Consider the following 220,218-nt stretch of genomic DNA (forward strand, 5'->3'; position numbering starts at 1 on the left):
GCGCTGCTCAAAGGTGCAGCCGTGGTCGGCGTGTTCTGGGGCGCGTTTGCCCAGCGTCAGCCTCAGGACAACGCGGCAAACTTCCAGCAATTGTTTGGCTGGTTTGCCGAGGGCAAGCTGAAGCCGCTGGTGTCGCAGGTGTATCCACTGAGCAGTGCGGCGCAGGCGATCAATGATCTGGGCCAGCGCAAGGCGGTTGGCAAGGTGGTGGTGCAGGTTCGCTGAATCCAGTGGAGCGGTCTGGACCTCGAACGAGTTATTCAGACCGCCTCATGACGAGCGGGGAGCTACAGCAGTTGGCGAATCTCCTCCGGCAGCAAACTCATGTATTTGAGCACCGGGCCGCTACGGCAACTCCTGACTATCGTCGGCACACGCTTATTCAGCTTGGCAATCCATTCCAGGCGCTGCTCCTTCGGCAATTGGGTGACATGAAACACGTTCGACAGATACGCCCGGGTGTAATGAAACGGCGCAGCATCCACCCACGCAGACTCCGGGACATTGAGCAGTTGCTCGTTGACGTCGCGACATTTCAATTTCTTAAGCCACTGGTTGGTGTGGATCGGCGAATCGAGATCCAGGCGGAAGACCAATGGAGCAATAATTTCCTGCTTCGCAGGCTTGTCTTTATCAACCGTCCAAGGCTTGAACCGCCACTGCTCTATCGCAACCCTGCTCGCTTCGGCCAGGTCAGGATGATCGCTTTCCAGGATTCTCACCTTGCTCACCGAACCATCGGCATTGGCGATGAACTCGACTCGGACATTGCCGGTTATGCCAGCCCTCAGAAGCGCTGCGGGATAAATCGGCTTTGGGTTGTTTTCCGGTATCAGAAAGAACTCCCCCGCCCTGATATCAACAGATAAACCCAGCAACAGCACACACACAAACCACCGCATAACCCTTTCTCCTCCCTGACTAAACACCAGAACTCCCATGCAAAGCTTACGCAGCTGCGACCTGAAACAAAACGTCGCAACTTCTCCTTTAAACGAAGGACGCTTCTCAAAAACCAGTACTCATCCGCACAGATGAGGCGCGAAAGATGGAAGTGGTAACCCTTCCTACAACGTCCTTCACTTACGTCTGAGCGACATGTTCGCAAGAGAACATACGACCACCCAAATTTCCGTTGTTCGACCACTGCCAAGCGGTGCTATTTTCGGTAACGAAACTGTAACATTCGCATCCGCAGCAAAAACAAGAAATCTGGAGCTTTTGAATGTTTGCTTTCTTTCGTCCTGCCGCACATCAGGCTCCATTGCCTGAAGAAAAAATAGACAACACCTACCGTCGCCTTCGCTGGCAGATCTTCGCCGGGATTTTTATCGGCTACGCCGGTTATTACCTGCTGCGCAAAAACTTCTCCCTGGCCATGCCCTATCTGATCGAAGAGGGCTATACCCGTGGTGAGCTGGGCCTGGCGTTGTCGGCGATTGCCATCGCCTACGGCCTGTCCAAGTTCTTGATGGGCATCGTGTCCGACCGTTCCAATCCGCGTTTCTTCCTGCCCTTCGGCCTGCTGGTATCGGCCGGGGTGATGTTCATTTTCGGCTTTGCGCCCTGGGCGACGTCCAGCGTGACCATCATGTTCATCCTGCTCTTCATCAACGGCTGGGCCCAGGGCATGGGCTGGCCGCCGAGCGGGCGGACGATGGTGCACTGGTGGTCGCAGAAGGAGCGCGGTGGCGTGGTGTCGTTATGGAACGTGGCGCATAACGTCGGCGGCGGCCTGATCGGCCCGTTGTTCCTGCTCGGCATGGGCCTGTTCAATGACTGGCACGCGGCGTTTTACGTGCCGGCGGCGGTCGCCATGGCGGTGGCGGTATTTGCCTTCGTCACCATGCGCGACACCCCGCAATCGGTGGGCCTGCCGCCGATCGAGAAGTACAAGAACGACTACCCGGAAGGCTACGACGCCAGCCACGAAGAAGAATTCAGCGCCAAGGAAATCTTCGTCAAATACGTGCTGCGCAACAAAATGCTCTGGTACATCGCCCTGGCCAACGTCTTCGTCTACCTGTTGCGCTACGGCGTACTGGACTGGGCACCGACCTACCTCAAGGAAGCGAAAGGCTTCACCGTGGATAAAACCTCGTGGGCGTACTTTTTCTACGAGTGGGCGGGTATTCCGGGCACGCTGCTGTGCGGCTGGATGTCGGACAAGATCTTCCGCGGCAACCGTGGCCTGACCGGCATGGTGTTCATGGCATTGGTCACCGTAGCGACCCTGGTTTACTGGCTGAACCCGGCGGGTAACCCGACCGTCGACATGATCGCGCTGGTTTCAATCGGCTTCCTGATCTACGGCCCGGTCATGCTGATCGGCCTGCAAGCACTGGAACTGGCACCGAAGAAAGCGGCCGGTACGGCCGCGGGCTTTACCGGGCTGTTCGGTTATCTGGGGGGGTCGGTCGCGGCCAGTGCTGCCATGGGCTACACCGTGGACCACTTCGGTTGGGACGGCGGTTTCGTCTTGCTGATCGGCGCGTGCCTGCTGGCGATGGCCTTCCTCGCCCCGACCCTGCGGCACAAACAAGTCGCCAGTCAGAGCCGCGAAGCACTCGCCTGATCGGCCGCTGATTTGCAGCGCTTGAGCCGCGCCTCCAGATTCCGGTCTGGCATGGCGTGGCTACGCAGAGCGCTGGCGGTCTGCTCGACATAATCGCGGGTAGTACCGTAGCGCCCGCAGGCGTTTTCGAACACATGGCTCAGCACATGATCCGGCAAGTTGCCGGCATAGCTGGGCAGGTGCCGCTCCAGTACGAATCCCAACGCCTGAACCTGGCTGCCATCTTCAAGACGGCAGTTGAGCCAGTGCGGGCGATAGGACGGGAATGGCATCTCACGCTGCCAAAGGGCGTACAGCGAGGCTTCGAGTTGATCTTCGGGCAAACGATAGGCGAAGCCGCTGCAAGAACCGCCGCGATCCAGGCCAAACACCAGGCCCGGAACTTCCGGTGTGCCGCGATGTTCGTGCGACCACAGATATAAACCGCGATGATAGCCATGCACACGACCGCGCACTCGCTCCACCGCCGGGCACTCAGGCCGCCAGATCAGCGAACCATAAGCGAACAGCCAGACCGGCCCGCCTTTATGGCGTGCCATGGTCGACTGCATCGAGGTGAGCAATTGTTCGTGCGTAAGCTGCGGTCCCAGATCGAGCCGCGGCGGATAAGGCGAATTCAGGAATGCAGTTTCAATAGCGCTCATGGGATCAGGTGTTCGGCCTCACGGAGTTACAAGATGTAAAAACTTCGACCTATTAGAAGATATAGCAGTAAATTTGAAACAAAAAGTACTAAGGGTTGTATATCTTCGAATATCGCCTCAATCGATTAATCAGCCTTCATCCATATAGCCTAAACCCATTTAGAGAATATTTTAAATATCAGAATGAAATAAGGATAAGCTTTCGGGAGGAATCGGTACTTCAAACTTTCAAGAAAAGTCCTACCGAGTTGCCAGATTAATCATCTGGTTAGGGGCGGGGCCACCCACGTATAACAGCTTCCACCGAGGCGTTCTCTCATCCGCCTCCCCGGGAGTCAGGAATGAAGTATTCATGGATGTACGGCCTGTTCGTGCTGATCCAGACCAGTCACGCATTGGCTCTGGATACCGCTACACACACAGCGGACAAGGACTTCTGGTATGCGCAGACCAGTATTTATACACGACACTATTCGCCGTCCCCTGAGCACAATAACCAACAGAATCTGCTGGGTCTGGAACGCAACCTGGCCTCTGGGGCGATTTTTGGCGCGACAACGTTTCGCAATTCGTACCGCCAGCGGTCGTATTACGCGTACGCGGGCAAGCGATATCAACGTTCCGACTATCCGGTTTACTTGAAACTCTCCGGCGGTTTACTTAAGGACTATAAAGGCGAATATCGGAAAAAAGTACCGCTCAATCGCCTGGGGATAGCGCCGGTGATCTTTCCATCCGTAGGGGTGCATTACGGCCCGATCGGTGCCGAGGTCGTACTGCTGGGCACCAATGCCGCGATGATAACCACCGGGCTGCGCTTTTAGGCAGCCCGGGGCACTCAGGAACGTGGCGCGTAAGCGAACACATCGGCGCGCATCTGGTGGGCATCCATTCCTGCTTCGACCAGGGCGTCCAGCGTGCCGTAGACCATCGCCGGAGAGCCGCTGGCGTACACATGCAGGGATTTAAGATCTGGAAAGTCTTCGCACACGGCTTCATGCAACATGCCGCAGCGCCCCTGCCAGCCGCATTGATCGCTGACGACTTGATGCAGGAACAGATTGGGCAGTTGCAGCCATTCATCCCAATGTTCGATTGCATAAAAATCTTCAGGACGACGCACGCCCCAATACAGATGCACCGGGTGCTTGAAACCCGTGGCCTGGCAATGCTCGATCAGGCTATGGATCTGCCCCATGCCGGTACCCGCGGCGATCAGCACCAGCGGCCCCTCCGGCAACTCCGCCAGATGGGTATCGCCGAACGGCATCTCGATCCGCACCATCGAATTGCGTTGCAGTTGGTCGATCAAGCTCAGCGCACTGCTTTCGCGCGCCAATACGTGAATTTCCAGATCGCGCCCGCCATGGGGGGCCGAAGCCAGGGAGAACGCCGATTTCTCGCCATTCTCGCGCTCGATCATCAGGTACTGGCCGGCGTGATAGCGCGGCGGTTTGCCGGCCGGTGCCCGCAGACGCACGCGAAAGGTATCGCCGCCGACGTCCCTGCATTCAATGACCTGACACGACAAGCTGCGCACCGGCAATTCTCCCAGCGCGAGCACGCCATCCCACAGCACGATGCAGTCTTCCAGCGGCTCTGCTATGCAAGTGTAGAACTCGCCATGGTCGCGCACATTGCCGGTCTGTTCGACCCGCCCTTCCACCAGCAGTGCGGCGCACACATGGCAATTGCCGTTGCGACAGCTTTGCGGGCATTCATAGCCCAGGCGGCGTGCGCCATCGAGAATCCGCTCGCCGGGCAGAATCTCAAGCACTGCTCCGGAGGGCTGCAAGGTTACACGCATCAATCTATTCCTAACTGATTCCAGATGGCATCGATCCGCTGGGTCACGGCTTCGTCCTTGACGATCACCCGGCCCCACTCGCGAGTGGTTTCGCCCGGCCATTTATGCGTGGCATCGAGCCCCATCTTCGAGCCCAGGCCGGACACCGGCGAGGCGAAGTCGAGGTAGTCGATCGGCGTGTTGTCGATCATCACCGTGTCGCGCTTGGGGTCCATGCGCGTGGTGATGGCCCAGATCACGTCGTTCCAGTCCCGTGCGTTGATGTCGTCATCAGTGACGATAACGAACTTGGTGTACATGAACTGTCGCAAAAACGACCAGACACCGAGCATTACCCGCTTGGCGTGGCCGGGATACGACTTCTTCATGGTCACGATGGCCATGCGGTACGAGCAGCCTTCGGGCGGCAGGTAGAAGTCGGTGATCTCCGGGAACTGCTTCTGCAGGATCGGCACGAACACTTCATTCAACGCCACGCCGAGGATCGCCGGCTCATCCGGCGGACGGCCGGTGTAGGTGCTGTGGTAAATCGGCTTGATCCGGTGCGTGATGCGCTCAACGGTGAACACCGGGAAGCTGTCGACTTCGTTGTAGTAACCGGTGTGGTCGCCGTAGGGCCCTTCGTCGGCCATTTCGCCCGGATGGATCACACCTTCGAGGATGATCTCGGCAGTGGCCGGCACTTGCAGGTCATTGCCACGGCACTTCACCAGCTCGGTGCGATTGCCGCGCAACAGCCCGGCAAAGGCGTATTCGGAGAGGCTGTCCGGCACCGGCGTCACGGCACCGAGAATGGTCGCTGGGTCAGCACCCAGCGCCACGGACACCGGGAACGGCTGGCCCGGATGCTTCTCGCACCACTCACGGTAATCCAGGGCGCCGCCACGGTGACTGAGCCAGCGCATGATGACCTTGTTGCGGCCGATCACTTGTTGACGGTAGATGCCGAGGTTCTGGCGATCCTTGTTCGGGCCTTTGGTGACGGTCAGGCCCCAGGTGATCAGCGGGCCGACGTCGCCCGGCCAGCAGGTCTGCACCGGCAGCATCGCGAGGTCGACGTCGTCGCCTTCGATGACCACTTCCTGGCAGACCGCATCTTTGACCACCTTCGGAGCCATGGCGATGACCTTGCGGAAGATCGGCAGCTTGGACCAGGCATCCTTCAGGCCTTTCGGCGGCTCGGGTTCCTTGAGGAACGCCAGCAGCTTGCCGATCTCGCGCAATTCGCTGACCGCCTCTGCGCCCATGCCCAGCGCCACGCGCTCAGGGGTGCCGAACAGGTTGCCGAGCACCGGGATGTCATAACCCGTGGGTTTTTCGAAAAGCAGAGCCGGACCTTTGGCACGCAGGGTGCGGTCACAGACCTCAGTCATTTCGAGCACTGGGGACACCGGAACCTGGATGCGCTTGAGTTCGCCGCGCTTTTCCAGGCCGCTGATAAAGTCGCGCAAGTCGCGATACTGCATGCGTTAGCCTCGTTTTGGCCGTGGCGTTCGGGGGTGGCAGTTTAGCGCCGAACCCCTCTATTCAGAACCACGAACTGCCGGTTCATCAAAAATCAGATAGCAAAAAGCCGGGTTTCCCCGGCTTTAGTGCCCTTATCGACTTACTTGCGCTTCATCGACAGGAAGAACTCATCGTTGGTCTTGGTCGTTTTCAGCTTGTCGACCAGGAATTCGATGGCTGCGATTTCGTCCATCGGGTGCAGCAGCTTGCGCAGGATCCACATGCGTTGCAACTCGTCGTCGGCCGTCAGCAACTCTTCGCGGCGGGTGCCGGAACGGTTGATGTTGATCGCAGGGAACACACGTTTTTCAGCGATACGACGATCCAGCGGCAGTTCCATGTTGCCCGTGCCTTTGAATTCTTCGTAGATCACTTCGTCCATCTTCGAGCCGGTTTCAACCAGCGCGGTGGCGATGATGGTCAGCGAACCGCCTTCTTCGATGTTCCGCGCGGCACCGAAGAAACGTTTCGGTTTCTCCAGGGCGTGGGCATCGACACCACCGGTGAGCACTTTGCCGGAGCTCGGGATCACGGTGTTGTAGGCGCGAGCCAGACGGGTGATGGAGTCGAGCAGGATCACCACGTCTTTCTTGTGTTCGACCAGGCGCTTGGCCTTCTCGATCACCATTTCGGCAACCTGCACGTGGCGGGTTGGTGGCTCGTCGAACGTCGAGGCAACCACTTCGCCGCGCACGGTGCGCTGCATTTCGGTCACTTCTTCCGGACGTTCGTCGATCAGCAATACGATCAGATGAACTTCAGGATTGTTACGTGCGATGTTCGCCGCGATGTTCTGCAGCATGATGGTCTTACCGGCTTTCGGCGGTGCAACGATCAGGCCGCGCTGGCCTTTGCCGATCGGGGCGCACAGGTCGATGACACGACCGGTCAAGTCTTCGGTGGAACCGTTGCCGGCTTCCATCTTCATGCGCACGGTCGGGAACAGCGGGGTCAGGTTCTCGAAGAGAATCTTGTTTTTCGCGTTCTCGGGACGATCGTAATTGATCGTATCGACCTTGAGCAGTGCGAAATAACGCTCGCCTTCCTTTGGAGGGCGGATCTTGCCAACGATGGTGTCACCGGTGCGCAAGTTGAAGCGACGGATCTGGCTCGGCGAGACGTAGATGTCGTCCGGACCGGCGAGATAGGAAGCGTCAGCGGAGCGCAGGAAGCCGAAGCCGTCCTGGAGAATCTCCAGCACGCCATCACCGGAGATTTCCTCGCCGCTTTTCGCGTGCTTTTTGAGCAGGGAGAAAATCACGTCCTGCTTGCGCGAACGGGCCATATTTTCTATGCCCATCTGTTCGGCCAATTCGAGCAGTTCGGTAATCGGCTTTTGCTTGAGTTCAGTCAGATTCATATAGGAATGACGTAATCATTTATGGAGGGGGAAATTAAGCTTTTGGCTTAATGAGGCCGCGCCGCAGAGAAGGCGACAGGATCGCGTACTAATTCGAAAAGGAGTGCGTCGGCGACGGCTAGCAGGGGGCAATGGAGAAACCAGTGCGGGGCCGAATGTACCACCTGAGTTTCGGAGCGTCTAGCCCTCTATAACGAAAAAGCCCCGCGAAGTGCGGGGCCTTTTTTCGGACACTTTACGACGACGCTTAGATGTTGGCGTCGAGGAAAGCCGCCAGTTGCGACTTCGACAGTGCGCCGACCTTGGTCGCTTCGACGTTGCCGTTCTTGAACAGCATCAGCGTCGGGATCCCGCGCACGCCATGCTTGGCCGGGGTTTCCTGGTTTTCGTCGATGTTCAGTTTGGCAACCGTCAGCTTGCCGGCGTAGGTGCCAGCGATCTCGTCCAGTACCGGGGCGATCATTTTGCAAGGGCCGCACCACTCAGCCCAGTAGTCAACAAGCACAGGGCCAGCAGCCTTCAGTACTTCTTCTTCGAAGTTAGCGTCGGTGACGTGCTTGATAAGATCGCTGCTCATGGATGTCTCCGGGTTGTAAGCAATAAAAATCGTGGCCCATCATAGCCGCCCTTCCCGTGTTCAGGAAGCTGCAGATGATTGAGTCTCGCTATGGCGGTCCATGAGTTTGGGTATAGCTCAAGTCACGAGGTGGCGGGAGCGACGAAGGCAATTCCGGTGCGCAGGGCGGCGTTTCGCACATGCTCTTGCATGGCCTTCTGCGCGGCGCCGGACGCCCGCCGGGCCAGTGCGCGGAGGATTTTACGGTGCTCCTGCCAGGTTTCCATGGCCCGCTCGGCCCGGATGAACGGTAGCTTTTGGCTCTCCAGGAAGATATCGGCGCTGGCGGTCAGGATGCTCAGCATCGCGTGATTGCCGCTGGCCAGCAGGATGCGCCGGTGAAATTCGAAATCCAGCCGCGCCGCTGCCTCGAAGTCGCCGGCCTTCAGGTCGATGCGCATGGCGGCGACATTATCGTCCAGGGCATCGAGCTCGTGAGTGCTCAGGGTCACCGCCGCCAGGCCGGCCGCAAAGCCTTCCAGGGCATAGCGCAACTGGAATATATCCAGCGGCGAGGCTTGCGCCGCAAATGGCCAACTCAGCGCCGCGTCGCCTCGCGGCAAATCCACCGGCGACTGCACGAACACACCTTTGCCCGGCTGGATGCTGATCACTCCCAGGGCGCTCAAGGACGACAACGCCTCGCGTAGCGACGCCCGACTGACCCCCAATTGCAGCGCCAGGTCCCGTTGCGAGGGCAACGCGTCCCCCGGTCCGAAACCTTGTTCGGTGATCAGTTTGCGGATGGCTTGCAGCGCCACTTCAGGTACGGCTTGGGAAATCGAGTTCATGGTTTTCAGACGAACCAGGCGAATGAGCGGTTAGTTGTAAAGCTATTCGCGACGCCCGGCAAGTCGTGCCCCATGGGGGTTCGACGTCTTTCACCGATGCGCCAGGAGGGTGCGAAAGACGCCACAACTGTTCAGACCAGTAAGACCGAACAACCCCAGTAAAACCGCGGCCTGACACCCCTGGAATCCACTCTTGGCACGACCCGTGCTCTGTCGAATCGCAGAAATCACTTCCCGCCGATTCGGAGATTTGCCATGACCCAGCGTTACAGCGCCCTCCTCGCTGCTCTTTTTGCCAGCCTGATGCTGAGCCAGGCGCCCGCCCACGCCGACGGTCTGGAGGATGTGGTCAAGCGCGGTGTCCTCAAGGTTGCCGTGCCCCAGGACTTCCCGCCGTTCGGCTCGGTCGGCCCGGACATGAAGCCACGCGGCCTCGATGTCGACACCGCCAGACTGCTGGCCGACCAACTCAAGGTCAAACTCGAGCTGACCCCGGTCAACAGCACCAACCGCATTCCGTTCCTGACCACCGGCAAGGTCGACCTGGTGATCTCCAGCCTCGGCAAAAACCCCGAGCGCGAGAAGGTCATCGACTTCTCCAGCGCCTACGCCCCGTTCTACCTCGCCGTATTCGGCCCGCCGGATGCCGATATCAAAGGCCTGGACGACCTCAAGGGCAAGACCATCAGCGTCACCCGTGGCGCCATCGAAGACATCGAGCTGAGCAAAGTCGCGCCCGAAGGCGTGACCATCAAGCGCTTCGAAGACAATAACTCGACCATCGCGGCCTACCTCGCCGGGCAAGTCGACCTGATCGCCAGCGGCAACGTGGTGATGGTGGCGATCAGTGAACGCAACCCGAAACGCGTGCCGGCGCTGAAAGTGAAACTCAAGGATTCGCCGGTCTACGTCGGCGTTAACAAGAACGAGCCGGCACTGCTGGGCAAGGTCAACCAGATCCTCGCCACCGCCAAGACCGACGGCGCGCTGGAGAAAAACTCTCGGACCTGGCTCAAAGAGCCGCTGCCGGCCGATCTCTGATCGCCGCAGGGAGACTGAACATGTCCTATCAGTTCGACTTCATTCCAGTGGTGCAAAACACCGACCTGTTGCTGCGCGGTGCGCTGTTCACCCTTGAACTGACGGCCATCGGCGCGGTGCTCGGGGTCGGCCTGGGTATCATCGGGGCCCTGGTGCGGGCGTGGAATATTCGCCCGTTCTCCGGGATTTTCGGCGTCTACGTCGAGTTGATCCGCAACACGCCGTTTCTGGTGCAGTTGTTTTTCATCTTCTTCGGCCTGCCGTTCCTGGGTGTGCAGATTTCCGAATGGCAGGCGGCGGTGCTGGCGATGGTGATCAACCTCGGGGCCTATTCGACCGAGATCATCCGCGCCGGCATCCAGGCGATTCCTCGCGGTCAGCTGGAAGCCGCCGCTGCATTGGCGATGAGCCGCTTCGAAGCCTTCCGGCACGTGGTCCTGCTGCCAGCGCTGGGCAAGGTCTGGCCGGCCCTGAGCAGCCAGATCATCATCGTCATGCTGGGTTCGGCGGTCTGCTCGCAGATCGCCACCGAAGAACTGAGCTTCGCCGCCAACTTCATTCAGTCGCGCAACTTCCGCGCTTTTGAAACCTATGCCCTGACCACGCTGCTCTACCTGTGCATGGCTTTATTGATCCGCCAGTTGCTGAACTGGATTGGCCGCCGGTTTATATCAAGAAGCAGCGCGAGGACCAGCCAATGAGCGACTTCACCTTCTGGGACATCTTGCGCAACCTGCTCACGGGCCTGCAATGGACGCTGGCGTTGTCGCTGGTGGCGTTTATCGGCGGCGGGCTGATCGGCTTGCTGATCATGGTCATGCGCATTTCAAAAAAATCCCTGCCAAGCAATTTCGCCCGCACTTACATCGAACTGTTCCAGGGCACGCCGCTGTTGATGCAGCTGTTCCTGGTGTTCTTCGGCGTCGCGTTGGCCGGGGTGGAGATTTCACCATGGATGGCAGCGGCGATCGCCCTGACGCTGTTCACCAGCGCCTACCTGGCCGAGATCTGGCGCGGTTGCGTCGAATCGATCCCCAACGGCCAGTGGGAAGCTTCATCAAGCCTGGCGCTCAATCCTCTGGAGCAACTGCGCTACGTGATCCTGCCGCAAGCGCTGCGGATCGCCGTGGCACCGACCGTGGGCTTCTCGGTGCAGGTGGTCAAAGGCACCGCCGTCACCTCGATCATCGGCTTCACCGAACTGACCAAGACCGGCGGCATGCTCGCCAACGCGACCTTTGAGCCGTTCATGGTCTATGGCCTGGTGGCCCTCGGTTACTTCCTGCTCTGTTACCCCTTGTCCCTCAGTGCCCGCTACCTGGAAAGGAGACTGCATGCCTCTGCTTAGAATTTCGGCCCTGCATAAATATTATGGCGACCACCATGTGCTCAAAGGCATCGACCTGAGCGTCGAGGAAGGCCAGGTGGTGGCGATCATCGGCCGCAGCGGCTCGGGGAAATCCACCTTGCTGCGCACCTTGAATGGGCTGGAGTCGATCAACGACGGCGTGATCGAAGTCGACGGCGAATACCTCGACGCCGCCCGCGCCGACCTGCGCAGCCTGCGGCAGAAAGTCGGGATGGTGTTCCAACAGTTCAACCTGTTCCCGCACCTGACCGTGGGCGAAAACGTCATGCTTGCACCGCAAGTGGTGCAGAAAGTGCCAAAAGCCAGAGCCGCTGAACTGGCGCGGGAGATGCTGGAACGGGTTGGATTGGGGGAAAAATTCGATGCGTTTCCGGATCGGCTGTCCGGTGGGCAGCAACAACGGGTGGCGATTGCCCGGGCGTTGGCGATGTCGCCGAAGGTTTTGCTGTGTGATGAGATTACTTCGGCGCTGGACCCGGAACTGGTCAATGAAGTGCTGAGCGTGGTTCGGCAGTTGGCCAAAGAGGGCATGACCTTGATCATGGTCACCCATGAAATGCGTTTTGCCCGGGAGGTGGGGGATAAATTGGTGTTCATGCATCTGGGTAAGGTGCATGAGGTGGGGGATCCGAAGATTTTGTTTGCCAACCCGCAGACGGCGGAGCTGGCGAATTTCATCGGGACGGTCGAGGCGGCAGGCTGATAGTTCTTCAGCGCCTGTGATGGCCTAATCGCGGGCAAGCCCGCTCCCACAGGGTTCTGTGTTGAAACAGGATTGTGTGTTCGACGCAAAAGCATGTGGGAGCTGGCTTGCCCGCGATTGACCGCTCAGCGGTCACCTGCTTTCCTGTGTTGGATCAATGCTTTGAACTCTGCGCGTTGGCGGCAGCGTTTGATCGTGGCACGATGTCAGGGTTATCGACCGAGACCCCCTGACCATGCCGCAATCCCAAGCCAAGAATCTGTCCCTGATCGCCGCAATCGACCTGGGCTCCAACAGCTTTCACATGGTCGTGGCCAAGGCCCAGAACAGCGAAATCCGTATTCTCGAACGTCTCGGGGAGAAGGTTCAGCTGGCCGCGGGCATCGATGAAGAACGCCAGCTCAGCGAAGAATCCATGCAACGCGGGCTCGATTGCCTGAAGCGCTTTGCCCAACTGATCAATGGTATGCCGCCGGGTGCCGTGCGAATCGTCGGCACCAACGCCTTGCGTGAAGCCCGTAACCGCGTCGAATTCATCCGCCGCGCCGAAGAAATCCTCGGCCACCCGGTGGAAGTCATCTCCGGTCGTGAAGAAGCGCGCCTGATCTACCTCGGCGTGTCCCACACCCTCGCCGACACGCCGGGCAAGCGCCTGGTGGCCGACATTGGCGGTGGCAGTACCGAATTCATCATTGGCCAGCGCTTCGAGCCGTTGCTGCGCGAAAGCCTGCAGATGGGCTGCGTCAGCTTTACCCAGCGCTATTTCAAGGACGGCAAGATCACCCCGGCCCGCTATGCCCAGGCGTACACGGCAGCGCGGCTGGAGATCATGAGCATCGAACACGCCCTGCACCGCCTGACCTGGGATGAAGCCATCGGCTCCTCGGGCACCATCCGGGCCATCGGCCTGGCACTGAAGGCCGGCGGGCATGGCGCGGGCGAAGTCAACGCCGAAGGCCTGGCCTGGCTCAAGCGCAAGCTGTTCAAGCTCGGCGACGTCGAGAAGATCGACTTCGAAGGCATCAAGCCTGACCGCCGGGCGATCTTCCCGGCCGGCCTGGCGATTCTCGAAGCCATCTTCGATGCCCTTGAGCTGCAACGCATGGACCATTGTGAAGGCGCCCTGCGCGAAGGCGTGCTGTATGACCTTATGGGGCGTCATCACCACGAAGACGTCCGTGAGCGCACCCTCAGCTCGCTGATGGAGCGTTATCACGTCGACCTGGAACAAGCAGCGCGGGTCGAACGCAAGGCGTTGCACGCGTTCGACCAGGTGGCCGAGGATTGGGACCTGGATGACGGCATCTGGCGCGAACTGCTGGGCTGGGCCGCCAAGGTTCATGAAGTGGGCCTGGACATCGCTCACTATCACTACCACAAGCATGGCGCCTACCTGATCGAGCATTCGGACCTGGCGGGCTTCTCCCGCGAAGACCAGCTGATGCTCGCATTGCTGGTGCGCGGTCACCGACGCAATATTCCCCGGGACAAGTTTGCCGAGTTCGGCGATGAAGGCATCAAGCTGATTCGCCTGTGCGTGCTGCTGCGCTTTGCGATCCTGTTCCATCACATCCGCGGCACCCAGGAAATGCCTCAGGTCGTACTGCAGGCCAATGGCGACAGCCTGGATGTGCTGTTCCCGGAAAACTGGCTGGACGAAAACCAGCTGACCCAGGCCGACTTCGGCCTCGAAGCGGAATGGCTGACCCGGGTCGGGTTCACCCTGAACGTGCGCTAAGGCTGTCGCGATATTTGATGATTGGCGAATCTCCCGTAGGAGCTGCCGAAGGCTGCGATCTTTTGATCTTGCTTTTCAATGGCCAGAAAAGATCAAGATCAAAAGATCGCAGCCTGCGGCAGCTCCTACAGGGAACAGGTTCGGCATGAATAATCGGTGGAAATGAAAATGGCGATCCGCAGGGATCGCCATTTTTTTTACATCACGCCAGGGTTAACGCACAGGCAGAATCGGACTGCCCAAACGCTCCAGCAGCGTCGCCTGCGCACTGCGCGGGTTCTGGTTGCCGGTCGGTGTGTTGCGGATGTAGCGACCGTCCGCCTGCAGGCTCCAGCTATGGGTGTTGTCGGTCAGATACAGCTCCAGCTCCTTTTTGACCCGCATGATCAGCTTCTTGCCTTCCACCGGGAAGCAAGTCTCGACGCGCTTGTCGAGGTTGCGCTCCATCCAGTCGGCACTGGACAGGAACATCTGCTCCTCCCCGCCGTTAAGGAAGTAGAAGACCCGGGTGTGTTCCAGGAAGCGCCCGATGATCGAGCGCACGTGGATGTTGTGCGAAACCCCGGCGATGCCCGGCCGCAGGCAGCACATGCCGCGCACCACCAGATCGATACGCACCCCGGACTGACTGGCCTTGTACAGCGCGCGGATGATCTTCGGATCGGTCAGCGAGTTGAACTTGGCAATGATGTGCGCCGGTTTACCGTCGAGGGCGAACTGAGTCTCCCGGGCAATCATGTCGAGCATGCCCTTTTTCAGCGTGAACGGCGCATGCAGCAGCTTCTTCATGCGCAGGGTTTTACCCATGCCGATCAACTGGCTGAACAGTTTGCCGACGTCTTCACACAAGGCATCGTCGGAGGTCAGCAGGCTGTAGTCGGTGTACAGACGGGCGTTGGCCGCGTGGTAGTTGCCGGTACCCAAGTGAGCGTAACGGACAATTTCGCCGGCTTCACGCCGCAGAATCAGCATCATCTTGGCGTGGGTCTTGAAACCGACCACGCCGTAGATCACCACTGCACCGGCTGCTTGCAGGCGGCTGGCCAGTTGCAGGTTGGATTCTTCATCGAACCGCGCGCGCAATTCGATCACCGCGGTGACTTCCTTGCCGTTGCGCGCCGCATCGACCAGTGCATCAACGATTTCCGAGTTGGCGCCGGAGCGATACAGGGTCTGGCGCACCGCCAGGACGTGCGGGTCCTTGGCCGCCTGGCGCAGCAGGTCGACCACCGGGGTGAACGACTCGAACGGGTGCAGCAGCAGGATGTCCTGCTTGCTGATCACGCTGAAAATATTCTCGCTGTTCTGCAGCAGTTTCGGGATCTGCGGCGTGAACGGCAGGTATTGCAGTTCGCGCTGGCTGTCCAGGCCGGTGATGCTGAACAGTCGGGTCAGGTTGACCGGACCGTTGACCTGATACAGCTCGGTCTCGTGCAGGTTGAACTGCTTGAGCAAGTAGTCGGACAGTTGTTTCGGGCAGGTGTCGGCGACTTCCAGTCGCACCGCGTCACCGTAGCGGCGGGAGAACAATTCGCCGCGCAGGGCGCGAGCCAGGTCTTCCACATCTTCGGTATCGACGGAAAGGTCGGCGTTTCGGGTCAGCCGGAACTGGTAGCAGCCCTTGACCTTCATGCCCTGGAACAGGTCATCGGCGTGAGCATGGATCATCGACGACAGGAATACATAGTTGTCGCCAGGGCCGCCGACTTCTTCCGGCACCTTGATGACCCGAGGCAGCAGACGGGGTGCCGGGATGATCGCGAGACCGGAATCGCGACCGAAGGCGTCGATGCCTTCTAGCTCGACGATGAAGTTCAGGCTCTTGTTCACCAACAACGGGAACGGGTGCGTCGGGTCGAGGCCGATCGGGGTAATGATCGGCGCGATCTCATCGCGGAAGTAGCGGCGCACCCAGGTTTTGATCTTGGTGGTCCAGTGACGCCGGCGGATGAAGCGGACCTGATGCTTTTCCAGTTCCGGCAACAGAATGTCGTTGAGGATCGCGTACTGGCGGTCGACGTGACCGTGTACCAACTCGCTGATGCGGGCCAGGGCCTGATGCGGTTGCAGGCCATCCGCGCCGGCCTGCTCACGGGCGAAGGTGATCTGCTTCTTCAGGCCGGCCACACGGATCTCGAAGAACTCGTCCAGGTTGCTGGAGAAGATCAGCAGAAATTTCAGCCGCTCCAGCAACGGGTAGGACACATCCAGCGCCTGTTCCAGCACGCGGATGTTGAACTGCAATTGCGATAGCTCGCGATGGATGTACAGGCTGCTGTCATCCAGGCCGGGAATGGCAATCGCCGGCGTCGCCGCAGCAGGCTCGGCCACCACCGCCGCGGGAGCAGGCTCCAGTTCCGGCGGGGTTTCGTCGATTTGCTCCACCACAGGTTGAGCCTCTTTTACGGCGACTTCAGTGAGTCCTTCGGTAGTCATGGAATGTTCCTGGGAGGGCTATTGTTGCTCTCGTAACAATTGAGCGGCACGGACGGCAAAGTAAGTCAGGATGCCATCAGCGCCTGCACGTTTAAAAGCGGTCAGGGATTCGAGGATAACCCCTTCGCTCAACCAGCCATTCTGGATCGCTGCCATGTGCATGGCGTATTCGCCGCTGACTTGATAAACAAACGTCGGCACTTTGAATTCTTCTTTGACCCGATAGAGGATGTCCAGATACGGCATGCCTGGCTTGACCATGACCATGTCCGCGCCTTCTGACAAGTCCGCCGCAACCTCATGCAGGGCTTCGTTGCTATTGGCCGGGTCCATCTGATAGGAGGCCTTGTTGGCCTTGCCCAGGTTCAGCGCCGAACCCACGGCATCGCGGAACGGGCCGTAATAGGCGCTGGCGTACTTCGCCGAGTAGGCCATGATCCGCACATTGACGTGATCGGCCAGCTCGAGGGCTTCGCGGATCGCCTGGATGCGACCGTCCATCATGTCCGACGGGGCCACCACCTGAGCACCGGCTTCGGCGTGGGACAGGGCCTGCCTGACCAGTGCGTCGACCGTGATGTCGTTCTGCACGTAGCCTTGTTCGTCGAGAATGCCGTCCTGACCGTGGGTGGTGAACGGGTCCAGGGCAACGTCGGTGATCACCCCCAGCTCAGGGAACCGCGCACGCAACGCGCGGGTGGCGCGCTGGGCAATGCCGTCGGGGTTCCAGGCTTCGGCGGCGTCCAGGGATTTGAGTTCGGGTGGCGTCACCGGGAACAGGGCCACTGCAGGAATGCCCAACTCGACCCACTTGGCCGCTTCTTCCAGCAACAGATCGATGGTCAGGCGCTCGACGCCCGGCATCGAGGCCACCGCTTCGCGACGGTTTTCACCGTCCAGCACGAACACCGGCAAGATCAGGTCGTCGACGGTCAGAACGTTTTCACGGACCAGTCGACGCGAAAAATCATCACGACGGTTGCGTCGCAAGCGGGTTGCAGGAAACAAACGGTTGGCGGGGGTAAAGCTCACGGCAGACTCCTGAGCCCGCGCGGGGGGCGAGCGTGACAGTTATAAGCGACCATTATGACCGTCGTATTACAGTTATGTGCAGCCTGTGACCAGGGGGCGTTCGCAATTAGTTTCCCCGCCGCGCCGGGTCTGCTGTTGTGCAGGACAAGGCGCGAGAAGAGAACGCCTCCTGTAGTCGCATTCCATTCTCCTTGTAGGAAATGTTCACGTCGAGACACATTTGGACACTTTCATGAATGTGCACGAAGGGTTAGGCTGCGCGTTCATTTCGCCAGCATCCAGACAATGCTCCAACAATTTCTTCAGGAATTCGGCTACTTCGCCCTCTTTCTCGGCACGTTCTTCGAAGGCGAAACCATTCTGGTGCTCGCAGGCTTCCTCGCGTTCCGCGGATACATGGACCTCAAAGTGGTGATGATCGTGGCGTTCCTCGGCAGTTATGCCGGTGATCAGCTGTGGTATTTCCTGGGGCGCAAACACGGCCGCAAATTGCTGGCACGCAAACCGCGCTGGCAGTTGCTGGGCGACCGGGCGCTGGAACATATCCGCAGGCACCCGGACATCTGGGTCCTGAGTTTCCGCTTTGTTTATGGACTGCGCACGGTAATGCCGGTGGCGATCGGCCTGTCGGGCTATCCGCCGGGACGTTATCTGCTGCTCAACGGGATCGGTGCAGCGATCTGGGCTGCCGCGCTGGCTGCCGCGGCCTATCACTTCGGCGCGGTGCTCGAAGGCATGCTCGGCAGCGTCAAGAAGTACGAGCTGTGGGTGCTGGGCGCCCTGCTGGTCGTAGGCTTTTGTCTGTGGCTGCGGCGGCGCTTCAAGAATGCCCGTCTGGCGAAGAAAATCTACGCCGACGAGCAAGCCCTGAAAGCCGAACAAGCCAAAGCCGACGGTCCTAAGACGCCAGTCGAGTGAAGCGGTTTCTGCAACAGTAGAGACCGATAGCGCTGAGCAGGCTGTAACTGAGCAGCCCGACCCAGCCCACCGCACTGGCCGGCCACAGCCCGACCACTGGCGCCAGCCATACCAGCGGCAGGTTCGATGTCAGTCGCAGCAGCTCCAGCTTCAACGCCCACGGGCGATTCTCCAGGGCCACGCCCAACACGAACAAACCCAGCGCCACGGCACTCCAGCCGAGCACCAGGGCGGCGGTCGGCAGATGCTGCGCAAGGTTCATCAAGTAGCTGCCCAGCGCGATGTAGAAGCAAAACTGCAGCGCCACGTAAAGCTGCTGACGCCCGTCCAGCGGCACCTCGAACTTGCGGAACTGACTGAGGTCCGGTTTGTTCATCGGGTATTTCGCCGCCACATCCGCCGGCCGCCAACCGGTGCGCATGAACCAGATCCGCAGCTTGTCCCACCCGCTCCCGGCTCGCCGTGCGTCATCCCATAATTGCACGTAGAACTGCACGTTCGCCCACAACGGATTCCAGCTCGCCAGCGGCGTGGTCACGCCGAAAATCACCGGTTCGTTGTCGTCCTCTTCCTGGAACGAGCCAAATAGACGGTCCCAAATAATGAACACCCCGCCGTAGTTGCGATCCATGTAGAGAGCATTCTGTGCATGGTGAGCCCGATGATTGGACGGTGTGACGAAGAGCCACTCGAACCAGCCGAGCTTGGGAATGTGCCGGGTATGCACCCAGAACTGATACAGCAGGTTCAACGCGGCGACGCTGACGAACACCAGCAGCGGCACACCCAGCACGGCCATGGGCAGGTAAAAGATCCAGCTCAGGAGAAAGCCGGTGCTGGTCTGGCGCAGGGCGGTGGAGAGGTTGTAGTCCTCGCTCTGGTGATGCACCGAATGCGCCGCCCAGAGGATATTGCGCTCGTGGCCCAGGCGATGCAGCCAGTAGTAGCAGAAGTCGTACAGGACGAAGGCGAATACCCAGACCCAGACACGGTCGGCCGCGAGCTCGAACAGCGCCAGATGCTTAAGGGCAAATGCGTAGGTGACCAGGCCGACACCCTTGGTCAACAAGCCCGTGGTGGTCGACAGAACGCCGGTGCTGATGCTGTTGATCGCGTCGGCCACCCGGTAGTTGCTCCCGCCGCGCCAACGGTCGGCCAGCAGCTCGAGGGCGATCAGCACAAAGAAAAACGGCACCGCATACAGAATGAAGTCCATGACGCGCCCTGATCGGAGTCTTGAGGACAGATCCTATGTGTAGTCGCGAATTATCCCTATGGCAACGAGTGACAAATTAGTGGACATTTAACGCCATGAATCTGGAGAAAAGCCCATGAGCAAAAAAATTGCAGTGATCCTTTCCGGCTGTGGCGTGTACGACGGCGCCGAGATCCACGAGAGCGTGATTACCCTGCTGCGCCTGGACCAGCGTGGCGCCCAAGTGCAGTGTTTCGCCCCGAATATTGCGCAGTTGCATGTAATCAACCACCTGACCGGCGAAGAAATGCCCGAGTCGCGCAATGTACTGGTGGAGTCCGCGCGAATCGCCCGGGGCAACATCAAGGATATTCGCGAAGCGGACGTTGAAGAATTCGATGCGCTGATCGTTCCCGGGGGGTTCGGCGCGGCCAAGAACCTCTCCAACTTCGCCATCGAAGGCGCGGGCTGCACCGTGCAGCCGGAAGTCCTGGCGCTGGCCGAAGCCTTTGCCGAAGCGGGCAAACCGGTCGGGCTGATCTGCATCTCGCCGGCGCTGGCGGCGAAAATCTATGGGCCGGGCGTGACCTGCACCATCGGTAATGATGCCGACACGGCCGCCGCGATGAACAAGATGGGGGCGACACACGCGGAATGCGCGGTGACTGAAATCGTTGAAGACAAGGCGCGCAAGCTGGTCAGTACTCCGGCATACATGCTGGCGCAAAGCATCAGCGAAGCAGCCTCCGGCATCAACAAACTGGTCGACCGCGTGCTCGAACTGACCCACGAAAACGACGCCTGACACGGTTCCCCTGTAGGAGCTGGCTTGCCAGCGAAGGCGATCTGACAGTCAACAAATTATGTGTTGAATGGAAGGGCCTCTTCGCTGGCAAGCCAGCTCCTACAGGGGGCGCGATAACCGGGTGAGGATCCGGTCAAGCGCATTGGCAAACGCCTGCTTCTCGCGCTCGCCAAACGGCGCCGGGCCGCCGCTCATCTGCCCCTGCTCACGCAAATCGGTGAACAGATTGCGCACCGCGAGTCGATCGCCCATGTTCTGTGCATCGAACTCCTTGCCACGCGGGTCCAGCGCTGCAACCCCCTTCTTCACCAGCCGGTCCGCCAGCGGCACATCGCTGCAAATCACCAGCTCACCGGGAACCGCGTGCTCCACCAGGTAGTCGTCGGCCGCATCCGGACCACTGGGCACCACGATCAGCTTCACCAGGGCCAGGCCCGGCTTGATCTGCGGCTGCCCGGCCACCAGTACTACTTCGAACTGGCGCTTGAGGGCGAACTTCACCACCAGATCCTTGGCGGCCCGGGGGCAGGCGTCGGCATCGATCCACACACGCATCATATTTTTCCTCTATTGAAAAGCATCGCGGGCAAGCCCGCTCCCACAAGGTTAACGCTAAACCCTGTGGGAGCGGTGGTGCGGCGATCCGACTTGCCCGCGATGATGAGCGCAGCGAATGCTGTTTAAGAAACCTGCTCCCGCCGCTTCTCAGCCATCCGGCTACGACTGTACAGCACGATGATCGCCAGGATCGCCACCACCTGCGCACTCAGCGAATACGCATCCGCGTGGATCCCCAGCCAGTCGAAGTCAAAGAACGGCACCGGTCGCGTGCCGAAGATCCCGGCTTCCTGCAACGCCTTCACGCCGTGCCCGGCAAACACCACCGATAGCGCGCACAGCAGCCCGGCGTTGATGCTGAAGAACAACGACAGCGGCAATTTCGCCGAGCCGCGCAGGATCACCCAGGCCAAGCCGACCAGCAACACCAGCGCCGTCGCACCACCGGCCAGCACCGCGTCATGACCTGCCGGGCCGGCCTGTAGCCACAGGGTTTCATAGAACAGGATCACTTCGAACAGTTCGCGATACACCGAGAAGAACGCCAGGGTCGCAAACCCGAAACGCCCGCCGCCGCCCACCAGGCTGCTCTTGATGTAATCCTGCCAGGCGGCTGCATGGCGACGGTCGTGCATCCACACGCCGAGCCAGAGCACCATGACGGCGGCAAACAGCGCCGTCGCACCTTCGAGCAACTCGCGCTGCGAGCCGCTGACGTCGATCACGTACGCCGCCAGTGCCCAGGTCCCGAGGCCAGCCAACAAGGCCAGGCCCCAGCCGACGTTGACGCTGCGCACCGCCGATTGCTGGCCGGTATTGCGCAGGAACGCGAGGATCGCTGCCAGTACCAGGATCGCTTCCAGTCCTTCGCGCAGCAGGATCAGCAAGCCGGAGATATAACTCAGGGACCAGCTCAAACCATCGCTGCCCAACAGGCCGGCGGCTTCCTTCAACTTGGCCTTGGCCGCGTCCAGGCGCAGCTGGGCCTGGGCCACAGGCAGCCCATCCTGCAACGATTGGCGGTAAGCCATCAGGGATTTTTCAGTGTCTTTGCGCACGTTGGCGTCGACGTTGTCCAGGGAGCTTTCGACCAGTTCAAAGCCTTCCAGGTACGCCGCCACTGACAGGTCGTAGGCCTGATCATGATCGCCGGCCCGATAAGCCGCGATGCTCTTGTCCAGGGTCTCGGCGGTGTAGTCGAGCAATTGCGCCGGGCCACGCTTGACCTGTGGCGGTTGCGCGCGCTGGGCACGGAAGGTCGCCGCGGCTTGCGGACCGTCGACGGCCTGTACTTCTGCCGGCGTCTGACGTGCCAGATCCGCGATGTTGTAGGCCTGTGCATTTTTGGCGGCGGCCGGATCGGCACTGAAACTGGCGATGTAAGTCGCCAGGTCCCAACGCTGGCGATCGTCCAGCTGATCGGCAAAGGCCGGCATGTCGGTGCCTTCCACACCCAGGCCCAAGGTGTTGTAGATCGCGTAGAGGCTCAGGTGGTCCAGGCGCGCCGCATCACGTAGATTGGCCGGCGGCGGTGTCAGGCCGACACCTGCGGGGCCATCGCCGGCACCCGTATCGCCATGGCAGACCGAACAGTGCTGGGCGTACAGCGGCGCTCCGCGAGTCGGGTCCGGGGTGATGATCGGAGCCTGGCTGACTTCATAGGCCACTGCCAGCTTCGCCCCGAGTTGCCGTGCCTGACGGGCGACATCCGCGCCATCCTGACGCGCCACGATGGCGCTACGCAGCGCACCGACGCCCTGCTCCAGCCCGGCCTTCTCCGGCTTGGCCGGCATCGCGACGATCAAGCCTTGCAGCACCTTGATGAATTCCAGCTGCTCGCGGTATTCGGACTCATCGATGACCTTGCCCGCTTGCACGGTTTGCGGATAGTCCGCGCCAATGTAATCAAGCAAATGCAGGGCTTGCGGCGCGCCTTCCACGGTGTCGGCCAGCAGATTGAAACTGCACAGCGCCAACAATGGCAATACCAGCCAGGCCAGAAAACGGGACGGGGCAGTCATGAATGAATCTCAATTGGAAATACGAAGTAACACATTGTTCACTTCCAATGCCATTCACTCAAGCTTTGTTCGCTGATATCGCGACGCCTGCAAAAAAAAACCCTGTGGGAGCGAACTCGCTCGCGATGGTCTCAAGGGCAACGCGTCTATTCAGAAGAAACGCGTTACCGTTGACGTCCATCGCGAGCGAGCTCGCTCCTACAGGGTATTAATCGAAGGTCGGTTGTTTGTGGCCGACCGATTCAGACAGCGGCTTTACGCAGGGTCGCCATGAACGCCGCCGCGCCAATGAACAGGCCGGCAAACGTGCGGTTCATACGTCGTTGCTGTTTGGGTGTACGCAGCATCCGCAGCACCTTGGACGCCAGCCCGGTGTAACCGGCCATGACAATCAAGTCCACAAAGACCATGGTCACACCGATGATCAGGTATTGAGCCAGCAGCGGTGCGTGAGGGTCGATGAACTGCGGCAACACCGCCAGCATGAACACCAGCGCCTTGGGGTTGCTGATGTTCACCAGAAAACCACGGAATACCAAAGCCATCGGCTTACCGATCTGCCGCACGGCCGCGTCATCACTCATGTCGCTGGGCAGCGCTCGCCATTGCTTGATCGCGAGGAAAACCAGATAGGCCACGCCGAACCATTTGATCGCGTAGAAGGCCGTGGCCGAAGCGGTGAGAATGGCGCCCACACCGGCGCCGACAATCGCGATCTGCACCGCCAGGCCCAATTGCAGGCCCAGGGCGTTCCAGTAACCGCGCCAGAAACCGTATTGCAGACCACTGGACATCGACGCAATGGCGCCGGCACCGGGAGACAGGCTGATCACCCAGCAGGCGGCAAAAAACGCCAGCCATGTTTGAAGCTCCATTGCACACCTCGACTCGGACTCGTGACAGATGTCTAAGCTAATGCGGCTTTGGGCTGGTGACTATCGATTTTTTGTAGGATGTTGCGAGTGCCTTCCAGCGCTCGGGGCTTGAAGGGCAAATCGTCTGACGGACCGCCATCGCGGGCAAGCCCGCTCCCACAGGGTCTGTGTCGTTCACACTATTGGCGAACGACACGAACTCTGTGGGAGCGGGCTTGCCCGCGATGGCGGTGCATCAGGCGACAGAAGACTTACTTTTCAAACCCACCGGACGAGAATACATCCGTGCCCCGCCAGCGCCGAACCGAACGCTGGAAGAACAGGCTGTTCGGCACTTGCACCATGGCGCTGCCGGTGCCGAGCTCTTCGGCTTCGATCAAGGTGGTGTAGAGCAGATTGATCGCCACCACCCGCCCCTTGACCCCGAGCTTGTCGGTGGTGTCCACCAGCTCGACCACGTCACCGATGCGGAACGGTCCGACGGTATAGATCAGAATGGCGCAGAGCAGGTTGGAGAGCACGCTCCACATGGCGAAGAACGCCACCGCCGCCACCGCGACAAAGCCGGACAACGCCGTCCAGAGCACCGTGGCCGACACCCCGAGGCGTTCCAGGACGAAGATCAGCGCACTGCCCATGATCAGCCAGCGCAGACCACCGCGCAGCGGCATCAGCAACTGCGGCGGCAATGGATAGCGCTCGCCCAGGCGGGTCAGGCACTTGGCGACGAAGCGTTGGGCGATATAACCCGCCAACAAGATCAGGAGGATTTGCCCGAAGAGCCAGAGCGGCTCGATCCACATCGCCGCCAGCGGCAGCTTGAAGGCCTCCATCAGGACAGCGCCTCCAGCTCCGCCTGCATGCTTTCGAGCAACTCCAGGGCTTCCATCCAGGCTTCTTCCAGCTCGGCTTCACGCACTTTCAGCCTGGCCTGTTCGGCCAGCAGATCACGCAATTCGTTCTTGCGTGCCGGTTCGTAAATGTCGCTGTCGCCAAGGCTGGCATCGATTTTCGCCAGTTTCTCGTGCAGCTTGCCCAGCTCGGCTTCGAGCTTGTCGGCCTCGCGCTTGTGCGGGGCCAGTTGCTGACGCAGCGCCGCTGCGGCCTGGCGCTGGGCTTTCTTGTCGGTCTTGTCGGGATTGACCGGGGTATTACTGACCGGGGCATTGCGCTGACGGTACTCCACCAGCCACCGGGTGTAGTCTTCGAGGTCGCCGTCGAACTCCTCGACCTTGCCGTCCGCCACCAGGTAGAAATTGTCGGTGGTGCTTTTAAGCAGATGACGATCGTGGGAGACCACCAGTACCGCACCGGTGAATTCCTGCAGCGCCATGGTCAGCGCCAGGCGCATCTCCAGGTCCAGGTGGTTGGTCGGTTCGTCGAGCAGCAACAGGTTCGGCCGACCCCAGGCGATCAACGCCAAGGCCAGGCGGGCCTTCTCGCCACCGGAGAAATTCAGCACTGGCTCGTCGATCCGCGCGCCACGGAAGTCGAAACCGCCGAGGAAGTCACGCAGGGTCTGCTCGCGCTCGGTGGGCGCCAGGCGCTGCATGTGCAGCAACGGGCTGGCCTTGGAGTCGAGCGAGTCCAGCTGATGCTGGGCGAAGTAACCGACCACGGTGTTCTCGCCACGGGTCAGTCGACCGGACAAAGGCTCGAGATCACCGGAGAGGTTCTTGATCAGGGTCGATTTACCTGCACCGTTGGGGCCGAGCAGGCCGATCCGCGCGCCGGGGGTCAGTTGCAGCCTGACCTTCTCCAGCACGGTTTTGTCGCCATAGCCCAAACGAGCATCGGACAGGTCGATCAACGGACTGGAGATCTTCGTCGACTCGCGAAAGACAAAGTCGAACGGCGAATCGACGTGGGCAGCGGACAATTCTTCCATCCGCTCCAGCGCCTTGATCCGGCTTTGTGCCTGACGGGCCTTGGTGGCCTGGGCCTTGAAGCGGGCGATGTAGCTTTCCATGTGCGCACGTTGCACCTGCTGCTTCTCGTACGCCTGCTGTTGCTGGGCCAGACGCTCGGCGCGGGCGCGTTCGAACGCGGTATAACCACCGCGGTACAGGGTGATCTTGCGTTGATCGACGTGCGCCACGTGATCGACCACGGCATCGAGGAAGTCGCGGTCGTGGGAAATCAGCATCAAGGTGCCAGGATAGCTTTTGAGCCAGTCTTCGAGCCAGATGATGGCGTCGAGATCCAGGTGGTTGGTCGGCTCATCGAGCAGCAACAGGTCCGACGGGCACATCAAAGCCTGCGCCAGATTCAGACGCATCCTCCAGCCACCGGAGAAATCTCCTACCTGTCGATCCATCTGATCGTTGGTGAATCCCAAACCGGCCAGCAGCTTGCGCGCTCGGGCATCGGCGGTGTAACCGTCGGCACTGTCGAGCTCGGCATGCAGGCGGGCCTGAGCGGCACCGTCATGGGCCGCTTCGGCGGCGGCGAGGTCGCGTTGCACCTCGCGCAGGCGCAGGTCGCCATCGAGCACGTAGTCGACCGCGATCCGATCGAGGGTGTCGATCTCCTGGCGCATGTGGGCGATGCGCCAGTCCGCCGGCAGGAAGCAATCACCCGAGTCCGGGTGCAGGTCACCCAGGAGCAAGGCGAACAGGCTCGATTTGCCGGCGCCGTTGGCACCGATGAGGCCAGCTTTGTGGCCGGCGTGCAGGGTCAGCTCGGCGTCTTCTAGCAGACGTTGCGGGCCACGCTGTAAAGTCAGGTTCTGAAGTCGAATCATAATGGCGGCGGAGTCTACCAGCTTCGCTCGCAACTGGCGCGAGTAGCACGATGTCCTCTGACCTGTGGAGTTTTTCCCTTGGCACTTACGCCCGTCCCGGCGTCGAAGCCGCGTGCCTGAAATTGCAGTCGACGGGCGTCAATGTGTGCCTGCTGCTCTGTGGACTGTGGCTGGGACAGCGGGGAGTCGCCTGTAACGAGCAACGATTGCAGTGGCTTCGCAACGTGGCCGAGCCATGGTACTCAGATGTTGTACAACCGCTACGGACATTGCGCACGCAGTGGAAATCCGCTGCGGCCAAGGACATGGAACTGAATGCGTTGCGCGAACAGGTGAAGGCACTGGAGCTCGAAGCCGAGCGACTGCTGTTATGGCGGCTGGAGCGATCGGCGCACAGTTGGCCGCAGTGCGGGGCGACCGATCTATCGGCCTGGCTGGAAGGTGTGACGGCAGGTGCCGCCCACCTGGACCGCGACGCGCTGCATCAGCTGCGCGTCGCGGCAACCGGCACTTAGGAAGCGCTGGTTGGGGTGGTGCTGGTGCTCGACGAAGCGGCTGGCGTTGGCGCAGGCGTGGTGGTCGAGGTGATTGCTGCAGGCGCAGCCGAAGCAGACGGCGCTGGAGTCACTGGCTTGGCAGCGGGCGCAGGGGTCGGCTTGGTAGCGGCGACCGGTTTTTTCACGGCCGATTTGGCTGCTGGCTTGGCGGCAGCGGTTTTTGCAGCCGGTTTAGCAGTGGTTTTTGCAGCTGGTTTTGCAGCCGGCTTGGCAGCGGTTTTAGCCGCGACAGGTTTCGCGGCAGACTTGGCAGCAGGTTTCGCAGCGGCAGTTTTAGCAGCAGGTTTTGCCGCTGCGGTTTTCGCCACGGCCGGTTTCGCAGCAGCGGTTCTTGCAGCCGGTTTAGCGGCCGTTGTTTTCGCAGCGGCTGGCTTGGCGGCAGGCTTGGCAGCCGCGGTTTTAGCCGCTGGTTTCGCAGCGCTGGCAGCCACGGCTTTTTTCGCCGCAGGTTTAGCGGCTGGTTTTGCTGCGGCTTTCACCGGTGCCTTGGCGGCGGTTTTTTTAACAGGAGCCGCAGCAGGCTTGGCCGGTGCTTTTGCAGCAGCCGGTTGGGCAGCGGCTTTCCTGGCAGGTGCCGCAGCAGGCTTGGCTGAACGCAGGGACAACGCCTTGCCGACAGCCTCTTGTACACGACCGACGCCCTGGGCCAGTTTCAGGCTTTCTTGAGCATCGCGCTTGAGTTGCAGGATGTAGCTGCGGGTTTCGGATTGCCGATCCTTGAGGGCGTCGAGCAGGTCCTCCAGCTCCTTCACTGCGCCCTTGGCTTTGGTCTGCGCCTTGGCCTTGCCGGCCGACGCAGCGTCCTGCAATTTGGTACGGGACTTGTGCAGTTTTTCCTGTGCTTTGCCGCGTTGTTTTTCCAGTTTGGCGAGCAGTTTTTCAGCATCGGCCAAGGCTTGGGAACAAGCGGTTTCCAAATGCTCGAGCAGGCTGCCCGAGAGTTGTTGGAGTAAGTGCAACGGGGTATTTACAGGCTTCTTGGTGGCCGACATGGTTTACCTCCTGGCTGACGTGGGTGCGGCTCATACTAGACCTCTGCTGCTACCGCCGCTAGGGCATGTTGACAGTATCCAAAGCGCTGTGTTGCAACGGATGGAAAATGTTCTGCGCTTGCGCAAAACCAGTTCGCCGTTAAGTGCATTCACACTGGCATAATCCACCGCATCTCAGGTCGGAGAGTGCCCATGTCGCGTTACCTTTTTTTATCGCTTTGCGTGTTTTTTTCCATGGCTCAGGCCGCGGAAAAATCCACGGAAAACGACGCCCGCGATCTCGCCTACAGCCTGGGCGCAAGCCTTGGCGAACGCTTGCGCCAAGAGGTTCCCGACCTGCAACTTCAAGCGCTGGTCGAAGGTTTGCAACAAGCCTATCAAGGCAAACCCCTGGCACTGAAAGACGAGCAGATCGAACAGATTCTTGCCGGGCACGAAGCCCGGGTTGCCGAACGACCGGCCATAGCGCAAAGCGAAGTCGCCCTTGAAAAAGAGCAACGTTTTCTCGCCGGGGAAAAAGCCAAACCCGGGGTTCGCGAATTGGCAGACGGCATCTTGCTGACGGAGCTGGCTCCGGGCACCGGCGCAAAAGCCGGCCCGAACGGCAAGGTCCAGGTGGTGTATATCGGTCGTCTTCCCGACGGCTCAGTGTTCGATCAGAACAGTCAGCCGCAATGGTTCAGTCTCGACAGCGTGATCAGCGGATGGCGCACGGCATTGCAACACATGCCGGTCGGTGCCAGGTGGCGACTGGTGATTCCATCGGCCCAAGCGTATGGCGCCGACGGTGCTGGCGACCTGATCGCGCCGTTCACGCCGCTGGTGTTCGAAGTCGAATTGCGCGGCGCTACGGGTTGAATGGCACAAACGAAAAACGGCGCGCATAGCGCACCGTTTTCAACATCTTGCAGGCAGGTTTTACAAGAAAGGTTCAGGCCTGAACCGGATCCTCTTCCTTGTGAGCCGTGTGCAGCACTTCGATCAGGCAATCTTCCAGTTCGAAGCGTTCGTGCAACAGGCCACCCAGCTCCTTGAATTTCTCTGCGACGCATTGGCCCGCATCACACAGGTCGTTGAACGCGAGCAGTTTCTCGGTGATGACGTCGATGCGCGGATAGATCGTCTCGGCCAGTTCCAGGCCGCGCTTGTCGTTGAAAGCCTTGGCTTCGCCCGTCAGCTGTTCGTAGATCTCGAAATGCCCGGCGGACACATAGTCGACCAGCACTCCGCAGAATTCCTGCAGCGGTTTGCGGTTTTCGCCCAGAGCCTCAGGCTTGGCGCCGAGAGCATCATAGGCCCGAACCAGTTCGTGACGCTCCTGCAACCAGCGGTCGATCAGCAGATGAACTCCACCCCAACGTTCCTGAGCATTCTGACAACTTTCGAGCATGGCGGTCTCTCTTCCCTTGTGGGTCATGCTGCCCTACACCTGTCGCACACTTGAGCATCAAGTTTCGGCCAGGCAGAGCGTCATTCGAGCAACATAATTCCAATGACACGTGCGGGCCAGATTATGCCCGCGCGACAATGGCTTCAAGGTACGCAGGAGATAAAGTTCATACAAGTGTTTAATCACCCACCAATGCCCGGTGTGACGACTCGCCGCTGAGCGGTCGCTGACACGCGCCCCAGACCAGCCGCAACAGCTGGCAAACACCCAGGATCATCGTCGCGACGAAGAACAGCAGGCTCCACTCCGGAATGCTCAGGTCGAACAATGTCCAGGAAACATGCGCGCATTCGGTCGCGCCTTCGAACATCTGCTGCACAACGAACAACCAGGGCGTGGTGGCGAACAGGTCCGCCAGATTGGGAACGCAGCTCGAAAGCTGATGCACCGGATCGCTTTGCAACAGTACCTGCCGCAACGCGGTGACCGTACCTGCCAGGCTGCAGCAAAACCCGAGCAGCCAATAGATGAAAGTACCGAAGCGTCCGGGACCATGCACCGAAGCCATCAGGCAGACTCCCGTGAACAGCGCCAGGCAAGTCCGTTGCAACAGACACAACCCGCAAGGCTGGAGGCTGACTGCATATTCCAGGTAATAGGACACACCCAGGGCCAGGGCACCTGCAATGAAAGCCATGAAAAACAAGGAGCGTGAGCAGGCCAAAGACATGGCTTTTCCGTAACTAGTGGAGACAGGCGGTTACGGTAGAGTAAAGCGCGTTAGCCTTTCAAGGCACGCCGGCAGGGACAGTTCAGCAGATGTGTAGGGAATTCCCGACAGAAGCGAGAGGATCTGGTGTAGTCCTTTGTAGGATTATTCCGTCGACGAACGACCAAGGTAAAAATCCGTCAATGAAAGGCAAACTCTGCGATACGGATTTGCCTGTGGCGAGCTCACCCACCACAGGTTTCCTGTCAGCCATCGCTGCACGATGGTAGGAGCCGGCTTGCTGGCGAAGACGGCGTGTCAGGCGGCATCCATGTTGGAGGTGATGGCCTTTTCGCTGCGGTGCGGCGATCCGACAAGCCAGCGCCTACAGGTCCCGGAACGTATCAAGCGTGGGCCGGTGCCGGCAATGGCGCCGCCAGCAAGCGCTCATCCAACAGGCCCAACCCCTCCTGGAACAGCTGATTGCTGCGCTGGGTGTCGCCCAGTTGCGCCAGCAACCGCGCCAGTTCCGCGCAGGCTTCCGGATTGCGCTGCACGCGCAGGCTGCTTTCCAGATAGTCCCGGGCCTTGCCCCACAAGCTGCTTTGCAGACACAGGCGCCCCAGGGTCAGCAGCAGGCTCGGGTCGGCCGCATGATCCTTGAGCCAGCCTTCCGCCGTGTGCAGTTGACGTGCCGGATCACTGCCGCGCACCAACCCGTACAGGCGCGCCAGATGACTGTCGTAGTGGCGCTTGAGTGCTGTGCGCAGGACCTCTTCGGCTTCGACCTGGGCCCCCAGTTGCCGCAGTTGCTCGGCATAGGCGAGCACCAGTTGCGGCTCCTGACGCTGCGCCGAGGTGAGCTGTTGCCAGGCGCGGTTGAGCGATTGCAATCCTACCGTTCCGTCCTCTTCCCGATGCGCGGCCAGGGACAGGTTTTGCCCCCAGGCCCGGCGTTCCAGTTCGGCCAGTTCGGCCGGTGGCAGGACTTTGTCCTTGCGCAGTTCCGGCAGCAGGCGAATCACCGCCGACCAGTCGCCGCGCTGTTGATGCAGGCGCTGCAACTGGCGCAAGGTCTGGACGTTATGCGGGTGACGCTCGTGCATGGCTTCCAGGGTCACCAGGGCGCCGTCGGTGTCGCCGCGATCAGTCTGTAGTTGAGCGTGACTCAAGGCGATGGCCAGCTCGGCCTGCGGCTGTCGCTCGAGGGCGCGCTCCAGCAGTCTGTCGCATTCCTCATAGTGACCTTGCTCGTTCGCAGCGCGGGCCGCGCCGAGGTAATACAGCAGCGGTTGACGTTCGGCTTCGGCGGCCCGATGCAGATGACGTTGCGCACTGGCCCAGCGCCCCTCGGCCAGGTCCAGCTGACCGTGCTCGATCGCCACTTGCACCCGGCGACTGCGATTGCGCCGCGACCAGGGATTGACCACGCCGCTGGAGGTCATCACCAGTTCCACCAACGTCTTGATTCCCCAGAAGACCAGCCAGAGCACGGCGACCAGGGCCAGGGTCGCCCACAGGCTCGATTCATAGCGAAAGCTTTTGTAGGCGATCAGCACGTAGCCGGAATGCTCGGCAATCGCCAGCCCCAGTGCGGCGGCAGCGGCGATGACCAGGAACACGATCACATAGAGGCGTTTCATGGCGTGGCCTCCGGCTCGGTGCGCGCGGCAGGCTTGGCCATCGGCTTGACCGAATCCTCGGCGTTGACGTTACGCCGCTCCAGATAACCCTGGACCGCGCTCAGCGTACCGGTCAGATCCGGTGTGACCACACTCACCGGTTGCGTGCTCAACTCAGCCACCTGCTCAAGCATCACTTTGCTCTGAGGGTTGTCCGGGTTGAAGTTGCCCTTGAGCACATCCCGCGCCTCGACCATCGCCTGGGTGTAAACGGCGGCCTGGCCATTGAGTGCGGCCCACTGCGCCTGCTCCAGTGCCAGGCTCAGGGCCAGGCGCACCTGACTCAGGCTTTGCCCTGCCAGCAGCGGACGAACATTTTTGTCGGCATTGAAATCGATGCGGATGTAGCGCGAGATCTGATCCCACCATTGCGCCCAGCGACTGGCGCCGTCGCCATCGGCGGTCAACCCCAGCAAGGATTCGCCACGATCCTTGTACTCGGGCGCCAGTTCCGTGAGGTTGATCACCTGATCGCGCAGCGCCCCCAGGCGCAGGAACAGCCCGGTGCGGTCCGGTTGTTCAGTGCTGCGCAACGCCACCAGCGTTTTGGCTACCTGCTCGCGAGCGGCAAAGGAACCCGGATCGTTCTGTTCGCGCAGAATTTCATCGGCACCCTGCACCAGGGCCTGGGCGCTGCTGATGTCCTGCAACGCGGAAAGACGCAGGCTGGCCAGACGCAACAAATGCTCGGCTTCGGCCAGGCGCCAATCCTTGCGGCTGGCGCCGAGGACAGTTTCCAGTCGCTGGTTCAGGCGCTGCTGATCGCCCTGGAGTTGGACCACCAGACGACTGCGCGCTTCAAGCTCGTCGGCGGCGGGCATTTGTTCGAGGCGCGCAGTCAGGCGTTGCTCATTGAGCTTCAGGCTCTGCGCCTGATCGTTCAACGCTTGCACCTGATTCAGTTGCTGCTGGTTATTGGCTTGCAGGTGACGCACCTGCCAGACGCCCCACCCACCCACGGCAACACCGGCGGCGCCCAGCAGCAGCGCGACAATGGCCAGCCCATTGCCTCGGTGCTGCACTTGAGCAGGTGGAGGCGTTTCAACCGATGCATCGAGCACTGGCTGGACATCATCTTTAGGCAAGGCTGTTTCGCTCACGTATCCATCCTTTGCATTAGAAAACGGGTTCGGGATGCTCCCGTAACGCCGTCAGCAAAGCCGCGGCACTGGCGCCACGACAATCCACAACTTTTTCGGCCCCGGCGGCACGTGCCAGCTCGGCCACCCTGGGGCTTGGAACAAACAACGGCAACCGCGCCAATGGCGGCCAGGCATCGCCGGCCAACTGCCGCAGGTGCTCAAAACCCTGTCCACTGCTGACCACCAGCCCGTTCAAGCGTTCCGCCCGGATCCGCTCCGGCAGTGCCGCCGGCGGATAGTGCGGCAGTTTTCGCCGGTACAACTCCAGGTAGTCGACACTAGCACCTAGCTCGCGCAAACGCTCAGCCAGCAGTTCGCGCCCACCCTCCCCGCGCATGATCAGCACCCGTGGATCGGCCCGTGCGAGGGTCTCGCGCAGGCGAGGAAGTTCAAGCAAGGCTTCGCTGTCATCGCCCTCGACCGGGAAGCTGACGTCCACCCCGTGCGCCTGGAAGATCTGCGCGGTTGCCGCGCCCACGCTGAACCACTGCAGGCAAGGGGGTTGCGACCCATACTGGCCGAGCAGGTCCACAGCGATCCTGGCGGCCGGCTTGCTGACCACAATCACTGCGCAATAGCGCTCCAGGTCCTGGATCACTTCACGCATTGTGTCAGAGACAGGAATCGACTCGATCTCCAAAAGCGGCAAGCTGCTGCTGAAAATCCCCACTTGCGCCAAAGCATTGCTTAGCGCCGCCGATTCGTCCGAGGGACGCGTCAGCAACAGGCGCCAGCCGGTCACTCGTGACCTGCCTCGCCGTAGACCGCTTTCAGGATGTCGTTGGCGCCCTGGTTCAGCAAGTCTTCGGCCACTTGCACGCCCAAGGCTTCGGCATCGCTGCGTGGCGCACGGGCTTGGGCACTGAGCAGCAGACCGCCGCTCGGATCGCCCACCAGGCCACGCAACCAGATCTGCTCGCCTTCAAGGATGGCGTAACAGGCGATCGGCACCTGGCAGCCGCCATTGAGGTGTTTGTTGAGGGCGCGTTCGGCGGTGACGCGGGTGGCCGTATCCTGATGGTGCAGCGGCGCCAGCAAGGCGTGGATGTCGCTGTCGACGCTGCGGCATTCGATCCCCACTGCGCCCTGGCCTCCGGCCGGCAGGCTGTCGTCGACGCTGATGGCTGAGGTGATGCGATCTTCAAAGCCGAGACGAATCAGGCCGGCGGCAGCCAGGATGATGGCGTCGTATTCGCCGGCATCGAGCTTGGCCAGCCGGGTGTTGACGTTGCCGCGCAGGAAGCGGATTTCCAGGTCCGGGCGACGGGTCAGCAACTGGGCCTGGCGGCGCAGGCTGGAGGTGCCGACAATGCTGCCTTGGGGCAGCTCATCCAGGCTCGCGTAAGTATTGGAGACAAATGCATCGCGCGGATCTTCGCGTTCGCAGATGCAGAACAGACCGAGGCCTTCGGGGAAGTCCATCGGCACGTCCTTCATGGAGTGCACCGCGATGTCGGCTTCGTTTTCCAGCAGCGCGGTTTCCAGTTCCTTGACGAACAGGCCCTTGCCGCCGATTTTCGACAAGGGCGAGTCGAGCAGTTTATCGCCACGACTGACCATGGGTACCAACGTCACGAGCAGTCCGGGATGAGCCACTTCCAGACGGGCTTTGACGTATTCGGCCTGCCACAGGGCAAGAGCGCTTTTGCGGGTGGCGATGCGGATTTCGCGAGAGGACATGGATCAATCAATCCGTACTGAATAGATACGGCGGATAATAACAGCTCAGCCAAATCCACTTTGACTTGTATCAGGTAATGCTTGCCCTCCCTGGCCCCGGATGTCCGGCAATCGGGTGTGAAGTTCGCCTGTACCTGCGAATTAAAGCTGTTGCATCATTTTGCGAACACCCGCCACATGGCGGCGGCTGACGATCAGCGCGTCACCGTTCAAGCCTTTGAGGAACAGCTGAAAATGTCCCAGGGGCGTGCGTTGCAGGCGTTCGATACGCTCACGGGCGACCAGCGCATTGCGGTGGATGCGCACGAAACGGTCGCCGAATTCATCCTCGAGGGCCTTGAGTGGCTCATCCAGCAGCACCTCGCCGCCTTCATGGCGCAAGGTCACGTATTTATGATCGGCAATAAAGTAGACCACCTGACCCAACGGGATCAGCTCGATACCTTTGCGGGTACGGGCGCTGATATGACTGCGAGGGCCGCTGCCACTCTCGGCAGCCGGGCGGGTCAGGGCGGCGAGCTGGACGCGATTGGGGCGCTCGGCTTTTTTTAACGCTTCATGTAACTGTTCTGTACGCACAGGTTTCACCAGATAGCCTACGGCGCTTGCCTGTAAGGCTTCCACGGCAAATTCATCGGACCCTGTGCAAAACACCACGGCTGGCGGGGTTTCGCGTTCGCACAATCGTGCAGCCACTTGCAGGCCATCGAGGCCCGGCATGCGGATATCGAGCAACACGATATCCGGTTTGTGGCTGTCGATCAGTGCCAACGCCTCTTCGCCATTCGTGGCGCTGGGCTCCAGGACACTGTATCCCTCGAGTTCGCCGACCATTCGGCTCAGGCGCTCGCGGGCCAGGGGTTCGTCATCAACGATCAGGACATTCATATTGCGCTGGATTCCTGCGTGAGTCTCGCACAAGGATAGCGTAGACAGGTGAAGTGACGTCCGTCACCGCGATCCACGCTAAGACTAGCGCGAGGGCCAAAAAGTGCCGCCGGTCCGACGGCTAAATTTTCATCTGGCGTGCGTTTGGCGGCCCGGGCCCGCACTGGCGAGGCATCGCCACAGGGTTTTCTGATACACAATATGAACACCCCTCTTTTTATAGGCAGCTGCAGCGCCCGGAAGTGCGCTGATCCTACTGTCCAACTGTAGACGGTTGCCGGGACGATATTGCTCAATTGAAAAATATCGTTGCGCAATTTACGTGTGGCTTGTCTCCAGTATGGGCCGACGCTTCAAGAAAAACCTGTCGACCAGTGTCAGCGACAGGATTGGCAACCCTGTTATTATCCGCGACAGATTTCAACGCCATCTTTCTTCAGCCGATACGAGCGAATTCATGAGCACTGACAAGACCAATCAGTCCTGGGGCGGCCGCTTCAGTGAACCCGTCGACGCCTTCGTCGCCCGCTTCACCGCCTCCGTCACCTTCGACCAGCGCCTGTATCGCCACGACATCATGGGTTCGATCGCCCACGCCACCATGCTGGCGAAGGTCGGCGTGCTGACCGATGCCGAGCGCGACAGCATCACCGATGGCCTGAAGACCATCCAGGGTGAAATCGAGGCCGGCCAGTTCGACTGGCGCATCGACCTTGAAGACGTGCACATGAACATCGAGGCGCGCCTGACCGACCGCATCGGCGTGACCGGTAAAAAGCTGCACACCGGGCGCAGCCGCAACGACCAGGTCGCTACCGACATCCGCCTGTGGCTGCGTGACGAGATCGACCTGATCCTCGCCGAAATCACCCGCCTGCAACAAGGCTTGCTGGAACAGGCCGAGCGCGAAGCCGGCAGCATCATGCCCGGTTTCACTCACCTGCAAACCGCGCAGCCGGTGACCTTCGGGCACCATATGCTGGCCTGGTTCGAAATGCTCAGCCGCGACTATGAGCGCCTGGTCGACTGCCGCAAGCGCACCAACCGCATGCCATTGGGCAGCGCTGCGCTGGCCGGCACGACCTACCCGATCGATCGCGAATACACCGCGCAACTGCTGGGTTTCGACGTGGTGGGCGGCAACTCGCTGGACAACGTGTCCGATCGTGACTTCGCTATCGAGTTCTGCTCGGCGGCGAGCATCGCGATGATGCACTTGTCGCGTTTCTCCGAAGAACTGGTGCTGTGGACCAGCGCCCAGTTTCAGTTCATCGATCTGCCGGACCGTTTCTGCACCGGCAGCTCGATCATGCCGCAAAAGAAAAACCCGGACGTACCCGAGCTGGTGCGCGGCAAGACCGGCCGCGTGTTCGGCGCGCTGATGGGCCTGCTGACCCTGATGAAAGGCCAGCCTCTGGCCTACAACAAGGACAACCAGGAAGACAAGGAACCGCTGTTCGACGCCGCCGACACGCTGCGCGATTCGCTGCGGGCCTTTGCCGACATGATCCCGGCGATCAAACCCAAGCACGCGATGATGCGCGAAGCGGCCCTGCGCGGGTTCTCCACCGCCACCGACCTGGCCGACTACCTGGTGCGTCGTGGCCTGCCGTTCCGTGACTGCCACGAAATTGTTGGCCATGCGGTGAAGTACGGCGTTGAAAGCGGCAAGGACCTGGCGGAAATGAGCCTGGAAGAGCTGCGCAAGTTCAGTGACCAGATCGATCAGGATGTGTTCGCCGTGCTGACCCTGGAAGGCTCGGTGAACGCCCGTGACCATATCGGCGGGACTGCGCCGGCGCAGGTGAAAAAGGCTGTGGCTCGCGGCCAGCAACTGCTCGCCAGCCGCTAAAAGCATCGCGGGCAAGCCCGCTCCCACAGGTTCGTTGTTTGCCATAGATTATCGGCAAGGCAGAGATCCTTGTGGGAGCGGGCTTGCCCGCGATGACTGACTTCAAGGCACTACAAAACCTACTTCTTGGAAGCGACCATCGCCATAAACGCCGGCATCGCCGCCTCCTTGTCCGCCGCGATCCGCTGCACGTTCGGATTCTGCTCCAGACGCTCCAGCAGTGCCTTGGCCGCCGGCATCTCAGCCAGCAAATCGATATCAAACAGTTTCTTCGCCACCGCACAGGCCAGCGGCACGCTGTACAGGAAATACAAATCCGCAATACTCAGACTGTCACCTGCCACGTACGGGGCGAATTTGCCGTGTCTGCCCAACGACGCGAAACCCAGTAGCAGCTCGGCTTTGGTCTTGTCCTTGATCGCCTCCGGCACCGACATGCCGAAAAACGCTTCGGGATAACAGGCGCGACCCGGCAACTCGATGTACAGTTCGATCTCCTTGGCCAACGCCAGTACCTGCGCCCGTTCAAAAGGATCGCTTGGCAGCAATGGCGTGCCTTTCTGGCTTTGCTCGATGTACTCGAGAATCACACTGGTTTCGTTGACGAAACCCTGTTCCACGCCCAGCACCGGCACCTTCCCGCGCGGGCTGATGGCTAACGCTTCGGCGCTCGGCCCCGGGTAAAACAGTACTTCCTCAAACGGCAGTCCCTTCTCCAACAGCGCCAGCTTGACCATGTTGTAGTAGTTGCTGACACAAAATCCATAAAGCTTGAGCATCACATAGCCTCCAGGCCGTGCAAGGGGTTGGCAGCGCCAGTTATAGAACGCCTGGGCGCTTCTCGCCAGCAGCATCACAGCGCTGAATGCAGGTAAACTGGCGGTCTTTCCTTGAGGAGCCTGCCATGAGCGAGCAAAACCCCGACAATAACCAAGACGATATCGACGACGAAGAGTTCGCCGAAAACACCCTGATCGAAGCCATCGAAAACCAGATCGAAAGCGACAATCCCCCAGCGGCCAAGGCGACCTTCAACAAGCTGACCCTGGTGGGTTACGAGCGTGATGAAATCCTCAACCTGATGGCCCATGTCCTGGCGGTGGAAATCGACGCGATCCTCGAAGAAGACCGCGCGTTCAACACCGAATGGTATGAAGCCGCCCTGCGCGCATTGCCAGAGCTGCCGCCGGAAAAGAAGTAACCGCTACCTGATGGACGCGGGCTTCTGTGGCGAGGGAGCTTGTCGGATCGCCGCACCGTCCCGTTCGGCTGCGCAGCAGTCGCAAAGCTTTAGGGGCCGCTGCGCGCCCCAGCGGGACGGTGCGGCGTTCCGACAAGCTCCCTCGCCACAAAAGCCCACCTCCACACAATTTGTCACCGATCATTCCTGCCTTTCCCCTGCCCCTGTCTACACTGGAAACACCCCGCCGTTGCACCACCCGCCGGGGAATGCTTCCCAAGGCGAAAAAACCCTGACGCAAGCACTGGACATGCCGCACGAGTGGGCTCACCTTAGGGGCGCTGTCGTCCAATTCCTAGAAAGTCTGGAGTCCTTATGTCGCTTACCCCTGAGTTGGTTGCCGAACTGGAAATCCTCGCACTCTTCAACCTGGACAGTTCCCAGGAAGGTCTGAAAATTCATCAGACCGCTGCCCCGAAAGCCATTGCCGCCGCCAAACGCCTGCACGAAAAAGAGCTGATCGACCAGCCCGATGGCGGGTACCTGACCAGTCTGGGCCGTGACGCCGCGCAAAATATACAAACCGTTCTGACTATTCTGAGCGTCCAGGAAACAGCCTGAGTTTCACCGCGTCGCCCACGGAAACCCCTGCCACGGGATTTCCGCGGGCACACCTTCTTACCGGCATGACCGCCTGCCGACTACTGGCCGGCTACCTGTCGTGCCCAACGATGGAAATCTGACGCCAGAAAACCAGAAAATCAGCTTAAAAGTCCCGGGGCCGAGGCGCTAAACTGCCCCTCATCCTGAGGCCTTCCACGTCCGGACCCATCGAGCCGGTTTGAGCTGACATGACCCACCCCCATGAAATCCGCCCCGACCTGGAAGAAGGCATCGACCGCAAGGTGCTGAGCCAACTGCGTGCACGGTTCCTGAAGCTCAATGAGGGCCGTTTGGCACGGGCCATGGGTGGACTTTCCACCCGCCAGCAAGGCGTGCTGACCCTGCTGCCGCTGTTTTTTCACGTCAATCACCCGCTGCTGCCAGGTTACGTTTCGGGCAGTACGCCGGCCGGATTGTCGAACTACGAACCGGACGCCAACGTCCTCGCCGAAGCCCAGCGCCTGACCCGTTCGTTTTCCTATAAACCGCGTCACGGCAGCAATCCGCCCCGACCGATTCACGGCCTGTTCCTGATGGGCAGCCTCGGTACCCTGGCCCAGGCCGATCAGAGCGACATGGACGTATGGGTCTGTCATGCGCCGGATTTGAGCGAAAGCGAACTGACCGAGCTGCGTAAAAAGTGCCAGTTGCTCGAAACCTGGGCCAACAGCCAGGGCGCCGAGGCGCATTTTTTCCTGATCGACCCGGCCCGCTTCGTGCTCGGCGAGCGCGACCATCAACTGAGCTCGGAAGACTGCGGTAGCACCCAGCACTATCTGCTGCTCGACGAGTTCTACCGCACCGCGATCTGGCTGGCCGGACGCACGCCAATCTGGTGGCTGGTACCGGTTTACGAAGAGGTCGCCTACGAACACTACACCCACGCATTGCTTTCCAAGCGCTTCATCCGGGCCGACGAAACCCTGAACCTGGGGCATCTGGCGTACATTCCGCCCGGCGAATTCATCGGCGCCGGGCTGTGGCAGTTATTCAAGGGCATCGAATCGCCGTACAAGTCGGTGCTCAAGCTACTGCTGACCGAGGTCTATGCCAGCGAACACCCCAACGTCCACTGCCTCAGCCTGCGCTTCAAAAACGCGGTATTCGCCAACCAGCTCGACCTCGATGAGCTGGACCCCTACGTCATGGTTTACCGACGCCTCGAGGAATACCTCAGCGCCCGTGACGAGCCGGAACGGCTGGAGCTGGTGCGGCGCGCGCTGTATTTGAAGGTCAATCGCAAGCTCACCGGCAACAGCAGTCGCAGCGAAAGCTGGCAACGTTCGCTGCTGGAGCGCCTGGCCCGCGAATGGCACTGGGATCAGCGTCAGTTGGCCCTGCTCGATAGCCGCAGCCAGTGGAAGGTTCGTCAGGTCGACGCTGAGCGCCGGGCCTTGGTCAATGAGCTCAAATACAGCTACCGCTTCCTGACCCGGTTCGCCCGCAATGAACACACCGTCAGCCTGATCAACAAACGCGAGCTCAACGTGCTGGGTCGACGGTTGTATGCGGCCTTCGAGCGCAAGGCGAACAAGGTCGAGTTCATCAACCCGGGCATCGCCCCGGACCTGGCCGAAGACACCCTGACCCTGGTGCAGGCGCCGAACAGGAAAGCGTCCGGGCAAACTCAATGGGGTTTGTATAACGGCAGCCTGACCGCCCATGAGTGGGCGCATTTCGCGCCGATCAAGCGCAGCCGCCAACTGCTGGAACTGCTGACCTGGTGCCATCGCAATGGCGTCATCGACAGCAGCACCCGCCTGGCCCTGCATCCCGGCAGCAGCGACCTGAGCGAATTCGAACTGTTCAACCTGCTCGGCAGCCTGCAACAGAGCATCGCTCTGCCCCTGGCGACCGTCGCCGAAGAACCGCTATTGCGCGCGAGTGTGCCGAGCGAAGTGCTGATTCTGGTAAACGTCGGCATCGATCCGCTCAAGCACCACCGCGACCTGAATATCCTGATGACCACCGAACGCACCGATTCCCTGAGTTATGCCGGGGTTCGGGAAAACCTGGTGCTGTCCCTGGACCAGGTCACGCTCAACAGCTGGAACGAGGTACTGGTCAGCCGCTTTGATGGCCCCCATGCCTTGCTCGCCTGCGTACGCGATTACCTCAACAACCTGCCGAAGGGGCTGCCACACCCCAGGCTGCGGGTTCATTGCTTCTGCCACAACCGTGCGCAATTCATCGCCCGGCGGGTCGAAGACATTCTCGACACCGCGCAGAGCCTGCTGCTGAGCGAACTCAATCATCGCTACCTGATTCAGGTCCAGCAGCATTTCCACGTGCTGGAACTGGTGCCCGGCCATGTCAACCACGTCGTCCTCGCTTCGCTGCCGGCGCTGGTCGACTACCTGGGCACGGACCTCGCCCGCTACAGCCCGTTGCACCTGGACCCGATGGCGCTTGAAGACCAGGATCTGGCGCTGGTATTGCCGATGGGGCAGCCCGAATGCGTTCAGGTGTTCTATCGGATCAGCGAGCTCCACGCCAATCTGTATGTACTGGATGAATTCAATGCCCTGTGGCACCAACGTTTGCCCTACCACGATGAGCAAAGCCTGCTGGTGCCATTGCAGCGATTCCTGCAATCGATCCACTACCGACGCGATGCCTTGCTGCCGATGGACGCTGCCCAGCCCCTGAGCCTGGACACCTTGTATTTCCAGCTGTTGCCATCGGGCCCGGTGCGGGCGCGCAGGGTCGAAGCCCGGCCGGCGCCGCAAACCCCGGTCAACGAACCGTTCTACGACGTGCAGGCGATCGTCGGCGAAGCCGCACCGGGACAGGTGCAGGTCACGTTGTATTGCAATCAGCGGGAGTTTTCAGAGCTGGAACATGGCGACCAGCTGTTCAGCGTGGTCGCCAGGGAAATCGTCGAACAGCGCCGCGAGACCGAGCGCTATCGTTGCTACATCACCGACCTGGACCTGTCCGGCCTGCTCGGTGAAGGGCAGAGTTCAAGCAATCTTTTTTTGCGCTACAAGGCCGACCTGGAGCGCGCATTGAACGAAGCGCTCGAGCAGGTCTGAGGGAATGTCATTCTGGAAAGGCGCCGCCATTGGCCGGCTGTGATTCGACTTCAAGCAGGGTCAGTTTGAGGGTCTTGCCGCCCGGCGCCGGCCAGTCGATGTGCTGGCCAACCTTAAGGCCGAGCAAGGCACTGCCCATCGGCGCCAGAATCGAAATTTTGCCTTCGTCGGCGTTGGCATCCTTTGGATAAACCAAAGTCAGGTGGTAGTCCTTGCCGCTGATTTCTTCACGGCAATGCACACGGGAATTCATGGTGACGACATCGGCGGGCACATCTTCGTGACTGACCAGCGTATCGGCGCGGTCCAGTTCGGTTTGCAGCGCGATAACGCCCGGCAGCGTGTCATCCAGGCTGTCGATCAGGCGCTCCAGACGCTGTACGTCCAGACGGGTAAGGGTGATGGAAGGTGTGGTCATGATCGGGGCAGACTCCTTTCTTCTGCACGAAAAAAGCAAAACCCCGCCAGAAAAAGGCGGGGTTTTCACGAACCTCGATGAGTTGAGGCGTACCCGGACACTATCACAGCCCAATAAATATACAAGTCGCCACTCGGCGGCGCAGGAGCTGCCGAAGGCTGCGATCTTTTGATCTGGTTTTTTAATCGATCGGGAATCGCTGAAGATCAAAATCAAAAGATCGCAGCCTGCGGCAGCTCCTACAAGGGATTGGCGGTGGCCTTGCGATAGGAGGCCTGGGAGCAGATGACCCGTCGGCGCTCATCATCGGCCGAGCGCCATTCGCGGATGTCTTCGACATGACGAAAACACCCCAGGCAGACCTTCTGCTCATCCAGCCGACACACACCGCTGCACGGCGAAGGCACCGCCGGGCTGACATTGCTGTAGAGCGGTTTGGGCGCTCGAACGGGTGCAGGCTGGGTCACGACCTCACAGACCTTCGAAATCGAGTTCGACGTCAGCCTGCTGCTTGACGATGCGCTCGAGCATTTCGCCCAATTGCTCTTCACTCTTGTCGCACATCCAGCGCTCGCTCTCTTCGTCATAGTCGAAGTGGAAGCCACCGGACACTGCCGCCAGCCACAGCTGACGCAACGGCTCCTGACGGCTGAAGATCAACTGACTGCCGTTTTCGAACTTGACGGTCAGCACACCGGCCGAACTTTCCAGATCGAGATCCAGGTCACTCTCGTCAAAAATATCCTCCAGCGATTGCTGGGTGGCATCGACCAGGTCGTGGAAACGGGCTTCGGTCAAACTCATTGCGGCAACCTCAAAAAGTATCTACTCACGCTCAAGCGCCGCAAGATACGGGCGAGCCTCGGTGAATGCAAAGGATAACGATCAAGCGCCAATTTAGGTACATCAAACACGATCCCTGTGGGAGCGGGCTTGCCCGCGAAGAGGCCGGCACATCCAACATCGTTGCTGTCTGACACGGTCCTTGTGGGAGCGGGCTTGCCCGCGAAGAGGCCGGCACATCCAACATCGTTGCTGTCTGACACGGTCCTTGTGGGAGCGGGCTTGCCCGCGAAGGGGCCGGCACATCCTACATCGTTGCTGTCTGACACGGTCCTTGTGGGAGCGGGCTTGCCCGCGAAGGGGCCGGCACATCCTACATCTTTGTTGACTGAAACACCGCTTTCGCGGGCAAGCCCGCTCCTACAGGGGCAAGCCCGCACCTACAGGGGATTGCACCTGGCTGGCTGGCATCCGGCCAAGCCCCGCCGGACGGGAACTCCGTTACATAGGCAAGCTGTCGGGTGGCCGGTATACTCCGGCGCAATTAATGCATTTTCAAGGATTTCGCCATGAAGCGCCTGATCTCTTCCCTTGCTGCGCTCGCTTCGCTCGTCGCTTTTACCAGCGTGTTATCGGCCTGTGGTCAAAAAGGCCCGCTGTACCTGCCTGATGAGAACCAGGATCCTGTCGAGCAGGCCAAGTCGTCCCAACAGCAGCCTGCGTCTAAAGCACACAAGCACGACGTCTACCAATAAGGGAACATCATGAACGCTTTTAACTACCGTGACGGTGAGCTGTTCGCGGAAGGTGTTGCCCTGTCCGCCATCGCCGAACGCTTTGGCACGCCGACTTACGTCTACTCCCGTGCTCACATCGAGGCCCAATACCTGGCTTACGCCGACGCACTGGCCGGCACCCCACACCTGGTCTGCTTTGCAGTCAAGGCCAACTCAAACCTGGGTGTACTGAATGTCCTGGCGCGTCTGGGCGCCGGTTTCGACATCGTCTCCCGTGGCGAGCTGGAACGCGTATTGGCCGCTGGCGGCAGCGCCGACAAGATCGTGTTCTCCGGCGTCGGCAAGACCCGTGACGACATGCGTCGCGCCCTGGAAGTCGGCGTGCATTGCTTCAACGTCGAATCCACCGACGAGCTGGAGCGCCTGCAGGTTGTCGCCGCCGAGCTGGGCGTGCGTGCACCGATCTCGCTGCGCGTGAACCCGGACGTCGATGCCGGCACGCATCCGTACATCTCCACCGGCCTTAAAGAAAACAAGTTCGGCATCGCCATCGCCGACGCTGAAGATGTGTACATCCGCGCCGCGCAGTTGCCCAACCTGGAAGTGGTCGGCGTCGATTGCCACATCGGTTCGCAACTGACCACCCTGCCGCCGTTCATCGATGCTCTCGACCGCCTGCTGGGCCTGGTCGACCGCCTCGGCGAGTGCGGGATCTACCTGCGCCACATCGATCTCGGTGGCGGTCTGGGCGTGCGTTATCGCGATGAAGAGCCGCCCTTGGCTGCCGACTACATCAAAGCCGTGCGCGAACGTCTCGACGGTCGTGACCTGGCGCTGGTGTTCGAGCCGGGCCGTTTTGTCGTCGCCAATGCCGGCGTACTGCTGACCCAGGTCGAGTACCTCAAGCACACCGAACACAAAGACTTCGCCATCGTCGACGCGGCCATGAATGACCTGATCCGCCCGGCGTTGTACCAGGCCTGGATGGATGTCACCGCAGTGCGCCCGCGCACCACCGCTGCCCGCGCCTACGACATCGTCGGCCCGATCTGCGAGACCGGCGACTTCCTGGCCAAGGACCGTCAGCTGGCCCTGGAAGAAGGCGACCTGCTGGCCGTGCATTCGGCCGGTGCCTATGGGTTTGTCATGAGTTCCAACTACAACACCCGTGGCCGCGCCGCCGAAGTGTTGGTGGACGGTGACCAGGCATTTGAAGTGCGTCGCCGTGAGACGGTAGCCGAGTTGTTTGCTGGCGAAAGCCTGCTGCCGGAGTAAAACCATGCTGCTGCGTTTTACCAAGATGCACGGCCTGGGCAATGACTTCATGGTCCTCGACCTGGTCAGCCAGCACGCCCATATTTTGCCCAAGCACGCAAAGCAATGGGGTGATCGGCATACTGGAATCGGTTTCGACCAGTTGCTGATCGTCGAAGCGCCGAGCAATCCGGACGTGGATTTCCGTTACCGGATCTTCAACGCCGACGGCTCCGAAGTGGAACAGTGTGGCAACGGTGCGCGCTGTTTCGCCCGCTTTGTGCTCGACAAGCGCCTGACCGCAAAACGGCAGATCCGCGTCGAAACCAAAAGTGGCATCATCGAGCTGGATATCCGCAGCGACGGGCAGATCGGGGTCAACATGGGCGCACCGCGCCTGGTGCCGACCGAGATTCCGTTCGACGCAACGGAACAGGCCCTGAGTTATCGGGTCGATGTCGAGGGTACTGCGATCGAACTGGCCGCCGTATCCATGGGCAATCCCCATGCCGTGCTGCGGGTCAGCGACATCAACAACGCACCGGTGCATGAACTGGGGCCGAAAATCGAACACCATCCGCGCTTTCCGTCGCGGGTCAATGTCGGTTTCCTCCAGGTCATCGACCGCAATCGTGCGCAGCTGCGCGTCTGGGAACGTGGGGCCGGGGAAACCCAGGCTTGCGGAACCGGCGCCTGTGCTGCCGCAGTGGCCGCGATCAGCCAGGGGTGGATGGATTCGCCCCTATTGATCGACCTGCCCGGCGGGCGCCTGTCCATTGAATGGGCAGGCCCTGGCGAACCGGTGATGATGACCGGCCCGGCAGTGCGCGTTTATGAAGGACAAGTGCGTCTTTGAGAGAGTCAAATCCATGAAAGATAAGCCTCAGGTTCCCGCCCTACAGCCCGACGAATCCCCTTCCGAAAGCCTTGAGGCGGCGGCGATTGCCGCGTACCTGGAGGCTCATCCGGATTTTTTCGTCGAACACGAAGAACTGCTCCCGGCCTTGCGCATTCCCCACCGGCGCGGCGACACCGTATCGCTGGTGGAACGCCAGATGACCCTCCTGCGCGACCGCAACATCGACTTGCGTCATCGCCTGTCGCACTTGATGGACGTCGCCCGCGACAATGACCGTCTCTTCGACAAGACCCGCCGCCTGATTCTCGCGCTGATGGACGCCACCAGCCTGGAAGACGTGGTGATCAGCGTCGAAGACAGCCTGCGCCAGGACTTCCAGGTGCCCTTTGTCAGCTTGATCCTGCTGGGCGACAACCCGATGCCGGTCGGCCGCTGGGTGACCCATGCCGACGCGCAAGCGGCCATTGGCGGCCTGCTCTCGGAAGACAAGAGCGTCAGCGGCAGCCTGCGCGAGCACGAACTGGACTTCCTGTTCGGCGAAGAACAGCGCAAGCAGATCGGCTCCACCGCCGTCGTCGCCATCAGCCATCAAGGCATCCACGGCGTCCTGGCCATCGCCAGTCGCGACCCGCAGCACTACAAGAGCTCGGTGGGCACGCTGTTCCTGAGCTACATCGCCGAAGTCATGGGCCGCGTGCTGCCACGGGTCAACAGCTCTGCGCGCTCGGGACGCTGATCGTGGAACGGCAACTGGACGCTTACTGCGAACACCTGCGCAGTGAGCGACAGGTGTCGCCTCATACGCTGTACGCCTACCGCCGCGACCTCGACAAAGTGCTGGGCTGGTGCGTCAAACAGAACATCGACAGTTGGGCCGCGCTGGATATCCAGCGCCTGCGCAGCCTGATCGCGCGCCTGCATGCCCAGGGCCAGTCGTCGCGCAGCCTGGCGCGGCTGCTCTCGGCAGTGCGCGGGCTGTATCACTATCTGAATCGCGAAGGCCTCTGCGACCACGATCCGGCCAACGGTCTGGCACCGCCCAAGGGCGAACGCCGTCTGCCGAAAACGCTCGATACCGACCGCGCGCTGCAATTGCTGGAAGGCGCGGTGGAAGATGACTTCCTGGCGCGTCGTGACCAGGCGATTCTGGAGTTGTTCTATTCCTCGGGATTACGCCTTTCGGAGCTGACCGGGCTCAATCTCGATCAGCTGGATCTGGCCGACGGGATGGTCCAGGTGCTCGGCAAGGGCAGCAAGACGCGACTATTGCCCGTCGGCAAGAAAGCGCGCGAAGCGCTGGAGCAGTGGCTGGCGTTGCGGGCAATGGCCAATCCGGCGGACGACGCGGTGTTTGTCAGCCAGCAAGGTCGTCGCCTCGGCCCTCGGGCGATTCAGGTACGGGTCAAGGCCGCTGGCGAACGCGAGTTGGGACAGAATCTACATCCGCACATGTTGCGACACTCTTTCGCCAGCCACCTGCTCGAATCGTCGCAGGACTTGCGCGCCGTACAGGAACTGCTCGGCCACTCGGACATCAAGACCACCCAGATCTACACCCACCTGGACTTCCAGCACCTGGCGACGGTCTACGACAGCGCCCATCCACGGGCCAAACGTATTAAAGGCGATGATTCATGACCATCAAATTGATCACCTTCGACCTCGACGACACCCTGTGGGACACCGCCCCGGTGATCGTCAGCGCCGAAGCCATATTGCGTGAATGGCTGACCGAGCACGCACCAAACCTGGGCGCCGTGCCGGTGGAGCATTTGTGGTCCATTCGTGAACGGATTTTGAGCAGCGAGCCTGGCCTCAAGCACCGCATCAGCGCCCTGCGTCGGCGCGTGTTGTTCCACGCGCTGGAAGAAGCCGGCTACGACCATGGTCAGGCTTCGGACCTGGCTGACAAGAGCTTTGAAGTGTTTTTGCATGCGCGGCACCAGATCGAAGTGTTCCCTGAAGTTGAACCGACGCTGGAGACACTGGCCAAGCATTACGCCTTGGGCGTGGTCACCAATGGCAACGCCGATGTGCGCCGATTAGGGCTGGCGGATTACTTCAAGTTTGCGCTGTGTGCTGAAGATATCGGCATCGGCAAACCCGACGCGCGACTGTTTCATGAGGCATTGCAGCGTGGCGGGGCAACGGCGCAGACGGCGGTGCATGTCGGCGATCATCCGGGCGATGACATTGCCGGAGCGCAGCAGGCGGGGTTGCGGGCGATCTGGTTCAACCCGGCGGGCAAAGCCTGGGAAGCGGATCGTTTGCCGGACGCGGAGATTCGCAGCCTGAGCGATTTGCCGGCGTTGTTGGCGCGGTGGAATGCAGGCTCGGCCTGAACCTCAACCCAACAAACACCGCAAAACCCCTGTAGGAGCTGGCTTGCCAGCGAAGGCGTCCTTTCAGTAATACATGTATCGACTGACACACCGCCTTCGCTGGCAAGCCAGCTCCTACAGGGGATCACCGCCAGGCTCCTGATTTTCCCGCCCCCAAGAAAAAGCCCGCAGCGACGGCGGGCTTTTTCAGCAAGCACGGGCAGAGGCTCAGATAGGCCGGCTACCGTACTTGTTGTCAGGCTTCTTGGGAGGATCGGCGACCACATTGGCCTCCACTTCCTGCACCTTGCCGCCCCGCGCCAGGAACTCTTCCATGGCCTTGGCCAGGGCATCGCGTTCCTTGTTCTTGGCTTCGACGCTCGGCAGCTCATCGACCGATACCGCAGCCTTGGCCTTGCCTTTGGCGGTTGGAACGGGCGTTTCACCGCCGTCGTCTTCAGCGACGTCTTCCGCCACCGCTTCAAGGCCTTCTTCGGTTTCGTCGTCGCCTACTTCGAGGTCGTCGTTTTCCAGATCATCGTCGCTCATGTTCTACCTCATGACTTGCGAAAAGCAGATTAGTTATAGCCCAGCTTTGCCGTCTGTCGACGGCTGCCGGAAAAAATTCAACCGCCATTGGGACCAACGGCTTTGCCTCTTCACCGTGCAGGGTGGCGAGGACTTTACGAGCACCACCCTGATCACGGTGCTCGCCCAGATAAACGCCTTGCCAGGTCCCCAGCGCCAATCGGCCTGCCTGAATCGGCAAACTGAGCTGACAGCCAAGCACGCTGGCCTTGAAGTGCGCCGGGAGGTCGTCCAGACCTTCGTCGTTATGCTCATAGCCGTCTGTTCCTTGTGGGATCAGACGATTGAAAAATCGTTCGAAGTCGCGACGTACCGCCGGATCGGCGTTCTCGTTGATGGTCAACGAGGCCGAGGTATGCTGTAGCCACAAATGCAACAGACCGACCCGGCATGCCTTGATTTCAGGCAGGCCGGCGAGTAACTCGTCCGTTACCAGATGAAAGCCCCGGGGCCTCGCCCGCAAGGTAATCAGAGTCTGTTGCCACATACAGTTCTCCGCACGTTCGGGGCGCATTCTAGCGCGCTCTGGGAAAAAACAAAGGCCCTAATATTCCTTCAATCATGTAAGCCATTGGCCGTACAAAAACACGCCGCGTAAACGTCACGAAACCTGTACGAAAAAACCTTTCAGCTGTTCCTTCACTGACAAACTCCAGACAAAAAAATGCCCGGCAAGCCGGGCAAATTTTCAGGCGCGTTCTTACAAGTTGTAGCCGCGCTCGTTGTGAAGTGCCAGGTCGATGCCGACGGCCTCTTCTTCTTCGGTGATACGCAGCCCCATGACGGCGTCCAGCACCTTGAGAATGATGTAGGTGACGATCGCGGTGTAGATCACGGTGAAGCCCACGCCCTTGAGCTGGATCCACACCTGTGCACCGATATCGGTCACGGTGCCGAAACCACCCAGGGCCGGAGCGGCGAATACACCGGTCAGGATCGCGCCGAGGATACCGCCGATACCGTGCACGCCGAAGGCGTCCAGGGAATCGTCATAGCCGAGTTTGCGTTTCAGGGTGGTGGCGCAGAAGAAGCACACCACGCCCGCTGCCAGACCGATCACCAGCGCGCCCATCGGGCCCACGGTGCCTGCGGCCGGCGTGATGGCGACCAGACCCGCTACCACACCCGAGGCGATACCCAGTGCGCTTGGTTTGCCGTGGGTGACCCACTCGGCGAACATCCAGCCCAGTGCGGCAGCGGCGGTGGCGATCTGGGTGACCAACATCGCCATGCCGGCAGTGCCGTTGGCCGCTGCAGCGGAACCGGCGTTGAAACCGAACCAGCCGACCCACAGCATGGCCGCGCCCATCAGCGTGTAGCCGAGGTTATGCGGCGCCATCGGAGTGGTCGGGAAACCTTTGCGCTTGCCCAGTACCAGGCAGCAGATCAGACCGGCCACACCGGCATTGATGTGCACCACGGTGCCGCCCGCGAAGTCGAGTACGCCCCAGTCCCACATCAGGCCGCCGTTGCCGGACCAGACCATGTGCGCGATCGGTGCATACACCAGGGTGAACCAGATGCCCATGAAGATCAGCATGGCGGAGAACTTCATCCGCTCGGCAAAGGCACCGACGATCAACGCCGGGGTGATGATGGCGAAGGTCATCTGGAAGGTGATGAACACCGCCTCAGGAAACAGCGCCGCGGGACCGGTCAGGCTCGATGGCGTGACACCGGCGAGGAATGCCTTGCCCATGCCGCCGAAGAACGAGTTGAAATTGACGACGCCCTGCTCCATGCCGGTGGTGTCGAACGCGATGCTGTAGCCATAAATGACCCACAGGATGCTGATCAGACCGGTAATGGCGAAGCACTGCATCATCACGGAAAGAATGTTTTTCGACCGAACCATGCCGCCGTAGAACAGCGCGAGGCCGGGAATAGTCATGAACAGCACAAGGGCTGTCGAGGTCAGCATCCAGGCAGTGTCACCCGAATTGAGGACTGGGGCCGCCACTTCGTCTGCCGCCATGACCAGGCTGGGCATTACGAGGGACAACAGGGCTCCTAGCCCTGCGAATTTACGCAGAGTCATATTGTTTTCTCCTGGGGCGTTGGGGTGGTGGCGGCTTAGATTGCGTCGGTATCGGTTTCGCCGGTACGGATGCGAATCGCCTGTTCCAGATTGACCACGAAGATCTTGCCGTCACCGATCTTGCCGGTGTTGGCAGCCTTGGTTATCGCCTCGATAACCCGATCCAGATCCTTGTCGTCAATGGCGACATCGATTTTCACCTTGGGCAGAAAATCGACCACGTATTCCGCGCCGCGATACAGCTCGGTGTGACCCTTCTGCCGACCGAAGCCTTTGACTTCAGTAACGGTAATGCCCTGCACGCCGATCTCGGACAGCGACTCGCGTACGTCGTCCAGCTTGAACGGCTTGATGATGGCAGTGACTAGCTTCATGAAAACTCTCTCCCGAATTGGTGGACTTGCCCCAGGAAAACAAACCCGACTCAAGTCTAAGCGCAGTGCCTGGCTTTGTAACGCATCGTCGGCCTTACCTGCCCGTCCGACGCCAGCTAACCGCTCCTGACGAAACTCCCCGTTTCGCTTGGCGCACTGCTTCGTCACAGCGACTGCATCAGTGCATGGGTCACTATCGCCTAAGCAGAAAGCTTGCCACCTTGCCCAAACCCATTAAATTCAATGCCTTGGTCGCTGCCTTGAGCCCCTTCGCCTAATTGGCATGACGGATACGCACAACAACAGTGCGCCGCCGTCCGTCAGCCTGCGCGAAAAGCGTGCATCCCTGCGGTCGGGATTGACTATAGACACTGCGTGATACACTGCTCGCCATTAGTTTCCAGGACCTTTCCCATGCTCGCGCCCAAAGACTTCCTCGACGCCCTGAGCGGCACCGCCTCCCGCCTCTTCAGCGGTGACAACCCACTGCCGAAAAGCGAAATCGAAAGCCAGTTCAAGGCTTTGTTGCAGAGCGGCTTCAGCAAGCTGGATCTGGTGAGCCGGGAAGAATTCGACAGCCAGATGGTCGTACTGGCACGAACCCGGGCACGACTGGAAAGTCTCGAAGCAAAAGTGGCCGAGCTGGAAGCCAAGCTCAACCCACCAACCGAATAACCCCGCAATCCCTGTGGGAGCGGGCTTGCCCGCGAATAGGGTCACCTCGGTCTTCCGCCACCCCACACCGGCTCGACCACCCCCCTGTAGGAGCTGCCGAAGGCTGCGATCTTTTGATCTCAAGCCCCGCAAACATCTCAGCAACGTCCTACAAACATCACCACCGCCGTCCGATTGCGCCGCAAAGCCCCGGTTCCTATGCTCACCCACTGCTGAATGTTCAGCACTGGGTTTGGCGACCCGGAAAGCTTAAGGCGCACGACGACCATCGACTCGAGTCATGGCGGCTGTGCGTGGGAGACCTTCGGGTCTGCCGGGTTCCTTTTGCTCCGGTTCGCCAACCCGCGTACAGCTGCCACCCAATCGTTTGGCGACGATTGCTGGCAGCCCTTTCAAGCAAAAGGAGCTGTATCAATGAATAGCGATGACACTTATCTGATCCCCCACATCTTCACCCGCCACAAACTCCCCCTCCACGCCCTCCTCCTGCAAAACCAGCCCTGGTTCAGCGCCCGCGACCTCGGCCGACTGCTGCGCCTCTTCCTCGACGAACGCACCCTCCGAAAACTCGACCCCGACCAACGCCAAACCGCAAAAATACTCACCCACGGCAGCATCAAAAATACCCTGCTGATCAGCGAATCCGGCGTTTACGCGCTCCTGGTCTATCACTACTGCCCAGAATATCGAGGCCTGCGCGAATGGCTGACCCACGAAGTAGTGCCAGCCCTCAGAGACGCCCAGCAACCCGCCTCAACCGAACGCCCGATCCTGAGCAGACTGGACTGGCCAGAGATGTCGCTAAGCTTGCTGCACTGGAACAACCAGCCGTGGATTCGGTTGCAAGATGTGCCGCACCTGCTGCCGAATGAAGAACCGGCACAACACGCGGTCAATGTGCCGTGGTGAAAAAAGCGTCGCGAGTATTCCAGTCGTTATAGTCAACCTAACCACGCTCGATATCGTCACTGCGCACTTCGTAGGTCGATTGCAGATTCAGCCAAAAATCGGGCGTGGTATTGAAGTGAGTGGCCAGCTTTCTGGCAAGGTCTGGGCTGACTCCCGTGCTCTGCGCTACAAGTTTTGTCAGTTCAATCTCGAAATCAGGAAGCTGGCAAGCAAGATCAGCCACCGTGACGCCCAATGGCTCAAGAAACTCCTGCTCAAGGATTTCTCCGGGATGAATCGAGCGCATTCCATTAGTGTTCATATTCCCTTCTCCGGGTGGCTTGATCTGCTGTGATCATAAGCAGCCCCCTCGAGCACACAAGAGCGCCCCCGCTATTCAGGCATTGGCCTTCATACATTTCGGAACAGTCCTACAAAAACTGCCTCTCACACCTGATTTCGTATCCCCGTCTCTCTCCGTTACCTTCTGTGGTCAGATCTAGCACGAGGTGTGTATGAGCCAAAAAAAACGAAAGGCAAAACTGCTACAAATTGCAGCGTTTCACGCCGAAGCACTTCGGCTGGCCGGAAATATATCGGTCAATCAACGCCGCTATTTTGAAGTCGCCGCCGCGCACGGCAAAGAACTTGAGCCAGTTGGTTTACTGGCCGGCAAAAGAAGCTAGTCGGACAGGTACCACGAGCAATACCGAATCAGAAATAAAAAAGGCGTCCACCGGACGCCTTTTAGGTAATTTTGAGGAGTAGTCGCAGCGATTCTTTAGCTCCCAGCCTTGCGACCTTGGGTTCAGAATCCGACAGGCGAACCCATCGTCACTACTTCAGAGAAACCAGCTTTCTCTGCTGCCAAAAATGCGGGGGGGCCTTAGCTGGTGCCCAGTCCCGACGAATGCGCAGTTGCAGTCCTCAAAAACGATGATTCGTTAATGCCCACCTCTAGTCAATATTTCAAATGTAAATCCTCCTTGAAACGCCCCATTTTGGAGCTCGCCAATCCATCACCCGGTGCCACTGACTGGCCAACAAGACGAAGGACAAATGGAGCTGAGTCCCGAAGCTTCAGGCGGTGGTAGTCGGCCTTCCTTGGCGGCGTGTTGGGTCTGACAGAGCAATCCGAATGCTTTTAAGGAAATGCCTTACATATAACGATCAGCATTTTTGGACAGAATCGGCGCTAAGACTCAGTGAAACAAATGTAGAATTATCGCTCCCACCAGAACCAAGACAATGCCTACCACCTGTATCATGCCAAGACGCTCTTTAAAGAAAAAATAACCCAATACCGCCGCTATCCCACCTGACAAAGTACTAATTACTGTCACTACCGACACGGAACCGCTGATCGCGCCGAACGAAAACGCAGAGAACCCGCCCAAGTTCAATAAGCTGGCACTCGTCAAGGTACCGAAACTTTTCGCAGAAGGTAATTTCAGACCTGCATCCACTTTCAGCACCAGAAAGAACAAAAGAAATAGACCAACCGCGTAGCCAAGCCACAACATGGTAATCGGCCCAAGTATGGGCAGGGTATATTTCCCCTGAATCCAGAAACTTGCACCATACAAAAGCGCAGCAAGCAGACCATACACTATTGACGCTTTGCTTTGACGCTTGATAGCGCCATCGGCGTTGCTATGCGCACTGGTCAGAAGTACTCCAACAACGCACACGGCTATTCCGGCTAACTGTGTGAGGACAATAACGTCCCCACTGACCCACGCTAGCGCCGTGGTAAACACACCGTACGACGTTACAAGTGGCGCAACAATTGCTGCCTTACCTAATGCAAAGGCTTTTGATAGAGCCAACGCGCCGACAACTGTTAACACAGCAGCGACCCCTCCCAAAATCCAGACTTTCGTTGGAGCCGACAAAGACTTTACAAAATAGGCTGGGTATAGGAGCAGAAGAGCGCTCATCAAGATAAAACCTAATGCCTGACCGAAAAACACGGCTCTTTTTACCCCGACAGCACGTGCGTTTAATCCTACAAGAAAGTCTGTTCCGCCCCAAAATAATGCAGCAACCAAGCCCATCAATATGTCCACAGTCACCGCCCTTATTATTGGATCCAATTTTATTTTGTCGCAAAATAAACTGATTCCAACAAAAAAGTCAAATCTTGAATTTTTTCAATACTCATATTTACTGTACTAGTGAACTAGGAGGATTGCTTCACCCAAATAGTCAATAATAATTAATATTGGATAATTAGTCGTGGGTTCGACTGCAAGACGTGCCGCGCGCACTGCCTGATCGTAAGGAGCCAAGTTCCTCGCTCTTTCACCGGGGTCCTTCATCTATCTAGGAACGGTCCTACAAAAAACAGCTTAATGGTCTGATTGATAGCACGTGCTCTTTACGCTTTTTCGCCTTGAAACTCGGGTGCAAAGAATGAGGGCACTCTGAAAGCAAAAAAGGCGCCTAAGGCGCCTTTTTGCAATGTAATTCAGGGCTGGTAGTCGCAGCGCTCGCTTAGCACGTCCGAGAATCCTCTCGAAAGGGGTCGTAAGCCAACCACTGTCGCCGGTTGCCGCTACCACAGGATCCACGAATCCTGCACATCCACAGTATTGAGGCAATATCGTAGTGAACCTCAACACCCCTGCTCTATAGGAGCCCTTGACCCGAATTCTATCAATTGCAGAATGCCTATTCTACGATCAGATGACTAATTCATTGACTAGACGCTCTGTCAATCAGCGGGCTCAAACGACTCATTGATACTTCTTGTAAACGTCTACTTCAGCGCCTCCTTCCGGCTCGACTACCCTTTAAAAACCGCAGGAAGCGGTTCTCCGTCAGCTCAAGGAACGACCATGTCCCTCTCCATCGTCCACAGCCGCGCCCAGATTGGCGTGGATGCACCCGCCGTCACCGTGGAAGTCCATCTGGCCAATGGTTTGCCATCCCTCACGATGGTCGGCTTGCCCGAAACAGCCGTGAGGGAGAGCAAGGACAGGGTTCGCAGCGCGATCATCAATTCGGGTCTGCAATTTCCGGCGCGGCGCATTACGTTGAATCTCGCTCCCGCTGATCTGCCGAAGGATGGCGGCCGATTTGATCTTGCGATTGCCCTGGGGATCCTGTCGGCCAGTGTCCAGGTGCCGAGCTTGACGCTGGACGATGTGGAATGCCTTGGGGAATTGGCGCTGTCCGGTGCAGTGCGGGCCGTTCGTGGTGTGTTGCCGGCGGCACTGGCCGCGCGCAAGGCCGGACGGACATTGGTGGTGCCGCGGGCCAATGCCGAAGAGGCGTGCCTGGCATCGGGCTTGAAGGTGATTGCGGTGGATCATCTGCTGGAAGCCGTTGCGCATTTCAATGGTCATACGCCCATCGAGCCTTACGTTTCGGATGGCTTGATGCATGCCAGCAAACCTTATCCCGACTTGAACGAAGTGCAGGGCCAACTCGCGGCCAAGCGTGCGTTGCTGATTGCGGCGGCGGGGGCGCATAACCTGCTGTTCAGCGGGCCACCGGGAACGGGGAAAACCCTGCTGGCGAGTCGTCTGCCGGGGCTGTTGCCGCCATTGGCAGAAAGCGAGGCGCTGGAAGTCGCGGCGATTCAGTCGGTCGCCAGTTGCGTGCCGTTGAGCCATTGGCCGCAGCGACCTTTTCGCCACCCCCATCACTCCGCCTCCGGCCCGGCACTGGTGGGTGGCGGTTCAAAACCACAACCCGGTGAAATCACCCTCGCCCATCATGGCGTGCTGTTCCTCGATGAGCTCCCGGAATTTGACCGCAAGGTATTGGAGGTACTGAGGGAGCCACTGGAATCCGGTCACATCGTGATCGCCCGCGCCAGGGACCGCGTACGCTTCCCGGCGCGCTTCCAGCTGGTCGCGGCGATGAATCCCTGTCCCTGTGGGTATCTGGGTGAACCGAGTGGGCGCTGTTCCTGCACACCGGACATGGTCCAGCGTTATCGCAACAAATTGTCGGGGCCGCTGCTGGATCGCATCGACCTGCACCTGACCGTCGCCCGCGAAGCCACGGCGTTGAATCCCGCATCGAAACCCGGTGACGACACGGCCACCGCGGCGGTGCTGGTCGCCAATGCACGAGAACGGCAACAGAAACGCCAGGGCTGTGCGAACGCATTCCTTGATCTACCGGGCCTGCGCAAACACTGCAAGCTATCCACAGCCGATGAAAACTGGCTGGAAACCGCCTGCGAGCGTTTGACCTTGTCCCTGCGAGGCGCCCACCGGCTGCTCAAAGTGGCGCGCACCTTGGCGGACCTTGAGCAACTCGATGGCATTCGACGCGAACATTTGGCTGAGGCGCTTCAATACAGGCCCTCGAGCCCATAGTCGCATAAGTGTTTTTTCTGAAAAACCTCATTCCCTAAGCGTTTTTTTGCCTAGATAAGGTTTTTTGTACAAATTCACCTGATTCTAAGCGCCACTCACATCAACCATTGCTGTAAGCGTTTTTTTAATGAAACATGTATTTCTAATCGTTTTTGAGCACGAGTTAAGCGAATTTATGTCCAGCATCGGCTATCTCTGGCTGTCTCACGAATACCGGATATTTCCAGTACAACCGTTTCCCATCAGCAGCGAGATAGGCTCACGTCGCTCAAGCACTCAACTGGGAGATCTGCGCAACGAGATCTATCCGGAGGTTTATCGTCCCAAGCCCAATATGAGTGATCATTTGGCGTTTGCTCTGCGTTATGAAGGCGTGCATTTGGAATTCCTCGCACGTCTTTATGCGTTAGAGACGGTGAAAGAGGCGCTGGAGGAGTGGATTACTCGAGAGCCCGTTGGGATATTTGCCCGGCGAGCGTGCTTTCTCTACGAGTGGTTGATGCCGGATGAACTGAATGTTGCGTCTACTCGAACAGGTAACTATGTCGATGCATTGAATCCAAAGGATTATCTCGTCGGGGCAGCCGTCAATAACCCCCGATGGCGTGTTCGAAATAATTTGCCGGGCAGCAGAACATACTGTCCAATGATTCGGCGGAATGAGGCAGTCCGAAACGCAGAACGTTACGACATTGCGAGCAAACTGGGAGAGCTTGAATCCGATTTCGGCATCGATCTGATCATGCGCAGTACCGTGTGGCTGACAGTCAAGGAAAGCCGGGCCAGTTTCCTCATCGAGCATGAGCAGGACGAAGAGGACCGTATACGCCGATTCGCCAATGTCATGGAAACGGAATGCGGAACACATTCCGATCCTCTTGAGCCAGACACGCTGGAAGGGTTACAGCGTGAAATTCTTGGGAAGACGGCGTTACGCTACGGCATCCGTCGCTCGCCAGTTTATGTAGGGCACACCGCGCGTTATCAGCCCGTGATCGATTACATCGCCCCGCATTGGGATCACACCCGCTCCATGCTCACAGGCCTGAGCCAATTTTTGCAGAACACTCAATCTCAGTCATCGATCTTACGTGCAGCCGTTGCCTCATTCGGCTTTGTCTATATCCACCCTATGGCTGACGGCAATGGGCGCATCTCCCGTTTCTTGATCAACGATGTACTACGGCGCGATGGAGTAATACCTCCACCTGTCATTCTTCCTGTCTCGGCCACGATTACTCACAGCACTCAAAACAAAGCCGCCTATGATCGCGTACTTGAGAGTTTTTCCCGCCCACTGATGAAACATTACGCGCCCCAGTATCGGTTTGGCGAAACCGTCGAGGCAGAGGATGGCGTTCATTACAACCTCCACTTCACGGGGTATGACGATGCGTTGCCAACATGGCGCTACCCAGACCTGACGGCTCATGCGGTTTATCTGGCGCAGGTCATCGACGATACGCTGACTCAGGAAATGCGGCTGGAGGCGCAATTTCTTTGGGCGAATGACACCGCCCGCAGAAGCATTAAACAATTCCTGGAGGCGCCGGACAATGAATTGGACCAGATCATCCGGGCCGTGCGCCAAAACGGACATACGCTTTCCAACAAATTACTCAAGCGCTATCCCCTGTTTGTAGAAAGACCAGAGTTAGGAGAGCGCCTCACGCGTGCAGTGGAGGAAGCCTTCAGCGAACTGAAATAAAAAGGGTTCGGGATGTCATCCCTTGGTGAGATCCACCAACGGTACCTGCCGCACCTCAGTTTCCCGCCCATCCTGAATCTCGCTCACCCGCTTCAGCGCCTGATCCACGGCGCCCTTGTCCGCCAACAAGCTATAGCTGATCAGGAATTGCTTCTGCTCCTTCGGCCCAATCGTCGGCACCAGGCCCAGTGGCCGCTGATACCGGCGGTTGTAGGAAAAGCTCGTCCCCGGTTCAAGACCCGTGACATAGCCCTGTCCTTGGGTGTCGGTGTTTTTCCACAGGGAGAACACGGGCAGTGTTTGAGTGTTGAAGCCGACCGAAACGCCCAGGCTGCCGGCCTTGTTGTGCAGCACCGTCAGCGTATCGCCCTTGGCGTCGGCGTAGGGCACCACGTTGTACACCGTTTCGTCGTAGTCCTTGGTGGGTGCGCGGTAGGTTTGCCAGCCCGGCAGATCGCCTTTGGCCTTGTCGTTGAACGGCGATACCTGTTTCACCGGCGCGACGAAGCGGGCGCCCTGCTCGAGGAAGGGGGTGCTGAAGTTGCTGTGGTACAGCGCCTGGTATTCCTTCGGATAGTCGCCGTTATTGGTCAGGGTGTCGTTGAGGCTGAAGCTCACACTGCCAGGTTCGGTGACCAGTTCGGTCGCCACAGAGAAGTCGACCTTCTTGAACGCCTGCTCTTTCAGCTCGCCGCGCAGGCTGATGGCATAAGGCGGTTTCTCGTCGATGTGCAGGGTGACTTTGCTGGCCGGGATATTGGCGGCGCGACCGTGCAGGGTCAGCAATTCCCCATTGTCCATGCCGGGGTGGCCAACCCATTCGTAGCCGCAGCGGGTGACCAGTTCGTTGAAGCCTTCCAGCCAACCCAGGCCACCGCGACCGTTGAGTTCGATGAAGGATGGATTGACCACTTCTTTGACCGGCGAATCCCATCCCATGCGTACTGTGCCAACTGAAGCCTGCAGCACGTTCATCCCGCGAGTGGGCACCACCGAGAGCTTCATGGAGCCGTTATCGATGTCGACGATGCTGACGCCTTCCTGCCGACCACCGTGCAAGGTGCGCAGGGCCACGGAGAAGGGTTTGTCGGTTTTCACGCCGAGTTGCTGGCTGGTGATCTGCCAGTTTTGGGCGGCCTTGTCGGTGTCGAGCAGGACGTAGTCCCAGGCCATGGCGTGGGAGGCAGTGGACAGTGCGCCGAGGCTAACGAGGAGTTTGAGCGGGGTCATGGCAGCAGCCTTTCTTGGAGTTGTGCCATTTTTATAGACTGGCTGAAACGATTCATCAAGCTCTATAAACAAGATCACAGAAGACTTGGCGATTCGACGCTTTGCATTAATTCAGAACATTGAAGCGATCCCATCGCGAGCAAGCTCGCTCCCACAGGGAATAGAGGCGAATTCAAAATGTGTGACCGAACAAACCGCATCGATTCAGCCCAGACGCTCGACGTCCGGTAGCTCCATCGCCCGCACTTCGCCCTGCAGGAAATCGCTGAGCCGGCGCATACGCTCACCGCCCGGTCGGGTTTTCGGCCAGACCAGGTAATATTTCTCACCGCTGGCGACGGCCGTCGGCCACGGCAGGCTCAGCCGTCCCTGAGCAACGTCCTCCGCCACCATCAGCAGATCACCCATGGATACGCCGTACCCTCGGGCGGCGGCGATCATGCCCAGCTCCAGCGTATCGAACACCTGCCCGCCCTTGAGCGACACCTGATCGGTCAGGCCCATGCGCTCCAGCCAATTGCGCCAGTCACGACGATCCGGTGTCGGGTGCAGCAGTTCGGCATTGGCCAGGCGCGCGACATCCCACGGTTGATCGTTCAGAAGATTCGGCGCGCCGACTGGAATCAGCTCTTCCGGAAACAGGAAACTGGCCTCCCAGTCTGGAGGAAAATTGCCGTTGCTGAGGATGACGGCGCAGTCGAACGGTTCATGATTGAAGTCCACCGAGTCGACGTCCATCCAGGCGCTGGTCAGTTGCACCTCGTTGCCCGGTTGCAGATGCCGGAAACGGCTGAGCCGCGCCAGCAGCCAACGCATGGTCAGGGTGGACGGCGCTTTCATGCGCAGGATGTCATCCTCGGCGCGCAGCGTATTGCAGGCTCGCTCCAGGGCCGTGAAGCCTTCGCGGATGCCGGGCAGGATCAGCCGCGCTGACTCCGTCAGTTGCAAATTGCGCCCGCTGCGGTGGAACAACCGACAGGCGAAATGCTCTTCCAGCGTACGGATGTGCCGACTGACGGCACTCTGAGTGATCGACAACTCTTCGGCGGCGCGGGTGAATGAACTATGCCGTGCCGCCGCTTCGAATGCGCGAAGGGCATACAAGGGAGGAAGACGACGAGACATCAGAAAGGCTCCTGCAGGGAATGACACCAACTTATCAGAAACCCGGCAGCATGAGTTTTAATCATGCCACCCATCCTTTTTATCCCTTTGTGAAATCCCCGCAGAGCGCCGAGAATCGACGCTTTCCTGCTTACTTTGACAATCGAGCGTGATGAACATGCAGCATCCAGCGCGTGTTGAACTCTGGGCCATCCTGCGGCTGGCGGGGCCGTTGATTGCCTCGCAGTTGGCGCACATGCTGATGGTCCTCACCGACACCTTGATGATGGCGCGCCTGAGTCCCGAGGCACTCGCCGGCGGCGGCCTGGGTGCGGCCAGTTATTCGTTCGTGTCGATCTTTTGCATCGGCGTCATTGCGGCGGTCGGCACCCTGGTGGCGATCCGTCAGGGCGCTGGCGACATCGTCGGTGCGGCGCGCCTGACCCAGGCCGGCTTGTGGCTGGCGTGGCTGATGGCGCTGGTGGCGGGTTTGCTGCTGTGGAACCTCAAACCGGTGCTGTTGCTGTTCGGCCAGACCGAAACCAACGTCGAGGCGGCCGGGCAGTTCCTGTTGATCCTGCCGTTCGCCCTGCCCGGCTATTTGAGCTTCATGGCCCTGCGCGGTTTTACCAGCGCCATCGGCCGCGCGACGCCGGTGATGGTCATCAGCCTCGGCGGCACGGTGGCCAACTTCCTGCTCAATTATGCGTTGATCACCGGCATGTTCGGCTTGCCGAAAATGGGTCTGGTGGGCATCGGCCTGGTGACGGCGATCGTTGCCAACCTCATGGCGCTGGCGCTTGCGCTGCACATCCGTCGGCATCCGGCCTACGACGCTTATCCACTGCGCCAGGGCCTGTCGCGGCCCAACCGTCAGTATCTGAAGGAACTGTGGCGCCTCGGCCTGCCCATTGGCGGCACCTACGCGGTGGAAGTCGGGCTGTTTGCCTTCGCTGCGTTGTGCATGGGCACCATGGGCAGTACGCAGTTGGCGGCGCATCAGATTGCCCTGCAGATCGTCTCGGTGGCGTTCATGATTCCGGCGGGGCTTTCCTATGCGATCACCATGCGCATCGGCCAGCACTACGGTGCGGGGCAACTGTTGGGTGCGCGGCTGGCCGGGCGGGTCGGGATTGCTTTCGGGGCGGCGGCGATGCTGGGCTTTGCGATGGTCTTCTGGCTGCTGCCGAACCAGTTGATCGGCCTGTTCCTGGACCACAACGACCCGGCATTTCGCGAGGTCATCAACCTGGCCGTGAGCCTGTTGACGGTCGCGGCATGGTTCGAGCTGTTCGACGGCACGCAAACCATCGCCATGGGCTGCATTCGCGGGCTCAAGGATGCCAAGACCACGTTCCTGGTCGGGCTGGGCTGCTATTGGTTGATTGGTGCGCCGGCCGCCTGGTGGATGGCCTTCCATATGAACTGGGGCCCGACGGGCGTCTGGTGGGGCCTGGCGCTGGGGTTGGCGTGCGCGGCGGTGAGTTTGACGTTGGCGTTTGAGTGGAAGATGAAGCGGATGATTCGGCGGGAGCCGTTGTCAGGGACCAACTTCCAAATCGCCCAGGCGGACTGAGACCCCCTGTAGGAGCTGGCTTGCCAGCTCCTACAGGGGTTGTGGTGGCCGTCAGCCCCCCACATCCATCATCGGCTGCTGACCGCCGCCAAAGCTCAGATACTCGATCAACTCCGCCATCGGCAACGGCTTGCTGATCAGATACCCCTGCACCTGATTACACCCAAACCCGCGCAACAGACTCAGCTGCTCCGGCGTTTCCACACCTTCGGCGACCACTTCGAGATTGAGGTTGTGTGCCAGGTTGATCATCGCATGCACCAGTTTGCGATTTTCTTCGCGCTGTTCCATGCCGCCGACAAAGCTCTTGTCGATCTTCAGCAAGGCAATCGGCAGGCTGTTGAGGTGCACGAACGAAGAGAATCCGGTGCCGAAGTCGTCCAGGGAGAAGCGTACGCCCAGGCGCCCCAGGGCATCCATGGTCTGTTTCACCAGATCGCTGCGGCGCATGACCGCGGTTTCGGTCAGTTCGAACTCCAGCCACTGCGCCTCGACGCCGCGCTCGGCAATCAGCCGGCTCAGGGTCGACAGCAATTGGCTGTCCTGAAACTGGCGGAACGACAGGTTGATCGCCATGTGCAACGCCGGCAAACCCCGCTCGCGCAGCGCCTGCATGTCCCGCAAGGCGCGGGAAATCACCCAGTAACCGAGGGGCACGATCAACCCGCTTTGCTCGGCCAGCGGCACGAATTCGCTCGGTGGCAGCAAGCCGCGTTCCGCATGCCGCCAGCGCACCAAGGCTTCGAGGCCGACGATTTGCCCGTCCGCAAGGTTCAGCCGTGGCTGGTAGTGCAACTCCAGCTCATCGCGACGCAAGGCCCGGCGCAGCTCACTTTCGAGGTCCGCCATGCTGCGGGCATTGCGATTGATGCGTTCGTTGAAGATGTGAAAGGTGCAGCCCTGTGTGCTCTTGGCCTGCTGCATGGCAATGTGCGCGTGCCACATCAGCGGGTCGGCACCGGCCTGGGCCCGGGCGTGGGCAATACCCAGACTGGAACCGATCAGCAGGCTTTCGCCGTCGATCCAATAGGGCTCGGCCAGCGCTTCGGTGATGCGTTCGGCCATCCACTCGGCGCGTTCGGGCGCGCGACGGGTGTCGATCAACAAAGCAAACTCATCGCTGCCCAACCGCGCCAGCTGATCGCCGGCTTCGAGCTGGCTTTTAAGCCGAGCGACCACTTGCAGGATCAATCGATCACCGGCTTGATGGCCGAGGGAGTCGTTGGCATGACGGAAGTTGTCGAGGTCGAGATGGCCGAGCGCCAGGCCGCGGCCTTCGTTTTCCGCCAGGCGCGCTGTCAGCAAAGTCTGGAACCCCTGGCGGTTGGCGATGCCGGTCAGCGGGTCTTGCTCGGCCAGGCGCTGCAGGGTGTTTTCCAGCACGCCGCGCTCACGCACATGGCGCAGGCAACGGCGCAGCATGCCCGCATCCAGCAGATCGCGCACCAGCCAGTCGCTCACACCATCGGGCGGCGACAGCGGCTCATGTTCGAGCAGCAATACCGTCGGCAGATTGCAACGACCCGGCAGAGGCGCAAGTGCCGGGATCGTCAATAACACCGCGCTGCGGTTGTCATCGAACAGACGGCTGACCGACTCCCAGCTCGGCGCGCTGATCAGCACGGCCGAGCTCCCCATCGGAGCCAGGCACTCGCGCAACAACGCCGCCCACCCCGGCTCTTCGGCCAGCAGCAGCAAACGCAAGGGTTCGACAGGCGTAGACAAGCTGGCTCCCCAGACTCTGCAATGATGTAGGCGGCGGGCATTATGCAGCGCCGGTCACCAATGACCAAATGACATCGGTTGTCAAACGCAGCCTTGAATTCGAATTTCGAACATTAGTCGAAAATTCACCGCGCATCCTGCGTGAAAGTAACAAAACCGGCAATCGGCGAAAGCGTGCTGCGTCACAAGTCGGAGAGAGCAGCACAATTCGCTGAGCCTGTTAAAATGCCGGCCCATTTCGCAAACGACTCCCTTATTTCGTATGTCCCGACTCAATCCCCGGCAGCAAGAAGCCGTGAGCTACGTCGGCGGCCCTCTTTTGGTGCTCGCCGGCGCGGGCTCCGGCAAGACCAGCGTGATCACGCGCAAGATCGCGCACCTGGTCCAGAACTGCGGCATTCGCGCCCAGTACATCGTCGCCATGACCTTTACCAACAAGGCCGCGCGCGAGATGAAGGAACGGGTCGGCACCCTGCTCAAGGGCGGCGAAGGCCGCGGCCTGACGGTATGCACCTTTCACAACCTGGGCCTGAACATCATCCGCAAGGAACATATTCGCCTGGGCTACAAGCCGGGCTTTTCGATCTTTGACGAGACCGACGTCAAAGCCTTGATGACCGACATCATGCAGAAAGAATACTCGGGCGACGACGGTGTCGACGAGATCAAGAACATGATCGGCTCTTGGAAAAACGACCTGATCCTGCCGCCCGAAGCCCTGGAAAATGCGCGCAACCCCAAGGAACAGACCGCCGCCATCGTCTATACCCACTATCAGCGCACGCTCAAGGCGTTCAATGCGGTGGACTTCGACGACCTGATCCTGCTGCCGGTAAAACTTTTCCAGGAACACGCCGACATCCTTGAAAAGTGGCAGAACAAAGTCCGCTACCTGCTGGTGGACGAATACCAGGACACCAACGCCAGCCAATATCTGCTGGTGAAGCTGCTGATCGGCACCCGCAACCAGTTCACCGTGGTCGGCGACGATGACCAGTCGATCTACGCCTGGCGGGGCGCCCGCCCGGAAAACCTGATGTTGCTCAAGGACGATTACCCGTCCCTGAAAGTCGTCATGCTCGAGCAGAATTACCGCTCCACCAGCCGCATCCTGCGCTGCGCCAACGTGCTGATCTCGAACAACCCGCACGAATTCGAAAAGCAGCTGTGGAGTGAAATGGGTCACGGCGACGAGATCCGGGTGATCCGCTGCCGCAACGAAGACGCCGAAGCCGAGCGCGTGGCCGTGGAAATTCTCAGCCTGCACTTGCGCACCGATCGGCCGTACAGCGATTTCGCGATCCTGTATCGCGGTAACTACCAGGCCAAGTTGATCGAGCTGAAGTTGCAGCATCACCAGGTTCCTTATCGATTGTCCGGCGGCAACAGCTTTTTCGGACGTCAGGAAGTGAAAGACCTGATGGCTTACTTCCGCCTGATCGTGAACCCGGATGACGACAACGCCTTCCTGCGGGTGATCAACGTCCCACGCCGGGAAATCGGTTCGACCACGCTGGAAAAGCTTGGCAACTACGCCACCGAGCGAAAAATCTCGATGTACGCCGCCACCGACGAAATCGGCCTGGGCGAACATCTGGATGCCCGTTTCACCGATCGCCTGTCGCGCTTCAAGCGCTTCATGGACCGGGTCCGCGAGCAATGCGCCGGTGAAGACCCGATCTCCGCGCTGCGCAGCATGGTCATGGACATCGACTACGAGAACTGGCTGCGCACCAACAGCTCCAGCGACAAGGCCGCCGACTACCGCATGGGTAACGTCTGGTTCCTGATCGAGGCGTTGAAGAACACGCTCGAGAAAGACGAAGAAGGCGAGATGACTGTCGAAGACGCCATCGGCAAACTCGTGCTGCGCGACATGCTGGAACGTCAGCAGGAAGAGGAAGACGGCGCCGAAGGCGTGCAGATGATGACCTTGCACGCCTCCAAGGGCCTGGAATTTCCCTACGTGTTCATCATGGGCATGGAAGAGGAAATCCTCCCGCACCGCTCCAGCATCGAAGCCGACACCATCGAGGAAGAACGCCGCCTGGCCTACGTGGGGATTACCCGTGCGCGTCAAACGTTGGCCTTCACCTTCGCCGCCAAGCGTAAGCAATACGGCGAGATCATCGATTGCGCCCCGAGCCGCTTCCTCGATGAACTGCCACCGGACGACTTGGCCTGGGAAGGCACCGACGACACACCCGTTGAAGTCAAAGCCGTCCGTGGCAATACCGCATTGGCGGATATACGCGCGATGTTAAAGCGCTAAAATCGACTACTTTTTAACCAGCCCTGGACGCACAGGCGTCATTAGAGGAAAGCTTCATGGAAGCACTGCACAAGAAAATCCGCGAAGAAGGCATCGTGCTTTCCGACCAGGTCCTGAAAGTCGACGCCTTTCTGAACCACCAGATCGACCCGGCCCTGATGAAGCTGATCGGCGACGAATTCGCCACGCTGTTCAAGGATTCGGGCATCACCAAGATCGTCACCATCGAAGCCTCAGGCATTGCCCCGGCGATCATGACCGGTCTGAACCTCGGCGTGCCGGTGATTTTTGCGCGCAAGCATCAGTCCCTGACCCTGACCGAAAACCTACTGTCGGCGACCGTTTACTCTTTCACCAAGCAGACCGAAAGCACGGTGGCGATCTCCCCGCGCCACCTGACCAGCAGCGACCGCGTGCTGATCATCGATGACTTTCTGGCCAACGGTAAGGCGTCGCAAGCGCTGATTTCGATCATCAAACAGGCTGGCGCTACCGTCGCGGGTTTGGGGATCGTGATCGAGAAGTCGTTCCAGGGTGGGCGTGCGGAGCTGGATGCGCAGGGTTATCGGGTTGAATCGTTGGCTCGCGTTCAGTCGCTGGTTGGCGGTGTCGTGACCTTCATCGAGTAAAGCCCTGACGCCGCACCCCTGTAGGAGCTGGCTTGCCAGCGAAGAGGCCATAACATTCGACATCTCTGTTGGCAGTTACGCCGCCTTCGCTGGCAAGCCAGCTCCTACAAGGTTTTGTGTTGGCTGTTATTGCGTGGTGGCCTTGAGGCCGGTGAGCAATAGCCGCTGAAACAAATCCTCTTTCAGCCCTTCCGGGTGGGTCAGCTGCATCCGTTCCAGATGCCCGGGGAACGCCGACGGCTCCGGCGCATCCAGCGCAGCCTTACCCAACTCCAGAATCTGCGTGAGCTTGAACTTGCTCTTCAACCAGTTCAGCGCCCGCAACACATCCCGCTCCACCTCGGTGAAATCACACCCCAGCGGATACTCAGGAAACAGATTCGGATGTTGCGCCTGAATCGCCTGCAAACGCTGCGGATTGTTTTGCGCAAACCGTGGATCGATGTGGAAGTTCTTTGGCAACTTGCCAACGTTCTGCGCCTGCTCGATCAACCCCGGCTGAAAGCGTGAATCGCTGATGTTCAGCAATGCTTCGATCACTGCCGCATCCGTCTTGCCGCGCAAATCGGCGATGCCGTATTCGGTCACCACGATGTCCCGAAGGTGCCGCGGGATCGTGCAATGGCCGTACTCCCAGACGATGTTCGAACTGACGTCACCCCCCGACTCGCGCCAGCTGCGCAGCAGCAGCACCGACCGCGCACCTTCCAGCGCATGGCCCTGGACTACAAAGTTGTATTGCCCACCCACACCGCTGAGCACCCGCCCGTCTTCCAGCTGATCCGCCACCCCGGCCCCCAGCAGGGTCATGGTGAACACGGTATTGATAAAGCGCGCATCGAGGCGCTGCAGACGCTTGAGCTCTTCCTGACCATAGAGCTCGTTGATGTAGCTGATGCGGGTCATGTTGAATTCGAACCGCTTGCTCTGGGGCAACGCCCGCAGGCGCTCATAAAAACTGCGCGGCCCGAGGAAAAAGCCACCATGCACCGAGATGCCGTCGGTTTGCGCGCCCTCATCCAGGGTGCCGGCATTCGCCTGTTGCTGGGTCGGTACATCGGGGTAGACCTTGCGCCGCACGATCCCGGCATCCGCCAGCACCAGCAAGCCGTTGACGAACATTTCGCTGCAGCCGTAAAGGCCCTTGGCAAAGGGTTCGACGCCGCCCTCGCGTTCGATCAGTTGTGCCCACTGGCTGAGATTGATGTCCGCGAGCAAGGCCTTGTACCCGTCATTGTCGGCTTGTCGCGCCAGCAACGCGGCGGTCAGGGCATCCCCCATCGCGCCGATACCGATCTGCAAGGTGCCGCCATCGCGCACCAGCGTGCTGGCATGCAGGCCAATGAAGTGATCCTGAAAACCCACCGGCATGTTCGGCGTGGAGAACAGCGTCGTGCTGTCTTTCTCGTCAATCAACAGGTCGAAGGCGTCGATGCCGATTTCCGCGTCGCCAGGCATGTACGGCAAGTCGTTGTGCACCTGCCCTAGCAGCAGGATCGTCTCCCCTGCGGCCCGGCGCTTGTCGATCATCGGCAACAGGTCGAGGGTGATGTCCGGGTTGCAGCTCAGGCTCAGGCGGTCGGGATGCTCGCTGTGACTGGCCACCAGCTGCGCCACCAGGTTCAAGCCGGCGGCATTGATGTCCCGAGCGGCGTGACTGTAGTTGCTGCTGATGTAATCGCGTTGCGCCGGTGCACTGTTGAGCAAGCTGCCAGGCTGCAGGAAGAATTGCTGGATACGAATGTTCGACGGCAGGTTGTCCTGGTGAAGACCCGCCAGGAAGTCCAGCTCCGGGTAGTCGCCGAAAACCCGTTCGATGAAGGGTTCGAGGAAGCGCTTTTGCAGACCGTCGCCTAACGAAGGGCGGCCGAGGCACAGGGCGGTGTAAATGGTCAGTTGCCGTTCGGGCAATTGTGCAATGCGTTGAAACAGCGCGTTGACGAAGTGGTTGGGTTTGCCCAGGCCGAGGGGCAAGCCCATGTGGATATGCGCCGGCAATCGTGCCAACACGTCATCGACCGCCTGCTCGATAGAACACAGCTGCACCATCGGATCCTCCCTTTACATTCCGTGAATCGGGTTGGACCGGGCTTGCCGGGCCTTTGCTGCAAAGAATAGTCCCAAGGGCAAATCGCAGGCACAAAAAAGCCGCTCACAAGCGGCATGCGGTCCACTGTAGGAGCGAGCTTGCTGGCGAAGGACGTGAACAATAACGCGTGTTTACTGGCTAAACGCGGCGCTCTTGAGACCATCGCGAGCAAGCTCGCTCCTACAATTTCATAACTGAACAGCATTCGCTCGCAAGCGGCTTTTTCGCTGAAGATGAAGCCTTATTTCAGGCCGGACATCTTCTCGATGGCGCCCTTGAGGTCGGCATCGGAGCAATCGGCGCACGTGCCTTTGGGTGGCATCGCATTGATGCCCGAGATGGCTTTTGCCAGCAATCCGTCAACGCCGCCTTCTTTCTTGGAACGCTCGCCCCAAGCGGCGGCATCACCGATTTTCGGCGCGCCCAACAGGCCGCTGCCATGGCAAGCGTTGCAATGTTTTGCAATCACCGAGTCAGGGGTTTTGGCATCACCGCCACCCGCAGAAGCGGCCACTTCCATTCCCTTGCACTCTTGACCTTGTACACAGACTTTGCCGACTGGTTCCAGGCGTTTTGCAATATCGTCGTTAGTCGCAGCTTGAGCGCTGACTGCCCATAGGGCCAATACGGTTGCTGGTGCAGCCAGCATTTTCATAATTAGATTCACGCGTTCACCCTCAATGGTGGCTAGTCACGCCCACGGCCACGGTTCGCAGGCGGGCGCAAGTATAACGGTAAGCCCGCCACACTGAAACAACCCCAAAGTCGAAGGGGTCTTGTCGTGCAACGGAAAAACAGTCCGGGCCCCTCCGCCATGCTGGCAGGGCGCCTCTTTTGTTAAAAGTTAGCGGGTGTAGCTGCGCTGATTAGTCGCGCCGGCGCATCGAACGGATTGCGAAAACGATGCGGCTTGGTGCTTTCAAAGTAGTAGCTATCGCCGGCTTCGAGCACAAAAGTTTCAAGCCCGACCACCAGTTCCAGTCTTCCTTCGAGCAAAATCCCGGTTTCCTCGCCCTCGTGGGTGAGCATCTCTTCACCGGTGTCGGCGCCTGGCGGATAGATTTCATTGAGGAAGGCGATAGCCCGGCTCGGGTGGGCCCGGCCGACCAGTTTCATGGTCACTGCGCCATCGGAAATGTCGATCAGCTCGTTGGCCTTGTAGACGATCTGAGTCGGTTTTTCCTGCAGGATCTCTTCGGAAAAGAACTCGACCATGGACATGGGAATCCCGCCCAGTACCTTCCTCAGCGAACTGATCGAGGGGCTGACGCTGTTCTTCTCGATCATCGAAATGGTGCTGTTGGTGACGCCCGCCCGTTTGGCGAGTTCACGCTGGGAAAGGCCTTTGAGCTTACGGATCGATTGCAGTCGTTCACCGACGTCCAATACTGGAGCCTCCAGGGATTCAGGTTGTTGGAATATTGAGCGTTATCATGGCGACAGCGTTCAGTATTTACAACACTTTGGCCTGAATCCTGTGCGGCGAGGCGACTTTCGGTCCGGGGTGCCTTGGGTTAAACCCCGGAATAGAGCTTCGGCACCCGGTGCAGGTTGCAGAAGATCTGGTAAGGAATCGTGTCGGCGGCCTTGGCCACGTCGCTGGCGAGGATATTTTTGCCCCACAACTCCACGGTCGAACCCAGGCCCGCTTGCGGCACATCGGTCAAGTCGATGCAGAGCATGTCCATCGACACCCGGCCGATCAATTGACTGCGCTGGCCGGCGACCATCACCGGGGTGCCGGTCGGTGCCTGACGTGGATAGCCATCGGCGTAACCCATAGCCACCACGCCAACGCGCATCGGTTTGGCGGTGATGAACTTCGCGCCATAACCGATCGGCTCGCCGGCGGGCAGTTCACGCACGCAAATCACTTTCGATTCGAGGGTCATCACCGGTTGCAGGCGTGATGCCACGGCATTGGCTTCTTCGAAGGGTGTAGCACCATAGAGCATGATGCCCGGGCGCACCCAATCACTCGGAATCTGCGGCCAACCCAGCACCGCCGGCGAGTTGCGCAGGCTGACCTCGGCGGACAACCCCTGGCGCGCGGCTTCAAAGACTGCTACTTGCTCGGAGCTGGCTTGACTGTGCAGCTCATCGGCGCGGGCGAAGTGGCTCATCAGTACGATCTTCGCAACCTTGCCACTGGCCAGCAACCGTTGATAGGCCGCCTGATAATCCTTCGGATGCAGGCCGACCCGGTGCATGCCCGAATCGAGCTTGAGCCAGACCGTGATCGGCTTGTTCAACGCGGCTTTTTCGATGGCGTCGAGCTGCCATAACGAATGCACCACGCACCAGAAATCATGCTCGACGATCAGCGACAGTTCATCGGCTTCGAAAAAACCTTCGAGCAGCAACACCGGCGCACGAATGCCGGCGGCGCGCAGCTCCAGGGCCTCTTCGATGCAGGCCACGGCGAACCCGTCCGCCTCCGCTTCCAGTGCCTGGGCGCAACGCACTGCGCCATGGCCATAGGCATCGGCCTTGATCACCGCGAGGGCACGGGCACCCGAGACTTCACGGGCGATCTGGTAGTTGTGACGCAGGGCTTGAAGGTCGATCAGGGCACGGGCAGGACGCATGGCGGCAGACTTCTGGTCGGTCAATGAGAATAAAAACCGGCGCTGGCTGAGGGTATAAACCGCCTGCAGCGCCGGGAGAGGGATCGTTCTGAAGTACTTATGTCAGAGCAATTACGGCAGAGCGGCTACAACCGACAGCTCCACCAAAATTTCCGGTTCGCACAGCTTCGATTCAACCGTCGCGCGAGCCGGTGCGACGCCTTTTGGCAGCCACTTGTCCCAGACCGCATTCATGCCTTCGAAGTGCGCTTCAATGTCTTTCATGTAGATCGTTACCGACAGCAGACGGCTCTTGTCGGTCCCGGCCAGGTCCAGCAAACGCTCGATGTTGGCGAGGGTTTCACGGGTCTGTTGTTCAATCCCGGCACTCATGTCGTCGCCGACTTGCCCTGCCAGATAGACGGTGCCGCTGTGGACAACGATCTGGCTCATGCGCTCATTGGTGAGCTGGCGCTGGATTGACATGTTTTGCGGACTCCTGGGTTTTGTTGCCATAACGAGAGATATCGAGGCCTTCGGCGCTGATCTGTGGCGTTTTCTTCGCCATCAGGTCAGCCAGCAAGCGACCGGAGCCGCAGGCCATGGTCCAGCCGAGCGTGCCGTGACCGGTGTTCAGGAACAGGTTCTTGAACGGTGTGGCGCCAACGATCGGCGTGCCATCCGGTGTGGTCGGACGCAGACCGGTCCAGAAACTCGCCTGGGTCAGATCGCCGCCCTGAGGATAAAGGTCGTTGACGATCATCTCCAGGGTTTCGCGTCGACGCGGGTTAAGCGACAGGTCAAAACCGGCGATTTCAGCCATGCCGCCAACGCGGATACGGTTGTCGAAACGGGTGATCGCGACCTTGTAGGTCTCGTCGAGGATAGTCGAAGTCGGGGCCATCGCCGGGTTGGTGATCGGCACAGTCAAGGAATAACCCTTGAGCGGATACACCGGCGCCTTGATACCCAGCGGCTTGAGCAGTTGCGGCGAGTAGCTGCCCAGCGCCAATACGTAGCGATCAGCGGTTTCCAGCTTGCCGTCGATCCAGACACCATTGATGCGATCACCGGCGTAGTCGAGGCGCTGAATGTCCTGTTCGAAGCGGAATTCCACACCCAGCTTGGTCGCCATTTCGACCAGGCGGGTGGTGAACATCTGGCAGTCGCCAGTCTGGTCGTTCGGCAGGCGCAGGGCACCGGCGAGGATGTCGGTGACGCTGGCCAGCGCCGGCTCAACCCGGGCAATGCCGGCACGGTCGAGCAGTTCGAACGGCACGCCGGACTCTTTCAGCACGGCGATGTCTTTCCAGGCGCCGTCGAGTTGAGCCTGGGTACGGAATAGTTGTGTCGTACCGAGGCTGCGGCCTTCGTAGGCAATGCCGGTTTCGGCGCGCAACTCGTCGAGGCAGTCACGGCTGTACTCGGACAGACGGACCATGCGCTCCTTGTTCACCGCATAACGGCTGGCGGTGCAGTTGCGCAGCATCTGCGCCATCCACAGGTATTGATCGATGTCGGCGGTGGCCTTGATTGCCAGCGGTGCGTGGCGCTGCAACAGCCACTTGATGGCCTTGAGCGGCACACCCGGCGCGGCCCACGGCGAGGCATAACCCGGCGACACCTGCCCGGCGTTGGCGAAACTGGTCTCCATGGCCGCAGCCGGCTGACGGTCCACCACCACCACTTCAAACCCGGCACGGGCCAGATAATAAGCACTGGTAGTACCGATGACGCCGCTACCCAAGACCATAACGCGCATTTTCATATCCCTCATCGCGGCTTGCCGCTGACGTTTGTTGTTCAGACCGTAGATGTGGGCAGTGTAAAAAAGATTAGCCAGTGCTTTTCACTATATAAATGCCTATATTTGGCGACAATTCTCGGCAAAAACCCTTTTCACGGAGGCGCATCCCCTATGCGTACCAACACTCAGACCAAACGTGAGCTGGACAAGATCGACCGCAACATCCTGCGGATCCTGCAAACGGACGGGCGGATCTCCTTCACCGAGCTCGGGGAAAAGGTCGGACTCTCGACCACCCCCTGTACCGAGCGGGTCCGGCGGCTGGAGCGCGAAGGGATCATCATGGGCTACAACGCCCGGCTCAATCCGCAGCACCTCAAGGGCAGTCTGCTGGTGTTCGTCGAGATCAGTCTCGACTACAAATCCGGCGATACTTTCGAAGAGTTCCGACGCGCAGTGCTGAAACTGCCTCACGTGCTGGAGTGCCATTTGGTGTCAGGGGATTTCGACTATTTGGTGAAAGCCCGGATTTCCGAGATGGCTTCGTACCGAAAACTGCTGGGCGATATTCTGCTCAAGCTGCCCCATGTGCGCGAATCCAAGAGCTATATCGTGATGGAAGAGGTGAAGGAGAGCTTGAATCTGCCGATTCCGGATTGAATATTTTCCGGTGCCTATTCGGACCCCATCGCGAGCAAGCTCGCTCCCACAAGGGCAACGCTGTACCTGTGGGAGCGAGCTTGCTCGCGATTGAGTCGACTCGGTGACCCTGAATGACCGCGACCGCTAAACCAACACCTGCCGGGTCGAAGCCATGTACTCATGAATCTGCTTCTCGACCCGCGGATGAATCAGCTCCACCGGCCCCCGCCCATTGGGGCATGGCAAGGTCTTGGTAGTGCCGAACAACCGACAAATCAGCGGCCGCTCGTCATACACGGTGCAGCCCTCAGGCCCCAGGTGTACGCAATTGAGCTCATCCATCGCCGCATCCTGCTCGGCCCGGGTCTTGCGGGGCAGGCGGGACATTTCTTCCGGCGAGGTGGTCACAGGCCCACAGCAGTCATGGCAACCGGGCACGCACTCGAACGAGGGAATCTGCTGGCGCAGCGTGCGAATTTTCTGGCTGTTGCAGCTCATCGAAGCGTTGACCGAATGCGGGATAGACCGGGATTCTGACGCAAAAGCCGCGATCCAGACAGCAACAACCGACCAGTGTTGCCCGTACCGGAAGGTCAGGCTTATGCTCCGTCAAATTTTCTATACACAAGAATCAGGAACACGCACATGAATGCCCGTGCTCAGCAACCTGTCCCAAGCCATCGGCACACGGCGTCCTATTACGCCGCCAGCAGTCTGCCGCAGCCTGATCACCCGGTGCTGCAAGGCGACCTGGTGACCGATGTGTGCGTGGTCGGTGGCGGATTCTCCGGATTGAACACGGCGCTCGAACTGGCCGAACGCGGCCTGAGCGTGGTGCTGCTCGAAGCCCACAAGATCGGCTGGGGCGCCAGCGGGCGCAACGGCGGGCAATTGATTCGCGGTGTTGGCCATGGTCTCGATCAATTCGCCAACGTGATCGGTCCGGACGGCGTGCATCAGATGAAACTCATGGGGCTGGAAGCGGTGGAAATCGTCCGACAGCGGGTCGAGCGTTTCCAGATCCCTTGCGACCTGACCTGGGGTTACTGCGATCTCGCCAACAAGCCCCGCGACCTGGAAGGCTTTGCCGAAGACGCCGAAGAATTGCGCAGCCTCGGCTACCGTTACGAAACCCGGTTGCTGCAAGCCAACGAAATGCACTCGGTAGTGGGCTCCGACCGTTACGTGGGCGGTCTGATCGACATGGGCTCGGGGCATTTGCATCCGCTCAACCTGGCCTTGGGCGAAGCGGCCGCCGCACAGCAACTGGGGGCGAAACTGTTCGAACGCTCGGCCGCCACCCGCATCGAATACGGCCCCGAGATCAAGGTCCATACCCTCCAGGGCTCGGTTCGCGCCAAGACGCTGGTGCTGGGCTGCAACGCCTACCTCAATGATCTCAACCCCGAACTCAGCGGCAAGGTGCTGCCCGCCGGCAGTTACATCATCGCCACCGAACCCTTGAGCGAAGCACTGGCCCACTCACTGCTGCCGCAAAACATGGCGGTCTGTGATCAGCGGGTGGCGCTGGATTACTATCGACTCTCGGCGGATCGACGTTTGCTGTTCGGCGGCGCTTGTCATTATTCAGGACGCGACCCGAAGGACATCGCCGCCTACATGCGGCCGAAGATGCTGGAGGTGTTCCCGCAACTGGCCGGGGTGAAGATCGACTATCAATGGGGCGGGATGATCGGCATCGGTGCCAATCGCCTGCCACAGATCGGCCGGCTGCAGGATCAGCCGAATGTGTATTACGCCCAGGCTTATTCCGGTCACGGGGTGAATGCCACGCATTTGGCGGGCAAGTTGTTGGCTGAAGCGATCAGCGGGCAGCACAGTGGTGGGTTCGACCTGTTTGCCAAGGTGCCGCACATTACCTTTCCGGGCGGCAAGCATTTGCGGTCGCCGTTGTTGGCGTTGGGGATGTTGTGGCATCGGATGAAAGAGTTGGTCTGACCGGTTAGTGGCAGTCTTATGGGCCTCATCGCGGGCAAGCCCGCTCCCACAGGGATTAGCGGTGAACACAATTTTTGTGAACACCAGCGACCATTGTGGGAGCGGGCTTGCCCGCGATGCCGTCCGGGAGAACGCCACAGCACTCAGATCCGCCAAAAAGGCTTAAGCCCCTCCTCCCGCGCCTGCTCCCGACTCAACCCCACATCCCTGAGTTGCTCCGGCGTGAGCATGAGCAACGCCTTGCGTGTGTGCAAACGATGCCAGAACAGACCCCAGCGACCCAGGCCGGACGGTGCGTTGCGCAGGATTGCCGCGCACGCGCCGTGATTTTGCCCTGCCGCCAGTTCCTGACTGCGTAACGTCAGTCGCACATCGCTCAAGCCGTTCATGTTGATCGCTCCTGTTTACATGGGTCACCAGAGCTTTCATGATGCGTGGACGGCGAAAAGCATTACAGATTCAACAGAAAGTTATTAGTTCCATACAGATTTGATGTTTTACCCTCTGAATCGCAATTTTTCGCCTCATCTGTATGGGTTTACCCAATGAACCACACCGAGACAGCGCCATGACCCTCTACGTCAACCTTGCCGAGCTGCTCGGCACGCGTATCGAACAGGGCTTCTATCGCCCGGGTGACCGGCTGCCGTCGGTGCGGGCGTTGAGCGTCGAGCACGGCGTCAGCCTGAGCACTGTGCAGCAGGCTTATCGGGTGCTGGAAGACAGCGGCCTGGCGATGCCGAAACCCAAGTCGGGCTATTTCGTGCCGGTGAGTCGAGCGCTGCCGGAGTTGCCGGCGATTGGCCGTCCGGCGCAACGGCCGGTGGATATTTCCCAGTGGGATCAGGTCCTGGAGTTGATTCGCGCGGTGCCACGCAAGGACGTGGTGCAATTGGGTCGCGGCATGCCGGACATCACCACGCCGACCATGAAACCGCTGCTGCGCGGCCTCGCACGGATCAGCCGGCGGCAGGACATGCCCGGCCTGTATTACGACAACATCCATGGCACCCTCGAACTGCGCGAACAGATCGCCCGCCTGATGCTCGACTCCGGCTGCCAGTTGAGCGCCAGCGACCTGGTGGTTACCACCGGTTGCCACGAAGCGCTGTCGACCAGCATCCGTGCCATATGCGAGCAGGGAGACATCGTGGCCGTGGATTCGCCAAGCTTTCATGGCGCCATGCAGACCCTCAAGGGCCTCGGCATGAAAGCCCTGGAAATCCCTACCGACCCGCTCACCGGGATCAGCCTCGATGCGCTGGAACTGGCACTGGAGCAATGGCCGATCAAGGCCATACAGTTGACCCCCAACTGCAACAACCCGCTGGGCTACATCATGCCGGAACCACGCAAACGCGCGTTGTTGACCCTGGCACAGCGCTTTGACGTGGCGATCATCGAGGATGATGTGTATGGCGAACTGTCCTACACCTACCCGCGACCGCGCACGATCAAGTCCTTCGACGAGGACGGCCGTGTCCTGCTCTGCAGTTCCTTTTCCAAGACCCTGGCACCGGGCCTGCGCATCGGCTGGGTGGCACCGGGGCGCTATCTGGAACGGGTGCTGCACATGAAATACATCAGCACCGGCTCCACCGCGCCGCAACCACAGATCGCCATTGCCGAATTCCTCAAGGCCGGGCACTTCGAACCGCATTTGCGGCGGATGCGCAGCCAATACCAACGCAATCGCGACGCAATGATCGACTGGGTCACGCGCTATTTTCCGGCGGGCACCCGGGCCAGTCGTCCACAAGGCAGCTTCATGCTCTGGGTTGAACTGCCAGAGGGCTTCGACACCCTGAAACTCAATCGCGCCTTGCACGACCAGGGCGTACAGATTGCCGTCGGCAGCATCTTTTCCGCCTCGGGCAAGTACCGCAATTGCCTGCGGATGAACTACGCTGCCAAACCAACACCGCAAATTGAAGAAGCGGTGCGCCGGGTCGGCGCTGCGGCAATCAGACTGCTGGCGGAAACGGACAGCTCCACCGACTGACCTTTCTCTGGGAATCGGCGTCCTATGCCGACAACGGCCGCCAATCGGAACAATCCTACGTGAGATTCAGACAGCCCCTGCTTGCTCTTCTCCTTCTCACTTGCGTGCTTGGTGGTTGCGCCAGCTTCGACGTTCAACGCGAACCGAGCCAGGCGCTGCCTGCCAGCGACTCGGCGTTTGGTCGCTCGATCCAGACTCAGGCGGCGCCCCATGAGGGCAAATCCGGATTTCGCTTGCTGTCCAACAGCAGTGAAGCCTTCACTGCCCGCGCCGAACTGATTCGCAACGCCCAAAGCAGCCTCGATCTTCAGTACTACATTGTCCATGACGGGATCAGCACCCGGATGCTGGTGGAAGAACTGCTCAAGGCTGCTGACCGCGGTGTGCGGGTGAGGATCCTGCTCGACGACACCACCAGCGACGGCCTGGACTGGACCATCGGCACGCTGGCAGCGCATCCGCAGATCGAGATCCGCTTGTTCAATCCGCTGCACCTGGGCCGTGCCACGGGCGTGACGCGCGCCATGGGCCGGCTGTTCGAGCTGTCGTTGCAACACCGACGCATGCACAACAAGTTGTGGCTGGCGGATAACAGCGCGGCGATCGTGGGCGGGCGCAATTTGGGCGACGAGTATTTTGATGCCGAGCCTAACTTGAACTTTACCGATATCGACATGCTCGGCATCGGTCCGGTCGCCGAACAACTCGGACACAGCTTCGATCAATACTGGAACAGTGCGCTGAGTAAACCGATAGATGAGTTTCTGTCGCGCAAGCCGACGCAAAAGGATCTGCAGAACAGCCGGACCCGCCTGGAAGAATCGCTGGAAGAAACGCGCAAACAGAATCATGCGCTGTATCAACAATTGATGACCTTCACCACTAACCCACGAATGGATATCTGGCGCCGCGAGTTGATCTGGGCCTGGAGCCAGGCGTTGTGGGATGCACCCAGCAAAGTACTGTCCAAAGGTGAACCCGATCCGCATTTGCTGCTGACCACGCAATTGGCGCCCGAGCTTATGAGTGTCAGCAAAGAGTTGATCATGATTTCGGCGTACTTCGTGCCCGGCCAGCCGGGATTGGTTTACCTCACCGGCCGGGCCGACGCCGGGGTGTCGGTGAGCTTGTTGACCAACGCCCTCGAAGCCACCGACGTACCGGCCGTGCATGGCGGCTACGCCCCCTACCGCAAGGCGTTGCTGGAGCATGGGGTGAAGCTGTACGAATTACGCCGTCAGCCCGGCGAAGGTGGCGGCAGCGGGCCTGTTTTTTACGGCAGGTCTTTCCGAGGTTCCGATTCCAGCCTGCACAGCAAGGCGATGATTTTCGACCAGCAGAAAGCGTTCATTGGCTCGTTCAATTTCGATCCGCGCTCGGTGCTGTGGAACACAGAAGTTGGCGTGCTGGTAGACAGCCCGGAACTGGCCGCCTACGTGCAAAAAGCGGCACTGGAGGGTATGGCGCCGGCGCTGAGTTATCAGGTGAAGCTGGACCATGACCGCATCGTCTGGGTGACTGAAGACGACGGCAAAATGCACGTATTGACCAAAGAGCCGGGGAGCTGGTGGCGGCGGTTCAATGCCTGGTTCAGCACCGCGGTCGGCCTGGAGCGCATGTTGTAGCTTTAATCGCCAAGATCGCAGCCTTCGGCAGCTCCTACATGGGATCGCATTTCAACCGTAGGAGCTGCCGAAGGCTGCGATCTTTTGTTCTTTAATCTAAGCCGGCTGCACCGCGCCAAACGCCCCTTGCCGCGACAGCAAAATCACCAATCCGAACGCCCCGGCCGCCATCAACAACGGCAACGCATGCCCGCTGATCCACTGACTGCCGGCACCCGCCGCCAACGGGCCGATCAGGCAACCGATCCCCCACAGCTGTGCAATATGCGCGTTGGCCCGCACCAGTGCGTCGTCGCGATAGCGCTCGCCGATCAGGATCAGTGACAAGGTGAACAGGCCGCCGGCACTGGCGCCGAACAACACCCACAAGGGCCAGATCAGCAGCGTGTCGATCAGCAATGGGATGGCCAGGCTCGATACCAGCAAGACGACCGCACAGCCGGTGAACAGCGTGCGCCGCGACAAGCGATCGGCCAGCGCGCCAATCGGCAACTGCAGCAACGCGTCGCCCACCACCACCGTGCTGACCATCGCCAAGGCAATGTCGGTGGTGAAGCCTTGCCGCAGGCAATAGACCGGCAACAGGGTCAGGATCATCGCTTCAAACGCGGCAAACAATGACACCGCCCAGGCAATCGCCGGCAGGCCACGGCAGAAAGCCAGCAAGTCACTGAAGGTCACGCTGCAGGCTTCGCTGCTCGGTGCACCGCTGCGACCCAGCAACAGAAACGGTGCTGCGATCAGCAAACCGACGCCAACCCAGAAACCGTAATCATGCTCGGTACCCAGCACGCCGAGCAGCAACGGCCCGGCCAGCTGACTCAAGGCGTAGCTGCTGCCATACAGCGCCACCAGTCGCCCGCGCCATTGCTCGACCACCAGTTGGTTGATCCAGCTTTCACCGAGAATGAACACGAGGGTCAGGATCACCCCGATCATCAGCCGCAGCACCAACCACACCGGATAGCTCGGCAGCAGCGCCAGCAAACCGATGGACAACGCCCCGGCCCACAGGCACAGGCGCATCAGATTGGCCGTACCGAGGCGCGCCGCCAGATGGCTGGAGATTTTCGCACCCAATAGCACGCCAATGGCCGGCATGGACGCCATGACACCAATGGCAAACGAACCGTAACCCCAGGCTTCGAGGCGAAACGACACCAACGGCATACTGACGCCCAGGGCCAGGCCGACACTCAAGACAGACGCCAACACGGCGAAATAAGTCGCCCAACGCATGTTCCACGCTCCTGTGGATATTTTTTGGCACCACACAAAAAAAATGTGGAAGCGAGCTTGCTCGCGATGGCAGTTCCACATTCAACATTGACGTCGACTGTCAGACCGCTATCGCGAGCAAGCTCGCTCCCACAGGGGATCTTCGTTGTGTTCAGCCCCGGTTTTTGACCGGAGCCCGCTACGAAATTACAGCTTGATCCAGGTCGCCTTCAGCTCGGTGTACTTGTCGAACGCGTGCAGCGACTTGTCGCGACCGTTGCCGGACTGTTTGAAACCACCGAACGGCGCGGTCATGTCGCCCCCGTCGTACTGGTTGACCCACACACTACCGGCGCGCAGCGCCTTGGCGGTCAGATGCGCCTTGGAAATATCCTTGGTCCACACCGCTGCGGCGAGGCCGTAAGGCGTGTCGTTGGCGATCTGAATAGCTTCCTCGGCGGTATCGAACGCAATCACCGACAGTACCGGGCCAAAGATCTCTTCCTGAGCGATCTTCATCGCGTTGTTGACGCCGTCGAAAATCGTCGGTTCAACGTAGGTGCCACCGGTTTCCTGAAGAATTCGCTTGCCGCCAGCCACCAGCTTGGCGCCGTCGGTGTGCCCGGATTCGATGTAGGACAGTACGGTGTTCATCTGCTGGGTATCCACCAGTGCGCCGACGTTGGTCGCCGGGTCCAGCGGGTTGCCCGGCTTCCAGGTTTTGAGGGCCTCGATCACCAGTGGCAGGAACGTGTCCTTGATCGAACGCTCGACCAGCAGACGCGAACCCGCCGTGCAGACTTCGCCCTGGTTGAAGGCGATGGCGCTGGCAGCCGATTCGGCGGCGGCTTGCAGGTCCGGTGCATCGGCGAACACGATGTTCGGGCTCTTGCCGCCGGCTTCGAGCCAGACGCGCTTCATGTTCGATTCGCCGGAGTAGATCAGCAGTTGCTTGGCGATCTTGGTCGAACCGGTGAACACCAGGGTATCCACATCGTTGTGCAGGGCCAGGGCCTTGCCGACGGTGTGACCGTAGCCCGGCAGGACGTTCAGCACGCCTTTCGGAATGCCGGCTTCGACGGCCAGCGCAGCGATGCGAATAGCGGTCAGCGGCGATTTTTCGGACGGCTTGAGGATCACCGAGTTACCCGTGGACAGCGCTGGCCCGAGTTTCCAGCAGGCCATCATCAACGGGAAGTTCCACGGCACGATGGCGCCGACCACACCGACAGGCTCGCGAGTGACCAGGCCGAGCTGATCGTGCGGGGTCGCGGCGACTTCGTCGTAGATCTTGTCGATGGCTTCACCGCTCCAGCTCAGGGCTTGCGCCGCACCGGGAACGTCGATGTACAGGGAGTCGCTGATCGGCTTGCCCATGTCCAGGGTTTCAAGCAACGCCAGTTCTTCGGCATGCTGCTTGAGCAGGCTGGCGAAGCGAATCATGGTGGCTTTGCGCTTGGTCGGTGCCAGACGCGACCAGACGCCGGAATTGAACGTGGCGCGAGCGTTTTCAACCGCGCGCTGGGCGTCGGCGGCGTCACAGCTGGCGATCTTGCCCAACAGACGGCCATCGACGGGGCTGATGCATTCGAAGGTCTCGCTGGAGACGGCATCGGTGTATTCGCCATTGATGTAAGCGCGGCCTTCGATCTTCAGATCGCGAGCCCGTTGCTCCCAATCGGCACGAGTCAGGGTGGTCATACGAGTGTCCTCCTCTTGTTGAATGCGAGCGCCCCGCGTACTTCGCGGACGATCTCAGGAATGCTGCCCGGCCAGCCTGCACTTTCGGCCCAGGGCAACGCCCACCCTAAACCAGTGACCGGGGTTGTTTCAATATATTTGACACAAGGTCGGTAAACGGGCTTGCGGTGTTCATTTTAATAAACATAGACTTTGAGTATTCCAGCCACTCGCGCCGCAATCACGGGGGATTACACCAATGAGCATCCAGGACATCGTCGACTTCAGCCAGGCGACCACCCAGCCCGATCGCTATCGGCCAGACCCGGCCAAAGTCCTCAAGGGCGACCCCGAACAAGCGGTGTACAACCACTACAACAGCCCTTGCGGCCAGATGAGCGCAGGCGTTTGGGAGGGCGAAGTCGGCCAGTGGCATGTGAACTACACCGAGCACGAATATTGCGAAATCGTTCAGGGCGTTTCAGTGCTTCGCGATAACGAGGGCAACGGCAAGACCTTGCGCGTGGGCGATCGCTTCGTGATCCCGGCCGGGTTCAGGGGCACCTGGGAGGTGCTGGAACCGTGCCGCAAAATCTACGTGGTGTTTGAACAGAAAGCCTGAGCGAAAATCCGCCGACACAGACACTCATAATCTACCATTGGCCAACAGCCGCGACGGCCGATCAGACTGTGTCGCAGGCGCTGCGTTGTTTTCTGCTGCAGGACGGGTTTGCACAGGACGTGCCCCCGCTTGATACGTAGCGCCTCAAAACCTACTCATTGCAAGGAGGCAACCATGCCTGACGTTACCGATCAATGCGACGTCGCAGTCGCTCAATACACCATCGGCCAGCCGTACACCCCCGAGTTGCTCGAAGAAGTACGCGCCAAGGCCAATGGCGCACCGGTCCGGGTCACTGGCCCAAAATATGTGTCTGACCGCAAACGGGTCCCCCGCCGCATCAGCCTGTTGACCAATGCCGACAACATCATCGTCAGCATCCAGTGCGGCTGAACAGCTGATCGAGGCCTGGAACAGACGTAAACCTTATTCAGGACGAGACACACATAACGAAAAAGGCCCGTATCTCGCGATACGGGCCTTTTTCGTAAGAGGAAAAATCAATTACTTGATTTTGCCTTCTTTGTAGATCACGTGCTTGCGAACAACCGGATCAAATTTCTTGATCTCGATTTTGTCCGGGGTAGTACGCTTGTTCTTGTCGGTAGTGTAGAAGTGACCAGTACCGGCGCTCGAAATCAAACGAATCAATTCACGCATGATTAGCTCCCTTAGATCTTGCCAGCTTTGCGGATTTCGGCCAGCACGACAGTGATGCCACGCTTGTCGATGATACGCATGCCTTTGGCAGATACGCGCAGACGCACGAAACGTTTCTCTTCTTCAACCCAGAAGCGGTGATGCTGCAGGTTCGGCAGGAAACGACGACGGGTTTTGTTGTTTGCGTGGGAAATGTTATTCCCAGTCACCGGACCCTTACCGGTAACTTGACAGACTCTCGACATGCCTCAGCCCTCTAAAACCACATGCCCAACCCGGCATGGGTTGGCCGCTTAATCTCTCAGTCATTTGGCGCCAGGCGCCGCGTTTCTTTAGAGGTCTTACCGGCTACACCTACAAGTGAAGGAACCGGGCCCCTAGAAAAGAGCGCTGCTTTATACCAGAAAGACTAGAAAGCAACAACATTCCGTGTGCGTCGAGCTGATAAAAACCGGTTTTTTCTGGCTTCGAGCGCCCAAGACAAAGGCTGTCGTCGATAGCGACCGCTCGTCGCAGAAAATCGGCCGAGCCGCCCATCGAGGTTTTTTGCCAACCGCCGCACACCCACATCAAGCGCACATACTCCCCTTAAAATGAAAAAGGGGATAGTCATTTGCAAAAGAGCCCACTAGGGTAAGCCTTTTCCAGACTGCACTTGCAGATGGGCCTTCGATCTGTAAAGGAACCCGACCATGCGCCTCGCTGCCTTACCGCTGTTGCTTGCCCCGCTTCTGCTGAGCCCACAGGCCATGGCCGCGGCCTTGAGTGTCTGCACCGAGGCCAGCCCTGAAGGCTTCGACGTGGTGCAATACAACTCGCTGACCACCACCAACGCCTCGGCCGATGTGCTGATGAACAGCCTGGTGGACTTCGATACGGCCAGCGGCAACGTGGTCGCCGGCCTCGCGGACAGCTGGGAAGTCACCCCCGATGGCTTGACCTATGTCTTCAAGCTGCACCCGAAAGTGAAATTCCACCGTACCGAATACTTCAGCCCGGCCCGCGACCTGACCGCCGAAGACGTGAAGTTCAGCTTCGACCGCATGCTCGACCCTGCCAATCCGTGGCACAAAGTGGCCCAGAGCGGCTTCCCGCATGCCCAGTCGATGCAGTTGCCGGGCTTGATCAAGAAGATCGACGCACTGGACCCATTGACCGTGCGCTTCACCCTCGACCATCCCGACTCGACCTTCCTGCCGACCCTGAGCATGGGCTTCGCCTCGATCTATTCCGCCGAATACGCCGATAAACTGATGAAGGCCGGCACCCCGGAGAAGCTCAATAGCCAGCCGATCGGCACCGGCCCTTTCATCTTCACACGCTTCCAGAAAGATGCCTCGATCCGTTACAAAGCCAACGCAGACTACTTCCGTGGCAAGCCGTCGGTGGACCCGCTGATCTTCGCCATCACCCCGGATGCCAACGTGCGCCTGCAGAAGTTGCGCCGCAATGAGTGCCAGATCGCCCTGTCGCCCAAGCCCCTGGACGTACAATCGGCGTTGAAGGAACCCACTTTGAAAGTGGAAAAAACGGACGCGTTCATGACTGCGTTCGTCGCCATCAACAGCCAGCATCCACCGCTGGACAAACCTGAAGTGCGCCAGGCGATCAACCTCGCGTTCGACAAGGCCAACTACGTCAAGGCCGTGTTCGAAGACACCGCCGAGCCCGCCAATGGCCCGTATCCGCCGAACACCTGGAGTTACGCCAAAGGTTTGCCGGGCTACCCGCATGACGTCGAAAAGGCGCGCGCCTTGATGGCCAAGGCCGGGCTCAAGGACGGTTTCAAGACCACTATCTGGACCCGACCTTCCGGCAGCCTGCTCAATCCGAACCCGAGCCTCAGCGCTCAAATACTGCAATCGGACCTCGCGCAGATCGGTATTCAGGCCGAGATCCGGGTGATCGAATGGGGCGAGTTGATTCGCCGCGCCAAGGCCGGTGAACACGACCTGCTGTTCATGGGCTGGGCCGGCGACAACGGGGACCCGGACAACTTCCTCACGCCGCAGTTTTCCTGCGCCGCGCTCAAGTCGGGCACCAACTTCGCCCGCTACTGCAACCAGGACCTGGACAAATTGATCAACGCCGGCAAGACCACCAGCGAGCAAGGTGTGCGCACCAAGCTCTACGAACAGGCCCAGGCGCAGATCCAGCAGCAAGCGTTATGGCTGCCACTGGCCCACCCGACCGCCTTCGCGCTGACGCGCAAGGATGTCGAGGGGTACTCGGTCAGCCCGTTTGGCCGCCAGGACTACTCCAAGGTCAACCTCAAATAACAGCCACACCACAAAACCTGTGGGAGCGAGCTTGCTCGCGATAGCGGACTTTCAGGCGACAACTATGTTGAAGCTGCCGACGTCATCGCGGGCAAGCCCGCTCCCACAGGGACCCGCTTAACCCGCCCCTCCTCCTACAGCCATCCATACTCGGCCATGGACAGCGGTTCCCCGTCACCGATGATGAAATGGTCGAGTACTCGCACATCGATCAGTTCCAGCGCCTCCTGCAGGCGCTTGGTCAACGTGCGGTCGGCCTGACTGGGGTTGGTATTGCCCGACGGGTGATTGTGGCAGAGGATCAATGCTGCGGCGTTGTGGGCCAAGGCTCGCTTGACCACCTGCCGGGGATGGACACTGGTGCTGTCGATCGAGCCGCGAAACAACGCCTCGAAGGCCAGCACTTGATGCCTGGAGTCCAGGAACAGACAGCCGAACACCTCATGAGGCTCGTGGCGGAGCATCGCCTTCAGGTAATCACGAACCGCCTGCGGATTTTCCAGCGCCGATTTCTGGCGCGCACGCTCGGCCAAATGCCGCCGGCCCATTTCCTGCGCCGCCTGCAACTGAGCGAACTTCGCCGGCCCAAGCCCCAAGTGCTTGCTGAACGCGGCCTGATCAGCCTCGAGTAACGAGCGCAGGCTGCCAAACTGACTCAAGAGGTGTCGCGCCAGGTCCACCGCGCTTTTGCCGGCCACACCGGTTCGTAAAAAAATGGCCAGCAGTTCGGCATCCGAAAGACTCGCCGCCCCCAGCTCAAGCAATCTCTCCCGCGGCCGCTCGGCTGCCGGCCAATCACGAATACTCATAACACCTCCCTGGAATATGGGCGCCGCTGTTCCGTAGCGGTCGCTGTGATATCGTAGCCCATCTTTTTTGCGGGCGATTTCATCCCTGGGGAGGGGGTATCGCCATGCAGTCATCAACGAAATGAAAGGCAGACCTATGCAGCGGCTGTATCGGAAACGCATCGTTCTGGGCGTCGGCGGTGGCATTGCTGCCTATAAAAGCGCCGATCTGGTTCGCCGCTTGATCGACCAGGGCGCCGAAGTACGCGTGGTCATGACCCGCGGCGGCAGTGAATTCATCACCCCGCTGACCATGCAGGCCCTCTCTGGGCACCCGGTCCACCTCGACCTGCTGGACCCTGCGGCCGAAGCCGCCATGGGCCACATCGAGCTGGCCAAATGGGCCGACCTGGTGCTGATCGCCCCCGCCACCGCGGACCTGATCGCCCGCCTGGCCCAAGGCATTGCCGACGACTTGCTGACCACGCTGGTGCTGGCCACCGACGCCGTGGTCGCCGTTGCCCCGGCGATGAATCAGGCCATGTGGCGCGATCCAGCCACCCAGGCCAACCTGCAAACCCTCGAAAGCCGCGACCTCAAAGTCTTCGGCCCAGCCTCCGGCAGCCAGGCCTGCGGCGACGTCGGCATGGGCCGCATGCTCGAAGCCACCGACCTCGCCCAGTGCGCGGCGGACTGCTTCCAGCGTCAGGCACTGACCGGCAAACACGTGCTGATCACTGCCGGCCCGACCCAGGAAAACATCGACCCGGTGCGCTACATCACCAACCACAGCTCAGGGAAAATGGGCTTTGCCCTGGCCGAAGCCGCGGTAGAAGCCGGCGCCCGCGTAACGCTGATCACCGGGCCGGTGCACCTGCCGACGCCGGATCGCGTCACCCGCATCGACGTGGTCAGCGCCCGCGACATGCTCGCCGCGTGTGAAGCCGCGATCCCCTGCGACCTGTTTATCGCCTCGGCAGCAGTCGCAGACTACCGTCCGGAAGTCGTCGCCCCACAGAAACTCAAGAAAGATCCTACGAACGGCGACGGCTTGTTGCTACAGATGGTGCGCAACCCAGACATCCTGGCCACCATCGCCACCCGCCCCGACCGTCCGTTCAGTGTCGGTTTCGCCGCCGAAACCGAACACCTGCTCGACTACGCTGCCCGCAAGTTGAAAGACAAGAACCTCGATTTGATCGTCGCCAATGACGTCGCGAACCCGAGCATTGGCTTCAACAGCGAAGAAAACGCCTGCAGCGTGATCGACCGTCAGTTACACGCCACACTTTTCGCCCAGACCAGCAAGAGCAAAATCGCTCGCCAGCTGATCACTTTTATCGCCGAACGTCTGAACCAGGTTTAATTTACATGCACGCTTTGCAAGCCAAGATCCTCGACCCCCGCATCGGTACCGAATTCCCGCTGCCGCAGTACGCCACGCCCGGCTCCGCCGGCCTCGACCTGCGCGCCATGCTGGAAAAAGACACCGTCATCAAGCCAGGCGAAACCCTGCTGATTCCTACCGGCCTGTCGGTGTACATCGGCGACCCTGGCCTGGCGGCGCTGATTCTGCCGCGCTCTGGCCTCGGTCATAAGCACGGCATCGTGCTGGGTAATCTGGTCGGTTTAATCGATTCCGATTACCAGGGCCCGCTGATGGTGTCGTGCTGGAATCGTGGTCAGACCGAATTCAACATGGTGGTCGGCGAACGCCTGGCTCAGCTGGTGTTGGTGCCGGTGGTTCAAGCGCACTTCGAGATGGTCGAAGAGTTCGTCGAAACCCAGCGCGGCACGGGTGGTTTCGGGCATTCAGGTAGCCACTGATCAGCACGATACCTGTGGTGAGGGGCTTGTGTGGCGAGGGAGCTTGTCGGAACGCCGCACCGTCCCGCTTGGGTGCGCAGCGCCCACAAAATCTTGGGGCCGCTTCGCAGCCCAGCGGGAGCAAGCTCCCTCGCCACAGGTGCATTGTTTGCTAAAAATTGCGCAAATTCATCTGGAAGGTTTACGGCTCAAAATCAAGGCATTGGCCGGTGATTCCCCCGCAAAAGCAGGTGGCATGGCCTTTACACACCACGAACTCTCTGCCGAAAACGCCGTCATACCCTTCAGTTTGAACCAGCTGACGAGTTTTTCGCCGGCAGGTCCAGCCACTTTCAAGATGGAGCATTCCCAGTAATGAGCACCCCGGCAAACGTCGCACCCAAGTTCCCCGACAGCATCTTCCGCGCCTACGATATTCGCGGCACCGTCCCGGAATTCTTGAACGCTGAAACCGCTTATTGGCTTGGTCGCGCCATCGGCTCCCAGAGCCTGGCCCAGAACGAACCCAACGTTTCGGTTGGCCGCGACGGGCGCCTGTCCGGCCCGGAACTGGTAGAACAACTGATCAAAGGCCTGGCCGACAGTGGCTGCCACGTCAGCGACGTCGGTCTGGTGCCAACCCCTGCGCTGTACTACGCCGCCAACGTACTGGCCGGCAAATCCGGTGTCATGTTGACCGGCAGCCACAACCCGTCGAACTACAACGGCTTCAAGATCGTCATCGCTGGCGATACCTTGGCCAACGAACAGATCCAGGCCCTGCACGATCGCCTCAAGACCAACAACCTGAGCAGCGGCCAGGGCAGCATCACCCAGGTCGAGATCCTCGATCGCTACAACACTGAAATCGTTCAGGACATCAAACTCGCCCGCCGCCTGAAAGTCGTGGTCGACTGCGGCAACGGCGCGGCCGGCGTGATCGCCCCACAACTGATCGAAGCGCTGAACTGCGAAGTCATTCCGCTGTTCTGCGAGGTCGACGGCAACTTCCCGAACCACCATCCGGATCCGGGCAAACCTGAAAACCTGGTGGACCTGATCGCCAAGGTCAAGGAAACCAACGCCGACCTGGGCCTGGCCTTCGATGGCGACGGCGACCGCGTCGGTGTGGTGACCAACACCGGCAGCATCGTCTACCCGGACCGCCTGCTGATGCTGTTCGCCCGCGACGTACTGGCGCGCAACCCGGACGCGGAAATCATCTTCGACGTCAAATGCACCCGCCGCCTGACCCCACTGATCAAGGAATACGGCGGTCGTCCGCTCATGTGGAAGACCGGTCACTCGTTGATCAAAAAGAAAATGAAACAAACCGGCGCCCTGTTGGCCGGCGAAATGAGCGGCCACATCTTCTTCAAGGAGCGCTGGTTCGGTTTCGACGACGGCATCTACAGCGCCGCGCGGTTGCTGGAGATCCTCAGCAAGGAAAAATCCACGGCCGAAGAGTTGTTCGAGACCTTCCCGAACGATATTTCTACGCCGGAAATCAATATCCATGTGACCGAAGAGAGCAAATTCAGCATCATTGATGCATTGCACGACGCGACGTGGGGCGAAGGCGCTGACCTGACCACCATTGACGGCGTGCGAGTCGACTACGCCAAAGGCTGGGGCCTGGTTCGCGCCTCCAACACCACACCGGTGCTGGTGCTGCGCTTCGAGGCCGATGACGAGGCTGAATTGCAGCGCATCAAGGACGTATTCAAAGTCCAGTTGAAGCGTGTTGCACCTGATCTCCAACTACCGTTTTGATTTATTGAAGCGCCTTTTATCGAAGTGCCGGAGCCCTGAATGACCCTCGAACGCGAAGCCGCCGCCAACACCGCCAAGGTCCTGTCCGAAGCGCTGCCTTACATCCGCCGCTATGTCGGCAAGACGCTGGTGATCAAATACGGCGGCAACGCGATGGAAAGCGAGGAGCTGAAAACCGGCTTCGCCCGCGACATCGTGCTGATGAAAGCCGTGGGCATCAACCCGGTGGTGGTTCACGGTGGCGGCCCGCAAATCGGCGACCTGCTCAAGCGCTTGTCGATCGAGAGCCACTTCATCGATGGCATGCGCGTGACTGACGCGCAGACCATGGACGTGGTGGAAATGGTCCTCGGCGGTCAAGTGAACAAGGACATCGTCAACCTGATCAACCGTCATGGCGGCAGCGCCATCGGCCTGACCGGTAAAGACGCCGAGCTGATTCGCGCGAAAAAACTCACCGTGACCCGCCAGACGCCGGAGATGACCCAACCGGAAATCATCGACATCGGCCAGGTGGGCGAAGTGGTCGGGATCAACACCGACCTGCTGAACCTGCTGGTCAAAGGCGACTTCATCCCGGTGATCGCGCCAATCGGCGTCGGCGCCAACGGCGAGTCCTACAACATCAACGCCGACCTGGTGGCGGGTAAAGTCGCCGAAGCGCTGAAAGCCGAAAAGCTGATGCTGCTGACCAACATCGCCGGCCTGATGGACAAGTCGGGCACGGTCCTGACCGGCCTGACCACCCAACAGGTCGACGAACTGATCGCCGACGGCACCATCTACGGTGGCATGCTGCCGAAGATCCGTTGCGCGCTGGAAGCAGTGCAAGGCGGCGTGGGCAGCTCGCTGATCATCGATGGCCGGGTGCCGAATGCGATTCTGCTGGAGATCTTCACCGATACCGGTGTGGGTACCTTGATAAGCAATCGCAAGCGTCACTGATTCAAGAACGTCAAAAGATCGCAGCCTTCAGCAGCACCTATGGATGTACGAATATTCCGTAGGAGCTGACGAAGTCTGCGATCTTTTTTATGCATGAAGGAAACGTCTGACTCGATTCAGCGAATCGTCCGACATCGCGACAGGCTCATTCTGCATAGGATCTTCCCTGAATCCACAGGAGATCTACCCATGCAAAAAGATCAGGTTCCATACGGCAGTGATATTTCAGCGGGCCGTTACGCTTGCGCCGACTGCGGTCATGAATATTCGGGGCCGTCAAGAAAGTCGATGCCACCCTGCCCCTATTTCGAAGAAGACACCCACACGCTCAAAGGCTGGAAGGTACTGACCGGCCAAGGCGACGCCGTGGCGGATCCGTACCCAAACGAGCCTTCCAAGTAACCACGGATGACTGAGCCATGCAGATCTCGTTCACGATCGACGCCCAGGCTTTCGAGCAGGAGCAGAAGGAACCGGTTAAAAAGACCCTGAAGATTTCCGACCACGAAATCGCTCATGCCTTACAACGTATCGCCAAGGCAAGCCTGACCGAGTACTTGAAAATGCTGGTAGAAGGCGGGATGCCGAGTCGGGCCGATGAGGCGAAACAGGACCGCTTGCTGTATCTGATTCAAAGCTACTTCGGGCAGACATTGCCGACCGAATCGCAGATATCGACGATTTTCCAGTTGACCCAGAGCCAAAGCAAAACCTTGTTGAAAAACACGGTTTCACGCTTTCGCAATCAGCTGGACGACATTCTGCAGCACAGCATGCGAGCCGTGATCGAGACGGCGGAGCATGCGCAGACGGTATACCTGGTGGTGATCAGTTCGGACGTTATCCGTGATGAGCTGAACATGTTGATCACACAGAACGAACCGACCTTCAAACCCATCACCAAACGCAAAGGCAGTGCCGGGCAGTTCGAAATCAGCGAGGATTCCCACGATTTGCTCTGCGCAACACTGGGGATCAATGCCGTTCAGTGACATCGTGGCGGTCAGCGGCTTGCTGCTGACCCTCACCACCTTCATGTTCAACCTGGCGTGGCCGAGGCTGCATCAAGCGCTGGAGCTGGATGAAAACCAATCTGGCCCACTCGCCAGAAAACGCAGCCGGGAAAAGGTAGCGAATGTTTTGATCGGCTGCGCCCTCCCCCTGTCCAGCTCCTTCGCGGTGCTGTTTTACGTCAACTTGCCTGCTGCCGTGAAAATCATGGGTAGCAGTACGCTGGATCTTTGGGACTTCGACGTGGATCGCACGCTTTATGTGATGGTCGTCGTGGCATTGTTGGTGTTTGCGCTGGTCAACCTGAAATTGGCCTTCCAACTCGCGCTCAAATGGAGAAACCTGCGATAACGCGTCACCTCCGGATGATCCGGAGGCCTATTTGTTAGCACGTACTTTGTAAGAGCCGGCTTGCTGGCGAAGGCGGTGCGTTTGACACACCGCGTCGCAATGATCGCCAGCAAGCCGGCTCCTACAGGGTTACACGCCGAATTGGGCGCGGTAGGCTTCAACCGCCGGCAAATGCTGCTTGAGCTGCGGATCGTCCGCCAGGAACTCCAGCACCTGGTTCAGCGAAACGATGCTGATCACCGGAATGCCGAAGTCACGCTCCACTTCCTGGATCGCGGACAACTCGCCGTTGCCACGCTCCTGGCGGTTCAGCGCGATCAGCACACCGGCCGCCTTGGCACCGTCCTGGGACGCGATGATCTGCATCACTTCGCGGATGGCGGTGCCAGCGGTGATCACGTCGTCGATGATCAGCACGTCGCCGGTCAAGGGTGCGCCTACCAGGCTGCCGCCTTCGCCGTGGGCCTTGGCTTCCTTGCGGTTGAAGCACCATGGCAAATCACGTTCATGGTGTTCGGCCAGGGCCACAGCGGTGGTTGCCGCCAAAGGGATGCCTTTGTAGGCCGGACCGAACAGAACGTCGAAGGGAATGCCGCTCTCGACGATGGCTGCCGCATAGAAACGACCCAGCTGCGCCAGGGCCTTCCCTGAGTTGAACAGGCCGGCATTGAAGAAGTAAGGACTGGTGCGCCCGGACTTCAGGGTGAACTCGCCGAAGCGCAAAACGCCGCGATCGATGGCAAAACGAATGAAATCGCGCTGATACGCTTGCATGAAAAAAACCCCAAATACCACGGATTTAGCTAATTAGGTTGACGCCGTGTATCATACACGCACGCGATTTTTGGGGCCATTTATGCGGATCATCAGTGTGAACGTCAATGGTATTCAGGCTGCAGTGGAGCGAGGGTTGCTCAGTTGGCTGCAAGCACAGAATGCCGACGTCATCTGCCTGCAGGACACCCGCGCCTCCGCCTTTGAACTGGACGATCCAGCCTTCCAACTGGATGGCTACTTCCTTTATGCCTGCGAAGCCGAAGTTCCCGCCCAAGGTGGCGTGGCTTTGTATTCGCGGTTGCAACCGAAGGCAGTCATCAGCGGTCTCGGCTTCGAGACGGCCGACCGCTACGGGCGCTACCTGCAAGCCGATTTCGACAAGGTCAGCATCGCGACCTTGCTGCTCCCTTCGGGGCAGAACGGCGATGAAGACTTGAACCAGAAGTTCAAGCTAATGGACGATTTCGCCCGTTATCTGGATAAACAGCGACGCAAACGTCGCGAGTACATTTATTGTGGCTCGCTGTACGTGGCGCAACAGAAGCTGGATATCAAGAACTGGCGCGACAGCCAGCAATCTCCGGGCTTCCTGGCACCTGAACGTGCCTGGATGGACGAGATTGTCGGCAACATGGGCTATGTCGATGCCCTGCGCGAAGTCAGCCGTGAAGGTGACCAGTACAGCTGGTGGCCGGACAACGAACAGGCGGAAATGCTTAACCTCGGTTGGCGTTTCGACTATCAGTTGCTGACTCCTGGCTTGCGCCGCTTTGTACGCAGCGCACGTTTGCCACGGCAGCCGCGGTTCTCGCAGCACGCACCGCTGATCGTGGACTACGACTGGACGCTGACCATCTAGGTTTTTCTCGCTGAAAAAAACCGGCCGGTTGAAAAAATGCCCGTATCGCAAGATACGGGCATTTTTCTTATGCGCCTGGCCTTCAAGCAGCGGCGAAAAACGGCAGGGCAAGGTACAACTTAATCACGATGACATTAATGATGTCGATAAAGAAAGCCCCCACCATGGGCACCACCAGGAACGCTATCTGCGAAGGTCCGTAGCGCTGCGTCACCGCTTGCATGTTAGCGATAGCCGTTGGCGTGGCCCCCAGCCCAAATCCGCAGTGCCCTGCTGCGAGCACCGCCGCATCGTAGTTACTGCCCATGACCCTGAACGTCACGAAAATCGCAAACAGCGCCATCACCAAAGTTTGCGCAGCCAGGATGATGAAGATCGACAACGCCAGTGCCGCCAGATCCCATAGTTTGAGCGACATCAGTGCGATCGCCAGAAACAGCGACAAGCTGACATTCCCCAACACTGAGACTTCACGCTCAAACACTTGATACAGGCCAAGTGCTGAAAGACTGTTGCGTAAAACCACACCCACGAACAAGACGCAAACGAACGTCGGCAACTCAAATGCGGTTTCGTGGAGCAGGCTATTCAGGAGTGTGCCTGCCAGTAAGCTGACGGCGATAAGGGCGAGTGTCTCAATAAACGAAAATGGCGTGATCGAGCGCTCTTTGTTCGGTTGCTCAAAGCCCTTTGGCAACCGTGGTTTTTCTTGCCCGCAGCCGGGTGTCTGGACACGTTTTATGAGCAGGCGAGCGACCGGACCACCAATCAAACCGCCCAGCACCAAGCCAAACGTCGCAGAGGCCATCGCAAGTTCGGAGGCGGAAGCCAGACCGAACTTCTCACTGAACGTCGCTCCCCACGCAGCGCCAGTACCGTGACCGCCCGCCAACGTAATCGAACCTGTCAGCAAACCCATCAAAGGATCGAGCCCCAATGCCTTTGCGAGCCCGATGCCCATGGCGTTCTGGACCACCAGAAGTCCGGTAACCGCCAGGAGAAAAACCCCCACTACGCGCCCGCCTTTCTTCAGGCTAGCGAAGTCTGCACTCAAGCCAATGGTGGCAAAAAACGCCAACATCAAGGGAGTCTGCAGTGAAGTATCAAATCGGACTTCAACATCAAGGACTCGCAAAGCCAAGAGAGCCAGGGCAACTACCAAGCCGCCTGCTACAGGTTCAGGAATATTGTAAGTTCGTAAAAAACCGACATGTGTAACAAGTCCGCGCCCCAGTAACAGTACTAAGGAGGCGGCCACAAGTGTTCCATAAAAATCGAGCTGAATCATTGGGGTATTCTTGGATAAACATTCAGGGGCGAACTTTTTACCTGGACACGCCTCTTGAACAGGTTGATTTATCTCAACACTGATTGGTTATAGATTCAGGGGCCGTCAATGGTCTGAACGTATCGAAATATTTCTTGCTAAATATTACGTGGGGCAACTTTATCAATCGCCAAGTCTCATTGCCAAGCACATAGGGGGTGCTGAAGCTGTGCAGTTGTGACTAAACGTGTAAGGAAGGCAATCAAACTTTCAGCAGGACTTGGCATTCAACTAAACTGGCAACCGTCGTACACGATTGGAGACATTTATCTAATTGCAAAAAACAAAAGCCCCGACAAGTCAGGGCATTTGTTTTAAACCGCGGAGAATTACGCTACGTACCGAACGGAATCCAGATCCCCAGCAAGGCGGACAGGTGACACAACATCGCCCATTGCCGAACCTCTTTGCCCGGCGTGGGAAGCAGTTGCTGCTCGTCACTCATAACACCCTCCTTGCCTGGATCGATTTCGATCAGTCGGCCAGTGCAGCCTTCTGCAGCTCGAAGATTTCGCTCATACCTTTCTTCGCCAGTTCCAGCATGGCGTTCAGCTCTTCAGGCTGGAACGGCGCGCCTTCGGCAGTGCCCTGGACTTCGATGAAGCCGCCGGTGCTGGTCATCACCACGTTCAGGTCGGTCTCGGCAGCCGAGTCTTCCAGGTAGTCGAGGTCGAGCACTGGCTCGCCTTGATACATGCCCACCGAAACGGCCGCGATCATTTGCTTGAGCGGGTCGCCACCTTTCAGGCCGCCGCGCTTTTTGATCACTTTCAAGGCGTCGACCAGTGCAACCATGGCGCCGGTGATGGAGGCGGTGCGGGTGCCGCCGTCAGCCTGGATCACGTCGCAGTCGACGTACAGGGTGACGTCGCCCAGCTTGGACATGTCCAAGGACGCGCGCAGGGAGCGACCGATCAGACGCTGGATTTCCAGGGTGCGACCGCCTTGCTTGCCACGGCTCGCTTCACGCTGGTTACGCTCGCCGGTGGCGCGCGGCAGCATGCCGTACTCGGCGGTCAGCCAGCCCTGGCCCTGACCTTTGAGGAACCGCGGCACGCCGTTTTCGACGCTGACGGTGCAGATGACCTTGGTATCACCGAACTCGACCAGTACAGATCCCTCGGCGTGTTTGGTGTAGTTGCGGGTAATGCGGATCGAGCGGAGCTGATCGGCAGCGCGACCACTTGGACGTTTCATAGGGAATACCTGTACGGGGGACGGAAAACTGCGGAGCATTATAGAGCCGCAGGGCCATGAGTGGGCACTTCTAAAAAAATCCCCCGACGACTGAAGGCCCTGAATAGCGCTTTGCCGACGGCCTGCAGCTCTTTGTCACACGGTGTGTTTGGGCGCATCCACCCCACTGCGCTACAATCCTGCGCCTTTGCTGCCTCTGGGCTTACATTCATATTGATCGGGTCCGCGAAACCTTTGGTGACGCATGAACCTGAATTGCGAGGTACCTCCATGGTGCACAGCATGACCGCCTTCGCCCGCGTCGAGAAAGCCGGTGCCCAAGGCACCCTGAGCTGGGAACTGCGCTCGGTCAACAGCCGCTACCTGGAGCCGCACTTGCGTCTGCCGGAATCGTTTCGCGACCTCGAAGGCGCGGTCCGCGAAGCGCTTCGCCAGGGCATCTCCCGTGGCAAGCTCGAGTGCACCCTGCGCTTCACCGAAGAAAACACCGACAAACCCCTGCAAGTGGACCGCGAGCGCGCCGCGCAATTGGTCGCGGCTGCCGAGACCATCGCCGGCCTGATCAAGAATCCGGCCGCACTCAATCCGCTGGAAGTCCTGGCCTGGCCCGGCGTGCTGGTGGGCGATGCCACCGACCCGCAAGCCTTGAGTGCCGAAGCACTGACGCTGTTCAACGAAGGTTTGAAAGAGCTCAAGGCCGGCCGCGAGCGCGAAGGCGCGGAGCTGGCGCGGTTGATCAACGAGCGCCTGACGTCCATTGAAGAAGACGTGGTAACCCTGCGTGTACTGGTCCCGCAGATGCTCGCCACCCAGCGCCAGAGAGTCCTCGACCGCTTTGCCGACATGAAAGCCGAAATGGACCCGCAGCGCCTGGAGCAGGAAATGGTCATGCTCGCTCAGAAGAGCGACGTCGCCGAAGAACTGGATCGCCTGAGCACTCACATCATCGAAGTTCGCCGGGTGCTCAAGTCCGGCGGCGCTGCCGGTCGGCGCCTGGACTTCCTGATGCAGGAGCTCAACCGCGAAGCCAATACATTGGGCTCCAAAGCCTTCGACCCGCGCAGCACCCAGGCGGCGGTCAACCTCAAGGTGTTGATCGAGCAGATGCGCGAACAAGTGCAGAATATTGAGTAAGGCAAACCCGACATGACCCACAGCACCGGCACCCTGTACATCATTTCCGCCCCCTCGGGCGCGGGCAAGAGCAGCCTGGTCAAGGCCCTGACCGACGCTGACCAGGAGATCCGCGTTTCGGTCTCCCACACCACCCGGGCCATGCGCCCTGGTGAAGTGAACGGCGTGAACTATCACTTCGTCGAACGCGGCGAGTTCGTGAAGATGATCGAGCACGGGGATTTCCTCGAGCGTGCCGAAGTGTTCGGCAACCTCTACGGGACCTCGCAAAGCCACTTGCAGCAGACCCTGGACGAAGGCCACGACCTGATTCTGGAAATCGACTGGCAGGGTGCCGAGCAAGTGCGCAAGTTGATGCCCCAGGCCCGTTCGATCTTCATTCTGCCGCCGTCCCTGCAGGCCTTGCACCAGCGCCTGACCAATCGCGGCCAGGACAGCGACGAGATCATTGATGGCCGGATGCGTGAAGCCGTCAGCGAAATGAGCCACTACGTCGACTACGACTACCTGATCATCAACGACGATTTTGCCCATGCACTGCGCGATTTGCAGGCGATTTTCCGTGCCAATCAGCTGCATCAGAAGCGTCAGCAGCAGCGCCATGGAAAACTTTTGGCCGAATTGCTCGGCTAAACAGCTCTTCCCAAAACCGTTGCCAGGGCTTTACATTGGCACTTGCAGCGCGTTGAATGGTTTGGTCAAAAAATCAGCGCTTCCCTAATCGCTGGTGATTTTTTAAACTGTCGAGTCCGCTCGCCCAACCGGGCAGCGCGCATATTGCATTCGCTCCGAGGAATACCATGGCCCGCGTAACCGTTGAAGATTGCCTAAACCACGTGGAAAACCGCTTTGAGCTGGTCATGCTGTCTACCAAGCGTGCCCGTCAACTGGCCACCGGTGGCAAAGAGCCCCTGGTTCAGTGGGAAAACGACAAGCCTACCGTTGTAGCCTTGCGTGAAATCGCTGAAGGCCTGATGAGCTACGAGTTCATCGCCAACGCTGAAATCGTCGAAGACGAACCGCTGTTCGCAGCGTTCGAGGACGAGTCCAACGAGGCCGTCTAAGCCATGCCTGGTCGACGTAGCACGGCGCGGGGTCACAGCGAACGGCAGGATTCATCATGCCGAGCATAGACGCCCTCGCCGCTCGCTTATCGACCTACCTCGGCAAGGACCAGGTCAACCTGGTCCGCCGAGCGTACTTCTACGCCGAACAAGCCCACGACGGCCAGCGCCGCCGTAGCGGTGAGGCGTACGTCACGCATCCTCTTGCGGTGGCGAATATTCTTGCCGACATGCACATGGACCATCAGAGCTTGATGGCGGCCATGCTGCATGACGTGATCGAAGACACCGGGATTGCCAAGGAAGCGCTGCAGGCGCAGTTTGGCGAAACCGTGGCCGAACTGGTCGACGGGGTCAGCAAACTGACCCAGATGAACTTCGAGACCAAAGCCGAAGCCCAGGCCGAAAACTTCCAGAAAATGGCCATGGCCATGGCCCGCGATATTCGCGTGATCCTGGTCAAGCTGGCCGACCGCCTGCACAACATGCGCACCCTGGAAGTGCTGTCCGGCGAAAAGCGCCGGCGGATCGCCAAGGAAACCCTCGAAATCTATGCACCCATCGCCAACCGGCTGGGCATGCACGCCATCCGCATAGAATTCGAGGACCTCGGCTTCAAGGCCATGCACCCGATGCGTTCCGCGCGGATCTACCAGGCGGTCAAGCGCGCCCGGGGCAACCGCAAGGAAATCGTCAACAAGATCGAGGAATCCCTCAGCCACTGCCTGGCCATCGACGGCATTCAGGGCGAGGTCAGCGGTCGTCAGAAACACCTCTACGGCATCTACAAGAAAATGCGCGGCAAGCGTCGGGCCTTCAACGAGATCATGGACGTCTATGCGTTCCGGATCATCGTCGACAAGGTCGATACCTGCTACCGCGTGCTGGGTGCCGTGCACAACTTATATAAACCGTTGCCGGGGCGCTTCAAGGATTACATCGCGATCCCCAAGGCCAACGGGTACCAGTCGCTGCACACCACGTTGTTCGGCATGCACGGTGTTCCGATCGAAATTCAGATCCGCACCCGTGAAATGGAAGAGATGGCCAACAACGGCATCGCCGCCCATTGGTTGTACAAATCCAGCGGCGACGAGCAGCCCAAAGGCACTCACGCCCGCGCCCGCCAGTGGGTCAAAGGCGTGCTGGAGATGCAGCAACGCGCCGGCAACTCGCTGGAATTCATCGAGAGCGTGAAGATCGACCTGTTCCCGGACGAGGTCTACGTGTTCACGCCCAAAGGCCGGATCATGGAGTTGCCCAAAGGCTCCACGGCGGTCGACTTCGCTTACGCGGTGCACACCGACGTGGGCAACAGCTGCATTGCCTGTCGGATCAATCGTCGTCTCGCACCGCTGTCCGAACCGCTGCAAAGCGGCTCCACGGTCGAGATCGTCAGCGCTCCCGGCGCTCGACCGAATCCGGCATGGCTGAACTTCGTGGTGACCGGCAAGGCACGGACCCACATCCGCCATGCGCTGAAGCTGCAACGCCGCTCCGAGTCCATCAGCCTTGGCGAACGCCTGCTGAACAAGGTCCTCAACGGTTTCGACAGCTCCCTGGACAAAGTCCCGGGCGAGCGCGTCAAGGCGATGCTCACCGAGTACCGCCTGGAATTGATTGAAGACCTGCTCGAAGACATCGGCCTGGGCAATCGCATGGCCTATGTCGTCGCCCGTCGCCTGCTCGGTGAAGGCGAACAGCTGCCCAGCGCAGAAGGTCCGCTGGCGATTCGCGGCACCGAAGGCCTGGTGCTCAGCTACGCCAAATGCTGCACGCCAATCCCGGGCGACCCGATTGTCGGCCACCTGTCCGCAGGCAAAGGCATGGTCGTGCACCTGGACAACTGTCGCAACATCAGCGAAATCCGTCACAACCCGGAAAAATGCATCCAGCTCTCGTGGGCCAAGGATGTCACCGGCGAATTCAACGTCGAACTGCGCGTCGAACTGGAACACCAGCGTGGCCTGATCGCGCTGCTGGCCAGTAGCGTCAACGCCGCCGACGGTAATATCGAAAAAATCAGCATGGACGAACGCGACGGTCGCATCAGCGTGGTCCAACTGGTGGTCAGCGTGCACGACCGCGTGCACCTGGCCCGCGTGATCAAGAAACTGCGCGCCCTGACCGGGGTGATTCGCATCACCCGCATGCGCGCGTAGCCCATCCATTACAAGGAGTCATTCATGACCAAGACTGTTATCACCAGCGACAAGGCCCCGGCCGCCATCGGTACTTACTCCCAGGCGATCAAGGCTGGCAACACCGTTTACATGTCGGGCCAGATTCCCCTCGACCCAAAAACCATGGAACTGGTCGAAGGCTTCGAAGCCCAGACCGTCCAGGTGTTCGAGAACCTCAAGGCCGTGGCCGAAGCGGCGGGTGGTTCGTTCAAGGACATCGTCAAACTGAACATCTTCCTCACCGACCTGAGCCACTTCGCCAAGGTCAACGAGATCATGGGCAAGTACTTCGACCAGCCTTACCCTGCCCGCGCCGCCATCGGCGTCGCCGCCCTGCCGAAGGGTTCGCAGGTTGAAATGGATGCCATCCTGGTCATCGAGTAAATGCGCACGGCGCAGCCTTCTCCAGGCTGCGCCGCTGATGCTGCAAAAAGAAGCGTTCTGAAAGGATTCCACCATGCGCCACGCGCTAGCTCTTTCGCTGCTCGCCCTACTCTTGGGCGGTTGTGCCAGCAACCCTGCCGACCGTGACATCAGCGGCACCTGGATCAACCAGGTGGCGATCGATGCTGCATCCAGAGGCGGCCCCCTGCGTGAAGCGCTCCAGGCCTATGGCCCCAACCTGGAGTGGGACGTCAACACCAAGGCCGCTCAGGCCCGCTACACCAACGGTTTTGAAAACGTCGACGGCAAGCTGCTGGGCGAAGCGTCTGGCGCCTGGAAAGTCGACTTTTACGGCAGCGCCGGGAGCGAGCTCAAGCGCGATGGCAAGCAACTGAGCCAAGCCCCCAGCGAGAACGAGCCGGAACAGGTCTTCGACCGCGCACAGGTTCAGGTGCCGGACGGCGCACCGCTTGGCGCCAGTTTCGAGCGCGCGCTGTATTCCTCTTATATGGGTGGCAGCTGGAAAGTCATCAATGGGCCCGGTGCAGGCAACACCGTGCAATTCCAGGCTGACGGCCAGATAGCCGGCCTGCCCGGTGCCGATCGTTATGCCCTCTGCCTGGCTGGCGATTGCGCGTCAATGAGCGGCGGCAATGACAACATGTGGCTGCAACTGAACGGCCAGGGCAACACCTGGATCTTTGCGCGTAAAGGCAAAGAACTGGAAATTCTCCAGGCTGTGAACACGGCGCAGGCGGACGAAATGCCTCAGTTCACGCCGGGTGAGCGCAAGTGGTTGCTGGAAAAGCAGTAACCCAATAGATAACCCTGTGGGAGCGGGCTTGCCCGCGATGAGGCCATAACATTCAACATCCAGGTTGACTGTCAAACCGCCATCGCGGGCAAGCCCGCTCCCACAGTTGTCTGCGTGTAACTGAAAGTCAGCAGCGGCCTTCGAGAATCGCGGCATACCCTTCGCGATAGCTTGGATACTTCGGCTTCCAGCCCAACGCCTTCGCCCGCGCATTACTGCACTGCTTGCTGCCCGTACGACGCACACTCGCATCCTCAGCCCACTCAGTCACGCCCAGATACTCACGCAACCAGTCCACCACTTGCGCCAGGGGTGCAGGCGCATCGTCCACGCCGATATAAAAGTCATCCAGCACCACACCGCGTCGATCCGCCTCCAGCAGAAACGCCAACAGCCCTGCCGCGTCGTCGACGTGAATCCGGTTGCCGTACAACGGCGGATCGATCGCCACGCGATACCCTCGACGAACCTGGGTCAGCAGCCACTCACGGCCCGGACCGTAGATGCCCGTCAGGCGCAGGATGCTGGCGGGGATACCGCTCTGGAGCGCCACTTGCTCTGCTTCCAGCATCAAACGACCTGAGTAGCCTGCTGCGATAGTCGGCGAAGTCTCATCCACCCACTCCCCCTCCTGCTGCCCATAAACACTGCTGCTGGACACAAACAGCACCCGCTTTGGCTGCTGGCCATGCTGCTGCAACCAGCCCAGCACATGCTGCAAACCCTCGACATAAGCGGCGCGATAGCCCGCTTCGTCATGGTCGGTGGCGGCAGCGCTGTACACCAGATAGTCCAGCGGCCCCGTGGGCCAGTCAGCCGGACACTGCTCGCTGAACAAGTCACCGGCAACTCCGATGACCCCGGCCGGCAGCCGCGACACACTGCGTCGCAGACCATAAACCTGCCATCGTTCGGCCAGCAATTGCGTGGCCAGACGACTGCCGACATCACCGCAGCCGGCGATCAAAACAGAGGGCGCGGACATCAAAAAACTCCTTTCGCAAAGCTACAGACTAGCGCCGGCAGTGGACGAGCGGCTAGTAATGCAAGAAAAAAAGATACTCTATTACTTCTGTTAACAAGAATTACTTGCAATAATGCCCGCCACTTTTGTTCTCGGCCTCACGAGGCCTGGAAGAGCATTTACCCTTTTTCTTTCTCAGGTCCGGCCAGCATGACACGCAATCAATTCCCCGCTTCGCCAACCAAACGACCTCGCGCCTGGAGCGCAGTGGCCGCCCTGCTGCTCAGCCTGATGCTGGCGCCAACCGCCGCTTTCGCTGACGCACAAGCCCCGGACACCCCGGCCGCTACGGCTGCGGCACCCACCGACCAAGCGCCAGCTGCCGCTCCTGCCGTGACGCCAGCCGCGACTGACCCGGCCCTGGCAGTAGACACCACCGCCGAAGACGCTCCTGAAGTCCTCGAAGCCGACAACACCCTCGGCATGGCTCACGACCTGTCGCCATGGGGCATGTACCAGAACGCCGACATCATCGTGAAAATCGTGATGATCGGCCTGGCCATCGCTTCGATCATCACCTGGACCATCTGGATCGCCAAGGGCTTCGAGCTGATGGGCGCCAAGCGTCGTCTGCGCACCGAGATCGTCCACCTGAAAAAAGCCACCACCCTTAAAGAAGCCAGCGCGACCGCCACCAAGGCTGGCACCCTCGCCAACCTGCTGGTCCACGATGCGCTGGAAGAGATGCGCCTGTCGACCAACAGCCGCGAGAAAGAAGGTATCAAGGAACGCGTCGCCTTCCGCCTCGAACGCCTGGTTGCAGCCTGCGGTCGCACCATGAGCAGCGGCACCGGCGTGCTCGCCACCATCGGTTCCACCGCGCCGTTCGTCGGCCTGTTCGGTACCGTGTGGGGCATCATGAACAGCTTCATCGGCATTGCCAAAACCCAGACCACCAACCTTGCCGTCGTGGCGCCCGGCATCGCCGAAGCCCTGCTGGCAACCGCGCTGGGTCTGGTGGCCGCGATTCCAGCGGTGGTGATCTACAACGTGTTCGCCCGCTCCATCGCCGGTTACAAGGCGCAGGTATCCGACGCGTCGGCAGAAGTCCTGCTGCTGGTCAGCCGCGACCTCGACCACCAGCCTGAGCGCAGCTCGCAACCGCACATGGTGAAAGTGGGGTAATCGGCCATGGGCCTGCATTTGAAAGAAGGCGCAGACGACGATCTGGCCGAGAACCACGAAATCAACGTAACGCCGTTCATCGACGTGATGCTGGTGCTATTGATCATTTTCATGGTGGCCGCGCCGCTGGCCACCGTGGACATCAAGGTCGACCTGCCCGCTTCCACCGCCAAACCGGCGCCACGGCCAGAAAAACCGGTGTTCCTCAGCGTGAAAGCTGATCAACGCCTGTTCCTCGGCGAACAAGAAGTGAAAGCCGAAGCGCTCGGCGCCACGCTGGACGCCAAAACCAAGGGCAAGAAAGACACGACGATCTTCTTCCAGGCCGATAAAGGCGTGGATTACGGCGACCTGATGAGCGTGATGGACAACCTGCGCTCCGCCGGCTACCTGAAGGTCGGTCTGGTCGGGCTTGAGACGGCAGTCAAGAAATGATCACGACGCGCCATAAGCTGACGCGTTACAGCGGGAGCCTGGCCGTGGTGCTGGGCGTCCATGCACTGGCCATTGCGCTGGCGCTGAACTGGACGTCACGTCCACCGATCGAGCTGCCGCCGCAGGCGATGATGGTCGAGTTGGCGCCGGTTTCGGCCCCGCCACCGCCGGCACCGCCCAAGGTGATAACGCCGCCACAGCCACCCGCCCCGGTGGAAGAACTGCCGATCCCGAAACTGGCTGAAGCGCCGAAAGCCGAGATTGCCGTGCCGAAGCCGGTCAAACCCAAGCCCAAGCCTCAACCGCCCAAGCCAGTGGAGAAAAAGCCGGAGCCGCCGAAGGAAAAACCTTCCGAGGAAAAACCGGCAGATACTCAACCGACCCAGGCACCGACGGAGAAATCCGCACAACCGGCACCGGGCCCTTCGGCGGCGCAGCAAGCGGCCAAGGCCAGCTGGCAAGGCACCCTGCTCGCCCACCTGGCCAAGTACAAAAAGTACCCGGCCAGTGCCCAGGCGCGGAACAAGGAAGGCTTGAACCGACTGCGCTTTGTCGTGGATGCCGAAGGTAATGTGTTGTCGTACGAACTGGTGAGCCGTTCCGGCAACGCCGATCTGGACCGGGCCACCCTGGAAATGATCCGCCGCGCACAACCGCTGCCCAAGCCACCGGCCGATATGCTGAACAACGGCCCCATCGAAATTGTTGCACCCTTTGTTTACTCGCTGGAAAAACGCCGGCGATAAACACAGCGCAACTGTAGGAGCGAGCTTGCTCGCGATGGTCGTCAACAATAGTGCGCAGAGCCTGACACCCCGCGGCGGTCTCAGGTTTTTTCGCGAGCAAGCTCGCTCCTACGTCTGATAACGTGCGTCTATCGATTGCAGCCGGTATGCTTGGCCCGCAACTTCATGGACGCTTGCTATGACCCTCACAGAATTACGCTACATCGTTACCCTCGCCCAAGAGCAGCACTTCGGCCACGCGGCCGAGCGTTGCCATGTCAGCCAGCCGACGCTGTCGGTGGGCGTGAAAAAGCTCGAGGATGAACTCGGTGTGCTGATTTTCGAGCGCAGCAAAAGCGCCGTGCGCCTGACCCCGGTTGGCGAAGGTATCGTGGCCCAGGCGCAGAAAGTCCTGGAACAGGCCCAAGGCATCCGCGAACTGGCCCAGGCCGGCAAGAACCAGCTGACCGCCCCGCTGAAAGTCGGCGCCATCTACACGGTCGGCCCGTACCTGTTTCCACACCTGATTCCGCAACTGCACCGGGTCGCCCCGCAGATGCCGTTGTACATCGAAGAAAACTTCACCCACGTGCTGCGCGACAAACTGCGCAACGGCGAGCTCGACGCAATCATCATCGCCCTGCCGTTCAACGAAGCCGACGTGCTGACCTTGCAGCTCTACGACGAGCCGTTCTACGTCCTGATGCCGGCCCAGCACCCGTGGACGCAAAAGCAATCCATCGACGCCGCGTTGCTCAACGACAAGAGCCTGCTGCTGCTCGGCGAAGGCCACTGCTTCCGCGACCAGGTGCTGGAAGCCTGCCCGACGCTGGCCAAAGGCAACGACGGCGCCAAGCACACCACGGTGGAATCCAGTTCGCTGGAAACCATCCGCCACATGGTCGCTTCCGGCCTGGGCATCTCGATCCTGCCGCTGTCGGCGGTGGACAGCCACCACTACGCCCCCGGCGTGATCGAAGTGCGCCCCTTGTCGCCCCCTGTGCCCTTCCGCACCGTGGCCATCGCCTGGCGCGCGAGCTTCCCGCGGCCCAAAGCCATCGAGATCCTCGCTGACTCCATCCGCCTGTGCTCGGTGGCCAAGCCGCCAGCACCGGTGGTTGCCGGTTAAGCCGCAGCCATGACCGAGCTGTCGCAAGTGTCGGTGACGGCACTCAAGGGTGTCGGCGAAGCCATGGCCGAGAAGCTGGCCAAGGTCGGCCTGGAGAATCTCCAGGACGTGCTGTTTCACCTGCCGCTGCGTTATCAGGACCGTACCCGAGTGGTGCCGATCGGCCACTTGCGGCCCGGGCAAGATGCGGTGATCGAAGGCACCGTCAGCGGCGCGGACGTGGTCATGGGCCGACGCCGCAGCCTGGTGGTGCGCTTGCAGGATGGCACCGGCGGGCTCAGCCTGCGCTTCTACCATTTCAGCAACGCCCAGAAAGAAGGCCTCAAGCGCGGCACCCGCATTCGCTGCTACGGCGAAGCACGGCCCGGGGCGTCGGGGCTGGAAATCTACCACCCGGAATACCGCGCCATCACCGGTGACGAGCCGCCGCCGGTGGATGAAACCCTGACCCCGGTCTACCCGCTCACCGAAGGCCTGACACAGCAACGCCTGCGCCAACTGTGCATGCAGACCCTGACGATGCTCGGCCCGACCAGCCTGCCCGACTGGCTGCCGACCGAACTGGCGCGCGACTATCAATTGGCGCCGCTGGCCGATGCGATCCGCTACCTGCATCACCCGCCGGCCGATGCCGATGTCGACGAACTCGCCCTCGGCCATCACTGGGCGCAGCACCGTCTGGCGTTCGAAGAACTGCTGACGCATCAACTGTCCCAGCAGCGTCTGCGCGAGAGCATGCGTTCCTTGCGTGCGCCGGCGATGCCGAAAGCGACGAAACTGCCGGCCAAGTACCTGGCCAACCTGGGCTTCACCCCGACCGGCGCCCAACAACGGGTCGGCAACGAGATTGCCTACGACCTCAGCCAGCACGAACCCATGTTGCGGCTGATTCAGGGCGACGTCGGCGCGGGCAAAACCGTGGTCGCCGCCCTCGCCGCCTTGCAGGCGCTGGAAGCCGGGTATCAAGTGGCGCTGATGGCACCCACCGAAATCCTCGCCGAGCAGCACTTCATCACCTTCAAGCGCTGGCTCGAACCGCTGGGCATCGAAGTGGCGTGGCTGGCGGGCAAACTCAAGGGCAAGAACCGCGTGGCCGCGCTGGAACAGATCGCCAGTGGCACCCCCATGGTGGTCGGCACCCACGCGCTGTTCCAGGACGAAGTGCAGTTTAAGAACCTCGCGCTGGCGATCATCGACGAACAGCACCGCTTCGGCGTGCAGCAGCGCCTGGCCTTGCGGCAGAAAGGCGTCGGCGGGCGGATGTGCCCGCATCAATTGATCATGACCGCCACCCCGATTCCGCGGACGCTGGCCATGAGCGCCTACGCGGACCTAGACACCTCGATCCTCGACGAACTGCCGCCCGGTCGCACACCGGTAAACACAGTGCTGGTCACCGACACCCGGCGGGTCGAAGTCATCGAACGGGTGCGCGGCGCCTGTGCCGAAGGGCGCCAGGCCTATTGGGTGTGCACGCTGATTGAAGAGTCGGAAGAGCTGACCTGCCAAGCTGCCGAAACCACTTATGAAGACCTCACCGCCGCCCTTGGCGAATTGAAGGTCGGGCTGATCCACGGCCGCATGAAGCCCGCGGAGAAAGCCGCCGTCATGGCCGAATTCAAGGCCGCAAACCTGCAACTGCTGGTCGCGACCACCGTGATTGAAGTCGGCGTCGACGTGCCCAATGCCAGCCTGATGATTATCGAAAACCCCGAACGCCTCGGCCTCGCGCAGCTGCACCAGTTGCGCGGGCGCGTCGGTCGGGGCAGCGCCGCCAGCCATTGCGTGTTGCTCTACCATCCACCGCTGTCACAGATCGGTCGTCAGCGGCTGGGCATCATGCGCGAAACCAACGACGGTTTTGTCATCGCCGAAAAAGACCTCGAACTGCGCGGCCCCGGCGAAATGCTCGGCACGCGCCAGACCGGCCTGCTGCAGTTCAAGGTCGCCGACCTGATGCGCGACGCCGATCTGTTGCCTGCCGTGCGCGACGCGGCGCAGGCGCTGCTGGAGCGCTGGCCGGATCACGTCAGCCCGCTGCTCGACCGCTGGCTACGCCATGGGCAGCAATACGGCCAAGTGTGAGCAGCGTCGCAGTTTCCGGACCGGCGTGTTAAACATGATGGTTATACTCCTGCAACTGTTCGAGAACGGATCTACACCATGACTGACGCTGCCCTCGCCCCCGAAACCCCGCATACGCCGTCTGCAATTCGGCTGCTGCTGGGCAAGCAGGGCATTGCCTTTGATGAAGTCCTCGACCACCACGGCCTGAACGCCGCGCGCAAAGTGCAGGCGGTTCTGGTCGACGATACGGTCGGCACGCTCATGGTGCTGTTCCCTCAAAGCCAATTGCTGGACCTCAACCGCCTCGCCGAACTCACAGGTCGCCGCCTGACCGCCGTGTCCAGCGAACGTCGGGTTAAAATGCTCGGCAAACACAACCTGAGCCTGCTGCCCGGCCTGCCGGCGCTGAGCAGTTTGCCGTGCCTGTACGAAGAAAGCCTGCTGCGCGAACCGACAGTGTTGATCGACTCGGGGGAGCCGAGCGTATGGCTGGAAGTCACCCGCGAAGACTTCAAAACCCTGCTGACCAAAGCCAGTGCCGCCCACTTCGGCGAAACCCTGACCAGCATCCGCCCGAACATCGATCGGCCTGACGATGACCGCCAGGAAATCACCCAGGCCGTCCAGGCGTTCACTGCGCGACGCATCCAGCAACGCCTGGAAGAGACCATCGAAATTCCACCCCTGGCCACGACCGCGCAGAAAATCATCAAGCTGCGCGTCGACCCCAACGCCACCATCGACGACATCACCGGCGTCGTGGAAACCGACCCGGCCCTGGCCGCACAAGTTATCAGCTGGGCGGCGTCACCCTACTACGCCTCGCCGAGCAAGATCCGCTCAGTGGAAGACGCCATCGTCCGGGTGCTGGGTTTCGACCTGGTGATCAACCTGGCGCTGGGCCTGGCCCTGGGCAAAACCCTGAGCCTGCCCAAGGATCACCCGCAACAGACCACGCCGTACTGGCAGCAGTCGATCTACACCGCCGCCGTCATCGAAGGCCTGACCCGCGCCATGCCCCGCGCCCAGCGTCCCGAAGCCGGCCTGACCTACCTTGCGGGTCTGCTGCACAACTTCGGCTACCTGTTGCTGGCCCACGTGTTCCCACCGCACTTCTCGCTGATCTGCCGCCACCTGGAGGTCAACCCGCACCTGCCCCACAGTTTTGTGGAGCAACACCTGCTGGGCATCAGTCGCGAACAGATCGGCGCGTGGCTGATGCGCTACTGGGACATGCCCGATGAACTGGTCACCGCCCTGCGCTTCCAGCACGACCCCAGCTACGATGGCGCCTACGCCGAATACCCGAACCTCGTTTGCCTGGCAGTACGCCTGCTGCGCAGCCGCGGCGTCGGTTCCGGCCCGGTCGAAGACATCCCGGACGCCCTGCTGGAACGCCTGGGCCTGAGCCGCGACAAAGCCAACGACGTCGTCCGTAAAGTGCTGGAAGCTGAAATGCTGCTGCGCGAACTGGCTTCGCAGTTCACCCAGCCCTGAAAGCATTCGCGGGCAAGCCACGCCCCCACGGGATTAAGGTGATCCCTGTGGGAGCGGGGCTTGCCCGCGATGAATACAACTCGGTCTACCCGACAAATCTCAGGCTTGGCTTTGTTCAGCGTCATCCCAGGTAACGCACCGCAAACCCCTCATTAGGCCGAGCCTCTCCAAGAATTACGATTTTGTTATCTGCCGTTAGGTCGCTGTTGTGGTGTATCGCATTCGACCTGTGGCGGAAATCAGCCCAGCCTTGGCCTCCAAACGACAAGTCCAACAACCCATCAAGGTTATAACGTGCGACCACCAGGCAACCTTCATCGCCATTCCCGGCCACAATGACTTTTTTATCCTGCTGCCAATGACACTCCCAGAAGAGCAATTTCCCCAAAAAATCGGAGTGCAAAGGTTCACCCTTGTTGAAGATAAGGTGGAAACTACCGTTGGGATTGAGGACGCTTATCAGCCCTTCAATGACGTCACCCTTAACCGAGTAACCAGACACCAGGATGTCACCGTCAGGATTTAATACCATGGAGGTGAGGCGAGACCTCCGCTCCTCATTACCGTTGGGGATCATCAAAATTCCACGATTTCCAAACGATGTATCGACCTTTCCACTTTCGTCATAGCGGATGACAAAAGCGTCCCCTTCGGGGCCATTGGAGGCGAAGCTGGCACACGCTACCAGCACGCCGCCCCCTTGGGCTGCCAAAGACCCGAGACTTACATGAGCGTCAGGCACTTCAATTAAAACGTGGCCGCCACTAAAGCTCGAGTCCCTCGAACCGTTTTCATCAAGGCGGAACACAATTCCCTTGTAACCATTGTTGGAACGGAGGGAAGCGCTCAAATAGATCTTTGCGTCATGTTCGGAGACACTTATCCAAGGGTGGCCGATCACGTCGACATCACCTACCATTTTCTGCTCATCAACAAAGCCAAGTATATTGGAGCTTCCGCCAGCATCTAAGGCTCTAAGAGTAACGACGCCACCGTCACCGAAGGAGGTATCAAGGGCACCGTGCTCTAGCAAGCGGACAACAATTAACGTGTCGGAAGCTTTCTTGCGCGCGCCAGTGATCAGGTACCCGCCATTTTGCAGTGCATGTATTTGACTAGGGTAAAAATTGATTCCCGTTTCAAAAGCAACTTCAACTACGCCGCCGGTTCCGAACGACCCATCGGGTGCTCCCGACTCAGTGAAGCGCGCTACCCTGTAGGGTAATGAGGTACTCACCCATTCTGTAATAACCATTAACTTGTTATTAGCCAGAGCGAGGATCGCAGTTGCCCCTTCCGGCATGCTCACCACGCCATTCGTACCAAAGGACGGATCAAGAGTGCCCGCTGCTTGCGTTCCTGACATTTGGTTCATGCCGTACTCCCTGACTGAGTTTAGAAAGATGTCCGTGGGGCATCTCACTCAATTGAGCACTCAAACGAATCCACCATCACCTGTTAGAAATGACAGTTAAATTGTCTTCGCGAGCCAAATCGGTGACGGGCCAAGCCAATGGACAGGCAATCACGTCTTCAGTCGCTCGAACTCAAGCCTTGGCCTTCGCCTTCCTCGGCTTCAAATACTTGGTCAATCCCTGGAACCAGATCACCAGTGCCGGGTTGCCCTTGATCTGAATCGACTTGTCCTGAATCCCGGTCATGAATGCCAACTGCTTGTTCTTCGCCTGCATCGTGGCGAAGCCATAGGCGGCATCTTTAAAGGCAATCGCAAACGCCGGCTCGGCATACACGCCGGACTTGCTGGTAATGCGCTGATCCTTCACCCGGAAATGCCGCGCCACTTTCCCATCCAGGGTCTGCAGCTGGAACACCAGATCCTTGTCACCCAACTGCTGCTGGAACGCAGGATTAGTCCGACTGGCCTTAGCCATCAACAGACCCAGCATCCACAGAAGAAAACGAAATTTCATGCGCACAGCCTCAAGAAAAAATGAACGGCCAGCGCAGTTTAGCGACTTCAAGTCAGAACGCCACCATCGATTGCGATAGCAGAAGATGCCGTATTTTTTGACGCCGATGACTACCAAGTCATTAACGAAACGCACCCATTCAGCGACGAACCCGCCCTCTATGTAGGAGATGCCGCAGGCTGCGATCTTTTGATCTTGATCCCCTCAATCTTTTCGGAAATTTCCTGCAAACCGCGGCGCCCGCCATGAACTATCCGCACCTCACCTTTTGCCGCTAACCTCTGGCCGTCATCGCAAAATCGGTGACACGGATGTGCAAGTCCGTCATTCGGGAGAAAACTTGTTAATCCATGAGGTTCATCACTATGAAAAACCCAAACACCCGTCCTGACAAAGACAGTCCATCCAGAACCAAAACCCGAAACGGCCAACTCTTCACCGTCGCCCCCGACATCCATACCGAAGCCCTCCTGGCCAACGCCTCAGAAGACCTGCTGTCCATCAGCGCCATCGCCGCAGACCTTGCCGACGACGTAGAAGGCCGAAGCCGTTCCGTTGCCCTGGCAATCAGCAGAATGGCCGACGGCGTATATCTACTGGTGGAACGAGCACTGGATCACATCGACTCACCGAATCCGGCGGAGCCTGCGGTCGAGGCATAAAGAGACACTGGGATATCCACCTGTTGGAACGAGGCTTGCCCGCGAAGAGGCTGTGTCAGCCGACATCAATGCCAGATGCCAGTCCGCCTTCGCGAGCAAGCTCGCTCCCACAGGAATCGCTGCCGTGCACGATTATTGTGTTCAACACAAAACCCTGTAGGAGCTGGCTTGCCAGCGAAGAGGCCGTGTCAGTCGACATCGATGTCGGACACCAGTCCGCCTTCGCGAACAAGCCTGCTCCTACACAATGTTGCTAATCACTTCAGAAACAACAAACGTCCCACTGCGTAACGACACCCCATCACGTTGCAACTTGAAGCATGCCATTGCCGGTCACCAATGCAACATCCCGAAATAAGGGAAGTTTCCGACAGTGGCAAAAGACCCTTCCTACATCACCCCTTTCAATAACTTGTTAGCGTAATTCGGTAATGGACACCGGGCTTATCAACGCACTAACGGGCGAATTGTCAGGAAGACTCTCGAATGTTTTTATCGCATATCGTGCCCACATGGCGCGAGATTGAAAACCGTATAACGCATGAGATGGGGTTCCAGGGAGGAGCCCGCTATCGCACACATTCCAACGAGCCGGCCCCCTCACTTTCTCTGAACATCCGTCGCATCAATAGCGTCAGGTCTGCGTTCATCCAAGCGGAGTGGGAAACTGGCCGCCTATTGAGGCAACGGTTCGCTGACCTCGACATCGCCAGCATCCTCAACGAGCTGGTCGATGTCGTCACCCAGATGGCAATGATCGTTGCCGGCAGTGTGCTGACCGGAGGGGCAATCGGTGCAGGTGCAGGCGCGTTTTTGGGAGGGGCTGGCGCCATTCCCATGGGAGCCGCCGGCGCCGCGATGGGCTTGCAAGCCAGCACCTGGATATTGGGGATATTCGGCCTGACGTCCATCGCCGAGTTTTTCGTCGAGGGTTTGCCGCGCATTGGCGAGTATTACCTGACTGGCATCAACACCGCGTGGAAAGGCCCACGGGGTGAGGAAGGGTTAAACCCGTTCAGCCGGGACGATCCGTTCGCCCAAAGAAGCGCCGCACATGACATCGCGCTGGGGCATGTGGAGGTCGTCGCCCTGCTGCTGGGCGCCATCGTTGCCTACATCACCCGTGGACGAGGCAATGCCCACATCCTTGCCCAGGAAATGCGAGCAAGCCCCAAAGGTGCGCGGCTGGGCGCATGGATGCTCAAGCATGAAGACGCACTGAAAAAACGACCCGACCTGCAAACCTCGGCACCGCGCAAAGGTGCACTTGGCCCGCAGGAGCAAGGGCCACCCGCACATCGTCCATCAGCAAAAGAAAAAGACGCCCCCCGTGACAAACCGAACGCGATGCCGCTTCATAAAGTCGAATGTTTCAAAGCGGACAAGCTACCAGCGTCTAAAATCGGAGAGTTCGAGCGGCAGTTGAAGGGGCAAGAGGACGGGCTGAATCGGCTGACGATTGATGAGTACTTGCAGAATATTGCTAATCCTGTGAAGCGCAGCCGGGCGGCGGCTAGAAGGGCACGGAAGGATTTAGAGAATACGCTAAGCAAGCGATTTCAAAAGGACTATCGAAACCTAGACCCGCTCGAGGCGGAAGCCGCTGCAATCAAAAAAGCCAAGGAAACGATGTCAAACCTTGCAGGACTGCATAATCCTGATCTGAGCGCTGGTGGCAAGGACGTCATTGCGGATTTTGGTGATCGACAAGTGAATTCCAGTATCGGTCCTCAGTGGAGGCCGAAAATCGCACATTTGAAGACTGCTGCTGAAAACGTACCCCAATCAATGCGAGAGTCAACTTTTCTCAATGTAAAACTACATAAATGTTAATTAAAAAGGATGCATCACGTGGATAAAGTATTTGCTAGATTTATAGAGAAGTTTGGGGGGGCCGTTGACCGGCAGGAAGTACCGGTATCAAGTATCGAACGTTATAGAAGTAAGCTGCCAAATCAGCTGTTGGAATACTGGGCCGAACACGGCTGGTGCGGTTACGGCAGCGGGATTTTTTGGATAGTCAATCCTCAAGAATACGAGGGGGTGGTGGAATCATGGATTGAAGGGACAAATCTGGAACAGCGGGATACCTATCATCTAATCGCCCGTAGCGCATTTGGCGACCTGTACCTCTGGGGTGAAAAAACGGGGTTTTCACTTAAGATAACCAGTGTTCTTTCTCGATGTGTTATCCATAACTTCGACCTTACAAGTGAAGAAATGGATCGGGACCTTCAAGATTTTTTGCTATCCACTGATATTGAATCCAACGATTATGGCGACCTGTTCAAGCCAGCTAATAAAAAGCTGGGCGCCCTGCGTCACGACGAGATGTACGGTTTTGTTCCGGCGTTGATGTTCGGAGGTCCGGACACCCTCGATCATCTAGAGAAAGTAAAGGCGGTGGAGCATCTGACACTTCTGTCTCAGATCGCCGAGCTTCAGCCCTACAGCTTTTCGGACCTTTAAAATGATCATTCCTAACGCTCCTGCGTGGGAATGCATCCCGTGTCGCGCCGCGTCAAAACTCAGCGCTCGTCATAGTACAAACCTACGGAGACAGAGTTGTTCCAATACGAAATTCAACTTTTATCAACACAAGGCTGCAAAGCTCTAACTAACCAAGGGGCGTTGCATGGATAAAATATTTGCAAGGTTTATAGAGAAATTTGGTGGACCAGTTGATCGGCAGGAAGTACCGATGTCAAGTATCGAGCGTTATAGAGGTAAACTGCCAAATCTGTTGCTGGAATACTGGGCCGAACACGGCTGGTGCGGCTATGGTGAGGGGATTTTCTGGATCGTGAATCCTCAGGAATATGATGGGGTGGTGGCGTCCTGGATTGAAGGGACAAAATTTGAAGAGCTTGATAACTATCATCTAATTGCTCGCAGTGCCTTTGGCCACTTGCACCTCTGGGGTGAACAAACGGGTGCTTCACTTACTATTACCGGTTGTCTTTCACGATATACAACCCATACCTCGATATTTGCAGGGGAGCAATTGAATAAAGAGCTGCAAAATTTCTTGCTTTCCACGGAAGTGAGGTACAACAATTATGGCGACTTATTCAATCCCGCAAAGAAACAGCTCGGCACTCTTCGTCACGACGAAATGTACGGTTTTGTTCCAGCGCTGATGTTCGGCGGCCCGGACACTCTCGATCATCTGGAGAAAGTAAAGGCGGTGGAGCATCTGACACTGCTGTCTCAGATCACCGAGCTTCAGCCGTACAGCTTTTCAGATCTTTAAAGCAGGCATCAAAGCGCAGCTTTCCAAGAAATCACCGATCAGTAACACCTATCTCATTGTGATTTCATAAATGTTAAGGAAAAAGCAATGGATGAGGTGTTTTCAATTTTTCTGGAAACGTTCGGCGGCCCTGTTGATCGGCAGGTAGTACCAGCGTCAAGCATCGAGCGCTATAGAGGCAAGCTGCCTGATCAGCTGTTGGAATACTGGGCCGAACACGGCTGGTGCGGTTACGGTGATGGCATTTTTTGGATAGTGAATCCTCAAGAATACCAGGGGGTGGTAACGTCATGGCTTGAGGGGACGGAATTCAAAGCACTTGATACCTACCACCTGATTGCCCGTGGCGCCTTTGGCGACTTGTATCTCTGGGGCGAAAAAACGGGATTTTCGCTTAAGATAACAAGTGTTCTTTCTCGGGTTGTTATTAAAAATTTCGACATTACGAGTGAGGGGATGGACAGAGAATTACAAAATTTTGTACTTTCAAGGAATGTGGACTCCAACGATTATGGCGACCTGTTCAAACCGGCAAAGAAAAAGCTCGGAACTCTTCGTCACGACGAAATGTACGGCTTTGTTCCAGCACTGATGTTCGGCGGCCCGGACACTCTCGATCATCTAGAGAAAGTAAAGGCGGTGGAGCATCTGACACTGCTATCTCAGATCACCGAGCTTCAGCCCTATAGTTTTTCAGACATTTAAGGCAATATCGCCTGACACACCGCCTTCGCTGCGGTGCGGCGATCCGACAAGCCAGCTCCTACAAAGACCAGCGTCGTGCCGGATAAAAAATGGGCACCCAACCTCGTTGGCGTGCCCATTTTTTACCCCGCTCGCCCGCTACGCGAGAAGTCGGTACGTATTACGGATTAACGCTGTCTTTCAAAAATTTGCCCGGCTTGAACGCAACGGTATTACTGGCCTTGATTTTCACTGGCTCACCGGTTTGCGGGTTTTTGCCCGTACGTGCACCGCGATGGCGTTGCAGGAAGGTCCCGAAGCCCACCAGCGTGACGCTGTCCTTGCGGTGCAGAGCGCCGGTGATTTCTTCGAGAACGGCGTTGAGGACGCGATTGGCCTGCTCTTTGGTGAGGTCTGCTTTTTCCGCGATTGCAGCGGCGAGATCTGGTTTACGCATTAGTGAAGCCCCTTTGACGGTTTTTGTTGTTATGTCCGTGCCGTTCTCGTTGGAACAGCGCCCAAGGCGCCGCAGATGCTCTACTCTGCGGCAGACAGGAGTGAGGATGGCACGCACGGCAGGGCCGCGCCAGTCTCGGCGCGACCTTTGTAGGGGCAAAAGCGGGGTGATTCCGACAGAACGACCGGTATTTACGCCAGCAGTGGCGGAAGCTCTTTGTTCAGTGCCAGTTTTTCCATGACTGCCGCGCCTGTCAGCGCATAACCGAGCAACTTTCCGTTGGCATCGCGACATAAAACCTTCAGGTCGGCCCCCTGCCCTTCAACCGTCCAGACGCCTTCTGTGCCCCGTGGTGGTGGCGATACCACCAATGGGCAGACGGGAGTTTTCACGGTGATCGGCATCGGGCCGTAGCTCACGGCGGTGGGATTTCCGGCGAGGGTCTGCGCCAGTGCTCTCGCACAGCTCATCAGGGGCATGACGTACAGAAGATTCAGCCCATCGACTTCGGCGCAATCCCCCAGCGCGTAGATATTGGCATGGGAGGTTTTCAGGTGTCGGTCGACCACCACCCCACGATTGACCTGCACACCGGCAGCAGCGGCCAGGTCGATGCGCGGGCGCAGGCCGATGGCCGACACCACCACATCGCAAGGAATCACCTGGCCATCGGACAGATGCGCTTCCAGCCCGTCAGCGGTTCGCTGCAGGCGGTTGAGCACCGGCCCGAGGTGGAAGCGTGCGCCCAGGCTTTCCAGCCCGGCCTGGACCGCCGCGGCGGCGGCCGGGTGCAGCAGGGTCGGCATCACCTGCTCGCAGGGTGCAACCAGTTGCACCTGGTAACCGCCGAGGATCAGGTCGTTAGCGAATTCACAACCGATCAGGCCAGCGCCGAGCAACAACACCCGACGTTTGCCGGCCGCTGCCGCGCGAAAGCGGGCGTAGTCTTCCAGGTCGTTGATCGGGAACACGCAATCAGCCGCATCGCCATCGATGGGTACGCGTACGGTTTCTGCACCCCAGGCCAGCACCAGGTCGCGGTAGATCACCGACTCTTCGCCGATCCACAGGCGCTTGTGGCCCGGGTCGATGCCGCTGATACGGGTGTGGGTACGCACTTCGGCCTTCAGCTGTTCGGCCATGGTGCCCGGCTCCGCCATGCTCAGGCCATCGGCGTCCTTGTTCTTGCCAAAGCCGGTGGAGAGCATCGGCTTGGAGTAGGAGCGTCCGTCATCTGCGGTAATCAATAGCAGCGGGGTTTCGCCATCGAGTTTGCGAAACTCCCGGGCCAGGTTGTAGCCAGCCAGCCCGGTGCCGACGATCACGACAGGTGCGTTCATTCCTTACTCCTCTGAAGTCTTAGTTGATTTCGATCATTTCGAAATCCATCTTGCCCACGCCGCAATCCGGGCACAGCCAGTCTTCCGGCACGTCCTGCCACAGGGTGCCCGGCGCAATCCCGTCATCCGGCCAGCCGTCGGCTTCGTTATAGATCAGGCCGCAGACCACACATTGCCACTTTTTCATTCAGGTACATCCTCAGATTCAGGCTTTTGCCGGCGCGAACGGTCGATGGTTGGAGTGCTGCCGTCCGGCTCAGGGGCGTTTTGTACTGATCGGGCCCGGCAGATGCAAGCCTTCGGCGCAACGAAGGGGCGAATCAATCAAAATCGCCGACCGACATGGTAAGCTCGCGGCCTCATTTGCTGCCAATAATGACTCACTGTGCAACACTCAAAATCCCCCTGCGCGACGCCTCTCTGGCTCTCCCAAAGCCGGCTGACGCCCCTCCCCGATACGTCTACCCTCGACTGGCTGTTCGATGAAGGTTCGCTGACCCGTCGGCTGACCCGTCTGTCGAATGACGGTTTCAGTGTCACACCGCTGTTCGAAGGCTGGCAGCCACTGCGCACCGACGAATGTGCCGCGCTGGACCTGGCCGAAGGCAGCGAGGGTTGGGTGCGCGAAGTGTATCTGCGCGGGCATGGCGAAGCCTGGATCTTTGCCCGCAGTGTGGCGTCGCGCAGGGCGTTGCAGGGCGACGGTTTGCACATGGACGAATTGGGCAGCCGTTCTCTGGGTGAATTGCTGTTTTGCGACCAGGCGTTCCAGCGTCGGGCCATCGAGGTTTGTCACTATCCTCAGGAGTGGCTGCCGGCAGATTCCCGAGCGCCTGAGTTGTGGGGCCGTCGCTCGCGCTTCGACCGTGGGGCCTTGAGCGTGCTGGTGGCCGAGATTTTCCTGCCGACCTTGTGGCGCGCCACCCGCGCCCATCCGGAGAATTGCTGATGTACCAGAGCCTGCTCAAGTCCCTGAATCGCGTGAACCCTCGGGCCTGGGACTTTATTCAGCTGACGCGCATGGACAAGCCGATCGGCATTTACCTGCTGTTGTGGCCAACACTGTGGGCGCTGTGGATTGCAGGGAAAGGTTCGCCGTCCCTGGCCAATGTGGTGATTTTCGTCCTCGGCGTGGTGCTGACGCGCGCGGGTGGTTGCGTGATCAACGATTGGGCCGATCGCAAGGTCGACGGCCATGTGAAACGCACCGAACAGCGACCGTTGGTGAGCGGCAAGATCAGCTCCAGGGAAGCCCTGGTGTTTTTCGCGCTGCTGATGGGCCTGAGCTTCCTGCTGGTGCTCTGCACCAACGCGGCCACGGTCTGGCTCTCGTTGGGTGGCTTGGCGCTGGCGTTCAGTTATCCGTTCATGAAGCGCTACACCTATTACCCGCAGGTAGTGCTGGGTGCGGCGTTCTCCTGGGGGATGCCGATGGCGTTCACCGCCGAAACCGGCGAACTGCCCGCCGCGGCGTGGTTGCTGTGGATCGCCAACCTGCTGTGGACAGTGGGCTACGACACTTATTACGCCATGACCGATCGCGATGACGATTTGAGGATCGGCGTGAAGTCCACGGCCATTCTGTTCGGCGAGGCGGACCGGGTCATCATCTTGACCCTGCAAGGATTGGCGCTGGGTTGCCTGCTGCTGGCTGGCTCGAAGTTCGAGTTGGGCGGCTGGTTCCATCTTGGATTACTGGCGGCGGCGGGCTGTTTTGCGTGGGAATTCTGGTACACCCGCGGCAAGGACCGGATGCGATGCTTCAAGGCGTTTTTGCACAACCATTGGGCGGGGTTGGCGATTTTTGTGGGGATTGTGCTGGATTACGGGTTGCAGTGAGGTAGCGCACGCTTCGCAGGCGAAATTTGTTTTGTGTAGGAGCGAGCTTGCTCGCGATGAACGTTAACGATAACGCGTACGATCTGAATAACCACGTTGCCCTTACGTTTTTCGCGAGCAAGCTCGCTCCTACAGAGCCTACATTTTCGGCCCGGAGTTGGTGATGACGTGCCAAACGTCCTTCATCTTGTCGCCTTCCTTGTCTCCCGGCTTCTTGTCCTTCATGAAATAGTACAGCGGCTTGCCGTCATAGGCCCATTGCATCGTGCCATCGTCACGCTTGACGATCGACCATTTACCTTCGGCCTTGGCACCTGCTTCTGCCTTGAACGGCGGCCAGTTTTCCGCGCACTGACCGGTGCACACCGACTTGCCGCCAGTATCCTTGTCAAACGTGTACAGGGTCATGCCCTTATGGTCGGCCATCACACCGTCTTTCATCATGACCGGCTCGGCAGCAAAGGCCATTGTCGGCAATGCCAGGGCAGCGGCCAACAGCAGGGCTTTGAAGGAATGCGGGTATTGTTTCATGAAAACCTTCCTTTTGTGGTTGTCAGGATTCGGACTTAAAGCTTAGTTCAGGATCATGACAATCGCCGGGCGACTAAAATGCTGTCACACGACTGCAATAATTCCGTTATCTAATGCGGCGCAAGACAGTTAAATGACAAGAGGATTAACGCATGGTTGGCAGGAGCATTCTGATCGTCGACGACGAAGCGCCCATTCGCGAAATGATCGCCGTTGCGTTGGAAATGGCCGGCTACGATTGCATGGAGGCGGAAAACTCGCAGCAAGCCCACGCCATCATCGTCGACCGCAAGCCGGATCTGATTCTGCTGGACTGGATGCTGCCGGGCACGTCCGGTATCGAACTGGCCCGCCGCCTCAAGCGCGATGAGCTGACCGGGGACATCCCGATCATCATGCTCACCGCCAAGGGCGAAGAGGACAACAAGATCCAGGGCCTGGAAGTCGGCGCCGACGACTACATCACCAAACCCTTTTCCCCGCGCGAGCTGGTGGCGCGCCTGAAGGCCGTGCTGCGCCGTGCCGGGCCTACCGACGGTGAGGCGCCGATCGAAATCGGCGGCCTGCTGCTGGACCCGATCAGCCATCGCGTGACCATCGACGGCAAACCCGCCGAGATGGGCCCGACCGAATACCGTCTGCTGCAGTTTTTCATGACTCACCAGGAACGCGCCTACACCCGTGGTCAGTTGCTGGACCAGGTCTGGGGCGGCAACGTCTATGTCGAAGAGCGCACCGTCGACGTGCATATCCGCCGCCTGCGCAAAGCCCTCGGTGATGCCTATGAAAATCTGGTACAAACCGTGCGCGGCACCGGCTACCGGTTTTCTACCAAAGCCTGATCTGTGCCCGACAAGCTGACAAGGACGCGCTTTTAGTGAACCAAAACTGGCATGGCACCCTGATCCGCCACATGCTGCTGCTGGTCACCGCCTGCCTGGTGATCGGCCTGATTTCCGGCTACTACGGCTGGAGCCTCGCCGCGGGCCTGGGCCTGTACCTGGCCTGGACCCTCAAGCAACTGCTGCGCCTGCACGAATGGCTGCGCCTGCACAAACCCGACGAAGCGCCGCCCGACGGCTATGGCCTGTGGGGTGAAGTGTTCGACAGCATCTACCACCTGCAACGCCGCGACCAACGGGTTCGCGGGCGCCTGCAAGCGGTGATCGACCGGGTCCAGGAGTCCACCGCCGCATTGAAAGACGCGGTGATCATGCTCGACAGCGACGGCAACCTTGAATGGTGGAACCGCGCCGCCGAAACCCTGCTCGGCCTCAAGACGCCACAAGACAGCGGCCAGCCGGTGACCAACCTGGTACGCCATCCGCGTTTCAAGGAATACTTCGAGCAGGACAGCTACGCCGAGCCGCTGGAAATCCCTTCACCGATCAACGATCGCCTGCGCATTCAGCTGTACATCACCCGCTACGGCAACAACGAACACCTGATGCTGGTGCGCGACGTCACACGCATTCATCAGCTGGAGCAAATGCGCAAAGACTTCATCGCCAACGTCTCCCACGAGCTGCGCACGCCGCTGACGGTGATCTGCGGCTACCTGGAAACCCTGCTCGACAATGTCGAGGACGTGAACCCGCGCTGGTCCCGTGCCTTGCAGCAAATGCAGCAGCAAGGCGGGCGCATGCAGACCTTGCTCAACGACTTGCTATTGCTGGCCAAGCTGGAAGCCACCGATTACCCGTCGGACAACCAGCCAGTGGCGATCGACGGCTTGCTGCAATCGATCAAGAGCGATGCTCAACAGCTGTCGGGCCAAAAAAACCAGCGCATCACGCTGGAAGCCGACCCGACCATTTTGCTCAAGGGCAGCGAAGCCGAATTGCGCAGCGCATTTTCGAATCTGGTGTTCAACGCGGTGAAATACACCCCGGCCGAAGGCAATATCCGCATTCGCTGGTGGGGCGATGAGCAAGGCGCGCACCTGAGCGTGCAGGATTCCGGGATCGGCATCGACAGCAAACACCTGCCGCGCCTGACCGAACGCTTCTACCGCGTCGATTCCAGCCGCAACTCCAACACCGGCGGCACCGGGCTCGGGCTGGCCATCGTCAAACACGTGCTGCTGCGTCACCGCGCGCGGATGGAAATCAGCAGCGTGCCGGGCCATGGCAGCACCTTTACCTGCCATTTTGCGCCGGCCCAGGTCAGCAAAACCCGGGTCATCAGCCCCGCCGACTGATACCGGCCAGCACGCGCCACTAGGCAATCGCTGAGTCAGCCGCTACATTGGCTGACTTGTGCCTGCCCTTCAGGCACCGCATTTCCCCCTTTTTTGAATACACGGAAACCGCAAAACTCCATCATGGACCCATCCCCTGGCTTGACCCTCGCGACACTTTTCGCCGATTTCGGCATGATTCTTTTTGCTCTGATCCTGGTTTTGCTCAACGGCTTTTTCGTTGCGGCGGAATTCGCCATGGTCAAATTGCGCTCGACCCGGGTCGAGGCCATCGCTGAAAAGAACGGCTGGCGCGGACACATTCTGCGCACCGTACACAGTCAGCTCGATGCTTACCTGTCGGCGTGCCAACTGGGTATCACCCTCGCCTCCCTGGGCCTTGGCTGGGTCGGTGAACCCGCGTTCGCCCACATTCTCGAGCCGTTACTGAGCGCCGTTGGTGTAGAGTCCGCCGAAGTGGTCAAGGGCGTATCGTTCTTCACGGCGTTCTTCATCATTTCGTACCTGCACATCGTGGTCGGCGAACTGGCACCCAAATCCTGGGCCATCCGTAAACCCGAGCTGCTGTCGCTGTGGACCGCAGTGCCGCTGTACCTGTTCTACTGGGCCATGTACCCGGCGATTTACCTGCTCAACGCCAGCGCCAACACGATCCTGCGGATCGCCGGCCAGGGTGAACCCGGCCCGCACCATGAGCACCATTACAGCCGAGAAGAACTGAAGCTGATCCTGCACTCCAGCCGCGGTCAGGACCCGAGCGACCAGGGCATGCGCGTCTTGGCTTCGGCGGTGGAAATGGGCGAGCTGGAAGTGGTCGACTGGGCCAACTCCCGGGAAGACCTGGTGACCCTGGAGTTCAACGCACCGCTCAAGGAAATCCTGGCGATGTTCCGTCGCCACAAATTCAGCCGTTATCCGGTGTACGACAGCGATCGCCAGGAGTTCGTCGGCCTGCTGCACATCAAGGACCTGCTGCTGGAGCTGGCGGCCCTAGACCATATTCCCGAATCGTTCAACCTCGCCGAGCTGACTCGCCCACTGGAGCGCGTGTCGCGGCACATGCCGCTGTCGCAGCTGCTGGAGCAGTTCCGCAAGGGCGGCTCGCACTTCGCCCTGGTCGAAGAAGCCGACGGCAACATCATCGGCTACCTGACCATGGAAGACGTGCTGGAAGTGCTGGTGGGCGACATTCAGGATGAACACCGCAAGGCCGAACGCGGGATCCTCGCTTACCAGCCGGGCAAGCTGTTGGTACGGGGTGATACGCCGCTGTTCAAGGTTGAACGGTTACTGGGCATCGACCTGGACCACATCGAAGCCGAAACCCTCGCCGGGTTGATCTACGAAACCCTGAAACGGGTGCCGGAAGAGGAAGAAGTGCTGGAAGTCGAAGGGTTGCGGATCATCATCAAGAAGATGAAAGGGCCGAAGATTGTGCTGGCCAAGGTGTTGATGCTGGACTGAGCCATGCCCTTGTAGGAGCCGGCTTGCTGGCGATCAGGAGCGCTGCGGTGTCTTTGTTATACCGCGTTACCGTTCATCGCCAGCAAGCCGGCTCCTACCGCCCAACGCAAAGTTGGGCAACGCCCCCACCGGCTGATTGAACTGGTACGGAATCGACACCAGTCCCAACCCGGTATTACGCTGCACCACGAAATGCAAATGCGGCCCGCTGCTGTTGCCGGTGTTGCCCGACAGCGCCAGCGCACTCCCCACCGAAACCCGCTGCCCCTCGCGAACGCTCACCGACCCTTGCTTGAGGTGCAAATACACGCCCATGGTCCCGTCATCGTGCAGCACCCGTACGAAATTCCCCGATGGATCGGTGCCACGGCCGGTCTGACTGTTCTCGGTTTTCACCACCACCCCGCCCCGGGCCGCAATGATCGGCGTACCTTCAGGCATGGCGATGTCCATGGCGTAACGGCTTTTGGCACCGAAGTGGCTGTATTGACCATTGGCCCCCTGACTCAAGCGAAACGGCCCGCCACGCCAGGGCAACGGATAACGATAGGCCATGGCGGCTCCTGAGGGGTCGCCCAGGGAATACTGGAACCTTGAGGCATATACCAGAGGCTTTCCGGCGAGGGTGGCGGTGAGCAGCGCCAGACGAATGTTGCTGCGCGCCGGCATTACCCGGCGGATCGGCCGGCTCGGTGCGCCGCTGACGTTCTTCAACCCGGCGAAACTCAATTCGATCTCGACCGGGGCATACAGGTCATTGCGCACGTAAACGCTGTCCATGCCCTTCTGCTTCTTGATATCGAGGTACACCTGACGCTCGAGGCGCTCGACCATGCGATCGCGAAAAACGAACACCTGGGCGCCCTGCGTGGGGCGGTCGCTGTAGGAGACCACGCCATGGGCGTCTTTGGACTTGTAGATCGTAATGGCCATAGCCGAGGTGGAGGCCAGGAAAAGACCACAGAAAAACAGCAGGCGCGCGAGCATGGGCAAGATTCTGTCGAGTAAGGCCTGGGGGATGAGCCTAGCAGCTGCAATGGACCCGGGTAGTGGGCAGATGTTTCAAAATGGGCAGCCAAGGAGATGTATGGTGGATTCAAAGGCCCCATCGCGGGCAAGCCCGCTCCCACAGGTATCGTGTGAACCCTGTGGGAGCGGGCTTGCCCGCGATGGGGGACTGGCAGGCGACGAAGGTTACGCGCCAGGAATGAAATGCTTCTGCGCCGTACCACGCGCAATCAACCGAGAAATGTAGTCCAGCTTCTGCGCATCCTGATCGACAAAGCGAAACGTCAGCTGCAACCATTGGCTGTCGGGCTTGGGCTCGTGGGCGACGATGGCGTGCAGGTAGCCGTTCAGGCGGGCGGTTTCAGCGTTGTCGCCCTGTTCCAGATCGAGCACGGCGCAGTCGAGGACTTGCGGCAGGGTGTCGGTGCGCTTGATCACCAACAGTGCTTCCCTGAGGCTCAAGGCCTTGATCACGCACTGGGCAATGCCATTGGGTAAACGCAGTTGGCCCTGGCCGCGACCGCCGCTGAGTCCCGAGGACGCTGGCGCCTTGACCGGTGGGCTGTTGAGCAAGCCGCGAGACGCTGCAGTCGGCGCCGCTGCGACGGCAGATGGCGCGACCACAGCGCACGTGCCGCCCGTCAATGCATTCAGGGAATCATTACCGAAGGCCGAATTCATTTTACTCGGCACGCTGTTGATCAAGGTATCGAGCTTGCCGACCTTGTTCAGAGCCTGCTTGACCTTGGTCACCAACTGCTCGTTGGTGAAGGGTTTGCTGACGTAACCGGAAACGCCGGCCTGGATCGCCTGGACGACATTCTCTTTGTCGCCGCGACTGGTCACCATCACGAATGGCAGGGTCTTGAGGTGGTCCTGCTCGCGGCACCAGGTCAGCAGTTCCAAGCCGGACATTTCCGGCATTTCCCAGTCGCACAGCACCAGGTCGAACGTCCCCCGTGCCAGCAAGGACTGAGCTTTCCTGCCGTTGACCGCTTCTTCGATGCGGATGCCCGGGAAGTAGTTGCGCAGGCACTTCTTCACCAGGTCACGAATGAACGACGCGTCGTCCACGACCAATACACTGACCTTACTCATCCACCACCCCTCTAAAAATCCCGGCAGGCATTGCCCTTCGCTGACGGCACAATGCCAGAAACCTGTAGGAGCGAGCTTGCTCCGGGCGGCGTTCCGACGATGGACGCAAGAGCGCCGCATTTAGTCAGTAAACACGCGTTATCGTTAACGACTTTCGCGAGCAATCGAGCGTCGACCGGCTGCTCCTACAGAACAGCATTGCAGTCACGCCGGGACTTTTCGTTCGCGGGCGCTGCTTTCAAACAGGTAAACCACAAACAAAAACGCCCGGCCAAAGGGCCGGGCGCTTTTCTCGGGGCATCTTACTTATCGTCAGCGTTGCCCGGAACATTAGCGGTTTCGCCACTGGTACCTTCAACTTCTTCTTTCATGCGCTTAAGGCCCAGGTGACGCACATCGGTGCCGCGCACCAGGTAAATCACCAGTTCCGAAATGTTGCGCGCGTGGTCGCCAATCCGCTCCAGCGAACGCAGCACCCAGATAATGCTCAAGACTCGCGAAATAGAACGCGGGTCTTCCATCATGTAGGTGGCCAGCTCGCGCAATGCAGTCTTGTATTCGCGGTCGATGATTTTGTCGTATTGCGCCACCGACAACGCGAGGTCGGCGTCGAAACGGGCAAAGGCGTCCAGTGCGTCGCGAACCATGTTGCGCACCTGGTCGCCGATGTGGCGCACTTCGACGTAACCGCGTGGCGCTTCGCCTTCTTCGCACAATTGAATGGCGCGACGGGCGATCTTGGTCGCTTCGTCACCGATGCGCTCCAGGTCGATCACCGACTTGGAGATGCTGATGATCAAGCGCAGGTCGGACGCCGCCGGCTGACGACGGGCCAGGATACGCAGGCATTCTTCGTCGATGTTGCGTTCCATCTGATTGATCTGGTCGTCGATCTCGCGAACTTGCTGGGCCAGGCCGGAGTCAGCCTCGATCAGCGCGGTGACCGCGTCATTGACCTGCTTTTCCACCAGCCCGCCCATGGCCAGGAGGTGGCTGCGCACTTCCTCGAGCTCGGCGTTGAACTGCGCAGAGATGTGATGGGTAAGGCCTTCTTTACTAATCATCGGTTTCGCTCCGCGAAAGTTGCAAGCTTCAAGCTGCAAGCTTCAAGCAGTTATGTATAAGTCCTGGTATCGCACGCGTCTTTCCAGCCGCTTGCAGCTTGATGCTTGCGGCTGCCCTGCTAGCCATAACGACCGGTAATGTAGTCTTCGGTCTGCTTCTTCGCCGGATTGGTGAACAGGGTGTCGGTGTCGCCGAACTCCACCAGTTTGCCCATGTACATGAACGCGGTGTAGTCGGAAACCCGCGCGGCCTGCTGCATGTTGTGGGTCACGATGACAATGGTGAACTTCGATTTCAATTCGTAGATCAGTTCTTCGACTTTGAGCGTGGAGATCGGGTCGAGTGCCGAGCACGGTTCGTCGAGCAGCAGCACTTCCGGTTCCACGGCGATGGTGCGCGCGATCACCAGACGTTGCTGCTGACCACCGGACAGGCCCAGTGCCGATTCGTGCAGGCGGTCTTTGACTTCTTCCCACAAGGCGGCGCCTTTCAACGCCCATTCAACGGCTTCGTCGAGCACGCGTTTCTTGTTGATGCCCTGAATGCGCAAACCGTAAACCACGTTTTCATAGATGGTTTTGGGAAACGGGTTCGGCTTCTGGAACACCATGCCGACGCGACGACGCAGTTCGGCCACGTCTTCGCCCTTGCGGTAGATGTTGTTGCCATACAGGTTGATGGCGCCTTCTACGCGGCAGCCGTCGACCAGGTCGTTCATGCGGTTGAAGGTGCGCAGCAGCGTGGACTTGCCGCAGCCGGACGGGCCGATGAAGGCCGTCACGCGCTGTTTCGGAATGTTCATGCTGACGTCGTACAGCGCTTGTTTATCGCCGTAGAACAGGCTCAGGCCCGGCACTTCGATGGCTACGGTTTCCTGCTCGAGGCTCAGGCTCTGCTTGTCGCGGCCCAGGGCGGACATGTTGATGCCGTGGGTATGTGCTTCGTGCTGCATGGGAGGCTCCCTGTGCTGACAAATTCGGTTCGTTTAACCCCGGGCCTGATACTCAGGCCAGGGGCTTACTCAAAATCTTTGTCTGACGCCCGGTCCCCTGTAGGAGCTGGCTTGCCAGCGAAGGCGTACTCACTGACGCCAAAAGCTTCGCTGGCAAGCCAGCTCCTACAGGGTCGGCGGCGATCAGCTATCCAGCGCTTTGTATTTCTCGCGCAGGTGGTTACGGATGTAGACGGCCGACAGGTTCAATGTCGCGATCACCAGCACCAGCAACAACGCTGTGGCGTACACCAGCGGCCGTGCGGCTTCGACGTTCGGGCTCTGGAAGCCGACGTCATAAATATGGAAGCCCAGGTGCATGATCTTCTGGTCAAGGTGCAGGTACGGGTAGTTGCCGTCCAGCGGCAGCGACGGTGCCAGTTTCACCACGCCCACCAGCATCAACGGCGCCACTTCACCGGCGGCGCGCGCCACGGCGAGGATCATGCCGGTCATCATCGCCGGGCTGGCCATCGGCAGCACGATTTTCCACAAGGTTTCAGCCTTGGTCGCGCCGAGGGCCAACGAGCCTTCACGCACGGTGCGAGGAATCCGCGCCAGGCCTTCTTCGGTGGCCACGATCACCACGGGCACCGCCAGCAGCGCCAGGGTCAGGGAGGCCCAGAGCAGACCCGGCGTACCGAAGGTCGGCGCCGGCAATGCTTCAGGGAAGAACAACCGGTCGACCGAGCCGCCCAGCACATAAACGAAGAAGCCCAGACCGAACACACCGTAAACGATGGCCGGAACACCCGCCAGGTTGTTCACCGCGATGCGGATAATCCGGGTCAAGGCGTTCTGCTTGGCATATTCACGCAAGTAAACCGCCGCCAGCACGCCGAACGGCGTCACGATCATCGCCATGATCAGGGTCATCATCACAGTGCCGAAAATCGCCGGGAAGATCCCGCCTTCGGTGTTCGCTTCACGCGGGTCGTCGCTGAGGAATTCCCAGATCTTGCTGAAATAGAAGCCAATCTTGGTGAAGGTGCTCATGGCGTTCGGCTGATAGGCATGGACCACTTTACCGATGCCGATTTCGAGCTCTTTGCCGTTGGCATCGCGAGCCGTCAGGCTGTCGCGGTTGAACTGGGCGTGCAAGTCGGCAAGACGCGCTTCGATGTCCTGATAACGCGCGTTCAGCTCGGCGCGCTCGGACTCCATGTCCGCTTGTGCGGTGGCGTCGAGCTGGCCGGCCAGTTCCAGTTTGCGACCGTGCAGGCGGATACGTTCGAGGCCGGCGTTGATCGCGCCGATATCGGACTTCTCCAGGGTCTTGAGTTGTGACGCGAGCTGGTTGACGCGAGCGACACGGGCCTGCAACTCAGGCCATGCCGCTTCGCCTTCGGCGATGACCTTGCCGTCCTGTTTGACGTTGACCAGGTAGCCGTAGAAGTTGCCCCATTCACGACGCTCGATCGCCATCAACTCCGGCGGGGTCTTCTGGTTAGTGAGCCACTCGCCGACAATCCAGGTGAAGTCGGTGCCATTCAGGTCACGGTTACCGACCTTGATCAGCTCGCGCGTCATGAACTCCGGGCCCTGATCGGGCACCGGCAGGCCAGCGCTTTTCAGACGCTCGCGGGGCACTTGTTCTTTTTGCACCACTTCGCCGACGACCAGGTGATTGGCCTGGCCCGGCACATCGTAGCTGGCGTGGATCAGGTCCGCCGGCCAGAAGTGACCCAGGCCGCGCACGGCAATCACCGCGAGCAAGCCAATGGTCATGATGACCGCGATGGACACCGCGCCACCGCTGATCCAGACGCCAGGGGCGCCGCTCTTGAACCATCCATTCAGGGAGTTCTGTTTCACAGACTTCTACCTTTCTTAAAGCGACGAGTATTTCTTGCGCAGACGCTGACGAATCAGCTCCGCGAGGGTGTTCATGACGAAGGTGAACAGCAGCAGCACCAGCGCCGAGAGGAACAGCACGCGGTAGTGGCTGCCGCCGACTTCCGACTCCGGCATTTCCACCGCGACGTTGGCGGCCAGGGTGCGCAGGCCTTCGAACAGGTTCATTTCCATGACCGGGGTGTTACCGGTGGCCATCAGCACGATCATGGTTTCACCGACCGCGCGGCCCATGCCGATCATCAGCGCCGAGAAGATGCCCGGGCTGGCCGTGAGGATCACCACGCGAGTCATGGTCTGCCACGGCGTGGCACCGAGGGCCAGGGAACCGAGGGTCAGGCCACGAGGCACGCTGAACACGGCGTCTTCGGCAATGGAGTAGATGTTCGGGATGACCGCGAAGCCCATGGCCAGACCGACCACCAGTGCGTTGCGCTGGTCGTAGGTGATGCCCAGGTCGTGGGAGATCCACATGCGCATGTCGCCGCCGAAGAACCAGGTTTCCATGTACGGGCTCATGTACAGCGACAACCAGCCAACGAACAGGATCACCGGGATCAGAATCGCGCTTTCCCAACCGTCCGGCACTTTCAGGCGGATGGATTCAGGCAGGCGACTGAAGACGAAACCCGCCACCAGAATGCCGATCGGCAACAGCATCAGCAGGCTGAAGATGCCCGGCAGGTGCCCTTCCACATAGGGTGCGAGGAACAGGCCAGCGAAGAAACCGAGGATCACCGTCGGCATGGCTTCCATCAGCTCGATCACCGGCTTGACCTTGCGGCGCATACCCGGGGCCATGAAATACGCGGTGTAGATTGCAGCGGCAACAGCCAGTGGCGCGGCCAGCAGCATGGCGTAGAACGCTGCCTTCAATGTACCGAAGGTCAGGGGCGCCAGGCTCAACTTGGGTTCGAAATCGGTGTTCGCGGCGGTCGATTGCCAGACGTATTTAGGCTCGTCGTAGTTCTCGTACCAGACCTTGCTCCACAGCGCGCTCCAGGAAACCTCCGGGTGCGGATTCTCCAGTAGCAACGGTTGAATCTTGCCGCCTGCTTCCACGATCACCCGGTTGGCCCGTGGCGAAAGACCAAAGATCCCTTGGCCTTCGACCACCTGATCCACCAGCAACGTGCGGTGCGCAGTACTGTGGAATACCCCGAGCTTGCCGGAGGCGTCGAGGGCGATGAAGCCTTTGCGACGTTCTTCGGCGGTGATTTCAACGATCGGCGTGGTGCCCATCTGGAAGGTACGGATCTGCTTCAGACGCGATTCGCCATCAGGATCGCGCGCCATGAACCATTGGGCCAGACCGCCCTTGGAGTCACCGAGTATCAGCGAAATACCGCCCACCAGTTGGGTGCTGGCGGTGATTTCGGCATCGCCGTTTTCAAGCAGCTTGTAACGACCGTTGAGGCTCTTGTCGCGCAGGCTGAACACATCGGCTTGCGCACGACCGTTAATCACGTACAACCACTGCTGGCGCGGGTCAACGAAGATGTTCTTCACCGGCTCGGTCATCTGCGGCAGGTCGATGCGCTTCTGCTCGCTGGTGATTTCGCCGGTCATCATGTTTTCTTCGCTGGTCAGCGACAACACATTGAGTTGCGAACCGGTGGAACCGACCAGCATCAAGGTCGTATCGGTGGCGTTGAGGCTGACGTGCTCCAGCGCACCGCCGGCCTCGTTCAGCGTAATCGGGGCTTCGCCATACGGGTACTCGATGGCCGGCGAGATGGTCTTCTTGCCGTCCGGGTAGCTGACTTTATAGGTGTGACGGAACACTAAAGCCTGGCCGTTGGAAAAGCCCACGGCTACCAGCGGCTGACCGGGCTGGTCTTCACCGATACTCGTCACGCTGGTACCAGCCGGGACCGGCAGCTCGACGCGCTTGAGTTCGGCGCCACTGTCGATGTCGAAGAACAGTGCCTGCCCTTTGTCGGAAACCCGCATGGCGACCTGGTTCTGTTCTTCCAGGGAGATCATCAATGGCTTGCCGGCGTCTTGCATCCAGGCAGGCGTGATGCTGTCTTTGGCGGTCAGGTCGGCGCCCTGGAACAGGGGCAGGACGACATAGCCGAGGAAGAAGAAGATCAGCGTGATCGCGCCCAGAACAGCGAGGCCGCCAACAAGGACGTACCAGCGGGTCAGGCGATCCTTGAGCGCACGAATACGGCGCTTGCGTTGCAACTCAGGCGTATTGAAGTCAATTCGCTTGGGGGGATTTGTAGTCATGGGGGAATTGGCCAGATCATTCATTCGCACACCCTAGCGATCCTGTATGACAGAAAGATGACAGTGCAGTGACGCAACAAATCCGCCGCCTGTGGGAACTGGCAGAGGATCGAAAATTTGGGAGCCGGTATTGACCGGCATTTGTAGGAGCGAGGCTTGCCCGCGAAGGGGTCGTTACATTCAATATCAATGTTGACTGACCCACCGCTTTCGCGAGCAAGCTTCGCTCCTACAGGTCCGGGGCGTGCCCCGGACCTAGGGTTTTACTTTTTTGCTACGTTGTTACCTTCCTGCAGACCCAGGTCAGCCAGTGCTTTTGCAGCAACCTTGGCTGGCAGCGGGATGTAGCCGTCTTTCACTACAACTTCCTGACCCTGTTTGGACAGAATCAGTTTCACGAACTCGGCTTCCAGCGGGGCCAGAGGCTTGTTCGGTGCTTTGTTGACGTAAACGTAGAGGAAGCGCGACAGCGGGTATTTGCCGTTCAGGGCGTTTTCTTCGGTGTCTTCGATGAACTCAGTGCTGCCTTTCTTGGCCAGGGCCACGGTCTTCACGCTGGCGGTCTTGTAGCCGATGCCCGAGTAACCGACGCCGTTCAGCGAGGAGCTGATCGACTGCACGACCGAAGCCGAGCCTGGTTGTTCGTTAACGTTTGGCTTGTAGTCGCCTTTGCACAGGGCTTCTTCTTTGAAGTAGCCGTAGGTACCGGATACCGAGTTACGACCGAACAGTTGAACCGGCTTGTTGGCCAGGTCGCCGGTCACGCCCAGGTCGCCCCAGGTTTTGACGTCGGCTTTAGCACCGCACAGACGAGTGGACGAGAAGATCGCGTCAACTTGTTCCATGGTCAGGTGCTGGATCGGGTTGTCCTTGTGCACAAACACAGCCAGGGCATCCACTGCGACCGGGATAGCGGTTGGCTTGTAGCCGTATTTGGTTTCGAAGGCTTGCAGTTCGTTGTCCTTCATTTTGCGACTCATCGGGCCCAGGTTAGCGGTGCCTTCAGTCAGCGCAGGTGGTGCGGTAGAAGAACCGGCAGCCTGAATCTGGATGTTTACGTTCGGGTATTCTTTTTTGTAGTTCTCAGCCCACAGGGTCATGAGGTTGGCCAGGGTATCGGAGCCGACGCTGGACAGGTTGCCCGACACACCAGTGGTCTTGGTGTAGCTCGGGATCGCAGGGTCAACAGCGGCAACCGCGTTGGCAGTCGCAACGCCAGCAGCGACAAAAGTCATTGCCGCCATCAAACGCTTCAGTTTCATGCCTTACTCCTAGCAGATAGGGTGTGTTAAGTCGGGGCCAAGTATCAGCAGGCCGTGTGAACACTCTATGGCTGAAATATGACAATTGGATGAAAGGCCAGCATTCGATGCTTCAAAGGATGATTCGCGTTGCTCCCTTCGCAAGCAGGCTCGCTCCCACAGGTACTGTGTTCCCCGCAAATCCTGTGGGAGCGGGCTTGCCCGCGATGAGGCCAATACAGTCGATGAAAGGCTCCGCTTAGCGCCCCTTTTTCCAGAGATAACCACCCACCACAATCCCGACCCCACACAGCACCGCCACGTAATACGACGGCCCCATCGGGCTTTCCTTGAGCAGCAGGCTGACGATCATCGGCGTCAGGCCGCCAAAGATGGCGTAGGCGACGTTGTAGGAAAACGACAGGCCACTGAAACGCACCACGGGCGGGAAGGCCTTGACCATCACGTAGGGCACGGCGCCGATGGTGCCGACCAGCAGGCCGGTCAGGGAATACAGGGGGAACAGCCAGTCGGGATGCGCGGCCAGGCTGTGGTAGAAGGTCCAGGAGGTGAGCAATAGCGCCGTGCAGCCGAACACGAAGACCCGGCCTGCGCCGAACCGATCCGACAGGGCGCCGGCAATGATGCAGCCGAAGCTCAGAAACACGATCGCCAGGCTATTGGCTTGCAGCGACGTGGTCGGCGAGAAGTGGTAGACGGTCTGCAACACGGTCGGCGTCATCAGGATCAATACCACGATGGCGGCGGACAACAGCCAGGTCAGCAACATGGAAATCAGGATCGCGCCGCGATGGTCGCGCAATACCGCGCGCAGCGGCACTTCTTCCGCCAGCGCCTTGCGCAATTGCAGTTCGGCGAACACGGGGGTCTCGTGCAGCCAGCGGCGCAGATAAACCGAGAACAGACCGAACACACCGCCCAGCAGGAACGGAATCCGCCAGGCATAATCCGCGACTTCCACCGGCGTATAGAAGCTGTTGATCGCCGTGGCGACCAATGAGCCCAGCAGAATACCCGCCGTCAGACCGCTGGTCAGGGTGCCGCAAGCGTAACCGATGTGCCGCTGGGGAACGTGTTCGGAAACGAATACCCAGGCGCCAGGCACTTCACCACCAATCGCCGCGCCCTGAATCACCCGCATCAGCAGCAACAGGATCGGCGCCCACATGCCGATCTGCGCATAAGTCGGCAGCAAACCCATGATCAGGGTCGGCACCGCCATCATGAAAATGCTCAACGTGAACATCTTCTTGCGACCCAGCAGGTCACCGAAGTGCGCCATGACGATGCCGCCCAGCGGCCGCGCCAGGTAGCCGGCAGCGAAGATGCCAAAGGTCTGCATCATGCGCAGCCATTCGGGCATATCGGCCGGAAAGAACAACTTGCCCACCACGGTCGCGAAGAACACGAAGATGATGAAATCGTAGAACTCCAGCGCGCCCCCCAGGGCAGACAGCGATAACGTCTTGTAGTCGCCGCGGGTCAACGGACGTGCGGATTGTGAGGGCTGCGCGATGTTCGAAGGCGCTGTGGTCATGGCAAGGGCTTCTCTATAGTCGGATCTGCAACCCCCACAACGCTGGCGGAGGCTTGGGCAGGTCCGGCACGATAGCAAATTGGTCGAAAAAGCACATGGATGTGCGCATTTGACGGTCAAAATGAGAACCAGACGGTCGTCTCGGAGTCTACCGATCGATATACTCGCAATCTTGCAACAACTTGCAAGGGTTGCTGTGCGAAAACGCCTGCCGGGGTCCATAGGCGATTTCGCAGAGTTTCCCTTTAGGCGCCTTACGAAAAACGTGACGAACGCAGTATGTTCGGGGCTGAATCGTTTTTCCTTGAGACGGCTATTCACCTTGAAGTACCAATGAGAGTTACGGGTCAGAGGCACCCCCGGCATGATAGAGCTCGAACAAGAAGATCCAATCCCGCAAGGCGACCTGGCCCTGCAAATCACCGCACTTCCCCGCGAAACCAACGGCTTTGGCGATATTTTCGGCGGCTGGCTGGTGGCGCAGATGGATTTGGCGGGTACCGCCATGGCCAGCAAGGTCGCAGGCGGCCGTGTCGCCACCGTGGCGATCGACCGGATGGCGTTTCTGGTGCCGGTAGCGGTGGGCGCTCAGCTCTCCTTCTATACCCAGGCGCTGGAGATCGGCCGCAGCTCGATCCAGATGATGGTCGAGGTCTGGAGCGACGATCCGTTGTCCAGCGAATGGCGTAAAGTGACTGAAGCGGTATTCGTGTTCGTCGCCATCGATGGCAGCGGCCGCACGCGCTCGGTTCCGCCCAGAGCTCGTTAAACAAGGCCCGGGTAAAACAGGAACCGTTAAACGCGGCGACCGTTTTGCGGTCCATTGCAGTCATTGTTCCTGATCGAGAGCCGTTCCATGACAACGCCCAACGTTGAAGCCGTGAAACTGGATGAACTGAACTGCTGGCGCATCCGCCACAGGCAGGCCGAATTGCTGGTGGCCCAGCAAGGTGCGCACATCCTCAGTTACCAATTGGCCGGCGAGCCGCCGCTGATCTGGCTCAACGACGAGGCCGTGTTCAAGACCGGCAAGAGCATCCGCGCCGGTGTGCCGGTGTGCTGGCCATGGTTCGGTAATTTTTCGCGCAACCCGCAGAGTGTCCAGGCGATGCGCGTCAGTAGCGAACCGCCGACTGCCCACGGGCTGGTCCGGGCGATAGACTGGGAACTAGGGGGCATCGAAGCGGAAGGCGAGAGCCTGAACGTGGAATTTCTCCTGCCCTACCCCGAAGGCGGCTTGCCAGGCTGGCCGCATCAGGTGGATTTGAAGCTGAGCATTCGTCTGGATGAGCAACTGCACATCAGCTTGACCAGCCATAATCAGGGCACCGACAACGTCACCATCAGCCAGGCGCTGCACAGCTATTTCGCGGTCAGCGATGTGCGCAACGTACATGTCGAAGGCCTGGATGGCTTGAGTTATATCGAGACGCTGGACGACTGGAAAACCGTGCGTCAGACCGGTGACTTGCGTTTTGCTGGCGAGACCGATCGCATCTATCTCGATACTCCAACGAAGCTGAGCATTGTCGATCCGACCTGGGAACGACGCATCGAGCTGACCAGCAGCGGTTCGCGCTCGTCGGTGATCTGGAACCCGTGGATCGATCGTGCCGCGGCGTTCAGCGACATGGCCGACGATGGCTGGCAGCGCATGCTGTGCATTGAAACGGCGAATGTGATGGATGACGTGGTGACGTTGGCGCCGGGCGCCAGTCATACCCTGGGCGTCAGCATCGCCAGCAAGTCTCTGTAAGCAACACCATAAATTACTGTGGGAGCGGGCTTGCCCGCGATGGCGGCTTCACATCCTACATAGATGTTGGATGTTATGGCCTCATCGCGGGCAAGCCCGCTCCCACAGTTGATCATTGCCAATCCGACTGGCGCCGTTACAAATCCGACTCCTGCACCACCCGCACCTTCGCCGCATCAAGGGCATACGCCGCATCAGCCAGGTCGTTGTTGACCTTCTCGACCTTCAGCGTGCCTGTCACCCACAACGGCGTGTAGATATCGTCCAGCTTCAAGCCTTTTGGATAACGCACCAGCACCAACTGGTTGGGCGGCGGTGGCGGTACATGGATGCAGGCGCCCGGATAGGGCACCAGGAAAAATAGCGTGCTGCGGCCCTTGGCGTCGGATTCCAGTGGCACCGGATAACCGCCAAGGCGGATGTTCTTGTCGTTCATCGACGGCACGGTTTTGGTCGAGTACATCACCGCCGGCAAGCCTTTGCTCTGCTTCATGCCGCCCTTTTCGGTGAAGGTGCCATTGGCTTCGGGGGAGTCGTGGTCGATTTCAGGCATGGCCTCGAGGGCTTTCTGGTCCGACTTGGGCATCAGTTCGAGCCAGTCGGTTTCCGGCAGTTCGCCGGCATGGGCAAGGCCCGCACCCAGTAATAGGAAAGTCAGCAAAAGACGGCGCATGGAGGGGCTCGGCAAAGGAGTGGACGGTGCAACGCCGAGCATTCTAGCCCTCCCCGCGCGTTTGGCAGAGAGGGCTTTGTCGCTTCCATCAGTTCTTTTTGATCATGCCGTAGATCACCAGCAATATCACGGCGCCCACCAGCGCGCCAAGGAAGCCTGCGCCTTCGCCGGCCTGGTAGAAGCCCAGGGCCTGGCCGCCGTAAGTAGCCGCCAGCGAACCGCCGATACCGAGCAGGATGGTCATGATCCAGCCCATGCTGTCATCGCCCGGTTTCAGAAACCGCGCCAGCAGGCCGACAATCAAGCCGATAAAGATGGTTCCAATAATTCCCATGTCATTTCCCTCTGATTGGTTAGCTATGAAGCCTAGTCAGACTTTGGCATCCTGCCATGAGAGAACGGCGGCCCTTGAATGGTTCCGCCGCTGCCACAGGAAACTGTTTATTCGGCGATGAGTGCTTCGACCTTGAGGATCTGTGCCGCCAGGGTCTCGCGGTCTGCACACCGCAGGTTGGCGTGACCGACCTTGCGGCCGACCTTGAACGCCTTGCCATAGTGATGCAGATGGCAATCGGCGATGGCCAGGACTTTCTCGATGTCCGGCACTTTGCCGATGAAGTTGAGCATTGCGCTCTCGCCGACCTTGGCCGTCGAACCCAGCGGCAGACCGGCAACGGCCCGCAGGTGGTTTTCGAACTGGCTGCACTCGGCGCCTTCGGTGGTCCAGTGCCCGGAATTGTGCACGCGAGGGGCGATCTCGTTGGCTTTCAGGCCACCATCGACTTCGAAAAACTCGAACGCCATCACGCCGACGTAATTCAGCTGCTTGAGCACGCGGCTGGAGTAGTCTTCAGCCAACGCTTGCAACGGATGATCGGTGCTGGCCACGGACAGTTTGAGGATGCCGCTGTCGTGGGTGTTGTGCACCAGCGGATAGAACCTGGTTTCGCCATCGCGGGCACGCACGGCGATCAGCGAGACTTCACCGGTAAACGGCACGAAACCTTCCAGCAGGCAGGCCACGCTGCCCAGTTCGGCGAACGTACCGACCACGTCTTCAGGCTTGCGCAGGACCTTCTGGCCCTTGCCGTCGTAACCCAGGGTGCGGGTTTTCAGCACGGCCGGCAGCCCGATGGCAGCCACGGCAGCGTCCAGGTCGGCTTGCGATTGAATGTCGGCGAACGCCGGGGTGGGAATGCCCAGGTCCTTGAACATGCTCTTCTCGAACCAGCGATCACGCGCGATGCGCAGGGCTTCGGCGCTCGGGTAGACCGGGACGAATTGCGACAGGAAGGCCACGGTTTCGGCCGGGACGCTTTCAAATTCGAAGGTCACCAGATCGACTTCATCGGCCAGCTGACGCAGGTGGTCCTGGTCGCCGTAATCGGCGCGCAGGTGTTCGCCCAATGCAGCTGCGCAGGCATCCGGCGCCGGGTCCAGGAAAGCGAAGTTCATGCCCAGCGGAGTACCCGCCAGCGCCAACATGCGGCCCAACTGGCCGCCACCGATTACACCGATCTTCATCGTCAACAACCTCAGGCGATGCGTGGGTCTGGATTTTCCAGGACGCTGTCTGTCTGCTCAGCACGGAAAGTTTTCAGCACCGCGTGAAACTGCGGGTGCTTGGCGCCCAGGATGCTCGCCGAAAGCAGGGCTGCGTTGATTGCGCCGGCCTTGCCGATGGCCAGGGTGGCAACCGGAATACCCGCGGGCATCTGCACAATAGACAGCAGCGAATCGACGCCAGAAAGCATCGACGACTGCACCGGCACACCCAGCACCGGCAGGTGGGTCTTGGCCGCACACATGCCTGGCAAGTGGGCCGCGCCACCGGCACCGGCAATGATCACCTCGATCCCCCGCGCCTCGGCCTCTTCGGCGTACTGGAACAGCAGGTCCGGGGTGCGGTGGGCAGAAACCACTTTCACCTCGTAGGGAATGCCGAGCTTTTCCAGCATATCGGCGGTGTGGCTAAGGGTGGACCAATCGGACTTGGAGCCCATGATCACGCCAACCAGTGCGCTCATCGTCGTGCCTCTTCTCTCTGGGCGCCCGCAGGCGCGTCAAAAAACAACAAGCCACGCGGGAGATCCGGCGTGGCTTGAGTGTACGAATTAAGGCCGGGCGAGCCGGCCGAAGGCCGCGCAGTATACCGTAATGAGGCAGATAAACAGCCCCTAATACGACCATCTGTCTTGCAGAAAGGAGATTACACTTTTTGACCATAAAGTCAGGCATTTGCATACCTATTTGCCGTGAAGAGTTTGATTTTCCACGTTGATGAAATTCGCTATTTTTCATAGCCATTAGTTTCGCTCCCTCACTTTGGAAAACTCTTAAAATAACTTCTAACTTGTCAGAAACGTGAACAACATTTAACTTCCAAGCTACAAAAACCTTAACTGAACAGGGAGTTCAATACACATGAAAAAAGATATCTACATACCGATCATTATTCACAGTGATCTTCAGGACTATCAAAAAAACAAGTTATACACCGATTATTTTGCCTGGTTGAAAACCGAACTTGAGTTCATTTCGGGGCGGACTGTCAAGATTTCCATGTACCACCATGATGAAGCGCCGAAACTGGCAGGCTACAACTACAAGAACGACGATGGCGCAGCCGCGCTGGAGGGTTGGAAACACTTGCTCCACGACTGGTATTCGAGCATTTTAAACAGGGATCGTGATGAAGCAAATCTAACCAAAATCCTCTTGCTAACCCGAGACAACATCAACGAAAAATTAGGCGGAATTATCGAATCGTTACGCGGGATGGCCCGCATCAAAGGCCATTGCGCAATCGCCTCGATCAGCTCTTATCGCATCCCTGCACATGAAATAGGTCACATGCTTGGCGCGATCCACGAAGACAGTGAAGTGATCTATGACGGCTGGTGGCACGACACACTTATGCTCACGGATGAATTTTCTGCGACGCGTGGAAATGTTTACCGCTTCAGCGACAAAAACAGACAAAACATACGCGACTATCTCTATCAGTTTCCATAAGTTCAGGCTGCCTTGAGGAATTTACCGAAGACAGCCTCACGAAGCCGGACTCACCGCTCCACCTTCAAGTTTACGCCACAACAACCGTACATTCGCCTTGCGCACCAACGCACAGCGATACAGGCGAATCTCCAGCGGCACATGCCACTGCGGGCCCCCACAGACCACCAGCTCACCGCGCGCCAGCTCGGCGCGCACGCTGAGTTGCGGCACCCGGGTAATTCCAAAGCCCTCCAGCGCCTTTCAGGCTGTCGGCCATGGCCGTCTCGTAAATAGTGGTGAACGCAACGCCCGCTGGAGCGGCAACCGCCCGAGAACTTCCTGGTTAGTGATTGGAGCTGTTTGGCACTGTAACTAATACACCATGTCCAAACCCCTTCTGGCGCCTGACAGGACAGCGAGAAATTTAAAAGGAATTCAAGGATGACCTCTACTATCGAACGCACAATAAAGAAAGACATCACCATTATCGCAGTCACTCATGACGACGTACCAGAATCGACGAGAACCACCATTTACGCGGACTATTTCCAACCCTTCGTAAGCGAACTGGAAAGCTTCATCGAGCGAAAAGTCAATATCGTTTTCGCCGACGGCAAACCCCATAGCGTCTTTGATTACAAGGGTAAAGATCAACTGAAGACGCTGAAACGCTGGGAGGCCCTGGGTTACAAACTTCTCGATGAAATGAAGAAAAAAAATGTAGATATAAATTTTTTGACTAAAGTCATTTTGATCACCCACGATAACTTGGATTATAAAACAGGCGGCAGGGCGCTTATGGTGCCGTACACTAATGGCGGGAAATTTGCCATCGCGTCACTGCGCTCCTATTCCTTTGTAGCACATGAGCTCGGTCATTTACTGGGGGCTACGCATGATGATTCGGAAATTCTGTTCAACGGTCGATTTTTCGAAACCTACATGACACCTGTTCGCCGACAGAGCCGATCTATTTCTTTCACTTTCAGCCCGGCCAACCGGCAAAATATCAAGAAATATCTGGCCAACAAAAATTGACGTTTCAACTTGATTACCGGCAGAGGCGTACTAAAAACGCCTCTGCCAGCGCCTGTTAATGGGTAGCACTCGCCGCCCCGCCCTCCAGTTTGCGCCACAACAACCGCACATTCGCCTTGCGCACCAGCGCGCAGCGATACAGGCGAATCTCCAACGGCACATGCCATTGCGGGCCGCCGCAGACCACCAGTTCACCGCGCGCCAGCTCGGCGCGCACGCTGAGCTGTGGCACCCAAGCGATGCCCAGCCCCTCCAGCGCCATGCTTTTCAGGCTATCGGCCATGGCCGTCTCGTAGATGGTGGTGAAGCGCAGCGCGCGCTGACGCAGCAGCAAGTTCACCGAACGCCCCAGAAATGCACCGGCGCTGTAGGCGAGCAGCGGCACACTGCCTTCGCCTTCCAGATCAAACAGCGGTTTACCCGCGGCATCGGCTGCGCAAACCGGCAACATTTCGGTATTACCCAGGTGCAGCGACGGGAAAATCTCCGGATCCATCTGCAGTGCAGCGTCCGGGTCATAGAACGCCAACATCAGGTCACAGCCCCCTTCACGCAGGGCATGCACGGCGTCTCCCACGTTGGTCGCCACCAGCCGCGTGGCAATATTCAAACCCTCGTTACGCAACTGCGCGATCCACCGCGGGAAAAATCCCAGCGCCAACGAGTGAGCCGCAGCGACTTGCATCACCTCGCCCTGCCCGCCTTCCAGGTGATGGAGATGTCGCAGCACTTCACCGAGCTGTTCAACAACCGTTCGCGCGGTCACCAGAAATAATTGCCCCGCCGCCGTCAGCTCGACCGGCGTGCGCGAGCGGTTGACCAACGTCAGTCCCAGCGCGGCTTCCAGGCTGCGGATCCGCCGACTGAAGGCCGGTTGAGTCACGAAGCGGCGTTCGGCAGCCTGGGAGAAGCTGCGGGTGGCGGCCAAGGCACTGAAGTCCTCAAGCCATTTACTTTCCAGATTCATCACATCCTCCCGGACACGCACCAAAACAGGTCGCACGCTCGCAGCACACACGGCGTCACACCGGCATTATGCCGAATATGCATAGGCCAGTGTTTAACAGCATTGGCCCAAAATTGTTCACAAGCCTAGCATTTGCAGTGTTCCGGCACAGCCCGGGTCCTTATCGAGATGATTTCTATCATGTCCTCCGCTGCATCTTTCCGCACAGAAAAAGACCTGCTTGGCGTACTCGAAGTACCTGCTCAAGCGTATTACGGCATCCAGACCCTGCGAGCGGTGAACAACTTCCGTCTCTCCGGCGTTCCGATTTCGCATTACCCGAAGCTGGTTGTTGGCCTGGCAATGGTCAAACAGGCTGCCGCTGACGCCAACCGCGAGCTGGGTCATCTGAGCGAAGCCAAGCACGCTGCCATCAGCGAAGCCTGTGCCCGATTGATCCGCGGCGATTTCCACGAAGAATTCGTGGTGGACATGATTCAAGGCGGCGCTGGCACGTCGACCAACATGAATGCCAACGAAGTGATCGCCAACATCGCGCTGGAGGCCATGGGTCACCAGAAAGGCGAATACCAATACCTGCACCCGAACAACGACGTGAACATGGCGCAGTCGACCAACGACGCCTACCCCACTGCAATCCGTCTGGGACTGCTGCTGGGCCATGACGCGCTGCTGGCCAGCCTCGACAGCCTGATCCAGGCGTTCGCCGCCAAAGGCCAGGAATTCAGCCACGTTCTGAAGATGGGTCGTACCCAGCTGCAAGACGCCGTACCGATGACCCTGGGGCAAGAATTCCGCGCCTTCGCCACCACGTTGAGCGAAGACCTGGCGCGCCTGAAGACCCTGGCACCTGAACTGCTGACCGAAGTGAACCTCGGCGGCACCGCGATCGGCACCGGCATCAACGCCGACCCGCGTTACCAGCACCTGGCCGTTCAGCGTCTGGCTCTGATCAGCGGTCAACCGCTGGTTCCGGCCGCCGACCTGATCGAAGCCACCTCCGACATGGGCGCCTTCGTGCTGTTCTCCGGCATGCTCAAGCGCACCGCGGTCAAGCTGTCGAAGATCTGCAACGACCTGCGCCTGCTGTCCAGCGGCCCACGCACCGGCATCAACGAAATCAACCTGCCGGCGCGTCAGCCGGGCAGCTCGATCATGCCAGGCAAGGTCAACCCGGTTATCCCGGAAGCCGTCAACCAGGTGGCGTTCCAGATCATCGGCAACGACCTCGCGCTGACCATCGCGGCCGAAGGCGGCCAGCTGCAACTGAACGTGATGGAGCCGCTGATCGCGTTCAAGATCTTCGACTCGATCCGTCTGCTGCAACGCGCCATGGACATGCTGCGCGAGCACTGCATTGTCGGCATCACCGCCAACGAAGAGCGTTGCCGCGAGCTGGTCGAGCACTCGATCGGCCTGGTCACTGCGCTGAACCCGTACATCGGCTATGAAAACGCTACCCGTATCGCCCGCATCGCCCTCGAAAGCGGCCGCGGCGTGCTGGAACTGGTGCGCGAAGAAGGCTTGCTCGACGACGAAATGCTCGCCGACATCCTGCGTCCGGAAAACATGATTGCTCCGCGTCTGGTGCCTTTGAAGGCTTGACCAAACGCCCGGCTCTCTTCTCTTTTAACGAAGAGTACGAAGGGCCACGCTCACCAGGTCGAGGGACTAGACACCTCTCACCTTTTGAGGGCTTGGGGATTTATTCCCCAGGCCCTTTTTTTTAAAGCAAAAAGGTCAAAAGATCGCAGCCTTCGGCAACTCCTACAGGGATATGCATTCTCTGTAGGAGCTGCCGAAGGCTGCGAACTTTTGATGTTGCACCACAACCGGGCAGACGGGCGCCGCACTCATCGGTATAGTGCCGCCCCTCTTCGCATGAGCGGTCGTCGGTAACGAGGCCTTAACCCATGCGAACCCCGAACTAATAACAAACCCGCAATTTGGAACCGGGACAAAACCTTCGCCTCGCCTGTTGTGCCGCGCGCAAACTGGTGTAACACGATGTTTCCGTCCCGCCCAGCTTTTGCCCTACATAAAAAACAGCGAGGAATACTCCATGCTCGAAGTCATTAACGACTTCCTCTCAGGGAAAGTACTGATCGTGCTCATTGTCGGGCTCGGTAGCTACTTCACGATCCGCTCGCGTTTCGTACAACTGCGGCACTTTTTCCACATGTTCGCGGTGTTCCGCGACAGCCTCAAAAGCAGCGCCGGTCAACTCAGCTCCTTCCAGGCCTTGATGCTGAGCCTTGCCGGCCGCGTCGGTGCGGGCAACATTGCCGGCGTCGGCATCGCCGTGACCCTGGGTGGCCCAGGTGCAGTGTTCTGGATGTGGGTGACCGCGCTGGTCGGCATGTCCAGCAGCTTCTTCGAATGCTCCCTCGGCCAGCTCTACAAGCGCTGCGACTCCGACGGCACCTACCGTGGCGGCCCGTCCTATTACATCCAGCACGGCCTGCAGAAACGCTGGCTCGGCATGATCATGGCGTTCCTGCTGCTGATCACTTTCGGCTTCGCCTTCAACGGCCTGCAATCCCACGCTGTAACGCACTCGCTGAACAACGCCTTCGGCCTCGACACCACGTACACCGGCATCGGTCTGGCCGTGTTGCTGGGACTGGTATTTATCGGTGGCATCAAGCGTATCGCCAAAGTCGCCGACCTGCTGGTACCGGTGAAAACCCTGGTGTACATCGGCGTGACCCTCTACGTGATCGTGCTGCAGTTCGATCAGGTGCCAGGCATGTTGATGACCATCGTCAAAAGCGCCTTCGGTCTTGACCAGGCTTTCGGAGGCCTGATCGGCAGCGCGATCGTGATGGGCGTGAAGCGCGGCGTGTTCGCCAACGAGGCCGGTCTGGGCAGTGCGCCTAACGTGGCCGCTGTGGCGTCAGTCGAGCACCCGGTGGCACAAGGTGTGGTTCAGGCGTTCAGCGTGTTCCTCGACACCTTCGTGATCTGCACCTGCACCGCCTTGCTGATCCTGCTCTCGGGCTTCTATACCCCGGGCTTCGAAGGCGACGGCATTGCCCTGACCCAGAACTCCCTGGCCGCCGTGGTCGGTGACTGGGGCCGGATGTTCATCTCGGTGGCGCTGGCGTTGTTCGTGTTCACCTCGATCCTCTACAACTACTACCTGGGCGAAAGTAACCTGCGCTTCCTGATCGGCGAAAACCGCAAAGCGTTGATCGGCTACCGCGCACTGGTACTGGTGTTGATTTTCTGGGGCGCTATCGAGAACCTCGGAACGGTGTTCGCGTTCGCCGATATCACCATGACCATGCTCGCCTTCGTGAACTTGATCGCGCTGTTCCTGCTGTTCAAAGTCGGTATGCGCATCCTGCGTGATTACGATGACCAGCGCGCTGCCGGCATCAAGACGCCGGTGTTTGATTCGAGCAAATTCCCGGACCTGGACCTTGATCTGAAAGCCTGGCCAGCGAACCCGCCGGCGGCTGTCATCAAGGCTCAAGCCGAGCCGCAAGGCGTACCCGCAGCGCAACGCTGATCGGTTAAAGTGCGAAATCCCATGTGGGAGCGAGCCTGCTCGCGAAAGCGGTTGCCCAGTCAACATTGATGTTGAATGTGCCGGCCCTTTCGCGAGCAAGCTTGTTCCTGCACTGGAAGTCATCGTTCTCGGAGAGTCCCCATGAATTCCTCGACCTATCCTGCCGCCCAGCACGTCATGGTGCTCTACACCGGTGGCACCATCGGCATGCAAGCGAGTGCACACGGTCTGGCCCCGGCGTCCGGTTTTGAAGCGCGGATGCGTGAATACCTGCACAGCCAACCTGAACTTGTCGTGCCGCAGTGGCGCTTTCGCGAGCTGTCGCCACTGATCGACAGCGCCAACATGACCCCTGCCTACTGGCAGCAACTGCGTGAAGCGGTGGTTGATGCGGTTGATGTGCAGGGTTGCGACAGCGTGCTGATCCTTCACGGCACTGACACCCTCGCCTACAGCGCTGCGGCCATGAGTTTTCAGTTGCTTGGTCTGCACGCTCGCGTCGTCTTTACCGGCTCGATGCTACCGGCCGGCGTGACGGACAGCGATGCCTGGGAAAACCTCAGCGGCGCGCTCGTAGCCCTCGGGCAAGGTTTGGCACCAGGCGTTCACCTGTACTTCCACGGCGAGCTGCTGGACCCGACGCATTGCGCGAAAGTGCGCAGTTTTGGTCGGCATCCGTTCAAGTTGCTGGCGCGTCAGGGTCGCGGAACCCATGCGGCGACCCTGCCAACGCAGCTCAACTACAACCAGCCCAGGCAACTTTCGAAAATCGCTGTGTTGCCGTTGTTCCCCGGCATTGGCGCCGAGCAACTCGATGGTGTGCTGAACAGCGGCATCCAGGGCCTGGTGCTCGAATGCTACGGCAGCGGTACCGGACCGAGCGACAACCCGGACTTTCTCGCCGCGCTTTCGCGGGCGCGAGATAACGGCGTGGTGGTGGTCGCGGTGACGCAGTGCCATGAAGGCGGCGTTGAGCTGGATGTCTACGAGGCCGGTAGCCGGTTGCGTGGCGTTGGTGTGCTGTCGGGCGGCGGCATGACCCGTGAAGCGGCGTTCGGCAAATTGCATGCGCTGCTGGGTGCAGGTCTCGAAAACGCTGAAGTGCGGCGCCTGGTCGAACTCGACCTCTGCGGCGAACTCAGCTGACGCCGCAAGGCCTCTTCTGTAGGAGCTGTCGAGTGAAACGAGGCTGCGATCTCTTGATCTTGTTTTTAAGGTCAAAAGATCGCAGCCTCGTTTCACTCGACAGCTCCTACAAGGTTTTCCGCTCGGCATGTAACTTGCTGCCGTTCCAGCATCCCAACGCTGGAACCTCCCATGCTCCACTCCCACCTCACCACCCTCAACGCCGTTTCCCTGGTGCTCAACGCCTTCAAAGCCAAAGGCCTGTCCAGCGAAGCACTGCTCGCCGGCAGCGGCATCAGCGCGGCGGATCTGAACCGGGCAGACACGCGCATCACCACCAACCAGGAGATGCAGGTCTGCGCCAATGCCGTCGCGCTCAAGCGTGATATCGGTCTGGAACTGGGACGCCGAATGCACGTTTCCTCCTACGGCATGCTCGGTTATGCACTCCTCACCAGTGCCACCTTCGGTGACGCGTTACGTCTGGCAATGCGTTATCCGGCGCTGTTGGGAACACTTTTCGAACTGAGCCTGGAAGACGACGGTGAGCGTATCTGGTTCGTGGCCGCAGATTACCGGGAGAATCCCGCGCTGGCCGTGTTCAACGCCGAGTTCTGCCTGGTGTCGTTGAAAGTCATCTGTGACGACCTGCTTGGGCATTCGCTGCCGTTGCTGGCGGCTCGCTTCGAACACGCCGCACCGGACTATAAGGCAACCTACGCTGAACACTTCGACTGCCCGCTGCACTTCGAGGCACGAGACAACGCCTTCGCGTTCGACAAGCGCTGGCTTGATGAACCTTTACCGCTCGCTGACGTGATCACCCACCAGGCCATGGCCGAACGCTGCCGCAAACAAAACACCGAGTTCACCGGACGCCAGGCATGGCTGGGAAGGATCAGGCAGTTGCTCAGAGCGCAACTGAACGCAGCGCCAGGGCTGGAAGGTTTGGCGCAGCAGATGAATTGTTCAGCGCGCACGTTGCGTCGGCATCTCAAGGATCTGGGGTGCAGCTATCAGGAACTGCTCGACGAGTTACGCTTCGAGCAGGCCAAGTTGATGCTCTGTGAAGATCAGCTGCCGATCTACCGGATTGCCGAAGCGCTGGGATTCAGCGAGACCGCGAGTTTTCGACATGCGTTTGTGCGCTGGAGTGGCGTGGCGCCTAGCCAGTTCAGGCCTTGATATGTGGCGAGGGAGCTTGCTCCCGCTGGTCTGCGCAGCAGACCCAAACCAAACACCGCATTCCTCACTTCAGATAGCAGCTGCCGGGTTACGACTGCTGCGCAGCCGAGCGGGAGCAAGCTCCCTCGCCACATAGGGGCGAATTTCGGTCAGATTTTTTGGCCATATTAATCCCCTTTTGGCCTCTCCTGCCGTTCTCCCAAGCGCCTTGCGCGGCAAAACTGTGTTCAACCGAATCAGCCTGCGGAGAACAAGAAATGCTGACGATTTACTCAGACGATCACCACCTGCACCACGGCCGTTGTGAATTGATCGACGGGCAGCTCAAGCCCTGCTTCGAGATGCCTTCCCGCGCCGACCACGTCCTGCAACGGGTGCAACACCAGAACCTCGGCCCCGTGGAGGCGCCAAAGGATTTCGGCCTCGACCCCATCGCGCGCATTCATAGCCGCGAATACCTCGACTTCTTCAAAGGTGCGTGGGCACGCTGGACCGAATTCAACACCGACGGCGACCTGCTGCCCTACACCTGGCCGGCACGCACCCTGCGCCCGATCAAGCCCACCAGCCTGCACGGCCAGCTGGGTTATTACAGTTTCGACGGCGGCGCACCGATCACTGCCGGCACCTGGCAAGCGGCGTACAGCGCAGCCCAGGTCGCATTGACCGCACAGGCAGAGATTCAGCGCGGCGCCCGTAGCGCGTTCGCGCTATGCCGTCCACCGGGGCACCATGCGGCCAGCGATTTGATGGGGGGTTATTGCTACCTCAACAACGCCGCCATCGCCGCTCAGGCGTTTCTTGATCAAGGCCACAAGAAAGTCGCGATCCTCGACGTCGACTACCACCACGGCAACGGCACCCAATCGATTTTCTACGAGCGCAGCGACGTGCTGTTTACCTCGATCCACGGCCATCCGGAAGCGGAATTTCCCTTCTTCCTCGGCTACGAAGATGAGCTGGGCGAAGGCGCGGGCGAAGGCTTCAACTTCAACTACCCTTTGCCCGCAGGCAGCGGCTGGGACAGCTGGAGCGCCGCGCTTGAACAGGCGTGCAAAGAGATCGAAACGTACGGCGCGGACATCGTCGTCGTATCCCTGGGCGTCGATACGTTCAAGGACGATCCCATTTCCCAGTTCAAGCTCGACAGCCCGGACTACCTGACCATGGGTGAGCGGATTGCCAAACTGGGCAAACCGACGTTGTTCGTGATGGAAGGTGGTTACGCGGTCGAAGAAATCGGCGTCAATGCCGTGAACGTACTCGAAGGTTTTGAACGCGCTCAATGAGGAATTAGAACAATGAACAGACTCAAGCGCCTCATCGCGCCCATGCTGTGCGCCACGGTGCTCAGCGGGGCCGCTCACGCTGAAGAGCGAACGTTGCGCGTCTACAACTGGTTCGACTACATCACCCCCAAGGCACTGGAAGACTTCAAGGCCCAGAACCCACAGACCAAGCTGGTCTACGACATTTTCGACACCAACGAAGCCCTTGAAGCCAAGCTGCTGACAGGTAATTCCGGCTACGACGTCGTGGTGCCATCGAACGTGTTTCTGGCCAAGCAGATCGAGGCCGGCGTGTTCCAGCCGCTGGATCGCAGCAAACTGCCGAACTGGAATCACCTGGATCCCAAGCTGATGAAGCTGATCGAAGCCAATGATCCGGGCAACAAATTTGCCGTGCCGTACATGTACGGCACCATCCTGATCGGCTTCAACCCGGACAAGGTCAAGGCCGCCCTGGGCGACAGCGCGCCAGTCGACAGCTGGGACCTGATCTTCAAGGAAGAGAACATCAGCAAGCTCAAGCAGTGCGGCGTCGCCCTGCTCGACTCGCCGTCGGAGATCCTGCCGCTGGCACTGCAACACCTCGGTCTTGACCCCAACAGCAAAAAGCCAGCGGACTACGCCAAGGCAGAAGCGTTGCTGATGAAGATCCGTCCGTACATCACCTACTTCCACTCATCCAAGTACATGGCGGACATCGCCAACGGTGACATCTGCGTCGCCATCGGTTACTCCGGCAGTTTCTCCCAGGCCGCCAACCGCGCCAAGGAAGCCAAGAATGGTGTGGTCGTCGACATGCGCTTGCCGAAAGAAGGTGCACCGATCTGGTTCGACATGCTCGCCATTCCCAAAGGCGCGAAAAATACCGAGGATGCCTACACCTTCATCAACTACTTGCTGCAACCGCAAGTGATCGCACCGGTCAGCGACTTCGTTGGCTATCCGAACCCCAACAAGGACGCAACGGAACTGGTCGACCCGGCCATCCGTAACAACCCGAACCTGTACCCGACCGAAGCCGCCATGGGGACGCTGTACACCCTGCAACCCTTGCCGCGCGATGCCGAACGTGCTCGGACCCGGGCCTGGACGAAGATCAAATCGGGGACTTGAAACAACCTCACAAATAACATCAGGGGCAGCCGCTGCTGCCCCTTTCGCCTGAAGACCCGCGTATACCGTGGTTTTTTTCGTCTGCGATAATTAGTTACCTCACCCCTTGATTCACAGCCTCTTACCTTCGATGCCATCGCCAGGAACGACGCGTTCGCCCTGATACCAGCACCGAAGGAAACAACCATGACAGACAGCAACATCGACAGTACCAGCACCGAGCCTCTGGTAGAAAAAAGCAACCTGATCAATCAGATCAGCCACGGCCCCACACTGAGCAAGGTCGCTGCGACCTTGCTGGGTCAAATGCTCAATGAAAAGTACACCGACCTGGATATCGATCCCGACAAAGCAGTCGTCGGAAGCCCGCAGTGGCAAGTGATCAACGACGAGGTCGAAAGCGGACCGATCACTTACGAATCGCTGACCCACGCCGTGGTTCGGCATGCGCTCGATGGAACAACTGCCGACTACATCGAAGGCGAGCAGTTTCTGACCGTTGAGCCGCAGGTTGATGATCCGGTGCAACTCTCGGTTGGCATGGAGGAAATCGCCCAAACGCTCAATGAGGCAGTCGCCTTGTTGTTCATTGAGTTCCAGGAACAACAGCTGAATTTCTGGAATCAAAAAGTGCACGAGCTGCCACGCTGGCAGAAGCTTTCCGACTCGCTGCGCAAAGCGCTGAATGTAAAACAGGTCAAGGGCTGGGATGCAGATGAATGCGCCATGGCCCGGGAAATCTTCTCCGACCCGGACAGAACCACACGTAAAAATATTAAGGCCGGCTTTTCGGCTATCCAGGCATGCCTGATCGATATCGACGTCGTTGAAAATGAAATACCCAGGCATCTCCTGGTCGGCGGCGCACTCGTGATCAAGGCCACCTACCTTCAGCGCCAGCTCATCATCATGTACACGATCGAGCGTGGCTACGAGTCCTTCAGCTCACTGGAAAAACTCGGAAGCTCGCTGCCTGAGCGCTTGGAACAAGCGCCCGCAGGTGCGTCGCTGGAATGGCGTTTATTCGAGCCCGATGGCAACGTATTCGATCATATGGCCTTGGCCCTGGTGTCTTCGCAAATAGACAGCATTGCCTCACTGAAAAATGCAGAGGCGCTTACCGGAACACCTGACCCCGAAAAGGGACTCGATGCCACCGACCAATCGCGTTACAAACAACTTGACGCAGCGATCCCTGACTGGTTGCGCGATGCACCCGCCAACGACATTGACGACTATCGTCGTTACATCACCGCCCTGGGAAAACTTTATCGAAAACCCAAGTACAAGACCGCCAGAACCGAAATACCCTCTATCCGCCAGTACGCTCACCAATCAATGCGTGACGCGATCATTGCCGATAAAGATGCGGTAGGTGCTGCGTCGCTACCTTGGGACGACCTACGAATCAACGTCACCAATAGCTTTACTGTCGATAATTTCACGCTGCCCAACCCCCACGATCAGCTCACTGAAACACTGGCCGAGTTCGCATTGGAAAACGATGCGCCCTATATGGCGACTCTTTCATTCAAAAATGGTGTGCAGGTTCCGGACTGGCTGACACCGGAATTTCTCACCCGCGTAGCGGCGAAAGTCGATGTCGGCAGTGCTTACCCTTCTCTCATCAAGAAACAGCTGATCGACGATCCAGTCACCTCCAAACGTCAGGCGGATTTCTATCGCGATCAGTTACGTTGGCTACTTCTGCTCAACGCGCTGGAAGCAAAGATCCAACACGAGGCGGGCATCGACGAGCAAGGCTATCAAACCATTTGCACATGGATGAATTCGGCCCCTGGCGCTGTTAACCCCATCGCCGTCTCCCCCCTCACCTTGACCCCGCAACACCGATTGATCAGCTCCAGCGACACTGTCGCCAACATGTACATTATCAGCCCTCGAAGCGCTGCCAGCGGCCCCTGCCTGCTCTACCGTCCCATGCAGGACGTGCCGTTGATGCAATTCCCCTCCCGCCAGAATTTGCTCTATGCCTTGCACCAGCCCGGTGAACTGCGCGACTCGATCCTGGCCTGGCTTGCGAACAAGACGCTGAGCTTTGAGTATTCCCAATACGTGTTCCCTGTTGGATTGCCGTCGCCATGGTTAGTGGCTGAACAGCTGGTCAATCCATTGCTCAGGGCAGATCGGTTCGGGCGAGTGTTGTTAGAAATTCAAGCCATCACTGGAGACGTCCACACCACATTGTTCAGAAATAATGCGCAGGCGCTGGTCACCCTCGCAGACCGCCAGTCGCAATCAAATGCCGAGCGGCGCTGGACACTGTTGAAAGACAGCAGCTGGGCGTTGTTCAGCGTTGCGACCAACGTCCTCAGTGGCGCCGTCGGTACCGCTGTCTGGGCCTGGCAGGTTATCGAGCAAATTCAGCAAGCCCTCGACGCCCATGAGCAAGGCGACAGCTTCAACGAGTGGAGATCCGAAACAGACATCCTGCTATCCCTGGGTATTCTTCTCACCCATCACGCGGTCATGCGGCGTAAATCGCTGTTCAGCAAGCCCGGCATCGCCCGCGAACCGCTGGAAGAAAAGGCGATTCCATCCTCTGCAACCATCGCTGTCACGCTGGACACAGCCTCCCTTTCAGGCGAGCTTCCCTCGAACCATGAATCTTTGGTGGACACCTGCGGGTCAGTCCCCCGTCGATCCCCATCAGAACTTGGAACCTACCTGGACACCCTCAATGTCACGCTGACGGACCTGAACACCAAGGAGGCCAGCGAGGGCACAAAGACTTCACGTTATCTGCATCACGTTGATCATAAAACGTACGCCAAAGTTGGCACACGCTGGTTCAACGTCAGCGTTATCGAGGATGACGAGGTGCAGATCATCGATCCCAATGACCCTCTAAAACACGGCCCGTTGCTGGCCAGTGATCATGAGGGTCGGTGGGTGATCGACTTGCGATGGCGATTGAAAGGCGGCGGCCCTAAAAAGTCGGTTGAAACCCTGAGAGCGGCCAATGAACTTCGCAGGGCTGAACTCAAAAAAGAGCGGGAGCTGTTTCGCAGCGAAAAGGCCAAGCCGGAGGATCCGGACATTGAAGGGAGCGAACAACAGCTAGAAAACGCCGTCACCAAGGCCCAGACAGAATTTACCGCAGCTACGGGCGAAAACCGTGATCGGCTGGCCGCTGTTTTCGTGGAAAAAATTGATGTGATGATCGCTGGGTATCATCGGGCACTGGAGCATCTGAGGGAATGGCATACGCTGGGTGGCGGGCCAAGCTATACCGACGAATCATTGCGAATGCATACTAAATTGGAGAAGTATCTTTCGCTCTGGTTCGCCCTCAAAAAAACTCAGTATGTGCGGCTGACCCGAAATTGGCGGTCTGAAGTCTCGATAGAAGTTTCGTCACGAGCAGTCCATGTCAAAGAGGTTCAGCAAGCGACCGATTTAAGCCAGGAAATGGTCGAAAAACTTGTGCTTTCACGAGACGAGCTCAGCAGACTGGATAAGGTCGGAAGGCCAGGCGTTGATCGGGCAACTCAACTGCGCAAACTGGCACCTTCTTTCACCGAATGGGAAATCAAAGCTAACGAAATCGGCATCTCTCAGGAGCTCTGCCTGGAAGAGCAGGCCAGCGCGACCATGGCGCAAGCCCGTGATGACGTCGGCGATCTGGTGGTCAGGGGAGCAACCGCCGCTCACCGGGTTGCGAAATTTCTGAAGAAAGCACCAGACGATCTCAGCCCACAGATGCAGATCGAAGAACTGAGCCGCCTTATCGAAACCTTTGCCGATGTGGATCAGCGGTTTCGCGAACTGCCAGAAACCTACCCAGGCCATTTCAAGCAAGCCCAGCTTGACCATCTGCTTGGCCTCATCAGCGAATTCGCAAAAAGCGCTCAAGACCTGCGCTCGTCCCTGTTGGTAGAGACCCAGGCTGCCATACCCAAAAAGTCTGCTGGCCCCTAGAAGACGGTGGCACAGCACCCGAAGGGCAAAGTGAAAAAGACCCGACCGCCTCAACAGGCCAGTCGTGAAGCTCCACCGGCTAACGACGAGGCTATCGAATCACTCACTTTGAAGCCTCGTAAAAAGCAGCCTTCAGCGCTGAGTGATACCGACATCATCATCGACGCGACCAATCTGTCTGAAGATACAAAGTCCTTCATTGAGCGCACATTGAAGGACGCCAATCGACCTTCGCGAATTCCTGCGGACATGCAGGAAATCTTCAATCAACAAGCACGCAAACTTGAAGAAAGCGCGGCCAGCGTAAAGCAGGTTCTGGCCCGCACCACAGAGTTTCCGGTGCACGGCTTACCTCCCGAGTTGCTTGCGGCAGCGTCGAAAATGCGCGAATCCGGTAGAACCGTTCGGGCCAGTCTCTACAAATTGAGGAAGCCCACCCAGAGCATGTTCAGGTGGATGCATGAGAACGCACAGATCAAATTGCAGCGGGACACAGGCCGCATCCGGACGAAGCAACTGGGCGATTACTTTCAGGAGTACCGCATTCTCGACAGCAAAAATGATCGGGAACTGTGGCTGGCCCATTTCCATTACAAAACCCTGAAAAGCCCGCTGGATGCTCCCACCACCGCACACCTCAAAGTCTCGGGAACCTACCTGAAAACCCTCACAGATGAGCAGCAAAAAATACTGACCACTTTCGAGCCAATAGACGGGGTATTTCGCAAGATAGATGACCCGGACCTGCGCAAACTGTTTTTTGACCTTGAGCCCAAGGTCGAAGACTGACGACACAAATCTTGTGGCGAAGGAGAGGGCTCATTGTCGCCAGAGTTTTTCCAGACGTGCGAGCGCGCTGATGATGTCGACTTCTGGCACTGCCGCAAAACCCAGGACCAGCCCGGCGCGCTGGTCCGGTGGTTGTTGCGAATCCGGCAACCAGTAGCTGCTCAGTGCATTGATCTCGATATCGGCACTGATGGCTTTTTCGATCAACTCCTGTTCACGGGCCAGGCTCCCGACCGGCACCGCCAAATGCAGCCCTGCTGCCACACTTGGCAGGCTGCCAACGCCTGCAATGCCCGTCGGCCAACCCGCCAGTAACGTATTGCGCCGGCTCAACGCGGCGCGGCGCATGCGGCGGATATGCCGTTGGAAGTGCCCAGCCGCCATGAACTCGGCCATGACCGCTTGCGTACTGACTTCAGAATGCCGGACGTCGACCGCGCGACGCTGGGAGAACGCCTCTACCAACCCGATCGGCAGCACCAGGTAACCCAGTCTTAGTGCCGGGAATGCAACTTTGCCGAAGGTCCCGACATACAGCACCCGCCCCTGCCGATCGAGCGCAGCCAATGGCGCCAGCGGTGCGCCGCTGTAGCGGTATTCGCCGTCATAGTCATCCTCGATGATCCAGCCGTCCGTGCGCTCGGCCCACGCCAGCAACTCCAGACGCCGAGCGAGGCTCATGATCACACCGGTCGGGTACTGATGAGACGGGGTGACATAAGCCAATCGGCAATCGCTCAACCCGTTCAGCTCGGCGCAATCAATACCTTCGTTATCCACGGACACACCGTGCAACTTCGCCCCGGCCACCGCGAATGCATGACCCGCCGCGCGATACCCCGGATTCTCGAGCGCGACCCCGTCGCCCGGTTCCACCAGCAGCTGTGCACAAAGGCTTATTCCCTGCTGCGCGCCGCTGGTGATCACTATTTGCTCAGCTGAGCATTGCATGCCCCGCGAGCTGCGCAAATAAGCGGCGATCAATCCGCGCAATCGCTCATCGCCCGCCGGATCGCCATAACACAACTGCTGCAGATCCGGTTTGCGCCAGAAAGCCGCGTTCAGCTTGGCCCACACCCCAAAGGGAAACAGGTCGAACGCCGGAACACCGACTCTGAAAGCCCTCGGTGGACCGCTGGGAGGTTTGGCCAAATGGTTCTTTTCAACCCGCGCCAACGCACCTTTGTGGATAACTTTACTGGATGGAATCACAGGTAAATCAAGCAAATTTGTGGATAAGGCTGTGGGTAAGCCTGTTGAAAACCCTGTGGATAGTTTTGTGGATAGTTTTTTTGCAGGTAGCGATGTTTGCGGCAGCTGAGCGACATAGGTCCCGTCACCCACACGCCCTTCAATAAACCCTTCGGCATACAGCTGATCGTAGGCGCGCACGACGCTGTTGCGCGAAATCGACAGCGCCGCAGCAAGATCCCGACTGGCCGGCAACCGCGTGCCGCTGGCCAATCGGCCATCGAGTACCCGCACTCGCAATGCCTGATAGAGCTGACGGCTCAGCCCTTGGCGGCGATCGAGTTCGATACCCGCAGGATTGAAGGACAGCGAAAGTGGCGCATCCGTCATGACAATGGACCTATCAAATTGGTCGTTAATGGCTCTTACAACAGACCAATAGCCTGCCTAGGATGCAAGCATTCGCCAAGGGAAATCTCCATGTACACGCCAAGCACATTTGCACTCGATGATTTGCAAGACCTGCACCAACAGATCCTTGGCACGCGCCTCGCAGTGCTGGTTACCCACGGTGAACAAGGTCTGCAAGCCAGCCATCTGCCACTTCTGCTGAACACTGACGAAGGCGCCAATGGCACGCTCTACGGCCACTTCGCCAAGGCGAATCCACAATGGAAAGCCTTGCAGGATGGCGCCGAGGCCATGGTGATTTTTGCCGGTGCCGACGCTTACGTCAGCCCCGGGTTTTATCCGAGCAAAGCCGAGCACGGCAAAGTCGTGCCGACCTGGAACTATGTCGCCGTGCACGCGTATGGCACCGCCGACGTGTTCACCGACGCCGAGCGCCTGCTCAAGCTCGTCAGCGCGCTGACTGATCGTCATGAAGCCAGCCGCGCTCACCCGTGGAAAGTCGCTGACGCCCCCGCCGACTACATTGACGGGATGCTCAAGGCCATTGTCGGCTTTGCCCTGCCGATCCAGCGCCTGGAAGGCAAGCGCAAGCTCAGTCAAAACCGCAGCACCGCCGACATCGCCGGCGTGCGCGAAGGGCTCGCCGCAAGCCCCGACGCACACGACCAGGCCCTCGCCCATTTGATGCGATAAGGAATACACATGAGTCAGATCGACATCCGCCAGGTCACCGCCGACGATCACGCCGCCTGGCTGCCGTTGTGGCAAGCCTACCTGCGCTTTTACAACACTGAGTTGCCAGAGGCGGTGACCGAGAGCACGTGGCAGCGCATGCTCGACCCGAACGAAACGACCCACTCAGCATTGGCTTGGGACGATGGCAAAGCGGTCGGCATGGTGAACTTCATCTACCATCGCTCTAACTGGAGCATCGAAAACTCATGCTACCTGCAAGACTTGCTGGTGGTACCTGAAACCCGTGGCAAGGGCGTTGGTCGGCAATTGATCGAATTCGTCTACGCCACGGCCAGGCAGGACGGTTGCTGCAAGGTTCACTGGCTCACTCACGAAACCAACGCCACCGCGATCCAGCTCTACGAGCGCATCGCCGAACGCCCCGGTTTCATCCAGTTTCGCAAAGCCATTTAAGGTTCAAGGAGAACAACATGTCGACTTCACTCGCGGACTGGAAAGGCGTTCCAGCCCCCACGGTCAAACTGATCGAAGGGCGTTTCATTCGCCTGGAAAAACTCGACCCGGCGCGTCACGGCGACGATTTGTTCAACGCCTTGCAAGGCCCCGGCGCCGATCCGAAGCTGTGGGATTACCTGCCCTATGGTCCTTTCCCGGAGCGTAGCGCGTTCAACGATTGGCTGAACAACCATGCGGCCAACAGCGACCCGTATTTTTTCAGCGTGATCGACCGCGCAAGCGGTGAGGTACAGGGCATTCTCAGCCTGATGTCGATCGTTCCGGCCCAAGGCCGCATCGAGATCGGCCAAGTGACCTTCGGCGCGCCGATGCAGCGTTCGCCGAAGAGCACCGAGGCGGTTTATCTGCTGGCCAAGGAATCCTTTGCACTGGGTTACCGCCGCCTGGAGTGGAAGTGCAACAACGGCAACGCTCGCTCCAAATACGCCGCCGAACGCCTGGGCTTCAGTTTTGAAGGGGTGTTCCGCCAGCATATGGTGGTCAAGGGGCAGAACCGGGATACGGCCTGGTACTCGATTCTGGATTCGGAATGGCCGGCGATTGGGGCCGGGTTTGAGCGCTGGCTTTCTGATGAAAACCAGACGGATTCGGGGCAATTGAAGACGCTGGCTGAATGTCGGGATTGATGTTCTAAACATCAAAAGATCGCAGCCTGCGGCAGCTCCTACAGAGGATTAACGTACACCCTGTAGGAGCTGCCGCAGGCTGCGATCTTTTGATCTTGATCTCAGCTGAAATCACGTCGAATCCGCACCACACCCATCTTCAGTCCAAACGGCCTAAAAACCGCATTCAACGATTTCAGCGTTTGATTCCCCTCCCCGTGCTCGATATGCACGAGCGTGCGCACCGAAATTTTGCACATTTTTGCAAACTGGGTCTGGTGCAGGCCAGTGACTTCAACTCGCAAACGGCGAACTGCATCGCCTATCTCAAGGGTGCCTTGGGCGAGCCCTTCTTGAATACTTTCTATGAGCACAGTGCGCTCGGCAACGGTCATGCTCATTTCAAGTCCCACTCCTTCAGACGCTGCTCCAGGTTTGAAGCCCAGGACCATGGCGTCGTGCCAAGTCCCTGCCGTGTAAAGCTGTAAAGTGAGGTTGTACATGTTGTCTTCACCTGCATTTAAATGCATTTATCAGCGCTAACCCCGCTTGTTGTATGCAATATAGTGCATTCAGTACAACAAACGGACATTGATAAACGCATTAAATTGCAGATTCAGGCGGATTTGTTAACGCAAAAGTGCAACAAGATGCAGATTTATGCACATCGAAGCTCAAACATCATTCTGTAAAAACTCCCCGCTATAAAAGACAGCCTCGCTTATAACAAAAGGCCGTCCACCTCATGCCCTCCTCGCCCCAGCGCCTGGCCCTGTCTATCGCTGTGTTGATCAGCTCCAGCGCCGTCCACGCCAAAACCGTGCAGATCGACACGGCTACCACCGCCGCTCAAACCCTCGGTGGCAGCGACACCCTGACAATTTCGGCCCCCGGCAGCATCACCAACAGCGGCAAGACGGTGAGCCTGAAGGACAGCACCAATGGCGCCGGAGTGGTGATCGACAACGCGGGGCAGATCATTTCCACCGGTGGACGGGCGATCGACAGCAGCGGCGATCCCACCAAGGCGCGCAATTACAGCGTCTACAACCGCAGCGGCGGGCAAATTCTCGGTTTCAACGATGCCCTGCGCATCGACAGCAACGTTGCCAGCGGCTCTCTGCTGATCGATAACAGCGGCACTATTCGCTCTACCACCGGCCAGGGGCTGGACCTCGACGCCTTGCGCAGCGACGGCGTCAACACCACGATCATCAACCGCGCGGGCGGGCTGATTCGTGGTGATGCCAGTGACGGCATGAAGACCGGCGCCAATGCGACCATTACCAACGACGGCGAGATTTCCACAGGCGACTCGCACAATGCCGACGAGAAATTCGACGGCATCGATATCGACACGGCCACCGGTGTGAGCGTAACGAACTACGGCAGTATCTCTGGCGGCCGTCACGGCATCACCACCGATCTTGGCGCAACGTTGGTCAACTACGGCGGCATTATCGGGCGCAACGGTTCGGGTTTTGGTTCTGACGGCGACGGCACGGTGATCAACCACGGCACGATCACTGGTGCTTACTCGGGCCTGCAGCCCAACGGCGATGGTGACGGCGTAGACATCGACAACATCGCCCACATCGAGAACTACGGCACCATTCAGGGCGTCGGCGCGGGCGGCGTGGACAAGGGTGGTTTCGCCAATGGCAGCGAAGGTATTGCGCTGGGTGGCGGCTATGTATTGAACGCCAAAAGTGCGCTGATCAGCGGCGCCAACAGCGCGATATTGGTGGACGACGGCAGCGGCGGTTCGGGCCTGGCGGCGACGACACTGGAAAACTTCGGCACGATTCAGGGCCTCGACGGCTTTGGCGTGAAGTTCGTCGGCGAATTCGATGACAACGTGGTCAACGGCGGCACGATCAGCGCCAGCAATGGTCTGGCACTGGACCTGGGTGGCGGCAACGACAACCTGACGTTGCGCAACGGCAGCCACTTCGTTGGCGTGGTGGATGGCGGTCCCGGTTATGATCGTGTGGTGATGGACGACATCGCAGGTGGCCGTTTCGGTGACAGTCGCAACTTTGAATGGCTGGAAGTCAAGCAAGGTGCCTGGACCCTGACCGGCAACGGTGATTTCAATGACGGCGGCGCGGTGCGCAGCGGCGCCACATTGACCAATCAGGGCAGTATCGCCGGCGACCTGGCCGTCGATGCGGGTGGTGTGTATGCCGGCGGTGGATCAGTAGGCAGTTTGCAGGTCGACGGCACCCTGCTGACCAACACCCAACTCGGCACCGCGACCATCACGCATGATCTGACGATGAGCAACGGCGCAACGCTGGCCTATGGCGTCAATGCCGATGGCAGCAGCGCGCCGGTGCAGGTCGGCGGCACGGCAAACTTGAATGGCGCGACCCTGGCCGTAAACCCGAGCAGCGGCTCATATCCGTGGCAAAACCAGTACACCGTTCTGCAGGCTTCCCATATCAACGGCACCTTCGGTCAGGTCACCAGTGACTACGCGTTCCTCACACCGACCCTCGCCTACACCCCGACCCAGGTCGACCTGACCTATACCCGCAACGATGTGGCCATCAACGAATTCGCCGTCACCGCAAACGGCAGCCGCGCGGCCGACAGCCTGGCTTCGATCGGGAAAAACAACACGCTCTACAACGCATTGCTCAACACTTCCAGCTTCACGGCCGGGAGCGCGATCGAACAACTGGCCGGTACCAGCAATGCCGACCTGACCAGCGCGACTTTGGGTGCCAGCAGCCAGATCGGCGCCAGCATGCTCAGTGCGATGCAGCAAATGGGCGCTGGCTCGTCTTTGATGGCGGGCCTCGATCAACGTCATGCACCGGTTCTCGCGGCCACGGGCGTTCCCTCCGAAGCCCGCAACCTCAGTGACCCGAACGCTCAGGGCCGTCTCTGGCTGCAGGCCATCGGTGGCTACGGCAAGCTCGATGGCGATCACGGCAGTAGCGGCCTGGAACAACGCACCAAAGGCAGCGTGCTGGGCGTCGATTGGGCGCTCAATCCGCAATGGCGTCTTGGGGTTCTGGGTGGCTACTCGAAGACGGACCTGGATGCCACAGGCTTTGATGGCAACGTCGAAAGCTGGCACGCCGGCGTGTACGCCCTGCATCAAAGCGGCCCGCTCTCCCTGCGACTCGGCGCGGCCTACAGCGGCCATCAGGGTGAAAGCAAACGCACTGTCGCTTTCAACGGTTTCAGCGACCGGCCAAAAGGCGATTACGACGCCGACAGCCAGCAAGCCTTTGCTGAACTGGGTTACGCGATGGGCAGCGGTCGCCTCAGTGCAGAGCCGTTCGCCAGTCTGGGTTATCAGCGTTATCACCGCGACAGCTACACCGAAAAAGGTGGATCGGCATCGCTTCAAGTCGATGAACAAACCCAGGATAACGTCAGCAGCACCTTCGGCGTGCGCCTGGCGCACCTGAACACCCTGGAAAACGGCATGAGCCTGACGCCGCGCATGACCGCGGGCTGGAAACACACCTATGGCGATGTCAGCAATTCGACCCGCCAGGCATTTGTGGTCGGCGGTACAGCGTTCAGCGTCGATGGCAGCTCGCTGGATCGTGACAGCCTGGTGCTGGAGGCGGGGCTGGACCTGGGAATTTCAGCGCGTCATTCAGTGGGGGTTGGTTATAGCGGGGAGATTGGCAGCAACAGCAGGAATCATGGGTTGATTGGGCAGTGGCAGATGAGTTTTTGATCAAGCATCACCCTCCGCACTGGAAAAATCAGTACTTGTGGGAGCGGGCTTGCTCGCGAAGGCGTCTGGTCAGTTGATGCATATGTTGAATGTGATGCCGCTTTCGCGAGCAAGCCCGCTCCCACAGGATTTGTGGAATTTTCAGAAATGGATTTGCAGGTATAAAAAAAGGGGAGCACATGCCCCCCCGAGGTTTAAAGCGTTAAGTCGAGGCTGTTAGATCAGCCTTCGATCTCGATCAGGATTTCGCCCGGGTTCACCCGGTCGCCCTTGACCACATGGATGGCGGTGACTTTACCGGCGATGGCCGCCTGGACTTCGGTTTCCATCTTCATCGCTTCGGTGATCAATACGGACTGACCGGCTTTGACGGTATCGCCTTCCTTGACCAGCACGTCGACGATGTTGCCCGGCATGGTGGTGCTGACGTGGCCCGGTGCCGTGGCTTGCTTGCGCTTGCTGCTGCCGCCGCTGACGAACTCGTTGAGCGGTTCGAACACCACTTCTTCCGGCATGCCGTCGATGGACAGGTAGAAGTGACGCTTGCCTTCCGCCTTGACGCCAACGCCGGTGATGTCGACGCGGTAAGTTTCGCCGTGGACGTCGATGACGAACTCGGTCGGCACGCCTTCGCCGCCGGCAGAGGTCACGCCGCCCGCTTCCGGAATCGGCAACAGCACTTCAGGTGTCAGGGTGCCGGCAGCGCGTTCTTCGAGGAACTTGCGACCGATGTCCGGGAACATGGCATAGGTCAGCACGTCTTCTTCAGACTTGGCCACAGCGCCGATTTCGGCACGCAGCTTGGTCATTTCCGGCTTGAGCAGGTCAGCCGGACGGACGTCGATCACCTCTTCGCTGCCGATCGCCTGGCGACGCAGTTTTTCGTTAACGGTGCCCGGCGCCTTGCCGTAGCCGCCTTGCAGGTAAAGTTTCACTTCGTTGGTGATGGTCTTGTAGCGCTCGCCGGCCAGCACGTTGAAGAACGCCTGGGTGCCGACGATTTGCGAGGTCGGGGTCACCAGCGGCGGGAAGCCGAGGTCTTCGCGAACCCGCGGGATTTCCGCCAGCACTTCGCTCATGCGGTTCAGAGCGCCCTGCTCTTTCAACTGGTTGGCCAGGTTGGAAATCATCCCGCCCGGTACCTGGTTGACTTGCACGCGGGTGTCGACAGCGGTGAATTCGCTTTCGAACTGGTGGTACTTCTTGCGCACGGCGTAGAAGTACAAGCCGATCTCTTGCAGCAACTCCAGGTTCAGGCCCGTATCGAATTCGGTGCCTTTAAGCGCAGCGACCATCGATTCGGTACCAGGGTGGCTGGTGCCCGAGGCGAAGCTGGAAATCGCGGTGTCGATGTGGTCGGCACCGTTTTCGATCGCCTTGAGCTGACACATAGTCGCAAGACCAGCGGTGTCGTGCGAGTGAATGAACACTGGCAGCGACTGCTCGGCTTTCAACGCCCGGACCAGTTCGCCAGTAGCGTAGGGAGTCAGCAGACCGGCCATGTCCTTGATCGCCACAGAGTCGCAACCCATGGCTTCCATCTGCTTGGCTTGTGCCACGAAGGCGCCGATGGTGTGCACCGGGCTGGTGGTGTAGGCGATGGTGCCCTGGGCGTGTTTGCCTGCCGCTTTTACCGCTTCGATGGCCGTACGCAGGTTACGTACGTCGTTCATGGCATCGAAGATGCGGAACACGTCGATACCGTTGACCGCTGCCTTGGCGACGAAGGCTTTGACCACGTCGTCGCTGTAGTGGCGGTAGCCCAGCAGGTTCTGGCCACGCAGGAGCATTTGCAGACGCGTGTTAGGCAATGCGGCACGCAGCTGGCGCAGGCGCTCCCACGGATCTTCTTTCAGAAAGCGTACGCAGGCGTCGAACGTCGCGCCGCCCCAGCACTCGAGCGACCAGTAGCCGACTTTGTCGAGCTTGTCGCAGATCGGCAGCATGTCTTCGGTGCGCATGCGGGTGGCGAGCAGCGATTGGTGGGCGTCGCGCAGGATTGTGTCGGTAACGAAGATCTTCTTAGACATTGGTATCTCCTCATAGCGGCAAGTTTCAAGCTACAAGCTGCAAGAAAAAGCCGATCCGCTTTTACTTGCCGCTTGCCGCTTGCCACTTACGGCTGCTTGTTCATAGGCCTGCGTGGGCGGCGATGGCGGCGGCGATGGCCAGGGCCAGCTCTTCGGGTTTGCGCTTGATCGAGTAGTTGGTCAGTTCAGGGTGGCTTTCAACGAAGCTGGTGTTGAACTGGCCGCTACGGAATTCCGGGTTACGCAGGATTTCCTGGTAGTACGCGGCGGTGGTCTTGACCCCTTGCAGACGCATGTCGTCGAGGGCACGCAAGCCACGGTCCATCGCCTCTTCCCAGGTCAGCGCCCAGACCACCAGTTTCAGGCACATGGAGTCGTAGTACGGTGGAATGGTGTAGCCGGTGTAGATCGCCGTGTCGGTACGCACGCCGGGGCCGCCGGGTGCGTAGTAACGGGTGATCTTGCCGAAGCTCGGCAGGAAATTGTTTTTCGGATCTTCGGCGTTGATCCGGAATTGCAGCGCGAAACCGCGGTGCTGAATGTCTTCCTGTTTCACCGAAAGCGGCAGGCCGGACGCGATGCGGATCTGCTCACGCACAATGTCGATGCCGGTGATTTCTTCGGTGATGGTGTGTTCCACCTGCACCCGCGTGTTCATCTCCATGAAGTACACCTCGCCCTCGGCGAGCAGGAACTCCACGGTGCCGGCATTCTCGTAACCCACAGCCTTGGCTGCACGCACCGACAGGTCGCCGATGTAGGCGCGCTGTTCCGGGGTCAGTTGCGGGCTCGGGGCGATCTCGATGAGCTTCTGGTTACGGCGCTGGATCGAGCAGTCACGCTCAAACAGGTGCACCACGTTGCCAAAGCTGTCGCCGAGGATCTGCGCTTCGATGTGTTTCGGATTGACGATGCATTTTTCCAGAAACACTTCCGCCGAACCGAACGCCTTGGTGGCTTCGGAGATCACGCGGGGGAACGCCTGTTCGAGTTCTTCGCGGCTGTTGCAGCGACGAATGCCGCGGCCGCCGCCACCGGAGGTGGCCTTGAGCATCACCGGGTAACCGATGCGATCACCTTCGACGAGGGCTTCTTCGATCCCCGAAACATTGCCTTCAGTGCCCGGAGTGACCGGCACGCCGGCCTTGATCATGCTGCGGCGAGCTTCAGTCTTGTCGCCCATGCGGCGAATCACTTCAGCCGATGGGCCAATGAATTTGATACCGCGCTCGGCGCAGATCTCCGCCAGCTCGGCATTTTCCGAAAGGAAACCGTAGCCTGGGTGCAAGGCATCGCAGCCGGTTTCCACAGCCAGGTTCACCAGCTTGCGCGGGTTCAGGTAGCCGGCCAGCGGATCGGCACCGATGCTGTGGGCTTCGTCTGCACGTTTCACATGCAAGGCATGACGGTCGGCGTCGGAATAGACCGCGACCGAGCGAATGCCCATCTCGGCGCAGGCACGCACGATTCTTACGGCAATCTCACCACGGTTGGCGATCAGGATCTTTGTTATCACTTGGAGGTTCCCTTGAGCCGGTGGTACCCACGACCTGCTAGACCAGGTCGACGCGTGACCAAATGTTTCAATTTAGTCGCAGCCCCACACTAGCCCCCACAAGGGATTAACAAAAATGATTAATTATTGGGTCATGCATAAGTAAAGACTTATAGTTGACGCACCAGTCTGCCGACGGAGACCTTTAATTATGCGTAAGTCCTTGATGCGTTTGACATTACGCCAGATGCAGATCTTCAACGAAGTCTGTGATTTGAGGTCCTACAGCCGCGCAGCCGAAGAAATGTCGCTCACACAACCTGCCGTCAGCCTGCAGATTCGTCAACTCGAGGAGCTGATTGGTCAGCCCTTGTTCGATTACGTCGGTAAAAAACTCTACATGACGGAAGCGGCCGAGGCTTTACAGCGCGCCAGTCGGGACATTTTCGGGCGCCTGGAAAACCTCGATATGCAGCTCTCGGACATGCAAGGCTCGTTGCAGGGCCAACTGAGACTGGCGGTGGAATCCAGCGCCAAGTATTTCGTGCCGCATCTGTTTGCCGCATTCAAACGCCAGCATCCGGAGGTGAACCTGCAACTGACGGTGGTCAACCGTGGGCAGGTGATTCGACGTCTTTCCGATAATCGCGATGACCTGGTGATCATGTCCATGGTGCCGCAGGATATGGGATTGGAATTCCTGCCGTTCCTCAACAACCCGATCGTCGCCGTGGCGCGACCGGACCATCCGCTGTGTCACATGGGCCCTCTACGCTTGCAGGATCTGGAGCCTTACACACTCCTGCTGCGCGAGACCGGTTCCGGAACGCGGCTGGCCTGTGAAGAGTATTTCAAGGAGAAACGTGTGCACTTCAACCAGACCCAGGAGGTCTCGTCGGCCGAAGCACAACGGGAATGTGTGTCGGCGGGTCTGGGCCTGGCGCTGTTGACGCGCCACGCCCTGAACCTTGAATTGGCGACCGGCGGCCTGATCGAGTTGCCGGTCGAAGAGCTGCCGCTCTATCGCAGCTGGTGCCTGGTGCAGGCCAAGGCCAAACGACTGTCACCGGTGGCGCACGCATTCCTTGCGTTTATCCGCAGCGAGCGGCTGCAGATCAGCGCCCTGGTTGAGCGTTTCGACGGGAAGCCGCGGGAGCTGCCTGCCAGTAGTTGAGTTCCAGTTCGTCAGGAAAGTCGCCAATTTCGGCCAGCAGCTGGCGGCGTTCGCAGCGATCTTCGATGGCGCGGCGAAATTCCATGCGGCGCTGGTCTTCCTGCTGGCGACGGGTTCTGACGGCGCTGTTGCGTTCTTCGTAGGGCTGGGCCATTTCGAGTCTCCCAAGGCGATGACGGGAGTTACAGGATGGGCTTGGGGGATGACGGTTTGGCGGCTTGTGCGTTACAGGCAGATGAAAGTTGTCATATTTGAGGACGCCTTCGCGGGCAAGCCCGCTCCCACAGAGATCGACCGCGTTGCACAAAATGTGTGAACACCCTGTGCCCTATGGACGATCGACTGTGTTGCACAAAATGCGTGAACACCATGAACCCTGTGGGAGCGGGCTTGCCCGCGAATGAAGGTCGGAACGACCTTCCAGCCATCTGAGATCAGAATCAGTCGTCGAGGGCTTTCACCGACTTGGGCGACAGTCGCAAGCTGCGCAGGCTGCGCTTGACGCTCTTGAGGTGGTTGACCAGGCTCGGCCCACGCGCCATGGCCACGCCCATCGCCAATACGTCGATCACCACCAGGTGGGCAATGCGCGAAGTCAGCGGTGTATAGATTTCGGTGTCTTCATGCACGTCGATCGCCAGATTGACGGTCGACAGCTCGGCCAAGGGTGTCTGGCTCGGGCACAGGGTGATCAGCGAGGCGCCGCTTTCACGCACCAGGTTGGCGGTGATCAACAGGTCCTTGGAGCGCCCGGACTGGGAAATGCAGATCGCCACGTCGGTCGGCTTCAGGGTCACCGCCGACATCGCCTGCATGTGCGGGTCGGAGTACGCCGCCGCGGTCAGCAGCAAGCGGAAAAACTTGTGCTGGGCATCCGCCGCCACCGCACCCGATGCCCCAAAGCCGTAGAACTCCACACGCTGGGCCTGGGACATGAGTGTCACGGCGCGCTGCAACTCCACCGGATCGAGCCGCTCGCGGACCTCCATCAGGGTGTGCAGGGTGGTGTCGAAGATTTTCAGGCTGTAGTCAGCGACCGAATCGTCTTCATGGATCGCGAACTGCCCGAAGCTCGCACCCGCCGCCAGGCTCTGCGCCAGCTTCAGCTTCAAATCCTGGAACCCGGAGCACCCGATGGCGCGGCAGAACCGCACGATCGTCGGTTCACTGATGCCCACGCTATGGGCAAGGTCGGCCATGGAACTGTGCATCACTGCCGCAGGGTCAAGCAGCACGTGGTCGGCGACCTTGAGCTCCGACTTGCGTAACAGGTGGCGAGACTGGGCGATGTGTTGCAGCAGATTCAAAGGGGTCGACTCTTTGTTATTGGCAGGTGCCGGGGATGTAGCAAGCTTGTAGTTATACTACATGAATCGGCTTTTTGCCTGCTCAATGCGTAACTCGATGCCCCCATTTCACGCCCTATGCGCTCCATGTAGCCCTTAGAAGGGCTTCGCGTCCGCACGCAGCTGTTGCAACAGGCCGTCGGCCTCGACGGGCCGACTGATCAGATAGCCCTGCACCTCATCGCAGCGCTCAGCCTTCAAAAACTCCAGCTGCTCCGGCCGCTCGACCCCTTCAGCCACGACTTTCAATGACAGTCCATGAGCCATGGCAATAATTGCCCGGGTAATCGCCGCATCCACAGTGCCCTCCCCCAGACCACGGATAAACGCCTGATCGATCTTCACGTAATCCACCGGGATGCGCTTGAGGTAGCTCAGGGACGAATAACCGGTACCAAAATCGTCAATCGCCAGTTTTACCCCAAGATTTCGCAGCTGCTGGAAGGTGGCGATGATGTGCTCGACGCTGTCCAGCAAATGACTTTCGGTGAGCTCCAGCTCCAGGTTGTGCGGCGCCAGGCCGGTTTCTTCCAGCACCTGACGCACCAGGCTGACCAGTTTGCCATGCCGCAATTGATGCACCGACAGGTTGACCGACATTCGAATCGGCGCAAGCCCCTGACGTTGCCACTCGCAGGCTTGCCAGCAGGCCTGGCGCAACACGAATTCGCCAATAGGGCCAATCAGACCCGTTTCCTCGGCCAGGCCAATGAAATCCCCTGGCGCAATGCTACCCATGGTCGGATGATCCCAGCGCACCAGCGCCTCGGCAGCGTTCAACCGGCCCGTGGCGAGGCATAGCTTGGGTTGGTAAAACACCTTCAATTGCTTTTCTTCGATGGCCTTGCGCAGCTGATTTTCCAGCTGCAGGCGCTCCAGCGTGCTGGCTTGCAGACTGTCGGTGTAGAACTGGAAATTATTGCCGCCCAAGTGCTTGGCATGCTGCATGGCGATGTTCGACTGACTGACCAGCGCGGAAATTTCCCTGGCGTTGTCCGGCAACAGACTGATGCCCATTGAAGCGCTCACCACCAATTCGTGCCCCTCGACGGTTATCGGCACACGCAACTTGGTCGACAAGCGCGTCGCTACTCGCGCCAGGCTCGAGAGGTTGCCGTAGGCATTGAACAACACGGCGAACTCATCGCCGGACAAACGCGCGATGGTGTCCGCCTCGGGCAGTGCGTTGACCAGGCGCCGGGCTATTTTTTGCAATAACTGATCGGCGACTTCATGGCCCAGGCTGTCGTTGAGCAGTTTGAAACGATCCAGGTTGATGTGCAGCAATGCCAAGCTGCGGTAGCCGCCTTGGCGCACTCGCTGGTGAGCTTCGCTTAGCCGCTCGCGGAAAAGCGAGCGGTTGGCCAAGCCGGTGAGCTCATCGTAATGGGTCAGGTAGCGCATGCGCTCTTCAGATTGCCGCCGCGCCGATAAATCGGCGAAGAAGCCTACAATATGGCTAACTTTTCCCCGAGCATCGCGTACCGTATTCAATTGCAGCCATTGCGGATACAGCTCGCCGTTCTTGCGGGTTTCCACCAGCTCGCCTTGCCAGGTTCCCTGTTGCTCCAGCGCCTGATGGATCGTCGCATAGTGCCGGCGGGCATCACGACTGCAGGGCAAGTCGACCACGTTGCGCCCGAGCATGTCCTCGATCGCATAGCCGGTGACTCGACTGAACGCCTGATTGACCGCGATCAGTGCGTAGTTCGGGTCGAAAATCACGATGCCTTCGCTGGCCGCCTCGAACACCGTCGCTGCCAGTTGCCGCTGCACTTCCAGGCTTTTGCTGACGCTGATGTCGCGGCGGGTGCCGACCATGCGGATCACCCGGCCGTTGTCACTGCGCTCGACCGCTCGACCACGGTCTTCGATCCACACCCAATGGCCATCGCCATGGCGCACGCGGTACTCGACCTGATAATCCTCGCTGCGGCCTTTCAAGTGCTCGACCAGCGCGCGCTTGAGCGACGGCAAGTCATCGGGGTGCAGGCGCGGCTTGAGGTGGCGCAGCATCGCCGTGACACACTCCGGCTCCAGGCCGAACAGCTCCTGGAGATGGGTGTGGTGGACTTCATCGGTTTGCAGGTTCCAGTCCCACAACCCCAGCTCACTGGCCTTCAACGCCAGCGCCAGTCGCGCTTCACTTTTGCTCAAGGCCTGATTGGCGGTGTCCAGCTCCAGGCTGCGCTGGGAGATGCGGCTTTCCAGCCCGGTTTGAATCGCACGCAGCTCGTCTTCGGCTCGACGGCGCTGGTCGATTTCCTTGGCGAGCTTGTAATTGAGCCGGTCGCTGTCGCTTTGAGCCTGCTGCAAGTGCTCGATCAGTGCCTGATTCTGGAAGCGCCGCAACAGTCCGCTATCGATCAGCCGATTGACCTGCCAGGCGACCACGCTCAACGCGCCCAGCAGAATCAGGCCGAACCAGCCCCAACCCTGTCCCTGCTCATCGCCGCCCCAGAACAGATAGCCGATGGCCGGCAACAGGCAGGGCAAGGTAAAGGACAGGAAGGCGGGCAGGCTGACCGCATAGGCAACGCTGGCCGAGAGCGCAGCCGCACCGATCAGACCGAATACCCAGGCTTGCTGCATGAAGTTGTCGGCGGGGACCAGCGCAATGCCGGCACCGGCCAGGGTCAGGCCGGTCAGGGCCGAACCCAGCAAAAACATGCGGCGCCAGATGGGATGGGCCTGGCGGTTGGGAATCGCTGAATCGAAGGCCGCGACCTGAATCACCCGCAATGCCACCAACGACAACAACCACACCAGCCAGACGCTGACCAGAAAGTAGCGCTGCGGACTCCAGAGCAACCAGGCGCAGACCAGGCCATTGATCAACATGAACAACGTGGGCAGCAATGAGCCTTGATACAGCAGGCGCGTGCGCTCGACCGCCATTTCCATGGCGTACTGTTTGCGGATAACCCGAGGCTCCACCGCGGGGCCCGACAGGTCGGAGCTGAGGGTCATAGGCAAAGTTCTTGTTCTTATAATAATGAGCATGAGCCCGAAACGTGCACGGAGCATACACAAGCAACTGCCCGGACCAAACTGCTCCAAGTCATAAAACAGCTAAAAATATCCGCTGCTTTCCCCGCCGTAAAAGCGTCCAGGCGAGTCCCGCCAACGCTTGCAGCCGCTGACCGACCGGTCGTCCTGCGCATGACTTTCATCGCCTGAAGCAAAGCGGGGTTTGCCCGGTGTCGCGCCGCCCCCTAGAATGCCCGGATGCGCGATGATCTCTCCCTTCTGCTGAACTCCCTCAACGATGCCCAACGCCAGGCCGTAGCTGCCTCCGTGGGTCGTCAGTTGGTCCTGGCCGGTGCTGGTTCCGGTAAAACCCGAGTGCTGGTGCACCGTATCGCCTGGTTGATCCAGGTCGAAAACGCCTCGCCTCACTCGATTCTGTCGGTGACCTTCACCAACAAGGCCGCTGCCGAGATGCGTCATCGCATCGAACAGTTGATGGGTATCAACCCGGCCGGCATGTGGGTCGGCACCTTCCACGGCCTGGCGCACCGCTTGTTGCGGGCGCATTGGCAGGAAGCCGGCCTGAGCCAGACTTTCCAGATTCTCGACAGCGACGACCAGCAGCGACTGGTCAAGCGGGTGATCCGCGAGCTGGGCCTGGACGAGCAGCGCTGGCCGGCCCGTCAGGCCCAGTGGTTCATCAACGGGCAGAAAGACGAAGGTCTGCGTCCAAAACACATTCAAGCCAGCGGCGACCTGTTCCTGGCGACCATGCGCAACATTTATGAAGCCTATGAGGCCGCGTGCCTGCGCGCCGGCGTCATCGACTTCTCCGAATTGCTGCTGCGCGCCCTCGACCTGTGGCGCGATCACCCGGGCTTGCTCGCGCATTATCAAAAGCGCTTCCGACACATTCTGGTGGACGAGTTCCAGGACACCAACGCCGTGCAGTACGCCTGGTTGCGTCTGCTGGCCAAGGGCGGCGACAGCCTGATGGTGGTCGGCGATGACGATCAGTCCATCTACGGCTGGCGCGGCGCGAAAATCGAGAACATTTATCAGTATTCGGACGATTTTCCGGATGCCCAGACCATTCGTCTTGAGCAGAACTACCGCTCTACCGCCGGGATCCTCAAGGCTGCCAACGCCCTGATCGCCAATAACACAGGGCGCATGGGCAAGGAGCTGTGGACCGACGGCGGTGAAGGCGAAGCGATCAATCTGTATGCCGCGTTCAACGAGCATGATGAAGCGCGCTATGTGGTGGAAACCATTGAAAGCGCGCTGAAAACTGGCTTGGCGCGCAGCGATATCGCGATTCTGTACCGCTCCAACGCCCAATCGCGCGTTTTGGAAGAAGCCTTGTTGCGCGAGCGTATTCCGTACCGCATCTACGGCGGCCAGCGCTTTTTCGAACGGGCTGAAATCAAGAATGCCATGGCCTATCTGCGCTTGCTGGAAGGCCGTGGCAACGATGCGGCACTGGAGCGGGTGATCAACGTTCCGGCCCGTGGCATCGGCGAGAAAACCGTCGAAGCGATCCGCGACCATGCCCGTCACAGCGATGTGTCGATGTGGGAAGCCATGCGCCTGCTGGTCGCCAATAAAGGCCTGACCGGGCGCGCTGCGGGCGCTCTCGGGGCATTTATCGAGCTGATCGAGAACCTCGCCGCCAAATGCATGGAGATGCCCCTGCATCTGATGACCCAGACCGTCATCGAGCAGTCCGGGCTGATCGCCTACCACGAAGCGGAAAAAGGCGAGAAAGGTCAGGCCCGGGTAGAAAACCTTGAGGAACTGGTCAGCGCCGCGCGCAACTTCGAAAACGCGGAAGAAGACGAAGACCTGTCGCCACTGGCGGCGTTCCTCGGTCATGCGTCGCTGGAGGCCGGGGATACCCAGGCCGACGAGCACGAAGACAGCATTCAACTGATGACTCTGCACAGCGCCAAAGGCCTGGAATTTCCTTACGTGTTTCTGGTGGGCATGGAAGAAGGCCTGTTCCCGCACAAGATGAGCCTGGAAGAACCCGGTCGTCTCGAGGAAGAGCGCCGCCTGGCCTATGTCGGCATCACCCGGGCCATGCAGAACCTGGTGATGACCTATGCGGAAACCCGACGCCTGTACGGCAGCGAGACTTACAACAAAGTGTCGCGTTTCGTACGGGAAATACCGAAAGGTCTGATCCAGGAGGTGCGCCTGTCCAATAGCGTCAGCCGTCCGTTCGGTGGCGGGCAGCAGCAGAGCTCCAGTAGTCTGTTTGGTGGCAGCGAGATCCCGGACACCGGGTTCAGTCTGGGCCAGACGGTACGCCATTCCGTGTTCGGCGACGGCGTGATCCTGAACTTCGAAGGCGCAGGGGCTCAGGCCCGGGTCCAGGTGAACTTCAGCGAAGGCAGCAAGTGGCTGATGCTGGGCTACGCCAAACTGGAAGCGATCTGACGCCCGCGTTCGGCTTTCTGTAGGAGCGAGCTTGCTCCGGGCGGCGTTCCGACGAAAGTCGTCAACGATAACGCTGGAGGCCTGACACCCCGAGGTGTGCTCAGGTTTATCGCGAGCAAGCTCGCTCCTACACACTCATCCTACAGACCAAAGTTAACAGGCCTTATTGACCTGACTGAAGCTGAACGAAACCTGTCAGGCAAAAGCCCGAAACAATCTGCCGCTAGCCAGTAACACTTCACCTGTGCAACATGGCGCGCGTGCCTTCCACAAATGGGAATTCCCTTTATGAAACGTTTTCTTAGCATCGCCATGGCGTTGTGCATCGGCCTGACGATGAGCCTCGACGCCAACGCCAAGCGCTTTGGTGGCGGCAAGAGCTCCGGCGCTGCGCCGACTCACCAGACCAGCCAAATGGCTCCTTCTTCTGCCGCAGGCGGTGCTGCCGCCACTGCGGGCGCCGCCGGTGCCGCTGGCGCTGCCGCCAAGGCCGGCGGTGCTTCGCGCTGGCTCGGCCCTCTGGCCGGCATCGCTGCCGGTGGCCTGCTGGCCTCCATGTTCATGGGTGGCGGCTTCGAAGGCATGCAGATCTTCGACATCCTGATCATGGCGGTCATCGCCTTCCTGGTCTTCCGTTTCATCGCCGCCCGTCGCCGCAAGCAGCAGGAGCACCTGGCTCCGGCTGGCGCGCCGATGCAGCGTGAAGCGTTCGAGCAGAAGCCAACAGCCATGGGTTCGGTCTTCGGCGGTTCGGCAGCACCTGTCGCCGCTCGTCCGGTGATCAATGCCCCGGCCTGGTTCAATGAAAAGAACTTCATTGAAGCCGCCCGCAACCACTTCCAGTCGCTGCAACAGCACTGGGACGCCAACGAAATGGACAAGATCTCCGAGTTCGTGACCCCGCAACTGCTCGAGTTCCTCAAGCGCGAACGTGCGGACCTGGGCGAAGGTTTCCAGTCCACCTACATCGATAACCTCAACGTCCAGCTGGATGGCGTGGATGATCGCGCCGACAAGACCATCGCCACCCTGACCTTCAGCGGTGTGTCGAAGACCTCGCGCTTCGACCAGGGCGAAGTGTTCAGCGAAAGCTGGAACATGGAACGTCCGCAGGGCGAGAACCAGCCTTGGCTGGTCGCAGGTATCCGCCAGAACGGCTGATATCCTCCTGGTTCTGTCTGGAAGGTGCCGAGCTAAGATCAGACAAGGCAAAAACAGGTGAGGAAGCGGAGTTGACTTTAGTCAATGAGCATTCCGAACCTGTTTTTAACGCCGTATGATCGACGCGCAGGCACGTTCCAGACAGAACCTAGCATGCTGTAATGAAAACCCCGGCCTCGGCCGGGGTTTTCTATTTCGCGGTTGCATCTATAGCGAGCTACTGTATAAACCGCCCCATATAAACCGCGCCATCAGCAAGAGGATCCCGGACGTGGAAGAAATCATCGAACAACTGCGTGAAGCCAACGAACCGGTACCGGTCCCCTTGGAGTTGCCCGAGGAAGATCAACTGGTGGAAATCGAGGAACAACTGTTCATCGACATTCCGTTTGTCTTCAGAGAATTTTTGCTGACCGTCAGCGACGTGGTCTACGGCAGCCTGGAGCCGGTGACCGTCACCGACCCGCAATCCCACACCTACCTGCCGGACGTTGCCGCCAACGCCTGGGATGCCGGCGTCGATCGCAGCATGATCCCGATCTGCCAGGACGGTGACAATTACTACCTGGTCGAAGAAGACGGCACCGTGGTGCTGTGGCTGGCCGAGGAAGAGCTGATTGCCGAAGAAACCTGGGAATCGGTATGGCACTGGGCGCGGGACGTCTGGCTGGAAAGCTGAGCCGTCTGACGCGCCCCCGGTGGTCAATGCCCCGGCGAATCCTTGTGGTTGTCCAGGGTTTCCAGCAAGGCCACCTGCATGCGCGTATGCACGCGGATGAACCAGCGCCAGAGTAGCGCCGCCACGGCGGCCGCGACGACGACGATCAGTACCAGCAACTTGTTGGTCGGCAGAATACTGGCCGACAAGGCTGCCAACAGCAGGAAGATCACCAGCAGCGAGAGAATCGGGATCACTTCGGAGATCACCCGACGCACTCGCTGTGTGTGGCGCCCGGCCATTTCCGGCTTCACCCCCATCTCCGCCAGTAGCATCGACAGCGCCTTGAGCTTGCGATAGGCGGCGATCAGAAACGGCAGCGACAACAGCAGCGCCCCACCCCAGATCAACGCTTTCTGCCAGCTCGGGTCACTGATCCAGTCTTGCAGGTAAGCGGAAATGCGCTCGGCGAAGTACGCGCCCGCGAAGAAAATCGCAATCACCAGCGCCAGATTGACCCCCACCTGCAACAGGATCCGCCGAATCATCGACGCCAGCAGCGCGCCCTCGCCCTGAGGCTGAATGCTACGCAACCATTCGCCGTACATTCCCAACACCCGATTCAGGCGTTGCGGCATCACCGCCGCCAGCTTGATCGACAATGGGTCAGCCGCGCGAATCAAGTACGGCGTCATCAGCGTAGTGAGCACCGAAACTGCCACAGCCACCGGATAGAGGAAGTTACTGGTGACCTGCAAGGTCATGCCCAGCGAGGCGATGATGAAGGAAAATTCGCCAATTTGCGAAAGCCCCATCCCGACCCGCAGTGAGGTGCGTCCGTCGTTGCCGGCGATAAAAGCGCCGAGGCCGCAGGACAGCATCTTGCCCAGTACCACGGCAACGGTGATGACCGCGATGGGCCAGGCGTATTGCAGCAGGATCATCGGCTCCAGCATCAAGCCGATCGCGACAAAGAAGATGGCGCTGAACAGGTCGCGCACCGGCTCGATCAAGCGTTCGATCTTCAGCAATTGCCGGGACTCAGCCATGATCGCGCCGATCAGGAATGCCCCGAGCACCATGCTGTATTCGAGCTTGACCACCAGCAGGCAGAAACCGAAACACAGCCCCAGCACGGTGATCAGCAGCATCTCGTTGCTGTCGAATTTGGCCACATAGGCCAGCAGTCGCGGGACCAGAAGAATGCCGATGACCAGCGCGACGATCATGAACAGCGAGAGCTTGCCGACCGTGGAAAAGACTTCACCGGAGCTGACCGTGCCGCTGACGGCGATGCTCGACAACAAGGCAATGATGCCGATACCGAGGATATCTTCGACGATCAATACGCCGAAGATCAGTTGGGCAAAGCGCTCGTTCTTCATCTTCAGGTCATTCAGGGCCTTGACGATGATGGTGGTCGAGGAAATCGCCAGGATCGCGCCGAGGAACAGCGAGTCCATGGTGTTCCAGTCGAACCAGCGGCCAATCTCGTAGCCGATCCAGATCATCAGCACGATTTCCAGGAATGCCGCGATGAATGCGGTGGCGCCCACCTTGAACAGCTTGCGCAGGCTGAACTCCAGGCCCAGGCAGAACATCAGGAAAATCACCCCGAGTTCGGCGAGGGTCTTGATGGTTTCTTCGTCGTGGATCAGGCCGAACGGCGGCGTGTGCGGGCCAATGATAAAGCCGGCGACGATATAACCGAGGACCACCGGCTGTTTGAAGCGATGGAACAGCACCGTCACCACACCCGCGACCAACATGATCACCGCCAGGTCCTGAATAAAACTGATGGCATGCATGGTGTGGGCTCCTTGGTCGCGATTGCTCAAGCACCAGCCCGGGAAAGGTCTGATTGAGCAGGGGAAAAATCCGATTTAGATGTAGGAATTGCCCTTGGGGCAGGCATTTGAAGGGTAACACCGCGACTTCCGGCAGAAAGGCGGTGCAATATATGGAAACAGATCGATGAGGCGTGACGGCGATCATCCGCCCGGCGTCCCGATAACTGTGGTTTGAAAAAACCGACCACGCACCCGCAGAGGTGCGCCCTTCCGAAACCTGCCTTGACCCGTGAGAACGCTATGGAACCCGGAAACGCCCAGCTGTCGATGACGGTATTGATGACCCCCGACATGGCCAATTTTTCTGGCAATGTTCACGGCGGTACCCTGCTCAAGTACCTCGACGAAGTGGCCTACGCCTGCGCCAGCCGATATGCCGGCCGCTATGTGGTGACTTTGTCGGTGGATCAGGTGATTTTTCGCGAGCCGATTCATGTCGGCGAACTGGTGACCTTCCTGGCCTCGGTCAATTACACCGGCAACACCTCGATGGAGGTGGGCATCAAGGTGGTGACCGAGAACATCCGCGAGCGCTCTGTGCGCCACACCAATAGCTGTTTCTTCACCATGGTCGCGGTGGATGACCAGCGCAAACCGGCCGCAGTCCCGCCGCTGCAACCACACAATAGCGAAGACAAGCGTCGTTTCATGCAGGCCCAGCAGCGTCGGCAGATTCGGCAGGAACTGGAAAAGCGTTATCAGGAAATCAAGGACGACGCCTGAAGCAAAGATCGCAGCCTTCGGCAGCTCCTACAGGGGTATGCGTTCCTTTGTAGGAGCTGCCGCAGGCTGCGATCTTTTCGCCGCACCCCGCTTACAAACTGATCGCCATCGCCTCGAACCGCACCCGCGGATGAGCAATGCGGTCTTGCGCCCGCACCAGTTCCAGTTCATAGCTGGCACAGGCCTGGGTTTCCAGCAGCACTTCATGCACGGCCGACGCGGCGAATTCAAACGCCGCCACCAGGCTGTCGCCCAACAGGACGCGAGCCAGGAACAGCCCGGAGGTCAGGTCGCCAACACCCACGGGCTGACGGGGAAACGCCAGCATGGGACGACGCAGGTGCCAGCTGCCCTCTCCCGTCACCAGTAGCATCTCGAAAACGTCTGCCGGTTTGCCGGGATAGGCCAGATGCTTGACCAATACCGCTTTCGGACCACGCGCCAGCAGCGCGCGCGCCATGGCCAGGCAATCGAACAGGGACTGCGGCCTGCGCCCCGAGAAGCTGTCCAGTTCCAATTGGTTCGGGCACATGAAATCCGCCACGGCGGCCGCTTCTTCCAGCAGGAAATCGCTCACCTCCGCCGGCACACTGCACCCCTTCTCCGGGTGGCCCATCACCGGATCGCACAGATACAGTGCCTTGGGATTCATCGATTTGATTCGCGCCACCCCCGTCAGAATGGCCCGGCCCTGGGCTGCACTGCCCAAGTAACCGGACAACACAGCATCGCAGTTGCCCAGTTCGCCAATCGCTGCGATCCCTTCCACCAGCTCGGGAATCTGATGCGGGGCCAGCACGTCACCGGTCCACTGGCCATATTGGGTGTGGTTGGAGAACTGCACGGTATTGAGCGGCCAGACATTCACCCCGACCCGCTGCATCGGGAAAACAGCGGCGCTGTTGCCAGCGTGGCCGAACACCACGTGGGACTGGATGGCGAGCAGATGGGGCGTACGTTTCATTCAGTGAGTTCCGTAAAACATTGGAAATTCAAGCCACGCAGTATGCGACGAAACACAGCCTGTACGACAGGCCGGCGACGCAGTTAAGCTGACACTATCTTGTTGGAGCAACCTTTGATGCTGACCCTCGGAAATATCTTTGTGCTAATGCTGCTCGCCACTGGCGGTGCGTGGCTATGGCACAACCATGGCTTGCGCGAGCGGGCGCTGGAGCGGGTCATGCAGCATTGCAGCAAGCTCGGAATCGAATTGCTGGACGGCAACGTGGCGCTGAAAAAAATTGCCTTCATCAAAGACGCCAACGGTCGGCGGCGTCTGGCCCGCGTGTATAACTTCGAATTCACCGTGACCGGCGAAACCCGGCACAACGGCACGATCACTCAATTCGGGGCCCACAGCGCACAGATCGAACTGGCGCCCTACCCCATGCCATTCGACGATACGCCTGAGGTGGTCGACATAGTGAAGCCTCGTGCCGAGGTCATCGAGTTGAGCCAATGGCGACAGGAACACACCAAGTGGCGTCCCTAGATCAAAAGATCGCAGCCTTCGGCAGCTCCTACATTGTGGAATGCAATCCCCTGTAGGAGCTGCCGCAGGCTGCGATCTTTTGATCTTTTGATCTTTTGATCTTTTGATCTTTTGATCTTCAACCCAAACGACATTCCGCCAAAGCTCTCTGCAACGAATCAACATCCTGCGGCTCACTGAAAATCAACTCGATCCGCGAATCCCGCCGCCACTCACTGGGCCGCCATTCCAGTACCGAGTTATCCAGTGCATTCACCGATACCCACCCTCCGACGCTGTGGATAACCAGCTTCGCCCGCCGCCAGGCAAGGCTTTCCAGCCATCGGCCAACTAGCGCCGCATCGAATGCCTGACTCGGATGCCAACGCCAGCCAATGCTCCAACCGCCCTCCTGATCCTGGCTCAGGCAAATCGGTAATGCAGGGTCACTCCAGACCGCGGGCATCTGCGCCAGTCCCTGAGGCACGCTGAAGTTATCCACACCCGCCACAGCCTGGGTTTCAAGCCCGGGCAATTCGCTCAACGGCAACACGGCTTGCTGCGTCCAGTACAACCGACGTGCCGGCAGTAGCGCGGCGATACGCTGCCTATCACCGGCATCGAGATGTTCGGACTTGTTCAACAGCAGCAAACCGGCCCTGCTCAGCGTCTCCTGTTGAGTAGCAGGCAGCGGCTTACCTATAGCCAGCGCCTGGGCATCCAGTACCAGTACACAAGGCTGAACCGCCAGCACCCCTTGCCACGGCGCTTCACCCAACTGCCTGAGCAACTGCGCCGGATGGCCCAGCCCCGATGGCTCGATGAACAATCGATCCGGCCGCGCCCTGCGCAGCAAGCGCCCGAGCCCGATCTGAAAGGGCGCACCATTCACGCAACACAAACAGCCCCCGGCCACTTCACCCAGTGCTATACCTTCGATGTCCCGGGTCAGCAGTGCAGCGTCGAGGCCGATCTGGCCGAACTCGTTGATCAACACCGCCCAACGCTCGTTCGCCGGGCGTTGCGCCAGCAGGTGCTTGATCAGGCTGGTCTTGCCAGCGCCCAATGGGCCGGCGATGACGTGGGTCGGAATGTTCTGCAACATGGTCGGTATTTTCTGAGGAGGTAAAGAATGCGGTTGATGGGATTGTCATTGCTGTTGGCACTCGCTTCAGGCGAAGTGTTGGCCCAAGCATGTGTGGTACATAGTACGGCTGAGCGACTCGACGTCAGAGTCTGCCAGCAGAACCGCACCATCCCGGAGAAACTGTTCGCCGACGGATTCTGTCAACCAAACCTGCCCGGGCAGAAAGTCGAGGTGCAGTACGTCGACAAATGCCCCACCGGTGCCTTCGGCGTATGCAGCAACGCCCAAGTAGCCAATATGCCTTACCGCCAGGACATTCACTATTACGGCGTGGCCACCGATGCGGCGTATTTGCAGCCGTTTTGCGAAGCCCAGAGCCTGGGAACCTGGCTCAAGCCGTAAGCCTAGCTCACCCCAGCATGCCAAGGGCCGAACGGATCGGCCAGCAGCCTCCAACCCTCGACACCCAACGCCATTTCATCATCGTTCAGCAAGCAGTCATTGAGATCAGCGGTGAGTTGTGCGAAATCGATGTTCTGGCCGATAAACACCAGTTCCTGCCGGCAATCGCCGACGGCGGCTGTCCAGTTTTCCATGATTGCAGCTGTACTTTCCGTGTCTTGCGGCCACTGGGTTTTCGGCACGAAACGCCACCAGCGTCCGGCGAAACCGTGGCGCATCAACCCACCGGCCTGGGACCAGCTACCGGCATCCATGTGTTTGCTGGCCAGCCAAAAGAAGCCCTTGGAGCGCAGCAGTTTGCCGTTCACCCACGGCCGATCGATGAAGCTGAAGAAACGCTGTGGATGAAAGGGCCTGCGCGCTCGATAGGCGCTGGAGGCGATGCCGTACTCATGGGTCTCTGGCACATGTTCGCCGCGCAGCTCCTGCAACCAGCCAGGCGCCTGGGCGGCCTTTTCGAAGTCGAAGCGGCCGGTGTTGAGTATCTTCTCCAAGTGGATTTCACCCATCACCATCGGGATGATTTCCGCCTGGGCGTTGAGCCGCTCAAGGATCGCGATCAGCTCCTGGCGCTCGCGACTGCTGATCAGGTCGATCTTGCTGATCAGAATCACGTCGGCGAATTCGATCTGCTCGATCAACAGATCAGTGATCGAGCGTTCGTCCTCATCGCCCAATGTTTCACCACGGGAAGCGAGGCTTTCGGCAGCCTGGTAGTCGAGCAGGAAATTCATGCCATCGACCACCGTAACCATGGTGTCGAGTCGGGCGATGTCAGCCAGGCTCTGCCCGTCTTCGTCGCGGAAAGTGAAGGTCTCCGCTACGGGCAATGGCTCGGAAATACCGGTGGATTCGATCAGCAAGTAATCAAACCGCCCCTCCTTGGCGAGTTTGCTGACCTCTTCCAGCAAGTCCTCACGCAACGTGCAGCAGATGCAGCCGTTGCTCATTTCCACGAGCTTTTCTTCAGCGCGATTGAGATTGACGTCACGCTGGACTTCGCTGCCATCGATGTTGATTTCGCTCATGTCGTTGACGATCACGGCGACCCGCAGGTTGTCGCGGTTACGTAGCACGTAATTGAGCAATGTACTTTTGCCGGCACCTAGAAAGCCGGACAGAACGGTGACGGGAAGACGGTTGGGCATCAGGGATTCCTCGCAGGGCATACCCGATCAAATCGTCGGGCTTGAAAAAGGCATGGTCGCATCTAATGTAATAACATAACATACGAACTCGACTTCCACGATGGACCTGCTCATGAACGCGCTGACGCTACCGGATATTGCCGCGCAGGCCCCACGTCAAGCCCTGCCCCTGGAGTGGGTGGGCATGTGTGGCATTGCTCTTCCTGTTTCATTCGATGGCCAACGCCTTAGCGCACAGGCCGATGCCGGCGTGAGCCTCGATGATGGCGAGGCGCGTGGCATCCATATGTCGCGGTTGTACCTTGCGCTCGAAATACTTGAACAGGAGAACCTCACCCCTGGGTTGCTGCGGCAAGTCTTGCAGCGCTTTCTGAAGAGTCATGAAGGACTGTCCACCAGCGCCTACCTGAAGATTCATACCGAGCTGCTGTTGAAGAGGTCGGCGCTGGTCAGCCCACTGTCGGGCTGGAAGAGCTACCCGGTCAGCATCGAAGTACAATTGAAAAACGCGATGTTCCACGTGGAACTAAAAATCGACGTGACATATTCCTCAACCTGCCCGTGCTCGGCGGCCCTGTCCCGTCAGCTGATTCAGCAGCAATTCGTTGATGACTTCGCCAACAAGGCACTGCAACACGCCGATGTTTTGGCATGGCTTGGTTCCACCAAAGGCATCGTTGCGACACCCCATAGCCAGCGCAGCTCTGCGAAATTGCGCCTTCGCCTGGACAATCATCTGGACGAACTGCCGCTGGTCGCGACAATCAATGACGTAGAAGCCGCGCTCGGCACTGCCGTACAAACCGCAGTAAAGCGGGCCGACGAACAAGCCTTCGCTTTGGCCAACGGTCAAAACCTGATGTTCTGTGAAGATGCCGCTCGACGCTTGAACGTGGCCTTGAAACGCTCACCTGGCATTAGCGCGTTTCACATCCAGGTCATCCACGCCGAAAGTCTGCATGCCCACGACGCAGTCGCTGAAAGCCGATGGAATTGGGGGGCGCGTGATTTGAAAGACCCTTCAGATGAGCTACCGCTGATCGCAGAATCCGCCTACGTGGATAAAACCGCTATATTTTCGGCAAAGCAGTGAGCGTCGAAAACGTCGGCCCCTACACTGACCCCTGTCACAGTTCCCGCCGGTAAGCGTCAGCGCCTCAAAATTATCCGAGGACGTGGCACCTACCAACGTCAACCTGGTGCTCGGTTACAAAGCCCTGCAGAACGAGTTCTGACCATAAGAGTGCTGTTCCCCAGGGCCGGTTGAAAAAGAAAATTGCCTGGCACGACCAACGTCTTAATGACATCCACCAGGTTTGCCCCTAGGGTTTATACGCTAGGGGGCGTTCTCAATTAGTTTCCCCCCCGCGCCGGGTCTGCTGTTGTGCAGGGCAAGGCGCGAGAAGCGTGGTTTGGTCATTCCAAATAAGCTTCGAGCAACGCAGCCCTGCACAACAGCAGGCCCGGCCCTTCGGGTTGTGCCTTAAAGCGGGCCAGGCTGCGTTGCAGGCCTTGGAAAGGGAACAACCATTCCCAGCGGCCTGCGCCTTGCCTGGCCCGCTTTAAGGCGACAACGCGGTGGGGAAACTAATTGAGAACGCCCCCTAGCGCATGTGATCGAAACCTTCGAGACACTGACCATGATCCAGATCACTTTGACTGACGGTTCAATGCGTGAATACGACCAGCCGCTGTCTGTGTATGAGGTTGCTGCGAGCATCGGCGGTGGGTTGGCCAAAGCGGCTGTCGCAGGACGGGTAGACGGTGTGCTAGTGGACTGTGCATTCATGATCGAAGTGGATGCGCGAGTCAGTATCGTCACACCGCAGGAGCCCGATGGCCTGGAGATCCTGCGCCGCTCCTGCGCGCTGATGTTGTCGATGGCGGTCAAGCAGCTCTATCCGACTGCCCAGTTGCAGACTGGATCGACGCTGGGTGATGGCTTCTTTTATGAGTTTTTTTACGAGCGTCCCTTATCCCTGGTTGACCTTGCCAGCATCGAAGCGCGCATGAAGACGCTGGCGGCGACCAATCATCCGATCCGCCGTCGCGATCCGACATTGCAATCAATACCTGTCGAAACACTATCGCGGTACCTGCTGGGGGATTTCGAATGTGTGACTGTGGGACCGCATGTTCCCGCAACCAAGGTATTGCAGGCGTTCGCCCTGGAGCACATCAGCGGTACTTCGCCACAACGGATATACGGCACCTGCTGGTCGTGCCAACAGGAACTGGAACATTGGCGCACCCCGCCGCATGTGATTGTCGTGAGCATGGATGATCGCCAATTGGATTATGCCCAGTCGGTGACCGAAGCATTGCGTCGAAGTGGCGTGCGTGCCAGCGCGGACCTGCGCAACGAGAAGGTACGTCACAAGATTCGCGAGCACAGTCAGCACGTGCCGTATCTGGTGGTGATCGGCGAGAAAGAAAAGCAAGGCGGGTTTGTCAGTGTGCGCAGCCGCACCGGGGAGGATTTCGGCAGGATGGCGGTTGAGGTGGTATGTGAATGGTTGAGATCAACAGGGCTTGGGAGAGCTTGAGCGGACTCCCACAAATCCCTGTGGGAGCGAGCGTGCTCGCGAAGCTTTTTTAGGCTCTGGGCTTAACCGTTCCGCAATCCTGCCCCAACCACACGGCGCGAGTATCGAGACTACCCTTTTGCTGAATCCCGGTGGCGTTGAAAGTGCCATTGACCTTGGTGGTGAATTCACGATCACTGAGGAACGTGGCAACGCCTGCACCTTGCGCTTTTGGACAGCTGAAGCGGAATTTCCACTGGTTGCCCGTACGCTCGGTAATTTCCTGTTTGCAGCCCGATTGCGGATCCGTCAGCGGAATGTTGTCTGTCTTGACCTGCTCAGGCGTCAGGCAAGACCGAATTCCTTTTCCACCCATGGTAATGCCCTGCTTCTCCAACTGTGCGCGCTGTTCAGGGGTCATCTGGCTTTGTATCTGCCCAAGGATCAATTGCAGGTCGGGCAGGTCCTGGTTATCGACTTTCATGTTGCTCGAGGTTAATTCCCACAAACCCGGCTGCAGCATCTGCGCCTGAGCGGCCACAGGAAGAGCCAAACCAAAAGCCACGGCCAAACCCAGCAGACGAACGTTCATCGAGTAACTCCTGATCAGTAGTGGCCGTTAGACGTCAGCCACGGGCTTCGGTTCATGGGCCAATTAATTAGCGACATTCTGCACGGAACATGGTCTTTTAAGTATTGAATCTTCAGGAGCAAGGCTGCCCCCATGGATTATTTTGGACCGCATGTTTTCGGTTATCTGATCGCCCTTCTGCACTCGTTAGGCATGATCGCCGCCATCCATGCCGTATTGACCGTTCGGACCGCTCAGGGCTCGATCGCCTGGGCCCTGTCATTGCTGTTCATTCCCTATCTGACGCTCATCCCATATCTGGTCTTCGGCCGCAGCGCCTTCGATGGCTACATCAAGGCCCGGCGTCAGGCCAACGAGGAAATGCGCAAAGCCATTGCCGAGATGAACTGGCGACCCTGGGTCGAAGAGGCGCTGACCGCACGCGCGTCCGAAGCCTACGCGTCACTCAGGGCGATGCCGAAGCTGGGACGCATGCCATGCCTGGCGAACAATGAAGTACACCTGCTGATCAACGGCCACGACACCTTCGACGCGATTTTTGAAGCCATCAGCCAGGCAAAGGAAGCCGTGCTGATTCAGTTTTTCATCATCCATGACGATCGCCTTGGCCAACGGCTGCAAACCTTGTTGCTGAAGAAAGCCGCCGAAGGCGTGGCTGTTTATTTGTTGTACGACCGCATCGGCAGCCATTCCTTGCCTCACAGTTACGTACAGCCGTTACGCGACGCTGGAGTAGAGGTCAAAGCCTTCGCGACCCGCAGCGGCTGGCTCAACCGCTTCCAGGTCAACTTCCGCAACCATCGCAAGATAGTGGTAGTCGACGGGATCCTAGGCTTCGTCGGCGGGCACAATGTCGGTGATGAATACATGGGCGAGAAACCACCCTTGGCGCCGTGGCGCGATACTCACGTCCAAGTACGCGGGCCGGTGGTGGCGTGCATGCAGGAATCCTTCGCTGAAGACTGGTTCTGGGCAGCCCGATCCCTGCCACCGCTGATCCTGCCGGACGTTTATCCGGATGACGGCGTGCTCTGCCAACTGCTCGCCAGCGGCCCGGCAGACTCCTACGAGACCTGTTCGTTATTCTTCGTCGAAGCTATCCATGCGGCCACGGAACGAATCTGGATCACCAGTCCCTATTTCATCCCGGACGAAGCGGTGTTCGCCGCATTGCGGCTCGCAGTGCTGCGCGGGGTGGATGTGCGGATTCTGCTGCCATCGCGGCCAGATCACCGAATCGTCTACGCTGCCTCCAGTCTTTATGCCTTCGAAGCGGTACGCGCCGGGGTCCGGGTGTTCCGTTACGAACCCGGCTTCCTCCATCAGAAAGTGGTGTTGATCGACAGTGAAATAACCGCCATTGGCAGTGCGAACATGGATAACCGGTCATTCCGGTTGAATTTTGAAGTCATGCTGCTGACCGTCGACAGCGTGTTTGCCACCGAGGTTGAACAGATGCTCAACGATGACTTCGCGCAAGCCCACGAAATCGCCAAAGAAGAAAGCCGGGAGACCCACCGCCTGCAACAGGTCGGCATGCGGATCGCCCGGCTGATCTCGCCCATACTCTAGGGGTTGTAAATGTCGTCGCGGGTCCATGGCAGTTCATGGCTGCCATCGGCATGGGCTTTCACCGCCAGGATCTGGTGGAGGTTGATCCAGCCCCTGGCGAACGCGTAGGCGCACCCCGCCAGGTACAGCCGCCAGATTCGCAGCGCCTGCTCAGGCACCAACTTGCCCGCGGCCTCCAGATTGTCTTCGAGACGTTCGCTCCAATGGTCGAGGGTACGCGCGTAATGCAGGCGCAGGCTCTCGACATCGACGATCTCCAGCCCTGCTTCGCTGATCTCGGCAGAAATCATCGACAAGTGCGGCAGCTCACCATTGGGGAATACGTACCTCTCAATGAAGTCACCGGCACCGCGCCCCACCGGACGGCCATCGGTGTACTTGGCAGTGATCCCGTGGTTCATCACCAGGCCGCCCTCCTTCACCGCGCCGAACAAGGTTTTGCAGTACTGGGTCAGGTTGGCGTGACCGACATGCTCGAACATGCCCACGCTGACCACTTTGTCGAAGCGCCCGTCCTGAGGCAAATCGCGGTAGTCCAGCAGCTGCAATTCGACCAGATCGTCCAGGCCTTCGGCGCTCACCCGCTCGCGGGCCAGGGCTAACTGCTCTTTACTGAGCGTAATTCCGAACACCTTCGCGCCGAACTCCCGGGCCGCATACCGCGCCAACCCGCCCCAGCCGCAACCGACATCCAGCAGATACTCGCCGGGCTGCAGCCGCAACTTGCGACACAGGTGGCGGAACTTGGCTTGCTGGGCTTGCTCAAGGGTTTCGCTACCGGTCTCGAAATACGCGCAGGAATACGCCATGTCACTGTCGAGCCACAGCTGATAAAACGCGTTGGAAAGGTCGTAGTGATAAGAGATCGCTTTCGCATCGGTGTCCTTATCATGGACGACGCGAACCGGCTGACTACTTTGATCACCGAGCATCGCCTGGCTCCATTCATCGCAGACGCGAATCACGTCACTGATGGAACCTTCGAGCTCCAGTTTGCCTTCGACAAAGGCCGCTCCGAGCGCGTCGAGACTGGGATGGGTGAACTGGGTAACCATTTGTGGGTCCTTGACCACAATAGTGACGCTGGGCGTCGGTCCCAGGTCGAATTCATGGCCGTCCCAGAGTCGCAGGCGTAAGGGTAACTGCAGATTCTGTAAGGCCGGTGGAAGTTGCGCGAGCATGGAAAATCCCCCTTGTTTCAGACGTCTGATGAGAGGGTAGACCATCCTTGAAAAATAGCTGGCTATCGATTTAATAGCCGATTTCTATAACTCACGGCGCTCCAACCAGCCGTCGTGAGTGCATATAGTGCTATGCCCTCAACCAGATGACTGCAAACCTCATGCACAGTTCTAAAAAGTTTTGATCGAATATGCACAACCCAGTACAGCGAGAATCCATGGGTATTCAGTTCATTTGTTCCACGTGGAACCAAATTCAGCAACGCAGATGTAGGCAGTCGGCGCGGTCTAAAGCGGAAGATGCTCAAGCGGCAACGCTCCCGGCGCCTTCACCGTGTGAATTGCAAAATTACTGCGGATGTCACTCACACCTGGCAACTTCAATAAACGCCCGGTGAGAAAACGGTCATAGGCACGCAGGTCCGGCACCACCACTTGCAGCAGAAAATCCGATTCACCTGATACCAGAAATGCCGAAATCACCTCGGGCAATGCCGTCACCGCCAAGCGAAAAGACTCCGCCTGTTCATCGTTGTGACGTTCGACCTTGACCCCGACAAACACCGTCAGTCCCAGCCCGACTTCATCGCGATCAAGAGTGGCTTGATAGCCGCGAATCACGCCGGCTTCTTCAAGCATCCGCACCCGGCGCAAACAGGGCGATGCGGACAGCCCGATCTCGTCGGCGAGTTGCACATTGCTCAGGCGACCATCCCGTTGCAGCGCTGCGAGAATCTTGCGGTCGTAGGCATCAAGTTTCATGTTTGGCAGATCCTGAGGGTGAGCGCGTTATTCTGTGGGAGGTTATGCCAACCCAAGAGGATTTAGAAGCAAACTACGCAACCACCTGCCCTGCTCTTCAGCCCTAGACTGAGCGTTCCGAATCAACGAAAAACGGGGTGCACAGTGGCAGAACTCTGGCTGTTTTTCATGGCGCTGGCGGTGGTTTACCTGTTACCGGGCCCGGACATGATCCTGCTTTTGCAGACGGGGGCTCGTCAGGGCAAAGGTGCCGCACTGGCGACGGCGGTGGGTTTGGGCGTTGCCCGGGGTTGCCATGTGGCATTGGCGGCGCTCGGGCTGGCGACGCTGTTTAAAGCGGCGCCCTGGACGTTCGATATTGTCCGTCTGGCCGGGGCTGCGTATTTGCTGTGGATCGGCATTCAGTGCTTGCGAACCACCCTGCTGCCCGACCTGAACGATACAGACCACGCCGGCGAAAAACCTCGTTGGCGCGCAGCGATCCAGCGCGGTTTGCTCACCAATCTGTTAAATCCCAAAGCGCTGCTGTTCTGCTCGGTGCTGTTGCCGCAATTCATCAATCCTGACGCCGGCCCGGTACTCACACAGTTTGCGACCTTGGGCGTAGTACTGGTCAGCGTCGGCTTGTTGTTCGACAGCGCTTACGCTCTGACCGGCGCCGCGCTGGGTCGCTGGCTGCAACGCAGTCCATCGGCCCAGCGTTTACAGCAGTGGCTGTTCGGTAGCCTGCTGATCGGATTCGCGGTCCGGTTGACGTTCGTGCAACAGGCCTGATCAGGTCAGCGCCTTACGCTTGCGACGATTGATCAGCACCAGGGCTCCTGCGACGAAAGCGATCACACCGCCAATCTGCAACGGTTTCTTGTAGGGCCGCAGCGCCGAACGTGCAGCGTCGGTGACTTGGGTCACATAGCGCTTGTCGGCATTCTGGAAGTCCGGATACGGGCATTGATGACCGAAATCGCCAGCAAAGACCACATAGGGACCCTCCTCGACATAACGGCGGTAGAACGCTTTTTGCTCTTGGAGACCGGTCCCCCATGACGAAGCGTTACACAGCACTGCAGCGAAAGCCTGACTGCTGTGGGGCAGATGATCAGCGGCTTTGCTCGCCAGTGCCGTGGCGACAAAACGATAATGGAAACGCTTTTCAGGTTGCGCCACAGTCGCCTGCTGTCGCTTGACCTCACCCTCGGCCATCAGCGGTCCCACTTTGAGTTCGGGAGCTTCCAGGCTGTAATTACCACCGAATGTCGCGTAATCCGGAGACGTCTCGTAGCCCAAGAGCTCCATGCCATCAAAACGCGCCAAGGTAGCAGCATGGTAGTAAGCAAACGCCCGTTTGCTCGGCCACCATTTCGATTCGGCGTCGCGACGCAACTCCCCGTACCACGTGGCCATGCCCGAATATTCGTAACTATCGAAATACCCCGGCGCCTCGTCGTAGCGCTCTTCACGCAGCAACCGCCGCCCCAGCAAATTGCGCAGTTTCGCCGCCACCGGCAACGGCACATAGTTATCGCGCTCTTGCTGGGTCTGACGTGGTGGCGCTGGCACTTGGGTATCGACATATTGCTTGAGCTCATCGAGGGTCAGCACCCGCTCGGCAACCGTTGCCGCGTCGAACCAATAAATGTCTTTGCTGCGATAGAGCTGATCGAATGCTTGCAGGTAATCCCCACGTTGCAGCGCCAGGATCGCGCTTTCGCCCTCGACCCGGCATTTAGGCTGCAGGGTTTCGTAATTCCAGTCCGGGGTGCGTCGTTCGCCCCAGGACTCATTCTGCGGGAAGGCTTGGGCAGCCTTGGCATACGCCGCAGCGGCCGCAGTCTTATCGCCATCGCGCATCGCCAGTTTCGCCCGCAGCCACCACGCCAGACCGCCATCGCCCGCGTGCTCAAGAAATGCCTTGGCACTGGCGTAGTCACCCTGCTGATAATTGACCGCCGCCAGACGATCAGCATTTTCGAGGCTACCCCGAGTGCTGTTGTGCAACAGTTTGATCAGCTTCAATTCGTTCGGCGGCTGATCACCGAATGACCAGCCCATCCGACTGATCAACGACGCCGTTACCAGTTGCTGCACCGGTTTGCCCTTGAGCAACGGAGCCAGCTGATCTTCAGGCATCGCCGCCAGATCGTTCATTAACAGTTTCAGCGAGGTGTAGCCCACCGCCGAACCGTGGAGGTTTTGCGTGGCATAGAGTTCGATGGCGCGGTTCCAGTCACCCGCACTGCGGGCTACGCGGGCTTCTTCGCCGAGGCTGGCGACGCCCAGTTCCAGCGGGTCGCTGAAGCCGTCGATGCTGAGCTGACGACTGTGTTCGAAGGTCTTTCGCGACTGATCCAGCAACTCGGGACCCGCGTCCGCTTCGGCGCTCATGGCAAACAATGCCCGACCTGATGAATAAGCAGCCCACGTGCTACGCAACCTTCGCTGATCAGCCGGTAATGCCAGGACCTTCTGGAAGTACTCGACCGCCAGCCCATGGTCACCCGTATTGAACGCCACGGCACCTGCCAGATAGAGCTTGAGCTCGGCCGGCAAATCCGCGCCTTGAATCTCGACCTGACGGGCATCGGTCAGGCTGCGCAGCTGTTTCACCCGTGCTTGCTGCTCTGCCGTCAAACCGCCCTGCTCGGCATTGTTGCGCTGTTCGGCAAGATCGGGCGCATCACCATAGCCAACATTCGGATTGTGGGTGGCGGCCGTGACATTCTTGAGCCCGGCGAGCGCCTGCCCGAGGCGATTGATCTCGAAGTTGAAGTTACCTTCCGGCAGCTCCGCCAGCGACTGGCTACGGTTGTCCAGCAGGCGCATCGGGAAGTCCGGCCCGCAGGCCAGCGCCGAACCCAGCGGCAGGCCGAGACTCAGGCACAGCAAGTGACGGGGCCAGTTACGGGTGAACATTCGAAGCTCCTTGATCAATGTTTGCGCAGCGCGCCCAACCGATGGCGCGCTGTCCGCCGGCCGCTATTCGACCGTCACGCAGGCGCGTGAAGATAAGCAGATCAGGGCTCTGTTGCAACGCATAGCCGGCGAGGGCATCGGCGCCGTCGCAACCCTGCACCGCCAGTGTCAGGCGTTCGGGCCAGGCGTTGTCGAGGTTGCCCTGATTAACGAGGCTGATGTCATAAAGGCCTTCTTTCGCCGAGAGCTTCAGCGTCAGGCGACTGTCGAGCGCATCGCCGCGCGCCACGGCGCGCAAGGTGGTCAGGCTCCATGCCCTGCGGTCGTTGGCCAGCGGCAGACGAAACCAGATCAGTCCCGCCAGATGAGCCGGAGGGTCGTCGCGTAATTGCCTGCCGAGTAGACTCAGTTGCTGCGGATCGGCCAACAATTCCCGGCGCGTTCCGCCCCGCTCGAGGGTCACTTCGCTTTCCACGACCGGTGCGCCATTGTCCCCAGGCAACAACGCCACGCCATAGGCCGGCAGCGCCAGATAAAAAGGTTTCGAAGTGATGCGGCTCCAGGCCGCGGCCCATTTATTGGCCTGATCCGGATCAAACAAGCCACTGCGCGGATCGCTGACCGCGTGCACCTGCAACACACTGCTATCGACTGTGGATAAGAGCGCCGGCAACTCAGGGCTGTCGAGCCAGGAGGGCAAGGCCGTGATGCTCAATGGCAGTGACGCTGGCAGAACCGAGCGCAGATGCACAAGAAATTCCCGATAGGCCGGTAATCGAGCATTGCCTGCATCGTGGTCGATTTCCACGCCGGCGAGGTTCAGCCCTTTCCCGTGCCAATCGCCAAGTACCTGCTGGATCTGCGCAGTGACCTGGTCCTGGTCCAGCGATGTGAGCTGGCCATCGAGACGAACCACCGCTATCAACGGTCTGCCGTCACCTTTGAGCAACGCCGGATCAATGTGCGCCCGACTCCAACCCGCCTGCGGGAACGCCTGCAAGGCCAACACCCGCAGGGTCGAGAAGTCAGCGTGGCTGTCCTTGATAGCGGCTTCATGGGCCGGGGTCCATTGTCGTTGCCAGACGTAGAGCTGCTGGTCCAGTGGCGGTGCGTCCTGTCGTCCGCAACCGTTGAGCAATCCCATCGCTGCGAGCAACACGATCAATCGAGTAAAAAAAAACATTAACAGCCTTATCCCTGAAATGCGAAAAGGGCCGTTCATGGCCCCTTGTCGTTCTTACCCCCTACCCTACTGAGGCCCCGGCTGATGGGCAAATGCTCACTGACAAGGGCTCATCAGATATCTAACACCAAAGGTTGCGAACCCTGGGCCGGAATTGCGCAACAGATCAGCACCTGCCCCTCGTCCGGCACCTCTGCCGGCGGCTGTGGATAATGGACCTGGCCGCTGATCAAGCGAGTCTTGCAGGTCCCGCAGGAACCGCCGCGACAACTGAATTCCGGGCGCAGCCCACGGCTTTCCGCCAACTCCAGCAAACTGCCGCCATCGGGCTGCCAACGGGCCTCTTTGGCCGAGCGCTGGAACACCACCGGCACCGACGTGGTGGCGGCTGGCGGCTGTTCGATGATGGCCGCATCGGGGTCCGGTTGCCGGCGCAAGGTCGACGGCCCGAAGGTTTCGGCGTGAATCATGGCATCACGGATGTCCAGTTCCCGCAGGCTGTCGTACAGCCCCTGGGTAAAACTGCCCGGACCGCAGAGGACAAAATCCAGCCGATCGTAGTCCTCCACTTCGACGATGGTCTTGAGCAACGCGGTGTCGATCCGTCCCACCAGGTCAAAATCCTCGCCCTCGCGAGCCTCCGCTTCCGGTTGACTGAGCAGGCGCACTACCCTCACCGCGTCACCGGCACCCTCCAGCAAACGATCCAGCTCGGGCCGAAACGGTTGATCGGCCAAGGTGCGCGAACTCTGGAAAAACCAGGTAGGTCGGATGTGACGGGTGCGCAGGCCCTGATAAACCACCTCCCGCAGCATCGATAACAGCGGCGTAATGCCCACCCCGGCCGCCAGCAACACCAGCGGCCGGCGTTCGTGAGGCGCGACGGTGAAATGCCCTTGAGGCGCGCGGGCCTCCAATAGATCACCGACGACAACCTGTTCATGCAGATACGAAGAAACCAGGCCTTCACGCTTCACGCTGATGCGGAAAAAATCATCGGAAGGCGCGCTCGACAGACTGTAGGTGCGGATATGCACCTCGCCGGCAATATTGACCCGCAGCGGCACATGCTGCCCGGCGTGAAACACTGGCAACCCGGCGTCATCCGCGGGCTGCAGATAGAGCGAGCGGATGTTGTGACTTTGCGCTTCGATCCGCACCACCCGCAGCGGCCGCCATTGGTCGCCCAGGGCCTGGGCTTGCAGACGGGCCCTGGCCTGGTCCCAGGTACCGGTCAGTAAACTGGTGGGTGAAACACCCTCGAAGCGCCAGCGCAACGCCAGTGCTGCCGGGCGATGGACGACGCTTTCCACGTCGAATGTCCAGAGCCGCTCCGCACCTTGAAACGCTTGGACTTGCGGGCCTTCAAGGATGATTTCGGTGCGCCCGCTAAGCTGCAGCAGATCACCGGAGTTGAAATCGATAAACAGCAAACCGGCGCGAGGGTTGAGCAGCAGATTACCCAAGGTGTTGAAGAACAGATTGCCGGCGAAATCCGGAATGGTCAGGCGATTGCCTTCCACCTGGACGAACCCGGCCTGACCGCCGCGGTGCGAAACATCCACCGAACGCTGACCATTGACGTCCACATAACTGGCGACGAAAAAGGTATCGGCACCGGCGATCATGGCTCGGGCCGCATCATCCAGCCCGTCGAGGTGCTGGGCGACGCGGGTCGACGGGTCCGCCAGCGGCACCGAGCGAAACTGCCGCAATTGAATGTATTGCGGGCAATTGCCGAAGGACTGTTCCACGCTCACACCGAAACCGCTCGCCGACAGTGCGTTGATACGACCGTTGATACGATTGCGCCGCCGGGTATGCAGCTCGATCCCCAGCAGGCCAATTGCCGCGCCATCGGTCAATTGCGCAGGATCATCGGCACCCGGAAGGCTATTGAAGTGCAATGCATCCGGCGCGGGGGAATGGGTGAAGCCTGGCTCGCCTTCAAGAATGCTGGCCCATGGGTTGCCCGCAGCATCCACCGCGCCGTACAGCATGAACGGCAACCGCTGATAGAACGTGCGGTGCTGGTCCGGCATCTCGGTGCGAATCACCCTACGACCGAACGTTTCCATTCGCTCGGCAACACCCACGTGAGCCTGCAACTGTTTCTCGCCAGCATGCCAAGGCGAACGGTCCATAACGGCTTCTCCCCTGCGCCATCGACGCAGCGTGAACGACCCTGACGTATCGGGCCGCCAGCATCAGGCGGTTTTTTGCAGGCCGGCGACGGTACGCGGCATGCTGACAAAACCGGGCAAGGCTTCGATGCGCGTCAGCCAGGCCCGCACGTTGGCATAGTCTTCCAGGGAGACATTGCCTTCGGGTGCATGGGCGATGTAGCTGTAGGCCGCGACATCGGCAATGGTTGGCTCGCTGCCGGTCAGATAAGCCGAATTGGCCATTTCCTGATCGATTACCTTGAGCCAGGTGTGAGAGTAAGCAATCACCTCTTCTGCGTTGTAAGACGCACCAAACACCGTGATCAGTCTGGCTCTGGCAGGACCGAAAGCGAGAGGCCCGGCGGCAAATGACAACCAGCGCTGAACCTTGGCGGCACCGATCGGGTCGGTGGGCAGCCAACGGCCTTTGCCGTACTTTTTCGCCAGATAAACCAGAATTGCGTTGGAGTCCGCCAGTATCACGCCCTGATCATCAATGACTGGAATCTGACCGAAAGCGTTGAGCGCCAGGTACTCCGGCTGCTTGTGGGCCCCCTTGGCCAGATCGACGAAGATCAGCTCGGTCGGCAATTGCAGCAGGGACAGCATCAACTCCACACGGTGAGCATGGCCGGAACGGGGGAAGTGGTAGAGTTTGATCGCTTGCATGGTCGACTCCGCAGGGTGGGTGGCACTGTTCGGGAGAGATCAGCGCCGATGTCCGCTATCTTCCACCCGCAACCAAAACAATAGAATCACCAGCAAACGCAATCCATTATTTCAACCAGAGCAATAATTGCTCATCCTTGCAAGGCCGGGTGTTCCCGTAGCGCCTCCACGGCAAAATCGACGAAGCTTCGAACTCGCGCGGGGGCGTTGCGCCCACCCTGATACACCACATGGATGGGCAACGGCGGCAATTCGAAGTCGGCCAACACGATTTCCAACTCACCGGCGGCGACCTTGTTTGCGACCTGATAAGACAGGACCCGGGTGAGCCCCAGCCCCAGACACGCCGCAGTGATGGCCGCCTGATTCGCCGTCACCACTAATCGGGGTTCAGGACGAACACTGAGCGGTTCACCTGCGTCAAGAAAAGGCCAGCTTCTCACCTGACCGATAGCGGACGTTGCAATAACCGGCGCCTGAGCCAGATCCTGAGGATGTCGCGGTCGACCCTGGGCCATCAGAAACCCCGGCGATCCGCAAATCACCCGCCGCACTTCACCCACGCGAATCGCGTGCTGATTACTGTCCGGTAACTCACCAATGCGCACGGCGACATCAACGCCCTCCTCGACCATGCTCACCACCCGGTCGACCAGCAAGCCATTGATGCTGACTTCAGGAAACCGGGTCAGATACTCCACCATCACAGGCGTGACAAACAGCTCGCCAAACAACACCGGCGCGGTGATCGTTAATTGCCCACGGGGCTGGGCGTGGCTGCCTGCCGCCGAGTCCTCGGCTTCCTGCACCTCGGCGAGAATCCTGCGACAGTCTTCCAGATAACGCTGACCGGCCTCACTCAAATGCACGCTACGCGTCGTGCGGGTGAGCAACAGCGTGCCAATGCGTTTCTCCAGCGCCGCCACCGCTCGGGTAACGCTGGCGGCCGACATGCCCAAACGCCGCGCCGCCGCCGAAAAGCCCTGATCCTGGGCGACGGCGGAGAAGACCTGCATTTCCTGGAAGCGGTCCATAGGGGCATGTCCTTTTCAAAATCAAAAGATCGCAGCCTTCGGCAGCGCCTACAGTATGTTTCCTGTGGGTACTGCGAAGGGTGCGATCTTTTTGGCGCTAGCGTGACCTGTGGATAACTTATTCCACCGTCACCGACTTCGCCAAGTTGCGCGGCTGGTCGACGTCAGTGCCTTTCAACACCGCCACGTAGTACGACAGCAACTGCAGCGGAATGGTATAGAGGATCGGCGACAGGATGTCGTGGATGTGCGGCATCTGCACCACGTGAGTGCCTTCGCCATTGGTCATGCCGGCCTGCTCGTCCGCGAAGACGATCAACTCGCCGCCACGGGCGCGAACTTCCTGGAGGTTGGACTTCAGCTTCTCCAACAGTTCGTTGTTTGGCGCCACCGTAACCACTGGCATGTCGTTATCCACCAGCGCCAACGGGCCGTGTTTCAGTTCGCCAGCGGGATAGGCTTCGGCGTGGATATAGGAAATTTCCTTGAGCTTGAGGGCGCCTTCCATCGCGACCGGGAACTGCGCGCCACGACCGAGGAACAGCGTGTGATTCTTCTCCGCGAACAGCTCGGCGATTTTTTCCACAGTGCTGTCCATGGCCAAGGCTTCACCCAGGCGGCTCGGCAGGCGACGCAGTTCTTCAACCAGGGTGGCTTCAACACCGTTGGCCAGCGTGCCGCGAACCTGGCCCAGGGACAGGGTCAGCAACAGCAAGCCGACCAGCTGAGTGGTGAAGGCTTTGGTCGAGGCCACGCCGATTTCGCGACCGGCCTGGGTCAACAGCGTCAGGTCCGATTCACGTACCAGCGAGCTGATACCGACGTTGCAGATCGCCAGGCTCGCCAGGTAGCCCAGCTCTTTGGCGTTACGCAGAGCAGCCAGGGTGTCGGCGGTTTCACCGGACTGGGAAATGGTCACGAACAGGGTGTTGTCCTGCACGACTACCTTGCGATAGCGGAATTCGCTGGCGACTTCGACCTGGCAAGGAATACCCGCCAGCTCTTCTAGCCAGTAACGGGCAACCATGCCGGCGTGGTAGCTGGTGCCGCACGCGACGATCTGCACGTTGCGCACTTTGGCGAACAGTTCGGCAGCCTGTGGGCCAAACGCCTGGACCAGCACCTGGTTCTGACTCAGGCGACCTTCCAGGGTGCGCTGCACCACGGCCGGTTGCTCATGGATTTCCTTGAGCATGTAATGGCGGAATTCGCCCTTGTCGGCAGCTTCTGCTCCGTCACGGTATTGCACGGATTCACGTTCGACGACCTCGCCGTTAACGTCCCAGATCTGCACGCTTTCGCGGCGAATTTCCGCGATATCACCTTCTTCAAGGTACATGAAACGATCAGTGACCTGACGCAGCGCCAATTGGTCGGAGGCCAGGAAGTTTTCCCCCATGCCCAGACCGATCACCAACGGGCTGCCGCTACGGGCTGCGACCAGACGATCCGGTTGCCGGGCACTGATCACCGCCAGGCCATAAGCGCCGTGCAGCTCTTTGACAGTCGCCTTCAGGGCCACGGTCAGATCGCCCAAATCCTTGAGTTTGTGCTCCAGCAAGTGGGCGATGACTTCGGTGTCAGTGTCCGAGGTAAAGACGTAACCCAAGTCCTTGAGTTGTTCGCGCAGGGCTTCGTGGTTCTCGATGATGCCGTTGTGCACCACCGCCAGATCACCGGAGAAATGCGGGTGAGCGTTGCGTTCGCAAGGCGCGCCGTGAGTCGCCCAGCGAGTGTGGGCGATGCCCAGTCGACCGACCAGAGGTTCGCTTTCCAGGGCCTGTTCCAGCTCACTGACCTTGCCCGGACGACGCGTGCGCTCAAGCGTTTCGTTGTTAGTGAAGATCGCTACACCCGCGCTGTCATAACCGCGGTATTCCAGGCGCTTGAGGCCTTCGAGCAAAATGGCGGTGATGTTACGTTCTGCGACTGCGCCAACAATTCCACACATGCTATTTCTCCTGACTGGCAGCCGCGCAAATCAATGCGATGCCGCGGGCCTGAATCTGATCCCGTGCCTCAAGCGGCAAGCGATCATCGGTAATTAGGGTATGGATGCTGCTCCATGGCAGCTCCAGGTTAGGAATCTTGCGGCCTATCTTGTCGGCTTCCACCATCACCACCACTTCGCGGGCGACCTCGGCCATGACCCGGCTCAGTCCCAGCAATTCATTAAAAGTAGTGGTGCCGCGCACCAGGTCAATGCCATCGGCCCCGATGAACAACTGATCGAAGTCGTAAGAGCGTAGTACCTGCTCGGCAACCTGCCCCTGAAAGGATTCGGAATGCGGGTCCCAGGTACCACCGGTCATCAACAGCACCGGCTCGTGTTCGAGTTCGCTCAAGGCGTTGGCGACATGCAGCGAATTGGTCATCACCACCAGGCCCGGTTGTTGGCCGAGCTCCGGGATCATCGCAGCCGTCGTACTGCCGCTGTCGATGATGATTCGTGCATGCTCGCGAATCCGCATAACGGCTGCGCGAGCGATTGCCTGCTTGTATCTGGAAATCGGTTGACCGATATCGGCCACCAATTCCTGAGGCATGGTGACGGCGCCGCCGTAACGGCGCAGCAGCAAGCCGTTGCTTTCAAGCGCTGCCAGATCCTTGCGAATCGTAACTTCCGAGGTTTCGAAGCGTTTGGCCAGCTCATCCACACTGACTTCGCCCTGCTCATTGAGCAACGCGAGGATGTTGTGACGACGTTGTGGAGTATTGCGCTTCGACATAAGTTTCGATTCGAAAGATAACGGAAGCAATCAAAACCTATTGTCGAAACTTCGTCAAGCGGGAAGCGATAAAAAGACCTGTGGATAACAGGCCCTGTGGATAAAACCATCGCGGGCAAGTCGGGCCGCTGCACCGCTCGCTCCTACAAGTTCGAGTGGTTCACACACGCTGTGGATAACCAGCAATGTGGATAACTCTAGACGGCAGGAGCAAGCGGGCCGGCGGTTCGACTTACCCGCGAAGACGATTTAATGCGCTGTGGATAACTTATTTCTTAATCTTCTCTGGCCGCTTCCAGCCGTCGATATTTTTCTGGCGCGCTCTACCCACAGCCAGTTGTGAGTTATCCACATTCTGCGTAATGGTCGAACCGGCCGCCGTGGTTGCCCCGGCGCAGATATCCACAGGCGCCACCAACGAGTTATTGGAACCGATGAACACATCCTCACCCAATACGGTCTTCCACTTATTGGCACCGTCATAGTTACAGGTAATGGTGCCGGCGCCGATATTGGTGCGCGCACCGACCTCGGCATCGCCCAGGTAGGTCAAATGACCGGCCTTGGCGCCTTCACCCAGATGAGCATTTTTCAGCTCAACAAAGTTACCCACATGTGCCCGGGCCTCCAGTACCGTACCTGGACGAATACGGGCGAACGGACCGGCATCGCTGCCTTCGCCGAGCAGTGCGCCTTCGATATGGCTGTTGGCCTTGATCACCACGCCTTTGCGCAGGGTACTGTCCTTGATCACGCAGTTCGGACCGATCACAACGTCGTCTTCGATGACGACCTTGCCTTCGAGAATCACGTTGATATCAATCAGCACATCACGACCAACGGTCACTTCACCGCGCACGTCGAAACGTGCCGGGTCTCGCAACGTCACACCCTGAGCCATCAAGCGGCGACCCGCGCGCAATTGATAATGGCGCTCAAGCTCGGAGAGTTGCTTGCGATCGTTGGCGCCCTGCACTTCCATTGCATCGTGAGGCTGTTCGGTAGCCACCACCAGACCGTCGCTGACTGCCATGGCGATCACGTCGGTCAGGTAGTACTCGCCCTGGGCATTGTTATTCGAGAGACGGCTCATCCAGTCGCCCAGTTTTGCGAAAGGCAGGGCCAGGATGCCGGTGTTGCCTTCGGTGATCGCTCGTTCGGCTTCGTTGGCGTCTTTCTGTTCGACGATGGCCGTCACCTGGCCGGCGGCATCGCGGACGATACGGCCGTAACCGGTAGGATCGTCCAGCTCAACAGTGAGCAAGCCCAGTTGTTGCGGCGCTACTTTGGTGAGCAGGCGCTGAAGGGTTTCGACCTCAATGAGCGGCACGTCACCGTAGAGAATCAGAACAGTGTCGGATTCAATGAACGGTACGGCCTGAGCCACGGCATGGCCGGTGCCGAGCTGTTTGTCCTGCAGGACAAAATTCAAATCATCGGCGGCCAGGCGTTCACGCACCGCTTCAGCGCCATGGCCGATCACGACGTGGATACGCTGCGGATCAAGTTGCCGGGCGCTGTGGATAACATGGCCGAGCATCGAATTGCCTGCAATCGGATGCAGGACTTTGGGCAACGCCGAACGCATGCGAGTGCCTTGACCGGCAGCGAGGATAACGATTTCTAGGGACATGACTGGCTACCAATCCTGGGTGGTCAGCGGCTGCGACCAAGTGATGAATGTCGGAAATGAAAAAAGGGTAGCCGAGGCTACCCTTTCTAATCAATCGCGCAATAAGCGGCGGCCTGTTAGTGGCCGAACTTCTTGCGGATCTGCTGGACGGTGCGCAGCTGAGCTGCAGCCTCGGCCAGGCGTGCGGCAGCAGAACCGTAATCGAATTCCGCGCCCCGCTCATGCAAGGCCTTCTCGGCAGCCTTTACGGCTTCCTGAGCGGAGGCTTCGTCCAGGTCGGCAGCACGTTGCACGGTGTCGGCAAGAACCTTGACCATGTTCGGCTGAACCTCGAGGAAACCGCCGGAGATGTAATACACCTCCTCTTCCCCGCCCTGCTTGATCAGGCGGATCGGGCCCGGCTTGAGATTAGTGATCAGCGGCGCGTGACCCAGGGCGATACCAAGATCACCCAGTGCACCGTGCGCAACCACCATCTCGACCAGGCCGGAGAAGATTTCCCCTTCCGCGCTGACGATATCGCAATGGACTGTCATAGCCATCTGATTGCCTCAACCTAAATTAGCGCCCGTTGCCGGGCGCCGGGATTACAGTTTCTTGGCTTTCTCGATCGCTTCTTCGATGCCGCCGACCATGTAGAACGCTTGTTCTGGCAGGTGGTCGTAGTCACCGTTGAGGATGCCTTTGAAGCCAGCAATGGTGTCTTTCAGGGAAACGTATTTACCCGAAGCACCGGTGAAGACTTCAGCCACGAAGAACGGCTGCGACAAGAAACGCTGGATCTTACGAGCACGGTTTACCAACTGCTTGTCGGTTTCCGACAGCTCGTCCATACCCAGGATCGCAATGATGTCCTTCAGTTCTTTGTAACGCTGCAGAACATACTGTACACCGCGAGCGGTGTCGTAGTGGTCCTGGCCGATCACGTTCGGGTCCAGCTGGCGCGAAGTCGAGTCGAGTGGATCGACCGCCGGGTAGATACCCAGGGAAGCGATGTCACGGGACAGAACGACGGTGGCGTCCAAGTGGGCGAAAGTGGTCGCTGGCGACGGGTCAGTCAAGTCATCCGCAGGTACGTATACCGCTTGGATGGAGGTGATCGAACCGTTTTTGGTCGAAGTGATACGCTCTTGCAGAGTACCCATCTCTTCGGCCAGGGTCGGCTGGTAACCTACTGCGGAAGGCATACGGCCCAGCAGTGCGGATACTTCAGTACCGGCCAGGGTGTAACGATAGATGTTGTCGACGAACAGCAGAACGTCGTTACCTTCGTCACGGAACTTCTCGGCCATGGTCAGGCCGGTCAGTGCTACGCGCAGACGGTTACCCGGCGGCTCGTTCATCTGACCGTAAACCAGCGCCACTTTGTCCAGAACGTTGGAATCCTTCATCTCGTGGTAGAAGTCGTTACCCTCACGAGTACGCTCACCCACACCGGCGAACACGGAATAACCGCTGTGCTCGATGGCGATGTTACGGATCAGTTCCATCATGTTTACGGTCTTGCCTACACCGGCACCACCGAACAGACCGACTTTACCGCCCTTGGCGAACGGGCAAACCAGGTCGATAACCTTGATGCCGGTTTCCAGCAGGTCGTTGCCGCCCGCTTGTTCAGCGAAGGTTGGCGCAGGACGGTGAATGCCCCAGCGCTCTTCGGTGTCGATCGGGCCAGCTTCGTCGATCGGGTTGCCCAGAACGTCCATGATCCGGCCCAGGGTCGCTTTACCGACCGGTACGGAGATGGCAGCGCCAGAGTCGGTGACTTCCAGACCGCGCTTCAAGCCTTCGGTGGAACCCATCGCAATGGTACGAACCACGCCGTCGCCCAGCTGCTGCTGAACTTCCAGGGTGGTTTCAGCCGCGCTTATAACTTTCAGCGCGTTGTAGATGCTCGGTACGCTGTCGCGTGGAAATTCCACGTCGATAACGGCGCCGATGATTTGAACGATACGTCCGCTACTCATAGCTGGATCCTCTGAATATTTGAACCGTTAAACCGCGGCAGCGCCGCCGACGATTTCCGAGATCTCTTGGGTGATCGCAGCCTGACGCGCCTTGTTGTAGACCAGCTGCAAATCGCTGATCAAATCACCGGCGTTGTCGGTAGCGTTCTTCATCGCGATCATCCGCGCAGCTTGTTCAGCCGCGTTGTTCTCGACCACCGCCTGGTAGACCTGCGACTCCACGTAACGGACCATCAAGCCGTCAAGCAGCTCTTTGGCGTCCGGTTCGTACAGATAATCCCAGTGGTGCTTGAGTTCCTTTTCCGGGGTCGCCACCAGTGGAATCAATTGCTCCACCGTAGGCAGCTGCGTCATGGTGTTGACGAACTTGTTGGACACCACGGACAGGCGGTCAATACGGCCGTCCAGGTAGGCATCCAGCATCACCTTGACGCTGCCGATCAAGTCATTGATCGACGGCTCTTCACCCAGGTGGCTGATAGCTGCAACGACGTTACCGCCGAAGTTGCGGAAGAAAGCCGCACCCTTGCTACCCACTACACACAGATCGATCTCGACGCCGTTTTCGCGGTTTACCGCCATGTCCTTGACCAGGGCCTTGAACAGGTTGGTGTTCAAGCCACCACACAGACCACGGTCACTGCTCACCACGACGTAACCGACGCGCTTTACTTCGCGGTCGATCATGAACGGGTGGCGATATTCCGGGTTGGCGTTGGCCAGATGGCCAATAACCTGGCGGATGCGCTCCGCGTAAGGACGGCTAGCAGCCATGCGCATTTGTGCCTTGCGCATTTTACTGACCGCCACTTTTTCCATGGCGCTGGTAATCTTTTGCGTGCTTTTGATGCTCGCAATCTTACTGCGAATCTCTTTTGCGCCTGCCATGTAACACCTATCAGGTTAGCAAGCGGGAGCCTCGCGGCTCCCGCTGCGGCTTACCAGGTTTGGGTGGCCTTGAACTTCTCGATACCGGCTTTCATGCCAGCGTCGATTTCGTCATTGAAGTCACCCTTCACGTTGATCTTCGCCATCAAATCGGCGTGATCGCGGTTGAAGAAAGCAATCAGCGCTTGTTCGAAGCTGCCGATCTTGGCGATTTCAACGTCAGTCAGGAACCCACGCTCAGCGGCATACAGCGACAGCGCCATGTCAGCGATCGACATTGGTGCGTATTGCTTCTGCTTCATCAGCTCGGTAACGCGCTGACCATGTTCAAGTTGCTTACGGGTCGCTTCGTCCAGGTCAGAAGCGAACTGGGCGAATGCCGCCAGTTCACGGTACTGAGCCAGAGCGGTACGGATACCACCGGAGAGCTTCTTGATGATCTTGGTCTGAGCGGCACCACCCACACGGGATACCGAAACACCGGCGTTCACAGCAGGACGGATCCCGGAGTTGAACATGGCCGATTCCAGGAAGATCTGACCGTCGGTGATGGAAATCACGTTGGTCGGAACGAACGCGGAAACGTCGCCAGCCTGGGTTTCGATGATCGGCAGTGCGGTCAGGGAACCGGTTTTGCCGGTCACTGCGCCGTTGGTGAACTTCTCTACATACTCTTCGGAAACGCGGGATGCGCGCTCCAGCAGACGGGAGTGGAGATAGAACACGTCGCCTGGGTAAGCTTCACGGCCTGGTGGACGGCGCAGCAGCAGGGAAATCTGGCGATAAGCCACTGCTTGCTTGGACAGATCGTCATAAACGATCAGCGCGTCTTCACCGCGGTCGCGGAAGAATTCACCCATGGTGCAACCGGAGTACGGAGCCAGGAATTGCAGTGCTGCAGATTCCGAGGCGCTCGCGGCAACGACGATGGTGTTAGCCAGTGCGCCGTTTTCTTCCAGCTTGCGAACAACGTTAGCGATGGTCGATTGTTTCTGACCGATCGCTACGTAGACGCAGAAAATACCGCTGTTCTTCTGGTTGATGATCGCGTCGATCGCCAGAGCGGTTTTACCGATCTGACGGTCACCGATGATCAGCTCACGCTGGCCACGGCCGACAGGGATCATGGCATCGACAGCCTTGTAGCCAGTCTGTACAGGCTGGTCTACCGACTTACGCCAGATCACGCCTGGAGCAACTTTCTCGACCGCATCGGTCTCGGTGTTGTTCAGCGGACCTTTGCCGTCAACCGGGTTACCCAGTGCGTCGACTACGCGACCCAGCAGTTCCTTACCAACCGGAACTTCGAGGATGCGGCCAGTGCACTTGGCGCTCATGCCTTCAGCCAGAGACTGGTAGGAGCCCAATACAACGGCACCTACGGAGTCTTGCTCCAGGTTGAGAGCCATACCGAAGACGCCGCCCGGAAACTCGATCATCTCGCCGTACATGACGTCGGCCAGACCGTGAATCCGCACGATACCGTCAGATACGCTGACGACAGTGCCTTCGTTACGGGCTTGGGAGGTCACATCGAGCTTGTCGATGCGGCCCTTGATAATTTCACTTATTTCGGAAGGATTGAGTTGCTGCATTGCTCTGCTGCCCCTTCAAACTCAAGATTTCAATGCTTCGGCAAGGCTCGCGAGTTTCCCGCGAACCGAGCCATCGATTACCAGGTCGCCGGCGCGGATGACAATGCCCCCGATAAGGGATTTGTCTTCCTCGACTTGCAGGCGCACTTCCCGGTTGAGTCGTGCACTGAGAACCTTGGCGAGTTTGTCTTGCTGTTCTTGGTTCAATGCAAAAGCACTGGTGACTTCAACGTCTACCGACTTCTCTTGTTCAGCCTTGTACAGGTCAAACAGAGCGGCGATCTCCGGCAATAGCGGGAGACGGTCGTTTTCGGCAACGACGTGAATGAAGTTCTGTGCCTTGGCATCAAACTTGTCGCCGCACACGTCAATAAACGTGGCGGCCTTGTCTGCGCTCGTCAGTCGCGGGGCCTTGAGCACGCGCTGCATGGTGTCGTCTTGCGACACTGCTGCAGCCAGGCCGAGCATGGCTGACCAAGAGGCCAGTTGCTGGTGGGCCTGGGCGTGCTCGAAGGCTGCCTTAGCGTAAGGTCGGGCCAACGTGGTCAATTCTGCCATGATCGCCCTCGCTTAAATTTCAGCAGCCAGTTTGTTTACCAGCTCCGCGTGCGCGTTTTGATCGATTGTGGCACCCAGGATCTTCTCGGCGCCGCCAACGGCCAGAGCACCCAATTGGGCACGCAGCGCGTCTTTGACACTGTTCAGTTCCTGTTCGATCTCGGCCTGAGCCTGAACCTTCACACGGTCAGCGTCGATACGGGCTTTTTCAACAGCCTCTTCAACGATCTGGTTACCGCGTTTCTTGGCTTGCTCAATGATCTCGGCTGCCTGAGCTTTAGCTTCGCGCAGTTGTTGACCCGCTTTATCTTGGGCCAACTCCAGGTCGCGAGCTGCTCGGGCGGCAGCGTCCAGTCCATCCGCGATCTTCTTCTGACGTTCGTGCAAAGCCGCGATGACCGGAGGCCACACGAACTTCATGCAAAACAGTACAAAAATGAAGAACGCAACGGACTGGCCAATCAGGGTTGCATTAATGTTCACGCCAACACCTCGCTCGTTCGTTGCACATCACACCAATTACTCGAAGGTGAGTAATTAGCCAGCGAGTTGACCAACGAATGGGTTCGCGAAGGTGAAGAACAGAGCGATACCAACACCGATCATGGTTACGGCGTCGAGCAGACCGGCAACGATGAACATTTTGACTTGCAGCATTGGAACCATTTCTGGCTGACGCGCTGCGCCTTCCAGGAACTTGCCGCCCAACAGGCCGAAACCAATTGCGGTACCCAGTGCGCCCAGGCCGATCAACAGTGCAACAGCGATAGCGGTTAGACCAACTACAGTTTCCATCTTTCCTCCCGACTTTTACGTCGTATGGTTTAGGTTTTTTAGATTTTAAAGCGGTAAAACAAATCGTTTCATAGCCCTGTTCGGGCCCCCACCCGTTTGACCGGGTGGGACATCAGGCCAGCCGAGACTGGTCTTAATGGTTCTCTTCGTGCGCCATCGACAGGTAGACGATGGTCAACATCATGAAGATAAACGCCTGCAGGGTGATGATCAGGATGTGGAACACTGCCCACGCCCACTGCAGAACTACGCCCAGGCCGCTAAGCCAGAGCAGACCGCTGCCGAACATCACAGCAATCAGAATGAAGACCAGCTCGCCGGCGTACATGTTGCCGAACAGACGCAGTGCCAGGGAGATAGGCTTGGCGATCAGCGTCACGAACTCCAGCAGGAAGTTCACCGGGATCAGCAGCGCCTGAAGAAAGATATTCTTGCTGCCGAAAGGGTGCAGGGTCAGTTCGCCGATGAAGCCGCCGATGCCCTTGACCTTGATGCTGTAGAAAATGATCAACGCGAACACCGACAGGGCCATGCCCAGGGTAGCGTTCGGGTCAGTGGTGGATACGGCACGGAATGGAATGTGTGCATCGCCAGTGATCAGGATGGCCAGCTGAGGAATCCAGTCGACCGGGATCAGGTCGACGGCGTTCATCAGGAAGACCCAGACGAAGATGGTCAGTGCCAGCGGTGCAATCACCGGGCTACGGCCATGGAAGCTGTCTTTCACGCTGCCATCGACGAATTCGACCAATACTTCAACGAAGTTCTGCAAAGCACCCGGTTGCCCCGACGTCGCCTTCTTAGCCGCCATGCGGAAAATCAGAACGAAGATCAGACCCAATGCTACCGACCAGCCGAGGGTATCGACGTGGAAAGCCCAGAAGCCCATTTCCTTGGCTTCTGCTGCGGTGTGGGCAAAACCCCAGCCGCCGTTAGGTAGCTGCCCGAAGGTCAGGTTCTGCAAGTGGTGCTGGATATAGCCCGAAGCGGTTGTCTCTGCCATGGTTGCCTCAAACGCCCTAAGGTCTCGAAAGTCTTGTTCTCATCAGCAGGGGCGCGAACCAGCTGACCAGTTGGGTCAACACGAAGACGCCGAATACAGCCAGCGGCGCCAATGGCTTCACACCTGCGAACGTCAATGCAAAGAGCACTGCCGTCAAAATCAGTTTGCCCGCCTCGCCGGCATAAAAAGACCGGACGATGGCTTGGGCTGCTCGGGCGCCGGAAAACCGAAATGCCCTGTGAGCGAAATAAACATTGGGCAGCAAGGCTATCAGGCCTCCGCAAAGTCCCGAGTACCCGGCTACGACCCCATGCCAGTACCAAAGCGCCAAAGCGGCCAGTACCAAAACGACAAATTGAGCCAGCAAGACCGGAAAAACTGCCAGGCGATGGAATGGCAAGCGGTTTGGCGTGCGGCTCTCCATCGTTTTTGCTCCCCAATGATCGGCTGCCAGAATTCAATAACTTGGCATAATTTGTGCCGACAAAATGCGCGCAGAGTATAGGGGCGGTTCTGCCCCTATTCAACTGTCAGGTAGTGATTTCCACCTGCACGCTACATGAGGAAATGTTTCAGCGAATGTGTGCAAGTACACCCTGAAGCTCATCGAGGGAGTTGTACCCGATCACCAACTGCCCCTTCCCCTTTTTCCCGTGCCGGATCTGCACCGCAGAGCCCAAGCGCTCGGCCAGACGCTGTTCGAGCCGGGCGATATCCGGGTCCGGCTTTACCGGTTCAGCAGGCTCCGGTTTGCCACTCAACCACTGGCGAACCAGTGCTTCGGTCTGGCGTACGGTCAGCCCTCGTGCGACAACGTGTCGCGCCCCTTCAACCTGTTGATTCTCCGGTAAACCGAGCAAAGCACGGGCATGACCCATTTCCAGGTCGCCGTGGGACAGCATGGTTTTGATGACTTCCGGCAACGCGATCAAGCGTAGCAGGTTGGCCACGGTTACGCGGGATTTGCCCACGGCTTCGGCCACTTGTTGCTGGGTCAGCTGGAATTCCTGCTGCAAACGCTGCAAGGCCACCGCTTCTTCGATCGGATTGAGGTCCTCGCGCTGGATGTTCTCGATCAGCGCCATGGCGATTGCGGTTTCATCCGGTACGTCGCGAACCATCGCCGGGATGGTTTCCTGGCCGGCTTGCTGACTGGCGCGCCAGCGACGTTCGCCGGCAATGATTTCGTAGCGACCGCTGCCGATCGGACGCACCACGATCGGCTGCATCACGCCCTGGGCCTTGATTGACTGCGCCAGCTCCTCCAGCGCCTGAGGATCCATGTCCCGCCGCGGCTGGTACTTGCCACGCTGGATCAGGTCCAGGGGCAGGTGCTGCAGCTCACGAAGATCCGCCTGCACCGCTTGTTCTTCCAGCGAGCTGACAGTCGGACCACTCAGCAGTGCATCCAGTCCACGTCCGAGACCTCGTTTCTTGACGGCCATGGGGATTCCTTAAGTTGCCTGAGCGGCGGCGGTGCGTGAGTTTTTGCGTTGACGGCGAACCATCTCGCCCGCCAATGCCAGATAGGCAATAGCGCCCCGCGAAGTCTTGTCGTACACCAGCGCCGGCATGCCATAGCTTGGCGCTTCGGCCAGGCGGATGTTGCGCGGAATGACCGTGTCGTAGAGCTGCTCGCCGAAATGCTCCTTGAGCTGCGCCGACACATCGTTCATCAGGCTCAGGCGCGGGTCGTACATGGTCCGCAACAGGCCTTCGACTTTCAGGTTCGGGTTGAGCAGCTCGGCGATGCGCTTGATGTTATCCACAAGGTCGCTCAAGCCTTCGAGTGCGAAGTACTCGCACTGCATGGGGATAATCACCCCGTCGGCCGCGACCAGTGCGTTAAGCGTGAGCATCGACAGCGACGGCGGGCAATCGATCAGAATGTAATCGTAGTTTTCACGGATCGGCGCCAACGCGCTGCGCAGGCGACTCTCCTTCATCTGCATTTCCAGCAGAACCACTTCCGCGGCGGTCAGGTCGCGGTTGGCCGGCAACAGCTGGTAACCACCGTGCTCGGAGTAGTGCATGGCCTGAGCCAGATCACATTCGCCGATCAACAGGTCGTAGACCGAGTTTTCCAGGCCGTGTTTATCCACACCGCTACCCATGGTGGCGTTGCCCTGTGGATCGAGATCGATCAGCAACACCCGGCGCTTGGTAGCGACCAGGGAAGCTGCGAGGTTGATACAGGTGGTGGTTTTGCCCACACCACCCTTTTGGTTCGCAATCGCGAATACCTTAGCCATTCTTGCTTGTGTTCCCAATCATGCCGTGCGGCGCAGTATCAGCAGATGGCGTTGGCCTTGGCAACCAGGTACGGCCAGGGCGTGTTCGCTATCGAGGTGGAAGTCTGCCGGCAATGCTACCAGCTCATCAGCCGGATGAACGCCCTTCATTGCCAGCCAACGTGTATCAGTGTCGCCAAGGTGGCGAGTCCAGTTGCTGAAGTTCTCCATACTGCTGAACGCCCGGGAGATGATCCCGTTGAAGGCTTGAGCAGGCTGAAAGTCTTCGACGCGACTGTGGATAACTTGCAGGTTATCCAGTTTGAGTTCGAGTTTGACCTGGGTCAGGAAGCGGGTTTTCTTGCCGTTGCTGTCCAGGCACGTCACTTGGGACTCCGGAAACAGGATGGCCAACGGAATACCCGGCATGCCGCCGCCGCTGCCAACGTCCAGCCAGCGACCGGTTTCGACGAACGGCATCACGCTCAAACTGTCGAGCAGGTGACGGGACACCATTTCGTCCGGATCACGCACGGCGGTCAGGTTGTAGGCCTTGTTCCATTTTATCAACAGGGCCAGATAACCCAGCAGCTGGGCATGCTGGGTATCTGACAACGTGACACCGAGCTGGCGAGCACCTGTGGATAACTCTTCTGCGTGTTGCGAGGTGACCGACGAACTCAAGCGCTTTGCTCCAACTGACGGCCAGCGCCGCGTTTTTTCAAATGAATCATCAACAGCGAAATCGCCGCCGGCGTGACACCCGGAATTCGTGACGCCTGGCCCAGGGTCTCTGGACGGGTCGCACCGAGCTTGCTCTGGATCTCTTTGGAGAGACCGGAAATGTTCGTGTAATCGATATCCACAGGCAGCTTGGTGTCTTCGCTGGCCCGCAGACGTGCGATTTCATCCTGCTGACGATCGATGTAACCGGCGTATTTGGTCTTGATTTCGACCTGCTCGGCCACTTGTGGATCTTCTGCGCCCCCACCGGTCACGGCGATCAGACCAGCGTAGTCGATTTCCGGACGGCTCAGCAGATTGAGCAAATTGTATTCGTGGGTCAGCGGCGTGCCGAATTTTTCGGAAATTGCATCGCCTTGTTCGGTGCCCGGGCGAACCCAGGTACTTTTCAAACGTTGTTCTTCCAGGGCAATGCTTTCGCGTTTGGTGCAGAACGCCGCCCAACGGGCGTCATCCACCAGACCCAGTTCGCGACCTTTTTCGGTCAGGCGCAGGTCGGCGTTGTCTTCACGCAGGATCAGGCGGTACTCGGCGCGGGAGGTAAACATCCGATACGGTTCCTGGGTACCCAGGGTAATCAGGTCGTCGACCAATACCCCGATGTACGCCTCGTCGCGACGCGGGCACCAGGCCTCTTTGCCTTGGGCACGCAAGGCGGCATTGGCCCCGGCCAGCAGGCCCTGGGCGCCGGCTTCTTCGTAACCGGTGGTGCCGTTGATTTGCCCGGCGAAGAACAGACCGCCGATGACTTTGGTTTCCAGGTTGTACTTCAGGTCACGCGGGTCGAAGTAATCGTATTCGATTGCGTAACCCGGACGCACGATGTGTGCGTTTTCCATGCCGCGGATCGATTGCACGATCTGCAACTGCACGTCGAACGGCAAGGATGTGGATATCCCGTTCGGGTACAGCTCGTTGGTCGTCAGGCCTTCGGGTTCGATAAAGACCTGATGGCTTTCCTTGTCGGCAAAGCGATGAATCTTGTCTTCGATCGACGGGCAGTAGCGTGGGCCGATTCCTTCGATCACACCTGCATCGGAATACATCGGCGAACGGTCGAGGTTGGCGGCGATGATCTCGTGGGTTCGGGCGTTGGTGTGGGTAATCCAGCAGCTGACCTGTTTCGGGTGCTGCTCTTTGGAGCCCATGAACGACATCACCGGAATCGGCGTATCGCCTGCTTGCTCGGTCATCACCGAGAAATCCACAGAGCGACCGTCGATGCGCGGCGGTGTACCGGTTTTTAGGCGACCGACGCGCAATGGCAATTCACGCAAACGGTGAGCCAGGGCAATCGATGGCGGATCACCGGCGCGACCGCCGGAAAAATTCTGCATGCCGATGTGGATAAGTCCACCGAGGAAGGTGCCAGTGGTCAACACCACGGAATCGGCGAGGAAACGCAGACCCATTTGGGTGACTACTCCGCGCACTTGGTCCTGTTCGACGATCAGGTCATCGGCGGCTTGTTGAAATATCCACAGGTTCGGCTGGTTTTCCAGGGCTTCGCGGACAGCGGCCTTGTACAGAACCCGGTCGGCCTGAGCACGAGTTGCACGTACGGCCGGGCCTTTGCGGCTGTTCAACACGCGAAACTGAATTCCACCCTTATCGGTAGCCATGGCCATCGCGCCGCCCAGGGCATCGATTTCCTTGACCAGGTGGCTTTTGCCGATCCCGCCAATGGCCGGGTTGCAACTCATGGCACCGAGGGTTTCCACGTTATGCGTCAGCAACAGGGTTTTTGCCCCCATGCGTGCTGACGCCAGTGCTGCCTCGGTACCGGCATGACCGCCGCCGATGACGATCACTTCAAAACGGGAAGGGAAATCCACCACGCACCTCGTGCCTGCTTCAGTCAGGTAATCAGAAATAGTTTGAGCACAGGTTTTTGGACCTGGTCGGCAAGTATAGGGACTTCGCCCTTCCTAAAGAACCCTTTGCACAAAATTTAACCAGCTGTGGAAAAGTCGGCTTAACAGAAATTAAAAAGAAAGAAATTTATTAAATCTTTGTTTTTATGTTTATTTCTACTGAGGCACATTTCTGTGGATAGATTCACACAGCCCTTTATATTCAATGTGTAGAGAGAATCAAAACCCTGTGATCATGTGCCAATGAGGCCCTTGGATAACCGGTTTAAGCCTGTGGATTAAAGGGGTGGTTATCCACAGCGGTGGTTATTCGCAGTTTTCAGGCCCTGTTATCAACTGCCCTTAGTGGCAGTTATTCACAGGGCTTAATCCACAGAAATTCGCTGAATCAGCAAATCCCGGGCACGGAAAATTCGCTCAAGCAGAAAAAATCTGCTCGGCACTGGAAGAAAATTTAAGGGAGAGGAAGAAACAGACAGGCGCGATAGGCCTGTCTGTGGGGCAACGCGTGTACGCCGATCTGTTTCTGTAGGAGCTGGCTTGCCAGCGAAGGGGCCGTCACATTCAATATTGATTTGTCAGACAGTCTGCCTTCGCTGGCAAGCCAGCTCCTACAAGGATCGTGTTCTTTCCGTAGGTGATGGCATCTTACTTACCAATACAGAAGCTGGAAAAGATCCGTCCAAGCAGGTCATCGGAGCTGAACGCACCGGTGATTTCACCCAGAGCGTGCTGGGCCTGGCGCAGATCTTCGGCCAGCAGTTCGCCGGCACCTGCCAATGTCAGCTGCGCACGGCCGTGCTCGAGGGAAGCACTGGCATGGCGTAGCGCTTCGAGGTGACGCCTGCGAGCGCTGAAGCTGCTCTCGGAGGTCTGTTCATAGCCCATGCAGGCCTTGAGATGCTCACGCAGCAGTTCCAGGCCGTCGCCGGCAGATTTGGCGCTGAGGCTGATGGTGACGTGGCCATCCTCGCTGACTTCCATAGCAATGGCTTCGCCGGTGAGGTCTGCCTTGTTGCGGATCAACGTAACTTTCGCCGGGTCTGGACGGGTTTCCAGGAATTCAGGCCACAACGCGAATGGATCAAGTGCTTCGGGTGCGGTGGCGTCGACCACCAGCAATACGCGATCAGCTTCGCCAATGGCCTTCAATGCCCGCTCGACGCCGATTTTTTCCACATGATCATCGGTATCGCGCAAACCTGCGGTATCGACCACATGCAGCGGCATGCCATCGATGTGGATATGTTCGCGAAGAATGTCCCGGGTCGTGCCGGCAATCTCGGTGACGATCGCTGCTTCACGACCGGCCAATGCATTCAGCAGGCTGGATTTACCCGCATTCGGTCGACCGGCAATCACCACCGTCATGCCGTCGCGCAGCAAAACCCCCTGCCCGGCTTCACGCAATACGGTGGATAACTCATCACGTACCTTGTCGAGCATGCTCAGTACATGACCATCGGCAAGGAAGTCGATTTCTTCTTCCGGGAAGTCGATAGCCGCTTCGACATAGATCCGCAGGCCAATCAATTGCTCGGTGAGGTGATGCACACGCTCGGAAAATGCGCCCTGCAAGGAACGCAGGGCATTGCGTGCCGCCTGGGCCGAGCTCGCCTCGATCAAGTCAGCGATGGCTTCGGCCTGGGCCAGGTCGAGTTTGTCGTTGAGGAAGGCGCGTTCGCTGAATTCACCGGGTCGGGCCAGTCGGCAGCCCAGTTCCAGGCAACGCTTGAGCAGCATATCCAGAACAATCGGGCCGCCATGGCCTTGCAGTTCCAGCACATCTTCGCCGGTGAACGAGTTCGGCCCCGGGAAATACAGGGCAATGCCTTGGTCCAGGACCTCATCGTTTTCACTGAGGAAGGGGCCGTAGTGGGCGAATCGCGGCTTGAGTTCACGACCGCTGAAGGCCTTGGCCGCGACACTCGCCAGAGGCCCGGAAATACGGACGATGCCGACACCGCCACGACCTTGGGCGGTGGCGACGGCAGCGATGGTTTCACGAGGAACGCTCATAAACCGGTATCCAGACAAAAGTGACAGATAGCAAAACGCCCCACTAGGGGGCGTTTTGAGTGGTTATCCACAGTGCAAGTTACGCCTCGGCTTTTTTCACAGCCGCTTCGATCTTACGCGTGATGTACCACTGTTGGGCAATCGACAACACGTTGTTCACAACCCAGTACAGCACCAGACCCGCCGGGAACCACAGGAAGAAGAAGGTGAAGATGATTGGCATCAGCTTCATCACCTTGGCCTGCATCGGATCCGGAGGCGTCGGGTTCAACTGCTGCTGGATAAACATGGTGACACCCATGATGATCGGCAGAATGAAGAACGGATCCTTGATCGACAAGTCCGTAATCCACAGCATGAACGGCGCCTGGCGCATTTCAACGCTTTCCAGCAGAACCCAGTACAGCGAAAGGAAAACCGGCATCTGCACGAGGATTGGCAAGCAACCACCCAGCGGATTGATCTTCTCTTTCTTGTACAGCTCCATCATGGCTTGCGACATTTTCTGCCGATCGTCGCCATGTTGCTCTTTCAGCGCAGCCAGTTTCGGTGCCACTGCACGCATGCGCGCCATGGATTTGTAGCTGGCAGCCGACAGCGGGAAGAAAATCCCTTTGATCAGCATGGTCAGGAAGATGATCGACCAGCCCCAGTTACCAACGATCGCGTGGATGTGTCCCAGCAACCAGAAAATTGGCTGGGCGATGAACCAAAGAATGCCGTAATCCACGGTCAGTTCCAGACCTGGGGACAACTCTTTGAGCACTGCCTGACTTTTCGGACCCGCGTACAGAACGGCGCTGGTCTCGGCTTTTGCACCTGGCGCGACGCTCATTGCCGGGCCGGTAAAACCGATGATGTAGTTGCCCTTGCTGTCTTTACGGGTCTGGACGACGTTATTTTCGCCCTTGGCCGGAATCCATGCTGTGACGAAGTAGTGTTGCAACCAGGCAACCCAACCACCACTGACCGTTTCCTTCAACTGCGCCTTGTCCATGTCCTTCATGGATACTTTCTTGTACGGCTCGTTACTTGTCCACAGGGCAGCGCCCAGGTAAGTCGCGGTACCGGTGGCGGTGGTCGAGGAAGGATCACCGCTGGCGTCACGCTTCAGTTGCGCGAACATCGCACCAGACCAGGGCTGCGCGCTCTGGTTGTCGATCAGGTAGGAAACGGTTACGTCATACAGGCCACGTTTCAGGGTGAAACGCTTGATGTAATTGACGCCATCCTTGCTGAACTTCAGGTCCACGACCAATTGGTCCTGACCGTCAGCCAGTTGATAAGTCTTCTTCTCCGAGGAGTAGACCGGACGACCGGCCGGGTTTGCATCCGGGCCGTTGGTGCCGATCAGACCGCTTTGCGCCAGGTAAGTCAGCTCACCGCCGTTATCGAACAGCTGGAACGGAATTTCCGGATGGTCCTGGCGACGTGGATACAACGGCAATTTCAGCTGGGCAACATCGCCACCTTGTGGGTCGACTGCCAGGTCGAGCACATCCGTTTTGATCTGGATGAGGTCTTTGCTTGCCGCTACTGGTGTTTCAGCAGGTGCAGTTGCACTGGTATCGCTTGCGGCGCGTGGAATGTCGTCACTGACAGAAGCATTATTGCCAGTCGCCGTATCCGGTAGACCCGGTGCGGTAGTACTGGAAGCAACATTCTGAGTCGGCAGGGCAGCCTGGCCATAGTCCTGGTTCCATTTAAGAACCATAACGTAGGACACGATTGCCAGGGCGACGATCAGGATCGTGCGTTTGATATCCATGATTACTCGGCCATCGAAGAAGAACGGGAGGTAGGGATAGATGGAACCGGGTCATAACCACCGGGATTCCACGGATGACAGCGACCTAAACGACGAAAGGCCAGCCAGCCACCGCGCAGAAGGCCATGATTTTCTATGGCTTCATACGCGTAGCAGGAACAACTGGGGTAGAAGCGACAGTGACTGGCCATCAGAGGACTAATGGCATAGCGATAAAACTGGATCGGAACGAGTGCCAGTTTACGCATCGGGACTGTCTACCCCTACAGTTTCGGTTTTGACTGCTGGTACTGGCGTGCTGCGTGCCAGACGCTTCCAGAGTTTGCCGAAATGCTGAATCAATTCGGGGTTTTCTACGTCACCCAAACCTTTGCGCGCGACGATAACGATGTCCCAGCCGACCAGTGAGTCCTGGTGCAGACGGAACGATTCGCGCATCAGACGTTTGAGGCGATTGCGCTCGACGGAGAGCTTTACGCTCTTTTTCCCGATAACCAGCCCGAGACGGGGGTGATCAAGATCGTTGTTGCGCGCAAGGAGCAGGAGATTTTTCCCCGGAACCTTGCCGGTAGGGGAGTCAAAGACTGCCTTGAAATGCCGGGGGGTAAGCAGGCGCTTTTCCCGACTGAAGTCCTGACTCACCTCCAGTGCCGGATTATCAAACTGCCAGACGCGCACGACCTTTGGCGCGACGACGCGACAGGACGGCACGACCGTTCTTGGTAGCCATGCGAGCACGGAAACCGTGGGTACGAGCGCGTTTGATGGTGCTTGGTTGGAAAGTACGTTTCATTGTCGTGTTACCTGATTCGTCCACAACGGGCCGGAATGGCCCCCGTTTTAAGAGACCGGGGATTCTAGAGAAAGCAAGCCTCTAGGTCAATTTCCAACCAGCGTTTCCTTATAAATAGATCTCCAGGGGTTTTGTCGGTGGCAGCCCTTCGCTAGATATAGAAATAAAGAAGGAAAGTATTTAAAGCTTTTCTGTAAAGCTTATAAAAGCTAGGGCCACGATCATCTGTGGATAACTACCTCAAGCCCTTTTATTCCGTGCTGTACAGAGAATGACAACTACCGTGGTAAACAGGGGGCAGCCTGTGCTGCGCTGTCGGATAACCTGTGGGTGAAAGGGCAGCTTATCCACAGGCTGGTTATCCACCGAGTTTCGCCCCCACTTGTGCAACGACCTTACGGGTGGTTATCCACAGGGCTTATACACAGACCATTGGTCGACTTTTTTACCTATAAAACCGTGATTCTTATTCGGCAGTGAATAACCTACGTGTGGATAAGTCGGCGTCTGGTCGCTACAATGGCCGCTTGTTTTTGCCTCACCGGCTTTCAACTTAGGGGATATCC

At 59.1% G+C, this 220,218-nt stretch carries 204 protein-coding genes and 8 pseudogenes (1 of these 212 running past the window's edge); 97 read left to right on the forward strand and 115 right to left on the reverse strand.

Annotated elements, in window-relative coordinates:
• On the forward strand, positions 1-225 hold the end of the coding sequence (locus ACA062_RS32065; protein WP_497454532.1) for an NADPH:quinone oxidoreductase family protein. The gene continues 753 nt to the left of window position 1, outside the view; only the last 225 of its 978 coding nucleotides appear in the window; its start codon lies off the left edge, out of view; its stop codon occupies positions 223-225.
• 62 nt (positions 226-287) lie between these two features.
• On the opposite strand, the gene ACA062_RS32070 is transcribed toward ACA062_RS32065, so the two are convergent.
• Positions 288-902: an energy transducer TonB gene (locus tag ACA062_RS32070; RefSeq protein WP_497454533.1), complete on the reverse strand. Its 615-nt coding sequence runs from the start codon at positions 900-902 to the stop codon at positions 288-290.
• Between the two features lie 323 nt (positions 903-1,225).
• On the opposite strand from ACA062_RS32070, the gene glpT reads away from it, so the two are divergent.
• Positions 1,226-2,575: a glycerol-3-phosphate transporter gene (gene glpT / locus ACA062_RS32075; RefSeq protein ID WP_497454534.1), complete on the forward strand. Its 1,350-nt coding sequence runs from the start codon at positions 1,226-1,228 to the stop codon at positions 2,573-2,575.
• On the opposite strand, the gene ACA062_RS32080 is transcribed toward glpT, so the two are convergent.
• Positions 2,551-3,219: a gamma-glutamylcyclotransferase gene (locus ACA062_RS32080; RefSeq protein ID WP_497454535.1), complete on the reverse strand. Its 669-nt coding sequence runs from the start codon at positions 3,217-3,219 to the stop codon at positions 2,551-2,553. The two genes, glpT and ACA062_RS32080, sit on opposite strands and share 25 nt — an antisense overlap.
• A gap of 341 nt (positions 3,220-3,560) precedes the next feature.
• Between ACA062_RS32080 and ACA062_RS32085 the strand changes: the two genes are divergently transcribed.
• Positions 3,561-4,043 carry a sn-glycerol-3-phosphate transporter gene (locus ACA062_RS32085; protein WP_497454536.1) on the forward strand — a complete coding sequence of 161 codons (483 nt, stop codon included), beginning with the start codon at positions 3,561-3,563 and terminating at the stop codon, positions 4,041-4,043.
• 14 nt (positions 4,044-4,057) lie between these two features.
• Here ACA062_RS32085 and ACA062_RS32090 read toward each other — a convergent pair whose 3' ends face one another.
• The 5 genes from ACA062_RS32090 to ACA062_RS32110 form a co-directional block, all read right to left on the reverse strand.
• A complete protein-coding gene (locus ACA062_RS32090) occupies positions 4,058-5,026 on the reverse strand; it encodes a CDP-6-deoxy-delta-3,4-glucoseen reductase (RefSeq protein ID WP_497454537.1) in 969 nt (322 codons plus the stop codon).
• Positions 5,026-6,492: a 4-hydroxy-3-polyprenylbenzoate decarboxylase gene (ubiD, locus tag ACA062_RS32095; RefSeq protein WP_497454538.1), complete on the reverse strand. Its 1,467-nt coding sequence runs from the start codon at positions 6,490-6,492 to the stop codon at positions 5,026-5,028. Before ubiD ends, ACA062_RS32090 begins: the two co-directional genes overlap by 1 nt.
• A 140-nt stretch (positions 6,493-6,632) precedes the next feature.
• Positions 6,633-7,892: a transcription termination factor Rho gene (rho, locus tag ACA062_RS32100; protein WP_007942421.1), complete on the reverse strand. Its 1,260-nt coding sequence runs from the start codon at positions 7,890-7,892 to the stop codon at positions 6,633-6,635.
• A gap of 247 nt (positions 7,893-8,139) precedes the next feature.
• On the reverse strand, positions 8,140-8,469 hold the full coding sequence (gene trxA / locus ACA062_RS32105) for a thioredoxin TrxA (RefSeq protein WP_007899382.1): 330 nt from the start codon (positions 8,467-8,469) through the stop codon (positions 8,140-8,142).
• Positions 8,470-8,591: 122 nt separating this feature from the next.
• The gene (locus ACA062_RS32110; protein ID WP_497454539.1) at positions 8,592-9,299 is read right to left on the reverse strand and encodes a FadR/GntR family transcriptional regulator; all 708 of its coding nucleotides are present in this window, start codon (positions 9,297-9,299) and stop codon (positions 8,592-8,594) included.
• Between the two features lie 255 nt (positions 9,300-9,554).
• Here ACA062_RS32110 and ACA062_RS32115 point away from each other — a divergent pair, with 255 nt between their 5' ends.
• From ACA062_RS32115 to ppx, 5 genes are all read left to right on the forward strand, one after another.
• Positions 9,555-10,340: a transporter substrate-binding domain-containing protein gene (locus ACA062_RS32115; RefSeq protein WP_497454540.1), complete on the forward strand. Its 786-nt coding sequence runs from the start codon at positions 9,555-9,557 to the stop codon at positions 10,338-10,340.
• Positions 10,341-10,360: 20 nt separating this feature from the next.
• Positions 10,361-11,041, forward strand: coding sequence for an amino acid ABC transporter permease (locus tag ACA062_RS32120; protein ID WP_497454541.1), 681 nt, complete (start codon positions 10,361-10,363; stop codon positions 11,039-11,041).
• Entirely contained in the window at positions 11,038-11,688 is a 651-nt protein-coding gene (locus ACA062_RS32125; protein ID WP_497454542.1) for an amino acid ABC transporter permease, read from the forward strand. The genes ACA062_RS32120 and ACA062_RS32125 overlap by 4 nt, the downstream gene beginning before the upstream one ends.
• Positions 11,675-12,412, forward strand: coding sequence for an amino acid ABC transporter ATP-binding protein (locus tag ACA062_RS32130; RefSeq protein ID WP_150747920.1), 738 nt, complete (start codon positions 11,675-11,677; stop codon positions 12,410-12,412). The genes ACA062_RS32125 and ACA062_RS32130 overlap by 14 nt, the downstream gene beginning before the upstream one ends.
• Positions 12,413-12,647: 235 nt before the next feature.
• Complete coding sequence (gene ppx / locus ACA062_RS32135; protein ID WP_497454543.1) at positions 12,648-14,150, forward strand: exopolyphosphatase; 1,503 nt, start codon at positions 12,648-12,650, stop codon at positions 14,148-14,150.
• 213 nt (positions 14,151-14,363) lie between these two features.
• Here ppx and ppk1 read toward each other — a convergent pair whose 3' ends face one another.
• Entirely contained in the window at positions 14,364-16,586 is a 2,223-nt protein-coding gene (ppk1, locus tag ACA062_RS32140; protein WP_497454544.1) for a polyphosphate kinase 1, read from the reverse strand.
• 18 nt (positions 16,587-16,604) lie between these two features.
• Positions 16,605-17,618, reverse strand: coding sequence for a porphobilinogen synthase (gene hemB, locus ACA062_RS32145; protein WP_497454545.1), 1,014 nt, complete (start codon positions 17,616-17,618; stop codon positions 16,605-16,607).
• A 285-nt stretch (positions 17,619-17,903) separates the two neighbouring features.
• Here hemB and ACA062_RS32150 point away from each other — a divergent pair, with 285 nt between their 5' ends.
• Positions 17,904-18,536 carry a DedA family protein gene (locus ACA062_RS32150; protein ID WP_497454546.1) on the forward strand — a complete coding sequence of 211 codons (633 nt, stop codon included), beginning with the start codon at positions 17,904-17,906 and terminating at the stop codon, positions 18,534-18,536.
• Here ACA062_RS32150 and ACA062_RS32155 read toward each other — a convergent pair.
• Positions 18,517-19,752 (reverse strand): sterol desaturase family protein, encoded by a 1,236-nt coding sequence (locus ACA062_RS32155; protein ID WP_497454547.1) that lies wholly within the window; start codon positions 19,750-19,752, stop codon positions 18,517-18,519. The genes ACA062_RS32150 and ACA062_RS32155 overlap by 20 nt on opposite strands.
• A gap of 115 nt (positions 19,753-19,867) precedes the next feature.
• Here ACA062_RS32155 and elbB point away from each other — a divergent pair, with 115 nt between their 5' ends.
• Positions 19,868-20,536 carry an isoprenoid biosynthesis glyoxalase ElbB gene (gene elbB, locus ACA062_RS32160; protein ID WP_497454548.1) on the forward strand — a complete coding sequence of 223 codons (669 nt, stop codon included), beginning with the start codon at positions 19,868-19,870 and terminating at the stop codon, positions 20,534-20,536.
• A gap of 99 nt (positions 20,537-20,635) precedes the next feature.
• Here the strand turns inward: elbB and ACA062_RS32165 are convergent, their stop codons facing one another.
• The 5 genes from ACA062_RS32165 to ACA062_RS32185 all read right to left on the reverse strand — a co-directional run bounded on the left by ACA062_RS32165 (position 20,636) and on the right by ACA062_RS32185 (position 26,733).
• Positions 20,636-21,091, reverse strand: coding sequence for a YaiI/YqxD family protein (locus ACA062_RS32165; RefSeq protein ID WP_138969457.1), 456 nt, complete (start codon positions 21,089-21,091; stop codon positions 20,636-20,638).
• 125 nt (positions 21,092-21,216) lie between these two features.
• Positions 21,217-23,115, reverse strand: a complete 1,899-nt coding sequence (locus ACA062_RS32170) for an FTR1 family protein (protein ID WP_497454549.1) — start codon at positions 23,113-23,115, stop codon at positions 21,217-21,219.
• A 242-nt stretch (positions 23,116-23,357) separates the two neighbouring features.
• Positions 23,358-23,990, reverse strand: a complete 633-nt coding sequence (gene rhtB, locus ACA062_RS32175) for a homoserine/homoserine lactone efflux protein (protein ID WP_497454550.1) — start codon at positions 23,988-23,990, stop codon at positions 23,358-23,360.
• A gap of 251 nt (positions 23,991-24,241) precedes the next feature.
• Complete coding sequence (locus tag ACA062_RS32180) at positions 24,242-24,823, reverse strand: mechanosensitive ion channel domain-containing protein (protein ID WP_497454551.1); 582 nt, start codon at positions 24,821-24,823, stop codon at positions 24,242-24,244.
• Positions 24,823-26,733 (reverse strand): ATP-binding cassette domain-containing protein, encoded by a 1,911-nt coding sequence (locus ACA062_RS32185; RefSeq protein ID WP_497454552.1) that lies wholly within the window; start codon positions 26,731-26,733, stop codon positions 24,823-24,825. The genes ACA062_RS32180 and ACA062_RS32185 overlap by 1 nt, the downstream gene beginning before the upstream one ends.
• A 50-nt stretch (positions 26,734-26,783) precedes the next feature.
• Here ACA062_RS32185 and ACA062_RS32190 point away from each other — a divergent pair, with 50 nt between their 5' ends.
• On the forward strand, positions 26,784-27,248 hold the full coding sequence (locus ACA062_RS32190; protein WP_497454553.1) for a TIGR02444 family protein: 465 nt from the start codon (positions 26,784-26,786) through the stop codon (positions 27,246-27,248).
• Here the strand turns inward: ACA062_RS32190 and ACA062_RS32195 are convergent.
• Entirely contained in the window at positions 27,245-28,282 is a 1,038-nt protein-coding gene (locus ACA062_RS32195) for an AlgP family protein (protein ID WP_497454554.1), read from the reverse strand. The genes ACA062_RS32190 and ACA062_RS32195 overlap by 4 nt on opposite strands.
• 192 nt (positions 28,283-28,474) lie before the next feature.
• Between ACA062_RS32195 and ACA062_RS32200 the strand changes: the two genes are divergently transcribed.
• On the forward strand, positions 28,475-29,140 hold the full coding sequence (locus tag ACA062_RS32200) for an FKBP-type peptidyl-prolyl cis-trans isomerase (protein ID WP_497454555.1): 666 nt from the start codon (positions 28,475-28,477) through the stop codon (positions 29,138-29,140).
• Positions 29,141-29,213: 73 nt separating this feature from the next.
• On the opposite strand, the gene rsd is transcribed toward ACA062_RS32200, so the two are convergent.
• From rsd to ACA062_RS32240, 8 genes and pseudogenes are all read right to left on the reverse strand, one after another.
• The gene (gene rsd, locus ACA062_RS32205) at positions 29,214-29,672 is read right to left on the reverse strand and encodes a sigma D regulator (protein WP_497454556.1); all 459 of its coding nucleotides are present in this window, start codon (positions 29,670-29,672) and stop codon (positions 29,214-29,216) included.
• A gap of 178 nt (positions 29,673-29,850) precedes the next feature.
• Positions 29,851-30,402 (reverse strand): disulfide bond formation protein B, encoded by a 552-nt coding sequence (locus ACA062_RS32210; protein WP_497454557.1) that lies wholly within the window; start codon positions 30,400-30,402, stop codon positions 29,851-29,853.
• Positions 30,403-30,785: 383 nt separating this feature from the next.
• Entirely contained in the window at positions 30,786-32,024 is a 1,239-nt protein-coding gene (locus ACA062_RS32215) for a heme biosynthesis protein HemY (protein ID WP_497454558.1), read from the reverse strand.
• Entirely contained in the window at positions 32,021-33,163 is a 1,143-nt protein-coding gene (locus ACA062_RS32220) for a uroporphyrinogen-III C-methyltransferase (RefSeq protein ID WP_497454559.1), read from the reverse strand. The genes ACA062_RS32215 and ACA062_RS32220 overlap by 4 nt, the downstream gene beginning before the upstream one ends.
• 16 nt (positions 33,164-33,179) lie before the next feature.
• Positions 33,180-33,947 (reverse strand): uroporphyrinogen-III synthase, encoded by a 768-nt coding sequence (locus ACA062_RS32225; protein ID WP_497454560.1) that lies wholly within the window; start codon positions 33,945-33,947, stop codon positions 33,180-33,182.
• Positions 33,944-34,885 carry a hydroxymethylbilane synthase gene (gene hemC, locus ACA062_RS32230; protein ID WP_497454561.1) on the reverse strand — a complete coding sequence of 314 codons (942 nt, stop codon included), beginning with the start codon at positions 34,883-34,885 and terminating at the stop codon, positions 33,944-33,946. Before hemC ends, ACA062_RS32225 begins: the two co-directional genes overlap by 4 nt.
• Positions 34,886-35,026: 141 nt before the next feature.
• On the reverse strand, positions 35,027-35,773 hold the full coding sequence (locus ACA062_RS32235; RefSeq protein WP_497454562.1) for a LytR/AlgR family response regulator transcription factor: 747 nt from the start codon (positions 35,771-35,773) through the stop codon (positions 35,027-35,029).
• Positions 35,770-35,886 (reverse strand): annotated as a pseudogene (locus ACA062_RS32240) (sensor histidine kinase); the annotation flags it as partial. The pseudogene ACA062_RS32240 and the gene ACA062_RS32235, both read right to left, overlap by 4 nt.
• A 344-nt stretch (positions 35,887-36,230) precedes the next feature.
• On the opposite strand from ACA062_RS32240, the gene argH reads away from it, so the two are divergent.
• Positions 36,231-37,625 carry an argininosuccinate lyase gene (gene argH, locus ACA062_RS32245; RefSeq protein ID WP_497454563.1) on the forward strand — a complete coding sequence of 465 codons (1,395 nt, stop codon included), beginning with the start codon at positions 36,231-36,233 and terminating at the stop codon, positions 37,623-37,625.
• 119 nt (positions 37,626-37,744) lie between these two features.
• On the opposite strand, the gene ACA062_RS32250 is transcribed toward argH, so the two are convergent.
• Complete coding sequence (locus ACA062_RS32250; protein WP_497454564.1) at positions 37,745-38,404, reverse strand: glutathione S-transferase family protein; 660 nt, start codon at positions 38,402-38,404, stop codon at positions 37,745-37,747.
• Between the two features lie 125 nt (positions 38,405-38,529).
• Here ACA062_RS32250 and ACA062_RS32255 point away from each other — a divergent pair, with 125 nt between their 5' ends.
• From ACA062_RS32255 to ACA062_RS32265, 3 genes are all read left to right on the forward strand, one after another.
• The gene (locus ACA062_RS32255; RefSeq protein WP_497454565.1) at positions 38,530-38,826 is read left to right on the forward strand and encodes a hypothetical protein; all 297 of its coding nucleotides are present in this window, start codon (positions 38,530-38,532) and stop codon (positions 38,824-38,826) included.
• Between the two features lie 354 nt (positions 38,827-39,180).
• Positions 39,181-39,426, forward strand: coding sequence for a TIGR02647 family protein (locus ACA062_RS32260; protein WP_128872553.1), 246 nt, complete (start codon positions 39,181-39,183; stop codon positions 39,424-39,426).
• A 230-nt stretch (positions 39,427-39,656) separates the two neighbouring features.
• Positions 39,657-42,503 (forward strand): class I adenylate cyclase, encoded by a 2,847-nt coding sequence (locus ACA062_RS32265; protein WP_497454566.1) that lies wholly within the window; start codon positions 39,657-39,659, stop codon positions 42,501-42,503.
• Between the two features lie 7 nt (positions 42,504-42,510).
• Here ACA062_RS32265 and rnk read toward each other — a convergent pair whose 3' ends face one another.
• The 3 genes from rnk to cyaY all read right to left on the reverse strand — a co-directional run bounded on the left by rnk (position 42,511) and on the right by cyaY (position 43,725).
• A complete protein-coding gene (rnk, locus tag ACA062_RS32270; protein WP_497454567.1) occupies positions 42,511-42,921 on the reverse strand; it encodes a nucleoside diphosphate kinase regulator in 411 nt (136 codons plus the stop codon).
• Positions 42,922-43,160: 239 nt separating this feature from the next.
• Positions 43,161-43,388, reverse strand: coding sequence for a DUF1289 domain-containing protein (locus ACA062_RS32275; protein WP_497454568.1), 228 nt, complete (start codon positions 43,386-43,388; stop codon positions 43,161-43,163).
• Positions 43,389-43,392: 4 nt separating this feature from the next.
• The gene (gene cyaY / locus ACA062_RS32280) at positions 43,393-43,725 is read right to left on the reverse strand and encodes an iron donor protein CyaY (RefSeq protein WP_497454569.1); all 333 of its coding nucleotides are present in this window, start codon (positions 43,723-43,725) and stop codon (positions 43,393-43,395) included.
• 548 nt (positions 43,726-44,273) lie between these two features.
• Here cyaY and lptM point away from each other — a divergent pair.
• From lptM to ACA062_RS32310, 6 genes are read left to right on the forward strand one after another with little or no spacing between them, the layout of a single operon-like run.
• The gene (gene lptM / locus ACA062_RS32285) at positions 44,274-44,459 is read left to right on the forward strand and encodes an LPS translocon maturation chaperone LptM (protein WP_338921154.1); all 186 of its coding nucleotides are present in this window, start codon (positions 44,274-44,276) and stop codon (positions 44,457-44,459) included.
• A gap of 9 nt (positions 44,460-44,468) precedes the next feature.
• Positions 44,469-45,716, forward strand: coding sequence for a diaminopimelate decarboxylase (gene lysA, locus ACA062_RS32290; RefSeq protein ID WP_150798697.1), 1,248 nt, complete (start codon positions 44,469-44,471; stop codon positions 45,714-45,716).
• A 4-nt stretch (positions 45,717-45,720) separates the two neighbouring features.
• A complete protein-coding gene (dapF, locus tag ACA062_RS32295; protein ID WP_497454570.1) occupies positions 45,721-46,551 on the forward strand; it encodes a diaminopimelate epimerase in 831 nt (276 codons plus the stop codon).
• Positions 46,552-46,564: 13 nt separating this feature from the next.
• The gene (locus ACA062_RS32300; RefSeq protein ID WP_497454571.1) at positions 46,565-47,290 is read left to right on the forward strand and encodes a DUF484 family protein; all 726 of its coding nucleotides are present in this window, start codon (positions 46,565-46,567) and stop codon (positions 47,288-47,290) included.
• A 2-nt stretch (positions 47,291-47,292) separates the two neighbouring features.
• The gene (gene xerC / locus ACA062_RS32305) at positions 47,293-48,192 is read left to right on the forward strand and encodes a tyrosine recombinase XerC (RefSeq protein WP_128872544.1); all 900 of its coding nucleotides are present in this window, start codon (positions 47,293-47,295) and stop codon (positions 48,190-48,192) included.
• Positions 48,189-48,896: an HAD family hydrolase gene (locus ACA062_RS32310; protein ID WP_497454572.1), complete on the forward strand. Its 708-nt coding sequence runs from the start codon at positions 48,189-48,191 to the stop codon at positions 48,894-48,896. The genes xerC and ACA062_RS32310 overlap by 4 nt, the downstream gene beginning before the upstream one ends.
• Positions 48,897-49,103: 207 nt before the next feature.
• On the opposite strand, the gene sutA is transcribed toward ACA062_RS32310, so the two are convergent.
• The 4 genes and pseudogenes from sutA to glnK all read right to left on the reverse strand — a co-directional run bounded on the left by sutA (position 49,104) and on the right by glnK (position 51,875).
• The gene (gene sutA, locus ACA062_RS32315) at positions 49,104-49,424 is read right to left on the reverse strand and encodes a dormancy-specific transcriptional regulator SutA (protein WP_497454573.1); all 321 of its coding nucleotides are present in this window, start codon (positions 49,422-49,424) and stop codon (positions 49,104-49,106) included.
• Positions 49,425-49,533: 109 nt separating this feature from the next.
• A pseudogene (locus ACA062_RS32320) lies at positions 49,534-49,950 on the reverse strand (secondary thiamine-phosphate synthase enzyme YjbQ); the annotation flags it as partial.
• A 213-nt stretch (positions 49,951-50,163) separates the two neighbouring features.
• A complete protein-coding gene (locus ACA062_RS32325) occupies positions 50,164-51,501 on the reverse strand; it encodes an ammonium transporter (protein ID WP_497454574.1) in 1,338 nt (445 codons plus the stop codon).
• A 35-nt stretch (positions 51,502-51,536) separates the two neighbouring features.
• A complete protein-coding gene (gene glnK / locus ACA062_RS32330; protein WP_002555808.1) occupies positions 51,537-51,875 on the reverse strand; it encodes a P-II family nitrogen regulator in 339 nt (112 codons plus the stop codon).
• Between the two features lie 414 nt (positions 51,876-52,289).
• Here glnK and ACA062_RS32335 point away from each other — a divergent pair, with 414 nt between their 5' ends.
• A complete protein-coding gene (locus ACA062_RS32335) occupies positions 52,290-52,550 on the forward strand; it encodes an accessory factor UbiK family protein (protein ID WP_121733396.1) in 261 nt (86 codons plus the stop codon).
• Between the two features lie 414 nt (positions 52,551-52,964).
• Positions 52,965-53,491: pseudogene (locus ACA062_RS32340) on the forward strand (BRO-N domain-containing protein).
• A gap of 5 nt (positions 53,492-53,496) precedes the next feature.
• On the opposite strand, the gene ACA062_RS32345 reads toward ACA062_RS32340, so the two are convergent.
• Positions 53,497-53,760: a HigA family addiction module antitoxin gene (locus ACA062_RS32345; RefSeq protein WP_497454575.1), complete on the reverse strand. Its 264-nt coding sequence runs from the start codon at positions 53,758-53,760 to the stop codon at positions 53,497-53,499.
• Positions 53,761-53,953: 193 nt separating this feature from the next.
• Between ACA062_RS32345 and ACA062_RS32350 the strand changes: the two genes are divergently transcribed.
• Positions 53,954-54,124, forward strand: coding sequence for a hypothetical protein (locus ACA062_RS32350; protein ID WP_497454576.1), 171 nt, complete (start codon positions 53,954-53,956; stop codon positions 54,122-54,124).
• 516 nt (positions 54,125-54,640) lie between these two features.
• Here the strand turns inward: ACA062_RS32350 and ACA062_RS32355 are convergent.
• Positions 54,641-55,495 (reverse strand): EamA family transporter, encoded by an 855-nt coding sequence (locus tag ACA062_RS32355; RefSeq protein WP_497454577.1) that lies wholly within the window; start codon positions 55,493-55,495, stop codon positions 54,641-54,643.
• Positions 55,496-56,278: 783 nt separating this feature from the next.
• On the opposite strand from ACA062_RS32355, the gene ACA062_RS32360 reads away from it, so the two are divergent.
• Positions 56,279-57,772: a YifB family Mg chelatase-like AAA ATPase gene (locus ACA062_RS32360; RefSeq protein WP_497454578.1), complete on the forward strand. Its 1,494-nt coding sequence runs from the start codon at positions 56,279-56,281 to the stop codon at positions 57,770-57,772.
• A gap of 127 nt (positions 57,773-57,899) precedes the next feature.
• Positions 57,900-59,480 carry a Fic family protein gene (locus ACA062_RS32365; RefSeq protein WP_497454579.1) on the forward strand — a complete coding sequence of 527 codons (1,581 nt, stop codon included), beginning with the start codon at positions 57,900-57,902 and terminating at the stop codon, positions 59,478-59,480.
• A 15-nt stretch (positions 59,481-59,495) separates the two neighbouring features.
• Here the strand turns inward: ACA062_RS32365 and ACA062_RS32370 are convergent, their stop codons facing one another.
• Positions 59,496-60,710 (reverse strand): aldose 1-epimerase family protein, encoded by a 1,215-nt coding sequence (locus ACA062_RS32370; protein ID WP_497454580.1) that lies wholly within the window; start codon positions 60,708-60,710, stop codon positions 59,496-59,498.
• Between the two features lie 204 nt (positions 60,711-60,914).
• Positions 60,915-61,835, reverse strand: a complete 921-nt coding sequence (locus ACA062_RS32375; protein ID WP_497454581.1) for a LysR substrate-binding domain-containing protein — start codon at positions 61,833-61,835, stop codon at positions 60,915-60,917.
• A 157-nt stretch (positions 61,836-61,992) separates the two neighbouring features.
• Between ACA062_RS32375 and ACA062_RS32380 the strand changes: the two genes are divergently transcribed.
• Positions 61,993-63,390, forward strand: coding sequence for a NorM family multidrug efflux MATE transporter (locus ACA062_RS32380; protein ID WP_497454582.1), 1,398 nt, complete (start codon positions 61,993-61,995; stop codon positions 63,388-63,390).
• Positions 63,391-63,441: 51 nt separating this feature from the next.
• Here ACA062_RS32380 and ACA062_RS32385 read toward each other — a convergent pair whose 3' ends face one another.
• Positions 63,442-65,115 carry a putative bifunctional diguanylate cyclase/phosphodiesterase gene (locus tag ACA062_RS32385; RefSeq protein WP_497454583.1) on the reverse strand — a complete coding sequence of 558 codons (1,674 nt, stop codon included), beginning with the start codon at positions 65,113-65,115 and terminating at the stop codon, positions 63,442-63,444.
• Positions 65,116-65,377: 262 nt separating this feature from the next.
• On the opposite strand from ACA062_RS32385, the gene rep reads away from it, so the two are divergent.
• Positions 65,378-67,387: a DNA helicase Rep gene (gene rep, locus ACA062_RS32390; protein ID WP_497454584.1), complete on the forward strand. Its 2,010-nt coding sequence runs from the start codon at positions 65,378-65,380 to the stop codon at positions 67,385-67,387.
• A gap of 56 nt (positions 67,388-67,443) precedes the next feature.
• A complete protein-coding gene (locus ACA062_RS32395; RefSeq protein ID WP_201115704.1) occupies positions 67,444-68,016 on the forward strand; it encodes a xanthine phosphoribosyltransferase in 573 nt (190 codons plus the stop codon).
• Between the two features lie 126 nt (positions 68,017-68,142).
• Here ACA062_RS32395 and ACA062_RS32400 read toward each other — a convergent pair whose 3' ends face one another.
• The 6 genes from ACA062_RS32400 to dadA form a co-directional block, all read right to left on the reverse strand.
• Complete coding sequence (locus ACA062_RS32400) at positions 68,143-70,065, reverse strand: acetyl-CoA hydrolase/transferase C-terminal domain-containing protein (protein ID WP_497454585.1); 1,923 nt, start codon at positions 70,063-70,065, stop codon at positions 68,143-68,145.
• Positions 70,066-70,346: 281 nt separating this feature from the next.
• The gene (locus ACA062_RS32405) at positions 70,347-70,760 is read right to left on the reverse strand and encodes a c-type cytochrome (RefSeq protein WP_497457525.1); all 414 of its coding nucleotides are present in this window, start codon (positions 70,758-70,760) and stop codon (positions 70,347-70,349) included.
• Between the two features lie 182 nt (positions 70,761-70,942).
• On the reverse strand, positions 70,943-71,491 hold the full coding sequence (locus tag ACA062_RS32410) for a cupin domain-containing protein (RefSeq protein ID WP_064680419.1): 549 nt from the start codon (positions 71,489-71,491) through the stop codon (positions 70,943-70,945).
• Positions 71,492-71,619: 128 nt separating this feature from the next.
• A complete protein-coding gene (gene alr / locus ACA062_RS32415) occupies positions 71,620-72,693 on the reverse strand; it encodes an alanine racemase (protein ID WP_497454586.1) in 1,074 nt (357 codons plus the stop codon).
• A 111-nt stretch (positions 72,694-72,804) separates the two neighbouring features.
• Positions 72,805-73,158 (reverse strand): RidA family protein, encoded by a 354-nt coding sequence (locus ACA062_RS32420; RefSeq protein WP_150798715.1) that lies wholly within the window; start codon positions 73,156-73,158, stop codon positions 72,805-72,807.
• A complete protein-coding gene (dadA, locus tag ACA062_RS32425; RefSeq protein WP_497454587.1) occupies positions 73,130-74,434 on the reverse strand; it encodes a D-amino acid dehydrogenase in 1,305 nt (434 codons plus the stop codon). Before dadA ends, ACA062_RS32420 begins: the two co-directional genes overlap by 29 nt.
• Before the next feature lie 156 nt (positions 74,435-74,590).
• Between dadA and ACA062_RS32430 the strand changes: the two genes are divergently transcribed.
• Positions 74,591-75,079 (forward strand): Lrp/AsnC ligand binding domain-containing protein, encoded by a 489-nt coding sequence (locus tag ACA062_RS32430; protein ID WP_003176896.1) that lies wholly within the window; start codon positions 74,591-74,593, stop codon positions 75,077-75,079.
• 126 nt (positions 75,080-75,205) lie between these two features.
• Here ACA062_RS32430 and ACA062_RS32435 read toward each other — a convergent pair whose 3' ends face one another.
• Positions 75,206-75,559, reverse strand: coding sequence for a YkgJ family cysteine cluster protein (locus tag ACA062_RS32435; RefSeq protein ID WP_497454588.1), 354 nt, complete (start codon positions 75,557-75,559; stop codon positions 75,206-75,208).
• 147 nt (positions 75,560-75,706) lie between these two features.
• On the opposite strand from ACA062_RS32435, the gene ACA062_RS32440 reads away from it, so the two are divergent.
• Complete coding sequence (locus ACA062_RS32440) at positions 75,707-77,020, forward strand: NAD(P)/FAD-dependent oxidoreductase (RefSeq protein ID WP_497454589.1); 1,314 nt, start codon at positions 75,707-75,709, stop codon at positions 77,018-77,020.
• A 143-nt stretch (positions 77,021-77,163) separates the two neighbouring features.
• Here the strand turns inward: ACA062_RS32440 and ACA062_RS32445 are convergent, their stop codons facing one another.
• A complete protein-coding gene (locus tag ACA062_RS32445) occupies positions 77,164-77,409 on the reverse strand; it encodes a DUF1127 domain-containing protein (protein WP_497454590.1) in 246 nt (81 codons plus the stop codon).
• Between the two features lie 179 nt (positions 77,410-77,588).
• Here ACA062_RS32445 and ACA062_RS32450 point away from each other — a divergent pair, with 179 nt between their 5' ends.
• On the forward strand, positions 77,589-79,022 hold the full coding sequence (locus tag ACA062_RS32450) for an aminotransferase-like domain-containing protein (protein ID WP_497454591.1): 1,434 nt from the start codon (positions 77,589-77,591) through the stop codon (positions 79,020-79,022).
• Between the two features lie 59 nt (positions 79,023-79,081).
• Positions 79,082-80,647: a phospholipase D family protein gene (locus tag ACA062_RS32455; RefSeq protein ID WP_497454592.1), complete on the forward strand. Its 1,566-nt coding sequence runs from the start codon at positions 79,082-79,084 to the stop codon at positions 80,645-80,647.
• A gap of 96 nt (positions 80,648-80,743) precedes the next feature.
• Here the strand turns inward: ACA062_RS32455 and ACA062_RS32460 are convergent, their stop codons facing one another.
• Together ACA062_RS32460 and ACA062_RS32465 are read right to left on the reverse strand one after the other, a co-directional pair.
• Positions 80,744-81,886 (reverse strand): MFS transporter, encoded by a 1,143-nt coding sequence (locus tag ACA062_RS32460; protein WP_497454593.1) that lies wholly within the window; start codon positions 81,884-81,886, stop codon positions 80,744-80,746.
• Between the two features lie 186 nt (positions 81,887-82,072).
• A complete protein-coding gene (locus ACA062_RS32465) occupies positions 82,073-83,566 on the reverse strand; it encodes an aldehyde dehydrogenase (RefSeq protein WP_128872521.1) in 1,494 nt (497 codons plus the stop codon).
• Between the two features lie 238 nt (positions 83,567-83,804).
• On the opposite strand from ACA062_RS32465, the gene ACA062_RS32470 reads away from it, so the two are divergent.
• Both ACA062_RS32470 and ACA062_RS32475 read left to right on the forward strand, forming a co-directional pair.
• Complete coding sequence (locus ACA062_RS32470) at positions 83,805-84,167, forward strand: cupin domain-containing protein (RefSeq protein ID WP_095126919.1); 363 nt, start codon at positions 83,805-83,807, stop codon at positions 84,165-84,167.
• Between the two features lie 174 nt (positions 84,168-84,341).
• Positions 84,342-84,560: an I78 family peptidase inhibitor gene (locus ACA062_RS32475; protein ID WP_497454594.1), complete on the forward strand. Its 219-nt coding sequence runs from the start codon at positions 84,342-84,344 to the stop codon at positions 84,558-84,560.
• 111 nt (positions 84,561-84,671) lie between these two features.
• On the opposite strand, the gene rpmG is transcribed toward ACA062_RS32475, so the two are convergent.
• Both rpmG and rpmB read right to left on the reverse strand, forming a co-directional pair.
• Complete coding sequence (gene rpmG, locus ACA062_RS32480) at positions 84,672-84,827, reverse strand: 50S ribosomal protein L33 (protein WP_007894709.1); 156 nt, start codon at positions 84,825-84,827, stop codon at positions 84,672-84,674.
• An 11-nt stretch (positions 84,828-84,838) separates the two neighbouring features.
• Positions 84,839-85,072, reverse strand: a complete 234-nt coding sequence (gene rpmB, locus ACA062_RS32485; protein WP_007894701.1) for a 50S ribosomal protein L28 — start codon at positions 85,070-85,072, stop codon at positions 84,839-84,841.
• 447 nt (positions 85,073-85,519) lie between these two features.
• Between rpmB and ACA062_RS32490 the strand changes: the two genes are divergently transcribed.
• Positions 85,520-87,106 (forward strand): ABC transporter substrate-binding protein, encoded by a 1,587-nt coding sequence (locus tag ACA062_RS32490; RefSeq protein ID WP_497454595.1) that lies wholly within the window; start codon positions 85,520-85,522, stop codon positions 87,104-87,106.
• Positions 87,107-87,240: 134 nt separating this feature from the next.
• Here ACA062_RS32490 and radC read toward each other — a convergent pair whose 3' ends face one another.
• Positions 87,241-87,915, reverse strand: coding sequence for a RadC family protein (gene radC, locus ACA062_RS32495; RefSeq protein ID WP_497454596.1), 675 nt, complete (start codon positions 87,913-87,915; stop codon positions 87,241-87,243).
• Between the two features lie 136 nt (positions 87,916-88,051).
• On the opposite strand from radC, the gene coaBC reads away from it, so the two are divergent.
• The 8 genes and pseudogenes from coaBC (at position 88,052) to ACA062_RS32535 (ending at position 93,780) form a co-directional block, all read left to right on the forward strand.
• Complete coding sequence (coaBC, locus tag ACA062_RS32500) at positions 88,052-89,260, forward strand: bifunctional phosphopantothenoylcysteine decarboxylase/phosphopantothenate--cysteine ligase CoaBC (RefSeq protein ID WP_497457526.1); 1,209 nt, start codon at positions 88,052-88,054, stop codon at positions 89,258-89,260.
• A 5-nt stretch (positions 89,261-89,265) separates the two neighbouring features.
• Positions 89,266-89,721, forward strand: coding sequence for a dUTP diphosphatase (gene dut / locus ACA062_RS32505; RefSeq protein WP_128872518.1), 456 nt, complete (start codon positions 89,266-89,268; stop codon positions 89,719-89,721).
• Between the two features lie 148 nt (positions 89,722-89,869).
• The gene (locus ACA062_RS32510; protein ID WP_497454597.1) at positions 89,870-90,076 is read left to right on the forward strand and encodes a hypothetical protein; all 207 of its coding nucleotides are present in this window, start codon (positions 89,870-89,872) and stop codon (positions 90,074-90,076) included.
• Positions 90,070-91,473: pseudogene (locus ACA062_RS32515) on the forward strand (phosphomannomutase/phosphoglucomutase); the annotation flags it as partial. The gene ACA062_RS32510 and the pseudogene ACA062_RS32515, both read left to right, overlap by 7 nt.
• Positions 91,474-91,512: 39 nt before the next feature.
• Entirely contained in the window at positions 91,513-92,418 is a 906-nt protein-coding gene (gene argB / locus ACA062_RS32520; RefSeq protein WP_010465204.1) for an acetylglutamate kinase, read from the forward strand.
• A 189-nt stretch (positions 92,419-92,607) separates the two neighbouring features.
• The gene (locus ACA062_RS32525) at positions 92,608-92,820 is read left to right on the forward strand and encodes a hypothetical protein (RefSeq protein WP_497454598.1); all 213 of its coding nucleotides are present in this window, start codon (positions 92,608-92,610) and stop codon (positions 92,818-92,820) included.
• A 17-nt stretch (positions 92,821-92,837) separates the two neighbouring features.
• Positions 92,838-93,410, forward strand: a complete 573-nt coding sequence (locus tag ACA062_RS32530) for a hypothetical protein (protein WP_497454599.1) — start codon at positions 92,838-92,840, stop codon at positions 93,408-93,410.
• Positions 93,397-93,780, forward strand: a complete 384-nt coding sequence (locus ACA062_RS32535; RefSeq protein WP_497454600.1) for a hypothetical protein — start codon at positions 93,397-93,399, stop codon at positions 93,778-93,780. Before ACA062_RS32530 ends, ACA062_RS32535 begins: the two co-directional genes overlap by 14 nt.
• A 129-nt stretch (positions 93,781-93,909) precedes the next feature.
• Here ACA062_RS32535 and pyrE read toward each other — a convergent pair whose 3' ends face one another.
• Positions 93,910-94,554 (reverse strand): orotate phosphoribosyltransferase, encoded by a 645-nt coding sequence (gene pyrE, locus ACA062_RS32540; RefSeq protein WP_064680437.1) that lies wholly within the window; start codon positions 94,552-94,554, stop codon positions 93,910-93,912.
• An 82-nt stretch (positions 94,555-94,636) separates the two neighbouring features.
• Here pyrE and crc point away from each other — a divergent pair, with 82 nt between their 5' ends.
• Positions 94,637-95,416: a catabolite repression control protein Crc gene (gene crc / locus ACA062_RS32545; RefSeq protein ID WP_007934608.1), complete on the forward strand. Its 780-nt coding sequence runs from the start codon at positions 94,637-94,639 to the stop codon at positions 95,414-95,416.
• Between the two features lie 82 nt (positions 95,417-95,498).
• Here the strand turns inward: crc and gltS are convergent, their stop codons facing one another.
• The 3 genes and pseudogenes from gltS to rph all read right to left on the reverse strand — a co-directional run bounded on the left by gltS (position 95,499) and on the right by rph (position 97,940).
• Positions 95,499-96,704, reverse strand: a complete 1,206-nt coding sequence (gltS, locus tag ACA062_RS32550) for a sodium/glutamate symporter (RefSeq protein WP_497454601.1) — start codon at positions 96,702-96,704, stop codon at positions 95,499-95,501.
• A 379-nt stretch (positions 96,705-97,083) separates the two neighbouring features.
• Positions 97,084-97,188: pseudogene (locus ACA062_RS32555) on the reverse strand (DUF4870 domain-containing protein); the annotation flags it as partial.
• A 29-nt stretch (positions 97,189-97,217) separates the two neighbouring features.
• A complete protein-coding gene (gene rph, locus ACA062_RS32560) occupies positions 97,218-97,940 on the reverse strand; it encodes a ribonuclease PH (protein ID WP_046045041.1) in 723 nt (240 codons plus the stop codon).
• A 270-nt stretch (positions 97,941-98,210) separates the two neighbouring features.
• Here rph and ACA062_RS32565 point away from each other — a divergent pair, with 270 nt between their 5' ends.
• The 6 genes from ACA062_RS32565 (at position 98,211) to ACA062_RS32590 (ending at position 103,519) form a co-directional block, all read left to right on the forward strand.
• Positions 98,211-99,074, forward strand: a complete 864-nt coding sequence (locus tag ACA062_RS32565; protein WP_497454602.1) for a YicC/YloC family endoribonuclease — start codon at positions 98,211-98,213, stop codon at positions 99,072-99,074.
• Positions 99,075-99,086: 12 nt separating this feature from the next.
• On the forward strand, positions 99,087-99,707 hold the full coding sequence (gmk, locus tag ACA062_RS32570) for a guanylate kinase (RefSeq protein ID WP_461952643.1): 621 nt from the start codon (positions 99,087-99,089) through the stop codon (positions 99,705-99,707).
• 167 nt (positions 99,708-99,874) lie between these two features.
• A complete protein-coding gene (rpoZ, locus tag ACA062_RS32575) occupies positions 99,875-100,138 on the forward strand; it encodes a DNA-directed RNA polymerase subunit omega (RefSeq protein ID WP_007894670.1) in 264 nt (87 codons plus the stop codon).
• Between the two features lie 56 nt (positions 100,139-100,194).
• The gene (gene spoT / locus ACA062_RS32580) at positions 100,195-102,300 is read left to right on the forward strand and encodes a bifunctional GTP diphosphokinase/guanosine-3',5'-bis pyrophosphate 3'-pyrophosphohydrolase (protein ID WP_497454603.1); all 2,106 of its coding nucleotides are present in this window, start codon (positions 100,195-100,197) and stop codon (positions 102,298-102,300) included.
• Positions 102,301-102,324: 24 nt separating this feature from the next.
• Positions 102,325-102,705: a RidA family protein gene (locus ACA062_RS32585; protein WP_003229509.1), complete on the forward strand. Its 381-nt coding sequence runs from the start codon at positions 102,325-102,327 to the stop codon at positions 102,703-102,705.
• A 73-nt stretch (positions 102,706-102,778) separates the two neighbouring features.
• Positions 102,779-103,519, forward strand: a complete 741-nt coding sequence (locus ACA062_RS32590) for a hypothetical protein (RefSeq protein WP_497454604.1) — start codon at positions 102,779-102,781, stop codon at positions 103,517-103,519.
• A 127-nt stretch (positions 103,520-103,646) separates the two neighbouring features.
• On the opposite strand, the gene ACA062_RS32595 is transcribed toward ACA062_RS32590, so the two are convergent.
• Positions 103,647-104,504, reverse strand: coding sequence for an SDR family oxidoreductase (locus tag ACA062_RS32595; RefSeq protein WP_497454605.1), 858 nt, complete (start codon positions 104,502-104,504; stop codon positions 103,647-103,649).
• A 189-nt stretch (positions 104,505-104,693) separates the two neighbouring features.
• Between ACA062_RS32595 and exbB the strand changes: the two genes are divergently transcribed.
• The 6 genes from exbB (at position 104,694) to ACA062_RS32625 (ending at position 111,521) form a co-directional block, all read left to right on the forward strand.
• Positions 104,694-105,668 carry a tonB-system energizer ExbB gene (gene exbB / locus ACA062_RS32600; RefSeq protein ID WP_497454606.1) on the forward strand — a complete coding sequence of 325 codons (975 nt, stop codon included), beginning with the start codon at positions 104,694-104,696 and terminating at the stop codon, positions 105,666-105,668.
• Between the two features lie 6 nt (positions 105,669-105,674).
• Positions 105,675-106,103 carry a TonB system transport protein ExbD gene (gene exbD, locus ACA062_RS32605; protein WP_497454607.1) on the forward strand — a complete coding sequence of 143 codons (429 nt, stop codon included), beginning with the start codon at positions 105,675-105,677 and terminating at the stop codon, positions 106,101-106,103.
• Complete coding sequence (locus ACA062_RS32610; protein WP_497454608.1) at positions 106,100-106,849, forward strand: energy transducer TonB family protein; 750 nt, start codon at positions 106,100-106,102, stop codon at positions 106,847-106,849. The genes exbD and ACA062_RS32610 overlap by 4 nt, the downstream gene beginning before the upstream one ends.
• A gap of 178 nt (positions 106,850-107,027) precedes the next feature.
• Positions 107,028-107,957 (forward strand): hydrogen peroxide-inducible genes activator, encoded by a 930-nt coding sequence (locus ACA062_RS32615; RefSeq protein ID WP_064680448.1) that lies wholly within the window; start codon positions 107,028-107,030, stop codon positions 107,955-107,957.
• 9 nt (positions 107,958-107,966) lie between these two features.
• Positions 107,967-110,042, forward strand: coding sequence for an ATP-dependent DNA helicase RecG (gene recG, locus ACA062_RS32620; protein WP_497454609.1), 2,076 nt, complete (start codon positions 107,967-107,969; stop codon positions 110,040-110,042).
• Positions 110,043-110,120: 78 nt separating this feature from the next.
• A complete protein-coding gene (locus ACA062_RS32625; RefSeq protein ID WP_497454610.1) occupies positions 110,121-111,521 on the forward strand; it encodes an aminoacyl-tRNA deacylase and HDOD domain-containing protein in 1,401 nt (466 codons plus the stop codon).
• A 121-nt stretch (positions 111,522-111,642) separates the two neighbouring features.
• On the opposite strand, the gene ACA062_RS32630 is transcribed toward ACA062_RS32625, so the two are convergent.
• Together ACA062_RS32630 and ACA062_RS32635 are read right to left on the reverse strand one after the other, a co-directional pair.
• Positions 111,643-112,896: an NHL repeat-containing protein gene (locus tag ACA062_RS32630; RefSeq protein ID WP_497454611.1), complete on the reverse strand. Its 1,254-nt coding sequence runs from the start codon at positions 112,894-112,896 to the stop codon at positions 111,643-111,645.
• 172 nt (positions 112,897-113,068) lie between these two features.
• Positions 113,069-113,452: a helicase gene (locus tag ACA062_RS32635; protein ID WP_497454612.1), complete on the reverse strand. Its 384-nt coding sequence runs from the start codon at positions 113,450-113,452 to the stop codon at positions 113,069-113,071.
• Positions 113,453-113,871: 419 nt separating this feature from the next.
• Between ACA062_RS32635 and ACA062_RS32640 the strand changes: the two are divergent.
• The 5 genes and pseudogenes from ACA062_RS32640 to ACA062_RS32660 form a co-directional block, all read left to right on the forward strand.
• Positions 113,872-114,114, forward strand: a pseudogene (locus tag ACA062_RS32640) (DUF6124 family protein); the annotation flags it as partial.
• A gap of 486 nt (positions 114,115-114,600) precedes the next feature.
• On the forward strand, positions 114,601-115,947 hold the full coding sequence (locus tag ACA062_RS32645; protein ID WP_497454613.1) for a DUF6861 domain-containing protein: 1,347 nt from the start codon (positions 114,601-114,603) through the stop codon (positions 115,945-115,947).
• 18 nt (positions 115,948-115,965) lie between these two features.
• Complete coding sequence (locus ACA062_RS32650) at positions 115,966-116,583, forward strand: GAD-like domain-containing protein (RefSeq protein WP_497454614.1); 618 nt, start codon at positions 115,966-115,968, stop codon at positions 116,581-116,583.
• A 166-nt stretch (positions 116,584-116,749) separates the two neighbouring features.
• Positions 116,750-117,367, forward strand: coding sequence for a GAD-like domain-containing protein (locus tag ACA062_RS32655; RefSeq protein ID WP_497454615.1), 618 nt, complete (start codon positions 116,750-116,752; stop codon positions 117,365-117,367).
• Positions 117,368-117,454: 87 nt separating this feature from the next.
• A complete protein-coding gene (locus ACA062_RS32660; protein ID WP_497454616.1) occupies positions 117,455-118,072 on the forward strand; it encodes a GAD-like domain-containing protein in 618 nt (205 codons plus the stop codon).
• A gap of 160 nt (positions 118,073-118,232) precedes the next feature.
• Here the strand turns inward: ACA062_RS32660 and ACA062_RS32665 are convergent, their stop codons facing one another.
• The 3 genes from ACA062_RS32665 to ACA062_RS32675 form a co-directional block, all read right to left on the reverse strand.
• Positions 118,233-118,508, reverse strand: coding sequence for an HU family DNA-binding protein (locus tag ACA062_RS32665; RefSeq protein ID WP_024616330.1), 276 nt, complete (start codon positions 118,506-118,508; stop codon positions 118,233-118,235).
• 191 nt (positions 118,509-118,699) lie between these two features.
• Complete coding sequence (locus ACA062_RS32670; RefSeq protein ID WP_497454617.1) at positions 118,700-119,848, reverse strand: NAD(P)/FAD-dependent oxidoreductase; 1,149 nt, start codon at positions 119,846-119,848, stop codon at positions 118,700-118,702.
• Between the two features lie 19 nt (positions 119,849-119,867).
• Complete coding sequence (locus tag ACA062_RS32675) at positions 119,868-120,035, reverse strand: rubredoxin (RefSeq protein ID WP_007954349.1); 168 nt, start codon at positions 120,033-120,035, stop codon at positions 119,868-119,870.
• Between the two features lie 198 nt (positions 120,036-120,233).
• On the opposite strand from ACA062_RS32675, the gene ACA062_RS32680 reads away from it, so the two are divergent.
• Together ACA062_RS32680 and ubiA are read left to right on the forward strand one after the other, a co-directional pair.
• On the forward strand, positions 120,234-120,797 hold the full coding sequence (locus tag ACA062_RS32680; protein ID WP_497454618.1) for a chorismate--pyruvate lyase family protein: 564 nt from the start codon (positions 120,234-120,236) through the stop codon (positions 120,795-120,797).
• Positions 120,797-121,687 carry a 4-hydroxybenzoate octaprenyltransferase gene (ubiA, locus tag ACA062_RS32685; protein WP_497454619.1) on the forward strand — a complete coding sequence of 297 codons (891 nt, stop codon included), beginning with the start codon at positions 120,797-120,799 and terminating at the stop codon, positions 121,685-121,687. Before ACA062_RS32680 ends, ubiA begins: the two co-directional genes overlap by 1 nt.
• A 138-nt stretch (positions 121,688-121,825) precedes the next feature.
• Here the strand turns inward: ubiA and ACA062_RS32690 are convergent, their stop codons facing one another.
• Positions 121,826-122,218, reverse strand: coding sequence for a COG4315 family predicted lipoprotein (locus tag ACA062_RS32690; protein WP_138963407.1), 393 nt, complete (start codon positions 122,216-122,218; stop codon positions 121,826-121,828).
• Between the two features lie 152 nt (positions 122,219-122,370).
• On the opposite strand from ACA062_RS32690, the gene phoB reads away from it, so the two are divergent.
• From phoB to ACA062_RS32705, 3 genes are all read left to right on the forward strand, one after another.
• Positions 122,371-123,060 (forward strand): phosphate regulon transcriptional regulator PhoB, encoded by a 690-nt coding sequence (gene phoB / locus ACA062_RS32695; RefSeq protein ID WP_128874514.1) that lies wholly within the window; start codon positions 122,371-122,373, stop codon positions 123,058-123,060.
• Positions 123,061-123,131: 71 nt separating this feature from the next.
• Complete coding sequence (gene phoR / locus ACA062_RS32700) at positions 123,132-124,418, forward strand: phosphate regulon sensor histidine kinase PhoR (protein ID WP_497457527.1); 1,287 nt, start codon at positions 123,132-123,134, stop codon at positions 124,416-124,418.
• Positions 124,419-124,541: 123 nt separating this feature from the next.
• Positions 124,542-125,882: a hemolysin family protein gene (locus tag ACA062_RS32705; RefSeq protein ID WP_497454620.1), complete on the forward strand. Its 1,341-nt coding sequence runs from the start codon at positions 124,542-124,544 to the stop codon at positions 125,880-125,882.
• A gap of 66 nt (positions 125,883-125,948) precedes the next feature.
• Here the strand turns inward: ACA062_RS32705 and ACA062_RS32710 are convergent, their stop codons facing one another.
• From ACA062_RS32710 to ACA062_RS32745, 8 genes are all read right to left on the reverse strand, one after another.
• A complete protein-coding gene (locus ACA062_RS32710; protein ID WP_497454621.1) occupies positions 125,949-126,869 on the reverse strand; it encodes a peptidoglycan DD-metalloendopeptidase family protein in 921 nt (306 codons plus the stop codon).
• Positions 126,870-127,076: 207 nt separating this feature from the next.
• On the reverse strand, positions 127,077-127,988 hold the full coding sequence (locus tag ACA062_RS32715) for a response regulator (protein ID WP_497454622.1): 912 nt from the start codon (positions 127,986-127,988) through the stop codon (positions 127,077-127,079).
• Positions 127,989-128,290: 302 nt separating this feature from the next.
• The gene (gene phoU, locus ACA062_RS32720) at positions 128,291-129,052 is read right to left on the reverse strand and encodes a phosphate signaling complex protein PhoU (RefSeq protein ID WP_497454623.1); all 762 of its coding nucleotides are present in this window, start codon (positions 129,050-129,052) and stop codon (positions 128,291-128,293) included.
• A gap of 119 nt (positions 129,053-129,171) precedes the next feature.
• Complete coding sequence (gene pstB / locus ACA062_RS32725) at positions 129,172-130,005, reverse strand: phosphate ABC transporter ATP-binding protein PstB (protein WP_128874518.1); 834 nt, start codon at positions 130,003-130,005, stop codon at positions 129,172-129,174.
• 183 nt (positions 130,006-130,188) lie between these two features.
• Positions 130,189-131,859 carry a phosphate ABC transporter permease PstA gene (pstA, locus tag ACA062_RS32730; RefSeq protein WP_497454624.1) on the reverse strand — a complete coding sequence of 557 codons (1,671 nt, stop codon included), beginning with the start codon at positions 131,857-131,859 and terminating at the stop codon, positions 130,189-130,191.
• Between the two features lie 15 nt (positions 131,860-131,874).
• On the reverse strand, positions 131,875-134,157 hold the full coding sequence (locus ACA062_RS32735) for an ABC transporter permease subunit (RefSeq protein ID WP_497454625.1): 2,283 nt from the start codon (positions 134,155-134,157) through the stop codon (positions 131,875-131,877).
• A 239-nt stretch (positions 134,158-134,396) separates the two neighbouring features.
• The gene (locus ACA062_RS32740; RefSeq protein ID WP_497454626.1) at positions 134,397-135,395 is read right to left on the reverse strand and encodes a phosphate ABC transporter substrate-binding protein PstS; all 999 of its coding nucleotides are present in this window, start codon (positions 135,393-135,395) and stop codon (positions 134,397-134,399) included.
• A gap of 238 nt (positions 135,396-135,633) precedes the next feature.
• Positions 135,634-136,932, reverse strand: coding sequence for an MFS transporter (locus tag ACA062_RS32745; RefSeq protein WP_497454627.1), 1,299 nt, complete (start codon positions 136,930-136,932; stop codon positions 135,634-135,636).
• A gap of 364 nt (positions 136,933-137,296) precedes the next feature.
• On the opposite strand from ACA062_RS32745, the gene ACA062_RS32750 reads away from it, so the two are divergent.
• Positions 137,297-137,701 carry an acyl-CoA thioesterase gene (locus ACA062_RS32750; RefSeq protein WP_007896491.1) on the forward strand — a complete coding sequence of 135 codons (405 nt, stop codon included), beginning with the start codon at positions 137,297-137,299 and terminating at the stop codon, positions 137,699-137,701.
• An 87-nt stretch (positions 137,702-137,788) separates the two neighbouring features.
• Positions 137,789-138,688, forward strand: coding sequence for a D-hexose-6-phosphate mutarotase (locus ACA062_RS32755; RefSeq protein WP_497454628.1), 900 nt, complete (start codon positions 137,789-137,791; stop codon positions 138,686-138,688).
• 136 nt (positions 138,689-138,824) lie between these two features.
• On the opposite strand, the gene ACA062_RS32760 is transcribed toward ACA062_RS32755, so the two are convergent.
• The 4 genes from ACA062_RS32760 to purE all read right to left on the reverse strand — a co-directional run bounded on the left by ACA062_RS32760 (position 138,825) and on the right by purE (position 141,388).
• Entirely contained in the window at positions 138,825-139,361 is a 537-nt protein-coding gene (locus ACA062_RS32760; protein WP_497454629.1) for a DUF3299 domain-containing protein, read from the reverse strand.
• Positions 139,362-139,449: 88 nt separating this feature from the next.
• Complete coding sequence (locus ACA062_RS32765) at positions 139,450-139,695, reverse strand: GlsB/YeaQ/YmgE family stress response membrane protein (RefSeq protein ID WP_150800010.1); 246 nt, start codon at positions 139,693-139,695, stop codon at positions 139,450-139,452.
• 107 nt (positions 139,696-139,802) lie between these two features.
• On the reverse strand, positions 139,803-140,885 hold the full coding sequence (locus ACA062_RS32770) for a 5-(carboxyamino)imidazole ribonucleotide synthase (RefSeq protein WP_497454630.1): 1,083 nt from the start codon (positions 140,883-140,885) through the stop codon (positions 139,803-139,805).
• A gap of 11 nt (positions 140,886-140,896) precedes the next feature.
• Positions 140,897-141,388 carry a 5-(carboxyamino)imidazole ribonucleotide mutase gene (purE, locus tag ACA062_RS32775; RefSeq protein WP_017341565.1) on the reverse strand — a complete coding sequence of 164 codons (492 nt, stop codon included), beginning with the start codon at positions 141,386-141,388 and terminating at the stop codon, positions 140,897-140,899.
• A 397-nt stretch (positions 141,389-141,785) separates the two neighbouring features.
• Between purE and ACA062_RS32780 the strand changes: the two genes are divergently transcribed.
• Positions 141,786-142,376, forward strand: a complete 591-nt coding sequence (locus ACA062_RS32780; protein ID WP_497454631.1) for a zinc metalloprotease — start codon at positions 141,786-141,788, stop codon at positions 142,374-142,376.
• A 36-nt stretch (positions 142,377-142,412) separates the two neighbouring features.
• Here the strand turns inward: ACA062_RS32780 and ACA062_RS32785 are convergent.
• Positions 142,413-142,659 (reverse strand): annotated as a pseudogene (locus ACA062_RS32785) (LysR substrate-binding domain-containing protein); the annotation flags it as partial.
• Positions 142,660-142,799: 140 nt separating this feature from the next.
• On the opposite strand from ACA062_RS32785, the gene ACA062_RS32790 reads away from it, so the two are divergent.
• On the forward strand, positions 142,800-143,396 hold the full coding sequence (locus ACA062_RS32790) for a zinc metalloprotease (RefSeq protein WP_497454632.1): 597 nt from the start codon (positions 142,800-142,802) through the stop codon (positions 143,394-143,396).
• A 55-nt stretch (positions 143,397-143,451) separates the two neighbouring features.
• Here ACA062_RS32790 and ACA062_RS32795 read toward each other — a convergent pair whose 3' ends face one another.
• Complete coding sequence (locus ACA062_RS32795) at positions 143,452-144,363, reverse strand: LysR substrate-binding domain-containing protein (protein WP_497454633.1); 912 nt, start codon at positions 144,361-144,363, stop codon at positions 143,452-143,454.
• A 180-nt stretch (positions 144,364-144,543) separates the two neighbouring features.
• On the opposite strand from ACA062_RS32795, the gene aspA reads away from it, so the two are divergent.
• The 8 genes from aspA (at position 144,544) to ACA062_RS32835 (ending at position 157,320) form a co-directional block, all read left to right on the forward strand.
• Complete coding sequence (gene aspA, locus ACA062_RS32800; RefSeq protein WP_201184599.1) at positions 144,544-145,968, forward strand: aspartate ammonia-lyase; 1,425 nt, start codon at positions 144,544-144,546, stop codon at positions 145,966-145,968.
• 457 nt (positions 145,969-146,425) lie between these two features.
• Positions 146,426-147,877: an alanine/glycine:cation symporter family protein gene (locus tag ACA062_RS32805; RefSeq protein WP_497454634.1), complete on the forward strand. Its 1,452-nt coding sequence runs from the start codon at positions 146,426-146,428 to the stop codon at positions 147,875-147,877.
• Between the two features lie 141 nt (positions 147,878-148,018).
• The gene (locus ACA062_RS32810) at positions 148,019-149,023 is read left to right on the forward strand and encodes an asparaginase (RefSeq protein WP_497454635.1); all 1,005 of its coding nucleotides are present in this window, start codon (positions 148,019-148,021) and stop codon (positions 149,021-149,023) included.
• 171 nt (positions 149,024-149,194) lie between these two features.
• A complete protein-coding gene (locus tag ACA062_RS32815) occupies positions 149,195-150,187 on the forward strand; it encodes an AraC family transcriptional regulator (RefSeq protein WP_497454636.1) in 993 nt (330 codons plus the stop codon).
• Between the two features lie 257 nt (positions 150,188-150,444).
• Positions 150,445-151,476, forward strand: a complete 1,032-nt coding sequence (locus ACA062_RS32820) for a histone deacetylase family protein (protein WP_497454637.1) — start codon at positions 150,445-150,447, stop codon at positions 151,474-151,476.
• Between the two features lie 12 nt (positions 151,477-151,488).
• Complete coding sequence (locus tag ACA062_RS32825) at positions 151,489-152,589, forward strand: polyamine ABC transporter substrate-binding protein (protein ID WP_497454638.1); 1,101 nt, start codon at positions 151,489-151,491, stop codon at positions 152,587-152,589.
• A gap of 186 nt (positions 152,590-152,775) precedes the next feature.
• Positions 152,776-156,531: a dermonecrotic toxin domain-containing protein gene (locus ACA062_RS32830; RefSeq protein WP_497454639.1), complete on the forward strand. Its 3,756-nt coding sequence runs from the start codon at positions 152,776-152,778 to the stop codon at positions 156,529-156,531.
• Between the two features lie 30 nt (positions 156,532-156,561).
• The gene (locus ACA062_RS32835; RefSeq protein WP_497454640.1) at positions 156,562-157,320 is read left to right on the forward strand and encodes a hypothetical protein; all 759 of its coding nucleotides are present in this window, start codon (positions 156,562-156,564) and stop codon (positions 157,318-157,320) included.
• Between the two features lie 30 nt (positions 157,321-157,350).
• Here the strand turns inward: ACA062_RS32835 and pdxR are convergent, their stop codons facing one another.
• Positions 157,351-158,901, reverse strand: coding sequence for a MocR-like pyridoxine biosynthesis transcription factor PdxR (pdxR, locus tag ACA062_RS32840; protein WP_497454641.1), 1,551 nt, complete (start codon positions 158,899-158,901; stop codon positions 157,351-157,353).
• A 90-nt stretch (positions 158,902-158,991) separates the two neighbouring features.
• Between pdxR and ACA062_RS32845 the strand changes: the two genes are divergently transcribed.
• The 3 genes from ACA062_RS32845 to ACA062_RS32855 are packed head-to-tail and all read left to right on the forward strand — an operon-like array spanning position 158,992 to position 160,760.
• Positions 158,992-159,615 (forward strand): FMN-binding negative transcriptional regulator, encoded by a 624-nt coding sequence (locus ACA062_RS32845; protein ID WP_497454642.1) that lies wholly within the window; start codon positions 158,992-158,994, stop codon positions 159,613-159,615.
• 9 nt (positions 159,616-159,624) lie between these two features.
• A complete protein-coding gene (locus ACA062_RS32850; RefSeq protein WP_497454643.1) occupies positions 159,625-160,071 on the forward strand; it encodes a GNAT family N-acetyltransferase in 447 nt (148 codons plus the stop codon).
• A 17-nt stretch (positions 160,072-160,088) separates the two neighbouring features.
• Positions 160,089-160,760, forward strand: a complete 672-nt coding sequence (locus ACA062_RS32855) for a GNAT family N-acetyltransferase (protein ID WP_497454644.1) — start codon at positions 160,089-160,091, stop codon at positions 160,758-160,760.
• 101 nt (positions 160,761-160,861) lie between these two features.
• Here ACA062_RS32855 and ACA062_RS32860 read toward each other — a convergent pair whose 3' ends face one another.
• Positions 160,862-161,140, reverse strand: a complete 279-nt coding sequence (locus ACA062_RS32860; protein ID WP_497457528.1) for a helix-turn-helix domain-containing protein — start codon at positions 161,138-161,140, stop codon at positions 160,862-160,864.
• A 344-nt stretch (positions 161,141-161,484) separates the two neighbouring features.
• Here ACA062_RS32860 and ACA062_RS32865 point away from each other — a divergent pair, with 344 nt between their 5' ends.
• Complete coding sequence (locus ACA062_RS32865; RefSeq protein WP_497454645.1) at positions 161,485-164,442, forward strand: autotransporter outer membrane beta-barrel domain-containing protein; 2,958 nt, start codon at positions 161,485-161,487, stop codon at positions 164,440-164,442.
• Positions 164,443-164,663: 221 nt separating this feature from the next.
• Here the strand turns inward: ACA062_RS32865 and oadA are convergent, their stop codons facing one another.
• Positions 164,664-166,472 (reverse strand): sodium-extruding oxaloacetate decarboxylase subunit alpha, encoded by a 1,809-nt coding sequence (oadA, locus tag ACA062_RS32870; protein WP_497454646.1) that lies wholly within the window; start codon positions 166,470-166,472, stop codon positions 164,664-164,666.
• Between the two features lie 100 nt (positions 166,473-166,572).
• Positions 166,573-167,988: an acetyl-CoA carboxylase biotin carboxylase subunit gene (locus ACA062_RS32875; RefSeq protein ID WP_497454647.1), complete on the reverse strand. Its 1,416-nt coding sequence runs from the start codon at positions 167,986-167,988 to the stop codon at positions 166,573-166,575.
• 190 nt (positions 167,989-168,178) lie between these two features.
• On the opposite strand from ACA062_RS32875, the gene ACA062_RS32880 reads away from it, so the two are divergent.
• Positions 168,179-169,141 carry a LysR family transcriptional regulator gene (locus tag ACA062_RS32880; RefSeq protein WP_497454648.1) on the forward strand — a complete coding sequence of 321 codons (963 nt, stop codon included), beginning with the start codon at positions 168,179-168,181 and terminating at the stop codon, positions 169,139-169,141.
• Here the strand turns inward: ACA062_RS32880 and ACA062_RS32885 are convergent.
• Positions 169,083-169,295 (reverse strand): PA3496 family putative envelope integrity protein, encoded by a 213-nt coding sequence (locus ACA062_RS32885; RefSeq protein ID WP_128874542.1) that lies wholly within the window; start codon positions 169,293-169,295, stop codon positions 169,083-169,085. The genes ACA062_RS32880 and ACA062_RS32885 overlap by 59 nt on opposite strands.
• Here ACA062_RS32885 and ACA062_RS32890 point away from each other — a divergent pair.
• Positions 169,200-169,457: a hypothetical protein gene (locus tag ACA062_RS32890; RefSeq protein WP_497457529.1), complete on the forward strand. Its 258-nt coding sequence runs from the start codon at positions 169,200-169,202 to the stop codon at positions 169,455-169,457. The two genes, ACA062_RS32885 and ACA062_RS32890, sit on opposite strands and share 96 nt — an antisense overlap.
• 124 nt (positions 169,458-169,581) lie before the next feature.
• Here ACA062_RS32890 and hexR read toward each other — a convergent pair whose 3' ends face one another.
• Positions 169,582-170,448: a transcriptional regulator HexR gene (gene hexR, locus ACA062_RS32895; protein ID WP_028620399.1), complete on the reverse strand. Its 867-nt coding sequence runs from the start codon at positions 170,446-170,448 to the stop codon at positions 169,582-169,584.
• 135 nt (positions 170,449-170,583) lie between these two features.
• On the reverse strand, positions 170,584-173,457 hold the full coding sequence (locus ACA062_RS32900; RefSeq protein ID WP_497454649.1) for an EAL domain-containing protein: 2,874 nt from the start codon (positions 173,455-173,457) through the stop codon (positions 170,584-170,586).
• A 258-nt stretch (positions 173,458-173,715) separates the two neighbouring features.
• Here ACA062_RS32900 and uvrD point away from each other — a divergent pair, with 258 nt between their 5' ends.
• The 3 genes from uvrD (at position 173,716) to ACA062_RS32915 (ending at position 177,739) form a co-directional block, all read left to right on the forward strand.
• Positions 173,716-175,899, forward strand: a complete 2,184-nt coding sequence (uvrD, locus tag ACA062_RS32905) for a DNA helicase II (protein ID WP_497454650.1) — start codon at positions 173,716-173,718, stop codon at positions 175,897-175,899.
• Positions 175,900-176,187: 288 nt separating this feature from the next.
• Positions 176,188-177,060, forward strand: a complete 873-nt coding sequence (locus tag ACA062_RS32910) for a Tim44 domain-containing protein (protein ID WP_497454651.1) — start codon at positions 176,188-176,190, stop codon at positions 177,058-177,060.
• 271 nt (positions 177,061-177,331) lie between these two features.
• A complete protein-coding gene (locus tag ACA062_RS32915; protein ID WP_497454652.1) occupies positions 177,332-177,739 on the forward strand; it encodes an SMI1/KNR4 family protein in 408 nt (135 codons plus the stop codon).
• 23 nt (positions 177,740-177,762) lie between these two features.
• On the opposite strand, the gene ACA062_RS32920 is transcribed toward ACA062_RS32915, so the two are convergent.
• Positions 177,763-179,526, reverse strand: a complete 1,764-nt coding sequence (locus ACA062_RS32920) for a cation:proton antiporter (protein ID WP_497454653.1) — start codon at positions 179,524-179,526, stop codon at positions 177,763-177,765.
• 282 nt (positions 179,527-179,808) lie between these two features.
• Here ACA062_RS32920 and ACA062_RS32925 point away from each other — a divergent pair, with 282 nt between their 5' ends.
• Positions 179,809-180,291 (forward strand): acyl-CoA thioesterase, encoded by a 483-nt coding sequence (locus ACA062_RS32925; RefSeq protein ID WP_497454654.1) that lies wholly within the window; start codon positions 179,809-179,811, stop codon positions 180,289-180,291.
• 91 nt (positions 180,292-180,382) lie between these two features.
• Here ACA062_RS32925 and pdxY read toward each other — a convergent pair whose 3' ends face one another.
• A complete protein-coding gene (gene pdxY / locus ACA062_RS32930) occupies positions 180,383-181,255 on the reverse strand; it encodes a pyridoxal kinase PdxY (protein WP_064680497.1) in 873 nt (290 codons plus the stop codon).
• A 117-nt stretch (positions 181,256-181,372) separates the two neighbouring features.
• On the opposite strand from pdxY, the gene ACA062_RS32935 reads away from it, so the two are divergent.
• A complete protein-coding gene (locus ACA062_RS32935; RefSeq protein ID WP_497454655.1) occupies positions 181,373-181,786 on the forward strand; it encodes a DUF3301 domain-containing protein in 414 nt (137 codons plus the stop codon).
• Between the two features lie 118 nt (positions 181,787-181,904).
• On the opposite strand, the gene ACA062_RS32940 is transcribed toward ACA062_RS32935, so the two are convergent.
• The gene (locus ACA062_RS32940) at positions 181,905-182,870 is read right to left on the reverse strand and encodes a CobW family GTP-binding protein (RefSeq protein ID WP_497454656.1); all 966 of its coding nucleotides are present in this window, start codon (positions 182,868-182,870) and stop codon (positions 181,905-181,907) included.
• Positions 182,871-182,897: 27 nt separating this feature from the next.
• Between ACA062_RS32940 and ACA062_RS32945 the strand changes: the two genes are divergently transcribed.
• Positions 182,898-183,254 (forward strand): NADH:ubiquinone oxidoreductase, encoded by a 357-nt coding sequence (locus tag ACA062_RS32945; RefSeq protein WP_497454657.1) that lies wholly within the window; start codon positions 182,898-182,900, stop codon positions 183,252-183,254.
• Positions 183,255-183,256: 2 nt separating this feature from the next.
• Here the strand turns inward: ACA062_RS32945 and zigA are convergent, their stop codons facing one another.
• Positions 183,257-184,462, reverse strand: a complete 1,206-nt coding sequence (gene zigA / locus ACA062_RS32950; RefSeq protein ID WP_497454658.1) for a zinc metallochaperone GTPase ZigA — start codon at positions 184,460-184,462, stop codon at positions 183,257-183,259.
• Between the two features lie 112 nt (positions 184,463-184,574).
• Between zigA and folE2 the strand changes: the two genes are divergently transcribed.
• The 3 genes and pseudogenes from folE2 (at position 184,575) to ACA062_RS32965 (ending at position 187,008) form a co-directional block, all read left to right on the forward strand.
• Positions 184,575-185,555, forward strand: a complete 981-nt coding sequence (gene folE2 / locus ACA062_RS32955; protein ID WP_497454659.1) for a GTP cyclohydrolase FolE2 — start codon at positions 184,575-184,577, stop codon at positions 185,553-185,555.
• A 14-nt stretch (positions 185,556-185,569) separates the two neighbouring features.
• Positions 185,570-185,697: pseudogene (locus ACA062_RS32960) on the forward strand (carbonate dehydratase); the annotation flags it as partial.
• A gap of 405 nt (positions 185,698-186,102) precedes the next feature.
• Positions 186,103-187,008 carry a His/Gly/Thr/Pro-type tRNA ligase C-terminal domain-containing protein gene (locus tag ACA062_RS32965; protein ID WP_497454660.1) on the forward strand — a complete coding sequence of 302 codons (906 nt, stop codon included), beginning with the start codon at positions 186,103-186,105 and terminating at the stop codon, positions 187,006-187,008.
• Between the two features lie 49 nt (positions 187,009-187,057).
• Here ACA062_RS32965 and ACA062_RS32970 read toward each other — a convergent pair whose 3' ends face one another.
• Positions 187,058-187,579 carry a DUF3617 domain-containing protein gene (locus ACA062_RS32970; protein WP_497454661.1) on the reverse strand — a complete coding sequence of 174 codons (522 nt, stop codon included), beginning with the start codon at positions 187,577-187,579 and terminating at the stop codon, positions 187,058-187,060.
• 132 nt (positions 187,580-187,711) lie between these two features.
• On the opposite strand from ACA062_RS32970, the gene cls reads away from it, so the two are divergent.
• On the forward strand, positions 187,712-189,151 hold the full coding sequence (gene cls, locus ACA062_RS32975) for a cardiolipin synthase (RefSeq protein ID WP_497454662.1): 1,440 nt from the start codon (positions 187,712-187,714) through the stop codon (positions 189,149-189,151).
• Here cls and cfaB read toward each other — a convergent pair.
• The gene (cfaB, locus tag ACA062_RS32980) at positions 189,148-190,332 is read right to left on the reverse strand and encodes a C17 cyclopropane fatty acid synthase CfaB (protein WP_497454663.1); all 1,185 of its coding nucleotides are present in this window, start codon (positions 190,330-190,332) and stop codon (positions 189,148-189,150) included. The genes cls and cfaB overlap by 4 nt on opposite strands.
• A gap of 288 nt (positions 190,333-190,620) precedes the next feature.
• Positions 190,621-191,094, reverse strand: a complete 474-nt coding sequence (locus ACA062_RS32985; protein ID WP_497454664.1) for an Lrp/AsnC family transcriptional regulator — start codon at positions 191,092-191,094, stop codon at positions 190,621-190,623.
• Positions 191,095-191,238: 144 nt separating this feature from the next.
• Between ACA062_RS32985 and ACA062_RS32990 the strand changes: the two genes are divergently transcribed.
• On the forward strand, positions 191,239-191,868 hold the full coding sequence (locus ACA062_RS32990) for a LysE family translocator (protein ID WP_497454665.1): 630 nt from the start codon (positions 191,239-191,241) through the stop codon (positions 191,866-191,868).
• On the opposite strand, the gene ACA062_RS32995 is transcribed toward ACA062_RS32990, so the two are convergent.
• From ACA062_RS32995 to rpmH, 26 genes are all read right to left on the reverse strand, one after another.
• Positions 191,869-194,004, reverse strand: coding sequence for a hypothetical protein (locus ACA062_RS32995; RefSeq protein ID WP_497454666.1), 2,136 nt, complete (start codon positions 194,002-194,004; stop codon positions 191,869-191,871).
• Positions 193,991-195,187 (reverse strand): DUF3142 domain-containing protein, encoded by a 1,197-nt coding sequence (locus ACA062_RS33000; RefSeq protein ID WP_497454667.1) that lies wholly within the window; start codon positions 195,185-195,187, stop codon positions 193,991-193,993. Before ACA062_RS33000 ends, ACA062_RS32995 begins: the two co-directional genes overlap by 14 nt.
• A gap of 113 nt (positions 195,188-195,300) precedes the next feature.
• Positions 195,301-197,331, reverse strand: coding sequence for a 2Fe-2S iron-sulfur cluster-binding protein (locus ACA062_RS33005; protein WP_497454668.1), 2,031 nt, complete (start codon positions 197,329-197,331; stop codon positions 195,301-195,303).
• Positions 197,332-197,394: 63 nt separating this feature from the next.
• The gene (locus ACA062_RS33010) at positions 197,395-198,021 is read right to left on the reverse strand and encodes a glutathione S-transferase family protein (protein WP_497454669.1); all 627 of its coding nucleotides are present in this window, start codon (positions 198,019-198,021) and stop codon (positions 197,395-197,397) included.
• Between the two features lie 131 nt (positions 198,022-198,152).
• The gene (locus ACA062_RS33015; protein ID WP_497454670.1) at positions 198,153-199,055 is read right to left on the reverse strand and encodes a LysR family transcriptional regulator; all 903 of its coding nucleotides are present in this window, start codon (positions 199,053-199,055) and stop codon (positions 198,153-198,155) included.
• A gap of 118 nt (positions 199,056-199,173) precedes the next feature.
• Complete coding sequence (gene glmS / locus ACA062_RS33020) at positions 199,174-201,006, reverse strand: glutamine--fructose-6-phosphate transaminase (isomerizing) (protein ID WP_497454671.1); 1,833 nt, start codon at positions 201,004-201,006, stop codon at positions 199,174-199,176.
• A 1-nt stretch (position 201,007) separates the two neighbouring features.
• Positions 201,008-201,784 (reverse strand): DeoR/GlpR family DNA-binding transcription regulator, encoded by a 777-nt coding sequence (locus tag ACA062_RS33025; protein ID WP_497454672.1) that lies wholly within the window; start codon positions 201,782-201,784, stop codon positions 201,008-201,010.
• A gap of 268 nt (positions 201,785-202,052) precedes the next feature.
• Complete coding sequence (glmU, locus tag ACA062_RS33030; RefSeq protein ID WP_497454673.1) at positions 202,053-203,417, reverse strand: bifunctional UDP-N-acetylglucosamine diphosphorylase/glucosamine-1-phosphate N-acetyltransferase GlmU; 1,365 nt, start codon at positions 203,415-203,417, stop codon at positions 202,053-202,055.
• 116 nt (positions 203,418-203,533) lie between these two features.
• Positions 203,534-203,959: a F0F1 ATP synthase subunit epsilon gene (locus tag ACA062_RS33035; protein WP_010465460.1), complete on the reverse strand. Its 426-nt coding sequence runs from the start codon at positions 203,957-203,959 to the stop codon at positions 203,534-203,536.
• Positions 203,960-204,004: 45 nt separating this feature from the next.
• Complete coding sequence (gene atpD / locus ACA062_RS33040) at positions 204,005-205,384, reverse strand: F0F1 ATP synthase subunit beta (protein ID WP_497454674.1); 1,380 nt, start codon at positions 205,382-205,384, stop codon at positions 204,005-204,007.
• Positions 205,385-205,411: 27 nt separating this feature from the next.
• Positions 205,412-206,272, reverse strand: coding sequence for a F0F1 ATP synthase subunit gamma (gene atpG, locus ACA062_RS33045; RefSeq protein WP_150799964.1), 861 nt, complete (start codon positions 206,270-206,272; stop codon positions 205,412-205,414).
• A gap of 50 nt (positions 206,273-206,322) precedes the next feature.
• Entirely contained in the window at positions 206,323-207,867 is a 1,545-nt protein-coding gene (atpA, locus tag ACA062_RS33050; RefSeq protein ID WP_008155713.1) for a F0F1 ATP synthase subunit alpha, read from the reverse strand.
• Positions 207,868-207,888: 21 nt separating this feature from the next.
• Positions 207,889-208,425: a F0F1 ATP synthase subunit delta gene (locus ACA062_RS33055; protein WP_109626976.1), complete on the reverse strand. Its 537-nt coding sequence runs from the start codon at positions 208,423-208,425 to the stop codon at positions 207,889-207,891.
• A gap of 12 nt (positions 208,426-208,437) precedes the next feature.
• Complete coding sequence (locus tag ACA062_RS33060) at positions 208,438-208,908, reverse strand: F0F1 ATP synthase subunit B (RefSeq protein WP_008027535.1); 471 nt, start codon at positions 208,906-208,908, stop codon at positions 208,438-208,440.
• Between the two features lie 54 nt (positions 208,909-208,962).
• The gene (gene atpE / locus ACA062_RS33065) at positions 208,963-209,220 is read right to left on the reverse strand and encodes a F0F1 ATP synthase subunit C (RefSeq protein ID WP_002555987.1); all 258 of its coding nucleotides are present in this window, start codon (positions 209,218-209,220) and stop codon (positions 208,963-208,965) included.
• Between the two features lie 133 nt (positions 209,221-209,353).
• Entirely contained in the window at positions 209,354-210,223 is an 870-nt protein-coding gene (gene atpB, locus ACA062_RS33070; RefSeq protein WP_064680525.1) for a F0F1 ATP synthase subunit A, read from the reverse strand.
• Between the two features lie 16 nt (positions 210,224-210,239).
• Positions 210,240-210,647: a F0F1 ATP synthase subunit I gene (locus ACA062_RS33075; RefSeq protein WP_007948092.1), complete on the reverse strand. Its 408-nt coding sequence runs from the start codon at positions 210,645-210,647 to the stop codon at positions 210,240-210,242.
• A 148-nt stretch (positions 210,648-210,795) separates the two neighbouring features.
• Positions 210,796-211,668, reverse strand: coding sequence for a ParB/RepB/Spo0J family partition protein (locus ACA062_RS33080; RefSeq protein ID WP_150765384.1), 873 nt, complete (start codon positions 211,666-211,668; stop codon positions 210,796-210,798).
• A gap of 9 nt (positions 211,669-211,677) precedes the next feature.
• Positions 211,678-212,475, reverse strand: a complete 798-nt coding sequence (locus ACA062_RS33085) for a ParA family protein (RefSeq protein WP_128874600.1) — start codon at positions 212,473-212,475, stop codon at positions 211,678-211,680.
• A gap of 18 nt (positions 212,476-212,493) precedes the next feature.
• A complete protein-coding gene (rsmG, locus tag ACA062_RS33090; RefSeq protein ID WP_497454675.1) occupies positions 212,494-213,138 on the reverse strand; it encodes a 16S rRNA (guanine(527)-N(7))-methyltransferase RsmG in 645 nt (214 codons plus the stop codon).
• On the reverse strand, positions 213,135-215,033 hold the full coding sequence (gene mnmG, locus ACA062_RS33095; protein WP_497454676.1) for a tRNA uridine-5-carboxymethylaminomethyl(34) synthesis enzyme MnmG: 1,899 nt from the start codon (positions 215,031-215,033) through the stop codon (positions 213,135-213,137). Before mnmG ends, rsmG begins: the two co-directional genes overlap by 4 nt.
• A gap of 687 nt (positions 215,034-215,720) precedes the next feature.
• Entirely contained in the window at positions 215,721-217,091 is a 1,371-nt protein-coding gene (gene mnmE, locus ACA062_RS33100) for a tRNA uridine-5-carboxymethylaminomethyl(34) synthesis GTPase MnmE (protein WP_497454677.1), read from the reverse strand.
• Between the two features lie 79 nt (positions 217,092-217,170).
• Entirely contained in the window at positions 217,171-218,859 is a 1,689-nt protein-coding gene (yidC, locus tag ACA062_RS33105) for a membrane protein insertase YidC (RefSeq protein WP_497454678.1), read from the reverse strand.
• A 2-nt stretch (positions 218,860-218,861) separates the two neighbouring features.
• Positions 218,862-219,107 (reverse strand): membrane protein insertion efficiency factor YidD, encoded by a 246-nt coding sequence (gene yidD / locus ACA062_RS33110; protein ID WP_074872215.1) that lies wholly within the window; start codon positions 219,105-219,107, stop codon positions 218,862-218,864.
• Positions 219,100-219,501 carry a ribonuclease P protein component gene (rnpA, locus tag ACA062_RS33115; protein WP_027926203.1) on the reverse strand — a complete coding sequence of 134 codons (402 nt, stop codon included), beginning with the start codon at positions 219,499-219,501 and terminating at the stop codon, positions 219,100-219,102. The genes yidD and rnpA overlap by 8 nt, the downstream gene beginning before the upstream one ends.
• 16 nt (positions 219,502-219,517) lie before the next feature.
• Complete coding sequence (rpmH, locus tag ACA062_RS33120; protein WP_003213577.1) at positions 219,518-219,652, reverse strand: 50S ribosomal protein L34; 135 nt, start codon at positions 219,650-219,652, stop codon at positions 219,518-219,520.
• Positions 219,653-220,218 lie beyond the last annotated feature (566 nt).

Source organism: Pseudomonas sp. LBUM1679, from assembly GCF_059695565.1.

What these genes read in the sequence shown, in the direction of transcription:
- ACA062_RS32070 (WP_497454533.1), bottom strand. Translation starts at nt 902, where the DNA reads ATGCGGTGGTTTGTGTGTGTGCTGTTGCTGGGTTTATCTGTTGATATC.
- glpT (WP_497454534.1), top strand. Translation starts at nt 1,226, where the DNA reads ATGTTTGCTTTCTTTCGTCCTGCCGCACATCAGGCTCCATTGCCTGAA.
- ACA062_RS32080 (WP_497454535.1), bottom strand. Translation starts at nt 3,219, where the DNA reads ATGAGCGCTATTGAAACTGCATTCCTGAATTCGCCTTATCCGCCGCGG.
- ACA062_RS32085 (WP_497454536.1), top strand. Translation starts at nt 3,561, where the DNA reads ATGAAGTATTCATGGATGTACGGCCTGTTCGTGCTGATCCAGACCAGT.
- ACA062_RS32090 (WP_497454537.1), bottom strand. Translation starts at nt 5,026, where the DNA reads ATGCGTGTAACCTTGCAGCCCTCCGGAGCAGTGCTTGAGATTCTGCCC.
- ubiD (WP_497454538.1), bottom strand. Translation starts at nt 6,492, where the DNA reads ATGCAGTATCGCGACTTGCGCGACTTTATCAGCGGCCTGGAAAAGCGC.
- rho (WP_007942421.1), bottom strand. Translation starts at nt 7,892, where the DNA reads ATGAATCTGACTGAACTCAAGCAAAAGCCGATTACCGAACTGCTCGAA.
- trxA (WP_007899382.1), bottom strand. Translation starts at nt 8,469, where the DNA reads ATGAGCAGCGATCTTATCAAGCACGTCACCGACGCTAACTTCGAAGAA.
- ACA062_RS32110 (WP_497454539.1), bottom strand. Translation starts at nt 9,299, where the DNA reads ATGAACTCGATTTCCCAAGCCGTACCTGAAGTGGCGCTGCAAGCCATC.
- ACA062_RS32115 (WP_497454540.1), top strand. Translation starts at nt 9,555, where the DNA reads ATGACCCAGCGTTACAGCGCCCTCCTCGCTGCTCTTTTTGCCAGCCTG.
- ACA062_RS32120 (WP_497454541.1), top strand. Translation starts at nt 10,361, where the DNA reads ATGTCCTATCAGTTCGACTTCATTCCAGTGGTGCAAAACACCGACCTG.
- ACA062_RS32125 (WP_497454542.1), top strand. Translation starts at nt 11,038, where the DNA reads ATGAGCGACTTCACCTTCTGGGACATCTTGCGCAACCTGCTCACGGGC.
- ACA062_RS32130 (WP_150747920.1), top strand. Translation starts at nt 11,675, where the DNA reads ATGCCTCTGCTTAGAATTTCGGCCCTGCATAAATATTATGGCGACCAC.
- ppx (WP_497454543.1), top strand. Translation starts at nt 12,648, where the DNA reads ATGCCGCAATCCCAAGCCAAGAATCTGTCCCTGATCGCCGCAATCGAC.
- ppk1 (WP_497454544.1), bottom strand. Translation starts at nt 16,586, where the DNA reads ATGACTACCGAAGGACTCACTGAAGTCGCCGTAAAAGAGGCTCAACCT.
- ACA062_RS32150 (WP_497454546.1), top strand. Translation starts at nt 17,904, where the DNA reads ATGCTCCAACAATTTCTTCAGGAATTCGGCTACTTCGCCCTCTTTCTC.
- ACA062_RS32155 (WP_497454547.1), bottom strand. Translation starts at nt 19,752, where the DNA reads ATGGACTTCATTCTGTATGCGGTGCCGTTTTTCTTTGTGCTGATCGCC.
- elbB (WP_497454548.1), top strand. Translation starts at nt 19,868, where the DNA reads ATGAGCAAAAAAATTGCAGTGATCCTTTCCGGCTGTGGCGTGTACGAC.
- ACA062_RS32165 (WP_138969457.1), bottom strand. Translation starts at nt 21,091, where the DNA reads ATGCGTGTGTGGATCGATGCCGACGCCTGCCCCCGGGCCGCCAAGGAT.
- ACA062_RS32170 (WP_497454549.1), bottom strand. Translation starts at nt 23,115, where the DNA reads ATGACTGCCCCGTCCCGTTTTCTGGCCTGGCTGGTATTGCCATTGTTG.
- rhtB (WP_497454550.1), bottom strand. Translation starts at nt 23,990, where the DNA reads ATGGAGCTTCAAACATGGCTGGCGTTTTTTGCCGCCTGCTGGGTGATC.
- ACA062_RS32180 (WP_497454551.1), bottom strand. Translation starts at nt 24,823, where the DNA reads ATGGAGGCCTTCAAGCTGCCGCTGGCGGCGATGTGGATCGAGCCGCTC.
- ACA062_RS32185 (WP_497454552.1), bottom strand. Translation starts at nt 26,733, where the DNA reads ATGATTCGACTTCAGAACCTGACTTTACAGCGTGGCCCGCAACGTCTG.
- ACA062_RS32190 (WP_497454553.1), top strand. Translation starts at nt 26,784, where the DNA reads ATGTCCTCTGACCTGTGGAGTTTTTCCCTTGGCACTTACGCCCGTCCC.
- ACA062_RS32195 (WP_497454554.1), bottom strand. Translation starts at nt 28,282, where the DNA reads ATGTCGGCCACCAAGAAGCCTGTAAATACCCCGTTGCACTTACTCCAA.
- ACA062_RS32200 (WP_497454555.1), top strand. Translation starts at nt 28,475, where the DNA reads ATGTCGCGTTACCTTTTTTTATCGCTTTGCGTGTTTTTTTCCATGGCT.
- rsd (WP_497454556.1), bottom strand. Translation starts at nt 29,672, where the DNA reads ATGCTCGAAAGTTGTCAGAATGCTCAGGAACGTTGGGGTGGAGTTCAT.
- ACA062_RS32210 (WP_497454557.1), bottom strand. Translation starts at nt 30,402, where the DNA reads ATGTCTTTGGCCTGCTCACGCTCCTTGTTTTTCATGGCTTTCATTGCA.
- ACA062_RS32215 (WP_497454558.1), bottom strand. Translation starts at nt 32,024, where the DNA reads ATGAAACGCCTCTATGTGATCGTGTTCCTGGTCATCGCCGCTGCCGCC.
- hemC (WP_497454561.1), bottom strand. Translation starts at nt 34,885, where the DNA reads ATGTCCTCTCGCGAAATCCGCATCGCCACCCGCAAAAGCGCTCTTGCC.
- ACA062_RS32235 (WP_497454562.1), bottom strand. Translation starts at nt 35,773, where the DNA reads ATGAATGTCCTGATCGTTGATGACGAACCCCTGGCCCGCGAGCGCCTG.
- argH (WP_497454563.1), top strand. Translation starts at nt 36,231, where the DNA reads ATGAGCACTGACAAGACCAATCAGTCCTGGGGCGGCCGCTTCAGTGAA.
- ACA062_RS32250 (WP_497454564.1), bottom strand. Translation starts at nt 38,404, where the DNA reads ATGCTCAAGCTTTATGGATTTTGTGTCAGCAACTACTACAACATGGTC.
- ACA062_RS32255 (WP_497454565.1), top strand. Translation starts at nt 38,530, where the DNA reads ATGAGCGAGCAAAACCCCGACAATAACCAAGACGATATCGACGACGAA.
- ACA062_RS32260 (WP_128872553.1), top strand. Translation starts at nt 39,181, where the DNA reads ATGTCGCTTACCCCTGAGTTGGTTGCCGAACTGGAAATCCTCGCACTC.
- ACA062_RS32265 (WP_497454566.1), top strand. Translation starts at nt 39,657, where the DNA reads ATGACCCACCCCCATGAAATCCGCCCCGACCTGGAAGAAGGCATCGAC.
- rnk (WP_497454567.1), bottom strand. Translation starts at nt 42,921, where the DNA reads ATGACCACACCTTCCATCACCCTTACCCGTCTGGACGTACAGCGTCTG.
- cyaY (WP_497454569.1), bottom strand. Translation starts at nt 43,725, where the DNA reads ATGAGTTTGACCGAAGCCCGTTTCCACGACCTGGTCGATGCCACCCAG.
- lptM (WP_338921154.1), top strand. Translation starts at nt 44,274, where the DNA reads ATGAAGCGCCTGATCTCTTCCCTTGCTGCGCTCGCTTCGCTCGTCGCT.
- lysA (WP_150798697.1), top strand. Translation starts at nt 44,469, where the DNA reads ATGAACGCTTTTAACTACCGTGACGGTGAGCTGTTCGCGGAAGGTGTT.
- dapF (WP_497454570.1), top strand. Translation starts at nt 45,721, where the DNA reads ATGCTGCTGCGTTTTACCAAGATGCACGGCCTGGGCAATGACTTCATG.
- ACA062_RS32300 (WP_497454571.1), top strand. Translation starts at nt 46,565, where the DNA reads ATGAAAGATAAGCCTCAGGTTCCCGCCCTACAGCCCGACGAATCCCCT.
- ACA062_RS32310 (WP_497454572.1), top strand. Translation starts at nt 48,189, where the DNA reads ATGACCATCAAATTGATCACCTTCGACCTCGACGACACCCTGTGGGAC.
- sutA (WP_497454573.1), bottom strand. Translation starts at nt 49,424, where the DNA reads ATGAGCGACGATGATCTGGAAAACGACGACCTCGAAGTAGGCGACGAC.
- ACA062_RS32325 (WP_497454574.1), bottom strand. Translation starts at nt 51,501, where the DNA reads ATGACTCTGCGTAAATTCGCAGGGCTAGGAGCCCTGTTGTCCCTCGTA.
- glnK (WP_002555808.1), bottom strand. Translation starts at nt 51,875, where the DNA reads ATGAAGCTAGTCACTGCCATCATCAAGCCGTTCAAGCTGGACGACGTA.
- ACA062_RS32335 (WP_121733396.1), top strand. Translation starts at nt 52,290, where the DNA reads ATGCTCGCGCCCAAAGACTTCCTCGACGCCCTGAGCGGCACCGCCTCC.
- ACA062_RS32345 (WP_497454575.1), bottom strand. Translation starts at nt 53,760, where the DNA reads ATGAACACTAATGGAATGCGCTCGATTCATCCCGGAGAAATCCTTGAG.
- ACA062_RS32350 (WP_497454576.1), top strand. Translation starts at nt 53,954, where the DNA reads ATGAGCCAAAAAAAACGAAAGGCAAAACTGCTACAAATTGCAGCGTTT.
- ACA062_RS32355 (WP_497454577.1), bottom strand. Translation starts at nt 55,495, where the DNA reads ATGGGCTTGGTTGCTGCATTATTTTGGGGCGGAACAGACTTTCTTGTA.
- ACA062_RS32360 (WP_497454578.1), top strand. Translation starts at nt 56,279, where the DNA reads ATGTCCCTCTCCATCGTCCACAGCCGCGCCCAGATTGGCGTGGATGCA.
- ACA062_RS32365 (WP_497454579.1), top strand. Translation starts at nt 57,900, where the DNA reads ATGAAACATGTATTTCTAATCGTTTTTGAGCACGAGTTAAGCGAATTT.
- ACA062_RS32370 (WP_497454580.1), bottom strand. Translation starts at nt 60,710, where the DNA reads ATGACCCCGCTCAAACTCCTCGTTAGCCTCGGCGCACTGTCCACTGCC.
- ACA062_RS32375 (WP_497454581.1), bottom strand. Translation starts at nt 61,835, where the DNA reads ATGTCTCGTCGTCTTCCTCCCTTGTATGCCCTTCGCGCATTCGAAGCG.
- ACA062_RS32380 (WP_497454582.1), top strand. Translation starts at nt 61,993, where the DNA reads ATGCAGCATCCAGCGCGTGTTGAACTCTGGGCCATCCTGCGGCTGGCG.
- rep (WP_497454584.1), top strand. Translation starts at nt 65,378, where the DNA reads ATGTCCCGACTCAATCCCCGGCAGCAAGAAGCCGTGAGCTACGTCGGC.
- ACA062_RS32395 (WP_201115704.1), top strand. Translation starts at nt 67,444, where the DNA reads ATGGAAGCACTGCACAAGAAAATCCGCGAAGAAGGCATCGTGCTTTCC.
- ACA062_RS32400 (WP_497454585.1), bottom strand. Translation starts at nt 70,065, where the DNA reads ATGGTGCAGCTGTGTTCTATCGAGCAGGCGGTCGATGACGTGTTGGCA.
- ACA062_RS32405 (WP_497457525.1), bottom strand. Translation starts at nt 70,760, where the DNA reads ATGAAAATGCTGGCTGCACCAGCAACCGTATTGGCCCTATGGGCAGTC.
- alr (WP_497454586.1), bottom strand. Translation starts at nt 72,693, where the DNA reads ATGCGTCCTGCCCGTGCCCTGATCGACCTTCAAGCCCTGCGTCACAAC.
- ACA062_RS32420 (WP_150798715.1), bottom strand. Translation starts at nt 73,158, where the DNA reads ATGTCAATCCAGCGCCAGCTCACCAATGAGCGCATGAGCCAGATCGTT.
- dadA (WP_497454587.1), bottom strand. Translation starts at nt 74,434, where the DNA reads ATGCGCGTTATGGTCTTGGGTAGCGGCGTCATCGGTACTACCAGTGCT.
- ACA062_RS32430 (WP_003176896.1), top strand. Translation starts at nt 74,591, where the DNA reads ATGCGTACCAACACTCAGACCAAACGTGAGCTGGACAAGATCGACCGC.
- ACA062_RS32435 (WP_497454588.1), bottom strand. Translation starts at nt 75,559, where the DNA reads ATGAGCTGCAACAGCCAGAAAATTCGCACGCTGCGCCAGCAGATTCCC.
- ACA062_RS32440 (WP_497454589.1), top strand. Translation starts at nt 75,707, where the DNA reads ATGAATGCCCGTGCTCAGCAACCTGTCCCAAGCCATCGGCACACGGCG.
- ACA062_RS32445 (WP_497454590.1), bottom strand. Translation starts at nt 77,409, where the DNA reads ATGAACGGCTTGAGCGATGTGCGACTGACGTTACGCAGTCAGGAACTG.
- ACA062_RS32450 (WP_497454591.1), top strand. Translation starts at nt 77,589, where the DNA reads ATGACCCTCTACGTCAACCTTGCCGAGCTGCTCGGCACGCGTATCGAA.
- ACA062_RS32460 (WP_497454593.1), bottom strand. Translation starts at nt 81,886, where the DNA reads ATGCGTTGGGCGACTTATTTCGCCGTGTTGGCGTCTGTCTTGAGTGTC.
- ACA062_RS32465 (WP_128872521.1), bottom strand. Translation starts at nt 83,566, where the DNA reads ATGACCACCCTGACTCGTGCCGATTGGGAGCAACGGGCTCGCGATCTG.
- ACA062_RS32470 (WP_095126919.1), top strand. Translation starts at nt 83,805, where the DNA reads ATGAGCATCCAGGACATCGTCGACTTCAGCCAGGCGACCACCCAGCCC.
- ACA062_RS32475 (WP_497454594.1), top strand. Translation starts at nt 84,342, where the DNA reads ATGCCTGACGTTACCGATCAATGCGACGTCGCAGTCGCTCAATACACC.
- rpmG (WP_007894709.1), bottom strand. Translation starts at nt 84,827, where the DNA reads ATGCGTGAATTGATTCGTTTGATTTCGAGCGCCGGTACTGGTCACTTC.
- rpmB (WP_007894701.1), bottom strand. Translation starts at nt 85,072, where the DNA reads ATGTCGAGAGTCTGTCAAGTTACCGGTAAGGGTCCGGTGACTGGGAAT.
- ACA062_RS32490 (WP_497454595.1), top strand. Translation starts at nt 85,520, where the DNA reads ATGCGCCTCGCTGCCTTACCGCTGTTGCTTGCCCCGCTTCTGCTGAGC.
- radC (WP_497454596.1), bottom strand. Translation starts at nt 87,915, where the DNA reads ATGAGTATTCGTGATTGGCCGGCAGCCGAGCGGCCGCGGGAGAGATTG.
- coaBC (WP_497457526.1), top strand. Translation starts at nt 88,052, where the DNA reads ATGCAGCGGCTGTATCGGAAACGCATCGTTCTGGGCGTCGGCGGTGGC.
- dut (WP_128872518.1), top strand. Translation starts at nt 89,266, where the DNA reads ATGCACGCTTTGCAAGCCAAGATCCTCGACCCCCGCATCGGTACCGAA.
- argB (WP_010465204.1), top strand. Translation starts at nt 91,513, where the DNA reads ATGACCCTCGAACGCGAAGCCGCCGCCAACACCGCCAAGGTCCTGTCC.
- ACA062_RS32525 (WP_497454598.1), top strand. Translation starts at nt 92,608, where the DNA reads ATGCAAAAAGATCAGGTTCCATACGGCAGTGATATTTCAGCGGGCCGT.
- ACA062_RS32530 (WP_497454599.1), top strand. Translation starts at nt 92,838, where the DNA reads ATGCAGATCTCGTTCACGATCGACGCCCAGGCTTTCGAGCAGGAGCAG.
- ACA062_RS32535 (WP_497454600.1), top strand. Translation starts at nt 93,397, where the DNA reads ATGCCGTTCAGTGACATCGTGGCGGTCAGCGGCTTGCTGCTGACCCTC.
- pyrE (WP_064680437.1), bottom strand. Translation starts at nt 94,554, where the DNA reads ATGCAAGCGTATCAGCGCGATTTCATTCGTTTTGCCATCGATCGCGGC.
- crc (WP_007934608.1), top strand. Translation starts at nt 94,637, where the DNA reads ATGCGGATCATCAGTGTGAACGTCAATGGTATTCAGGCTGCAGTGGAG.
- gltS (WP_497454601.1), bottom strand. Translation starts at nt 96,704, where the DNA reads ATGATTCAGCTCGATTTTTATGGAACACTTGTGGCCGCCTCCTTAGTA.
- rph (WP_046045041.1), bottom strand. Translation starts at nt 97,940, where the DNA reads ATGAAACGTCCAAGTGGTCGCGCTGCCGATCAGCTCCGCTCGATCCGC.
- ACA062_RS32565 (WP_497454602.1), top strand. Translation starts at nt 98,211, where the DNA reads ATGGTGCACAGCATGACCGCCTTCGCCCGCGTCGAGAAAGCCGGTGCC.
- gmk (WP_461952643.1), top strand. Translation starts at nt 99,087, where the DNA reads ATGACCCACAGCACCGGCACCCTGTACATCATTTCCGCCCCCTCGGGC.
- rpoZ (WP_007894670.1), top strand. Translation starts at nt 99,875, where the DNA reads ATGGCCCGCGTAACCGTTGAAGATTGCCTAAACCACGTGGAAAACCGC.
- spoT (WP_497454603.1), top strand. Translation starts at nt 100,195, where the DNA reads ATGCCGAGCATAGACGCCCTCGCCGCTCGCTTATCGACCTACCTCGGC.
- ACA062_RS32585 (WP_003229509.1), top strand. Translation starts at nt 102,325, where the DNA reads ATGACCAAGACTGTTATCACCAGCGACAAGGCCCCGGCCGCCATCGGT.
- ACA062_RS32590 (WP_497454604.1), top strand. Translation starts at nt 102,779, where the DNA reads ATGCGCCACGCGCTAGCTCTTTCGCTGCTCGCCCTACTCTTGGGCGGT.
- ACA062_RS32595 (WP_497454605.1), bottom strand. Translation starts at nt 104,504, where the DNA reads ATGTCCGCGCCCTCTGTTTTGATCGCCGGCTGCGGTGATGTCGGCAGT.
- exbB (WP_497454606.1), top strand. Translation starts at nt 104,694, where the DNA reads ATGACACGCAATCAATTCCCCGCTTCGCCAACCAAACGACCTCGCGCC.
- exbD (WP_497454607.1), top strand. Translation starts at nt 105,675, where the DNA reads ATGGGCCTGCATTTGAAAGAAGGCGCAGACGACGATCTGGCCGAGAAC.
- ACA062_RS32610 (WP_497454608.1), top strand. Translation starts at nt 106,100, where the DNA reads ATGATCACGACGCGCCATAAGCTGACGCGTTACAGCGGGAGCCTGGCC.
- ACA062_RS32615 (WP_064680448.1), top strand. Translation starts at nt 107,028, where the DNA reads ATGACCCTCACAGAATTACGCTACATCGTTACCCTCGCCCAAGAGCAG.
- recG (WP_497454609.1), top strand. Translation starts at nt 107,967, where the DNA reads ATGACCGAGCTGTCGCAAGTGTCGGTGACGGCACTCAAGGGTGTCGGC.
- ACA062_RS32625 (WP_497454610.1), top strand. Translation starts at nt 110,121, where the DNA reads ATGACTGACGCTGCCCTCGCCCCCGAAACCCCGCATACGCCGTCTGCA.
- ACA062_RS32630 (WP_497454611.1), bottom strand. Translation starts at nt 112,896, where the DNA reads ATGAACCAAATGTCAGGAACGCAAGCAGCGGGCACTCTTGATCCGTCC.
- ACA062_RS32635 (WP_497454612.1), bottom strand. Translation starts at nt 113,452, where the DNA reads ATGAAATTTCGTTTTCTTCTGTGGATGCTGGGTCTGTTGATGGCTAAG.
- ACA062_RS32645 (WP_497454613.1), top strand. Translation starts at nt 114,601, where the DNA reads ATGTTTTTATCGCATATCGTGCCCACATGGCGCGAGATTGAAAACCGT.
- ACA062_RS32655 (WP_497454615.1), top strand. Translation starts at nt 116,750, where the DNA reads ATGGATAAAATATTTGCAAGGTTTATAGAGAAATTTGGTGGACCAGTT.
- ACA062_RS32660 (WP_497454616.1), top strand. Translation starts at nt 117,455, where the DNA reads ATGGATGAGGTGTTTTCAATTTTTCTGGAAACGTTCGGCGGCCCTGTT.
- ACA062_RS32665 (WP_024616330.1), bottom strand. Translation starts at nt 118,508, where the DNA reads ATGCGTAAACCAGATCTCGCCGCTGCAATCGCGGAAAAAGCAGACCTC.
- ACA062_RS32670 (WP_497454617.1), bottom strand. Translation starts at nt 119,848, where the DNA reads ATGAACGCACCTGTCGTGATCGTCGGCACCGGGCTGGCTGGCTACAAC.
- ACA062_RS32675 (WP_007954349.1), bottom strand. Translation starts at nt 120,035, where the DNA reads ATGAAAAAGTGGCAATGTGTGGTCTGCGGCCTGATCTATAACGAAGCC.
- ubiA (WP_497454619.1), top strand. Translation starts at nt 120,797, where the DNA reads ATGTACCAGAGCCTGCTCAAGTCCCTGAATCGCGTGAACCCTCGGGCC.
- ACA062_RS32690 (WP_138963407.1), bottom strand. Translation starts at nt 122,218, where the DNA reads ATGAAACAATACCCGCATTCCTTCAAAGCCCTGCTGTTGGCCGCTGCC.
- phoB (WP_128874514.1), top strand. Translation starts at nt 122,371, where the DNA reads ATGGTTGGCAGGAGCATTCTGATCGTCGACGACGAAGCGCCCATTCGC.
- phoR (WP_497457527.1), top strand. Translation starts at nt 123,132, where the DNA reads ATGCTGCTGCTGGTCACCGCCTGCCTGGTGATCGGCCTGATTTCCGGC.
- ACA062_RS32705 (WP_497454620.1), top strand. Translation starts at nt 124,542, where the DNA reads ATGGACCCATCCCCTGGCTTGACCCTCGCGACACTTTTCGCCGATTTC.
- ACA062_RS32710 (WP_497454621.1), bottom strand. Translation starts at nt 126,869, where the DNA reads ATGCTCGCGCGCCTGCTGTTTTTCTGTGGTCTTTTCCTGGCCTCCACC.
- ACA062_RS32715 (WP_497454622.1), bottom strand. Translation starts at nt 127,988, where the DNA reads ATGAGTAAGGTCAGTGTATTGGTCGTGGACGACGCGTCGTTCATTCGT.
- phoU (WP_497454623.1), bottom strand. Translation starts at nt 129,052, where the DNA reads ATGATTAGTAAAGAAGGCCTTACCCATCACATCTCTGCGCAGTTCAAC.
- pstB (WP_128874518.1), bottom strand. Translation starts at nt 130,005, where the DNA reads ATGCAGCACGAAGCACATACCCACGGCATCAACATGTCCGCCCTGGGC.
- ACA062_RS32735 (WP_497454625.1), bottom strand. Translation starts at nt 134,157, where the DNA reads ATGAATGATCTGGCCAATTCCCCCATGACTACAAATCCCCCCAAGCGA.
- ACA062_RS32740 (WP_497454626.1), bottom strand. Translation starts at nt 135,395, where the DNA reads ATGAAACTGAAGCGTTTGATGGCGGCAATGACTTTTGTCGCTGCTGGC.
- ACA062_RS32745 (WP_497454627.1), bottom strand. Translation starts at nt 136,932, where the DNA reads ATGACCACAGCGCCTTCGAACATCGCGCAGCCCTCACAATCCGCACGT.
- ACA062_RS32750 (WP_007896491.1), top strand. Translation starts at nt 137,297, where the DNA reads ATGATAGAGCTCGAACAAGAAGATCCAATCCCGCAAGGCGACCTGGCC.
- ACA062_RS32755 (WP_497454628.1), top strand. Translation starts at nt 137,789, where the DNA reads ATGACAACGCCCAACGTTGAAGCCGTGAAACTGGATGAACTGAACTGC.
- ACA062_RS32760 (WP_497454629.1), bottom strand. Translation starts at nt 139,361, where the DNA reads ATGCGCCGTCTTTTGCTGACTTTCCTATTACTGGGTGCGGGCCTTGCC.
- ACA062_RS32765 (WP_150800010.1), bottom strand. Translation starts at nt 139,695, where the DNA reads ATGGGAATTATTGGAACCATCTTTATCGGCTTGATTGTCGGCCTGCTG.
- ACA062_RS32770 (WP_497454630.1), bottom strand. Translation starts at nt 140,885, where the DNA reads ATGAAGATCGGTGTAATCGGTGGCGGCCAGTTGGGCCGCATGTTGGCG.
- purE (WP_017341565.1), bottom strand. Translation starts at nt 141,388, where the DNA reads ATGAGCGCACTGGTTGGCGTGATCATGGGCTCCAAGTCCGATTGGTCC.
- ACA062_RS32780 (WP_497454631.1), top strand. Translation starts at nt 141,786, where the DNA reads ATGAAAAAAGATATCTACATACCGATCATTATTCACAGTGATCTTCAG.
- ACA062_RS32790 (WP_497454632.1), top strand. Translation starts at nt 142,800, where the DNA reads ATGACCTCTACTATCGAACGCACAATAAAGAAAGACATCACCATTATC.
- ACA062_RS32795 (WP_497454633.1), bottom strand. Translation starts at nt 144,363, where the DNA reads ATGAATCTGGAAAGTAAATGGCTTGAGGACTTCAGTGCCTTGGCCGCC.
- aspA (WP_201184599.1), top strand. Translation starts at nt 144,544, where the DNA reads ATGTCCTCCGCTGCATCTTTCCGCACAGAAAAAGACCTGCTTGGCGTA.
- ACA062_RS32805 (WP_497454634.1), top strand. Translation starts at nt 146,426, where the DNA reads ATGCTCGAAGTCATTAACGACTTCCTCTCAGGGAAAGTACTGATCGTG.
- ACA062_RS32810 (WP_497454635.1), top strand. Translation starts at nt 148,019, where the DNA reads ATGAATTCCTCGACCTATCCTGCCGCCCAGCACGTCATGGTGCTCTAC.
- ACA062_RS32815 (WP_497454636.1), top strand. Translation starts at nt 149,195, where the DNA reads ATGCTCCACTCCCACCTCACCACCCTCAACGCCGTTTCCCTGGTGCTC.
- ACA062_RS32820 (WP_497454637.1), top strand. Translation starts at nt 150,445, where the DNA reads ATGCTGACGATTTACTCAGACGATCACCACCTGCACCACGGCCGTTGT.
- ACA062_RS32825 (WP_497454638.1), top strand. Translation starts at nt 151,489, where the DNA reads ATGAACAGACTCAAGCGCCTCATCGCGCCCATGCTGTGCGCCACGGTG.
- ACA062_RS32830 (WP_497454639.1), top strand. Translation starts at nt 152,776, where the DNA reads ATGACAGACAGCAACATCGACAGTACCAGCACCGAGCCTCTGGTAGAA.
- pdxR (WP_497454641.1), bottom strand. Translation starts at nt 158,901, where the DNA reads ATGACGGATGCGCCACTTTCGCTGTCCTTCAATCCTGCGGGTATCGAA.
- ACA062_RS32845 (WP_497454642.1), top strand. Translation starts at nt 158,992, where the DNA reads ATGTACACGCCAAGCACATTTGCACTCGATGATTTGCAAGACCTGCAC.
- ACA062_RS32850 (WP_497454643.1), top strand. Translation starts at nt 159,625, where the DNA reads ATGAGTCAGATCGACATCCGCCAGGTCACCGCCGACGATCACGCCGCC.
- ACA062_RS32855 (WP_497454644.1), top strand. Translation starts at nt 160,089, where the DNA reads ATGTCGACTTCACTCGCGGACTGGAAAGGCGTTCCAGCCCCCACGGTC.
- ACA062_RS32860 (WP_497457528.1), bottom strand. Translation starts at nt 161,140, where the DNA reads ATGAGCATGACCGTTGCCGAGCGCACTGTGCTCATAGAAAGTATTCAA.
- ACA062_RS32865 (WP_497454645.1), top strand. Translation starts at nt 161,485, where the DNA reads ATGCCCTCCTCGCCCCAGCGCCTGGCCCTGTCTATCGCTGTGTTGATC.
- oadA (WP_497454646.1), bottom strand. Translation starts at nt 166,472, where the DNA reads ATGTCTAAGAAGATCTTCGTTACCGACACAATCCTGCGCGACGCCCAC.
- ACA062_RS32880 (WP_497454648.1), top strand. Translation starts at nt 168,179, where the DNA reads ATGCGTAAGTCCTTGATGCGTTTGACATTACGCCAGATGCAGATCTTC.
- ACA062_RS32885 (WP_128874542.1), bottom strand. Translation starts at nt 169,295, where the DNA reads ATGGCCCAGCCCTACGAAGAACGCAACAGCGCCGTCAGAACCCGTCGC.
- ACA062_RS32900 (WP_497454649.1), bottom strand. Translation starts at nt 173,457, where the DNA reads ATGACCCTCAGCTCCGACCTGTCGGGCCCCGCGGTGGAGCCTCGGGTT.
- uvrD (WP_497454650.1), top strand. Translation starts at nt 173,716, where the DNA reads ATGCGCGATGATCTCTCCCTTCTGCTGAACTCCCTCAACGATGCCCAA.
- ACA062_RS32910 (WP_497454651.1), top strand. Translation starts at nt 176,188, where the DNA reads ATGAAACGTTTTCTTAGCATCGCCATGGCGTTGTGCATCGGCCTGACG.
- ACA062_RS32920 (WP_497454653.1), bottom strand. Translation starts at nt 179,526, where the DNA reads ATGCATGCCATCAGTTTTATTCAGGACCTGGCGGTGATCATGTTGGTC.
- ACA062_RS32925 (WP_497454654.1), top strand. Translation starts at nt 179,809, where the DNA reads ATGGAACCCGGAAACGCCCAGCTGTCGATGACGGTATTGATGACCCCC.
- pdxY (WP_064680497.1), bottom strand. Translation starts at nt 181,255, where the DNA reads ATGAAACGTACGCCCCATCTGCTCGCCATCCAGTCCCACGTGGTGTTC.
- ACA062_RS32935 (WP_497454655.1), top strand. Translation starts at nt 181,373, where the DNA reads ATGCTGACCCTCGGAAATATCTTTGTGCTAATGCTGCTCGCCACTGGC.
- ACA062_RS32940 (WP_497454656.1), bottom strand. Translation starts at nt 182,870, where the DNA reads ATGTTGCAGAACATTCCGACCCACGTCATCGCCGGCCCATTGGGCGCT.
- ACA062_RS32945 (WP_497454657.1), top strand. Translation starts at nt 182,898, where the DNA reads ATGCGGTTGATGGGATTGTCATTGCTGTTGGCACTCGCTTCAGGCGAA.
- zigA (WP_497454658.1), bottom strand. Translation starts at nt 184,462, where the DNA reads ATGCCCAACCGTCTTCCCGTCACCGTTCTGTCCGGCTTTCTAGGTGCC.
- folE2 (WP_497454659.1), top strand. Translation starts at nt 184,575, where the DNA reads ATGAACGCGCTGACGCTACCGGATATTGCCGCGCAGGCCCCACGTCAA.
- ACA062_RS32965 (WP_497454660.1), top strand. Translation starts at nt 186,103, where the DNA reads ATGATCCAGATCACTTTGACTGACGGTTCAATGCGTGAATACGACCAG.
- ACA062_RS32970 (WP_497454661.1), bottom strand. Translation starts at nt 187,579, where the DNA reads ATGAACGTTCGTCTGCTGGGTTTGGCCGTGGCTTTTGGTTTGGCTCTT.
- cls (WP_497454662.1), top strand. Translation starts at nt 187,712, where the DNA reads ATGGATTATTTTGGACCGCATGTTTTCGGTTATCTGATCGCCCTTCTG.
- cfaB (WP_497454663.1), bottom strand. Translation starts at nt 190,332, where the DNA reads ATGCTCGCGCAACTTCCACCGGCCTTACAGAATCTGCAGTTACCCTTA.
- ACA062_RS32985 (WP_497454664.1), bottom strand. Translation starts at nt 191,094, where the DNA reads ATGAAACTTGATGCCTACGACCGCAAGATTCTCGCAGCGCTGCAACGG.
- ACA062_RS32995 (WP_497454666.1), bottom strand. Translation starts at nt 194,004, where the DNA reads ATGTTCACCCGTAACTGGCCCCGTCACTTGCTGTGCCTGAGTCTCGGC.
- ACA062_RS33000 (WP_497454667.1), bottom strand. Translation starts at nt 195,187, where the DNA reads ATGTTTTTTTTTACTCGATTGATCGTGTTGCTCGCAGCGATGGGATTG.
- ACA062_RS33005 (WP_497454668.1), bottom strand. Translation starts at nt 197,331, where the DNA reads ATGGACCGTTCGCCTTGGCATGCTGGCGAGAAACAGTTGCAGGCTCAC.
- ACA062_RS33010 (WP_497454669.1), bottom strand. Translation starts at nt 198,021, where the DNA reads ATGCAAGCGATCAAACTCTACCACTTCCCCCGTTCCGGCCATGCTCAC.
- ACA062_RS33015 (WP_497454670.1), bottom strand. Translation starts at nt 199,055, where the DNA reads ATGGACCGCTTCCAGGAAATGCAGGTCTTCTCCGCCGTCGCCCAGGAT.
- glmS (WP_497454671.1), bottom strand. Translation starts at nt 201,006, where the DNA reads ATGTGTGGAATTGTTGGCGCAGTCGCAGAACGTAACATCACCGCCATT.
- ACA062_RS33025 (WP_497454672.1), bottom strand. Translation starts at nt 201,784, where the DNA reads ATGTCGAAGCGCAATACTCCACAACGTCGTCACAACATCCTCGCGTTG.
- glmU (WP_497454673.1), bottom strand. Translation starts at nt 203,417, where the DNA reads ATGTCCCTAGAAATCGTTATCCTCGCTGCCGGTCAAGGCACTCGCATG.
- ACA062_RS33035 (WP_010465460.1), bottom strand. Translation starts at nt 203,959, where the DNA reads ATGGCTATGACAGTCCATTGCGATATCGTCAGCGCGGAAGGGGAAATC.
- atpD (WP_497454674.1), bottom strand. Translation starts at nt 205,384, where the DNA reads ATGAGTAGCGGACGTATCGTTCAAATCATCGGCGCCGTTATCGACGTG.
- atpG (WP_150799964.1), bottom strand. Translation starts at nt 206,272, where the DNA reads ATGGCAGGCGCAAAAGAGATTCGCAGTAAGATTGCGAGCATCAAAAGC.
- atpA (WP_008155713.1), bottom strand. Translation starts at nt 207,867, where the DNA reads ATGCAGCAACTCAATCCTTCCGAAATAAGTGAAATTATCAAGGGCCGC.
- ACA062_RS33055 (WP_109626976.1), bottom strand. Translation starts at nt 208,425, where the DNA reads ATGGCAGAATTGACCACGTTGGCCCGACCTTACGCTAAGGCAGCCTTC.
- atpE (WP_002555987.1), bottom strand. Translation starts at nt 209,220, where the DNA reads ATGGAAACTGTAGTTGGTCTAACCGCTATCGCTGTTGCACTGTTGATC.
- atpB (WP_064680525.1), bottom strand. Translation starts at nt 210,223, where the DNA reads ATGGCAGAGACAACCGCTTCGGGCTATATCCAGCACCACTTGCAGAAC.
- ACA062_RS33075 (WP_007948092.1), bottom strand. Translation starts at nt 210,647, where the DNA reads ATGGAGAGCCGCACGCCAAACCGCTTGCCATTCCATCGCCTGGCAGTT.
- ACA062_RS33080 (WP_150765384.1), bottom strand. Translation starts at nt 211,668, where the DNA reads ATGGCCGTCAAGAAACGAGGTCTCGGACGTGGACTGGATGCACTGCTG.
- ACA062_RS33085 (WP_128874600.1), bottom strand. Translation starts at nt 212,475, where the DNA reads ATGGCTAAGGTATTCGCGATTGCGAACCAAAAGGGTGGTGTGGGCAAA.
- mnmE (WP_497454677.1), bottom strand. Translation starts at nt 217,091, where the DNA reads ATGAGCGTTCCTCGTGAAACCATCGCTGCCGTCGCCACCGCCCAAGGT.
- yidC (WP_497454678.1), bottom strand. Translation starts at nt 218,859, where the DNA reads ATGGATATCAAACGCACGATCCTGATCGTCGCCCTGGCAATCGTGTCC.
- yidD (WP_074872215.1), bottom strand. Translation starts at nt 219,107, where the DNA reads ATGCGTAAACTGGCACTCGTTCCGATCCAGTTTTATCGCTATGCCATT.
- rpmH (WP_003213577.1), bottom strand. Translation starts at nt 219,652, where the DNA reads ATGAAACGTACTTTCCAACCAAGCACCATCAAACGCGCTCGTACCCAC.